Origin of the sequence: Streptosporangium sp. NPDC000396 (assembly GCF_042898655.1) — a bacterium.
In the GTDB taxonomy this organism is placed as follows: domain Bacteria; phylum Actinomycetota; class Actinomycetes; order Streptosporangiales; family Streptosporangiaceae; genus Streptosporangium.
The window spans coordinates 1-166,684 of sequence record NZ_JBIAZA010000022.1 but is presented as its reverse complement, the minus strand read 5'-3'; the positions used below and the strand labels follow the sequence as shown (position 1 = coordinate 166,684).

Sequence of the window (166,684 nt, the reverse complement as noted above, 5' to 3'; positions counted from 1 at the left end):
GACGGGGATGTTCCGCCTGATCCCGGTGCTGCCCGACGCTTCCGGGGAATGACGTGGAAGCGGTCCTGACCTCGTTCTGCGACCTCTGGGCGATGTGGTGTCCCACCCGGACGGGCGGTGATCCATGAGACGAGAGATCATCGTCGCGTTCGACGGGTCGCCGCAGAGCCGTGCCGCCGTCGAGTGGGCGGCGCAGGAGTGCAGGGCGCGGCTGGTGGAGCTGACCGTCTGCCACGTCTGGGACGGCCCCCGCGCGGAGCGCGAGGCCGGGGTCGCCGAGCGGGAACGCAGGCTCGCGGGCCGCACCCTGATCGACGGTGTGGAGCTGGCCGAGCGGTTACTGCCCGGCCGGGCCGTGCGGTCGATCCTGGCCCGGGGGGCTCCCGGGCCGGAGCTGGTCTCGCTGAGCCGGGCGGCGGAGATGCTGGTGATCGGCCGCCGAGGGCTCGGCGGGGTCGCTGAACTGAGCGGACCTCTGCCTCTGGGCCGGAACAGCCCGCTGCGAAAGTTATGAATATGAGGTGTTTTAGCACCATTACACTTCTTTGGCTCACAGTGACTGGATTGCTGGCCGGAGTCGCGTTTCACGTGGCCGGCGCAGACACTACCGGTGACATCGTGTGGGCCGCAGTCACCGGCGTGGCCCTGGTGCCCGCGACGGGATGGGTGGTGTCGGCACTGCGGAGCGGCCGACTGGGCGTGGACGCCATCGCCGTACTCGCCCTGGCCGGGGCGCTTGCCGTACGGGAGTACCTCGCCGGCGCGGTGATCGGTGTGATGCTCGCGACCGGCCGGGCACTGGAGGACTACGCCCTGCGCCGGGCCCGCCGGGACCTGACCGCCCTGTACGAACGCGCCCCGCACTCGGCCCGACGCTACGAGGATGGGGTGCCTCGCCTTGTGCGGGTCGAGCAGGTTCACCCCGGCGACCTACTGCTGGTCCCCAGCGGGGAGACGGTCCCCGTCGACGGCGTGGTGGCAGGTGGCCTCGCACTGCTGGATGAGTCGGCACTGACAGGAGAATCACTGCCCGTGGAGCACGCTGTGGGGGAAAGCGTGCGCAGCGGCGTGGTGAACGCCGATGCCGCCTTCGATCTGCGGGCCACCCGGAGCGCGGCCGAGAGCACCTACGCGGGAGTGGTACGGCTGGCGCGGCAGACCGAAGCGGACAGCGCCCCTGTCGTACGGCTCGCCGACCGGTTCGCCGCCTGGTTCCTGCCGGCCACGCTCCTGCTGGCAGGAGCCGCCTGGCTGCTGTCCGGCCAGCCGGTGCGGGCCGTCGCCGTACTGGTCGTCGCCACCCCCTGCCCGCTGCTGCTCGCCGCACCCGCGGCCATCGCCTCCGGGTTGTCTCGCACGGCGCGGCACGGTGTGGTGGTGAAGGGCGGAGGAGCGCTGGAAAGGCTCGGGCAGGCCCGCACGCTCATTCTGGACAAGACCGGAACGCTGACCGCCGGACGGCCCCAGGTGGCCGACGTCGTGGCCGCGCCTGGTGTCCGCGCCGATGACGTGCTGCGCCTGGCGGCTGCGGTGGATCAGATGTCGTCCCATGTGCTCGCCGCCGCGATCGTCGACGCCGCCCGCGTGCACCCGGCCGGGCTGCCGCAACCGGCCGAGGTCCAGGAGGTCCCGGGTACCGGTACCACGGGGCTGGTGGAGGGGCGCCGGATAGAGGTCGGCAAGGCGACGGCCGCCGCCGCCTCGGAGTGGGAGCGGGCCCAGCGGGCACGGGCCGCGCTGGACGGCGCCATGACCGTCTGGGTGACGGTGGACGGCGAAGCGGCCGGGGTGATCCTGCTCCGCGACGCCGTACGGGCGGATGCGGCACGGACCCTGAGGCGGCTGCGCGCCGCCGGGATCGAGCGGGTGGTCATGCTCACCGGGGACCGGGCCGAGGTCGCCGAGAGCGTGGGCGTGGTGCTCGGTGTCGATCAGGTGCTGGCCGAGCAGACCCCCGCCGCCAAGGTACGGGCGGTACGGCAAGAGGCGGCCAAGGCGGTGACCGTGATGGTGGGCGATGGGATCAACGACGCCCCGGCCCTGGCCGCCGCCGACGTCGGGGTCGCCATGGGCGCCCACGGATCGGCCGCCTCCACTCAGGCGGCCGACGTGGTGCTCACCACCGACCGCCTGGGTCGGCTCGCCGACGCCATGGACGTCGCCCGTCGCTCCCGCCGCATCGCTGTGCAGAGCGCCGCCGCGGGAATGACACTCTCTCTGCTGGCCATGATCGTAGCCGCGGCCGGAGCGCTGCCGCCCACAGCAGGTGCCCTGCTGCAAGAGGCCATCGACGTGACAGTGATCGTCAATGCGCTGCGGGCCCTGCGTCCCGCACGGCGAACCCAGCCCATGGTCGATGCCTCCACCGAGTCCATGCTGCGCCGCTTTGAGATGGAGCACTCCTCGCTGCGGCCATCTCTGGAGCTGATCCGGGAGACAGCCGACGAGCTGGGCAGGTACCCCACAGCGGCGGTCCTCGATCGCCTGAGGGAGATCCACGGCTTCCTCACCGAACGACTGCTCCCACACGAACGGGCCGAGGAACGGCGTCTGTATCCGGCGATGGGGCATGTCCTCGGCAGCCCCGAAGCCACGATGACCATGAGTAGGGCGCACGCGGAGATCGAACGGCTCGTCCGATGGCTGGGACGTCACCTCGCCCTCGCCGAGGACGGCGAACCGCACCCGGAGCAGCTCGACGACCTGCGCGCCTGCCTCTACGGCCTGCACGCGGTCCTCCTCCTCCACTTCGATCAGGAAGAGGAGGCCTACTTCTCCATGAGCGCCGGCTCACCGGCGTGACCGAACCCAGCGACCGGGGCGGTCGAACGATAGTTACCCTCTTGAATGACCGTAGACGACGGCCGGTGTCACGGCGATCGTGCGGTGACGGTCACCCTGTTCGGGAACTGCGGCCCGGCGTGATGCCCATGGTGGATCCAGCCCACAGCCTGACCGTCGACCACACGCGTACACGCTCACGGTGGTGACCTGGTTTGCGGTTGTCTTCACTCCGCCCGCCCTGCCTTAAAGGGCTGGACCTGCGGAATGCTCCGCCAGCGGCTCACGCAGAGCAGACCATAAGTCCTCCGCATCGGGGACCTTCGCCGCTGACACCCCCGAGACCGCTCCGGAATGCTCATGTTGGGGGGTAATCATGCAGACCAAGGATGTCATGGACACGGTGGTCGTCGCGGTGCGGCCAGAGGCGTCGTTCATCGACGTCGTCGACACCATGCTGCGCTTCAAGATCGGCACGATCACCGTCATCGATGCCGACAAGCGTCCCATCGGCGTGATCTCGGAAAACGACCTGTTCCTCAAGGAGACCGATCCCGGCGAGCACACGAGTGGCATCTTCGAAAGCCGCAGGAAGTCCGAGGAACGCAGGAAGGCCGCCGGCGCCACGGCTGGGGAAATCATGACCACCCCCATGATCACCGTCACGGGAGGAACCTCCGTCCGGGGCGTGGCACGGTTGATGCACCGGTATCGGATCAAGCAGTTGCCCGTGGTCGACGCGGTCACCGGGCGCATCACCGGATGCGTCCGCCAGAGTGACCTGCTCAAGGTCTTCGCCCGTCCCGCCGAGGAGATCGATCAGGAGATCACCGAGATCTGTGACCGGCTCTATGTCAACCGGGAGAAGCTGGCCGTCGGCATTGAGGCGGGCGTGGTCACGCTGACGGGCCAGGTCGGCTTCCGCTCGCAGATCTCGCGCCTCGTTGCGGCGGTCCGCGGAATCGAGGGTGTCCTCACCATTGAACACAGCCTCACCTGCCGGTCCGACGATCTGGTCCGCGTCCCACCCCTCTACCTGTGATGGAGGTGGAGCCATGAGCGCTTGCACAACCGAGGAGATCACCTCTGCGATCCGCACGGCGATCCAGGCCGCGGTGTGGGCACCGTCGGTGCACAACACCCAGCCGTGGTCTTTCGTCACCAACGGTGAGGAGATCGCTTTGCGCGCCGACGGCGACAGGAAGCTGCGGATCAGTGACCCCTCGGGCCGGGAGTTGCTGATCAGCTGCGGTGCCGCCCTGATGAACACACGGCTCGCGCTGCGCGCGCTCGGTTACGAACCGCAGGTGCGGGTGCTGCCCGACCCCGACCGTCCCGCCCTGCTGGCGACGGTGCGGATGGGCGCGGCGGTCGCCGTCGATGAGCACACCCGGCTGTTGCATGCCGAGATCGAACGCCGCCGCACCCACCGCGCCGGATTCATCGAGTCGCCGGTACCAGACCACCTTGTCGAGACGCTCGTCTCTCAGGCGGCCACCGAAGGGGCGCGGTTGACACCGGTCCACTCTGAGGCCGCGGTCCGGGTGCTCGCCGCGCTCACCAACGCCGCCCAGGACGTGCAGTCCCAGGACCGGTTGTTCACCCTGGAGGTGCTCCGCTGGGCTCAGCCGCCCGGAAGCTCTCGCAAGGAGGGGGTGCCCGCGAAAGGCTACCCGCGTGAACCCCGGCGGACCCATCCGCACTTCGCCCAGCGCGACTACGGCCACGGGCACTCGTGGGGCAGCGACGCCGATCAGTTCGACTCCGCCTCCGCCGGGCTTGTGGCGGTCCTGACCACCCCGGGAGACTCCCGCGAGGACTGGGTCGCGGCCGGCCAGGCGCTGCAGCGCGTCCTGCTGCACGCCTCCGCCTACGGTGTCAGCGCGGCCTTCCACACCCAGGCTCTGGAGATGTTCCACCTGCGGGAGTTCCTGCGGCAGGAATTGCTGTCGGGCGAGTATCCCCAGATGATCCTGCGTCTGGGCTTCACCCTCGACGAGAGCGAGGGTGTCCGACGGCCGGTCGCCGACGTGCTGGAAGAGCGCCGGCGGAGCTGACCGGAAAGTCGGAAAACCCCACGGCAGCGAGCCGTACACCGGCGCCCGCGGGCCGCATGGCCGGACGGGCGCATACCGGTGGGGCCGGCTTGATCAGAAAACGATGCCGAAGGCGGCCAGACGCAGTCGGCGAAGATAATCCGCCCGATCAGCGCCGCAGACCGTAGCCTCATCTGGCGTCATCGTCGCTGACGCGTTTCACAAGACAGCTCCGCCAAGTGAGGAGGGTAAAGGCCGAAGGTCCCTCACTCAGATGGCCTTCGCCTCACGATCTGGCTGCCGCCACGATGATCTGGTGAGCGTATGCACATCGACGCGGGTACCACATCAGGCCTCAGCGAGGCCCAGGCTTCCCGGTCACTGGACGAACACGGGCCCAACGAGCTGCCGCAGCCCAGGCCGCCCACCCTGCTCGCCCGCGCGGCGCGGCAGCTCGCCGACCCGCTGTCGATCCTGCTGTTGATCGCTGGACTGGTGACGCTGGTGATCCTGGCCGAGGTCCCCGAGGGGGCGGCGATCCTGACGATCCTGCTGGTGAACGTGGTCATCGGGGTCAGCCAGGAGGCCAAGGCCGACCAGGCGGTTCGCGCGCTGCGCACGCTCACCGCGCCCATGGCCAAGGTACGGCGCGGCGGCATCACCCGGCGCGTTCCCGCCGCGGAGGTCGTGCCCGGCGACGTGATCGAGGTTGCGGCGGGCGACCGGGTGCCCGCCGACGCCCGTCTGATCGAGGCGAGTGCCCTGGCCGTCGATGAGGCCGTGCTGACGGGGGAGTCGCAGTCGGCGGACAAGCGGGCCGGCGGTGTGACCGGCCTCGACACCCCGCTCGGCGACCGCGACGGGGAACTGTTCTCCGGCACCCTCGTTGTCCGCGGCTCGGGGATGGCCGTCGTGGAGCGGACCGGCGCCGCGACCGAGATGGGACGCATCGCCGGAGCCCTGGAAGGGCGGACGAAAGGGCCGCTGGAGATGGACCTGGCGCAGGCCTCCCGTCGGATCGGCCTGCTCGCCCTGGTGGCGGGGACGGCCATGGTCCTGATCGGGCTGACCCGGGTCGGCCGGGGCGAGGCCGCACTGCTGGACATCGTGCTGGCCGGGGTCGCGCTGGCCATCGCCGCGGTCCCCGAGAGCCTGGCCGCCGCGGTCACCACCGCTCTGGCGCTCGGCTCCCAGCGGATGGTCAGACTGGGCGTGATCGTCCGACGGCTCCCGGCGATCGAGGCGCTCGGCGCTACCACCGTCATCGCATCCGACAAGACCGGGACGCTGACCACGGGACGGCTGACGGTCGTCGACCAGGTGACGGTTCCCGGGGCGGACCTGTGGCGAGCCGCGCTGCGCTGCAACGACGCCCGCGACGGGCTCGGCGACGCGGTCGACGTGGCGCTGCGCGCGGCTGCCGAGCGCCGCGGGGCCTACCTCACCGACGGCGAGACACGCCTGGCCAGCCGGCCGTTCGATGCCGAGACCCGGTCCATGGCGGTGGTGACCGACGGTCCGCTGCTGACTGTGAAGGGAGCACCGGAGGTCGTGCTGGTCCGCTGCGCGGAAAGCGAGCAGACGCAGCGCCTGACCGACGCCGTGGAAGGGCTCGCCCGACAGGGGCTGCGCGTGCTCGCGCTGGCCGAGGCGGACACCATGGATCTGGACGCCGAGGGCTTGCGCCCGCTCGGCCTGGTCGGACTACGCGACGAGGTCAGGCCTTCGGCTCGCCAAGCGGTCGCCGACTGCCGGGCGGCCGGCATCCGGGTCATGATGGTCACCGGAGACCACGGCGATACCGCCCGTGCCGTGGCCGAGGAGGTCGGCATCGAATCCGACCCCGTGATCACCGGCGCGTCTCTCAACGGTGACGACAGGGCCGCGCGACTGCGCGGGGCGGCCGTGCTGGCCCGCGTGGATCCGGCGACCAAGCTCGACCTGGTCCACGTGCTGCGCGAGCACGGCGAGGTCGTCACCATGACCGGCGATGGCGTCAACGACGCGCCCGCGCTGCGCCACGCGGACGTGGGCGTGGCGATGGCAGGCGAGGAGGGAACCGATGTCGCCCGCCAGGCAGCCGCGGTCGTCGTCACCAACGGCGAACTCGGCACCATCGTCACCGGGGTGCGCGAGGGACGGCGCCTGCACCACAACGTCGCCTCGATGATCGGCTACCTGCTGACCGGCAACCTCGCCGAGATCATCCTGGTGCTCGCCGGCCTGATCCTCTGGCCAGATCTGATCATCCCGTTGCTTCCCGTGCATCTGCTCTGGATCAACCTGGTGCTCGACGGCATTCCCGCCATCGCCCTCGGCGTCGACCGGCCCCCGGGAGATCCCCTGACACTTCAGCCGCGGCGTGGGGGCCTGTTGTCCGGTGCCGTGCTCGGCCGGGTCACGGTGCGAGCCCTGATCGTCGGCCTGCTCGTGATCGCCGTGGTCGAGATCGCCCGCAGCATGGGCTGGAGTGATGAACAGGTGCGCACCCAGGCGGTACTCGCGCTGGTCTTCGCCCGGCTGACCCTCGCCTACGTCGTGCGGGCCCGCCGGTGGACTCTCGAACACGGCTGGTGGCACGGCCGCACGCTCCTGATCGCGGTCGCCGCCACCGTCCTGCTTCAGACCCTCGTCACCCTCGTGCCGCCGCTCGGCGCCCCACTGGCCCTGGTGCCGCTGCCCCCGGCCGGATGGGCGATGGCCTTGACCGCCGCGGTGCTCACCCCGCTGCTCTGCGATCTCACACGCCGACTCGGAGGGAGAGATACCGATGCCCCCTGACGGCGGATCTCCGCACCATGTCCGGCTCAGGAGATGCTTTCCTACCTGGTCCTTTCTGTTTCGAAGTAGTGATCGGGAAGAGGACGATCACAAGTTCGTCGTCTCGCTCATGCGATGGCCAGAGGTCCTGCGGGGAGGGGACTTTCGCCGGTGTCCTCGCCGTGCCGTAGGGCGATGTGATGGAGCCAGAAGAAGGAGAACATCATGATCCTGGTAGGAGTCGACGGCTCGCGCGCTGGACTTGAGGCCGTGGGCTGGGCGGTGCGGGAGGCCGGACTGCGTGGCACCACGCTGCGCGTCGCGCACGTCATACCGGCCTGGGCCTACGAGATGCCCGAGTATGCCCCGCACGCCGACGTGGGTCGGTGGATGCGCGAGGGGGCCAGGTCCACGCTGACGGAGGCTCTGGAACGGGCGCGCGAGGAAGACAGCGGTGTCGAGGTGGAGTCGCTGCTGCTGCCGGGCGATCCCCGGCTCGGCCTGCTGGAGGCCGCAGGGGAGGCGGAGATCCTGGTGGTCGGCAGCCATGGCCTGGGCGGCTTCCGGGGAATGTTGCTCGGGTCGGTCGCGCTGGGCGTGTCCGGACATGCGGCCTGCCCGGTAGTCGTTGTACGGGGGTTGCCCGCACAGGCACACGGCGAGGTGGTTGTCGGCGTCGACGGCTCCCCGGCGGGGGAAGCCGCCATCGAATTCGCCTTCGCCGAGGCGTCCCTGCGTGGCGCCGTCCTGCGGGCGGTTCACGCCTGGAGGCAGCCGGTCGTCGGTGGCGGGCCCTTCGCCCTGCAGGTCGCAGAAGAGATGGCCCAGGGGGAGCGGCGCCTGCTGGCCGAGGCCCTGGCGGGTCGGAGCGAGCGCTACCCGGACGTCAAGGTCACCGAGCAGGTGGAGCATGGGCATCCGGTGGACGTCCTGAAGGACGCCTCGACGCACGCTGACCTGCTGGTTCTGGGATCGCGCGGACGCGGCGATCTGACCGGGCTGTTTCTGGGCTCGGTGAGCCATTCGCTGCTCCACCATGCCGCCTGCCCGCTGGTCGTGACCCCTGCCACGACGACACCCAGGCACGCCTGATCTAGGAGATCATCTTCTCGGCGACTACAGGTTTGAGCTTTTCGGAAGCCACGGTGTTTGCAGGGTCTCAATTGCCGGGTCATAGGCCGGGGCTGTGACCTGGGCCAGGGTTTCCCCGATGTCTCCCATCGCGACATTCGTCGTTTCACTCTTCTAAAATGTTGATCCTCTATGGCCTGCGAGTTTCCGTATCTCGCTCATGACGGTTCATCCATGCGGCGAATACTGCCGTCTCCTGACCGTCGGACGGCGTGGCGGCAACGAGCCGCATGGGTTTCCCCTTGTAGTCAAGACTGCGCTTCCTGGATCTTCCGCGCAGCTGGCGGTTCTGCGGTCTACGGAGATCGCGCTGAATATATCCGCCAAGTGCCTGCTCATAGTTACTCATAGTTAGAGCGAAGTCATACACCGCAGACGGACGCCCCGGCGCCTGCAACGCGCTGCCACCCAACTGCCAGACGACCCACCGCCCTGTCGTGTCTGGTGAAGATTCCTGAGGTTCGGCAAATGCGGCTACAGCCCGGCCTTGGTCATGGGGTTGTCCTTCCAGCGGTCGACGGCGCGGACGTAGCCGTGCACGGTGGGGGAGGTGGGCTTCCACCGGCCCTGTTCGGCGATTTTGCCGGTGGGCACGTTCGCCTCGGCCAAGGTGGTGGCGCCGCCGGCGCGCAGCCCGTGCGCGCTGTAGCGTTCGGCGTCGGGCAGGCCGGCGCGGCGGGCGGCGTCCTTGACGATAGTGTTCAGCGCGACGCCGGACAGCCGCAGTCCGCCGCGGCCGGCCCAGCCGGGGGTGCCGCCGATCCGGCCGAACCGGTCGATGGGCCGCAGCAGCGCCCCGGTGGTGATGCCATGCTCGGCGAGCACGGCCAGCCAGGCCTGTATCGAGCGGACCGGGCAGGTGGCCAGGTGGGAGCCGTAGGGGACGGCGACGGTCGCGCCGGCGGCGTCCTGGTCGGTCTTGCTCATCGGGATGAACACCTCCAGGCCCTGGCGCAGCAAGGTGAGGTGCTCGCAGTCGAGGGCGGCCAGTTCGCTGCGCCGGCCCATCAGCGCGAAGCCGAGCACCAGCGCGGCCCTATCCCGGATGCCGACCACGGTGTCGTCGGGGGTGTGCTCCAGCAGGCGGCGCAGGATCTCGACGGTGATCGGCGGGGCCTTACGAACGGTGTTGCCCGCCTCTGCCCAGGCGCGGCGGTGGGCGCGCAGCGCGTCCCGGGCGGCGGTGGTGTGCGGTTTGGCCAGGTTGGCCTTGCCGTGCGCGGACAGCACGCAGGCCAGCGCCTGGTCGATGCTGGCCGGGGCCAGGCCGCGCCCGGCCAGTTCGGCGACGAAGGAGGCCAGGGTGGCGGCGGTGGCCGGTAGCGGGGTGCGGCCGGTGGCGGTGCACCAGGACAGGTAGTCGGTCCAGGCACGGGCATAGGCGCGGGTGGTGTTGGCCGCCGGGGCCGCCGCGATCAGCCGTTCCGCGTCCTCGGTCAGGTGCTCGTCGGCCGGGCGGAGCGCGCCGGGGATCAGCACCCCGTCCAGGACGATCGCTCCGCCCGTCGCGGCCGTGTGCTCGACGGAACGGGGGGCGAGCACGCCGGACGGGACGGGTCCCGGCGCGGTGGGGGAGGCGTCTAGCCCGGGTGCGGCGTCGGTGTCCTGGCGCTTCAGAGTCATCCGATCATCCTATCATCAGCTTCATTAAGGCTTGCGATAAGCAAAGTTATCGCAAGCCTGCTCGGCGTGCAGTACCGCCGACATATCGTAACGTGACGCTTCGATTTTTTATCGTGTCGACAAGACACGTTTTGATAGAGTGCTTGAGTGACCGACGACGCATCGACCCGCCCTGCGGGCGACCCGAATAACACCGATTTCGACCTCCGCCCGGAACGAGGTCACCCGGCCGACCCGCCCGCGGCACCGCTCGACGACGCCCCGCCCGGCACCACCGGCCGCTTCGACGGCGGGCCGGGCGTGGCGGCCGAACCGCTCCCGTCGCCCGCCGCCGATGCGGCGGCCCCGCACGGCCGATGTGCCTGGGACGGCCAGCCGCTGCCGCGCTCCACCGGCCGCCGGCCTCGCCAGTACTGCAGTGACGCCTGCAAAACCGCCGCCTCCCGCGCTCGGCGTAAAGAGCAGATCACCGCAGTGACCGCCGCGGTGGCCGAGTCCGGCGCCATCCTGGCCGAAGCGCGTCCGCTGCAGGAGGCACTACGCACGCTCGTCGACCGCTTCGCCGAAAAGGTCGACCTGGCCGAGAGCGGCGCGCTGGCCCGGATCAGCGCCGCCGAAGCCGAGGCCGCCGAGGACCGCGCGGACGCCGCGATCGCCCGCGAGCAGGCCGCGGCCGCCGATCGCGCCCGCATCAGTGCCGAGCGGCGGATGCGCGAAGCCGAGCAGGCCCAGCGACTGGCCGAGGAGCGCGAGGACAACGCCCGTGCCGACCTGGAACGTATCGGGGAAAAGACCCGCGCCGAAGTGCTCGAACTCGGCGAAAAGCTCGGCGACGCCAAGAAGGCCACTGAGCTCGCCGAAGGCGTGACCGCCAACCAGGCCAACCAGCTGCGCGCCCTGCGCACCGAAAACCGCGAGCTGCAAGCCGCCCGCACGGCACTGGACGACGAGCTCGCCGAACGCGGCCGCCAGCTGCAGACCGCGCAGCACACCGGCGCCCGGCTGCGGACCCAGCTGAGTGAGCACAGCGACCGGGCCGCAGCCCTGGCGCTGCAACTGGCCACCGCTACCGCCGACGCCACCACAGCACGCGAGGAGGCCTTGGCCACCCACGCCGACCTCGAGCGGGTGCGCCAGCGCCACGACGAGCAGACCCAGCACCTGCGCGCCAAGCTGGAGGCCGCCCGGCAGCAGGCCGAGGCCCGCGTCACCGAGCTGATCCGGGTCCAGACACTGCACGAGGCCGACCAGGAGCTGCTCGCCGAACTACGCGGTCAGCGAGAGGACCTCAAGGCCCGCAATGACGCCCTGTACGCCGAGGTAGGGAAGCTACGAACCGAGATCGACCAGCTGCGGGCGCACCCCGCGCCCGGCGCCGCAGAGCCCGAACAGAACCGATGAAGCCGTCACCGGCCAGTATTGCCACAGGTCAGCGTGCATCGATCCGCCCGTCAGACGCGGCGTCGACGGCCAGAGGCAGGAGAGCCGAAGGGCCACACGGTGGCGCGGCCGGTACCACGGCCGCCGACAACCACACCGCACAATGCCCAGCGAGCGTTCACCAGTGAGCCTCAGGCCGGGCTGGACCTGGTGACGGCCCAGGGCGATTACAAGGTGGCGGCGACCGGCATCTGGCCATCATCGGCTCAGATGATCAATGGCTGCCCATAGCCCACTCTGCACCCTTGAGGCCGAGTCATCCAGCCGCGTTCCACAGCGGCTGCGTACCGGAATCGTCGACCCGACGTCGAACCAGTCGATCAGCGCATGGCCGCCACTGACATCCCGGTGACGATTTCTGCTGACAGAAAATGACGAAACCGCAGCTCAAGCAGCCACAGCACCGTCAAAAGCTCGCAGGAAACGTCACCAGATTTCAGCCGGGGGAGTATCGCTGCGCCGTCCAGGAGCGCATACCCCGAACGGGGCCAAGTCACCGGGCTACGGAACATCCACCGAGGGAGGGGGCGAGCGCTCAAAAAATTAAGACGAAACCTGCACAAAAGCGGCAAGCAAGTGAGAGGTCTTCACGTTACTGACACGAGGCGACGATTTCGCTGACACCAAGTGACGAAACCCCATGTCGGCGAAATGACGAATCCCAGCTGAGCCAGGACATGCAGCACCGCATCAATCGGCGTACCGCTCGAACTCGACCGGCGGGAATTCACATTCCCGGTAGTTACTGGCGATCGATGGTGGCGCAACAGATCTTTATTATTGACTTTGAATTTCCAGAAAATAAAAAATGCTACCCTGGAGCGGTGGACGAGTCAGGTGTGATGACGCCGTGTAAGCACTGCGGAACACCCATCGAGCAGCGCGCCGGGCGAGGGCGGCCGCGGGCCTACTGCCGGCAGGGTGACTGCCAGGCGGCGGCCAAACGGGAGCGGGAGCTGAAACGCGCGACACCGGGATTGGAAGGGGCGCTGGCTCGGGCGGAGGAGTTCTACGAGCGCATGGAGAAGGGGATGGCCGCGGCGATCGCGCCGCTGGCGAAGGTGCTGGCCGACGAGCTGAGCCCTGCCGGGGTGGAGGCAAAGCTGAGCGCGGTGCAAGCCGAGGCCCACACCCGTGTGGCGATCGCGCGCACCGAGCGAGAGCAGGCATTCGAGCAGGTGCGGCTGGCACGCGAGGCCACCGGCCATGCTCGCCGTGAGCGTGACGCGATGGCGCGGCAGGTGGAAGAGGCCAACAACGAGCGTGACATCGCCCTGGCCGACGCGGAGACCGCCAGGGAGCAGGCGCTGGCCGCCTTGCACGAGGCGGCCGCCACCGAGCGCATGGCCAGGCATGCCGAGCAGGAGGCCAGACGGCGCGCCGAACGTGCCGAGGCCGAGAGAGACGCAGCGGTGCAGGAGATGGTCGAGCGAGTGGAGGCGGCCGAGGCCCAAGCCCAGCAGGCGATGGTACGAGCCGCCCAGGAGCAGGCGCAGGCCGAACAGGCACGTGCGGAGCGGGACCGGGCGCAGAACGCGGCCGACGCCGCTCAGGAGGCAAAAGCCGAGGCCGAACGAGCCGCCGTCGCCACCGCCGCCCTCGCCCAGGCGATCGAAGCCGAGCGGGATCGCGCGATGGCGCGTGCCGAAAAGGAGACACAGGCACGCGGTCAGGCACTGGCCGAAACGGCTGAGGCCCGGGCTCAGGCGACTCGCGCGGAGAAACGGGTTGCTGAGATCGAGAAGCGGACGGCGCGACAGCTGGCCGATGCCGAAAAGCAGGCTGCTGAGAAGATCGCCGAGGCGCAGGAGCGTGCCACGACGCAGGCGGCTCAGGCACAGGCCGAGCGGGACGAGGTGAGAATGCAGCTGGCCATGGAGCAAACGAGGCTGTCCGATCTGCGTGAGCAGATGGAGGCACTACGCGCCGAGGCCGCTCAGCTCCGGGAGCGCGCGGTGACGGCGGAGTTGCGAGTCAGCGCAGACCGCTCCGAACCGACCACTCCTCAGCCGTGAACCCGATGAGGCGACGAGGACCAGGCTCGCGACCGGCGGCCGGCGACCGGGTGGCGGTGTCGGCCTCCGACCTCGGGCTTGAGGAACAGCGGTACAGCCGTTATCGGTGAGATTGATCTTGCTTTTGGTTGGACCGATCCGACCCGGCATCGGTTCGATCACCGCGCCATCTGGCGTGGATCTGGATGGATATCGTCCGCGCCGTGCCGGTGGAATTTCTGACAGATGAGCAGGCAGCGGCGTATGGGACGTTCGCCGAGGTGCCGATGCGATCGGAGCTGGAACGGTTCGTCTACCTCGATGACGTCGATCGGGACTTGATCGCGCTGGCCGAACCCGGTCACATCAACTCGGCTTCGCTTTGCAGCTCTGCACGGTGCGCTCCGTCGGCCTTTTCCTGGAAGATCGCTTGAATGTGCCGTGGCCGGTGGTGGAGTATCTGGCCGAGCAGCTAGGGGTCGACGATCCCTCCTGTATCAAGGCATACACAGCGCGCAGGCAGACGTTGTACGACCATGCCTGGGAGATCCGCAAGGCCTACGGCTACCGGGTATACGAGGACCGCGAGGCGGGCCGGAAGTTCCGGACCTTCCTGCACGGACGGGCGTGGATCCATGCCGAAGGCCCGGTCGCGCTGTTCGATCACGCGGTCGGCTGGCTGCGCCGCCACCGGGTGTTGTTGCCCGGAGTGCAGGTGCTGGCCCGGCAGGTGTCGGAGGTGCGCGCGGCAGCCGAACGGCGTCTGCATGCCACGGTGGCCGGCGCCGTACGACGCGCCGACCCGGCACTATCGGCCGAGCTGGTGGCCTTGTTACGGGTTCCCGAGGGCAAGCGGTGGTCGCATCTGGAGCGGCTGCGGCGGCCGCCGACCCGGACCACGGGCACGGGGATGGCCAAGGCACTGGAGCGGGTGGAGGAGATCTCCGCGTTCAGGTTGGGCCGGTTGAGGCTGGCGCACGTGCCGCCAAATCGGCTGTCGACGCTGGCCCGTTATGGATCGGGCAGCAAGACGCCCAATCTGGCCCGGGCCGGTGAGCCCAAGCGCACAGCGATGGTGTGTGCGATCGTGCGGCACCTGGAGGCCATGGCGATCGATGATGCGTTGGACCTGTTCGTGCTCCTCATGGCCACCAAGTTGATCAATCCGGCGCGGCGGGCGACCGACAAGGAGCGCCTGGCGGCAGATGGCCGAGCGGCTGGAAGAAGCCGGCGAGGAGGCCAAGGTCTCCATCGTCGCCTCCGACAAGGGCGGACCCAAGCTGAACGTGGAGCGGCTGGGCGCGCTGGGTGAAAGTGAGTCGCTGCGCTGGTTGCGCGCGACCACGTCGGCGATGCTGCCGCGGATCGACCTGCCGGACCTGTTGTTCGAGGTGAACGCCTGGACCGGATTCCTGGACGCCTTCGTCCACCTGGGCGATGGCGGGACCCGCATGGATGACCTGCCCACCTCGCTGGTCGCCCTGCTGGTCAGCGAGGCGTGCAACATCGGCCTCACCCCGGTGATCAACCCGCACTACCGGGCATTGACCCGTGACCGGCTGGCTCACGTGGATCAGTACTACCTCCGCGGCGACACCCTCGCCGCGGCCAACGCGGCACTGATCGGTGCCCAGTCGGCGGTGCCGATCGTGCAGTTGTGGGATGGCGGCCTGCTCGCCTCGGTGGACGGATTGCGTTTCATCGTGCCCAAGCACAGCATCAACTCCGGCCCGTCGCCCAAGTACTTCCACTTCAAGCGCGGTATCACCTGGCTGAACGCGATCAATGACCAGGTGTCGGGCATCGGGCAGATGGTCGTGGCCGGCACCCCGCGCGACAGCCTGCACATTCTGGATGCCCTGCTGAATCTGGACGGCGGGGTGAAGCCGGAGATGGTCACCACCGACAACGCCTCCTATTCGGACATGGTCTTCGGCGTGTTTGACGTTCTCGGATACCGCTTCTCGCCGCGTTTCGCCGACCTGGCCGATCAGCGGCTGTGGTGTGCCGACCTGCCCGAGGGGCCGCGCGGAACCTACGGGCCGCTGGAGGCGCTGGCGCGCAACAGGATCAACACCAAGAAGATCACCACTTGGTGGCCGGACATGCTCCGCGTGGCCGGATCACTGATCACCAACCAGGTGAGGGCCTATGACCTGCTGCGCATGTTCGGCCGTGACGGTCGTCCCACCCCGCTCGGGCAGGCGTTCGCCGAGTACGGTCGGATCGCCAAGACCCTGCACCTGCTGGCGGTGATCGATCCGGTCGATGACACCTACCGGCGCCGGGTCAACCGGCAGCTGACGATCCAAGAGGCCCGCCACACCTTGGCGCGGGACGTCTGCCACGGCCGGCGCGGCCGCATCCACCAGGCCTACCGCGAGGGGCAGGAAGACCAGCTAGGCTCGCTCGGCCTGGTGCTCAACGCGATCGTTCCGTGGAACAGCCGCTACTTGGACGCGGCCGTGACGAACCTGCGCGCCCACCCGCCCAAGGATCGTGAGGTTCTGGATGAGGACGTGGCCCGGCTGTCACCGCTGAGCCAGCGGCACCTCAATCTCCTGGGCCGCTACAGCTTCGCCGCCTCCCAGCCCCGCGAGGGGCTACGGCCACTGCGCGATCCAGCAGCTCGCGACACCGAGGAAGAACTGGCATGAAGGGTCTCGCGCGCGTGCCGGGCGACGCGCTCAGCAGCAGCCGCGGGGAAGCTCGGCCGATTTCCCGATGGGTGCGGCGACTTGGCTTGTTCTGGGCGTTTGAGGACTTTCCCCAGGTCATGGCGGGGCGCCCGCTTCCGGTTCGTGGAGCGCCTTGGGGCCTTCCTGGGCCTGCCACCCCGACGTACCGGGCGCCCAACGCCACGAACGCGCCCGCATCCGGAGCGAACGCGGACACCGCTGGGGCCGACCCAGCCCCAGCGGCATAACACTCGAAAGCGAACGGTCACCGCACTATGCCTCGGCGATGGCAAGTCCCTGGTCGTCGAGCTTGGCCGCCAGGCCGAAAGTCGCGTAGATGTTGGGGTCCTGGAAGACCGAGTTCCGGGTGATGCCCTCGTCAGTGACGGTGAAGATCTGGAGCGTGTGCAGGTTGTACCCGTCACCGACGCGCTGATAGGCGGCGAATCCGGGCTGGCCACCGTTGGCCGCGACCTCCTTGAGGAGCCAGTCCTTCCCAGCCGCCCCGAAGACCCATTCCATGAACAGGCCGTAGTTGCTGCGGCCGGAGAACCAGTTGAGCATCGGCGGCATCTCCATGATCACGTCCTCGGTGAGCAGCCGCTTGAGGCCCTCGACGTCGGCCAGCTCGAATGCCTTCATATAGCGCTCGACCCAGGCGCGCTGCTCGGCCGCAGACGGCTCGCTGACCCGTTCCTGCCGGACCCCGATCTCCTTGACGCGAGTACGCGCCCGCTGCAGGGAACTGTTCACTGACATGACGGTGGTGCCAAGGATTTCCGCCGTTTCGGCCGCGGAGAAGCTGAGCACGTCACGCAAGATCAGCGCACCGCGTTGACGCGCCGACAGGTGCTGGAGGGCGGCGGCGAACGCCAAGCGCAGGCTGCTGCGGTCGATCACGACCCCAGCCGGGTCGCCCGCGTCCAGCAGCGAGTCCGGCAAGGGCTGGAGCCAGGCGGCGTGCTCTCCCTGGACGAACGGCCCGAGCGGATCCGACGCGGCCACCAGTCCCGATGGCAGCGGTCGGCGACCGTGGACCTCCAAGGCGGTCAGGCAGGCGTTGGTTGCGATCCGGTAGAGCCAGGTGCGCAGTGAGCTGCGGGTCTCGTCGTACTGCTCCCGCGCCCGCCACGCCCTCAGGTACGTGTCCTGGACCAAGTCCTCCGCGTCGTGAGCCGAGCCGAGCATCCGGTAGCAGTACGCCAGCAGCTCCGTCCGGAACGGTTCGATCCGACGATCGAACCCTTCCTTCCCTGTCATCACGCCACGCTCCATCCCCACTACCGCCACAACCACCATGCCTGGCGACTGCAGTGACAATCCGCTATGGGCGGATAGGTCACCCGCGCGGTCATCAACGACCTGACCATGGCATACATCCCAGATTTTGGATAATTAGTGCTGTTCCTGAACGTCGCTCGTAGGTACGAATGTCATGCCAAGGGCCTCTGTTCCAGGCCCTTGGCATGACATTTCGTTCGGATGCGTCGTGGGTCCTCCGGGTTGCATGTGGTGCAAGGTCCGAGGCGCCCATGCGAGGGCATCTGGCCATCGGGGAGTGAAGTTCCTACAGATCAGAGCGATGCAGGGCTTTTCGGTCCGATATTCGTCATGCCCTGCATACGGTCACTGCTGGTTACAGGGAAGGGTTCACTGCGCAGGCGCCAGCACCGGGCTGTTGTGATAGGCGGCGATCAGCCACTGGCCGTCCCGCTTCTCGAAGACCCAGGTCGCGTTCACCTTACGCACGTCGTCTGGGACCTCGGTCTCGCCGGGGAACAGGATGGCGGATTCGCTGATGACGATCGCGCCGTCCCTACCGACGAAGCGGATGCTGAGCTGCTTGTTGTAGGTCGAGCTGCCCTTGAGCGGCCCATCGAAGGCCAGGGCCATGTTCTGACGGATCACGTCACGGCTGTCACGGAACGAGCCGGTCATGATGGCGGTCGCGTCTGCGGTGTAGTTGGCGACCATGCCGTCGGCGTCGCCAGCCTCCCACGCCTTGTAGGAGTCAACCAGTACGGCCTGGATGGCGGCCTCGTCTGCCGCATGACTGTTCGACATTGGATTCTCCCTTGTGATCGATTCGCCCGAGGTAGTCCGGCGAGCTCGTGAGTACATACCGGCGGCGGGGTCGGAACTCATCGCGGCGGATGAAAATCCGTCTCTACGTCTTCGAGGGCGGGCCTGGCCGCCGTTCCGCCGGGCGTGCGACCTCTTCGGGCCGGCCCCGGCGGGGCGTGGTCGAGGGCAGCATGATGTTGATTAGTCCCCCCGCTGATCAGGGGGATGTTCGTGCGCGGCACGCGGCACCCGAGTGGCGGTGACGGCCCGACCCCGCCGGGGCTGAGTCGGCAGCGTCTTCAAAAAACGATCGTTTATTGAAGCCTTGATGCTGCCGAGACCGACCAGGGCGGATGGGCTTCAAAAACTCACTTCAACAACCTGGCGTCTTCAACAACTCTGAAGGTCGTTTTTTGAGAGAATCCGGGGGTGAAGACCGCCCCGCTGGACCTTCCCGAGGACTTCCTCGCCGCCTTCCCCGCCGTACGGTCCGAGATCCGCATCGGCTACGCGCGCGTCTCCACCCGCGGCCAGAGCCTGGATCGCCAGATCGACGCCCTGACCACGTCCGGCTGCCGCAAGATCTTCGCCGACAAGAAATCCGGCAAGAACGCCCAGCGACCAGAACTCGCGGCCTGCCACGCCTTCCTGTCCGCCGGCGACACCCTGGTCGTGCCCGAACTGGCCCGCTACGGCCGCTCCCTGCACGACCTCATCACCATGGTCGGCGACCTGCGCCGCCGCGAGGTCGGCTTCACCAGCTTGCACGAGCAGCTCGACACCACGACCCCCGGCGGCCGACTCGTCTTTCACGTCTTCGCTGCTTTGGCCGAGTTCATCCGCGAGCTCATCGTGGCCGGCACCCACGAAGGCCTGGCCGCCGCCAAGGCTCGCGGCCGCACCGGCGGTCGTCCCACCGTCGTCGATGCCGATCTCCTCAAGGCTGCCCGAGATCTACTCCCGGACCCCGAGCGCTCCGTCACCTCGATCGCCAAGCTGCTGGGCATCTCGGTCGGCACCCTCTACAACCACATCCCCGATCTCCAAGAGCTCCGCTCAGGGCAGCACGCGACGACTCCCATCAAGAAGGCCTGATCTCGGAAAGATGTCTCGTTCGGGGCAGATGACACCTGCTGGCGGGCATCGCGACCGCCAAGATCAATCTCACCGATAATGGCTGTACCGCTGTTCCTCAGCCCCGGACCTGCCTCACGATGTTCGGCATCGTGTCCGGCACGGAGGCCCTGGGTTTCTCCCCCTGTCCTCAGCGGAGGCCACCGGCTGAAAGCTTGCGCGCCGGGGCGGTGAACTCGGCGGTGGGCAGGATGCCGTAGGTTGGCCGCTTGTGTCGCTCGGGCGTTTGAACCTGTCATCCGCGGCGCTGAAGGAAAGTCGAAGAAAGCCGTCGCCAGATGTCGAGGTTCCGTTTCCCACCCCGACTGAAGGGTGACAGCGCGCCGACGGGGCGCGCGGCACTCTGAGAGGACCCGAGATGAAGTACGTAGCGATGATCTACGGCAACCAGGCCAAGTGGGACTCCTTCCCGGCGGAGGCGTGGCCGGAGGCCATCGCCAAGCAGGAGGCGTTCAACAGGAAATACCGGGAGACCGGGGAGCTTCTGGGCGCCTACGGCCTGGCGGACGCGGTCAGCGCCAGGCTCGTGCGCCGCAAGGACGGGGCCCCAGTGGTCACCGACGGACCGTACCTGGAGACGAAGGAGTACATCGCCAGCTTCTACCTGCTCGATTGTGAGAGCGAGGAGCGCGCGCAGCAGATCGCGGCGGACATGCCCTTCGCCTCCGAGGATCCGGTCGAGCTGTGGCCGGTCCTGCACGAGTCCGCGGCGGACATGTGAGCGTGGATCGCCGCGCCGAGGACCTGCTGCGCGAACTGGCGCCGCAGGTCCTCGGCACCCTGGTCCGCCGGTACGGCGTCTTCGACGCGTGCGAAGACGCCGTGCAGGAGGCACTGCTCGCCGCCGCGTTGCAGTGGCCCGCCGAGGGACTGCCGGACAATCCGAGGAGCTGGCTGGTCACCGTCGCGTCCCGAAAGCTGGTGGACCAGGTACGCAGCGAGCAGGCACGCAGGCGCCGCGAGGACCGTATCGCCCTGGCCACCCCGCAGGCGGAGCTGCTCAGCCACGCCGCCGACGCCGAACCGGGCACGGATCGGGACGACTCCCTCGCGCTGCTGTTCCTGTGCTGCCACCCGGCGCTGTCCGAACCGAGCCGGATCGCGCTGACGCTGCGCGCGGTCGGTGGCTTGACCACCGCCCAAATCGCCGCGGCCTTCATGGTCCCTGAGACGACCATGGCCCAGCGCATCAGCCGGGCCAAACAGACCATCAAGGCATCCGGGACGCCGCTGCGCATGCCGAAGGCAGCCGCCCACGCCGAACGGCTGGACGCGGTGCTGCACGTGCTGTACCTGATCTTCAATGAGGGGTACACCACCACGGACGGCGCCGACCTGACCACGCCGGCCCTGTCGGGTGAGGCGATCCGGCTTACCCGCCTGCTGCACCGCCTGTTGCCCGATGACGGCGAAGTGGCGGGACTGCTGGCGTTGATGCTGCTCACCGACGCGCGCCGGCCCGCACGCACCGGGCCCGGCGGCGACCTGGTGCCGCTGGCCGAGCAGGACCGCGGCCAATGGGACCGCCGGCTCATAGCGGAGGGAATCGACCTGATCAGCCGGACCCTGCCCCGGGGACAGGTCGGTCCCTACCAGCTGCAGGCGGCCATCGCCGCGGTCCACGACGAGGCCGACCACGTCGACGCCACGGACTGGCCGCAGATCCTCGCGCTGTACGAGCTGCTGGAACAGATCGCGCCGAATCCTATGGTCACTCTCAATCGCGTGGTCGCCGTCGCCATGGTGTACGGCCCCGCGACCGGACTCGGCCTGCTCGCAACGCTGGAATCCGACAAGCACATGGCGCGCCACCACCGCCTGTTCGCCACCCGAGGTCATCTTCTGGAGCTGCTGGGGGAACTCGACGCCGCGGCGGACGCCTACCGCGACGCCGCCCGACGCACCATCAGCGCACCGGAACGGCGTCATCTCACTTTCCGTGCAGCACGACTGGCCCCCAAGCGGAACTGAGCGGAAACCAGCGATGTCGGGGCGATCCTGACTCCGGCCTGATTCCGGTTCGGCGGCGGGTTGGGTTCTCAGCGTCGTGGATGAGCCGGGAGGTGAGGGTGTGGCGCGGCGCGTGCGATCCGAGCGGGCCGCTGGATCCGTAAAGACATCCTGACATATCAGCTTTACCGGTGAATTTGCCGTCTGGGAGCTGGACACCTGCTTCTCCGAGGGGCTAACACGGAACAAGGGGTGGTGTTAATGGCCACAGTCGACGAATCGGTCAGCCCGCCAGCGAGAGTGGCAGATCCCGGCGAGAAGATCTCGCTGGACGAGCTCCGGCTCGCGGCACGCAATCACGGCATGCCGCTGGAGGCGCTGCGCTACGACGTCACCCCGGTGGGCCTGCACTATCTGCTGATCCACTACGACATCCCTTGCATCGACCCTCAGGCGTGGCGGCTGCGGATCGACGGCCACGTCCAGCACCCGCTGACGCTCGACCTCGCCGCGCTCCGGGCCAGGCCGTACGTCACCCACCGAGTCACGCTCGAATGCGCCGGCAACGGCCGGGCCCGGCTCGACCCTCGGCCGATCAGCCAGCCCTGGCTGGACGAGGCGGTCGGCACGGCCGAGTGGACCGGCACTCCGCTGGCGCCGTTGCTGCGCGAGGCAGGCATCCGGGACGGCGCTGTCGACGTGGCGTTCACCGGCGCCGACCACGGCATCGAGCGCGGCGTCGAGCAGGACTACACGCGCGGCCTGCCGCTGGCCGAGGCCCTGAGCGAGGACGTGCTGCTGGTGCACACCATGAACGGTCAGCCGCTGCCGCCGCAGCACGGCGCCCCGCTCCGCCTCCTGGTGCCCGCCTGGTACGGCATGGCCCAGGTGAAATGGCTCGTGCGCATCTCGGTGCTCGACACGCCGTTCGCGGGTTACCAGAACGCCACGGCATACCGGATCAAGCATCAGCCGGACGACACCGGCGAACCGGTGACCCGGATCCGGCCCCGCGCGCTCATGCAGCCTCCCGGCTTTCCCGAGTTCCAGACCCGCGGCCGCATCCTCGACCGCGGTGTCCATGAGGTGGCCGGCCGGGCCTGGTCGGGGTGGGGACCGGTGACGCGGGTCGAGGTGAGCGTCGACGGCGGCGCGACCTGGGCGGAGGCCGAGCTGGGTCCGCAGCCGAGCCGGTACGCCTGGCGGGCCTGGCGGTGGACGTGGCACGCGCAGGCACCGGGGCGCTACGACCTGTGCGTCCGGGCGAGCGACGCCGCCGGTAACGTCCAGCCGGTCGAACAGCCGTGGAACAGCCAGGGCATGGCGAACAACCAGGTGCAGCGAGTGCCGGTCCTCGTGCGATGACTCCTCCGCCGCGCCGCCGTACGAGGCGCTCCGCCCGGGTCCGCGGTGACCTGCCCTCGGGGCGTCAGGCGGTGACGCGGGCGTCCCAGTCGATGTGGTGGCGGTGCACGGGGGCGAACATCTGCTCGGGGGTCGGCATCGCGGGACGGTCTCCCGCCTTGCCCGCCTTGGCCTTGTTCTTGGCCGCGGCGTCCCCGGCGATCATCGACACGCGGGGGCGGCGCAGCCGCTCGTAGGCCGCGAACGCCTCCTCCGGGGTGGGCAGGTCACGCAGGCAGCGGGCCAGTTCGACGGCGCTCTCGGCGGACAGCGACGCGCCTTGGCCGGAGCTGGAGGAGGGGGCGTGCGCGGCGTCGCCGACCAGGACCATGCGGCCCCGATGCCAGGCCGGGACGTCCGGCATCGCCTCCATCGGGCCGACGGCCATCAGGTCCTCGGGCACAGTGCGGGCGAGCAGGGTCTGGCCGGGGATGTGCCCGGCGTACAGGGCGCGCAGCCGTTCCAGCCATTCGGCGGCGGGCACGGCGCGGACCTGGGCGGAGGTCAGCGGCTCTTCGCTGGGCAGGCTGCCGAACCAGACGATCCGGCCGTCCGCCAGCGCCCAGTAGCCGAGGAAGGCCCGGCCGAATGCGAAGTACATCGTTCCCGGCTCGGCCTCGACGTCATCGCCGGGAGCGATTCCGCCGAAGCTGAGCACCCCGCCGTAGACCGGGCCGGGCGCGTCCGGGTCGATCAGGGTGCGAACGGTGGAGCGGATGCCGTCCGCGCCGACCAGGATGTCGGCGCTCGCCGTGGTGCCGTCGGCGAACGTGGCGGTCACGCCGTCCGGGCCCTGGACCGCGTCGACCAGCTGCTTGCCGTACTGGATCTCGACGCCCTGCGCCGCCGTGTGGTCGGCGAGGGCGCGGAACAGGTCGGCCCTGGCCATGGCCAGCGTGGGCGGCAGGCTGGGGAAGCCGTGGAAGTCAGCCAGCCGCCGCCCGGTGGCATCGGCCATCACCACGCCCGGAACCGGCTGTCCGACCTTGGCGACCACCTCGTCCGCGCCGACCACCCCCAGGGCGTTGCGGCCGTTGGGGGCCAGGGACAGCATCGCGCCGACCCCGTCGGAGGCCGTGGGGTGGGCCTCGAAAACCGTGGCGGTGATCCCCGCCCGGGCCAGCGCCAGGGCCGTCACCGGCCCGGCCACGCCGCCGCCGATCACCAGGGCCGTCCGTACGCTGCTCATGTTCACTCCTCGGGAGAGTTCGTCCGTCACAGACTGGATAGTTTCACTGAAACTAGTTATAGGTCAACTAGTTTCTGGCATAGGATGGCAGGCATGACCGTACGGAGTTCACCTCTCGCCCTGACCGTGCTGGCCCTGCTCCACTACAAACCGCTGCACCCCTATGGGATGCAGCGGCTGATCAAGCAGTGGGGCAAGGATCAGGTCGTCAACGTGAGTCAGCGCGCGAGCCTTTACCGGACGATCGACCGGCTGGCCGCCGAGGGCCTGATCCGAGTCCGTGACACCGAGCGCGACCAGGCCTATCCCGAGCGGACCGTCTACGAGCTGACCGACGCCGGCCGGGCGACCGCCCGCGCCTGGATGGACGAGATGCTGGCCACCCGCAGGCGGGAGTTCCCCGAGTTCCCCGCCGCTGTTTCCCACCTGCTCATGATCGCTCCGGAGGAGGCCCTCGCCGCCCTGGAGCGCCGCGCCGGCAACGTCGCCGCCGACCTCGCCGCGCTGGACGCCGTCCTGGCCGCTCACGCGGCCGACGGCCACTCCCGTGTCGGCGCACTGGAGACCGAGTATCTGCGCGCGGTCGCCGTGACCGAGCGGGACTGGCTGTGCGCGGTGATCGACGATCTGCGCTCAGGCCGCCTCTCCTGGCAGAGCCCCTGACGAGGTTGAGGCGCATCGGGACGACGGCCGGCGGTTACGGGGGACCAAACACGCCGGTCACAGGGTGGTGGAGCTCAGCGGTAGCGGGCGATCATGGGCCCGGAGTTCTTGCCATAGGCGAAGCCGACTGCGTAGACCGTCCCCGTTCCGGGCACCGCGCTCATCGCGGAGACGTCGACCTCGCGTCTGCGGTTCGCCCCTGCCATCGGCGGTAGCTTGGTTTGGCTGCTGTCGGGCGCGACCCGAAAGGTCCCGCTCAAGCCGCCCTCATCGGCGTCCCAGTCGACCAGGATGATCCCGTCCGCGCCGTCGGAGCCGGACGCGCTGACGTCGGCCGAGTCCGACACCTGCGACCATGCCGTGCCGTTCCAGTGCATGGTGATCGTGGTGCCTCTGCTGCCGTCCTCGTAGTCGAACACCTCGCGAGTGCCGATCGCCCACACGTTGCCGGGAGCGTGAGCGACGACCTGGGTGAGCCTGATCTTCGGTATGCTGCCGTCCGGCCGGCCCTGGCTGTTGATCTCCTGGCTTGGTGTGCGGTCCTCGGGCGCGGGGACCAATTGCCATGACCGGCCGTCCCAGCGCATGGTCGCCGCCTGCGAGCTGGAGCTTCCCTGCGCGAGCGGCCGGCCGGTACCGCCGACCGCCCATACCTGGTCGGGCGCCGCGGCCGATACCGACGCCGCCCAGGCGGGCAGGCGCATGACCGTCCAGGCCCGTCCGTCCCAGTGCGCGGCGTGATCTCCAACCACCAGCCACACGTCGTCGGGCGCGAGGGCGGTGGCACCGGCCCGCTCGCCCGGGTTGTAGTCCATGTCCGGTAGCGGAATCCGGCTCCAGCGCTCGCCGTCCCAGTGGTGCGCGGCCAGAGCGGTGGTGGCGGCGAAGATCCAGGCGTCGCGCGGTCCGGTCGCCACCAGCGCGGGAAACCTCCCGTAGTCCTTGGAGTCCCACGTCATCTCGGGTGCGGGGCGCTCGTGCCAGCGCCGGCCGTCGAAGTGCAGAAGCAGCAGTCGGCCGGCGCCTTCGTTCGGGCTGCCGAGCGCCCACACGTCGCGCGGGCCGCTGGCTGCGACCGCTCTCAGCCGGGTTCCGCGCTGGTCGCCGACATGCTCAAGCTGCCAGCCCCGGCTCCGGGCCGTGCGGGCTGGAGAGGGTTCCGGGATTGCCGCGGTGACGCCGGGGGAGGTGGCGGTCGGCGCGGGCGCACCTCGCGGCGGCGTGGCGGCGCACCCCGCGCCTAGGACGGCAGCCGCGCACAACGCGGCCAGGCGCTTGACGCGCATGGCACGAGATGCTTGAGACGGGCGGTGACCTCGTTCAGCGGCTCCCCGCGACACCGGCGCGGTGACCTCTGCGACGATCTCCAGATTTGGCACCTTTACACCCTTCTACGGCGTACGCGACTTCCTGGCAGCGTACGCAGCACCACTCACACCCAAGACCCGAATGCCGCGATCAGCGGTCACGTCCGCGCGTTCAATAACCCCGTACGGTCCCAGGGCCAAGAGAGGTACACGCGATCTCTGCGCCGCCCGCCGCCGTGTCAGAGCTGGTCGGCGAGTGATCGAAGCTCGGCGATCACATTCGCGCCGGAGGGCGCGTGGTCCGGGTCCACCAGCCACTGCAGCATCAGGCCGGTCAGCAATGCGAGCGGAACTGAGCCGCCGAGCCCCTCTCGCCCTTCGCGCTGCCCCCTGGCGAGGTGTTCGCGTACCTCTGGTGACCGCTCGGCCTGCACCGCGGCCTCGAGTTGGGCCACCCACAACGCCCGATGGGTGGTGAAGCTGTCGATCAGCACCTGCCAGCGCTGCTCGGGCTTGTCGGACGGGGCGCGACGGGCGAGTTCGTCGCCGAGCTCGTCGACCGCTTCCACCAGGGCCTGGGTGAGCAGGGCGTCCTTGGAGCCGAAGTGGTAACCGATGGCGGCGTGGCTGACTCCGGCGGCCGAGGCGATGTCCCGGACGGTCGTGTGAGCCCAGCCGCGTTCGATCAGGCACCGCTTGGCTCCGGCGAGCAAATCCTCTCGGTTTCCCATGCCATGCAGCATACCGGAGGGTTTGACCAATCGGTCTATCCATTTGGTTTGACCAAATGGATAAAACGTGACTACGGTCTTCGCATGACCAAGATGAAGGTTCTGATCTCGGGTGCGAGCGTGGCCGGACCCGCCCTTGCCTACTTCCTGCACCGCGACGGGCACGATGTGACCGTCGTCGAGCGCGCGCCGGAGCTTCGTGACAGCGGATACGCGGTGGACTTCCGCGGCGCGGCGCTCGACGTGCTGGAAGAGGTGGGCATCCTCGCCGAGGTTCGCGGGCACGAAACGAACATGCGTGGCACCGCCCTGATAGACGAGAGGGGCGTCGAGGCCGGGCGGCTGCCCGCCGAGGCGTTCGCGGGCGAGCTGGAAGTGCCGAAGCGGGAGCTGACCCAGATCCTGCACCGCGTCACCGCCGACGGAGTGGAGTACGTGTTCGGCGATTCGATCAGCGGACTGACCCAGCACGGGTCCGGTGTCACGGTCGAGTTCGAACGCGCCACGACCCGCGAGTTCGACCTGGTGTTCGGAGCCGACGGCGCTTACTCGAAGGTCCGGCAGCTGGCCTTCGGCCCGCACGCCGACGCGCTGCGGCACCTGGGCCTTTCCGGCGCCGGCTTCAGCACCGCCAACTACCTCGGCCTTTACCGCGGCGGGATGCTGCAGCAGGCCAAGGACGCGGCGATCTACCTGTTCAGCGCCGACAGGGCGGATCGGCTCACGGTCAGTCTCTCCTTCGCCACCGCCTCACCCGCGCTGGACCGACGCGACAGGCAGGAGCAAGAGCGGGCAGTGCGAGCCGCCTTCGCCGGGCACGGCTGGCAGGCACCCCGGCTGCTGGAGGCGATGAGCGAGGCGGACGACTTCTACTTCTCCTCGGCCTGCCAGGTCCACCTGGACCGATGGTCACGCGGCCGGGTCGCGCTGGTCGGCGACGCAGGGTACTGCGCCGCGCCGACCAGCGGCATGGGCACCTCGCAAGCGCTGATCGGCGCGTGGACGCTTGCCCGCAATCTGGCCTTGTCGGGCGGCGACCACGCGGCCGCGTTCAGTGCATACGAGGCGGAACTGCGGCCATATGTCGCGGAAAACCAGGCGAAAGGCCAGCAGGCTGCGGCGATGTTCGGCGGCGGAGCCGGCCCGGCGAGCTCGCACGCCTCATAGCGCCACCCGGCTGCCGCCGCACATGAGCCTGAGGCGTGGTTCGGTGATCCACTGGTCGGCAGCCGATCCCGCCTCCTTCCTCGGGCCGGCGAAGCCCTCCTTGCTACTGGTGCTGGCGCCGGACTGGTCCAGCCCAATGGAGAGGCTCCACTCCTCGCTGCCGTGATCGGCAAGCCCGCAGGTGCCCTTGGCGTTGATCCACGGGGTCAGGTCATGGGGGCCGACCTGGATCCGGGCCAGCGCCTTGTCCGCCTTCTCCTCCAGGTCGCCCTTGGTGCTCACCGCCTTCAGCGCGGCAAGCGGCCAGCCCGCCGGGTCCTTCAAGATCGGGTTCTCGACCGGGACGAGCAGGCGGTCAATGTGAGCAACAGCACGATTGTCAGTTTCTTCTTCATAAAACGATCAACGTAGCGTCCGGCTCACCGGTGCCGCATGCAGACCTTCGCCGGTACGCCAGGAGGGGGCGCGCAGTACGAGATCGCCGAGCCTGGCAGCGGCCGTTGACGGTGCCGCGAACCCGGCGGCTTTGCATGGTCATGCATTGGTGTGTATATACTTCTGCTCGTGTCCAAGGTGCTCAACTCCCTTCCTGTCGGTGAACGTGTCGGGATCGCCTTCTCTGGCGGCCTCGACACCTCGGTAGCGGTCGCGTGGATGCGCGAGAAGGGTGCAGTGCCATGCACCTATACCGCCGACATCGGCCAGTACGACGAGCCTGATATCGCCTCGGTGCCCGGGCGCGCCACGGCGTACGGCGCGGAGGTCGCCCGGCTGGTCGACTGCCGGTCGGCCCTCGTGGAGGAGGGGCTCGCGGCCCTGGCCTGCGGGGCGTTCCACATCCGGTCCGGTGGCCGCACCTACTTCAACACCACCCCGCTCGGGCGGGCCGTCACGGGCACCCTGCTGGTGCGCGCGATGCTCGAGGACGACGTGCAGATCTGGGGGGACGGCTCCACCTTCAAAGGCAACGACATCGAGCGGTTCTACCGGTACGGCCTGCTCGCCAACCCCTCCCTGCGGATCTACAAGCCGTGGCTGGACGCCGACTTCGTCGGCGAGCTCGGCGGCCGCAAGGAGATGTCCGAGTGGCTGCTCGCCCGTGACCTGCCCTATCGGGACAGCACGGAGAAGGCCTACTCCACCGACGCGAACATCTGGGGCGCGACCCACGAGGCCAAGAAGCTTGAGCACCTCGACGCGGGCATCGAGATCGTCGAACCGATCATGGGCGTGCGGTTCTGGGACCCCGCCGTCGAGATAGCCGCCGAGGACGTCACGATCGGCTTCGAACACGGACGACCGGTGACGATCAACGGCAAGGAGTTCGCCTCCGCCGTCGACCTGGTGCTGGAGGCCAACGCCATCGGCGGCCGGCACGGCCTGGGCATGTCCGACCAGATCGAGAACCGGATCATCGAGGCCAAGAGCCGGGGCATCTACGAGGCGCCGGGAATGGCGTTGCTGCACGCGGCGTACGAGCGGCTGGTCAACGCGATCCACAACGAGGACACCCTCGCCAGCTACCACAACGAGGGACGGCGGCTGGGCAGGCTGCTGTACGAAGGCCGCTGGCTGGACCCGCAGGCGCTGATGCTGCGCGAGTCGCTGCAGCGCTGGGTCGGGACGGCGGTCACCGGCGAGGTGACCCTGCGCCTGCGGCGCGGTGAGGACTACTCCATCCTGGACACCTCCGGACCGGCGTTCAGCTACCACCCGGACAAGCTCTCCATGGAACGGACCGAAGACTCCGCGTTCGGGCCGGTCGACCGCATCGGCCAGCTGACCATGCGTAACCTCGACATCGCCGACTCTCGCGCCAAGCTTGAGCAGTACGCCAGAATCGGCATGGTTGGAAGCCCGCACCCGACGTTGATCGGTGCCGCGCAGGCGGCCTCGACCGGGCTGATCGGCGCGATGCCCGAGGGCGGGGCCGAGGTGATCGCCTCCCGCGGAGAGGTCGACGGCGACGAGCTGCTCGATCACGCCGCGATGGAGTCCGGCACCGACTGACCGGCCACGGCGGAGACGGTCTCAGCGGTCGGCAGCCTCGGCGATCCGTGGTGTGCCGACGGGCAACACCGCGTCGCGGCCCCAGCTCGACCAGGTGTGTGGCAAACGATCGCTCAACGGCTGGAAGACCTCGATTCGTGATCATGTCGAGAAGGATCGCTTTCTCGGCATGATCACGGGAGCAGGGCCAGCGCCTCCCGCAGATTATGTTCGGCGATCTCTTGCATGAAGTCCCGGTCGGGGAAGTCCCCGTCGAGGAGGCGGAGGGGGCCGGCAACCAGGGAGAGACGCATGGCCAGCATGTAGAGGTCAAGACGCCGCGGGTCGAGACCGGGCCGGGACAGGGCGGCGTAGTGCTCGTGGAAGCGGAGGCGCAGGAAGACGTGCTCCCACTCGATGTCGAAGTACATCAGGCCCTCGATATCGATGAGTACGGCACGCCCCTCCGCGTCCACGAGGACGTGGTCGGGGCCGAGTTCCCCGTGGATCAGCCCGTATTCGGTGCGCGGGGTGACCAGCGCCGCCAACTCCCGCAGGCGGTCGTCGAGTTGGCCGCGCACCACGTAGATCCTGGGATCACGGCCTGCCGCCTCTGCGAGGTCTCGCAGGGCGCGGTCGAGAACCAGTTTCTCGCAGGAACCGCCGCGGGCCGTGCCGCCCTGCTCCAGCAACTCCACCTTGCCGTAGTGGGGCGCGTGGTTGCGCTGCATCAGGCCCAGCGTCCGGGCCAGGTCGCCCACGACGGCGGCCGCGTGGCCGGCGTCGACTTCGAGGAGCGCTTCCAGCGTGCCACCGGGAATGTCCTCGACCACGGCGATGTCCGCCGTGTCGCGCCGACGGCTGTCATCCGCCGACAGCACGCGCGGGACCCGTACCCCGAGTCCGTCCAGCCTGCGCTGCGCGGCCAGGAACGGCGCCAGCCCTGAGGCGGGTGCGAACGGGTCTGCCGCATCGTCCGTGTCGGCGCCAGGCCAGAAGTTCTCCTCTCCCGCCCACCTGTAGACGATCGCACTTGCCGCCCGGGTGCCGTCGAGCCGGACCCGGTACACCCCCTTCTTGCTCCCCCCACGCAATCGTTCCGCCCCGACGATGCGGCACCCCGTCCCCAACGCGTCGCGCACCACTCCTGACAGGTCTTCGATCTCCGCGAATCTGCGCACCCGCAGAACCTACTGGAGGAGCGACCTTCACCCCGTGTCCGCCTGACGGCTCTCCATGGCGGATGGTCCAGACAGGCGTCGGCGGTTGGCGGGAAAGGCGTGGCGGCGGGCGGCGGTGACGATGGCCAGGGCGGCGACGACCAGGGGGAGAGCGGTCCACGGCAGGGCGCCGGCACCGGCGCCTTCCAGGACGAGGCCGCCGGTCAGGGATCCGGTGGCGATGCCGGCGTTGTAGACGGTGGTCTGCATGGAGGTGGCCACGTCCGCGTTGCCGGGGCCGGAGGCGTCGACCAGGGCGGCCTGCAGCAGTGTGGGGGCTCCGCCGAACGCGACGCCCCACAGGGCGACCGCGATCAGCAGGACCGTGGGGGTGTGCCCGAGCAGGCCCAGGGCGAGCATCGCGGTCGCGACCAGTGCCAGGGCGCCCAGGAGGGTCGACCGCAGGTGGCGGTCGATCAGGGTGCCGACGAGCCAGACTCCGGCGACCGTGGCGATGCCGAAGACGAGCAGGACCAGGCTGGTGTGGCCGAAGCCCGATCGCTCGGCGAACGGTGCCATGTAGGTGTACATCGCCTGGTGGCCCAGCAGCAGGAGCAGGGTGATGAGCAGAACGGTGGGGATGCCGGGCAGCGAGGCGACACGGCGCAGTGGGATACGCTCGGCGGCCGCCTCGCCGGGGAAGTCGGGGACTTTCCAGCTCACCCAGGCCACCAGGACCCCGGCCAGGGCCGCCAGGGCGGCGAAGCCGGTGCGCCAGCCGAAGGCGGTGGCCAGGGCGGTGCCGGCGGGGATGCCCAGGGAGAGCGCGACGGTGATGCCGGCCAGGACGATGGCGATGGCACGGCCGCGGCGCTCGGCGGGGACCATGCGGGCGGCGTAGCCGGCGAGCATCGCCCATAGTGTGCCGCCCATGACGCCGGTCAGCAGCCGGGCCACGAAGGTCAGCGGGTAAGAGGCGGAGAAGGCGGTGACGGCGTTGAAGATCGCGAATCCGGCGAGCGCGCCGATGAGCACCGGGCGACGCGGCAGGCCGCGCAGGGCAGCGGTGAGGGGGATCGCGGCGAGAAAGGAGGCGACCGCGTACACGGTCACCAGGAACCCGATACGTCCTTCGGACACGTGCAGGGCCGTACTCATCTGGGGCAGCAGCCCGGCCGGGAGCAACTCCGTCATCACGGCGGTGAACGCCGCGGTGAACAGGGCCATCAGCCCCCATAGTGGTAGTTTCGCCGTCCGGGTGGCCGGTGGGGCAGTGGTGTTCGTCATCGTTGCGGTGGGCATGCGAACATGGTGAAACCTTCACATCAATGTGAAGGCAAATATGATCCCGGCCACCTTGTTCGAGGGCATCATGAAGATCGGTGAACTGTCCCGGCGCACCGGCGTCCCCACCAGGATGCTGCGCTACTACGAGGAACAGGGCTTGTTGCACCCCGAACGAGCCGACAACGGCTACCGCCGCTACGGCGTGTCGGAGATCTACCGGGTCCAGCAGATTCGCGGGCTTCTCGACTCCGGTCTCACCACCGAGATCATCCGGAAGATCCTGCCCTTCCTGAACAAGCCGGATGAGATCCATCTCCATCCGGAGTGCCTGACTCCGGAGGTCGCCGGACTGCTCCGGGGTGAGGCCGAGCGGATCCAGCAGCGCATCGACTGCCTGGCCCGCAACCGCGACGCCATCTACGCCTACCTCGCCGCCGTCCAGCCGGACACCGCACCCGGGCCTGACACGCGGTCCGACCCGGGGTGACCGGCGCGTTCCGTTACGTTCCTCCGTGGGCCTCGTCGGCTGCCCGGCCGTACCGGGTCAGGGTCACCATGAACGCCCCGGCAGAGGTGGTCGCCGACCGGATCAGCCCCGCCGTCGGCACGGTGGAAGCGGCGGTAAAACCCGACCACCGTCCGGCCGTGATCAGGTCTTCCGCTCCGTGCGGGCGAAGGTCGGCGCGAGCAACGGAGCGATGTCAGATGCCCATGCGGGCGGCGAGGCCGTCGAGGACGGACTCCAGGCCAAGGCCGAACTGCCACTCGGCGTCGTCCTTCCTGACGCCTTCGTGAATGTAGCGCTTGAACGCGGGGTAGCGGTCCGACTCAAGCAGCCACATCATGCGTGAGGCGTAGGCGTCGCGCAGGTCATCCATCGTGGTGGCGCCTTCATACCGCATGAGCTGGGTCAGGGCGACTTCGCCGGCTGCCGCGCCGTTGACGTAGGCGCGGACCGTGGCGATGACCGCCATTTTGCTGTCGGCGTCGAGGTCGAGGGAGTCGAGGGAGGCCAGCAGCCGATCGGCCTGCGCGACCATGTTCGGTGTCAGCGGGCTGGACACGGCCGTGGCCTGAATGAGCCAGGGATGTCGCAGGATGGTGGCCCGTAGCCCCCAGGCCGCGTCGCCCACCACGGTTCTCCAGTCCGCCTCCTTCTCGGAGCCGGCCTTGCCGGCGTATGCCGCATCCACCATGAGCTCGACGATGTCGTCCCTGCTGCGCACGTAGCGGTAAAGGCCCATCGTGGCGACGCCGAGCCGTTCGGCGAGGCGGCGCATGGAGACGGCGCCCAGGCCCTCGGCGTCGGCGATCTCAATCGCGGCCGTGGCGATCTGGTCATGCGTCAGGGCGGCACGCGGGGGCCTGGCGGGGCGTTCCAGCCGCTGCCAGATGGACTCGCGGGCGCCCGCTTCTGTGCTCTCGGCCATGTCTGTTCTCCTACCGAGTTGACGCGTACATCGTATCAAACATGTACGCCGTACTCGCTGTTGAGTACGGCGTACACATCAATGGGTACGACGCACACATCCCTTGGATGATCTTCATGTCAAACAACCCGCTCCAGGTCGCGGTGATCGTCGGCAGCGTCCGGGACGGCAGGCTCGCCCTCTCGTCACCGGCTGATTCTCCGAGCAGGCCGGCCGTACCGGATTCGTCATCGCCCACCGGCTGTCCACGATTCGTGACGCCGACCTGATCCTGGTGACGGACTCCGGCCGGATCGTCGAACAGGGCAGGCACGAAGAGCTGCTGGCCGCGGGCGGAGCTTACGCCCGCCTGCATGCCGCGCAGTTCGCCCATCCCGAATCCGGCCTCGCCGCGTGAGCGGGACCATCACATCGAGGCGGAGAAGATCCACCCGGGCGCTTCCAAGACGATCCGTCCGCCCTCACCTGAGGACTTTGCCGAGAAGTCGGTCCTGAAGTAATCTTCGATTGATCATTCAGTTATTGAAAGGCTGGAGCTGGTGGCGCGGACCGCGGACGCCGAACAAGTGGCACAACGACGGGAGGCGATCACGCTCGCCGCGGCCCGGTTGTTCGCCGCCCAAGGGTTCGAGCAGACGACCATCGCGGACATCGCCCGGGCAGCCGGGCTCAGCGCGGGCAGCGTCTTCTACTACTTCCAGGACAAGCGGGCGGTGTTCCGGGCGGTGTTCGAGCGGGACCTGCCGTTGACAAAGGAGCTGGTCGCCCGCTTCGCCGATGCCGAGCAGCCGGCGGCCGCGATCCTCGAGCTCGTCACCGAGCTCGCCGCGGACGCCCGGGATCCGAGCGCGCCCGGCCTGCTCGTGGAGCTGCTGCGGCAGGCCGAGCGGGACCCCGAGCTGGTCGGCATCGTCACCCGCACCGCGCGGATCGTGCAGGAGTGCCTCGCCGGGCTGATCTCGCGCGGCATCGCCGACGGGACGGTCGACGCGGCACTCGTCCCGAGGGAGGCCGCCGCGTGGATCCAGACGATCGTCGACGCCGTCTTCCTCAACGCCGATCCCGCCCGCGACCCCACGCCCACGCTCCGGCGCACCGTCGCGCGCTACCTGGCACCACCACCGGACGACACAAGGAGAAATCATGGGGACAACGACGGATGAGCGTGCCGCCACGGTCGGGATGCCCGCGGTGTGGCTCTGGCTGATCCGCATCGGCGGCGCCGTACTCGGGTTCGGCGCGGGTTTCGCGGTCGCGCCGCTCGTGCGCTGGCTGCTGGACCTCACTGGTTCGGCCCCCGGCCCGCTCCGGCTTGCCGCGCAATTGCCGACGGTGTGGGCGGTGCCCGTGCTGACCGTCGTCGGCGCCGGGGCGGGAGTGTGGCTGGCGTCGCTCGCGCGCAGGCAGAGCCCCGTCGTGACGGTGGACGGCGACCACGTTGCCGTCCACGAGGGCGACTTCGGGCTGCACCTGCGCTGCGACCGGGTCGGGGCGGTGTTCACCGACGGCCGGGACCTCGTCGTCCTCGATCACAGCGAGGGCGAACTCGCCCGCGTCCGCGCGACCGACCTGCCCACCGAGCGACTGCGGGAGGTGTTCGAGCGGTTCGGTTACCCGTGGTGCGGGACAGCCGACCCGCGCGAGGCGGAGTTCGCCCGCTGGGTCGACGGCACCCCCGACCTCGATGAACCCACCCACGCATTGCTGCGGGCACGCAAGCGGGCCCTGGCCGACAAGCAGGTCGGCGCGGCGGAGAACGCGCTGGACGGGCTACGCGCGGTGGGGATCGCCGTCCGGGATCGGGACGGGGCGCAACAGTACCGCTGCGCTCGCCCACGATGAACAGCGGATCGTCCGGTGAAAGTACGGTGCCGCACGCTGCCGCAGCTCAGCACCCGTGCTGCAGTCCTTTGCGGACAGCTGGCAGAGCCCGAGCCGGCGAGCTTCAGTGATCAGGCAGAGGGAGACCGGACGTCGCCTTCCAGGGGCCGATACAGCGCGGAGCAGCCGACATTCAGGGCCTCGGCGATCGCGGTGACGAACTCCCCGCGGGCGAGCCGGACGGGGAAGGCGGGAAACCCGGGAGCCGGGTACAGGACCGTGCCGCTGGCCAGGCCCGTATGGTTGTCCCGGACGGTTGCGTGCCGGTAGGTCACGACGCGCGGGCCTCTCCGAGCAGGCCAACCAAGATCAATATCGTCGGGATTTCGGTTCCAACGCGACATCGACCGCTCAGCCCGCTGAGCACGAACCCGATCGCGGCAGCTAGTGCCTTATCAGGCAGCAATTGCCCTGTAGCTTGCGACGCGCCGGTCGGGATCCGTTCTCGGCTGGCGCGTTCTCCATCCCCTGCGCCTCACACCACAACGCTCTCCCGCGTAGGTGGAGTGGCACCAGCGACCGCCCAAGCCGCCTCGATCATGCGGAAGATCTCGTCCACCGCGGTTTGCGGGTCGTCCGTTTCGCGGGCGACCGAGAAGGCGTCGACCACGAAGCGTGCGATCGCGCTGCAGGCCGGCGTGGTCTGCGGCAAGTCCAGGTCGGCGGCGATGGCCGTTGCCAGCGACCGGGCGTGGCGCTGTCTCATCGACTCCTCGTACTGCCGCAGCGCCGGTGATTCCTCGATCATGCGCCACAGCGGGGCGGCGCCGTCCGCCGTGCAGTGCTGCACCATGGCGTGGATCTCGCGGCGCAGGGCGGGGATGAGCATCTCGTGCGGCTGGCGGTCGGTGACCGCCCGCACGAGGCGCTGCTCGAAGTCCTCGCCCTGCTCGAAGACCAGGGCTTCCTTCGAGCTGAAGTGGGAGAAGAGCGTGGTCACGGCCACGTCGGCCTCGGCGGCCACCTCGCGGATGCCCACCGCGTCGTAGCCGCGCTCGGCGAACAGGCGCAGGGCGGTGTCGGCGATCTTCTGGCGGGTTGCGGCCTTCTTGCGCTCGCGGCGTCCGGGCTGCTCGGTCATGCGTTAACACTACCAGATGCGAAAACACGACCGTTTCAAAAAGCTAACTGTTAGTGTTATGGTCTGCCGCATGAAGAAAGTGAACTTCACCGAGTTCGGCGGTCCGGACGTCCTGCACATCATTGAGGCCGAGGAACCCCACGCGGGCCCCGGCCAGATACGCATAGCGGTGCGGGCAGCAGGCGTGAACCCCGTCGACTGGAGAATCCGTGAAGGCCAGATCCTGAAGGCCCATCCGATCCGGCTGCCCGCCGGAGTCGGACTGGACGCCTCAGGAGTGGTCGACGAGATCGGGGAGGGCGTCGAAGGGTTCGAAATCGGCGACCGCGTGTTCGGCGAAGGCGCTGACACCTACGCCGAGTTCGCCGTGCTCTCGGCCTGGGCTCGGATGCCCGACGGCCTGTCCTTCGAAGAGGCGGCCGGGTATCCCTCCGTGGTCGAGACCGCGCTGCGCATCATCGGCCAGGTCGGCGTCCAGCCCGGGCAGACGCTCCTTGTCAGTGGCGCCTCCGGCGGAGTCGGGTCCGCGGTGCTGCAGATCGCCCGCGACCGTGGCATCACGGTGATCGGCACGGCCGGGGCGGCGAACCAGGACTATCTGCGCAGCCTTGGTGCCCTCGCCACGACATACGGCCCCGGCTGGGTCGACAGAGTGCGCCAGCTCGGTCCCATCGACGCAGCCCTCGATCTCGCCGGCTCCGGCGTGATTCCCGAACTCCTGGAGCTGACCCGGGACCCGCAGAAGGTCGTCTCCATCGCCGACCTCAGCGCGCCGCAGTTCGGCGTCCGATTCTCCGGCGAGGCCGGAAGCGTGCCGGAAGCACTCGCCGAGGCCGCCGCGCTCATCGCGCGGGGGAAGCTCCACATCCCGGTCGACAAGACCTACACGTTGGCCGAAGCCGCAAAGGCGCACATCGACAGCCGCGCCGGCCACACACGCGGCCGCCGCGTCATCCTCGTCTAGTGCCGCCTTAGGCGACGTTCGCCCTGGTGACGATCTGACGGAGGCAGACGTTGTCTGCATGCCGGTTCCGCCAGGTGATGTAGCGGCGGATCATGCTGTCCTGCTCCTTATGGCTGGCATGGTCGGTCCCGTCCAGCGCGAAGTAGCGCAAGGCGGTGAACAGGTGCCGGACCCCGTTGTTGCGGTTGTAGGTGGCCCGGCGGCGCGGGCGCGGTTCCGATCGGGGTCCTTGCCCTTGCCACTGACCGTCGCCCAGTGCCGGCCGGAATGCGGCATCAGGTTCAGCGGCCCGAACTCGTCCAGACAGAACACGACGGTCGGCTCGCCTGGCTCGGGTATCACCTCGCCGTCGGCGATCGCGTACAGGTGCTCAACCCGAGCCTTCTTCACCGCATAGTCAGGGTCTTTGGAGGTCTTCCAGGTCTTTATGCGTTGAAACGAGACGCCTTCGTCACGGAGTAGGGCCCGAAGGCCTTCGTGCGAGATGTCGTCGACCACCCCCTCGGCGACCAGGAAGTCCGCCAGCTTGGACAGGCTTTACTTGGACAGGCTTCAGGTGGAGAACGGCAGGCCGTGCTCGACCGGCTTGGACTTCGCGATCTTCTTGATCTCCCGGCGTTCGGGCAGGTTGAACGTCCGCGGACGGCCGCCGGCGTACTTCGGGTACAGCGAGTCGAACCCGTCGGTGTTGAAGTTGTGGATGACGTCGCGCACGAGGTCCTCGCTGGTGAACGTCACCTCCGCGATTTTTGCTACAGACATCTTCTGCGCCGATGGCAACACCTTCTGCGCCCGACGCCAGGTCACCACCGACCCCGTGCCCCGCCGCACTATCCGCAGCAGCCGACGACCCTCGTCGTCATCGATCTCCCGAACCTGGACCCGTTCCGCCATCGCTCGTCCGAGACAGTCGCCGGTGGCGGTGACTCATCATGTCGGCGAAGGCGTCCAACGGCCCGATCACGACATTGTCAGGGCACTCGCGTGAACGCTCTGCCGAGGAAGGCGTCGAGGGTGTGACGCGCGGTGTCACCGCGAGGGCCGGTGAAGATCTCCGCGGCGTGCAGCTCACCGGGGAGGATGGTGAGTTCCGCGGTGGGGAAGAGCCCCGCGACCTCCTTCAGCCGGCGCTCGTCGGCGAGCGGGTCATCGGCGGTCCCCAGGACGAGGAGCTCGCCCCGATACCGCCGGCCGGCCGCCGCGTCAGCGCCGCCCAGCAGGGCCAGCGGGCTGACCCCCGCGACGCCGACGGGGCGGTCCCGGGAGCGGTCCGCCATGCCGAGCATCACCGTGCCGCCCATGCATCCGCCCACCCAGGCGACCTGCTGTGCGCCCCGGTCTCGCAGCAGACCGGTCGCTGCGGACACGGTCTTTTCGCGGTCACCGCCCCAGTCGAACGTGACGACCTGGTGTCCGGCGCGGGCGAGACGCTTGGCCTCGGAGGCCCACTCGCAGGCGTCTCCCCAGGAGATCGGGGCGAAGACGATTCCCCGAGGCCCGGCGCCCAGAGCCACCATCCGGGCGCCGTCGGCGTCCGCGACCTGGTACGCCGTCGCCCCGCTCCCACGGAAGCAGTCAGGGACGCCGACCTCGGCGGCTGCGGCGGCGCGCGTCCGGCCGCTCAGGGAGGGGTGGGATGTCATGTCTGCCTTCCCGTTCGTTCCGCACGCCGCCGCGGCCCCGAGCACGCCAAGAGCCGCCAAAACGGCCAGCGCACGCATCTGTCGGCCACCATGTGGCTAGGCCGAGGCTGCTGCGAGGTCGCTCGCGGAGCGACCTCGCAACTGGACATGGGTGATCGCGGCGACTCGTCGGCCCAACACCTCGGCCGTGCGCAGGTCGGAGGTTCCCGGGGTGACCTCCGGGCTCTCGTCGTTGTTGGACTGGGACATCGCCCCCAGCCAGCTGCCGAGGCGGTTGATGTCCTCGGGGCTGCCCTGCGAGGTGTTCCAGCCGCCGTACTCGGCCAGGCCGACCCAGATCATCCCGTGCTGCGCGGCGAAGAGTGCGATGTCGACGAGCGTGTGCAGTTTGTCACCGGACATGTTGCCGCTGTTGGTGAAGCCCGCCGCGATCTTGTCCTTCCAGCGGAGGTTGTCGCCCCACACCTGGCTGGTGGCCTCCACGAAGGTCCGGAACCCAGCGCTCGCGCCGCCCATGTAGGTCGGCGTCCCGAAGATGATCGCGTCGGCTTCCTGAAGCCGCTCCCACAACTCGTCGTTCAGCTCCGTGAGCGACACCAGCCGGACTTCGGTGTCGGGGACCTTTTCGGCACCCGCGGCGACGGCTTCCGCCTGCTTGGCGGTGTGCCCGTAACCGCTGTGGTACGCGACCACGATTCGAGCCTGCATGATCTCACCTCTCATGATCCTCAATGGAAAGCTGTATTAAAAGCTTTCTTCAAAGCTTGAAGTTACCGGCTCTGGCCGGAGCCGCGCAAGGGGAATGGGTGATCGGGAGCTAATTATCTTTATACTGAGCTATCGGCTCGGGTCGGCTCTGCAGGATGCGCGACGCCAGCGCTGCAGAAGGGGTGAAGCATGGTTGAACCCGATCACGTCGACGACATCATCGCGGCCTGGCACATCCAGATGCCCGGGGTCGCCGGCCTGCCCCTGGAACTCGCCAAGCGCAGCGCCCTGCTCACCGCGGCGTTCGACGGCGCCACCGCCGTCGAGCTGGAGAAGCTCGGGCTCACCCCCGCCGAGTACGGGGTGCTGGCCACACTGCGTCGCATCGGCGAGCCGTACCGCCTCAAGCCCACCGAGCTGACCCACGCCCTCCTGCTGTCCTCGGGCGGCATCAGTAACGTGCTCAAGCGCCTGGTAGCCGCCGGATACGTCATCCGCGAGGCTGCCGAGGACGACGGCCGCAGCACATGGGTGCGGCTCACCCCGCAGGGTGTCGAGATCGCCGAGGAAGCGGTCCGTACGACGACCGCCGCCCACGCCCGCATGGTCGAACGGATCCCCGAGCAGACCGCCCGCGCGCTCAGCGAGCATCTGCGCATCGCGCTCACCGCGATCGAGGACGGCTTCCTCATCCGCCGCTAATGGCCGTCACACAACCTCGGCCGGGTAACCGGTCCAGCTTCTGATCGGTGAGCCGTCGGCGAAGCTGGTCTTGAGCTGGGCTCGGCATTGCGGGGTGCCGGCGGTAACGACGGAGGAAACAACGTCAATGCAGGTCAGGGATCTTCTTCCACGCTGTGCCCGAAGGCCCTCGCGAAGGCTCGGGGCTTGAGCGGCAACCGAACGGTCAGTGGCGTTGGCGAGCCGTCAGGGCTCGGGTTACCGCCACTGGCCGTTTCGATGCGGGCGGTGTTGGGGATCTTGGGGTCTTGGCGTAGATAACGGCGGCCTGTTATCTGCCGCACCGCCGCTCACGAGCTGTGGGAACGCCCACGGGGCGGTGCGCGGAGAGACTCTGTTATCTGGCGAAGTGAAACCTGCTCTCCTCCCTCGAGCGATGGAGGGACGAATGGGTGGCGTCGGCGATGTCCCGGCAGGGTCGGGCGCAAGAACCTTGACGGCATGTTGCTGAAACTCATGACCGCTTTGGTCTTGATGACTGCCCCGGCGCGGGCAGTCGAGCCGCCGGCCCTGCAGGGGCTCGGCGCACTGGTCGACGAGCACGTCGCTGCGACGATGGCCGAGGAGAAGATCCCGGGTGTGGCCGTGACCGTGGTGGAAAGCGGCAAGCGGGTGGTGCACAAGGGGTATGGCTGGGCCGATGTAGAGCGGCGGGTCCCAGTGGATCCCGAGCGCACCCGGTTCCTCATCGGGTCGGAGACCAAGTTGTTCACCGCTCAGGCGGCCCTCCAGCTCGTCCGCGCGAGCAAGCTGGAGTTGAACGCCGACGTGAACACGTATCTGAAGACTTTCAAGATCGTGACACCTACCCGGGGCGTCCGGTCACGCTGCGGCACCTGCTCACGCACACGGCCGGGTTCGACGAGGACTATGTCGTGGGCAGCGGCGCGGACGTGCGGCCGCTGGGCGAGGCGCTGACCGCGCACCAGCCGGCGCGGCTGCGTGCGGCGGGTCGGCGTCCTTCGGCCCCGGGCCGGGCCGGCGCGGCTTCACCGTCGCGGTACGCCTGCCGGGAGCCGCCTTGTGACAATCCGCGTCGTGGTAGCCGACGACCATGAGCTCATGCGCGGCGGCTTCGCCCTGATCCTCGACACCCAGCCGGACATCACGGTCGTGGCCGAGGCCGGCGACGGCGCCCAAGCCGTCGAGGCGGTACGCACCCACGCCCCGACATCGCCCTGCTCGACATCAACATGCCCATCATGGACGGTATCCAGGCCGCCAGGACGATCTGCGCCGAGACCGACACCAAGGTCGTCATCTTGACTGTCTTCGACCAGGACGAGTACGTTTACGAGGCCCTGCACGCGGGAGCCAGCGGCTTCCTGCTGAAAGACGTGCGCCGCGACGACCTCGTCCACGCCGTCCGGGTCGTCATGGCCGGGGAATCGCTGCTGGCACCCGTCGTGACCAGAAAGCTGATCGACGACCTCGTCCGTCGCGATGCCCGCCCGCCGATCGAGGTGCCGGGAATGGACTCCCTGACCGGCCGGGAGCGGGAAACTCTCGCCTTGCTCGGCCAGGGCCTGTCCAACCCGGAGATCGCTGCGGCTTTGGTGGTCAGTGAGCACACCGTGAAAACCCATGTCAGCAACGTGCTGACCAAACTTGGCTTACGGGATCGCATCCAGGCGGTCATCTGCGCCTATGAGTCCGGTCTCGTCCAGCCGGGCCGCTGGCGTCGTTGAGGAGGCGTCCGTGGTCTGACGGGATGGCAATAGGGTCTGACTGCGACACCCCGCTTTTCGCGAATGCACCAGCCGTACCCTGGCCCCGCCCGATCAGCCGGCAACTCCGCGACAGGGCCGACGCCGTGGTTTTACAACAACACTGGGGTTGAGGAACGAGCGGACAGCCGCTGGCGCTGAGAGCGATCATGATGGATGGCTCGTGTTCCCATGCGTCGGACTCGGACGATCCGCCGGTCAGCCCTTGGCCTCAGTCGTCATCGGCACCGAGGGCTTCCCTCCGTCGTGTTCACGCAGCATGCGCAGAACAGGCCGGGGAGGGGTGTTGGCCTTTCTTTTTGCCCTTGGTGATGACGAGCCGGGAGGCGATGTCGCGCAGGCTCAGATTCTGCTCGCGCAAGTGCAGGGCCATGGACAGTATGGCGGCATCGGTGACGGCGGCACCGCCGATGTTCTTGCCGCGCCTGCTGCGCGGCCGCACTCACAGGCCGGTGTGGGTGTCGTCGTCGCGGGCGAAGTCGGGGAGTTCGTCGGACAGCAGATGTTCAGCACCGCCTTCCAGGAGCCGGGCCATCTCGGCGGAGCGGGGCTGCATGGTGTGCTCGTAGGTGCGGATGGCGTCGTCGATGGTGGGGGCGTCGGCGAGGGCGAGGGCGAGTTCGCTTGCGTCGAGCATGGCGAGGTTGACGCCGACGCCGAGCGGGGGCATGACGTGGGCGGCGTCGCCGAGGAGGGTGACGGTCGGGTTGTGCGCCCAGGTGTGGGGTGCGGGCAGGGCATAAATGGGGCGGTCGACGTAGGGGCCGTCGTTATCGCTGATCAGGCGGCGCAGGCTGGGGGACCAGTGCGCGTACTCCTCGAGGAGCAGGGCGCGGATGGCGTCGGTGTCGCCGATGGTCAGACCGTTCTGGTTGATCCATCCGGCGGGGGTGCGCCGGATGATGTAGACGCGGATGTGGTCGCCGCTGTTGCGCTGGGCGAACAGGCCGCGGTCACCGTCGGCTGCGGCGGCGCCGCCCTGGCCGACCAGGGCGGCGATGTCGGGGTGGCGGGCCTGGACGTCGGAGAACCAGGCCTCCAGGAAGCTCACCCCGCTGTGCTGGGGGACGGCCGGCGACACGGCGGGGCGGACTCGGGAGAAGGCGCCGTCAGCGCCGATGACCAGATCGGTCTCGACGGTGCCGCCGTCGGCGAAGTGCAGCAGCCGGGGGCCGTCGGCGGGCCCGCTGATCGTTGTGAGGGAGCGGCCCCACCGCACCGTTCCCGGCTTCAGGGAGTTCAACAGCAGGATGCGCAGCTGGCCGCGGTCGATCTCCGGCTTGAACAGCTCGCCGTCGCCGGGGATGTGGTGGAACAGAATCTGGCCGGCGGGGTTCATCTGGCGCATTTCCTGCCCCTCGGGGCGGGCCAGGTCGAAGAACGCCTCCAGCAGGCCGGCCTCGCGTAGCGCGACCTGGCCGTCGTCGGCACGCAGGTCCAGGGTGCCGCCCTGGTCACGGGCGTCCGGGCCGGCATCGCGGTCATAGACGGTGACCGCCAGGCCGTGCCGCTGCAGGATACGGGCGCAGGTCAGGCCACCCGGTCCGGCGCCGATGACGCTGATACGGGCGTGGTGGGGCGCGGGAGAGCTCATGGCTGGTTCCTTCCGATCAGTTGAGAGGCGGGGCCTTCGACAGGCAGGGCCGGGCGCTCACGTCCAGGCCTCGCAGGCAGGCCTGTGATCAACAAGGCCGGTGGTGAGCGGCGCGGCGCAATCTGAAAGGTGCGCCGGCCCGGGGCCTCGTGACGCTGATGAGACTAAGTACAAAAGTGCAATGAGTCAACTAAACAACTAATTTCACAATCTGCATGGTGCCACTATCGGGTATGCTTCATTCATGACCGTGTCTTCCGTCGGCCGCCGCGAGCGCAAGAAGGCGGCCACCCGGCAAGCGATCGCCGACGCAGCCCTGCGGCTCTTCCTGGAGCACGGCTATGACCAGGTGAGCATCCGCGACATCGCCGATGCCGCGGATGTGTCGACCACTACGGTGTTCAAGCACTTCACCGGAAAGGAAGCGCTGGTCTTCGACCAAGAGCAGGACCGCGAGGCACAGCTCATCGCCGTGATCCGGCAGCGCACGTCCGGCCAGAGCATCCTCGACGCCCTCCGCCAGCACGTCCTGGACACCTGGCCGCCGATCGAGACCCACCCCCAGCGAGCCGAGTTCACCCACCTGGTGGACTCCACACCCGAACTGCGTGCCTACGCCGGGCATATGTGGACCCGGCACACCGACGCCCTCGCCACGGCCATCGCCGACGAACTCGGCGCCGACCACGATGACCTCGCCTGTGCCACCCTCGCCCACTACGTCCTGGAAATCCCCACCCTCGCCCGTGGCCGCCAGGATCCCCGGGCCGCCGTCGAGATGATCTTCGATATCCTCACCCACGGCTGGCGGCCGCCCACCGCCCACTGACGGGCAGCATCACCACACGCCCACCGACCGCGCTCGCTGCGGGCGGGTGGTAGAGCTCGCCCTTCTTGCCGTGGCAGATCTTGCGGGCGAGGGCGTGGCGGTTCTCCAGGAGGCGTGGCGGTTCTCCCGGAGGTTGCGGATGCCCTTGATGTCGCGCCGGTGGGTCTCGTCGGTGTCGATGCAGGACAGGATGTGCGGGGGTTTGAAGATCCGTCCGGAGAAGGCGATCGCTCCGCCGAGGGCGGTGGGGTGGCCGGCGCGGCAGTGGTGTCAGCGGTCGAACAGATCGGCGGGGTATACGGTTTCGGACCGGTCCTTGGCGGTGTGCATGTTCCAGAGCAGGTCGGCCAGCTCGTGGGGGGAGGCCGGGGTGGCGGCCCAATCGGGGACGGGCGCGCCGGCCTCCCGGGCGGCCTGGATTCCGGCGTGGACGGCGCTGTCGGCGATCAGGGCTCCGATGTAGAGCTCGCCGACGTAGACACCCTTGCCTGCGACCTCGGCGTGCAGGGCCTGCAGGTAGTTACGCTGGGCGGCCAGAGCCGGCCCGGGTCCGCTCATGCCGGGCATGCCCTGCAGGGCGCTGGCTCCCGGCGCGGTCAGGACGGCCCCGTCGCCCTGGTGGAGCATGTGCGGCAGGAACTGCTGCACCAGCGCGACGAGGGTGTACAGGGTGATGGACATGAAGCCGCGGGCCTGGCGGGGGGTGAGGTCGGCGGCGGGGGTGAATCCGGGGTCGGCGGAGTTCGGCCCGTAGTAGAAAGCATCGAGGCCGCCGACCCCGGCGCGGATCCGCTCGGCCAGGTCGCCGATCGCGTCGGTGTCGGCCAGATCGGCGGTGACGACGTGGACCGCGACACCGTGAGGGGCAAGGTCCTTGGCCAGCAGTTCGAGGGGTTCCCGGCGCCGGGCGACCAAGGCGACGTCATAGCCCTCTCGCGCATAGCGGTGGGCGACGGCCTGGCCGAGTCCGGATCCTGCTCCGAACACGCCGATGGACTTGGACATAACACACCCCTGATATCTTGACTGGAGGGTCAACTACTCGACTATGGCCTTAAATTGACTGTGGCGTCAAATTGTGTGGGGTGGATCAAGTGAGTCCTGTGCCGGGCACGGCCAACTCCGGCGGCACCGCCGACACCTCCCCGGCGACCGGAGGGCGCCCAGACACCGCGGCGCCGAAGGACCAGGCGGCCACCGGGCCTCGTGCACTGCGCGCCGACGCGGCCCGCAACGTGGCGCAGATCCGAACGGCCGCGCTGTCGGCGTTCCGGGGACGCGGGCTCAACACCCCGCTGGAGGAGGTCGCCAGGGTCGCCGGGGTCAGCAAGGGAACCATCTACAACCGGTTCGGGGGACGGCAGGGCCTCATCGACGCCGTCATCGAGGAATTGGTCGCCGCCGAGATGTATCGGGCCATGGAGCGGGCCCGGCAGTGCGACGACCCGTGGGAGCGCCTGGCCACCTACATCGCCGACAGCCGTGACCTGCAATACCGGGAACCGGTCGCGATCGACGTACTGCTGAAGAGCCACCCCGAGTCCGAGGCACTCGTCAGGCTGTGCACGGCCGCCACCGACGCCGGCATCCAGCTGGTCCAGCAGGCACACGCCGCCGGCGTCCTGCGCGAGGACTTCACCGCCGACGACCTCTACTACGCCACCGTCGCCAACGGCCTGGCCCTGCGCGACTGGCCCAAACCCACCCGCGCCGACTACGACCGGCGCACCCGGCACTTTGTCGACAGTCTCCGCGCCCGCTGACCCGGACTCGCGCGATCATCGTGATCCTCCACGACGCCGGGGCGGTCGCGCTGCCGGTGATCGCCGCACTGAAGGCCGGGGGAGTCTAGCTCCGCGGGACGTCCTCGACGAACACGATCCCGTCGTCCACGACCAGGCCCATCATGCGGTCGCTCTCGATCGCGACCGTCCGGAAGCCCTCCTGTTCGACGAGCTGCTGGAAGAGCTCGTTCCGCAGGTCGAGCAGAATGTCCTCACCGTGGGTGGGCTCGCCCAGGGTGAGCAGCCGCGGCCGGGCCGGAAGCAACCCATGACGGTAGCGGCCTCGACGGCATGGGCGGTGCCCTCGATGCCAGCAATCGTGCCTTCAACGGTATCGTTGAACCTTATTTGAAACTTTTCCGCGATATCGGCAGGACCATGGGGCAAAACCTTCAAAACGGCGAACGGCTCAGGCCGGTGGACCTGGCGCGCGAGCACGGTCTGTCCACCCAGGCGATCAGGAACTACGAGGAGGCCGGCATCCTGCCCACCGCGGGTCGCACCATCCATGGCTATCGCACCTACACGCCGCTGCACGCGCAAGCCCTGCGCGCGTTCCTCGCCCTCGTGCCCGGACACGGCCACCAGACGGCCACGTCGATCATGCAGGCGATCAACCGGGACGCCATCGAGGACGCGCTGCGGCTCATCGACGAGAGCCACGCCCAGCTCCTCGACGACCGCCGCACCCTCCAGGCCGTCGAGGCCGCGCTCCGCGACCTGGCGCCCGTACCGCAGGAAGGCGGCGACACATTCATCGGCCCCCTGGCCAGAAGGCTCGGCATCCGCCCGGCCACCCTGCGCAAATGGGAGAACGCCGGCCTGGTCCAGCCGCGCCGGGACCCGCAGACGGGCTACCGGGTCTACAGCACGGCCGACGTACGCGACGCCCGGCTGGCCCACCAGCTCAGACGGGGCGGCTACCTGCTGGAACAGATCGCCCCGCTGATCGCCCAGGTCCGCTCCGCCGGAGGCGTCGCACCGCTGGAATCGACCCTGCGCGACTGGCGCGCCCGCCTGTCCGCCCGGGGCCGCGCCATGCTCACAGGCGCCGCCGCATTGGACGCCTATCTCGGCTGCCGGCCGGCTCCGCCCGGAGGCGGGCCGAGTGCCGCCCTATCAGGACCCCCATGAGGCGTGTCCCGGGACGTCAGCGGTTTCGGTGCTCCGCGCGCTTGGCGAGGAGGAGAAGAGCCACCGGGATGATGCCGAGCGGGAAGCCGGACGGTTCCAGGATCCATGCATTGACGAGGACCCATACGCCCAGCGCCCAGCCCAGGTAGGACGGGATCTTCTGACCGGTCCGGGCCATGTGTGAGATGAGGAGGCCGAGCAGGATCAGTGGCACGGCGAAACTGCCCGACAGGGACCAGAAGTCGCGTGCCGATGCGAGGACAGCCGGATCCTTGAGCGTGTCCGTGCCGTGCAGGCCGCCGCTGATCCAGTCACCCCACTGTGGCCAGGTCTTGATGCTGAAAAAAACGGTGTGCACAACACCTATGGCGGCAGAGATGCCCCCTGCCCAGACGCTCAGGGTTCGCGCCCGACCCGACTCACTCCGCGCCTTTACGGCACTGTCAGTTCCGATACTCATAGTTCCGTATGATGTCACCATGGAGTCTCCCAAGCAACCTCTGGGCCGTCCCCGAGACAGCCGCGTCGATGACGCCATCCGCGGCGCGGTTCGTGAGCTGATCGCGGAGGTGGGATACGCCGGGCTGACGGTGGACGCCGTCGCCGCCAGGGCCGGGGTGGGAAAGGCCGCGATCTACCGTCGGCACGCCTCCCGTGTCGAGCTGGTCTTCGCCGGCCTGGTCCACGACCGGGAGCCACACCCGCTGCCGGACACCGGATCGCTGCACGGAGATCTCACCGGTCTCGCCAACGTGATCGTCAAATCGTTCTCCGATCCGGTGGTCGCCGCCGCGATCCCGGGTCTGCTCGCCGACCTCAAACAGCACCCGGACACCGCCGAGCGGTTTCAGCGCACGTTCATCGCCATGGAACGTGGCCAGGTGTCCGGCATCCTGCAACGAGCCCTTGTCCGCGGTGAGCTGACGGTGGAAGCCGACCCCGTGCTGGTCCACGCGACCATGCTCGGCACCGTCTTCGCGTGGACCTTCTTGCTGGACCGGCAGCCGGGCCCGGAACTCGTGGAACGGATCGCCGCCCTCACCGCTGCCGGGCTGACCGGAGGCGGTCCCGGCCGACCGGTGGGCTGAGCGCGGCACCACCGCTTCCGGCGCACGTCCGCTCGACCACGCGAGGAGAATCGAAGCGTCCTCGGGGAAGACCACCCGGCACCGGCTCAACCGTCGCAGCTGACCGCCCTCTTCCGGGACAAGCTTGCCGCCATCGAGACGGTGGCGATGATCGGCTCAGGTGTGGCGAATGTCGGCACGTCACCCACCCCGCCTTGGTCGTAGTCATTCATTGACGCTCCTCTTTCAGGGGGTATAGGTGGCCACCGGCTCGCGCCGGCCCCTGGTGGACATCGCGAGCCGGTGGCGGGCAGCGTGCCTACGCACCGATGGAGATGCCGAACTCCGCTTCGATGATCTTGAACATGGGATCCCAGGTCTTCCATTCGGTGTTGGTATGGACGGCGATGGTGTGTTGGCCGTCGGGGGTGCCCACCGCGAAGAACCAGGATCCCCAGAGGCTGCCACCCACACCGCGCAGCGTCCGGCCACCCGTCGCCTGCTTGTCGAACTCGAACAGGCCGAGGCCGTATCGGGCGTGCGGCATCCAGTGACCACCCTCGGTGGAGACCGTGGTCCACATCTGCCGGTGCTGGGCAGGCGGCAGCAGGCCGCCGCTGGCCATCGCGTTGACGAAGCGGATCATGTCGCCGGTGGTGGAGACGACATCGCCGGCCGACCAGGCCAGGGAGGAGTTGAACTCGGTGACGTCCAGGGGCGGGAGGCTGGGCTCCTCGATCAGCGATTCCCAGTTCTCCGGGGTGACCGCCGCCAGGTCGGCGCCGTCCTTGTAGAACAGGTTCGAGTACGCGCGCGGGTGCGGATCGGGGTATCCCGTGTCCGTGGAGGGGCGCACGTAGGTGTGGGTCAGGCCGAGCGGCCGGATGACCCTGCGTTCGACCTCCTCGGCATAGCCGTTGCCGGTGACCTTTTCGATGATCGCCCCGGCGAGGTAGAAGCCGCCGTTGGCATACTCGAAGCGTTCGCCGGGCTCACCGACCGGCGGCTGAGACACCGCGACCCTCAGCAGCTCTTCGGTGGTGAATTCGTCGAAGCGATGCTTGCCGAACCCGGAGCGGGTGGCGTAGCGGTGGCTGATCTCCGGCGCCAGGCCGGTGGCGAACAGGCCACTGGTGTTGCTGAGCAGGTGCCTGATGGTGATCTTGTTGCCGTCGTAGCCGTTGACGTCCAGCGCGCCGGGCAGGTGTGCGTTCACCGTGTCGTCGAGGCTCAGTCGGCCCTCGGCCTCCAAGGCCAGAAGTACGGCGGCGGTGAAGGCCTTGCCGCTGCTGCCGGTGTGCATGTACTCCTCCGGCTGACGCGGGGAACCGGTCTGGACGTCGGCCACGCCGGCGGTGCCGAACCAGGTCCGGTCGCCGTCCTTGACATCGGCGACGATGCCGGGGATGCCGACCTCGGCCACTGCCCAGTCGAGCACCTGCTGCACTCTCTCGTTCGTTGCCATGTCACTGCCTTTCGGACGTTTCTTCCGTACGTCCTCCACGATGTCCAGCGGCTCTGACAGGCGTCTTACAACCCTCTTCCAGCCGGCACCGGCTTGATGTAAGGGGGTTATCAGGGTGATGGATGCGCATGGTGGCGGGCACGACTCGGTGCCGAGCTCTTCTCGGACCAGCTGTAACTCACCGGTGCTTGATCGGTTTCCTTGCCCGTTAGCCTGTTGGGCATGCGGATTGAGGTGCTGGGTCCGGTCCGGGCCTATGCCGACGACGGCGCGCCGATCGATCTCGGCGGCACCAAGGTTCGCGCGCTGCTGGCCAGGCTGGCACTGGCCGGAGGCGAAGTGGTATCGGTCGATTCGCTGCTCGACGGCCTGTGGGGGGAGCGCCCGTCCGGGGACACCGTCAACGCGTTGCATGCGCTGGTGCATCGGCTGCGCAGGGCCCTGGGTGGAGCCGGGGTCGTGGAGACCGTGGCCGGCGGGTACCGCCTGCACGTACGCACCGAGCACGTCGATGCGCTCCGGTTCGAGGAGCTGGCGAAGCGGGGCGGTCGCGAACTGGCCGCGGGCGCCGCGCAGCGGGCGGCCTCGCTGCTGCGCGATGCGCTGGCGATGTGGCGGGGAGACGCGCTGGCCGATGTGCGTGATATCCCTTTTGCCGGTACGGCTGGCGTGCGCCTGGACGAACTGCGCGTCGGGGCCGCCGAAGACCGCTTCGAAGCGGAGCTGCGGCTTGGGCACCATGGCGAGATCCTGGCCGATGTGGAGGCGGCGGCCGCGGACCATCCGCTGCGGGAACGGCTGGCCGGGCTGCGGATGCGGGCCTTGCATGCGGCGGGCCGCCAGTCCGATGCGCTGGCCGTGTTCGAGGAGGTCCGTGGCACGCTCGCTGAGGAGCTGGGCGTCGGCCCCTCCGCGGAACTGCGGAAGACGCACCTCGCCGTGTTACGGGGTGAGCTGGAGATCCCCGAGACGGAACAGGCTCGGCCGGAGGCGGTGCGAGGACGTCTGCCGGCCCAGCTGACCAGCTTCGTCGGCCGGGAGGAGGAGCTGAGGTTGCTGGCCGGGTTGCTGGAGACCTCCCGGCTGGTCACCGTTGTGGGGCCCGGAGGAGTGGGCAAGACCCGGCTGGCCGTGGAGGCGGCGAGCCGGCATCGGGCCCATCAGCGCGGCCGGGTCTGGCTCGTTTCCCTGGCCGGGGTGAACACGGCCGACGGGCTGCCGGAGGCGGTGCTGGGCACGCTCGGCGTCGCCGATGCCCAGCCGTCCGGCACGCCGCTGGAGCGGGTGGTCAATCTGCTCGCCGGTGGTGAAGGAGTGCTGGTGCTGGACAACTGCGAACAGATCTCCGGACCCGTCGCGGAGTTCGCCGGGCATCTGCTGGAGCGCCGGCCGTACCTGAGCATTCTGGCCACGAGCCGGGGACCGCTGGAAGTCATGGGTGAGGCGCTGTGCCGTCTGGGCCCGCTCGACCTGCCGCCGGCCCACGCCGGTCCCGTTCGCGCCCGCGAATCGGCCGCGGTGCTGCTGTTCCTCGATCGGGCGGCGGCCGTACAGCCCGGCTTCGCACTGGACGCGCCCGCGGCAGGGCCGGTGGTGGACATAGTGCGCCGGCTGGACGGGCTGCCGCTGGCCCTGGAGCTGGCCGCGGCGCGACTGCGGACCATGAGCGCCGACCAGATCGCCCGGCGGCTGGATGACCGCTTCCGGCTGCTCAGCACCGGCAACCGGACCGCCCAGCCCCGCCAGCAGACCCTCCATGCGGTCATCGAGTGGAGCTGGGATCTCCTCACCGATCAAGAACGGACGCTGGTCCGCCGAATGTCGATATTTCCGGCGAGAACCGGGGTTGCGGCGATTGAGGCGATCTGTTCGGATGAGACGCTTCCCCCGGGCGAGGTCATCTATCTACTGGACTCCCTGGTCGACAAGTCCATCGTGGAGCGGGCCGGCGACGGGTACCGGATGCTGGAAACCATCCGAGCCCATGCGGCGGAAAAGCTCCGGCTCACGGGGGAGCGCGAAGCCGTCCTGCGCAGGCTCACACGGCACTTCGCCGACCTGGCCGAGGAACACGAGCCGCTGCTGCGCTCGGACAAGCAAGTGGAGTCGCTGCGGCTGTTCCAGGCCGAGTACGACAACCTGATGCACGCCCTGCAAACGGCCATCGACGGCGGCGACGCCGAGACCGCGGCCCGGATTCTCGGGCCGCTGTACTGGTACTGGGTCATGCTCCGCTACGACGGTCGGGCCGATGCCTACGTGTCCAGGGTCCTGGAGTTCGGCGATGCGCTGCCTGCGGACGCCCGGGCCGCGTTCACCGCGATTCACCTGGTGGGCGGCGAAAAAAGACCGATCACCGACCCCGAGCGGCTGCGCGTGCTCATCGACGACTGCGCGCGCACGGGCGCGCTGCGGCGTTATCCGATGCTGCTGACGACGGCGCTGGTGATGGCGGCGATGCTCGGGCTGGATGAGCCGGTGGATCGGGAGATCGCCCGGGTGCGGAGCGGCTCGGACCGTTGGGCGATCGCCTGCACCTTCCTGATGGAATTTGTGCGGTGGCGCGAACGGGCCGACTGGGAGGGCTCCGCGACCGCGATGGCAGCGGCGCTGCACGCGTTCGAGGAGGCGGGCGACCGATGGTGGACGGCGAAGATGCTGTACGGCATGGCGCAGATCCACGCCATCGCCGGTGACCACGACCAGGCGATCACCGCCTACGAGCGCAGCATCGCGATCGCCACCGACCTCGGCACACAGGACGAGGTCTCAACCCGGCTCGGGCTCGCCACCGAACGCATGCGCGGCGGCGACCTGACCGGCGCCCGGCACGACATCGAAACCGCCGAACGAGCGGCCTGGGAGCGCGGTCAGCCCATGCTGGAGATCGAGGTCCTGGGCAGCCTGGCCGAGTTGTACCGCCGCTCCGGAGAGGTCGAACGCGCCGATCAAGAACTCGACCGGATGGAGACGCTCGCCCGCAAGCTGCCTCTGTCGGCAGAGACCGCCGACAATCAGCTGCTCCCCGCTCGGGTGGCCAACCTTCTCACCGCCGGGGACGCCGTACGCGCACGCGAACTGCTGCCCCGCGCCGTCCGGGCAGCGCAGGCGAACATGGACGCCCCCTCGGCCGCTCAACTCCTGGCCCGGCTGCTGTTCCTGGAGGGCGACCCGGCCGGCGCGGCCACCGCGTTCGGCCTGAGCCAGGCCATCCGCGGCACCTTCGACCACGGCGACGCCGAACTGCGCTCCCTTGCGGAGGTGCTCGCGGAACGGCTCGGCCGTACCGACTACGACACCGCCTACCAGCGGGGCGCCGACATGACACCACATGAGGCCACCGACCGGCTGACAAGGCTGCGCGTATAAGGCCGTGGGCGGGCATCGTTGTAGGCCAAGCAATCGCGATCTCCCGTCCAGCCCGAAGAGATCGTCGCCCTCGTCTGGTGCCCCTCGCCTCATCGAGCTCCTGGCGACGATCTGACCGGCGGCTCCTTCGCCAGGCCGCTCGTCGAAATGCCGAGTTGCTGAAGGGGGTGCCGGTAGTAATGAAGAAATTTCCAACGAAATACCGTCCGACCTGCGGCAACGGCCGCGTTTGACTGGGTGGTGATCACTGCCACTACCTTCGTTCCGATTTCGTCCGGTACGGCAGGTAGAGGTGGTGCGTTGTCCGAGAAGATGTTCTCCGAGGAGCAGCTGGAGCAGCTGCGCTCGTACCCGGAGATCACCAGCGATGAGTTGATCCGGTATTGGCCCCCACTCAGGTCCGCGTCATCAGCCGCAAAGTAGCTCTGAGTAACTGCTATTACTCTGTGTGGTGGCGAGCTTGGTCATCTCAGTGTCGGATTCGCCGTTGTCTCCTGCGCCGTTACTACCGGGACCCCGGCCCAGAGCCTTTCCCGGCCACGCGACTTTGTTGGAATGAACTGTTCCGTTCTGCTATAGTGGAATTGAACGTTCCGTTCCGAAGTTTCGAAGGAGTCCGCAATGACGATCCTGGTTACTGGAGCCACCGGCACCGTCGGCCGCCACGTGGTCGACACCCTCCTCCAGGCCGGCCAGCGGGTGCGCGCACTGACCAGGAACCCCGCCGCGGCGGGCCTGCCCGAGGGCGTCGAGGTCGTCGCGGGCGACCTGGCCGACCCCGCGACCCTCAACGCGGCCTTCGACGGTGTGACCGGCGTCCACCTCATCAACTTCTCCGGTGACGACTACACGCCCCTGCAGTCCGGCAAGGAGATCGTGGAGCTCGCCGTCCAGTCCGGCGTGCGCCGCGTCACCGTGCTGGGCGGCAGGGCCGACGGACCGCTGGAGCAGGCACTGGCGGCGAGCGACCTGGAATGGACGCTGCTCAACCCGGTCGAGTTCATGTCCAACACGCTGAAGTGGTGGGCGGAGACGATCCGCGCGGAGGGCGTGATCAGGGAACCGTTCGGCGGCCGGCTGAGCGCGATGATCCACGAGGCGGACATCGCCGCGGTCGCGGCCACCGTGCTGGTCGAGGGCGGGCACGGCGGCAAGACGTACACGCTGACCGGACCCGAGGCGATGACCACAACCGAGAAGGTGCGCATCCTCGGCGCCGCGGTCGGCAAGGAGATCGGGTTCGTCGAGCTCAGCGAAGAGCAGGCCCGAGCCAAGTGGCGCGGTGAGGGCATGGGTGACGAACTCGTCGAGTTCCTCATCGACGCGCTGGGAAACACACCCGAACTGGGCTACACCGTGGTCTCGACCGTGCGGGAGATCACCGGCCGGGCGCCGCGTACCTTCGCCCAGTGGGCGGCCGAGAACGCCGACGCCTTCCGCTAGATCTTCCAGGACCGCACGTCCGGATACCGGCCCCTCCAGCAGGGGCCGGTCCGGTCCGTTCAGGCGCGTGGCCGCAGCGGCTCGCCGTAGTTTTCTTACTTTTTGACAGGGCTGCGCGCGCGTGCGCGAGGGGCCGAACGTCCGCAGTAGTCCCGAAACCGTCCCGTATCGATGATCGGTACCGCTACCGTGACGCGCGTCGTCGCCGGTCACCTCGAAGGGCATGCTCGTGGGCACCATCCACCAGTTGAAGGTCACCCTGCGGGAGATCCACCCGCCGGTGTGGCGGCGGGTCCATGGGCCGTCGGAGGCGAGTCTGGCCGAGCTGCACGAGGTGATCCAGGTCGCGATGGGCTGGGAGCAACACCCCTACTACTGGGACCCCCGATCGGCGCTGAGGCGTTCGCCGAGCAGGCCGGCATGGGTGCGGCGATGAGCCGCGAGGACGCGCTGACAACTTCCTCGATCGTTGTCAGCGGATAGGCGGTGAGCTGTCAGCAGGGTTTCCGAGAGTAGAGCCATGACGAACAAGCACATTTCAGTCCTCATCTCCGGCGCCAGCATCGCAGGCCCCGCCCTTGCCTACTGGCTGGCCCGCTCCGGTGCCACGGTCACCGTTGTGGAGAAGGCCCCATTCCTCCGCACCGGCGGCCAGGCCATTGACTTCAAGGGCGAGACCCACCTGGAGCTCCTGCGCCGCATGGGCATCCTGGAGGAGATCAAGCGCCGCCAGACCGGGGGCACCGACCAGACGGTCATCGACTCGTACGGCAAGCGGATCACGGTCATGCCGGGCTGGTTCACCGGTGGCGACTTGGAGATTCTCCGCGGCGACCTGGCGGAGATCCTCTACGAGCGCACTCGTGACACGTGCCAGTACATCTTCGGCGACTCGATCACCTCGCTGACCGATACCGCCTCGGGCGTCCACGTGACGTTCGAAAAGGGTGCGCCCCGGACCTTCAACGTGGTCGTCGGCGCGGACGGCATCCACTCCAACGTGCGCCGCCTGGCCTTCGGCCCGGAGTCGGACTACGTCAAGAACATGGGCCACTACTACGCGCTGGTGGACATGGAGCGTGTCGTGGACGAACCGGTGATGTACAACGAGCCGGGCAGGCTCGTCTCTATCGGCGGTCCCAAGGCACCCGCCTTCTTCTGCTTCGCCTCGCCTGAGCTGACCTACGACCGTTACTCAGTGGCGGAGCAGAAGCAGATCCTGATCGACGCCTACCGCGGTATGGGCTGGCGGACACCCGAGATCCTGGCCAAGATGGCCTGGGCCAAGGACGTCTACATCGACACCATCGCCCAGGTCGCACTCGAGCGCTTCTCGAAGGGCCGGATCGTGCTGCTTGGCGACGCCGCCGCAGCCAACACCCTCGGCGGCGTCGGCACCGGCCTGGCCCTGGTCGCCGCCTATGTGCTGGCGGGCGAGCTCAGTCAGGCCGACTACGGCACAGCCTTCGAGCGCTATGAGGAGACCGTCCGCCCGTTCATCAAGGCCGCCGACAGCAACAACGCCGGCCCCTTCCTGGCACCGCGCACCCGCAAGGGCATCTGGCTGCGCAACCAGCTGTTCAAGCGGCGCTTCCTGCTCAGCTCGATGGCCAAGATGGGGGAGAAGATGGCCGGCGGCCACTTTGAGCTGCCCGACTACACCTCCTTGAGCTAGCCAGCGTCCACCACGAAGTCGGCTCCCTTCGTCTCCCCCGAGCGCGCGGCAGCAGGCCGAACTGGTACGCATGATTTCGTCGATGAGTAGCGGATCTGGCTCAAAGTCCGTGACGCGGTGACGGTGCGCGATGATCGTTAAGTTGTGAGGAGCACTCGTTTGCGAAGGAGTGGGAAGCTCGCGCGGCCGAACATTTGGCGTTTGAGCATCTTGACGCGGTTGACGTGGCCTTCCACCGGGCCGGAGTTCCAGGGCAGGGTCAGGCCTGCGGTCACGGCGTCGAGGTCGCGCTCGAGGCCGTTTGCGAAGGCGTGAAGCGCGGGCAGGCCTTCGGCTTTCGCCGCGATGAGCCAGCCGGGAAGGTCGTGGCCTCGGCGTTGGGTGAGCATGACGGCGAAGGAGCGGACGTGCGTGATGAGCGCGGCCAGTTCTGGGCAGCGGTCCAGGACGGTCTTGAGCTGGAGTTGGTGGGCTTCTTCGAGCGGCCGGGGCGGGTGGTGAGCCAGGAAAGCCCACCCGGGTACGGAGAGATCCGCCCGGTGACCCGGGCGGATCTCTCCGCGACGATCCTTGAGGCTCAGCTGAGCGCCCTGCGCCTGACGGCGGCAAGGCCGGCCGCAATGAGGACGGCGGTAACGCTTGTCATGATCGCGATGGCTGTGGCCGTGAAGGGCTCCCCGGAGATGACCATGGGCAGGTTGGGGTAGGGCACGGCGTACTTGGCGATCCAGTAGTCGATGCCGAGGATCGGGCCGAGCACCTCGCCGAAGAGGTTGACGAACAGGAAGGCCGCCCAGGAGATCGCGGTCGCGGCGCGGGGGAGCAGGCCGAAGGCCAGGACGCCGATCCCGGCCAGGGTCCAGGTGGCGGGCACCTGTACCAGGGTGCCGACGAGGACCTTGCCGGGCGCGCCCGCCACCAGGCCCATGGTCAGCCCTGCGGCGGCGAGGATCAGGGCGCTTCCGGCCAGGGCGAAGAGCAGGTGGCCGGTGACCCAGCGCACGCGGGAGACCGGGGTGGACAGGAGCAGTTCGGCGCGGCCGGTGATCTCCTCGTTGCGCAGCCGCAGCAAGACCAGCAGCGGGTAGAGGGCCGAGACGTAGCCGAGGCTGAGCGCGATCAGCCACAGGTAGGCGTCGGTCATGGTGGCCTCGGGCGAGGCGGTGTAGCGGCGGAAGAACTCCTCCACGGCGGCACCCTGCCGGGCGACCTCCTCGATGGAGGTGGCCAGGGCGCCCAGGACCAGCCCGGCGATCGCGTATCCGGCGATCCAGCCGCCGAGCAGGCCCTTCTGCAGCCGCCATGCCAGGCGCAGCGGGCTGCGCAGCCGGTCGGAGGCGGCCGGGCCGGGACGTTCGGGGATCAGGCCGTGGCCCAGGTCGCGCCGGGTGAGCAGCCGGTAGGCCAGCGCGAGGGCCGCGGCGGTGAAGACGAGGCTGAGCAGCAGCACAGCCACGTTGTTGTCCCCGTACGGCCGTACCAGGTGCGACCAGCCTTGCGGTGAGAGCCACTTCAGAGCGGCCAGGCCGCTGCCGTCAGCGACGAAGCGCAGCACATAGCTGAGGCCCAGGCCGAGTGCGGCCAGGCCGATCGCAGTGCGGGCGCTCTGGGTGAGCTGGGCGGCCACCGCGCCCATGCCGGCGAAGACCAGGCCGGCGGCGATGATCGCGGCGCCGAAGGCCAGCGACCCGGCTGCGTCGGCGCCGGTCGCGGTCATGGCGGCGGCGGTGAGCAGCCCGGCCAGGACGGCCGAGCCGCAGGTGACGGCGATCGCGGCGGTCAGCGGCGCCAGACGGCCGACCACGCCGGCGCCGACCAGTTCGGCGCGGCCGGACTCCTCCTCGCCCCGGCTGTGCCGGACGACGGTGAGGATCATGATCAGTCCGAGGATGGTGTAGATGGCGTCGGCGTTCTTCCAGACCGCCATGCCAGCCAGGGTGGGGGAGGGGATCTCGCCGGCGAACGCGGTCAGTGCATGGTTCGCGGCCATCTCGCGGGCGAACGCGGCGATGTCGGGAATGCCGGTGGCGTACCGCTGGACCTGCCCGGCCGCGAGCGCGACGAGCAGCAGCAGCCAGAGCGGGACGATGAAGCGCTCACGCTTGAGTGCGAGCTTGGTCAGAGTCCAGGTGCCGTTCATCGCTCCGCCTTCTCGCTCTCGTAGTGGCGCAGGAACAGGTCTTCCAGCGAGGGCGGGGTACAGGTCAGGTCGCGTACGCCCACCCTGATCAGCTCGGCCAGCGCCGCGTCCAGCCGGGTGCGGTCCACCTCGAAGGAGATCCGGTTTCCCTCGATGCGCACCGCGTGCAGGTCCGGCATCCGGGCCAGCCCCTCGGCTGGGGAAGCCAGCTCGGCGGTGACCTGGCTGCGGGCCAGGCCGCGTAGCTGGGACAGGGGGCCGGCCTCGACCGTCCGGCCCCGGCGGATGATCGTGACGCGGTCGCAAAGCGCCTCGACCTCCGACAGGATGTGGCTGGACAGCAGCACAGTCCGGCCGCGGGCCTTCTCCTCGGCCACGCACTGCTGGAAGACCGCCTCCATCAGCGGGTCCAGGCCGGAGGTGGGCTCGTCCAGGATGAGCAGGTCGGCGTCGGACGCGAACGCCGCCACCAGCGCCACCTTCTGCCGGTTGCCCTTGGAGTAGGCCTTGGCCTTCTTGCGCGGATCCAGCTCGAACCGCTCCAACAGTTCCGCCCGCCGGGCCCGGTCCAGGCCGCCGCGCAGCCGGCCGAGCAGGTCGATCACCTCGCCGCCGGTCAGGCCCGGCCACAGGCTCACATCGCCCGGCACGTACGCCAGCCGCCGGTGCAGCTCGGCCGCCTCGCGCCACGGGTCGCCGTCCAGCAACGTCGCCCGGCCGGCGTCGGCCCGCAGCAGGCCCAGCAGGGTCCTGATGGTGGTCGACTTCCCGGCCCCGTTCGGGCCGAGGAAGCCGTGCACCTCCCCGGCTCGTACGGTCAGGTCCAGACCGTCCAGGGCCCGGGCCCGGCCAAAGGACTTGACCAGTCCCTCCACTTCGATGGCCAGTTCCATGGCCGCCACACTCCTCGTCTTGTTCCCTTTGGTGCTGGTTAAGACGGTAAAAGCGGCGATCATCCGACGGTATCGGGCATGTTCCCCTATTCGAGACTCAGGCGGGCCAGCTCCGTCCGGGTGGAGACGCCCAGCTTGGGGAAGGCGCGATAGAGGTGGTGGCCGACGGTCTTGGGGCTGAGGAACAACCGCGCGGCGATCTCCTTGTTCGTCGCGCCGGTCGCCGCGAGCCGTACCACCTGCAGTTCCTGCGGGGTGAGCTGGGCAGCCGCGTCCGCCGCGGCGGGGGCAGAGCTCTCACCGGCCGCGCGCAGCTCGGCGCGGGCGTGCTCGGCCCAGGGAGCCGCGCCGAGCCGCTCGAACCGCTCCAGCGCCTCACGCAGGTGCATACGGGCCTCGGCTTTGTGACGCTCGCGGCGCAGCCACTCCCCGTACAGCAGCTCGGTGCGAGCCCTCTCGAACGGCCGGGCCTCGCCCTGCAACTCCAGCGCCCGTGCGTACAACGTGCCGTCCGCGGTCACCAGCGCGCGGCAGCGCAGCACGAGCCCGTCCTCCCAGGGCAGGCGGGCGGCGGCCGCCCACTGCTCCAGCCGGGCCAGCGGCTCGGCGGCGCGTTCCGGGCGGCCGAGCCGCACGGCCGCCTCCACCTGGTCGGCCGCGAAGTGCACGCCGGGTCCCACGTGCCGGATCGGGCCGCGGGTGGCCGTCTCCAGCCGGTCCAGCGCCGCCTCGTAGCGGCCACGGCCGAGGTCGAGCAGCGCCAGCGCCCACTCACACCACGCGGCCACGAGCGCGTTGGCGTGCGCGGGGAAACGCCGCAGGCTCTGCTCGGCGGGACGCGTGCCGCGCTCGTCACCGCGGACGGCGGCCACGTACGCCAGCAGCGCCTCGGCGTGGGCCACGCGGCTGGGCTGGCCGGTGTCCTCGGCGATGCGCAGTGCCTCGCCGGCGGACTGGATCGCGTCGCGATGACGGCCGAGGTTGACCTCGGCGGTCGCCAGCGTGCACAGCACCGCCGGCAGCCAGCCGACGGCCCCGCTCGCGCGGCGCTCCTCCGCCAGGTCCGCCATGATGTCGCGGGTGTCGTCGTAGTCGCCGGTCAGCAGCGCCTGCAGCGCCACGTTGAGCCGCAGCCCCGGCGGCCCGCTCCTGCCCTGTGCGACGTGCTCGCGTAGCAGCGCCACCCCGTCGGCCGCCTCGGCCGCGTCGTCGGAGTACAACTTCAGCGCCCCACCGATGGAGTCGACGAGCTTGCCCCTGAACGGATCCGGCGGCAGCGTTTCGAGTATCCGGTGGGCCTGCGCCACCCGTACGGGGTCGCCGGCCGACCAGGACGCCCGCGACGCGTCCGCCAGCATCGACGCGGCGGCGTCCGGGTCGAGCGGCGCGACCTGGCGGGCCGCCGCGACCAGCACCTCGTGCACCGTGCGCAACGAGCCGTGCTCGAACTCCACCTGGGCCCGCACGGTCGCGACGCGCGCCAGCACCCGGGCGTCGTCGGCGAGCCGGAGCGCCTGACCGGCCAGGTGCCGGGCGCGATCGGGCAGCCCCGCGTCCACGGCGATCTCCGCAGCCAGCGCCAGCCGCCGCGCCCGTTCCGCCTCTCCGGAGGTGAGCCGGACGGCCCGTTCCAGCGCCGCGACGGCCGTGGCATGCCCGGAACGCCCGCGGGCCCGCAGGGCAGCCGCCTCCAGGTCCGCCGCCACCTCATCGTCCGGTCCTGTGGCCGCCGCCGCCCGGTGCCAGGCCGCCCGGTCGGGGTCGCCGACCAGCGCGTCCGCCAGCGCGGCGTGCGCGGCCAGCCGGTCGGTGAACGGCGCGCCCCGGTAGACGGCCGTACGGATCAGCGGGTGGCGGAAGGCGACCGTCTGCTCCTCCACGGCGATCAGCCCCTCGCCCTCGGCCGCCGCCAGCGCGTCGGCCGTCAACCCGAGACCGGCCATGGCGCGCAGCGTGGCCGCCAGCGCGCCACTCTCCTCCGCCGCCGCGACCAGCAGCGCCGTACGGGCCGGCGCGGGCAGCTTGGCGATGCGCCGCTGATAGGCGTCCTGCAGGCGGTGCGGCAGCGGGAGGTGCCCCGAATCGCCGTCGTCGGTCTTGGGCAGTTCGAGCAGGGCAAGCGGATTGCCGTCGGCCTCGGCCAGCACCCGGTCGCGGACGTGGGCGGGCAGGTCGGGAGCGTGCTCGGCCAGCAGCGCCCGCGCAGCCATCGGGTCCAGCCGCTTGAGCGCCAGTTCGGGCACGCCCGGCAGAGCGGCACCCTCTCGCGCCGCGAACAGCAGGAACACCCCCTCGGCCGCCAGTCGGCGGGCGGCGAACGCCAGCGCCTCGGCCGACGGCCGGTCCAGCCACTGGGCGTCGTCCACCAGGCACAGCACGGGCCCGTCCGCGGACAGCTCCGCCAGCAGCGACACTGTGGCCAGGCCGACCAGGAAACGGTTGTCGCCCCCCGGCGCGGCCAGCCCCAGCGCCGCCCGCAACGCCTCCGCCTGAGGGCCGGGAATGCCGGGCAGGTGCCCCATCGCGCCGGACAGCATGGACTGCAACGCCGCGAACGGCAGCTCCGCCTCGCTCTCCACGCCCGTGCAGCTCAACACCCGGAACTCCTGGTTCGAGCCCGCCCACCGCAGCAGCGCCGACTTGCCGCCGCCCGGCTCACCCATGACCACGACGGCGCCGCCCCGGCCAGCGGCGGCCTCCGCCAGGAGCCGGCCGAGTTCCCGCTGCTCCCGCTCCCGCCCATACAACATCAGGCACTCCTCGCACTCACAGGCCTGGTGATCTCAACGCCGGGCAGCATACGCGTCCCAGCGGTCGGCGCAGCGTTCGCGTTACTGCTTCCCTCACCGCGAGGATGATCGCCGCTTCTCGTTCCGCGTCAGGATCGTTCGACCTCGGCTCCACCGGCTGGCATCGCCGTCTTGACCCCGCTCCTCCCAGCGGCGGGAGCAAGCGTTGTCATGAAAGGGCAGGAAGGGTCAGTCGGCGCGATCAACAAGCCCCCCGTCGAGCAGGCACTGGCCGGCCCCGCGCTCGCCGACGATGCCGCAGCCCGCGTCGAGGCTCTCATCCGGACCCTGCTGGAGTACTCACCGCACCGGTGGCCACGCATGTCGGTGACCAAGACGGGGTGGCTGACGCCGAGGCCGAGCAGGAACCGCCCGGGGAATGCCTCCGCAAGGGTGCGCTGTCCGGCTGCGGCGGTGATCGCGTCGCGGGCGTAGATGCTGGCGGTACCGGTGGCGATGACCGTCTGACGGGTCGCCGACAGCAGCAGGGCGGGCCTGGGCCATGGCCTCGCGGCCGGCCGTCTCGGGAAACCACAGGGCCGGATAGCCGAGGTCCTCGATGACGGCGGCGGCTTGGCGCAGTGCGGGGCGGGGTGGCGATCCATCTCGCCCGCCCAGATGCCGACCCGTCCGAAGGTGGGCGCGCTCATCGGTCCTGCTTGGCGGTGTCCTGAGCGGTCAGGAAACCGGCGATCTGAGCGGCTCCGGTTCGCTCCAGCCAGGTGCGCAGGTCCATCAGGCCGGGGTTCAGCGCGCGGGTGAAGGCGACGTCGGCGCGGTAGCCACGTTCGTTGAGCCAGGCATAGGCGAAGGCGAACTCCTCGCCGATCTGCGCGAGCGTCTCGATCGGGATCTGGACGTACGGCAGCGGCCGGCCGATGGCCTCGGAGATGGCGGCGGCGATCTGCACCGGGGTCAGTTCGTCCCCGGCCAGGTCGACCGCGCGCCCGATCCACTCGCCCGGCTGAGCGAAGGCCAGGGCGGCGAAGACGCCGACGTCGTCGACGGCCATGATCTGCTGCGGCACGTCGGCGGCGAACGCGGTCGCCACGGTGCCGTCGTGCAGGTGGTAGGCGCCGGTGTAGTTCTCCATGAACGAGACCGGGCGCAGGAAGGTCGCGGGCAGGCCCAGCCGGGTGATGTGCTGTTCGATCCGCCATTTGTTGATCGTGTTCTGCGGCAGCTTCTCGGTGTTGTGGCGGCCGGCGCCGGCGAGGGAGGCGTAGACCAGGTGCCGTACGCCGGCGGCGTGTGCCGCGTCGGCGACGTTACAGCCCCAGCGGACCTCGTCCTCGGCGGAAAAGCCGACCGGGGTGCCCGGGGAGCCGACGGTGGGCTGCACGCTGAACAGGCCGTAGGCGCCGTCGGCCGCAGCGGTGAGCGAGGCGACGTCGTCCATCTCGGCGTTGACGAGTTCGGCGCCCGTCTGCGCCAGCGTTCGGGCCGCGAGGGCGTCCGGATTGCGCGTCACCGCTCGCACCCGCCAGCCGTCGGCGAGCAGATGCGCCGTCACGGCCCGGCCCTGAAGGCCGGTCGCTCCCACCACCACGATGGTCTTCACGATGTTTCTCCAGTCGGTAGAGGCATGTAGAGGCATCCCACATAAGTGGGGTGGCACTCCGTTTCTGGGTGAGTACAATATGGAGGGCCACCCCGGTTCCGCAAGTTCGTCGGAGATCACATGCCGCAGGACAGTCGAACGACATCGCACGCGCGGCCGATGCGCGCGGATGCGCGGCGCAACTACGACCGCATCCTGGCCGCGGCCGCCGAGGCCGTCGCCGAGCATGGAGCCGAGGCCTCCCTGGAGGAGATCGCCCGGCGCGCGGGCGTCGGCTCGGCCACGCTGCATCGGCACTTCCCCTCGCGGCAGCAACTGCTGGAGGCTGTCTTCCGGGACAAGGTCGAGGCCCTGTGCGCCACCGCCGGCGACCTGGCCGCCGACGCTGATCCCGGACCTGCGCTGATGACCTGGCTTCGAGCCGTCGCCAGGCATGCCGTGTCGAACCGAGGCCTGGCCGCCTCGCTGATGCGCGGCGCCCAAGACGGTGATCCCACGCTGGGCGCCACCTGTCACACGATGATCACCAACGCCGGAGCAGACCTGCTGGCCCGCGCCCGTCGCGCGAACGCCGCACGAACCGACGTCTCAATCGCGGACCTGCTCAAACTCGTCAACGCCATCTGCCTGGCCGTCGAGCAGGAACCCGACGGCGCGGCCCAGGCCGACCGGCTGCTCACCCTTGCGCTGACCGGAGTGCACCCCGCAGGGAAAACAGCGGGGTGAGAGATGTGACACAGAATGCGAATTATCTGTCACGCCGGCCTTGCCGAGGCGGCAGACGCCCAGCCCGCCGCTCACGGCCGCCGAGGCGACTCGACCACGTACGACTCGGCGAAGAGACCTTCGCGCCCATCATCGCCGAAGCAGACCTCACCCATCGGCACCGCGCCCGCTGATCTGCGACTACAGCAGTCCGCGGCTCCTTTCTGGCGCATTCCGGTCGCCCCCGTTTCAAGCCCCTGGTAGATCCGATGGGATGAGCGAGAACAGGACAAGGTCGACCCGGCCGGCATGCGTGAAGCCGACGTTCCGCATGATGCCTTCACGCTGCAGACCGGCCTTGAGCGCCGTCTTCTGAGAAGCGACATTCCCGGTGGCGGCCTTGAGCTCCAAGCGCTGAAAGCCCTGATCAACCAGCAGCCAGTATCCGACGGCGCGGGTGGCGGCTGCTGCGATCCCATACCCACGTGCCCACGGGGCGACCCAGTAGCCGATCTCACTGATCCGCCCTCGCCAGTCGGTCTTCTTCAGCCCGGCCGTGCCCAGAAAACGGCCGCCGGTAGCGTCGGTGATCGCGAAATGGATGCCGTCACCGGACTCACGTAAGGCGCCTGTGGTTTTCGTGCACCATGTGGCCGAGTCGTCGAGCGTGTAGGGCCGGGGCAACGGAAGCCACCGCTGGATCAGCTCGTCGGCACAGGCGGCCTGGTTGTCCAAGACATCGCCGCTGGTGAACGGACGAAGGATGAGCGACTCCGCAGACAGGACGGTTTCAGGGAAAATGCCGGTCACCGGCTCGCCTCCGATCGCTGTTGATCATCACGGCGTCCGTTGACGGTAGCAGACCCGCACCTTGTCGGACCACGGCTTTTCAGGGCGGGAGAAAGGCCGCGAACTCGGCGTAGACCTCGCGTTCCTGCGGGCGATGGTCCAGACAGCCGAGCATCCGGTTGAAGGTGTTGTGCAGCGCGCTGGAGTGCCGGTCGCCGTCGCTGCGACGGCGGTCACAGTGCGCCCGAGGGCCGGGCATTCGCGGGGAGGCGAAGACCCACATGTAGCCGGCGGCCAGACACTGGTTTTTCACCTTGCGGTGGTGAACCGTCAGGCTCATGCCGGAGGCCCGGGTGATCGGTGCCGATCCGGCGTAGACGTTCAACGATCGGGCGTCGGCGAAGCGGGTGCTCAAGCAGCGGCTCATCGGCTGGGAGCCGATCGCCCGCCACTACGACCAGATGATCACGTACGCGACCGAGCCATGCCTGAGCGTCGCCGATCTCGGCCCGACCCGGCGGCCCGGTCTTCCCGTCGGCTGAACTGGATGATGTGCTCAGCTCCGCCAACGGGGCGTGCGTGCCTGCGGCCATGAGGGGAGCTCTCAACTTTTCACCGTGGCCACCAGCCCCTGGATCAGCGTGTCCAGAGCCTGCTCGAAGTCCGCCGCCGGATCCACGCCGCCTTCCGTGGTCCAGCCCAGCAACCTGCTGAAGTGCGGCAGCTGCGCCGGGTCGAGTCGGCGGATGTAGACCCCGACTTGCTCCTCGCCCGCGTGCACTCCGGGTGCTCCGCTGAACCCGCCCGTCGACAGCAGCAGAGCTCCGAACAGCAGCCCGTTCACCGCCCCGAGCGCCCGCCAGGCGCCCAACTCGTCGAAACCCGCCTCGAACAGCGCCCCCACCAGGCCGTCCAGAGCCCCTATCACCTGCGGCGACGTCGGGTTGGACCGATCGGTGGCCAGCGCCAGCGGCACCACGGGATGACGGCTGAAGACCCGATACATGTTCAGCACCGCCACCCGCACCCGCGCCGGCCATGGCAGCACCGGGTCGGGCGGCTCAACCTGCTCGAACACGCGCTCCACGATGCCGTCGATGAGATCCGCCTTGTTGGAGACGTGGTTGTAGAGAGACATCGCCTCGACGCCGAGCGTCTTGGCCAGGCGCCGCATGGACAGGGCTTCCAGACCCTCCCTGTCGGCCAGTTCCAGGGCCGCGTCCAGGACCTTCTCTCTGTTCAACGGCTCGCGCCGTGCCATCAAGCCATCCTTCCTCCAGATCGTTTGACAAAGCTTACGGTGTACGTGTTCTACTTACGGCGTAAGTGTACGCCGTAAGTAGGGAGAAACGGAATGATCGACGTGATCGTCGTGGGCGGCGGGCCGGTCGGCCTGCTGCTGGCCTGTGAGCTGACACTGGCCGGGGCGGATGTGCTGGTCCTGGAGGCGGCCTCGGGCGAGGAACGCAGGACACGCAGCCTCGGCCTGCGCTCGCTCAACGCGCGCACCCTGCAATCGCTGGCCCTGCGTGGCCTGACCGGACCGCTGGCTGAGGCGCAGCAAGCGATCTTCGAGGAGCTGGGCCGGCGGCGCGGGCCCGGCGACGACGTGACAGGCTCTCTGCCCGCCCAGGCCGACGTCGTCGCCCTCATGACCGAGGTCGTTCAGAAGGGCATGATCAGAGGGCACTTCAGCGGGCTGCCGCTACTGGAACCGGGCGGTGGCGCCGACTACCTCATGCTCAAGCAGCACCAGCTCGAAAGCGTGCTCGCTGCGCGGGCCGCCGAGCTCGGGGTCGCGGTCCGCCAGGGATGCCGGGTGACGGACGTGGCACAGGACGAGTCGGGTGTCGCCGCCACGCTCGCCGACGGGTCGCTGGTGCGCGGGATGTACCTCGTCGGATGCGACGGCGGGCGGAGTGTGGTGCGCAAGAGATCCGGATTCGCCTTCTCCGGCACGCCCGCCACCATGACCGGACGGACCGCGGTGGCCGAGCTGGCCGACCCCGGTGCCCTCGCCTCATCCTTGCGCGGCCCCGGTGGGCTGGTGAACCTGTCGCTCGTGCCGGGGGAGATCGCCACCATCGAGTTCGACGGCGGACCGGACGAGCGGGACGCGCCGATGACGGCGCAGGAACTGCAGGAGAGCCTGCGACGTGTGACCGGCACGGACGTGGTCGTCACCCGGCTGGAGACCGGGATCCGCTACAGCGACAACACCCGGCATGTCGACACCTACCGCAAGGGCAGGATCCTGCTGGCCGGAGACGCCGCGCACGTCCACTCGCCCATCGGCGGCCAAGGGCTCAATCTCGGCCTGCAGGACGCGGTCAACCTGGGATGGAAACTCGCCCTGGTGGCGCGCGGGCTGGTCCCCGACCGCCTGCTCGACACCTACACCGCCGAGCGGCACCCGGTGGCCGCCCGTGTACTGCGCAACACCCGGGCGCAGGTGGCGCTCATGCGGCCGGGAGCACAGGTGGACGCGTTGCGCGAGGTGCTGGCCGAAGTACTGGAGCTGCCGGACGCCCGGCGGCACTTCTCGGCGATGGTCGAGGGCACGGATGTGGACTACGCGCCCGACGTCTCCGAGCCCCTGGTCGGCCGCTTCGTCCCGCCGCTGGGAGAGATGGCGCCGGTGCAACCGTCGGGCGGGCGGACGGAGGGCGCCGCGTTCCCGGCAGGCGGGCTGCTTGCGGACGGCCGGGGACTACTCGTCGGACCACTCGGTCGGGACCGGCTCGACGAGGCGGCGGCAGGGTACGGGGACCGGGTGCGGGTGGCCGCCGCCGAGGCCGCGCCGGGCGAAGACGTCCTGCTGGTGCGGCCCGACGGGTACGTGGCCTGGGCGGGCGGGCGTGACGGCCTCGGCGAGGCGCTGGCCACCTGGTTCGGCCCGGTGAGGTCCGGCGGCTACGCGCCGTCAAGGCCCACCCGTCACCCCGGGACCGTTACATCGTCTTGATCTCCTACGTCGACAGAGTCGTCACGCCCAAGCTATTCACCACCGGCCGACCAGCGGGGGCACGATCTTTGCGCAGGGCTCAGGGCTCGGTAGCTGTGAGTGCTCACCCGCTGGCGGCTGTCAGGACGAGTCTGCCGGAGCGGCGGACCCGTTAAAAGTGATTAGTAGCTGTGCGTGATGTTGGTGTCTGTTCGTGTTCTCATAAATGATCGGTTGTGAGAGTTCTGCGATGGGCCGCGCAGCGGGCGGGTTCGTGCAGGCCGCCATTCTCAGGGGATGGAGCCGGCCCCGGAAGAAGCCGCCGCGGAGGTCGAACGGCACGACTGCCCGACCTGTGAAGCGCCGGCGCCGAACCCTTGCCGGACGCGTGGCGGGAAGGTCGCGGCGAAGTACCACGCGGCCCGGTTCATCTTGGTGCCGTCGCTGCGGGAGCGTGGCGTGCCGATCCCCGAGATCGCCCGCAAGCTGATCATCAAGACCGGCAAGAACGCCGGGAAGAACCCCTCGGTCGCCTCGCTGTACCGGGCGCTGGCCGACGCGGACGTCGACGCTGACGCCTAGGCCAGGAGCTGTTCCGGCTGTCCCGTACCGGGATAGACCACCCTGCGCAGGTCGTAACGCTCCCGCAGGTCCTCTATTGGGGTGCCGGTAAAAATCGTGTCACCAGCCCCAGTGCGCCACGAAGCGCTGATCTGTCCATGCGGAGGTGCAAGACCACCGCCGCTCTGCCGTCGTGGTGGCGGAGCAAAGCTGGAGGCAGTCCAACCCTGGAGTCGCCGGGGAGGGCGGGAGCAGCCTCGACAAAGTCGGGTCGGCCTGGCACCACCGGATGGGCCGAGCCCGGTGAGCGAGACGAGAAGGTATACGCGAGGAACCGGTGTCGTTACGCCTCTTGATGTGACGCCAGCTCAAATCCGGTGGATATGGGCTGGTCAGCGGTGCGCACCCGTCCTCTCATTCCGGGGCGGGGAACTCCTGGCCGGGCGTTGGGGCGCCCGGTCGGGAGGCCATGGTGAAAGACCACGGCGTAGCCATGGCGAGGCCGCAGGGGTATAGCCGGGTGCCTAACTCGTCGACCGGACAGCGGTGAACGTGGGAACCCCCGCGCTCCCTCCTCTCCGACCTTCCAGCCAGGAAGGTGGGCGGGGATAGGCGCGATGTCCGCCGAAGGGCGCGGGTGGGACGGAGCCGTCGTAGTACTCCGAGCCGGGGAGAGCCCGGCACATGGGGAAGGACGGCAGCGTGTCGAGCAAGGAGAAGAGTGCAATGTCCGAAGATGCGGCGGTGAATACCGGCGCTGGGAGATGGCCAGACGTTGATCCGGCCTTCTTCGCGGTACGGAGGATGCAGATCAAGTTGCACCGTTGGGCGACCGACAATCCCGGTCGCCGGTTCGATGACCTGTTCAACCTCGTCTATGACCCGGCGTTTTTGGTGCACGCGTGGGAACGCGTGTCCTCCAACGCCGGGGCGCGGACTGCGGGCGTCGACCGAACCACGGTGGCCTGGATCGAGACCCGGATCGGGGTGGAGACCTTCCTGGAGGAGATCCGCAACTCGCTGAAGTCCGGCGAGTTCGAACCAGTCGAAGTGCGGCAGGTGATGATTCCCAAGGCGAGCGGCAAGCGTCGCAAGCTGGGCATCCCCACCGTCGCCGACCGGATCGTCCAGGCCAGTCTCAAGACGGTGCTCGAACCCATCTTTGAGGCGGATTTCCTGCCGTGCTCATATGGGTTCCGGCCTAACCGGCGGGCGCATGATGCGATTGCTGAGATCCACCGTCTGGCCTCGGCACCCTCGAACCACACCTGGGTGCTGGAGGCGGACATCACGGCGTGTTTCGACGAGATCGGCCATACGGCGCTGATGGATCACCTGCGGGCGAGGATCAAGGACAAGCGAGTCTGTGCGCTGGTCAAGGCGTTCCTAAAGGCCGGGGTCATGGCGACTACCGGAGATCGGGAGGAGACACCGGCGGGAACCCCGCAAGGCGGGATCTTCTCCCCGCTGCTGGCCAACATCGCCCTGTCGGCGCTGGACGAACACTTCGACCGGCAACGACGAGAGCAGATGGGAACCATCTATCAGCGGGTCAAACGCAGGAAGAACGGCCTGGGCAACTGGAAACTCATCCGGTTCGCCACCGACATCGCGATCGCCATTGCCAACGCGACCTTCACCGCCCGGAACGTGGCGCTGTGGGGCGAGGGCACGACCACCGTCGCCTCCGACTCCACGCACGTACGCGCCTACGACCAGGACATCTTCACCGAGTGGCACTCCCGCTACGGCGGCCGCAGCATCCTCATCCACTGGCACATCGAACGAGGATCCATGGTCGTGCACTCCCAGACCCTGCGCGCATCGGCCTCGGAGGTGCACGCGATGATCAAGGGCGCGGTCCGGCACGGCACCACCATGAAGGTCGAAGGGAACTATGTCGACTCCCACGGCCAGACGGAAATCGGGTTCGGTGTGACCCGGCTCTTGGGCTTCGACCTGCTGCCGCGCATCAAGCAGATCAACAAGGTCAAGCTGTACCGGGTCGAGAGCGGAGAAAGCGACCTGTACCCGCGGCTGACACCGGCGATGACCCGGCCGATCCGCTGGGATCTGATCGAGCAGAACTACGACCAGATGATCAAGTACGCGACCGCGATCAAACAGGGCACCGCCTCCACCGAGGCGATCCTGCGCCGGTTCACCGAGTCCGCCTCCCACCCGACCTACCAGGCCATGCTGGAGGTCGGTCGCGCGCAGAAGACCATCTTCGTAGCGCGCTATCTCCGGCTCCGCGAGCTCCAGCGGGAGATCCAGGAAGGACTCAACGCGGTGGAGTCCTCCAACGGTGCCAACAGCGTCATCTTCTACGGCAAGGGCGGCGACATCGCCACCAACCGGCGCGAGGAGCTGGAGATGAGCGTCTTGTGCCTGCGCATCCTGCAGGCCGCGCTCGTGTACATCAACACGCTGATGCTGCAGGACGTCCTTGCCGAACCGGAGTGGGCCAAGCTGCTCAAACCTGCCGACCGCCGTGGCCTGACCCCGCTGTTCTGGCAGCACGTCCAGCCCTACGGCGAGGTACGGCTGGATGTGGCCAAGCCTCTGCCGTTGGGCGGTGGCCCGGGCGCTGTGCAGCCGGAGTGGCCGGAGTAGTTCACGATCTTGTCGTTGTCCGATGCGCGTAGTCTCCGTGCAGAGGACGATATTCATGGTGGCTCACGTCTGCGGCCGAGCAATCGGTGTCCAGAAATATGGCCAAGCCTGTCGAGTCCGGCATCCACTCGTAGGCGAGGAACCCGAGCAGCACCCCGGTACGCCACCTTGCCTGCGTCTTCATCGGCCATCCCTGGTGGCGGCGGCCTTGCGGTACCACTCCTGGGCCGCCGCAGCGTCCTGTCGTTTGTGCGTCGATGCTTCCGCGATTATCCGTCGAGCAGTAGCGCGGCGACCGCCTCTGGGGCTTCATGCATCGCGTCGTGGCCAGTTGGGAGGTCGTGGACCTGCCACTCGGGATCGCCTTGGAGTCGGATGCGGAGTTCAGTGAACGGCGTCCGGTCTTCCCATCCCGAGCAGTAGACGAACTCCCGGCGGGGGACCTGGGCGTGCGCGCCGGTGAGCCGGATCGCCTGCAGGAACGAGGCGAGGGGATGGGGACGGCGGCGGGGATCGCCGCCGTCCGGCGGTCGGACGGCGTAGCCGGTGCTCGCGGCGCCGGCCGCGATCACTTCCCGGAAGTACTCGTTCGCCGACGACCACCACGACTCGCCATCGCGCGGGACGAAGGCGTCGAGATGCACCAGCCGTGAGATCCGCCCGTTGGCGCGATCGGCGGCGGCGGCGATCACCATCCCGGCGTAGCTGTGGCCGACTAGCGTCGCGCCGGTGATGTGGGCACGATCGAGGAGCCGCAGTACGTCGTCGGCGTGTGTGTCGAGGTTGGCGGTCGCGACCGTCGCGTTGTCGTCGTCTGGCCGCAGACCGGTCAGGGTCAGGGCGTGAACGGTATGACCGGCACGCTCCAGCAGCGGAATCACCGCCTCATACGCCCAGGAGCCCTTCCAACCGCCGGGTACGAGGACGAACGTCGTCATGTGTTTCTCCTTCTCTCAAGGCGGGGCATCGGCTGTAGGGCTTTGTCATCGCAGGGTGTCCAACCCCTGGTCGGTGGTGAGGACCGAGGTCGCGTAGAGCGGCCCGTTGATCTCGTGTGCGGCGCGCATGGCCTCGTCGTTCCAGGTGGCGGTGGCGTCCTTGGCCAGGGTTACGGAGTAGCCGAGTTCCACGGCGTGCCATCCGGTGCCTTCTACGCAGCCGATGGCGGTCATGCCCGCGAGGATGATGTGCCCGACGCCGTGCTGGCGGAGCTGCTGGTCCAGGTTGGTGTTGGCGAACCCGCTCATTCCCCGGTGCTCGTAGGCGATGACGTCCCCTGGCCGGGGCCCGAAATCGGGGTGCCATTGCCCGCCCCAGCCGTCGAGAGCGAACAGTTGCGCTTCGGACAGCTTGCGGAAGGGGGTGCCAGTTGCTACCAGTTGTCGGCGTCGCCCGAGCGCCAGCGCCAGTGCGGGGCGATGAAGACCGGGACCTCGGCCGCCCGCGCGCCGGTGAGCAGGTCGCGCAGGTGCTGATGGAGCCCGACCGATTGGGCCACCTCCTTGACCGCGGGCCAGACCTTACCGTCCTCGCTGAGCATGTCGTTGTACGGGTCGAGGAGGACCAAGCCGGTCCGCGAAGCGGGGTGATCAGTAGGCATCGGTTGTTCCCTTCGCTGCAGGTGCGGCTTCTGTGGCACGGCTGTGCCGCGATCGGCGGCCACAGCCTCCATTTGTGTAAACTTAGCGTGTCGACAAAATGCGGGCAAACAGTGATCAGGAGCAGGGCAGGCGATGGCGGATACGGACGGGTCGGACAAGAAGGCACGCCAGCACGCAGGCCGTCTCCGTAACGAACAAGCGCGCCAGGACGTGCTCGGCAGCGCGCTCGAACTGGCCGCCGAAACCGCGTCGCGCGGGTTCACGATGGAGGAACTGGCCGCCCGCGCGGCGGTGAGCAAACGCACCCTCTACCGGTGGTGGTCCTGCCGGTCCGAGGTCCTGGCGGAGGCTCTGGTCGAACGAGCCCTCACCGTCGTGGACACACCTGTGACCAACGATGCCGCCGCCGATCTCAGGTCATACATCAGATCCGTCTACCGCCAAGCCCACGCTCCCCAGGCAGCCGCCGCCCTCCGGCTGCTCATGGCCGACGCCCAGACCAACCCCACCGCCGCCACGGCGTTGCGCACCTTCACCAATCATCGACGCGACACCTGCCTGGAACTACTGTCCCGAGCCCAGGAACACGACGCCCTCTCGACCGAGCGCGATCCGGGCGTCATGGCCGATGTCATCCTCGGCACCGTCTGGTATCGCCTGCTCACCGCAGAACCGATCACCGACGACACCGTGGCCGACGAGATCCTCCACCTCCTCATCCGTGAAGCCTGACCGCGGCCTCCTGACTGCACGAGTCTTACTTACGCCCCGGCTCGGCCCGGAACTCCTATAGCTACGGCGAGGGGCAGAGTAGGTGGTGATCCTGCGTTCTACCTGGGGTTGTCCGGGCCGCTGATGATGCGGTGGATGGTGGAGCGTCCGACGCTGTACTCGGTGGCCAGGTCGGCGAGGGAGACCTCGCCTTCGGCGTAGCGGCGGCGGATGGAGCGCCGGGCGGGTTCGGGGAGTTTGGGCTGCTTGCCCTTGAGCTTGCCGTTCTTGGCCAGGGCCATGCCTTCGCGGGTGCGCTGGTGCCCGATGTTGGCTTCGGATTCCGCGACCATCGCGAGGGTCTGCAGGAAGAGCCGGCCGAAGGGGTCGCTCCAGTCGTAGACGGATGCGCCGCGGCCTGACTAGGTCGGCCTCCGGTTGATCTCGATGACCGGCAGCAGGGTCGCCTGAGCCGGGGCGTTGATCTGCCGGGGAGTGGGCCCGGCGGGGGTGGCAACGTCGGCGAGCTGGCCGAGCAGCCGGTCCAGGGCAGCCTGGCCGTCATCGACCGCAGCGTGTTCGTCGTCGGTGAGCGGGACAGCGGCGAGTATGCGCTGCAGGTTGTCCTTAGCCTCCAGCAGCAGCGCCCTGGAGGAGTCCTTCGGGGTGTAGAAGTCGCACTTGGCGCAGGCCATCCTTTTCCGGACTACGGGTGCCAGTGATCGTGTGAGATGGTCGCCTCTGGCGTTCGGTGTCTTGATCAGCAATTCTGTGCCCATGCTGCTACCGCTTGCCCATACGAAGACCGAGTTGATCGAGGTCGTCCGGATCACCGACCCGATGCGTCATCTCAGTTCGGAGGACTTGGCCGGCGACGATGTCGCGATCTGGGAGGCGACTGAGGCCGCTGAGGTCCTGGCGCTGATGAAGGACCTGCCGGGCAGCGAGGGGTGCGGATTGCTGGGAGTGACTTCGTAGGTCAAGCAGCGAGTTGGTAGCGGTCCTGGTGGTTGCGCTGGTGCTCTTGGCCCAGATGGTAGGTCCAGTAGCGGTCGAAGTCGCCGTTGGCGAGCAGTACGCGGAGTTTCAGGACGGCTTCGGCGCCGGCGCTCCGTCCGGCCGTCGACGCGTTCGTCCGACAAATTCGCTACCCGGCGGCCGGAGCGCCGTGATACACAACCGACGTGCAAAACATCTTGGAGTTCCCCGAGATCCTGCGGCTGATCGAAGACCGCTCGGCCGCGTTCCGCGCTGCGATCGCGTCCGCCCCCGACCTTGACGTCCAGGTCCCGACCTGCCCGGACTGGACGCTGCGCGAGCTGGCGCAGCACCTCGGCGACGGCCGCCGCCGCCAGGCCGCCATCGTCGCGGCGGGCCCGGGCGCTGAGCCCCCGGCGAGGACGGACCCGAAGGGCGCCCCGACCGCGCCCCGCGATCGCGAAGCCCTGGACGCCTGGCTCGCCGAGTCGACCGAGCTCATGCTCGACGCGATGCGCGAGGCCGGCCCGGACCGCGGCTGCTGGACCTGGTGGGGCCGCTCGCAGGCCCCGGAGACCAGCGGAGCCGTGGCCCGGCACCAGATCCAGGAGATCGCCGTCCACACCTACGACGCCCAGCTCACCCAGGGGGCCGCGCAGCCGCTGCCGACGGACGTCGCGGTCGAGGGCGTCGACGAGTTCCTGACGACCGTCTCGGCGACGACCGTCCCCTGGCCGTTCAAGCCGGCGACCATCGACCTGCACGCGACCGAGGGCCGCTCCTGGCGCCTGACCCTCAACGCCGACGGCGTCCGCTGCGACGACCTCGCCGCCGACGCGGAGCCGGGCGACATGGCGATGCGAGGCGCAGCGAGCGAACTGGTCCTCTACTTCTACGAGCGCGTCCCGCTCGACGGCCTGGAGACCACCGGCGACACCGAGCCGATGGAGCAGCTCGCAGACTGGGACCCGAACGCGTAAAACGCGCACTTGTGACGCATCTGTCGGTGGTGCGCGCGCTCCTGCGGGCGCCACCGGGCCCGGGGTTGCGGACATCGCGCGGCTGCGGGCAGGCTGCGGGCCTGCTGTTCAAGGGCGAAAGGCGCACCTGCGGGCGGCTGCCGCTGCACTCACAGCACCACGGACCTGCTCTTCCAGGTGGCCTTCTGCTTCCGATGCCATGGTGCCCGCCTGTGGGGACCCAGCGTCCCCGCTGCCCAGTCGGGAATCCACAGCTTCGACCCAGACAGCTTCCTGCCCGTGAGCTGCTTGAACGGTTCCGCCGCTCCGAGACCGGATGACTCCAGGGATTGTTCCGAAGCAGATGAACGGCGGTTCCAGTGCTGGGTTCGTCATCGCTCGCCGAGGATGATCGGCATGCCGAGGTCGACCGAGGTGCGGGGCCGGTTTCGGGCCAGTCGGTCGAGCGTGGCGAGCTTGTTGCGGGCGGCCTCGGCGCTGACTTGGAGTCCTTGGACCTCGCCGAGCCAGCCGTTGGCACGTGCCTCGTCGATGCGGTCGGTGAGGTTGCGGATGATCTCTTCCAGGCATCGGCGACTTCCACTGGAAGGTCGAGGCTGTCGATGCCCGGATGGTGCCGCTCGATGTCCGCCCAGAAGGTGCCGGCCAGCGTGCAGGTCAGCTGGCGGAACGAGCTGAAGTCCATGGCGGGACGGCGCTCGTTCAGGTAGCGGATCAGGAGTTCGCGAACTGGTCCATTGCGTACTTGCCGTTGAGCGACGAGTTCTTCGGCGCTGGCCTGGCCGGAGCGCAGGGCGGCGCGCAGGCTCTGGTCGGTTTTCAGGACACCGATGTCGCGCAGTACATCCCATGCCCCGTGGATGCCGCTCTTGTGTCGGGAGTATCGGCTGATGTTCCACGCTCGGAAGTCGAGCATGTCCTCGGTTGTGATTCCGGCGAGTTCCTGACCGGTGTGCAGTACGACCTTCGAGAGCACGGTCAGCACCTCGGCAACCTGGCGTCCTGCCATACCCCGCTCGCGGGCCGCCGCCTGGGCCGTTTCGAACAACTCGGGTGAGCATTGCGTACGCACGTCCGCGAATAGACGGACGGCGCCGTAGCCCACCAGGAAGTCGTAGTCGGGAAGTACGAAGCGGGTCAACAGCAGGGAGGCCAAGCCGGTGACTGCATCGCCGCGGACAGCCTTGGGTGACCGACCAGCCTGAATCGCGACTGCCTCGGTCCAGCCGAGGCGGTCCGGGTGGTCCACAGGCCCAACACGTCGGACCCTTTGCGTGGTCTGAGCTCCGATGAAAGGCTTGAACGGCGCCATCTCGCTCTGGAGCGACGCCGGCGTTGACGTGGTCACTTGTCTGTCCTTCCGAAGAGCACGGCGAGGTCTTGGGCGTTGTATCCGGGGGCGGGGTTGGCAACAGGCGCCGGCTGCCGGCTCCCGACCTCCCTCCGGGCGACGAGGTGCTCGTGAACCCGGCGGATGACCTCCTCCGGCTCCTCTTCGAGGTAGAGCTGAGTGGTCGACAGATGGGCATGACCGAGGATGGCTTGGATGTCGCGAAGGGACAGATTCTGGTCACGCAACATGCGAAGGGCGCAAGTGCGCCGCAGGTCATGCATCGACCAGTTGGTGCCCAACACCTCGTTCGCGCGACGCAGCACGGCCCGCAAAGCGTCGTAGCCGAGCGGCTGGCGGGCGAGTTCTGCCGCGCCCTGTCGGCGTCGGCGTAGCGTCCACCAGATCGGGTCGCTGGGTTGCAGCGGCCCGACTGCGTCCAGGTAGAGGCGCAGCCAGACGAAGGCTTCCGCGCTCGCCGGAAGCCATTGCTCGGCGTCCGTGCCCTTCCGCCGGACGCGGACGACCTGGTCGCCCCAGTCGACGTCGGCGCAGCGGACGCCCAAGACCTCATTGGCGCGGCTCGCGTTGCTGATGACCATCGACAAGAGCGCCCGGTCCCGGTCAGAGCGGAGTGCCGCGAAGAGCGCTTCCCAGTGTTGGTCCGGCATTGCGCGAGATCGCCGCTTGGGGACGGGAGGGTTGTAGCGAAGCCGTCCCTCGGGTCGGAATGGCTCCAACGGGTTGTGGTGCGCGTTCGGACGCCGCCGACCGCGGCGGTCCTGCGGGACTGGGTTGACCAGCGGGCCGCCGTTTCGTTCCAGCCAGAACTCGTACAAGCTCCGCAGCACGGCGTTGCTGTGGCGCACCGTCCGAGGCTGGTAGTGATCAGTGAGGTACTGCTTCCGCGTGATCGGATTGATGGTGCCCATAGTCGCGGCTGACTTCGTTCGGGCGGCGCGACGTTGCTTCGGCGCGCGCTGAAGCCACAGGACGAAGTCGCGGACCTCCGCCGAGGTCGCCCGGTCCCATTCGATACCGATTACTTGGAGCCACCGCCACCATCGCAGCAGGTCGTAGGCGTAACTGCGAATACTCCCGGGCCGTCGGCCCTGTGCCTGGAAGTCACGCAGGTAGCGACGGATCGGCTCGATCGGCTCACCTGTGCAGTCGAGGACCTCGAAGGGCACTGGGCCGGTCGACTTCACGACACGGCCCCACTCAGGGAGCTCGACGCCCATGACGTTGTACTCGGGTCCATGGTCTTGCGGCACACAACCTCCTGGATCGCCGTTGCGTGCCTTCCTACTGAACACCGTCGTTCTCCGGGCGCGGACACGCCGCCGTGTCGCCGCGTAGTCCGGTCAACACGTCGGTGCGGGCACTGCTCGAAGAAGGTGTAGTTGCAGAACCCGTGCCCCAGGTCGTGGTACTGCCACGGCTCTCCCGCGGCTGCAGCCCCGCTCTCGTCGCTGCGCTGCCCGGCGAACAGCCAGGTCAGCGTCACCGCGCGGATGAGGGGTGCTGGTAAGAACCGAGTCACACGTCCCGAACGCGCGGCATCGTCGCGGGTCAGGGGTCTGAGGAACATCGGTAGCAACGGTGCAGGAAACAACGGATATCCAGGTCGGCGGCCCGTCTTCCAGGCTCTCGATGCCCTCGATTGGGGCTCTGACCTGGATGTCCGTTGGAAATTCCCCATTGCTACCGGGCCCGGAGGGCTAGGCGGTCTGGCCCAGCCCTTGCTTCACCTATCGATATTCGATAGATTTTCATCGTAACTCGATGGAAGGATGGGTCATGGGAAAGCTGGCAGTGCATGCGCTTCGCGCCGTGCTCGTGGTGGTGCTCGCCGGCACCGTGTTCGTACAGGCATTGATGGTGTGGGTGTTGGCCAGCGGGAGCGACCCGGAGGACGGGTCGCTCCCGCTGACCCCGCTGCGCGTGATCACGATCCTGGGCATGGTGTCGGTCCAGGTCGCCCTGGTCAGCGTATGGCGGCTGGTGACGATGGTGCGACGCGGAACCGTGTTCTCCCACGCCGCCTTCCGGTACGTGGACGCCGTGATCGGCGCGATCGTGGCGGCTGCCCTCCTGTGGTTCGCGGTCACGGCCCTCAATGCGCCGGGCCAGCGGGCCGACCCGGGCGTCACCGTCATCATGGGCGGGGTTGGCCTGGCCATCCTGGGGGTCGCGCTCATCGTGCTCGTGCTGCGGATGCTGCTCGCCCAGGCCGTCGCGCGCGACGTCGAAGCGGCGCAGATGCAGGCCGAGTTGGACGAGGTGATCTGATGCCGATCGTCGTCGACATCGACGTGATGCTGGCCAGGCGGAAGATGTCCGTGGGCGACCTCGCGGACCGCGTAGGGATCACGCCCGCCAACCTGGCGGTACTCAAGAATGGCCGCGCTAAGGCGGTGCGCTTCGCGACGCTCGCCGCGCTCTGCGAGGTACTCAAGTGCCAGCCGGGCGACCTGCTGCGCTGGGAGGCCGAGGACGCCGCGGGCGGATGACATGCCCCAGCGCGGGCGTGAAAACGCCTGGCACCACCGGCCTGTGGATCTCGGTCGGGATACCGGTCACGTGCAGTCACCTGCGACGATGCCGCGCGTTTGGGGCGCGTGACTCGGTTCTTACCAGCACCCCTTCATAAGAGCCTGGCCAGAGGCCCCATCACTGTCTTGTCCGCGTTGCCCGGCTGGTGCGTGCCGCCCTGCCCCTCGGTCAACGACAGGACGACGATGCCCTCTATTACATCTCAAGACACAACGATCGTAGAAGTCGCCGGTGGGGTCGACACCCATCAGGACACCCACACCGCAGCGGTCATCGACGCCGTGGGACGGGTGCTGGGTACCGAGCAGTTCCCCACGACCTCCACAGGATACGCAGCCCTCCTGCCCTGGATACGAGGGTTTGGACGGTTGTCGCGTGTCGGGGTCGAGGGCACCGGCGCCTACGGAGCCGGACTCGCCCGGCTGTTGCGAGAGGAGGCCGTCGACGTTGTGGAGGTCGACCGTCCCGACCGGCGTCCTCCTCCCGAAGGCGTCCCCAGCCGCCAACTAGCGCCGACAACTCAGAACCTTGCTTCTGGCCGGTTTCTGAAGTGGCATAGCCGCAGGTCAGCGCATGGGTCATGTTCTCTGCGCGGATCCGGCCACATCTCAGCACCAGCCTCCCGCCGCCGAAACCCCAGCTTCCGCGCTGTCCGGAACACGCCTCTGACCTGCAACGATCGACCTACTTTGGGGCTGGGGACGCCTTCGGGAGGAGGACGCCATCAACGGGCGGGCAGTCACCTGGCTGCCTGACGCGAGTGCACGCATGCCCGGCCCACCGTCACCGCGCGAGTATCCGGATATAGACGCGGATGTCCGGAGTCGGACAGGGTGCGGCTAGTGACCCGGCTGCCGAGTCGGCGGATGCTGGGGGGCCACACCATGAGGATGATCGAGGTCCTCGCCGCGTGAGACCCGTTCCACCCACTTTCCATCCCGGAAAAGGAAGGCGATCATGGCGTTGAAAGCGGCCGATCTGGCGGCACTCGGTGACACGCCGATCACGATCCAGTCTGCGGCCTTTTCCAAGGTCCATCTGCGTGTGGACGGCTCCACCGTGACCGCCTTCACCGACCCCGGCGGTGGAACGGTCAATGGCCAGTACGGCCCCCCGAGCTCATGGGAGAGCTACCGGGTCCACCGCCAGGCCGACGGCTCGGTAGCGCTGGAGTCGGTCGCCTTCCCCAAGGTATACGTGCGGATGGACGGCTCGGCCGTGACCGCTCCCACCGGTCCCGGCGGTGGGACGGTCAACTGCCAGTACGGCGGCGCCGGGCCGTACGAGAAGTTCTTCCTGGCCCTGGGCGACCAGCGACTCAACTTCGCGATGCAGCACCAGCAGCAGACCCAGTGGTGCTGGTCGGCCACCTCGGTCAGCGTCGCGGCCTTCTACGACCCGGCCACCGCGTGGACCCAGTGTTCGCTGGTCAACGCCGAGCGCGGCCTCAACACCTGTTGTGGCCCGGCTGCTTCCGATGCCAACAGCTGCAACCAGCCGTGGTTCGTGAACACGGCGCTGACCCGGGTCGGGCATCTGCGCGACGTCTTAGCGGGCGCGCTGAGCCTCGACCAGATCCGCGCCGAACTGCTGGCGACCAGCCCGATCGGGGTACGTATCGGATGGGCCGGCGGCGGAGGCCACGCCGTGGTCGTGAAGGGACGCTTCCACGACGCCAACGGGGTCGAGTACGTCAGTGTGGCCGATCCCTGGGCCGGCGACTCCGACGTCCCCTACGACACCTTCCGCAACAACTACCAGGGCACGGGAACCTGGACACACACCTACCGGACCCAGCGGTAAGGAGAAAGCCAATGCCACTGCACATGCCTGCTCCCCCGTCCGGCGTCCCCGAGACAGTCCAGTCCAAGCTCCGGGCGCTCGCCGACGACTCCCTCTTCTCCACCACGGCGTTGCGCCTGGCCGAACGCGACCAGCTCGGCGTATCCACTCCGCACCAGGTCTTCACGATCGGGCTCGACGCCATCGAGTCCGGCGCCGGCCTGGACGCGGCGCGGCCGGTGGGCTGGCGTTACCTGATCACGGCCAGCGGGAACGTGATCGCCAGTGCCGAGATCACGCAGGCCCCGGACGGCACCCCGCAGCCGGCGCAGTTCACCGAGGGCGTGTTCGTGGGTGCCACCGCCACCGCCGTACAGGCTGCCCGGGCGCTGCCGCAACTGGAGAAAGCCGCCTTCGAGCTGCGGCTGCTGCGGATCCCCTCGCTGTATCTGATGGCGCTGTGGCTGCACTCGCCGGCCACCGACCTGCTGGTGCCGCTGGCGCCCTCACCGATCGGCAGGGAGGGCCAGATCGTGCCGCCGGCGCAACTGTTCGGCGACCTCGCCCGGCAGGCCCGCGCCCGCTCGACAGCCACCCCCCACCGGCCCGACGCTGCCGAACCGCCCACTCCCTGATAGATCGAAGCCGAACGGGCCGCGTGGCGTTATGGGTATCTGCCCGCGGCTGAGGCCACCACCTACCAACAGCCGAGACGCACCAACCCCACCCACGACAACGCCGTCGGGAGGTCCCGCGTAAAGCCGGAGCCACCCGACGGCGTTTACCAATGAACCTTTCCAGGGCAACCGCTCGGCCGACGAGCGTCAAATCCGGACCGGCCCCGGACCCGGCTGTCACGCCGGCGACCAACCGGTATGGGGCATGGACGGGCGACGGAGATCTCCTACTCAAGATCATTTGCCGACAGGGTGGGCGTCAACTTCAGGTCAGGCTCCTCAACTATCGGCAGTGGATCGCTGAGCACGAAGAGCAGTTCCAGCGGCGCTGACCAGTCTCAGCGGAACGCGGCGACATTGCGGATGGCCCAGTCGGCGAAGGGGCGTGGGGCGCGGCCGAGGACCCGCTGGACGTCCGGGCTGACGCGCAACTCTGCCGGGCTCGGGGAGGCGAGGATGTCCAGAGTGTCGTCGGCGAGCTCCGCCGGCATGTTCTGGGTCATGGCGGCCTTGGCCTCGTCGCGGGTGAGCTCGTGAAACCTCACTGGCGAACCCAGCGCGGCGGCGATGGCCTCCGCCTGCTGGCGCGGAGTGATCACCTCCGGGCCGGTCAGCTCGTAGACGGCGCCGGGGTGCCGGTCATCCAGCAGGCAGGCCGCCGCGACCGCGGCGATGTCCGCCGGGTCGATGATCGGCACCCCGACGTCGCCGAAGGGCGCGGCGACGACCCGTTGCGTGCGGACGGACTCGGCCCACCAAAGGGCGTTGGAGGCGAAGCCGCCCGGCCGCAGGATGGCCCATTCCAGGCCGGACTCCCGCAGCATGTCCTCCAGCGCGCGCATCGCGATCCGCGTTGGGCCGAAGGGCCTGGTCACCACGCCCAGCGTGGAGAGCAGGACGACCCGGCGGACCCCGCTGGCCGCAGCTTCGCTGACGATGTCGGCAGGGCTGGCTCCAGTGGCGTGCAGGCCGCCGGACAGCAGCAGGAACAGCGCTTTCGCCCCGGCCAGCGCGGGCTTGAGGCTGGCCGGCTTGGCCAGGTCGGCCGCCACATGGCGGGCCCCGCTCGGCACGGCCGCCGTGTGCCGTGACACAGCCGTCACCTGCTGGCCCGCCTCGGCCAGCGCCTGCGTCAACGGCCGGCCGATATTCCCGGTAGCCCCGGTCACCACGATCATGGTCAACTCCTTGTCGGATGTCCTCTGTGGCCTTCACGCTAGGCGAGTGGGCTTACTTCTGGTACGGACATACCTTGAGGTAAGCTCATAACATGGCAGGAGGCGTGCAGCACAGACAGGCCGAGGCAGCGAAGCAGTATGACGTGTTTCACACCGACTGTCCCGCGCGCGATGTGGTCGACCACGTGACCAGCAGGTGGGGCGTCTGGGTGCTGATCTCCTTGCGGAGCAACGGCCTCCGGTTCTACGAGCTGCGCGACAGCATCCAGGGCATCAGCGAGAAGATGCTCGCCCAGACCCTGCGCGCGCTGGTCCAGGACGGCCTGGTCTGGCGGGAGGTCGAGCCGACGACGCCGCCCCAGGTCACCTACGGGCTGACCGAGTTCGGCCAGGACATCGGCGAGCCGCTGACGGAGCTGTTTGACCGGATCACACGGCGGCTACCGCCGCGCAGCGCGATATAGCGGGTAGTGGCACCGCCCGATCCCGACGACGACATCGCCTGCGGCGTCATCGCCCAGCTCGCCGCCGTGGCCAATCCCGATAGGGCGGCCTGTCGGGATTAGGTCGTTTGCCGACACTCGGAAGTGCAAAATCGGCCAGCGGCGATCCCGCTAACGCCGGATCCCGTTCCGAACCACTCCGAACCCCGAACGACCGCCTGGCCGCCGCCGGCATCACCCTGGCCACGCCTCCTGACGCCAAAACCCGAGCTCGCCAGGCACAGCAACGGCTGCAGGAAGTACGAAGCGGCCCTGACCTCGCCCCAGCCCACCCCGTTGCTCCACCCGCCGTTTCGGCACAGCGGACGACCCCACTCCCTGCCGCCGAGCGGCCAGGCCCCCCTGGCTCGCCTGTTCCAGCGGCTGATCATCCCCCGCCGGTAGATGAGGTGCCGCATTGGGGAGAAGGCCGGGGCGCCCCGCCGTTACTGCTCACGGTGGGTTTCCCCGGCTCGACCCAGCACAGGGTCGTGGTCATATCCAGCCGGAAATTCCCGCTACGCCGTGAATCGCGAGCCAGCGGGTTCGTCGCGAGCAGTCGGGGTCCCGGTAGTAATCGCGGAAAATCCAACGAATATGCCCCTGGCCTGCTCTGATGTGAGGGAACCGCAGGACTGGTGTGCCGGTTGGTAGATGCGGCAGGCCAGGCTGAGGATACCGCTGACCTTGCCCGGGTGCTCCACGTCGACGCTGGTCAGCGATATCCGCTGGTTTTTCCGTGATTACTACCGGGACCCCGAGAAGGGCCGGGCCGCCTCCGCCATGGCCATGTTCCCGGCGGGATTCGTGGCTTACTACCTGTCGACGGCGTCGGTCACACGCTGCCAGCTGTCCAGGTCTGCGATCCGTGCCTCCAAAGCGGGGCGCATGCCCGTCGCGCTGGAGGCGCCAAGAGCCAGGCGCAGCGGAGGGTTGGGGCTGTCGACCGCGGTCCGGATGCCTGCGGCGATCCGCGCCGCGGCGGAGAACGCGGACGCCGGCAGCTCTCCGATGCCCTTCTGAACCTCGCGGACGGTCTGGTCGTAGTCGCCCAGGCCGGCTGCGACATCGAGGTTGGCAAGGAAGGGGGTCGCGGTCAGCCCGGGCTGGATGATCGTGACCTTGATGCCGAGCGGTGCGACCTCGGCCGCGAGCGCGTCCGACAGCCCCTCGACCGCGTACTTGGTGGCGGCCAGCAGACCCACGCCGGGATGGGCGGACTGCCCGTAGACCGACGAGCCCTGGAGGATGTGCCCGGACCGCTGGGCGCGGAGCACCGGCAGCGTTGCGCGGAGCACGTTGAGCACTCCGAAGACATTGGTGTCGAACACGGCACGGACCTGCGTGTCGGATGCCTCCTCAACGGCTCCGAACAGTCCGTATCCCGCGTTGTTGGCCACGACGTCGATACGGCCGAACCGTGCGAGCGTGCCTTCCACTGCGTCCCGGACGGCTCGCTCGTCACGTACGTCCGCCTGGATGAGAAGCAGGCGCTCACCATGCGCTTGTGCCAGTTCGTCCAGGGAGGAGGTGTCGCGGGCGAGGGCCGAGACGGTGTCGCCGTTCTCCAGTGCCTGGAGCGTCAGTTCGCGGCCGATGCCGGACGTCGCGCCGGTGATCAGCCATGTGCGGAGGTGGGTCTGGTGGTTGGATGTTCCGTTCATGTTGCGACCGTAAGCTGTTAGCTCGCAACAAGTCAAACTAGACCGACTGGAAGGTTGCTCACTAGTTGGATTAGCACCGCTCACGCTGATGTACTGTGGGAGGATGATCGCTGCGGCAGCCGGATCCCCCAAACCCAGCCCACGCACCGTCACGCCGACGGTGGAGACCGTTCTCGCGTTCGTGAACACGCGCGCGGACGGATCGGGTCGCCGAGAGTTGTTCGGGGACGGGGACTCGTTCGCGGCGTGGCTGGCCGAGCGCGACGAGTTCGGTGGCGAAACCGTGGTGACCGACGCTGACGCCGCGGTCGCGCGCGAGCTGCGTGATGCCCTGGTGACTGTGCTGCTCGCGCACTCGGGCGATGAGGAAAGTCTGGGTGAGCCGCTGCTGCGTGCCGAGCGGCACCTGCGACGTGTGGGTTCGCTCTACCCGCTGGCGACGGTGGTCACGGCCGGCGGTGTAGAGCTGGCCTCGCCGCAGGCGGGGGTGCCGCGCGTGTTCGGAACCGTACTGGCTGCGGTGACGACCTTCGCCCAGAGCAGCGACTGGGGGCGCATCAAGGCGTGCCGGAACCCCCCATGCCATTTCGGTTTCTTCGACCGCACCCGCAATGGGGGAGGGCTGTACTGCAATCCCGGCTGCGGCTCTCAGGTGTCCATGCGCAAACACCGCCAGCGGCAGCGCCATGGCAGTGGTGCACCGTCCGAGGCGTGAGACCGCCCTTCCAGCGAGGAGGGTGATCATCCCCACCGGCAAGCGCAAGGGCCAGAACCCTGGCCTGGCCAGCATCTACCGGGCACTCGCCGAGCACGAGAAGCGCCAGGCGTATCCCGAAGCCGTCGAAACGGCCCACGCCGACTTTGCCACCCTCCAGGCCGAAGGCAACGACCGGTCACTCCGAGCTACTTGTCGCTTCGCCGGAGCTTCGGGAGGACAGGGCCGCGTAGGGGTGCCGTCAACCAACGTGTCATAGGCCGCCAAACCTCGACGCGGGGGCGAGATTTCCACCAATCGGCGCGATGAGGTGGAGATGACGGCCCTGTGTCTTAGGATCTTGCAGGCCTCGCTCGTCATGGTGAATGTCCTGATGTCTCAAGACGTTCTCGCCGATCATGGCGTCCCATTCCTGCAGGGGCACGTCCTCGAATCGGACGCTGGGGTCGGGCGGGCCGTCGCCGCCCCAGCGCACGGCATTGGCGATGAGGACCTCGATGCCGCCCCAGCGCTCGACGACGGTCGCGACGGCATGGTCGATGGTGGTCAGGTCCTCGAGGTCGAGCCGGACGATGTGCGCCTACCCGCCGGAGGCCTCGACGTCGGCGGCCACTTTCTCGGCGCTGTCGGGGTGGTCGCGGTAGGTGATCGCCACGCGGGCGCCTTCGCGTCCGTAGGCGCGGGCGGTCGCGGCGCCGATTCCGGTCGACGCGCCGGTGATCAGGACCACGCGGCCGCTGAGATCGGTGTTCATGGTGTGGGTTGTCCTTCTGTCTTCGCTTTGCTGATGGTTCGGGGAGTCATGGTCAGGACGGCGTCTCGGCGCGCACCCGGGTTGCCAGGGCGTGCACCGCGTCGAGCGCCGCGGTATGGGAGGTCTCGTGCTGGTCGCGGAACTGTGCGAGGAAGGGCATGACCGTGGCGTGGGTGAGTTCGGCATGGATGAAGGTGACGTCGTCGAGTCCGAGCACGGAGAAGTAGGCGCGCAGGTAGGGCTCGTGGAAGTCGAAGTGCTCGCGGGGGATGCCCGGCCCGTAGGCGCCGCCGCGCGCTCAGCACCATATCCCCGGTCCGATCGGCCGGCCTCGTACCCGGCCTGCTGCGGTGGCCGCGGACAAGGCCTACTCCTCCAAGGCGAGTCGTGCCTATCTGCGCCGCCGCCGGATCACCGCGGTCATTGCGGAGAAGGCCGATCAGCGGGTCAACCGGACGAGGAAAGGTGCAGCAGGCGGGCGGCCGGTTGTCTTCGATCCGGAGCGTTACCGGCGGCGCAACACCGTCGAACGCTGTTTCCAGAAGATCAAGGCCTGGCGCGGTCTGGCTACCCGCTACGACAAAGCCCCGGAAAGCTATGAGGCCGGGCTCTACCTCCGAGACTCGATCATGTGGCTGAAGCTCCTCACCTCAACCACATGATCCGAACTCCAAACAGCTCCTAGTTGCCGCAGTACGCCGGGCTGGTGCTGGTCTGCGCCGTGAGCGGCCTGGCTGGAGGGCTGGCCGCCACGCGCGGGGCACGGCGCGGACCCCTGCTGTCCGGTCAGCCCAGGCTCCGGAAGAACGCCCGGAGGTCGGCGATCATCAGGTCGGGGGTCTCCAGGGCCGCGAAGTGGCCGCCCCGCTCGAACTCCGACCAGCGCACCACGTTGTGCGCCTGGTCGGCCAGCGGGCGGACCGAGAAGTCCGTGGGGAACGGCCTGTCGTTAACGAAGCTGTCACCAGGTACACGTGAGCGCGTTTGGCCTGGTCACTAGACCCCTTGCGGAGATTCTCCCGGATCTTTCGCGGTTTCCCGGACGCGTCGGATCACGTGCGGTAAGTATTGGTCCGAATCTCGGGGGTTGGTCTGTGGTGGCCGACCTGGACCTGTCGACAACCCCCTGAGAGAGGGTCCGAGTGCCATGGCGCGTGTCTTCGACGAAGACGAACTGGTCGACCACTGGACGCTCCTCGATGAGGAGATGGAACTTTTGGCCGGGCGTCGAGGGCCGACGAAGTTGGCCTTCGCGCTGATGCTGAAGTTTCACCAGCTCCACGGGCGGTTCCCGCGCGGACGTGGCGAGCTGCCGGACGAGGCGGTCGAGTACGTCGCCGCCGCGGTGAAGGTCCCGGCCTCCGATCTGGCGTTGTATGAGTGGGACGGGCGGACCAGCAAGGCCCACCGGACCGGCATCCGCGCCTTCACCGGATTCCGGGAGTGCGGTGTCGAGGATGCCGAGAAGGCGGCCGAGTGGCTGGCCGGCAACGTGTGCAAATCCGAACGGCGCACCGACCGGGTGCGGCAAGCGTTACTGGCACATCTGAAGGACGAGCGGATCGAGCCTCCGTCCAAGCAGCGGCTGCAGCGGATCGTCGGCTCGGCGCTGGAGCAGTCTGAGAAGGCCCTGACACTGCGCATCTCCTCGCGGATCAGCGACGAGGTGATCGAGCGGATGTTCGCCTTGATCGCCCGCCGCAGCGACGCCGCGGAGGAGTCGCAAGAGTCGCCCGACTCCGGGGATGGCGAACAGGACGAGACGCCGGTGGAGAGCGAGGGCGCGGACGTGTTCGCGGCGATCCGGGAGGATCCCGGCAATGTCAGCGTCACCACGATGGAGAAGGAGGTGTTCAAGCTCGGCGCCATCAAGGCGATCGGGCTGCCGGAAGACGTCTTCGACGACATCGCCCCGGGCGTGCTGCTGTCCTGGCGGGCCCGCGTGGCGGTCTCCTCGCCCAGCCACCTGCGCCGGCACGGTCACGAGCTGAGAGTGACGTTGCTGGCGGCCTATCTGCACTGCCGACGGCGCGAGATCATCGACGCGCTGGGTGGACCTGCTGATCACCACCGTGCACCGCATCAATGCCCGCGCCGACACCAAGGTCACCGAGGAGTTCATCGCCGAGTTGAAGCGCGTGTCGGGCAAGGAGAACATCCTGTTCAAGATGACCCAGGCCGCGCTGGAGGCACCTGAGGAGACGGTGAGCGAGGCGATCTATCCGGTGGTGCCGGGCGGGGTGGACACGCTGGTGGCGCTGTGGCACGAGTACCAACACAAGGGCACCTCCTACCGCCAGCACCGGCAGCGGGTGTTCAAGGCCTCCTACACCAACCACTACCGGGCCAGGCTGATCCAGATCTTGGAGGCGCTGGAGTTCGGCTCGACCAACACCATGCATGCGCCGATGATGACCGCGCTCGCGCTGATCAAGCGGTACAAGGCCGAGACCACCCATCGCACCAAGTACTACGTCACCGGCGAGACGGTGCCAGTGGAGGGCATCGTCCCGGCGGAGCTGGCCGAGCTGATGTACCGCACCGACAAGAACGGCCGCCAGCGGATTTTGCGCAGCGTCTACGAGTGCGGGGTGTTTCAGACGCTGCGGGAGAAGCTGCGCTGCAAGGAGATCTGGGTGCACGGCGCCTACAAGTGGCGCAACCCCGACCTGGACCTGTCGGCCGATTTTGAGGACAAGCGGGAGGAGAACTACGCCCGGCTGCGCAAACCGCTCCAGGCCAAGCTGTTCACCGCCGAACTGCTGGAGGAGATGGACGCCGAGCTGTCGGCGCTGCACGACGCCCTGCCGTCACTGCCGTGGCTGGAGATCGTCGATCGCAAGAAGGGCGGGGCGATCGTGCTCTCGCCGCTGGAGCCCCTGCCCGAGCCGCGCAACTTGCGCAAGCTCAAGGCCGCGGTGCGCTCCCGGTGGGGCGTGGTTCCACTGCTGGACATGCTCACCGAGACCGCGCTGCGCACCGGCTGCCTGGACGCCCTGATCCCGGCCGGCACCCGGCTGGGAATGGACCCGACCGAGTTCTTCGAGCGCATGCTGCTGGTCATCTACGCGCTCGGCACCGGCGCCGGGATCCGGTCGGTGGCCGCCGGTGAGCACCCCTACAGCGAGGAGGACCTGCGCTACTGCCGCCGCTGGTTCCTGTCGGTGCCCGGGGCGCGGCAGGTGGCCAAGACGATCGCCAACGCCACCTTCGCCGCCCGGCGAAGCGCCCTGTGGGGTGAGGGCACCACCGCGGTGGCCTCCGACTCCACCCATTTTTCCGCCTACGACCAGAACATCTTCACCGAGTACCACTCGCGGTATCGGCGGGCTAAACGGGGCGTGCTGATCTACTGGACGGTCGAGACGGCCGGAGCGATGGCCATCCACAGCCAGCACCTGACCTGCTCGGCCTCGGAGGTGCACGCCATGGTCGAGGGCGCGATGCGGCACGAGACGAACATAAACGTGGAGACCAACTATGTGGACTCCCACGGAGCCAGCCTCATCGGGTTCGGCATCACCCGATTGCTGAACTTCGACCTGGTCGCCCGCTTCAAGCAGATCAACGTGATGAAGCTGTACCTGCCGGGCAAGGGCGACCGCTACGCCTATCCGCTGCTGCGCCCGGCGCTGACTCGCCCGATCCGCCCCGACATCATCGAGAACAACTACGACCTGATGATCAAGTACGCGACGGCGATTCGGCAGGGCACCGCCTCCACCGAGGCGCTGCTGCGGCGTTTCCAGGGTGAGACCACCCACCCGGCCTACTCGGCGATGCTGGAAGTCGGGTGCGCCCAGCGAACGATCTTTCTTGCGCGCTGGCTCCGTGACAGGGATCTGCAGCACGAGACCGAGTCCGGGCTGAACGTGGTGGAGAACTACAACGGGGTCAACGACTACATCCGTTTCGGCAAGCGCGGGGAGCTGGCCTCGAATAAGCGCGAGGAGTAGGAGCTGGCCATGCTCTGCTTAATGATCTTGCAGAGCTGCTTCGGGTACATCAACACGTTGATGATTCAAGACACCGTCGCCGAGCCGGAGTGGGCCGACGTGCTCACCGACGTCGACCGGCGGGGCCTGACCCCGCTGTTCACCACGAACATGACGCCGTACGGGACAGTGCAGCTGCGCCGCGACCGGCGCCTGGATTTGACCGAGCCGCCGTCGCCACCGCAGGCGTGAGCGATGCCGTGACGCGGGGAGGCGACGGTGCCGCAGGATGTTCAGGCGATGGAGTGCGCCGCGTCCAGCAGGCGGCGCAGGCGCAGGGTGTCTGGGGCCAGAGCCGTGATCAGGATGGCGGGGCCGGCCAGCGGGGTCAGGACGGCCTGGCCGGTTGCCGGGTCGTCGCCGAACAGGCGGGCGGGTGGCGGGTGCTGGTCCAGGGTGGGGTCGATGATGAGGATCTGGCCGACGGCGCGGTGGCCGGCCAGGATGGCGGGGCCGTCCCAGCCGGGTGCGCCGGGTCCGTACATGGTCTGCTGCTCCAGCAGGGGGCGTGCGTCGCGGCGGACGGTGAGGCGGGTGGACAGCCGGCCCGGTGGCTCTCCGGAGCGGCCGAGCACGACCTCTTCGCGGAGCAGGAGCCGGGCGGTGGGGGCCAGGTCGATGGTGCAGCTCTGGCGCAGGTTGCTACGGGCGGCGGAGATCAGGGGCTGGGGCAGCCAGTGCAGGCTGGCATGCTCGGCGACGGTCAGGTGCACGTCGTAGGTGGCGTGGGCGGTGGTGGGGCCGCGCAGGGCGATGGTGGCGGCGGCGGTGGTGATGTGTAGGTGGGCGCCTGGTCCGGTGGTGGCTTCGATGCGCAGCCGGTCGCCGCCGAGCGGGGCGCTCATGGCGCCGAGGATGCACACCCGTGCCTGGTTGCCGTGAGCGTGGCCGCGCCGCAGGTCGAACGGGCCGTCACCGGCGAGCACGGGCAGGACGGTGGTGCCCTGTGCACGGGCGGCCCTGATGCGGGCGGTGGCGTGCACGCCCGGCACAGCGCGCCCGGTCGGTGTGGAGGCCAGGGCGGGGGGCGGTGTGGGTGGCAGGGCTGCTCGGCTCATGCGGGGCCCGCGGTCCACGCGGCGAGCTGTCCGCGGATCCACTCGGCCACGGGGGTGATGCCGCCTGCGGTCTTGACCGCGGTCAGCACGGTGGGCAGGTCGTCGCGCTGGACCTTGGCGTCGCGGGCCATGGCCTCCAGGTCGGCGCCGACGTGAGGGGCCAGGTCGGTCTTGTTGATGACGAGCAGGTCGGAGGTGGTGACGCCGGGGCCGCCCTTGCGGGGGATGTCATCGCCGCCGGCCACGTCGATGACGAAGATCTGGGCATCGACGAGGCCCTTGGAGAAGGTGGCGGTGAGGTTGTCGCCGCCCGATTCGATGAGGATCACATCGAGCGAGCCGAGGCGGTCCTCGAGGTCTTCGACGGCTTGCAGGTTGGCGGAGATGTCGTCGCGGATGGCGGTGTGCGGGCAGGCGCCGGTCTGCACGGCGGTGATGCGTTCGGCGGGCAGGACGGCCTCGCGCAGCAGGAACTCGGCGTCTTCGCGGGTGTAGATGTCGTTGGTGACGACCGCGATGGACATTTCCTCGCGCAGCGTGCGGCACAGGGCGGCGACGGTGGCGGTCTTGCCGGAGCCGACCGGCCCGCCCAGGCCGATGCGCAGGGCGCGGCGTCGGCCGCCCGGGCCTTCGGCGGAGGAGCTGCCGGGGCCGTGGGTGTGGCCTTCGGGGAAGGTGTCGCTGTGGTGGAGGTGCATGGCTGCTCCCAGATGGGTTGAAGGAGTGGTCAGGAGGCGAACAGGCGGGCCGGGCGAGTGGCGTGCTGTTCGGCGGTGATGTCGAGCAGCGGCGCCGAGGCGGCCGGCAGCGAGGCGGGCCCGTCGGTGTGGAGGCGTCGCGCGGCGTCGGCCGCGGCGGCCGCGACGTGGTCGATGTCGGCGGCCAGGCGGGCGAGGATGGCGGTGGCGTCGAAGGGGTCGAGCCTGAGCAGGCGGACGGTCGCGGTGACCGGGCCACCGATGCTCTCGTACGCCGCCACGTAGGCAGCGTCCAGCGGGGCTAGCCCCGCGCCACGGGCGGCCAGCCCGAGCACCACGCTCTGGTGGGCGCCGCGCGGACACGCGGCGGCCAGGGCCTCGAGTTCGGCGCAGGGCCAGGCGGCCCAGGCGGCGCGCAGCAGTTGCCGGCCGAGCCTGCGCGCGGTGTGCCGCAGGGCGGGGGCGCTGGTGCGGGCGTCGGCCGCCTCCTCCAGCAGCAGCAGGTCATACCCGGTGGCGGCCGCGGCGGCGAGCCCGGCAGCGACCAGGCCGGCCGTGTGCAGCCGGCCGCGGCAGAACTCCTCCAGGCTCGCCACGTCCCGCACCCGTCCGGCCGTGACGGCCTCCTCGGCCCCGCCGGAGTGGGCGTGCCCACCGGCGGGGAATCGGCCGTCGGCCAGGACGAGCAGGGCGGCACGGTTCATCGTGCGTGGCATGCCTTTCGTTCGCGCGGGTCGTTCACGGGACGATCATGATGTGCTGGTCAGAAGAGGAAGTAGCGCTGAGCCATAGGCAGGGTGTCGGCGAACTGGTTGCCGTCGACGAGCTGATCGCCGATCTCTGTCTTCACGTCCTTGGCCTTCGCCCCGCCGATCTCCACCTCGAAGGTGTCCGGGTCGATGCGGATGTCGGGGCAGGCGTCGTTCTCGCGCATGTCGGCCTTGAACACCTTGCGCGTGTCGCGGATAGCCTTGAACGGCTTGCCCACTTTGACCTGTTCGGTCAGCCCGGCCCGGATGGCGTGTTCGGTGACGAAGTTGACCGCGTTGGCGGCTGGCGCCCGGCCCATCGCCCCCCACATGGGCCGGGGCAGGATCGGCTGCGGGGTGGTGATGGAGGCGTTGGCGTCGCCGACTTGCGCGTAGGCGATCTGGCCGCCCTTGATGACCCGGTGCGGCTTGACGCCGAAGAACTTCGGCTCCCACAGCACCAGGTCGGCGAGCTTGCCCACCTCGACGGAGCCGACCTCGTGATCGATGCCGTGCGCGATGGCCGGGTTGATGGTGTATTTGGCGACGTAGCGGCGGGCACGGTGGTTGTCGGCCCCGCCGTCGCCGGCCCGGTCACCCTCCAGCGGGCCGCGCCGGGTCTTCATCACGTGCGCGGTCTGCCACGTCCGTATGATCATCTCGCCGATGCGGCCCATCGCCTGGGCGTCCGACGACATGATCGAGATGGCTCCCAGGTCGTGCAGCACATCCTCGGCGGCCATCGTGGAGGGCCGGATCCGCGACTCGGCGAAGGCCAGGTCCTCCGGGACCAGCGGGTTGAGGTGATGGCAGACCATCACCATGTCGATGTGCTCCTTGACCGTGTTGACGGTGAAAGGGCGGGTGGGGTTGGTGGAGGCGGGCAGCACGTTCGGCAGGCCCGCCATGGTGATCATGTCGGGGGCGTGGCCGCCGCCGGCGCCTTCGACGTGGAAGATGTGGATCGGGTGCTCGCCGATGGCCTCGATGGTGTCGGCCACCGTGCCCGCCTCGTTCAGTGAGTCGGCGTGCAGGGCCAGCTGGACGCCGGTTGCCCGGCACACCTCCAGGCAGCGGCGCAGCACCGCCGGGGTGGCCCCCCAGTCCTCGTGGATCTTAAATCCGAGGACGCCGGCCTTCACCTGGTTGTAGAGGGACTCGGTGGACATGGTGCTGCCCTTGCCGAGCAGCCCGATGTTGACCGGGAAGGCGTCCAGCGCCTCGAACAGCCGACTGATGTGCCAGGCGCCGGGCGTGACGGTGGTGGCGGTGCTGCCCTCGGCGGGGCCGGTGCCGCCGCCGATCAGGGTGGTGACCCCGGCGGCGAGCGCCTCGTGCACCTGCTCGGGGCAGATGAAGTGCACGTGGGTGTCGACGCCGCCCGCGGTGAGGATCTTGCCGTTGCCCGCGATGATCTCGGTCTCGGGGCCGATCAGGAAGTCGGTGGCCCGCTCGTGGCCGTCGTGCAGGCGGTCCATGGTGTCGTCGTTGTAGGCCTTGCCGAGTGCGACGATCCGGCCGTCACGGATGCCCACATCCGCCTTGACCACCCCCCAGTGGTCCAGGACGACCGCGCCGGTGATGACGGTGTCGGGCGGCTGCGGGGCGCCGAACCGCGCCGAGTCACGCGGCGCGCAGGACTGCCCCATCGACTCGCGGATCACCTTGCCGCCGCCGAAGACGACCTCGTTGCCGCTGCGTCCCGGGCCGCCGGCCCAGTCCTCGGTGATCTCGATCCGCAGGTTGGTGTCGGCCAGCCGGATGCGGTCCCCGGTCGTCGGGCCGTACCGGTCGGCGTACTCCACACGAGTCAACGGCTGATCGATCGGCAGGATCTCCACACCCGGCCCGCACTCCCGCACCGGTCCCTCCACCACCGGCTCGGCGAGCATGCCTGGCGCCTGGTCCGCTGTGGTGTCGGCCGATGCGTTCGGGGCTTCATCCATCGAGCTGCCCTCCGACTTGGCCGCGCAGGCCGGCGACGACGCGCTTGCCCTCGATGGGCACCAGCTTCACCGTCCGGGTGCATCGGGGCTCGAACCGGACCGAGCTGCCGGCGGGGATGTGCAGGCGCTTGCCGTAGGCGACGGACCGGTCGAAGTCGAGGAGGGGGTTGGCCTCGTAGAAGTGGTAGTGCGAGCCCACCTGGATGGGGCGGTCGTCGGTGTTGGTCACCTCCACCATCGTGATCTCGCGGCCCTCGTTGAAGGGCACCTGCGTGGCGCCTTCGGGATGGTCGATCTTCCCCGGATGGATCAGCGACTGCGCCCGCGCTTCCCGCTCACCTTCCTCGCCGTCTTTCCCACCGGCGTCGGCGTCGGCGAAGGGGTTGCGGATGGTGACCAGCTTGGTGCCGTCCTCGAACGTCGCCTCGATCTGCAGGTCGGAGATCATCTCCGCGACGCCCGGCATGAGGTCGCCCCGGGAAAGGATCTCGTTGCCGGTGGACATGAGCTCGTGGACGGACTTGCCGTCCCGGGCCGCTTCCAGCACATGCGCCGTGATCAGTGCGACCGCCTCCGGATAGTTGAGCTTGACCTCCCGTTCTTTGCGCTTGCGGGCCACGTCCGCGGCCACGTGGATCAACAGGCGTTCCTGTTCATGCGGAGTTAGATGCACCCGCCACCTCGCCTTCGCTCTGCGGATCGCCTGGCATGACCGGCCTGCGATCACGTCGCCGTCCGCTGTTCGGCCAGGAGATGATCGCCCGTGCCGGGTGCCTCCGGATTCTGGTGATCACCACCTCATTGCCCACTGAAGGTATTTCGATGAATACTGAGAGTGATATGGCGTGACGGTGAGGCATGCGTCACCCGTGACACAGAATTCGCATTACCTGTCACACACGGCCCGGCGGGCCGCGTCCCGCCCAGCTCACCGCTCGCCCCCGCCGGGCCGACTCGGTAGCATTATCTGTCACATCAGCCTTGCGGAGGTGGTCATGCCGGTCGTCGCCTTCCCTGGCACACCCGCATCCGCGAGCGAACGAGCCGACAGGCGGACCAGCGTCGCCGGCGCCGTCGAGACGTTCCTCGACTCGCTCGGCGCCGCCACCACCCGCATCGGCTACGCCCGCACCCTCGCCCGGCTGACCGCGGCCACCGGGCCGCACCACCCGGTCGCCGACCTCGACTGCGACCACTACGCCGCGGTGATGGCCGCCTGGGACAGCACCGCCCCAGCCACCTGGAACCGGCACCTGTCCGCGCTGATCTCCTTCACCACCTGGGCCCAGCGCCAAGACCTCCTCGCGACCAACCCGGCCCGCCGCCTGAACCGGCGCAAGACCACCCACCGCGGCGACCGTGCCATCCCCGCCCCCCGGCTGGAGAAACTGTTCACCGACGACCGCCACCAGCTGCGGGAACGGCTCCTGTGGCGGCTCCTCTACGAAACGGCCGCGCGGGCCGAAGAGATCTTGTCCCTCAACGTCGAAGACCTCGACCCCGAGTTCCGCCGCGCCCGCGTCCGCTCCAAAGGCGGCGCCATCGAGTACGTGCACTGGGCCACCGCCACCGCCCGGCTGCTGCCCCGCCTGCTCGCCAGCCGCACCAGCGGGCCGGTTTTCCTGGCCGATCGGCGCGCACCCGCCTCTGGCCACCGCGCCCCCGCGGCCGCCGACATCTGCCCCGTCACCGGCCGCGGCCGGCTGTCCTACCCGCGCGCCGAGTACCTGTTCAAGACCGCCTCCGCCGAGCTCGACCCGCACGGCGACGGCTGGACGCTGCACCAGTTGCGCCACTCGGCGCTGACCCATCTGGCCGCCGCCGGCCGCACCGCGCCCGAGCTGCAGGCCAAGAGCCGCCACCAGCACCTGGCCAGCCTGGGCCGCTACGTGCGCCTGGGCGAGGAGACCTCCGCCCGGATCACCGCCGAGCATGACCCCGCTGCCCGACGACGCACACGCTGACAACCCCCTAGCACCAGTCGCCGAGGGGTCGCTGAACAGGGCTTTTGCAATCGCGTGTACCTGGTGACGGCTTCGTTAACGACAGGCCGATGCCGACGACAGCCAGCAGCGCAGGACCCTCCCTTTCCTGGAGGAAACGGTAGAGGGATCAGGCGACCCATGCGCCGAGTACGCCGCAATGCCCGACTGGCGGGCATGCCGTTGCACCACCGCGTAGCAGGAACCTCATCCGGACGGAGCGCAAGTCATTCCCGATCTTGAGCAAAAGACTTCGTTTCGACGACGGACCCACCGCGTAGCGCCGCGCCAGGCCCCACGGTGAGCGCTCATGGAGATTCCCCCGCTGCATGATCAGCCCGCCTCCGTCGTCCAGCTGGGCGAGGCCCTGGCCGCCCTGGGCCTATACGACGGAGCGGGCACCGTCGCCGAGCACACGGTGGAGGCGGCCCGGCTCGGCGGGGACGGCCCCTACCGGGCGCGGCTGGCCAACGCCCTGCTCGGCGCCGTCCAGGTCGAGGCCATACTCGCCGAGAGCTTCGCGGCCGACGCCGACGACCTGGCGGCCGCGCACCATCAGCAGCTGGCCACCGCGGGTGTGGCCGACGACCCGGAGAAACTTGTCGGGTTCCTGCGCTGGCAGGCCCTGCGGGTGGCTGGCCCGCTGCGGCTGATCGCCCAAGACCCCTCCACCGGGCACATCTCGCCGGACAGCCAGAAGATCAGCTTGTCCTCGTCCTGGCCGACGGGATCACGCCTGAGGTGGTGACGGGCGAGTGGAAGCGCCTGGTGCACCGCCCGGACCTGCCAGAGATGCAGCGGTCGCGGGAGGACAGATGCGCCTCGGCGGCGCACAGCCAGCGGATGCGGGCGTGCTCCAGCGCGGCGGCGGACGGCCCATGTCGATCATCAGGAGTGTGAGCGTCAAGCATGGACTGACAAAGTCTGGAAGTACGTACTATTCTCCTACTTCATAATGAAGGATGTAATAATCTATGAAAGCGACTCTGACGGCTTCCTCTACGACCCTCAGGTCAGGGCCGCGATGATCCAGTTCATCGATGGCGATGGAGACCTGCTCACCTTTGAGGCGGGCGCCGCCGTCCGCACCGCCAACCATGCCGTCGAGCGCATGCGCGCCCACGGCTCTCAGGGACGGGGGGTCAGCGCGGGCGCGCTCGACCTGCTGATCCGTCTCAACAGCAGCGAGCGGGGCATCAGCATCGGTGAGCTGGCCAGGGCCGCGGGGGTCAGCTCCCGCAACGCCACCGGTTTGGTCGACACGCTGGAGCACGACGGGCTGGTCCGCCGGGTCCCCGGCCCGAAGGATCGACGTTCGGTTCTGGCCGAGATCACACCTGCCGGGCGGGCATGGATGGAGGCGTTCCGCAGGCCGTCGCAGCTTGCCATGCGGGCGATGTTCCACGGGTTCACTTCCGAAGAACTGGTCGTTCTGCGCGACCTGTGCCTGCGGCTGGCCGCCAACCAGCATCGCCTCGCCGACCACCTGCGCCAGATCGGACAGCAGCCATGACCACGACGGCTCAGGAACGGACCCGTCGCACCGTGCGCGGCTATCACGAAGCCCGCTTCCGCGGTGAGATATCCGCGGCGGCGGCGCACCTCGGAGAGCCGTTCCGCTTCCAGAGCCCGTTCATCACCTCCGACGATCGGACAGGGCATCTGGCGACCTTGCCGGGGTTCGTGTCGATCGTGACCGGGGTCGAGCTGATCAGCGAGCTGTACGGCGAAGCGGAGGCCACGCTCGTGTACGACGTGCACACCGCGACGCCGGTCGGCACTCAGCGCACGGCTGAGCACTTCCGGCTGGACGGCGGCAAGATCGTGTCGATCATGCTGTTGTTCGACGCCTCGCCCTGGCAGCCGATGAAGGCCCAGATCGAGCTTTGACTTTCTCCCCCGATCTTCAGGCGGGGGAGGAAGTCAACAGGTCCTGCCAGGGATCCTCGATCAGCCAGGCCTCCAGCTCAGGACGCTGGGCATTCTTGCCGGCGAAGATCCGGCGGCATCGAGGGTCTCGAACACCGCGTGGACAGTGCCACTCGCGCCAGACTTTCACGTCGAGGAATCGCGCGGCGGCCAGCCGGGGGTCAGCGATGACCAGCCGCTGCGCGACAGTGACATGGGATAAAGCCTTCTCCGGCAACGGAGCCGAATGCTCCGCCAGGGTCGGTGGTCGGTCGACAGGACGATCGCCGCGGCAGGGCACAGGTCGGCGGCCTCGCGAACCGCGTCCCGCGTTTCGGCGGGCGACTCGGGTCGCAGTACGATCGCCTTGCCGTCGTCCTGAGGCGACAAACGCCACGACCCCAGCCCTTGATTTCAAGGGCAAGAACTGGCCCCATCTACAGGGTTGGCCCCACTGCTCAATCTCCGACGTGGGTTATTCGCGCGAGTTCTGGCCCCACCTCCGCGACGGTCAAGCGCTCACTAGCGCCGCCCGCCGAACTCCCAGTCGTGGACCTCGATGTCGGCGTACCGGTCCGGGGTCAGGACGGCGCGTGCCGCATCCGGGTCCGGCGCCCGGACCAGCAGCGCCGTACCCAGCCAGGTGGTGCCGTCGTCGGACAGCAGCGGCCCATACGCGATCAGCTCGTCCCGGTCGGGCGGCGGGACAAGGTCGGCAGCCTGCCCGGAGCCGAAGCCCAGCACCAGATAACGGTTGCCGCCTTCTCGGCCGCCGGGGAAATCCCACATGGTGCGCCCCAGCGCGTTGCTCCATCGGCGCAACACCACGTCCCGGTACACACCGGCCTGGTAGTTGGGCTCGTCGAAGACGAACGCACGCGCAGTGGCAAGATCTGGCAGGTCGATGATGTGCACACTGCCGGTGGCCGTGTCGCTGTCGCGGCCGAAGGTCGGGCCACGGGCGATCAGCTCCGCCGCGTACTGGTCCATGTAGGACCAGTGCTCTTCCAGCAGCTCGTCGCGCAGCGCCGCAGAGTCAGGCCGATCACGGTGATAACAGAAAAATTCCATGCCGAGAGTACCTACCATGAACCGCAGCGACGGTTCCATTCCGGTCATCCGAGCCATCGGCGATCCTTCAGCCCCGGAGAAGGGTGTAAGCGGTCACCAGGAAATCCTGGTCGGCGGGCATGCTGTTCCAGGCAGGCGGCTACATGACTCCTGGCAGACGGTCACGAGAAATCCCGGTGAGCGGCCTCGGAGCGCCACGGGAACGTCGGTTTGCGAGCGCTGCGCCCGCTTGAGGTCTTCTGCCTCTGCCCGCATAGGCCCGCCCGGACCGGTGAGTCCACGTCGTCAGCTGTAGTCAACGCGCTTCGAGTATCGCGAGGTCGCGCACCATGTAGCGGCGATGCTCGCACTCCTCCTCCATCACCACGCGCAGGCAACTGCCGACCGAGCGCAGTTCCTCGGGATAGCCGGGCGCAGGTGCGCGCGTGCACATCCGTGCAAGCTCGGTGTCGGTGAGTCCGTCGACGATGCCGCGCACCAGCGCCATGCGGCCGGCGCGAGCCTCCATCACTGCTACGTACGACGGACTCGCATCAAGATCTATGCCGAGTGTCGCCGCGTCCGTGGGCGGATAACCGGTGTGGGTGAGGCCGAGCCGGTGGAACGGCATCGGCTCGTCGAGGATCGTCCGGCTTGCCCAGGCGTCGGTGGCGAAGACAAGGTGGCGAAGCGTGTCGACGAAGGACCACTCGTCGTCGACCCGTTCGTGGCGAGCCGCTTCGGGCAGCCTCTCCGCGCGGGCGACCGTATCCGACCAGAGCCGTTCGATCGTGTCCCACATCGCGCGGAAGTCATCGGCTGTCCGCATCGCTCGCAGCTGCATGCGCTCGGGATGTCGCCGGTCGAGCTCGGCCTCGACGAAGGGGGTGACGTCCACGTCGTTGACGAGGAAGTTGCGTACGTCTCCGGACACGTTGACGTCCACGAGCAAGGAGTCGACGATCTTGATCTGGCGCATGTCACAGTCGCGGAATTTCGCGGCGGCGAAGGTGGCGCTCGTGAAGCTCGCGCCGCGGAACGCGTCGGTGTTGTCGTACTGCGTTGCCATCGCGCCATTGTGCCCGTACAGACCGTAACGGTACAGCGTCGATGTCGACCTCTACATGGGTCCGTGAGCCGCTCTCGAGCCCGCCACGAATAGCCGATGTGCAAACGCGAAGCCACAGGCGAAGCAACCCCGCCACTGACCACGGAACCGCAGACTTCATGGCCGCCCATCTGGAGAACTGATGTCCGTGTATCTGGACCGGCATGTCCGTCTACCAGGAGTTCTCGATGTCCGCTCACAGGTGATGGGTGATCACGGTGCCGCAGGCTCTCTTGGCCGCGTTTTCCCTCGCCCAGTTCGACCGCCTGACATTTCGGATGGCTCTGTCGTCGTACTGCTGAGGCGAACGTTGCGAAAGGAAACCGATCATGGAACCCGTGAAGGTCGCGATCATTTACTACAGCGCCACAGGCACCCTGCATGCCTTGGCGCGAGCCGCCGCCGAGGGCGCGGAAAAGGCCGGCGCCCACGTGCGACTGCGCAAGGTCGCCGAAACGGCCCCACCGGAGGCGATCAGCGCCAATCCGGCCTGGGCCCAGCACCTCCAGGACACCGCCGACATCGCCGAGGCCGGCCACGACGACCTGGACTGGGCCGACGCGGTGCTATTCGGCACCCCCACCCGCTTCGGCAACCCGGCCAGCCAGCTCAGGGCGTTCATCGACACCACCGGTGGCCTGTGGTACCAAGGCAAGCTCGCGGACAAGGTGTATTCGGCTTTCACCGCCTCCAACACCGCCCACGGCGGACAGGAGTCCACTCTCCTGGCGCTGGGGAACACCTTCTACCACTGGGGCGGCATCATCGTGCCCCCCGGTTACACCGACCCCATCCAGTTCCAGTCAGGCAATCCCTACGGCACCTCCCACGTGACCGGCGATGGCCCACCCAGCGACGTGACCTTGGACGCTGCCCGCCACCAGGCCCGCCGCATCGTCGACACCGCGGCCGCACTCAAAGCCGGCCGCGCCGCCTGATCCAGCACGGAACACCGGCGAGGCTGTCATAGCACCTCACATTCCGAGGGGTTGCTTCGTCGGGCTACTGAACCACAGAGACCGTCGCCAGGCGCGCTGGTTGCGGTCAGAATTCTTAAACGGAGGATGCGATGACATCGAACGATTCCGAAATCAGGGCACTCTTGGAGAGTCGAGTCGATGCCTGCCAGACAAAGGACGTCGATCGGCTCATGTCACATTATTCTTCCGGCATCGTTTATTACGATGTTGTTCCCCCCCTCCAGTTCGCGGGAACCGACGAAGTGCGCCGCAACTTTGTGCGGTGGTTTGATGAATACGACGGCCCCATCAGCCTGAAAACACATGATTTAACCATTGCGACGAGTGGAGATGTCGCGTTCGCGCACATGCTTCACCTGAACTCCGGAACACGCAAGAACGGGCTCGAGAGCGCGATATGGGTACGATCGACCGTTTGTTGCCGACGGTCAAGTGGCAAGTGGTTGATCACGCATGAACATATCTCACTGCCGATCAACCCGGAGAACCTTCAAGCCTGGTTCCCGCCGGATATGTGAGCCAGCCTGATCATTTATATGAGAAAGGTACTTCCTGCCTGAGAGGGTGAGGACGCCAGACGCCCTCACCCTCCCAGACCCGAAAGCACGTTTCCGATGGGCGATCCTGCCCTGCGGGTGGGGCGGCCGAGTTGGGGGTGGGCGGCGGCATGGAGAGCGTACGTTTTCGTTCCGCTGTTCCTCGCAGGCCGGAACCGAAGCGGTTCACGCCCGGCCAGACGGCCGAGCGCGGCCGCGTTCAGCCGTACCGGCCGCCCTCGAGCCGCTACGACATCCCCGGTCCCCGGCGACGGCCGGGGAAGCGGGCTTGGCCGGTAGGCCGCGGTGTGGCGCGAGACTGAACCCGAAAGCGCCACCGCTGTGCAGGAAAGCCATCCGCCATGGGTCGCCCGCTGAGAGCATCGGGACAAAAACGATCATGGCGACGATCGGTGCGCGCCATGACGGCGGCGGCGCGGACGGTGAGACGGACCAGATCATCGCGGCCCTCGGGTTTCGGGAGGCGGCGTCATAGGCCCACCGGGTGAGGTGCTCGATGAAGACGTCCCGTCGGCTACCCCTAGCTGACGACTTCGGCGCTCTCGATCACAACGTCAGCTTCCGGGACGTCCCCGTGCCCACCCTTGTGGCCAGTCCTGACTCCCGCGATCTTGTCGACGACCTCGGTGCCCTCGACGACCTTGCCGAAGACCGCGTAACCCCAGCCATCCTGGCCCGGGTAGTCGAGGAAGCCGTTGTTGCTGACGTTGATGAAGAACTGGGCCGTGGCCGAGTGCGGGACGGAGGTGCGGGCCATCGCCACGGTGTAGAGCTCGTTCTTCAGACCGTTCTTGGCCTCGTTCTCGATGGGGGCGTTGGTGGGCTTCTGCCTCATACCCGGCTCAAACCCGCCACCCTGGATCATGAAGTTCGGGATCACCCGGTGGAAGATCGTTCCGTTGTAGTGGCCGGACCTGACATACGCCAGGAAGTTCTCAACCGTCTTGGGCGCGAGCTCGTCGGCAAGTTCGATCGTGAGCTTGCCGTGGTTGGTGGTCATCACTACCGTGCTCATGGTTCCCCCTAGTCTGCAATGGGTTGTCAGGAGACAGTCTTCCACGGGTGCCGAGCGGGCCTTGGAACGTGGCCCCTTCCGTATTCCGGAAGCATCGCTAGAGCGGGTGGCTGAATCGGCGATCCTTCACACGGTCGTAAACCGCACGCAGCCACGGCTGACGAACCTCTGGCAGCCGTGCCAGCGTTCTGAGGAACACGTCCCAGTCAGGCCGGAACGGACCGTACGGCAGCGGCGGTGGTGGGCGTGGGCGGGCAGCGCAACGTGCGACACCGGCGAAGTCGGCAACGCACCGCAGCCCACGCACGCGAACACAGCCATGTGCCTCCCGCATTGCTTACCTGCTGTCTGGGTGGCCGTGGCGGTGTCTGGTCTGCCTGCCCGGCACGGTGGCGCTCGCGGCCGCGGTGGGGCCAGCGAACGCCGCCGGCCCCACCGGGTCACCGCTCGCGGTGGTCCGGTTTCGTCATCCTGAAGCGGGCCATGTTCTCCTCAGTGGCCCATCGGCGGAATCCTGCCTTCTCCAGCACGCGGACGGAGGCCGGGTTCGACAGCTCCACGTTGGCGAACACGGTATGGACGCCTGGCGCGGCGAGGGCGAAGTCCGCCAGAGCCCGGGCGGCCTCCGAGGCATAGCCCCGGCCGCGGCGGGAGGCCACGACGCCGTATCCGATCTCGACGGTTCCCTCGCTGGGCGGCCAGAACAGGCCGATCGAGCCCACCACCAGGCCACTGTCACGCTCGATGATCAGACGGTGGCCGTGTTCGCCCAGCCAGGCGGGGTACTGGCCGAAAAGGCCCGCGATGACGCGGTCACCTTCGGCGGGGAAGTCGTCGGCCCAGTGAACGGACCTGGTGTCGCCGAGAACCGCAGTGGCCTCGGCCATGCTCCAGGGCCGAAGAACGAGGCGGTCGGTGGTCAGCTGAGAGTGGACGGATGAAGAGGAAGAAGACACGTATCACTACTCCTGGTCGAAAGAACGACCCGGACCGCGCCCTGCTGTCGCGCGGGCCGGACAAGGGCACACCGAAGACGGCCGACGGCGGCCATATTCATCAACCTCCCCGTTCCGTGATCACGCGCCTCCCGCGCCGGGTGACAGTAGCAGCCTCCTCTCGGCCCGGGCAAAGCGTTTTAGACGCGAAGCGGCTTCCGCGGGACCTCGCGTTCCTTGGCGGGCGGTGCGTTCGCCTGGAGGGCCGGAAGCCCCGCACCTCTGGCCAGGGCTGAAGCACTCCTGGAAGGGAGTCCGCTAACCGGCCGTTCCTCGAACATGATCACAACGGTTCACCAAAACAGGCAAACCGGACATCATTCCTCTGTGGTCTTGCATGAAGAATGATGAAAAGTCGGGTTGTTCAATAAATATCCGAGCACCTTTTCATACATTTGTGAGGTGACTCCACCATCCGAGCTCGTCGAGGACGACCTGCTGGCCCCGAGCCCGCCCAGTCGACCGGCGCTCTGACTCGGCGCCGGCGGTCGCCCCGCCCCGCCTTCCCCCGACCGCGAGATGACCGGACAGGAGAACCATGGACGCTGAGGATATGGCCCGTTTCGGCGAGCTGCTGCAGGCCGTACGTGAACGGCGCGCCCTGGACGTGGCCGAGCTGCACGAGGCCGGGTGGCTGCTGGCCGAGGTGACCCGCTACACCGCCGCCCTGGCCGAGCACCTGCGAACCGAGGTCGCACGCCTGCCCGGCCGGTTCATCCTGCGTGACGACACCGGGGACGACCCCGAGGCGCGTCTCGTCGAGGTCCGCGAGCGGCTGCTGCGGATGGAGAAGGTCCTGGAGGCGGCCGGACTGCACGCCTCCCGCTACCACACCGCGATGGGGCACATCGGCGTCGAGGTTGATCCCGGCATCCGCCCGGCCTGATCAGGATGAGGCGGTCCCGGACCGGTCGCGCGCCTGGCCGCCGGGTGCCGGGGCCGGGAGGCGTGGTGCCCGGGGTGTGTTCCTGAGGTGGAGCCGCGAACATCATCACGGGACTGTCGGCACAGCGTGGCAGACTGCCCGGCATGACCGAATCCGACCCGAAGGCCGACCTTCACCGTTACCTGCGAACCGCCCGCGAAGCTCTGCTGTGGAAGCTGGAGGGGCTTTCGGAGTACGACATCCGCCGACCGCTGACACCGACCGGCACCAACCTGCTGGGGTTGATCAAACATGTGGCCAGCGTCGAGTTGGGATATTTCGGTGACGTCTTCGAGCGGCCGTCCGGCGAATCGCTGCCCTGGTTCGAGGATGGCGCAGAACCCAACGCGGACATGTGGGCGACCGCTGACGAGTCGCGCGAGCAGATCGTCGGGCTGTATCACCGGGCGTGGGCGCACTCGGATGCGACGATCCAGGCGCTGACGCTGGACGCGATCGGTCACGTGCCGTGGTGGCCGGATGGTCAGAACCGGGTGACGCTGCACCGGATCCTGGTGCACATGATCGCTGAGACCAACCGGCACGCCGGCCATGCCGATATCGTCCGGGAGCTGGTCGACGGGGTCGTCGGGCTGCGAGAGGGGAGCGACAACATGGCGCCTGGCGACCAGGCCTGGTGGGAGTCCTACCGAGGCCAGGTGGAGCGCGTCGCGCGGGAAGCCGGCCAGGGCTAGGCGATCCTGGCCGGGAACGCGATGATCTTCGTGCCGTAGACGCCGTAGACGGTGTGCCGGTCGGTCGCATGCGTGTGGGTGAACAGGCCCCTCGTGCGTGGATACCCGCGTCGCCGGCGAACGACTTCCAGCCCGCAGGTCCCCGGGTCAGAAAGCCTGTTCAGCCGTATCCGCCCGATTGCCGGTCACTGCCACGGCGGCCTCTTCCTGAGAGGTTCGGGCTGGAAGACCAAGGTCGTCACGCTCACCCGGTCCGTGGCCCTGCCGCAGACCGGGTGCCAGGGTCAGAGTGACCGTGACGGAGGCCGCCGCCACCACGGCCATCGCCACCGGCGGCGAGGTGTGCTGGGCGACGGCACCCGCGAAGGCGGCGCCCACGCCCTGCATGGTGAGCATGCCGGAGGAGTGCAGCCCGAGGGCGTGCCCGCTCAGCTCGTCCGGTGTCAGGGACATCAGACGCTCCTGGAAAAGGAGGCTCGCCGAGTATCCGGCCGAGGCGAGCGCAACGGCCGCCACCGCGAGAGGCGGCGCCGGGGACAGAGCGAAGATCAGATACGGGGCGGCCAGCAGTAGGAGCATCGGTGTGCCGAGCCGTTCCCTCCACCGCCGGGGGAGGAACCGGCCGGCCAGAGTGTCCCCGGCCAGCATTCCGAGCGCGGCGCAGGCGAACAGGAGCCCCGCGTGCCGGGGCGCGTAGGGGACGTAGAGGGACTCGCAGCCGACGATCAGCCCGTTGGGCACCCAGAGGGCGAGGTAGACGTATCGGCGGGGTTTGGAGGACCACAGCCGTGCGTTGTTCCGCCAGGTCTCGATGGCCGACGGCCGCCCGGTGGCACGCGGCGGCCGTCGGCTGAGGCCGAACCGGGCGACGGCCGCGGCGGCGAGATACAGGGCGGCCCCGGTGAACAGCGTGCCGTGCGGTGACAGGACGGCCACCAGCCCGCCACCGGCCGCGAACCCGCAGATCTGCATGACGCCGGTGGACATGTTGAGCACGGAGCGGCCGAGCAGGTACCCCTTCCTCGCGAGGATCTCGTTGAGCAGTCCGTAGCGTACTCCGCCACCCAGTGATGCGATCATCCCTTGGCCCAGGAGGATGACGAAGACGGCCCATACAGGCAGGCCGGGGATGGCCTGGACGGCGGTGCAGAGTCCGAAGAGCAGCGCCAGGCCCGTCAGCGTGGAGCGCGGCGGCAGCCGGTCGGCCGCCGACAGCAGCGTCGTCGCGCCGATCACCTGGGCGAGGGAGGGGCCGAACATGGCGAGAGCGGACAGCAGCGGCGAACTGGTCGTCGTGTAGACCAGCGTGCTCAGGGCCAGCCCGCTCACCGTCTGGGCCGCCACCTGCCCGGCCGATGTCAGGAAGAGCGGTGTGAACTCCGGCGTCCGGAAGAGTTCGTGATAGGTACGCACGGCCGGAGTCTCAAAGACCCCGCCGTGAGGGCGCTACTGTTTCGCGGGGAGGCGAAACGATGGGCTGGTGGCAGGTCAACGCGGACACGCTCGTGGGAAGCCGGTTCGTCGTCTCCCCTCTGGCGGAGGTCATCGCGAGCCTGAAGACCCTGGAGCGGGGGACGGCCACGCATCCGGGCGAGTCCGCGTGGCTCGGCGTCCATCTGCCTGCCTACCGGAAGCGGCAGGCCGGCGACCCGGTCACCGCGCTGCTCATCCGGGCCGCTCTGGGACGCACCTGGAACGCCGACTTCCTCACCCCCACGCCCGCCGGCGAGGGTGAGCCCACCTTCGCGCAGGAGGTGGCATGCATCCGTGAGACACCGGCCGAGACCGCCCGCGCCGACCTGAGCGTGTCGCTGGGCGGCCCGGTCCCCGCCCGGTTGCACCGCTCTGACCTGCCGGAACGCACTGCCGACCTGCTGGAGTGGGTGTGGAGGGAATCGGTGCTCCCTTACTGGCCGCAGCGCCGGCGGATCATCGAGGCCGACGTCGTCGCGCGTACGGCGCGGCTGGGCCAAGGCGGCTGGGCCGCGGCCCTGGACGACATGCGCCCCGGGATGCGCTGGCTCGGGGAGAGCCGGCTGCAGATCAACACGTACGACTATCCGCCACGGGAGCTCTCCGGAGCGCAGTTGATGTTCGTCCCCGTCACGCCACGCCAGAGCTGGGTCTCGTGGGACGCGTCGCATCGGCACGCCGTGGTGTATCCGTGCTCGGGCGCCCTGGCCGAAGCGGGCCGGATGCCGGTGCCCGAGGCCTTGGGCGCGTTGCTCGGGCACGCACGGGCGGGCGTCCTCATGCTTCTCGACGCCCCGAAGAGCACGACGCAGCTGGTGGCTCTGACCGGCCAGGGACTGGGGTCGGTGGGCCGCCATCTCAAGATCCTGCTCGACGCCCGTCTGGTCCGGCGCAGGCGTGCCGGGCGGTCCGTGCTCTACTACCGGACGGACGCCGGGGAGGTCCTGGTGAAGGCCCAGGACAACGGATCATGAGCGGGTCCCGCGACGGTTTCCCGGCTTCGTCGGGGTAGGCGGGGAAAGTCGGGGGTAGGCGGGGAAAGGGGGAGAAGGACCAGGCCGTTCGGAAGGCGAGTGATCGATGCGTGCCGCGTACGTCGAGCGGCTGGGGTCAGCGGGGGAGATCCGTCACGGCGAACTGCCGGATCCCGGATGCCGCCCCGGCGAAGCCCTGGTCCGGGTGGCGGCGGTGGCCGTCGACAACGTGGACACGTTCGTGCGCTCAGGCGCCTACGCCACGCCCGTCCCGCTGCCGCTGGTCCTGGGCCGCGACCTCGTCGGTGAGGTGGTGGAGCCGGGCGCGTCCGGTCTCGCGCCCGGCACCCGGGTGTGGTGCTGCAGCCTCGGGTACGGCGGGCGCCAGGGCGCCTCCGCCGAGCTGGCGTGCGTGCCGCCCGACAGGCTCTACCGCCTCCCCGGCGGAGTCGATTCGCTGGAGGCGGTCGCCGTCCTGCACCCGGCCGTCACGGCCTACACCGGGCTGGTCCACCATGCCAGGCTCCGGCGGGGCGAGACCCTGTTCGTCGAGGGGGGAAACGGTGCCGTCGGCTCCTGCCTGATCCGGATGGGGGTGAGCCTCGGCGCCCGGGTCATCGCCGCCGCGCGGGGGCCGCGCAAGACCGCGGCCTGCGGCCGGCTGGGCGCCGACGACGTGATCGACTCCGTCTCCGCCTTCCCCCTGGCCACACTGCGGGAGCTCGCTCCGGACGGAGTGAGCGTCTACTGCGATACCACCGGGCGTACGGCCCCCGGCGCGGCGGTGCCCGCGCTCGCCGACCGTGGCCGCGTGCTGGTCATGTCCGGGTTCCGGAGCCAGGAGGGTACGGCCGGCCTCGACGCCAGGGAGCTGTACACGCACGACAGGTCCATCGTCGGATTCGTGATCAGCCTGGCCACGGCGGAGGAGCTGGCGGAGGCGGCCGAGTGGGTCAACGGGGAGCTGTCACTCGGCGCGCTCCGCCTGGACACGACCGTTCTGGAACTGTCGCAGGCCCGGGAGGCGCACGAGGACATCGAAGCGGGGATACGAGGGGAGAGCAGGAAACACCCTGGACGCCTGGTGCTCCGTGTCTGACCGGACAGGCCGCCGACCGCCTGCGGGGACGGCCGGCTTCGATCACGGTCTTTGGCTCTGCGGAGAAACCATCCGTTTCGGTGATCTTGGCTGGATATGATCTCGCTGCCCGTACACGGAGGTCGCAGAACGCACACCGCGGATACAGGGACACGACGATGACTCGCATCTGCCGGATCCACACCCTCCGCCATGCCGCTGTCCCGGGAGACCCCTCCAGGCTGTGGGATTTACAGGCATCCATCCCGGATTGAGCGCGATCCTGATAACAGGTCTATAAGACCATCCTGTTACCTGACACTTACGACGCGTGACTTTCGGCACGCTGGGGGAGGTGAGAGGCGACACGGGAGGCGATATGCATGATGATCATTACTCGACGCACAGGCGCAGCCCGAGCGGAAGGCCCCGCGGTCGCATGCCGTACGGCCAGCCTCCAGGCCACCCGCCGGCCGAGGTCACCGATCGGCCCCGCGACGGCCAGGCCCACAACTCCGCCGGTGACCCGTTCGTGTACGGATCGCGGATCAGCGTCGACATCCGGCCCGTCTGGCCGCCGCAGCCGCCGCGACGCCTGCACCGTCCGTCGTGGTCGTGGCCGCACATCCCGCGTGACCGGTTCCTGCGACCCGCGTTGATCTTCGGATTCCTCGCGGCGGCCGGAGCCGGCATCTGGTCGTCCGGGTGGTCGCCGACGTTCGGGCGGCCCGCCGCCGACACCGTCGCGGTGCCAGACCCGCCGTGGACGGCCGGAGACGATGCGGCGATCGCTCCCGCCGAGACGACCACGCCGTCCCCCGGCCACGCGCTCACCATCGCACCTTCCGCCCCTTCGGAGAAAGCCGCGAGCGGCCAGAAGCCGGCCGAGCAGCTCCAGGCCCGCGCCGCCACCGGCATCCGGGACAGCCAAGGCGTGCGGCGGCACGGGAGGCGCGGCGCGCCGAAGACCGCCGAACGGCCGGCGGTCCGGACCGTGACGTCGGCACCGCCAGCGGCACCGGACGCTTCGGAGACACCCGCGACCGCCCCGAGGACCCGGCCACCGGCATCCCCCGGAGAAAGAACGCCCCCCGGGGCACGAGGAAACCGCACAGGCGCCGACACCCCCGGCACGCACGCCGCTCCTGAGCCTCGCACCGCCCCTGCCGCTCCCGACGACCGCCTCAGCGCCGCTCATGCCTGCCGGCACCTGCAGCCCGGCGACTGGCGCTATGGCTACTGCGTCAGGGCGTGGAACGACTTCAAAAGGCGCAACGGCCTGCCGTGATCGCGGTCCCGATGTTTCTCAGGTCTCCGCCCCCGCCAGAAGAACCTCGGCCACCTCGCTCCGGGCATAGAGCACATACCTTCCGGTCCGGTGGGCGGTGACCAGGCCGGCCGCACGCAACGCGGTCAGATGCTGCGACACCCCGCCCATGGACATGCCGGTGCGCCGGCTCAGGTCGGTGGTGGAGGCAGGGGCCTCCAGCTCGCCGAGGAGCGCGGCGCGGGAGTGCCCGAGCACCGCGGCCAGCGCCGCGGGAACGTCGGCCGCGCGGCGTTCCCACAGGGTGGCGATTCCGCGAGGCGAGTAGCGCAACGTGGGCTGCCAGGGGGGCGTGGTGACCGAGAAGAGCCTCGGCCAGACGAAGACCGAGGGCACCAGCAGCAGCCCCCGCCCGCCCAGCCCTCTGACCGCCGACACATGACGATGCCGGACGAACAGCCTGTCCTTCTCCCACCTGATGGCCGGGTCGAGATCGTTGAGCAGCCTGTCGGCGCCCCCCTCGGCCAGCAGCCGGGCCCGGTGGAGCACGTCTCCTTCGAGGAGGGTGCGGATCCTCGGCCAGTACGGTGCCAGCGTGGCCGCCCAGTAATCCCGGATCACCTCGGCCAGCTTCACCAGGCCGCCGACCGGATCATCGCGGAGCGGGGCGAGGCGGGGCCCCTCCATGTCCGCGAGTTCGAGGCGAACCCGTTCGGGTGGGGTCGCGCACATCGTGGCCAGTTCCACCTCAAGGTGGGGTGCGGTGGTGACCGGCGGGGGGCAGATGAACGCCGGAATTATTCGGGTGGGCACCGGCACCAGATCCGCCAGCATTCCCCAGTCCACCCCCGAGGAACGCAGCCTCGGCAGGACCTCCTCCACCCATGGCCGATGCAGGGGATGCTCCGCGGGGTTCTTCAGGACCCGGACGCTGGCCACCACCTCCCACAGGGGAGAGAACGCGAACCGGGTGCACGCCAGATCCGCCAGTCCGAACTCCAGCTCCAGCATCGCGCTTCACCCTTCTCCGGCGCCGCGAACCCGTGACGTCCACAGCCGCGCGCGTCGCGGTGGGTTCCGGAGACGGCGCCCGCCGCCCTTCTCGCACCACGGCCACCCCGTCGATTCGCTCCTGCCTAAATTAATGGAGGCGTCCACGAGGGGACGGCATGGTCGGGCGCATGACCACCATGACGACATCCCGATCCCAACGGTCGGTGTTCGCCGATTCCGGCTTCCGCAGGTTGTTCGCCGCGGCCGTCGCGAGCAGGCTGGGCACCTCGATCAGCTACCTGGCCGTCCCGCTCGCCGCGGTGACGGCGCTGGAGGCCACGCCCGGTGAGGTCGGGGTGCTGGCGATGCTGAGCACGCTGGCGTTTCTGCTGATCGGCCTGCCGGCGGGAGCCTGGGTGGACCGGATGCGGCGCCGGCCGGTGATGGTCACGGCCGACCTGGTGCGGGCCGTACTGCTGGGATCGGTGCCGGTGGCGTGGTGGCTGGGAGCGCTGACCCTGCCCCACCTCTACATCGTGGTGCTGCTGTGCGGGGTGGCCACGGTGTTCTTCGAGATCGCCGACCAGAGCTACCTGCCGCGCCTGGTCGAACCCGGGCAGCTGATGGCCGCCAACGGCGCGCTGGTCAGCATGGACGCGGCCAACCAGCTCGCCGGGCGCGGCGTCGGCGGCTACCTGATCCAGGTGCTGTCGGCTCCGGTGGCGATCGCCGTGGACGCGGTGAGCTACCTGTGGTCGGCGTTGTGCCTGCGGTCCATCCGCCGCGTGGAACCGCTCCCGGAGAAGGGAGGGGTGAGCCTCGGGCGGGACATCGCCGAGGGGCTGCGCCTGGTGACCGGTCACCCGATCCTGCGGGCCGTCGCCGTGGAGGGGACGTTGGCGAACCTGGGAATCCAGATCATCCAGGCGATGCTTCCCATCCTGTTCGTTCGAGAGCTGGGCCTGTCGCCGCTCTGGCTCGGTGCGTTCTTCACCGCCGGCGGTGTCGGGGTCTTCCTCGGTTCGGCGAGCGCCCGGCGGCTCGGCCAGTGGCTGGGGGAGGGGAGGACGGTCTTGCTGACCAGCGTCGCCATCGTGCCGTTCGTGCCGCTGATCCCGCTGCTGGACGACGGTGCGGGGTTGTGGACGGCCGGGGTCGCGTGGATGACGGTCACCTACAAGGTCGGCGTCGGTAACGTGATCAAGGTGAGCTTCCGTCAGCGGGTCACCCCCGATCGGCTGCTGGGCCGGGTCAGCGCGACGATGCGGTTCCTGCTCAGCGGTGCGCTGGCGGTCGGTGCGGGGGTGGCCGGGCTGGTCGGGGAGCTGGCGAGCGTGCGGGCGGCGCTGTGGGTGGGAGCGGCGATGCTCGCGGTGAGCTGGTTGCCGATCATGTTCTCGCCGCTTCGCACCCTTCGCGAACTTCCGGAAGACGCTCAGGCGATTCCCGCTCAGTGAGCGGGTACGGCTGCCGTGTCGCTGGAGTTGTGACGGATGACGGATCCGGGTGGCGTCGCAAACAAACAATCTTGTATATCTGATTCCATGGTTGCGCCGCTCTCGCCCAGTGACCCTCGGCAACTTGGCTCCTACTGGCTGGCCCGACGGCTCGGCGCGGGAGGCCAGGGCGTGGTCTACGAGGCCTACGACAGCACGGGTGGCCGGGTGGCGGTCAAGGCGCTGCGCGAGGACATCCTCACCGACGCCTACCGTGACCAGTTGCGCAGGGAGGTGGCGGCGCTCAGCCGCGTGGCCTCCTTCTGCACCGCGCGGATCATCGAGGCCGATCTCGACCACGTCCCGCCGTACCTGGTCAGTGAGTACGTCCCCGGGCCCGATCTGCAGGACCGCGTGGACAGGCACGGGCCCTACCACCCCGACGACCTGCACCGTCTCGCGGTCGGCATCGCCGCCGCGCTGTCGTCCATCCACCAGGCCGGCGTGATACACCGGGATTTGAAGCCGGCGAACGTCCTGCTCGGCCCGGACGGTCCCCGGGTCATCGACTTCGGCATCGCGCGCACCGAGGAGATGTCCCAGAGCGCGACCGGGCAGCTGAAGGGCACTCCGCGGTGGATGGCCCCCGAGTTGTTCCGCGGTCACCGCGCCTCACCGGCCGTCGACGTCTGGGCGTGGGGCGCCACCATCCTGTTCGCCGCCACGGGCAAGCCGCCCTTCGACGGTGACGGCATGCCCGCGCTGATCCACCAGATCCTCCATCACCGGCCCGATCTCGATGTGCTGCGGGAGCCGCTGCGGTCCCTGGTGGCGCGGGCGCTGTCCCACGACCCGGCCCGGCGTCCCGCGCCGTGGGAGCTGCTGGAAGGCCTGATCGGCGGCCAGGGCACACTTGAGGAGGCCACCGCGGTCGCCGGAGCCCTTTCGACCACGGCGCTCCCCCCGTCGCTGGCGCAGGCGGCCGAGGGGGTCTACACCGGGCTCGCACCGCACGAGCAGGCCGTCGTGCCGCGCATCCTGCTGCGGATGATCGCCGCGGCGCCGGACGCCCGGCACACGCTGCGCAAGGTCGCCGCCGCCGAGTTCCTCGACATCGAGACGGCCGAGCAGAGCTTCTGGCGCGTCCTCGACCGGCTGGGCGAGGCCGGGCTGGTGATCCGCGACGGCGACTTCTTCACGCTCGCCACCCCGGCGCTGGTGCGGGCCTGGCCTCGGCTGCGCGACTGGGTCGCCGACGAACGCGAGGTCCTCGACGCCCACCACGGGCTCGCCGACGCCGCGCGGCGCTGGCAGAGCCACGGCCGTAAAAGCGGTGACCTGCTGCAGGGCAGCTCGCTCGACGAGGCGCTCACCCGTGCCGTGACCGGTCGCCGGCACCTCACCCTCAACCCGGTCGAACGCTCCTTCCTCGACGAGTCGGTGCGCGCCGCGCAGCGCAGGCGGCGCTCCCGCACCCTGCTGAGCACCGTCCTGGCGGTCCTGCTCGTGGTGTCCACCGCGACGGCGGCTGTCGCGATCGTCCAGGGCATCGAGTTGACGGCCACGAACGAGACCATCTCCCGGCAGCGGGATGCGGCCATCGGCGACCGGGTCGCCAACCTCGCCACCACGATGCGGCGCGTCGATCCCGCCACCGCCAAGCAACTCGCCGTCGTCGCCGCGACCCTGGCACCCGGCGGTCAGGCGGCCAGAAACGCACTGGCCACGCTCTACGGCCAGTGGGAGCAGTACACCTACCGGCCACCCGGCCTCGACGGCCGCTGGAAGATGAACGGAGACGGCACCCGCCATCTGATGGCGTACGCGCGCGGCCACGAGGTGACGCTCGCCGACGTCGACTCGCGCCGGGTGGTGCGGACGATCACCCTGACCGGAGAACCGATCGACGACGGCGGTCTCGGTCACGCCCTGAGCCTCACGGCGGACGGCAAGACCATCTCGCTGGTCAGGAAGGACGGCACCGTCGGCATCTGGGACACCGCGACGGGCCGGCCGCGACCGGTGACGATCCGCATTCCCGAGCCGTACGCGGCGCTCGATCCCATGGGCACCCGTCTCCTGAGTTTCGAGGCGACGCAGGCGATCGTCTGGGACGTCGAATCGGGCAAGCCCGTTCTCAGAATCCCGTACCAGCTCGCGGCCGCGACCTTCACGCCGGACGGGCGGTTCCTGGTCGGCCTCCGGGAAGGAGAGCTCGAATACTGGGACATCGTCAAGGGCACGAAGACGCCCCTGTCCCGGATCGGTAAGGATTCCGAGAGGGTCAGCGGCCTGGAGGTCAGCCCGGACGGCAGACGGCTCGGCGTGATCAAGGGTGACCGGGTGTGGATCATCCGCCTGGACAAGGAGGACGTGAGCTGGCGGCAGCTCCAGAAGAACGACGAGAACATCGGGGTCGCCTTCAGCAACGACGGCAGGTTCGTCGCGGTCGGCGGCACCGTCTGGGGCACCGAGGGCGTCCACGACCAGTCGTGGGACCTCGTGGGCGAACGCAACGAGCCCGTCTTCAGATACTCCGGCGGCTGTGCCAACCCGATCTTCGGCCTGGGAGACCGCACCCTGCGCTGCGCGGACTACCTCACGGGCACCGTCACCGTCCTGTCCCTCAGTCCCATCACGGACTCGGTCAAGCTCACCGACGCCTTCACCGGCGCTGCGGCGGTCCTCAGCGAGGACGGCTCGACTCTTGCGATCGAGTCCCGCCGCGACCTGGAGATCTGGGATCCGGTCAGGCGGGTCAAACGGGGAGCGCTGCCGCTCGACGGTGTCAAGGGCACCAGCGAATCGCTGTTCGCGTTGTCGAGAGACGGAAAGCTGCTGGCGAGCAGCTTCCGCAGCAGCGGGAAAGTCGAGATCTGGGACGTCGCCTCGGCGACCAAGAAGATCACCCTGCAGACCGGGCACGCGATCAGCGACCGGCTGCCGCTCAGGTTCTCGCCCGACGGCAGGACGCTTGCGGTGCTCACCAATCCCACCATCAGCTCGACCTTGCTCGAACTGTGGGACGTGGCCTCGGGAACCCCGCGGGTCAAGTCCGCCGGAGTCCAGGTGGAATCCGGCCAGTTCATCGCCGGTGAACCACGTGTCCTCTTCAGCCCCGACGGACGGACCGTGCTCTCCGGGCCGGACCAGGGTGTCGTCGACGTCGCCACCGGCAGGAGAGTCCTCGCCCCCAACATCGATCTGAGCCCCGCCAAGGCCCGCAGCCGGGACGGGCTCGTCGCCGTGGTCGACAAGGACAAGGTCGGGTTCTGGGACGCGCAGACCCTCCAGCACCGGTACGACGTGCTTCCAGGCGCGGAACTGGGCAACGCCGCCGCCTTCGCCCCCGACGGGAAACTGCTCGCGCTGGCCGACACGACAGGCCGGATCCGCCTGTGGGACGTTCCGAACAGACGCGCCCTGGGCCTTCCGCTCGCCGGTTTCCTGACGCCGAAGACCAAGATCGGCCCGGACAAGATCACGACCTTGGCCTTCTCCGCCGACGGCGCGGTTCTGGCGGCCGTCGACGACGCCGGCCGCCTCCGCACCCACCTCGTCGCCCCCGGCAAGGTCAAGAGCGCCCTCTGCGGTCTCTTCGGCCCGCTCTCCGAGGCGGACTGGAAGACCTACATTCCGGAGATTCCCTACCGCCGCACCTGCTGACCGGTGGCGGCCGAGGCGAACGCGGTGATGATCGGGTGCGGCCGGGTTCCGTCGCCCGCCAGTTCGGGCTGGAAGAGCGTGGCGAGGAAGAACGGGTGGCCGGGCAGTTCCAGGATCCGTACGGCTCCGTCCGCGTCGTGGCCGGTGAAGTTCAGGCCGCCCTCCTCCAGCACGGGCAGGTAGGCGGGATTGAGACCGAAGCTGCAGGAGTATCTCTCCACGGTCTTCTCCACTCCGATGATCTTCTCGGCCAGCGATCCCGGCGTCAGCCGTACCGCCTCCTCGTGGCCGACAAGGGAGCACGCCAGCGGCATCAGCAGGAAGTCCTGGGCGTCCGGGTCGTTCTCGGCGTGCGCGACCGCCAGCCCCAGGACGTTGCGCGCGTATTCCAGGAGGGTGTGCTGGAAGCCCCCGCAGGTGCCCAGAAACGGGATGCCGTGCTCGCGGGCGACGCGGGCGGCGTTCACCGCGCCGGCCTCGCTGCGGTAGGGACTGCCGGGCAGTATCCAGATGCCGTCGAACCCCTCCAGGTCGTCGGCTTCGGCCGTGGAGATCCAGTAGGCGTCCAGTGTCAGCCCGTCCCGCTCACGCAAGGCCGAAAGGAGGGACGGGATGCGTGCGTGGGCCTGGACGCTGGGGGACCTGTCGCACACCAGGGCGACTTTCGCTGTGCTCATGCCCCCGATCCTTACCGAGCCTGAACGTAAGCACCAACGATGATTCCTGCTGGTCCGATAAGCGATACTGATACACCGTGGATCCGCACCTGTTGCGCACGTTCGTGACCGTCGCCCACTGGCGGTCTTTCTCAGCCGCGGCCGAAGAACTCGGCTACACCCAGTCGGCCGTTTCCCAGCAGATCGCCACGCTGGAGGCGGACCTGGGACTGACGCTTCTGCACCGCCGCCCGGTCACGCCCACCCCGGCCGGGGAACGCCTGCTGGAACACGCCGCGCCGCTGCTGCTGCGTCACCAGGCCGCTCGCGCCGACGTGCTACGCGCCGCCACCGGCCCGGTCGAACGGCTGACCGTGGTGGCCTCTCCGCTGGCGTGCACCCCGGCGATCGCCCGTGGTCTGGTGCTCGGCCGGTCGCCGGTGACGTTGCTCACCGCCGGTCGCGAGCGCGTCGTCGAGCAGGTCGCCTCCGGTGCGGCGGACCTCGGGTTCGCCGACGGGATCGCCGCGCCCAGCGACCCGCTGCGCCTTCCTGACGCGGGGTCGCTGACCGGTGTCGGCGTGGCCGAGGAGGAACTGGTGGTGGTCCTGGCCGACGGCCATCCGCTGTCCCGGCGGCGGGGGCTGGCGCTGGCCGACCTGGCCGACGCCCTGTGGCTGCAGGCCCCCGCCGCCGTGTCGGTGGAGCGGTTACGCGAGGTGGCGGGCGTGGGCGGGTTCCGCGTCGGATTCCGCTATGACGGCGACGACCTGCATACCGTGCTGAATCTGACCGCCGCCGGGCACGGGCTCACCCTGCTGCCCGCGTCGGTGGCGACCGGGGTGCCGCTGACCGCACCGCGCGTGGTGCACCGGGTGGAGATGCTGCACGGCACTCTCGCTCCCGGACCGGCGATGACCGTCGCCGACCGGCTGGAGCGAGGCAGGGCCGTACGGTAGCCGGGGCTGACCGGCGACTGCGGCCCTGCCCATCCTGTTGGCTTGGTCAGCGGTGAATGCCCGCTCACTCGGACGGTGCCGCGGTTTCGCCGATGCCGCCGATGCCGCCGTCCAGGATGTCCAGTGCCCGACCGACCGTGTCGGTCAGGGTCGCGATGATCTGTTCCGGCGTCCGGCCTTCGCTCCGTAGCCGTGCCGCCTCGTTGATCATGGCGGTGACTGTGGTCAGGATGAAGGCGGCGGTCGCGCGCGCCGCAACGGGTCCCAGATGCGCGGGCACCCGGTCGGACAGGATCGCCGCCAGGTCGTCCTGGTAACGGCTGCCGCGCAGCCGCAACGCGTCCAGCAGCGCGGGACTGTTCTGAATGATGGCGCCGACGCCGGCGAATCGCTCGTCGACCGCGGTCCGCGGATCTTCGCGGTCCGGTGCCTCCGGCACCTCGGACAGTCCGGCGAACATGCGCGGCAGCTCCTCCTTGAGGAACTCCGGCAGCGGAGTGCTCAGGGGGAGTTGATCGATCATGTCGATCAGATCGGCCTCCACCGGGCGGTGCCAGGCGAGGAGGAGATCCTCCTTGGCCGGGAAGTGGTTGACAACCGTCTGTTTCGCGACGTCCGCGGCTTCGGCGATCTCGGCGATGGTCACGGCGTCGTAGCCCCGCTCGCCGAACAGGGCCAAGGCCGTATTGGCGATCCGCTCCCGGGTCTCGCGTCGCCGCCGTTCGTGCCGGGACTGCGTGATTTCCTCGTGCGCCTGTGACGGATTGATGCCGCCTGCATCGGTGCTCATACAAGTACCGTAACAAAATTAGGTCGGTACCATAAGTGGTATCGGTCTAGTTTGTGGTTTCGAGGCTGATCGCGGGCCCGGCGGGGTTCCGGTAGCGATGGGACAGAATCCAACGAACCCACCCCTGACCTGGGGGATGTGGTGCTACGCCGAGGCAGAAGGACCATCCGCAGCGCCGGTGCTGGTCTCGTCTGCGGGCCCGCGGGTGGTGTGGCGCCAGCGTGTCAGGCGGCCGGGCGGGTGCAGGTGACGTCTCGGTCAGGGAGGACACCGTCGACCAGGTAGCGGGTCACCTTGGTGTCGACACAGCTGTTCTTGTCCGCGATGTAGACGGTGTGACGGTAGGCGCCGGTCAGTGTGATCATGCGGGAGCCGGTCAGCGCGCGGTGCATGGCCTGCTGGCCCGGATAGGGCGTCGCCGGATCGCCGTCCGCGCCGACGATCAACGCCGGTACGGAGTTGCCGATCGTGGTGGGCGATTCAAGCGGCTTGACCGGCCAGAACGCGCACGGGGAAATGTTGCGGGCGAGCGGCCCGAACAGGGGCTCTGCGACGCGGTGGCGCTGGATGTCGCGGTAGTAGGTCGCCGGATCACGAGGTGCGGCCCGGTCGGCGCACAGGATCGCCGTGCCCGCCCGATCGGAGGCCTCTCCGGCGCCGGTGAACAGGCCGTCGAGGAACTCCTTGAAAGAGGCGGGCAGTGGCGTCTTGCCGCCGTGGCTCAACGCCCGCGCCTCCTCGGCGAGGATGGTGGAGGCCTGCGGCCCGTCGTTGTAGAGGCGCCCCATCAGCCAGTACGGCACGACACTGGCATCGACGCGGTATCCGCCGATCTTCACGGGCTGCCGGTTGATCTTCTCTACGGTCGCCAGGACGGCCTCGCGTGTGCTGCCCAGCCCGTACTCCTTGTCACGTGCGGCGGCCCAGGACGCCCAGCGCCGGAGTGCGGCGTCGATCGCGGGGGCGGCGCGCGAGAGCAGGCGCGGGCCGTACACCTGGGGGTCGACGGCGCTGTCGAGCACGACCCGGTCGGCTCGCGAGCCGAACATCTGCAGATAGGTCGCGCCCAGGTAGGTGCCGTAGGAGAAGCCGACGTAGGACAGCTTCCGCTCACCGAGCGCGGCCCTGATCACGTCCATGTCGCGTGCGGTGTTCCTGGTCGAGGCGTACGGCAGAACCTGGCGATTGCCCTCGACACAGCCTGCCGCCAGTTGCCTGGCCAGGCGCACGCTCTTGTCGAAGGTACGCCGGTCGGGTCCCGCCGAGCGCAGGTAGGTGTCGGTCTGCCACCGGCAGGTGATCGGTGTGCTGCGGCCGACGAATCGGGGATCCATGCCCAGCAGGTCGTAACGGGCCCCGACCTCGGGCACTTCCTTTCCCAGGAGCGACATCTGGAGGCCGGAGCCTCCTGGTCCGCCGGGGTTGAACAGCAGGACGCCGCGGCGCCGGGAGGCATCGGTGGCCTTGACCCGAGAGATCGCGACCGAGATAGTCCGCCCGTCCGGCCTGCGGTAGTCCATCGGGACCAGGACGGTGGCGCATTGAGCCCCGGCGGCGTCAAGCTCCCTGCCGATCTGATCGCCGGGTCCGGTCGCGCAAGCGCGCCAGGTGATCGTCTGATGGTGAAAGCGGTCCATGGGCGTGGCCGCCTGCGCCGGTCCAGCGGCAAATCCTCCGATGGTGGCCGTGAGCACTGCTGCCGCGGCTACTCCACGCTTGAAATCGGGCATGCCTATATCCCTTCGCGAAGGTGTATTAGTCATCTCGGTGGTGGGACGTCGGCCCCTGAGGACCGGACGGCGCCTATGAGAGATTCCGGCTCGTGCACAACGCTAGGGGCGCCGGTGCCCCTCGGGCATCGAGCGGAATGCCGATCCGTACCTTGCGACCCGCACGCCAGCCGACCCCGCTTTTACGACCGCTGCCCTAACGACGGGCTCCTCCTCAAGGAGGACGAGCCCGGTCAGGTTGGTGGATACCGTCATTCCATGAACGTGGTGCGGCGATTGGGCCGCTGGTGGCGCGGCTTGCCCGTGATGGTCACGGACAGCGTGCTGGCCGGTGTGCTCACCGCCCTGGCGGTGACGCAGGCCGCCCTGTCCGCCCACAGCCCGGTCGCGCTGGCCTACCTGCTGGCGGTGCTCACCGCCGCGCCGCTGGTGCTGCGCCGACGCCACCCCATCGCCGTCCTGGCGGTGATCACGGTGAGCCTGGTCGGCTGCGGCCTGGCCGGCTACCCCAACGGATTCCAGACCCTGCCGGTACTGATCGGCCTCTACACCGTCGCGGCCTACCGCCGGGAGGGCTATCGCGACGGTGTCCTGGCCCTGGCGTTGATGGCGAGCATCCTCGTTCCCGACCTCATCGGGTCCGAGCTGACCTTCGCGGCCGTCAAAAACCTGTTCGAGAACGTGCTTCAGCTCGGCGCGGCCTGGGCCATCGGGGAAGGGGTGCGCAGCCGCCGCCTGCGCCACCAGGACCTGGTCGAGCACGCCCGCCACCTGGAGATCGAACGCGAGGAGAAAGCCCTGCGAGCGGTCGCTGAAGAACGCGTGCGCATCGCCAGGGAACTGCACGACGTGGTCGCCCATCACCTGTCGGTCATCTCGATCCAGTCCGGTGCCGGAGGCCGCCTGATCGCCACCGAGCCCGACACCGCACGCGAGGCCTTCTCGGCGATCGCCGCCACCACCCGCGAGGCGCTCACCGAATTGCGGCACATGCTGTCGGTCCTGCGCCTCACGCCCGACACCGGTGAGGACTCCTACGCACCGCAACCGGGCCTGGCTCAGCTGGACACGCTGCTGGAACGCTCCCACCTTTCAGGCCTGTCGATCCAGCGGAAGACCTCCGGTCAGGTACGCTCGCTGCCGCCCGGCGTGGACCGATGCCTGTACCGCATCGCCCAGGAATCACTGACCAACGTGCTCAAACACGCCCCGCACGCCAACGTGGCCCTCACCCTGACCTACCACCCTGCCGCGGTCACCCTGCAGGTCACCAACGACGGCCCCGCCACCACCGAGGAGCGCTCACCCGGGCACGGGCTGATCGGCATGCGCGAGCGAGCCGCCCTCTACGGCGGCACCCTCGCCGCAGGCCCACGCGAGCACGGCGGCTACACCGTGACCGCGCACCTGCCCGCCTCCCCGCTCGCCGAGCCGCCGGCCGAGCCCGTCCTCGCCACGGCCCACCCGCAGCAGAGCGCACCGCGGCTGGGGGTACCCCGATGACCGGCCCCGACACTGATCCCAGGACCATCCGCGTCCTGATCGTCGACGACCAAGCCCTGGTCCGTGCGGGCCTGGTCGCCCTCGTCCGCACCGACGCCGATCTCGCGGTCGTCGGCGAGGCCGCCGACGGCCACGAAGCCGTCGCCCAAGCCGAGGCGACCGCTCCGGATGTCATCTTGATGGACATCCGCATGCCCGACCTGGACGGTGTCGCCGCCACCCGTCAGATCCTCGCCCACGCTGACGGCCCGGCACCCAAGATCCTTATCCTGACCACCTTCGACCTGGACGAACACGTCTTCGCCGCCCTGCGCGCCGGCGCCTCGGGATTCCTGCTCAAAGACACCCCGGCCGACCAGATGCTGGCCGCGATCGCCACAGTCGCCCGCGGTGAGGTACTGCTGGCGCCCAGCGTCACCCGGCGCCTGGTCCACCACTTCGCCGCCACACCCGAACCCACCCGGCGCCAGCCCGAAGAGCTCGCCCAGCTCACCAGTCAGGAAACCGCCGTGCTCCGCCTGGTCGGCCAGGGCCTGACCAACCAGCAGATCGCCACCCGCCTGAACATCGCCCAGGCCACCGTCAAATCCCACCTGGGCCGCCTCATGACCAAACTCCGCCTGTCCAGCCGCGCTCAAGCCGTGGTCATCGCGTATGAAACCGGCCTGATCACCCCCGGAATCAGTCACCACGTCTGATGCGACAGCGGCATGGACGCGCATCTGCTGGATTTGTCGGCGTTGCCGACGGAGCGGCGCCGGTTCCTGGCGACGGTGGGCCGCCGTTCCACCAATCAGGCGCTGGAGCGCCGCGATCCAGAGCGTCGGTATCCGATCCTGTTGGCGGTGGCGGCGCAGTCGGCGGTGGACCTGCTGGATGAGGTCGTCGCGTTGTTCGACCTGGTGGGAAAGCTGCTGTCGCCGCGGATCCGGGACCTGGGGAAGATCACCCTGGTGAGGGACGACACTCCCACCGAGACGGCCAAGCGCTACCCGCACGCCGGTCCGCTGCTGGGCGCCCGCTGGAACGAAGCGCTGGTCGCCGACTGCTGGCCCGACCTGCTGCGCATGGCCGGATCGCTCAAGTACGGGCAGGCGACCGCGTCGCTGGTGGTCGGCAAATGGTCGGCCGCCTCCCGGCAGAACACCCTGGCGGCCGCGCTGAAGGAATGGGGCACCTTGCGCCCGGCCGCTGTTGAGCCGAGCCTGCGCCCATGACGGGTTCTTGGGGGGCTGGGTAAGGTTCCGGGTCTGGCCGAACGCCGAGCCGCCATGTGCGTGGGCTTGGAGGAGCGAGGCGGGGAGAGGAGTGGGCCCGCATTCAACTGCTGAGGGTGCGCTTTTGTGGGTGGATCGCCTCGCCGCGGGCGAGCATGTCAACGAACTGGGTGATACGGCGGGCTCGGGTCTCGGCGCGTTTGGCGTTCGCGATCCGATAGAGAATGGCGTAGCGGTTTTGGGAGGTAAGGATGTCGAACATCGCTTGTGCCTGGGGCTTCGCGGCCAATGCGGCGGCCAGGTCGGCTGGTACCTCGATGCCGGCTTGTCCCGCGTAGGCCGTGTCCCAGCGGCCGTCGGCCTTGGCGCGTTCGACCTCGGTCATTCCGGCCGGATGCATCCGGCCCTCGCTGATCAGGCGGGTGACGATGGAAACGTTCCGCGCTGACCAGGGACTTTGCCTTCCGCGAGGGGTGAAGCGCCGGCAGAAGGTGATCTCATCCCGCCGTCGTAGCCGACCATCGATCCAGCCGTGGCACAGGGCTTCGTCGAGCGCCTGGTCATAGGTCAGGCTGGTGGGCCGGGTCGTGTTCTGCTTGGCGAGGACCAGCCACACCCCTGCCGAGCTGTCGTGGTGCCTGCTGAGCCACTCCCGCCAGGCTCGGGCATCGGTAACGGTCAGTTCCAGTAGTTCGTTGCTCATCGTCATGTGCCCCTGATGATCATCAAAGGTATGGTTGTCGGCGGTCACCCGAAGGTGGGAGCCCAGGACGGGGGCCTGCCGGAAGTGGCGCTGGATCGGTCAGCGGTAGAGCTGGCCGATCACGTCCTTCGCCACGTCGCCACCGCGGCTTCTGGACGGATGACGCCCGCCCGCCTTCACCAGGTCTTGCCGGCCTGCTCCCGGATCGTGTGGTTGATCCGGTTGAAGAAGTTGGTGATTGCGATGTTCAGGATGATCGCGGACATCTGATTCTCGTCGAAGTGGGTGGCAGCACCGTCCCAGATCTCGTCGGTCACGCCCGGCGCGCCGTCCTGGATCCGGATGGCGGCCTCGGGCAGCGCGAGCGCTGCCCGCTCCTCCTCGGTGAAGAACGGGGTCTCGCGCCAGGTGACCACGTTGTGCAGCCGCTCCTCGGTCTCTCCATGCTTCTTCGCCGACTGGACGCCGGCGAACACACACGGGCTGCAGCCGTTGATCTGGCTGGCCCGCAGATGGACCAGCTCGAGCACGAGCGGGTCGACGCCACCGGCGTGAATCGCCTTGTGGAGATGCTGGATCGCTGTGATACGTCGGGATTCGCCACGCTCTTCATGCGTGCTTCCATGGGTCCTGCCCCTCGTCGGTTACGTGCGCCCATCCGGGCCCGTCATCTACCGCACCTTGGCGGAGGTCATCGTCGTCGTAATGGACTTTTCGGCCGAGGAGTTCTCGGCCATGCCAGCGACGTTACGGTATGACCCGGTCAGAAACGGTCCTGGTTATCGAGCAGACTGTTAGCCATGGTCAACACCTCGGCGCGGCTGCTGCGGCTGCTGTCTTTGCTGTCAACGCGGCAGTCCTGGACGTGCGCTGATCTTTCCGCCCAGCTGGAGATCACCGAACGGACGGTTCGCCGGGACATCGCCCGGCTACGTGAACTCGGCTACGGCATCGAATCGGAGATGGGCCCATGGGGCGGCTACCACCTCGGGCCCGGAACCAGCATTCCGCCACTGATCCTTGACGAGGAGGAGGCCCTCGCGGTCGCTGTCGGGCTGCGCACCGCCGCCTTCAGCGGAGTCTCCGGCAGTGACCAGGCAGCCCTGTCGGCACTGCTGAAACTACGCCAGGTGCTGCCGGCCAGGATCGCCGACCGGCTCGGCGAGCTGGACGCCGCGTTCACCCACACCGCACGACCCGACGACAGCCAGATCTCCCCCGCGCTGCTGCTCGACCTGGCCGCCGCGTGCCGACGAGGCGAACGCACCCAGTTGACCTACCGCGACCGGGCCGGAACGACGTCCACCCGCCGAGTGGACCCCTCCCGGCTCATCTACACCGGCCGCCGCTGGTATCTCCTCGCCTACGACCTGACGCGGCAGGACTGGCGCACCTTCCGTACCGATCGCATCATCGATGCCACAGCCACCGGGCAGGCCACTGCCCTACCCGACCCGCCAGATCCAGCACAGATGGTCAGCACGGGCATCGCGCTGAGGCCCTACCCGGTGCGGGTGACCATCCGCCTGGCCGTACCGGCCGATGAGGCCCGCAGGCTGGTACCACCAACGGTCGGCGTCCACCACCCGGACGGCGATGACGCCACGATCATCGACATCGGCGGGCCAGACACCGACGGCCTGGCCCGCTACCTGCTCAGCCTCGGCCGACCACTCCAGATACTGCACCCAGAAGAGGTCCGCCAGGCATTCCTCACCCGCACACAACAACTCCTCAAGGACAACCAGCGGCACAAACACCCGCCGATAGCTGACACGGCTACCTGCAGTGACGGATGTTGCCAGCCACCGTGAAGTGCGACTGCAGTCTTGACTGTCTCAATCGAGATTCGCTCAACGAGACACGCCGCCCGTCAGCAAGCCGAGCTGGTGCGGATGCACGCCACCGGCGACTACACCATCGCCGATCTCATGGAGGTCTTCTCCATCGGTCGCGCCACCGTCTACCGCGTCCTCGACCGCACCGAGACGACGGGGACGACGGATGCTGAGATTCCGCGTTAGCGCAGGTCAGCGATATTCGTTGGTTTTTCGGCCAGGACTACCGGGACCCCTATTACATATCGCCGTAAGGCGAGGATTGTCCGTACCTCATGCGGCGGGAGATCGTCCAGGTCTTGCCGGGGTTTTAAGTGATCGTGTATCGCGCGAGGAGGGCGTCGGGGGCCACTTTCGTTGCGTCCTTCAAGTGCTACCGTTCCGCGACGGACATCGGGAGTGTGTCGCGCAGGCCGGGGGCAACAGTGCGCTACCGCAGCGAGGTGTTCCGTGCCGGGGATCAGCCCTCCGGCTACGGGCTGACCAGCGCTAGATCGAGCACGTCGATGCCGACCGGGGTGCGCCCGGTCGCGATCCGGCCCACCGACCACGGACCGGGGAACCGGTGCAGCAGTGCGTGAACCGCGATCGCGAGCTCGTGCCGGGCCAGGTGCGCGCCGAGGCAGAAGTGCACGCCGTGGCCGAAGGAAAGGTGCTCGTTGGGCGTTCGGCCGGGCCGGAACTCCTCCGGCTCGGCGAACACCCGAGGGTCCCGATTGGCCGAGAGCACCATGGCGATCACCCGCCGGCCGGTCTCGACGGCGTGCCCGGCGATGCTGGTCGGGCCGGTGGTGAACCGGTCGGCGCCACCGATCGGGGGCAGGAACCGCAGCACCTCCTCGATGGCATCGGGTACCAGTCCAGGGTCAGCGCGCAGCTGGGCCAGTGCGTCCGGGTGAGCCGCCAGACACAGCACGATGTTGACCAGCAGGGTCTTGGTCGTCTCGTGGCCGTTGATGAGCAGCAGCGTGCAGAAGCTGAGCAACTCCTCGTCGGAGAGCCGGCTGCCGTCCGGTTCGGCGGCCAGCAGAGTGTCGATCACGTCGCCTTGGGGTCGGGCGCGGTGTTCGGCGAACACCTCCCGGAAGTACTCGGCCAGTTCGGCGTGTGCGGTGCGGAACGCGGCCTGGCGCACCGGGTCCTCGGTGAACGAGCCGGCGAAGGAGGTGATCGCCTCGGTCCAGCGCACGAAGTCCGGTTGCCGGTCCGCTTCGACTCCGAGCAGCGTGGCGATGGTGCGCACCGGCAACGGGTGACCGAGCTGGCCGATCACGTCCAGCTCACCGTCCACATCGGCCAGTTGCGTCCGCACGGTGTCGGTGATCGAGGGGAGCAGCGCCTGGATCGCGCGGGGCGTGAAGGCCCGGCTGACCAGCCGGCGCAGCAGGTGGTGCCGGGGCGGGTCGATCGCCGACAGGCTGCCCAGAACCGGGTTGTCCCGGTGCGGCACGGGTTGCGCGCTGTAGCGCAGCTCGTCGGAGGAGAACACCGGGTAGTCGGTGAGCACCTGGTTCACCTCGGTGTAGCCGTGCACCACCCAGGCACCGAGCGGTTCGACGAAACGCACCCCGTCCCCGGCGAGACCGTCCCGTGCGGTCTCCCGGTGCCAGTCGAGGATCTCCAAGACAACATCATCAGTCATGCGTCGAGTGTGGTCAGCTCCGGCTGGTCGAGGCTTGGAGAAAACGGACATCCGGCAGCAACATGCTCGGCGGCGCCCCCACCGCGTGCCGGAACTCGGCGAGCAGGTGTGACTGGTCGTAGCAGCCGCTGCGCACAGCGATGTCCGCCCAGTTCGGGCGCTCGCCCTTGGCCACCGCGGCGTGCGCGGCGGCGAGCGCGTGGTGCAGCCGCACCACCCGCACGTAGGACTTGGGCCGCAGCCCGACCGCCACCCCGAACCGCCGCCGTAGTTGCCGCTCGGACAACCCGGCCTGAGCGGCATGCCGGTCCACCGGCGCACCTGGCGCCGCGTGCATGGCCGCCAGTACGATGCGCACCCGCTCGTCGACCCGGCATTGCCCGGCCCGCGCCCGCACCAGTGCCAGCGCCCCGGCCAGCCGCTCGGTCACCGACCCGTCCAGCTGCCCGACCTCGATGGGCGCCCCGGCCAGCGGCACCTCGTCGGCCGCGACCCCGAACAGCCCGGTCACCGTCCCCGGCCGCAGCCGCACCCCAACCAGGGACCCGCCCTCGGGCAGCGCCCCCTGTCGGCCGCGCGTCTCCGGCCCAGCCAGCCAGCACGCCCCATCAGGCATGACCAGCAGGTCGACGGCGGGTTGCGGCAATCCTCTCGGCACCGCGTCGCCGTCGAGCACCCAGCTCCCGGCCACCAAGTGGGCCAGGTCGGCGGGCACGGGCAATGCGGTCACCAGGGCAGTCAACCCGGCGGCCGCCGCGTTCGCCAGCGATTAAGCGGGCGGAGGACGCGGAGGGGCGCCCGGGCAGGCGGAGGACGCGGGGTGGGCGCCCGGGCGAGCGAGGGGCCGCGGTGGGAGCGAGCGCGGGATCCTCGCCGGAGGTGCGCTGGACGGGCGCGTACCCGCCGGCGCGCAGCGTGGCCAAGACGGTTCCGGAAGCCTCGCCGACCCCGCACATCAGCACCTGCCGCAGTCCGGTTTCCGCGAGCAGACACCACGGCAGCCGGTCGCGGATCGACCCGTGCCACTCCCGGGTAGTCGGTTCAGAGCTCGATGACGACCTTTCCCAACGCCTTGCCCGAGGCGTAGTAGTGGTAGGCGTCGGGGGCCTCATCGAAGGGGAACACCCGGTCAACGACCGGGTGGAGGCGGTTGACTTCGATGGCGCGGCTCATCGCGAGGAACTGTGCACGACTGCCGACGGCGACGGCGCGCACGGTGGCACCGGAGGCGAACAGCGCCCGAGAGTCGAGGGGCGATGCGTTGTCCCCGACGAAACCCACGCAGGCGACATGGCCCGCTATAGCCACGGCCTTGAGCGACTGCTCCAGCAGGCCGGCGACGTCGATGATGCGATCGGCGCCCTGCCCGCCGGTCAGTTCCCGGACCTTGGCGGGCCAGTCGGGCATGGCCCTGTAGTCGATGACCTCATCGGCGCCGAGTTCGACCAGGCGGGCGGCTTTGGCCGGGTCGCTGGTCGTGGCGATCACACGCGCTCCGAGCATCTTGGCGAACTGGAGCGCGAACAAGGACACTCCTCCGGACCCCTGCGTCACCAGCGTCTGACCTGGCCGCAGGCCAACGCCATCCCCGGTCAGGGCGTTCCAGGCGGTGACGGCGGCGCAGGGCAGCGTCGCCGCCTCCTGATAGGACAGGTGGTCGGGGATCGGCACGAGCGCGTTCTCCTCGAGCACCGCCAGCTCGGTGAGCATGCCGTCCAGCGAGCCGCCCAGTTGCGCCAGGTGCTGGACACCGAACGGGCCCTCCTGCCAGCTCGGGAAGAGCGTGGCCATGACCCTGTCGCCGACCCGCACGGTGCGTACGCCGGGCCCGACTGCGACGACCTCTCCGGCCCCGTCGGAGATCGGCACCACATCAGGCTTCACCGGCAGCACGTAATTGCCGCGCAGCACCAACAGTTCGCGGTAGTTCAGCGAGACGGCGCGCACCGCGACCAGCACCTGTCCGGGGCCGGGCCGGGGGTCGGGATGATTCTTGATCGACAGGCCGGCGATCCCGGCGCCGCTGTCGACATGGTAACTGCGCATGAGGGGTTCTCTTTGTTCGGTTCTGCGGTTCGCGGTGCTCAGTCGTCGAGGCCGGTGTCGGTGGCCAGCGGGACTTCGCCCGCGGTCTTGCTGTAGCCGAGGGCCTCGATGATCAGGCCGTTGCGCACGTGCATGAGGTTCACTCCGCTGACCCAGTCCGCGGAGCCCGGGCCGAAGTGGTAGTGCCAGCGGATCGTCGCCCGCTCTCCCGCGAGCACGACCTCCTGCGGCTGGAACTGGCTGCCGCGGTCCTCAATGAGCGCACGCCACCAGTCCAGGCAGGGCTGGCGGCCTTCGACGCGTTCCCCGGTGGGTGCCGGCCGGACGGCTTCCATCACGCAGTCCTCGGCGACCAGATCCGTGAGCAGATCGGCGTCGCGCTCGACGAAGGCGCGGTTGAAGCGGTCGATGACCTCGGCGGTGGAACGGAAAGACATTACCTCTCCCGAGTGGATAGAATGTTCGGTCTACATAGTTATATCGACTGGTTGATCTACTCGTCAAGGCGTGGGAGGCCGGCTGTCATGAACGTTCGCACCCGGCCCGGCGGCGCGAGGGTTTGAGAGCTGTCCTGAGCCGGCGCTCGGGCCGTCCATGGCGAGCACTGTCCGCTGTCGGCGAAGCGGGTCCGCCGGCAGCGAACCCGCCTGGGTGCCCGGTGGGTGTGGTGCTTGGGTGTCGCCATGGAGATCCTGATTCTGGGTGGGACGGCATGGGTGGGCCGTGAGCTGTCGCGGGAGGCGGTCATGCGCGGCCATCGAGTCACGTGCCTGGCTCGTGGCGAAAGCGGGCAGGTCGCGAACGGCGCGCGGCTGGTGGCCGCCGACCGGCGTGATCCCGCGGCGTACGAGCCGCTGCTCGACCGTACGTGGGACGCGGTCATGGAGGTGTCCTGGCAACCGGGTTTCGTGTGTGAGGCGCTCGAGGCGCTGGGCGGCCGGGCGCGACACTGGACCTATGTCTCCTCCGTCAACGCCTACGCCGCCCATGCCATACCGGACGCGGACGAGTCGGCGCCCCTGCTTGCCCCGACCGACCGGCGCGAGGTCGACCGCACGCTGTACGGCGAGGCGAAAGTCGCCTGCGAGCAGGCCTCGACGGCGGCCGTGAGCGACCGCCTCCTCATCGCGCGTGCCGGCCTCATCGGCGGTCCTGGCGATCACAGCGGACGTTCCGGCTACTGGGTGGCCCGCGCCGCACGCGATCCGCACGGGCCGATGCTGGTTCCCGACGCACCGGCCCTGCCGACGCAGGCGGTGGACGTGCGGGACCTCGCCGCCTGGCTGCTCGACGCCGCGGAGAAAGGGAGTACCGGCACGTACAACGCCGTCGGTCCGACCGTTCCGTTCGGCGAGTGGATCGAGCTGTGCCGCGCTGTCGGCGGCCACACCGGTCCGGTGGTCGCCGCCGAGTCGGCATGGCTGGTCGAGAACGGCGTGACCCAGTACATGGGGCCCGAGTCGTTGCCGATGTGGCTGGTCGAGCCGGGTTGGGAAGGGTGGTCGGCCCGCAACGGGTCTGCGGCGCGGGCCGCGGGGCTGCGTCATCGGCCCCGGGCGGAACTGCTGGCCGACACGCTGGTCTGGGAGCGCGAGCAGGGTCTGGATCGGGCACGGCGTGCCGGCCTCAGCGCCCAGCGGGAGCACGAGCTGCTCGACGCGGTCATGCCCGGATGATGACCTAAGTCGGATGACCGATTCCTCCTTCACTTGCGATCCCTAACTTTGAGATCACGATGAAGGAGGAAATTCCATGACATTCCACGTTCTGGTTATCGGGGGCGGCATCGGCGGGCTCACCCTGGCTCAGGGCCTGCGCAAGGCGGGCATCAGCAGCGCGGTCTACGAGCGCGACCGCAGCAAGGACGACCGGCTGCAGGGCTACCGCATCCACATCTCGCCCAAAGGCTGCGCCGCGCTGCACGATTGCCTGCCCGAGGAGCTGTACGACAGGTTCGTGGCCACCTCCGGCAAGCCCAACACAACGCTGGGCTTCTATGACCACAGGTTCACCGAACTGCTGACGATCGGCGAGGAGAACGCCCCCGAGCACTACACCGACAGCTTCAAGTCCGTCAGCCGCATCTCGCTGCGCGAGGTCCTGCTGTCGGGCCTGGACGACATCGTCCACTACGGCAAGACCTTCACCCGATACGAGCAACTGCCCAGCGGCCGGGTGCGCGCGCACTTCGAAGACGGCACGCACGCCGACGGCGACCTGCTGGTGGCGGCCGACGGCGTCAACTCCCGCATCCGCACCGAGTTGCTGCCGCACGCCAAGCGCATCGACACCGGCGCGCTGTCGATCTCGGGCAAGGTCCCCCTGGATGACGAGACGCGCAGGCTGCTGCCACGGCAGCTGTTCGCCGGATCGGGCTTCTTGTTCGGCCCGCAGGGCAAGACGGTCTTCCTGGCCGCGCACGAGTTCCGCACCCGCAGCGCGGCCGCCAAGGCGCCGCAGCCCGGAGGCCTGCTCCTGGACAACACCGCCGACTACGTGATGTGGAACATCGTCACCACCTGGGACAAGCTCGGCGACCGTGCGACGCTGGAGCGCATGGACGGGGCCGAACTGCAGAAGGTGGCGTTCGAGGCGACCGAGGGTTGGAGCCGGCAGCTGCACGAGCTGATCGCGCGCAGCGACCTGGGCAGCATCTCGGTGTTCCCCCTGAAGACCTCGACCCCGGTCAAAGGCTGGCCGACCACCAACGTCACGCTGATCGGCGATGCGATCCACAACATGCCGCCGACCGCCGGGGTGGGGGCCAACACCGCGATCCTGGACGCCCACCTGCTCCGCGACAATCTGGTCAAACATGTCAAGGGCGAGACGTCGCTGATCGAAGCGGTCAACGCCTACGAGAGCGAGATGGTCGAGTACGCCTTCAAGGCCGTGGCGACGGCCATGCGCAACCTGAAGATGGGCGTCAGCGCCAACCCGATGCAGCGTGTGTTCACCAAGACGCTGTTCCGCTTCTTCAACGCGGTGCCCCCGATCAAGAAGCAAATGACCGCCGCGATGATGAAGTAGGCGGCCACGTCCCGCTGCGGGTCACGGCAGGGTGAGCCGGGCCAGCTCGGTTCGCGTGCTCACACCCAGCTTCGGATAGGCGTTGTACAGATGGTGGCCTACGGTGCGAGGGCTGAGGAAGAGCCGGGCGGCGATCTCCTTGTTGGTCGCGCCCGTGGCGGCCAGCCGTACCACCTGAAGCTCCTGGGGCGTGAGCCGGCCGAGCAGGTCGGCATCCGGGTCCCTGGTCAGGGTCTCGCCCGTAGCGCGCAACTCGGCGGCGGCCCGCTCAGCCCACGGCCGGGCACCGAGTCGTTCGAAGGCCTCGGCGGCGCCGCGCAGTGGGGTCCTGGCCTCGTGTTTGCGGCGCTCGCGGCGCAGGCGTTCGCCGTAGAGAAGCTGGGCGCGTGCCCGGTCGAACGGCTGATCCGCGCCCATCGCGGCGGCGTGACGCTCCTCGTCATCGGATGTCAACGCGTGGCAGCGGTCGAGCAGGGCCCGCGCCCAGGGCTGGTCCACGGCAGTCACCCAGTCCTCGAAACCGGCCAGCGGCCTGGCCGCCCGCTCCGGCACGCCGCGCCGTACCGCGGCCTCGACGAGGTCGGCGACCGCGGCCGGGTGGTGCGCCGCGACAGGCTCAAGCCGGTCGAGCGCCGCATCGTACCGGCCGAGACCCAGGTCGAGCAGGCCGAGCGCCCACTGGGCCCACGCGTGGCCATGCGGCACGGCCGAGGCGCGGTTCGCCATCTCCTTGCAGACTCGTTCGTCACCGGCCACGGCCGCCAGCCACGCGCGCACTCCGCACAGCTGGGCCTCCAGGTGTGCCTGACCGGTTTGCACGACGATGCGCTCGCCTGCCTCGGCCTCCGCCGACGCCTCCCTGTGGCGGCCGGCCATCACGTCGGCCCAGGCCAGGACCAGATGCGTGTGCGGCAACCAGCTGATCATGCCGAGTGAGGTGCAGTCGCGCGCCAGGAGCCGGGCGATGGCCGTGGCCGCCTCGTGGTCCCCGACGAGCAGCGCGGTCTGCGCGGCGTTGTTGCGCAGACCGTACAGGCTCCGCTCGGCCAGCCGGCCACCGGCCACGACCCGGCGCAGCAGCGGCAGCGCGACGCGCGGCCTGCCCGCCAGCAGCGCCGTCATGCCCTCCGCCATGGCCATCAGCGGACGCAACAGGTCCTCGTCGTGCTCCAGACCGGACAGCAGCGCGGTGGCCTCCTGCGCGAGTGTCGGGTCATGGGCGTACCAGGCGTTGCGCACGGCCTGCAGGAGCATGGTCCTGGCCAGCGCGTCGTCGACGCCGACCAGAGGGCGGGCGCCCTTGAGCAGGGTGGCGCTCGCGCTCTCCAGCGCGCCGCGCTCGAACTCCACGTCCGCCCTGATGTTGGCCAGCTGTGCCGCCAGCCGCAGCTCCGGCTCGGTGGCGGGGCGGTCCCGGCTACGGTCGAGCTCTTGTGTGGTGAGGTGCCAGGCGCGGTCGAGTTGACCTGCTGTGAGCGCGGTGTCCGCCGCCTCGGCCAGCCGCCTGCCGCGTGCCACCTCATCCCTGGAGAGCACAACCGCTCGCTCCAGCACCGCCGACGCGGCGGCGTAGCCCGTCCGCAGGCGGAAACCCGCCGCGGCGCGTTCGAGTTCGGCGGCCAGTTCCTCGTCAGGCCCCGACGCGGCGATGGCCAGGTGCCAGACCCGCCACTCGGGGTCGACGACCTCGGCCAGCGCACGGTGCACGGCACGGCGACGGCCGAACCCTCCTGCCTGATAGACCGCCGACCTGGCCAGCGGATGACGAAAGGACAGCGTCGCGCCGTGCAGGCGCACCAGCCCCGCTTCCTCGCAGACCTCCAGCGCATGCTCATCCACGCCGAGCTTCTGCGCGGCGCTCATGATGACCGACAGCTCGCCGGTCTCCTCCGCCGACGCCACCAGCAGCAGCGTGCGCGCCTCCTCGGGCAGCCGCGCGACCCGGTCGTGAAAGGCGTCCTGCAGGCGCCGGGTGAGCGGCAGCGGTCCGAGCTCCGGTACGGCCTCGGCGCTCAACGGCAGCTCGACCAGACCCAGGGGATTACCCTCGGCCTCGGCCAGGATGCGCTCGCGCACGCCGGCGGCCAGATCCGGGGCCCGCTCGGCGAGCAGCTCGCGCGCCGCGGCGCTGTCGAGCCCGGCCAGCGGCAGCTCGGGCAGCCCGTCCGCGTCGAACTCCGCGCGAGCCGCGAAGATCATGACAATGCCCTCGGCGCGCAGCCGCCGGGCGGCGAACAGCAGCGCGTCCCTGGAGGCCCGGTCGAGCCACTGCGCGTCGTCGACCACGCACAACAGCGGTCCCGACTCCGCCACCTCCGCCAGCAACGACAGCGTGGCGACGCCGACCAGGAACCTGTCCTCTCCCGAGCCCTCGGCTATGCCGAGCGCCCGGCGCAGCGCCGCGGCCTGCAGCTCCGGCAGCTCCTTGATGGTGTCGAGCACGGGGAGCAAGAGCTGGTGCAGTCCGGCGTAGGGCAGTTCGGCCTCCGATTCCACGCCGAGGCCGCGCAGCAACGTGAAGCCCTCCGCCGAGTCAGCCGCGTGGTCGGCGAGCGCCGACTTACCGACGCCCGGCTCGCCCCTGATCACCAGGACCGCGCTGCTACCCTGCCTGGCCTGCCGCAGTATGTCCTCGATGAGACGTTGCTCGTCGGCTCTGCCGTACAACATCCCATGATCTTACTTAAGGCTGATTTATCAGGAGAATGACAGATTCCTGCGGATGGTGAGATCCGTAGCGTCGTGAGGCATGAAGATCTCATTCATCCCCGGCGCGGCCGGCATCGCGATCAGTGCGGATCCCACGATGGACGAGTCCTATCGCGCGCGCTTTGACGGCATCCTCCCCGATCTACGGACGACCACGGAGTCCGTGACGGTCCGCTTCCCCCGCAGCTTCCACCTCGACGGCACAGGGTACGGCGGGAAGGTGATGCTCAACGCCTCGCTCCCATGGGCGGTCGAGGTGTGCGGCGGCACCTCGCGCCTCGACGCCGACCTGCGCTCACTCCCGCTGACCCGGCTCGACCTGCAGGGCGGGGCCGACCAGGTGCGCGTGGACCTGCCCGCGCCCTGCGGCACTGTGGCGATCCGCATTGCCGGCGGCGTCTCCCAGGTCGCTTTCCACCGCCCCTCCGGCGTGCCGGTACGGCTGGCCGTCATCGGCGGCGGCACCAGGCTCCGGCTGGGGGAGCGGACCCTGGACACGGTGCCACGCGGGACCACCTTGACCGATCCCGGCTTCGATGAGGTCGTCGACCGGTACGACATCTGGGTGTCCGGTGGCACGGATCGGCTGACCGTGGCATAGCAACGACCTACCGCCAGCCGCCCTCGTCCACCCCGCCCGGCACATCGGCCGCGGAGTCGTACGGCGTGCGGGTGAAGACGAAGGTGTTGAGATCCAGGTGGCTGAGCGAGCCGTCGGGCCGGCGGACCAGACTCAGCGTCTCGCCTGCGTAGTAGCCGTCCAGCCCGAGCCAGGTCCCGTCGGCCTGGGCGGTGAACCGGGAGGCCCGGCCGGTTCCGCCGATCGGATTGAGGGACAGGCCGCGGTCGGGCAGCAGGCGTAGCGCGTACGCGCTCGGCCCCCAGTACCACGGGCCGGTCAGCTCCAGCAGGTCGGCGTCGGCCCCGATGGGTTCCCACTCGACGGGCAGGCGCGGCTCGTGCTCGTCGAGGATGGCCAGCAGCTCGGTCAGCAGAGTACGGCTCACTCCCGAGGTGGAGTTGGCCATGAACAGCACACCCACTTTGTCGGCCGGGTCGGCCCACACCGTAGCCAGAAAACCCGGCATGGAGCCGGTGTGCCCGGCCAGGCGGCGGCCGTTGGCCCGGGCCAGCTGCAAGCCCAGGCCATAGCCGCCGGTCCAGGCGTCACCGTCGTCCACGGTCGCCGGCTCGCGCATCTCGGCCAGCGTGGCCGGGTCGAGCACGCCCGCGGTGTCTCCGGCCACGAACGCGGCCCACCGGGCGAGGTCGGCGGGAGTGGACCAGAGCTGCCCGCCCGGAGCCATGGCGACCGCGTCGTGTTCGGGCTCGGGCAGCAGCACGTCCGCCCACGGATGCACGGCGTAGCCGGTGGCGTGCGGGGCGCGCGGCCGGGGCGTGGTGTCACACATGCCCAGCGGTTCCAGGATCTCCTCCTGTACGGCTCGCGTCCAGCTCACCCCCCGATGCCGGGTGACCAGCTCGCCCAGCAGGGCGAAGCCCAGGTTGGAGTAGTGGAAGCGGCGGCCGGGCCGGTGCCGGCCGGTCTCCGGGCCGAGCAGGCCGATGAGCTCCTCCACCGGCATGCCCGGCGTCCGCTCCCACCACGGGCCGGGCGGCTCAGCGGTCAGCCCGGCGGTGTGCGACAGCAGCTGGGCGAGGGTCACCTCGCCGACCGGCGTGCCGGGGATGTGTTTGCCGATCGGGTCGAGCAGGTCGACACGGCCCTCGTCGCGCAGCCGCATGACCACGGTGGCGACCATGCTCTTGGTGATGGAGCCGATCCGGTACTGGGTGGTTTCAGTGGGCCTGGCCCCTTCCACCCGGCCACGCGAGCCGAACCAGGCGAGCCGCCCGTCGCGCACCACGGCCGCCGTCAGCGACGGCAGCCGTGACTCGGCCTGCTCCACCGCGATCCTGCGCAGCAGCGCGCGAGCCGTACTCTCCAGAACCGGCGACATCAGATGGCTCCTCCCCGACATGACAAAGTTCCCCCAGGCTAGTGCCGCTGGAGCCGCACCGGCATCCGCAGCGGATCTTCTCGGTGTGTCACGGCCGGCCATCGCGTCGCACGAGCGATCGCCGCGTACAGATCATGGCCTCCCCTCGGCACCTGAGCCAGGATCTCAGGAGGAGGTCTTCCCGCGGGGCCGTTCGCCGAGGTGGCGCCGGAGACGCTGGGCGGATGGCACGATGCGAGGTTGTCTTCTGGCGGTGCGGAGTGGGGGAGCGGCTTGTCAGATGTCAGCCGCCGCCTGGAGGGTGGCGCGGATGAGGCGGTGGTTTTCCGGCGCTCCACCACCTCTCCCGAAGGAGAAACGACGGCGGGTGTAGCTGTAGGCGATGCCGGTGGTGGGGTCGGCGAAGGATTGGGCACCCACGGCTCCGCTGTGACCGAACGCGCCGGGGTCGGGCTCTGCCGCCACGGCAGTGGCGAACTGCTCGGCGACGTTCTCAAATCCCGCGACCACCGTGCCGTGGATCAGGCGGGTCATGCCGGACATCCTTCACCCCAAGATCAGTATTGGTGGATGGCGTCGTTCGAGGTTGCCGGTCAGGCGGCCACGGGAGCGACTGCGAGGGCACGGGCGAACTTCACCACCCGTTCGGCCTGGACCCGGGCCGCGGCGCGGGTGACATCGTCGACCGGGACGGTGCCGCCCGCGTCGTGGTGCGAGGTGCCGTAGGGGTTGCCGTCGGCGAACTTGTCGGCGTGGGTGTAGCCGGGGGCGATGACGATGCCGCCGAAGTGGTGAAAGGTGTTGGTGAGCGCCAGCAGCGTGGATTCGTGTCCGCCGTGCAGGGTGCCGGTGGAGGTGAACCCGCTGTAGACCTTGTCGGCCAGCAGGCCCTGCTGCCAGACGCCTCCGAGGGTGTCCAAGAACTGCTTGAGCTGGGAGGCGATGTTGCCGAACCGGGTGGGGCTGCCCATGAGAACCGCATCGGCCCAGATCAGGTCATCAGTGGTGGCGAGGGGGATGTCAGCGGTCGCGGCGGCGTGGGCGGCCCAGGTGGGGTTGGAGTCGACGGCCGCCTTCGGGGCCAACTCGGCGACCTTGCGCAGCCGGACCCGCGCGCCGGCCTTGGCGGCGGCCTCGGCCATCTCCTGGGCTATCTGCGCGACATGGCCGGTGGCGGAGTAGTAGACGATTGCGACATTGACCGGGAAGTCCATGGGGAGAGCTCCTTGACGATTGGGAGGGAAGTACAGAAGGGAAGAAGTGGGCAGGGGGTGGGAGGAAAGCCGCTCGCGGTCAGGCCGCCCGCATCACCGGGTCTCCTCGACCACGGCCAGGGTGCCCAACTCGTCACTGACCAGATCTCCGAGGGTGGCGAAGAACGCGGCGATGCCCGGAAGGTTGGCACCCTTGGCGCGAGAGGCGGCGAAATCCTCCGGCGACCGCCACTCCACCACGTCCAGCCATTCGTTGGGCAGCCGCACCAGCCGGGCGCCCAGGAAGCCCTCCCGGTCGGCGCGAAAGTCCGCCAGCATTCCGGGACGGGCCGCCAGCATCTCCTGCGTCTTGTCGTCCGCCACCGTGAAACGGGTCAACTCCACGGTCGTGGTCTGGTCCTGATACTCGGTCATCACCGGCTCCTTGCTCGTGTTCCAACACAAAGCACGATATAGTCATAGATGTATACCGTCAAGTTTAGTGACTATCATTTTTCATTACTAGATGGGGGATAGGCGATGCGACGCAGCGAACGCAAGGATCAAGACCCGGACCTGGGCATGCTCACCAGCCGCCTGCTGCTGGCCGTCCAGGAGGAGATGTTCGCCACCCTCGCCGAGCAGGGACATCCCGACCTTCGGCCCCTGCATGGCGCGGTCCTGGCCTACCTGGACGCCGACGGCAGCCGCGCCACCGACCTGGCCCGCCGTTCCGGTCAGCACAAGCAGGTCGTCGGGAAGGTGCTGGACGAGCTGGAGGCACTCGGCTACATCGAGCGCCACCCCGACCCCGCCGACCGCCGCGCCAAACTCGTCGTCCCCACCCCACGCGGCCTGGATCAGATGACCCGCTCTGACGCGATCATGGCCGCCATCGAAGGCCGCCATGCCGAAGCCGTCGGCGAAGGCGCCTACACCCAGTTCAAGGAACAACTGCGGCAGATCACCGGTCGCCAGCGCACATGGCGCGACACGCCCACCCACGTCGATTGATCCACCACCGGAGCTCCGGCCGCCGGCACCGCTCCCCGCCAGGCCGGCCGCTTCCGGCACTCCATCACTCCGGCTCCACGGGCGAGGACGGATCCGACAAGCCCTGTGGGAGCCGTCGGCCGAGATCGACCTCCGGCACCGGGATCCGAGTGGCGGGGGTCGACCGATCAGGGCCTGTCAGGACAGACGCCGTAGGACCTCTGCGAGGATCGCCATGCCTTCACCGATGTCGGTCGGCGTGCTCGCGGCATAGCCGAGCACAAGTCCTGGCCGGTTCGGGCGTTGGCTGTGCCACGACAACGGTTGCACCTTCACGCCGCGCGCGAGCGCCGCGCCGGCGAGGTCGGCGTCGGCGAACCCGGCCTCGAAAGTGATCATCAGGTGCAGGCCCGCCGCGGCGCCGTGCACGACCGCGCCCGGAAGGTGGGTTCTGACCGCGTCGATCATCGCGTCCCGGCGGCGACGATGGCGTCTGCGGAGGAAACGCAGCTGCCGTTCCATCTCGCCCGATTCCATGAGCTGAGCCAGGACCAGTTGCGGCAGTACGGCGTTGCCGAGGTCGGTGTACCGCTTGGCGGTCACGAGGGCGTCCCGATACTTCGGCGGCGAGAGGAGCCATCCCACTCGCAACGCGGGAGCCAGGAGCTTGGACACGCTCCCGGCGTAGCAGACGCGTTCGGCGAGCATCGACCGCAGGGCGGGAACCGGAGGCCGGTCGTAACGGTGCTCGGCGTCGTAGTCGTCCTCGATGATCAGCCCGCCCTCGCCGGCCCACCGCATCAGCTCGCGGCGCCTCTCGCCGCCGAGTACCACTCCGGTCGGAAACTGGTGCGCCGGGGTCAGCAGGACCGCCGGAGCTCCCGTGGTGCGCAACTCGTCGACACGGACTCCTTCGGAGTCGACCGGGATCGGCGGGGTGTCCATCCGCCCGTTGCGCAGATGCTGGCGGACCCCGAGCGATCCGGGGTCCTCCACCGCCACCTCGCGGATCCCGTCATGCCGGAACACCTGTGCGAGCAGTCCGAGCGCCTGAGCGGTGCCGGCGACGATGAGCACCTCGTTCGGGTCCACCCTGATCCCGCGGTTGCGGGCCAGCCAGTTCGCGACGGCGAGACGCAACGCCGGGGTCCCGCGAGGATCTCCGTATCCGAAGTCGGCCGCCGAGAGGCTGCCGAGCACGGAACGTTCAGCGCGCAGCCATGCCGCTCGCGGAAACGCGGCCAGGTCGGGCAGGCCGGGCGACAGATCGATCCGGGCCGGGGCCGCTCGCAACGCGTCGAAGACGTCCGCGCCGGGCGCGGCGGCGAACAACGCACCGGCGGCCGGCGACGGATTCGCGGGCAGGGATGGCCGCGACGCCGCCGGCACCGCCACCGGGGTGGCGACGACGATCGTCCCGCCCCGCCCGCGCCCGGCGACGTGCCCCTCTTCGATCAGGCGCTGGTAGGCCTCGGTGACGACGCCACGAGACACGCGCAGTTCACCGGCGAGCACCCGGGTGGCCGGCAGCCTGCTTCCGACCGGCAGGCGGCCGTCCGATATCGCGAGCCGAAGCCGCCGGGCAAGCCAGTCGGACAGCCCGCCCACCGGCGCCTCATCGATGTTCAGCTGAAGGAAGTCAGACCCAGATGATATGGACCTGTCAGAGGCGCCTTCATTGGACCTGTTCACCGGGCCATTGTTTCAGCAGGGTGAACACATGACGCTGACCTGTTCGACCTGCCTCGCGAGGAGTTCATCATGAGCATCGCGTTCCTGGTGACCGCGCTCATCATGGTCGCCACACCCGGCACCGGCGTCGTCTACACGCTCTCGGCCGGCCTCTCTCGCGGCCGCCGCGCGAGCGTCGTCGCCGCGATCGGATGCACGCTCGGCATCGTTCCGCACATGATGGCGACGGTCACTGGTCTGACGGCGCTGCTGCACACGAGCGCGCTGGCATTCCAGGTCCTGAAATATCTGGGTGTGACCTATCTCCTCTACATGGCATGGGCCGCGCTCAAAGACAAGGGCACGATAGCCGTGGAAGGGGAGACCGAGCCCCACCCGGCGACCAGAGTGATCGTCTCCGGTATCCTGATCAACGTTCTCAACCCGAAGCTGACCATGTTCTTCTTCGCGTTCCTGCCGCAGTTCGTGAGCGCCGGTGAGCCCGATTCCCTTTTGCGGATGGTGGAGTTGAGCGCTGTCTTTATGTTGATCACATTCGTCGTCTTCACCGCTTACGGCATCTTCGCCGCCTCGGTGCGGAACCATGTGACCTCGCGGCCCCGGGTGATGACCTGGATGGGCCGGGCCTTCGCCGGCTCCTTCCTCGCGCTCGGCGTCAAGCTCGCTTTCGCTGATCAATAGATCCCGTCCATCAGGTCTAGTGAGGGGACTGCCGGGTTTACCCGGCAGGGGAATCGCTTCCCTGTTACGGTTCCCTTGTTTGAACGGTCAGGGCTTGGCCGTCGCCTACCTCTGCCGAGGGAAGCGAGAAGCCGCTCTCTTCAGGGAGCGGAGGAGTCACGACAAGGACCTCTCATGTACCTCCAGCACTCGGATGCGATCTGGTCGGACCACCCGGATCTCGTCGCCGGCGCGGTCTTCGCCGTGGGAATCACCGACGACGCCTCCGCCGATTCTCAGGTCGCCAGGTTCGGCGCCCTCGCCGAAGCCCGGCTGGCGACAAGCTCAGAGGCGGAGTTCCCCGAGATACAGGCGTGGCGACGTGCCTTCTCAAGGATGGGACTCAAACCCACTCAATATCGATGCGCCTCGGAGTCCCTGCTGCGGCGCTTCAAGAAGGAGCGCGCCCTCCCGCGGATCCATCCACTGATCGATCTCTGTAATGCGATCTCGCTCGCGTTCGCGATCCCGGTGGCCGTGTTCGACGTCACCAGGATCCACGGTGGTCTGGAGGTCCGGCATGCGAGTGGTGACGAGAACTACCTGAGCTTCTCGGGCGAGACGGAGAACCCCGACCCGCACGAGGTGATCTTCGCCGACGCCGCCGGGCGCGCGCACGCCCGGCGATGGACGAACCGGCAAAGCGGTTACTCGGCCGTTCGGAACACGACGGACACCGTCCTGATCGTCGCGGAGGCGATGCACGGATCGGCGTCCGCGGACGTCCCGAAACTCATGGCCACCGTTGCCGACGAACTGAACGACATCTGGTCACTCGCGCCGGAAGCCGCGATGCTGAGTCGGTCCTCGCCACGGTTCGAGTTCCAGGTGTGAGCACCGGCGGCCGGTGACGTTGACCGGGCACGCCACATCGCTACTGGCCGACCATTGCGCCAAGGCCGGCCGGCTCGCCTTGGTGAGCACGGTCATGACCACGATGGGTCCGATGGTGAACGCCTCGTCCGACAGGACCACCGGCAGGTTGGGGAAGGGGACGAGATACTTGGCGATCCAGTAGCCGACGCCGAGGACCTCGCCATCCACATGGTGTGCCGTGCGGTCGGCGGGATGATCGGAAGGTGGACCACGGCCTGTGGCCGGCCGGTCAGGTGAAGCGCGTCGAGCACCAGCAGTTCGCTTCGCCGCTGCGCGGCGTTCCGCGTGAGGGCCACGATCCAGCCGTCACCTTCCGCCCGGCCGCGGGGGACGAAGACAGGCTGGTCGGCCTGCCAGCCCGGGTCGAGCTTTCGCACCTGGACGGTGGCAGCCGCGAGGTCATGGCCGATCAGCGCATTCCCGTCGGGGGAGCAGCCGAACATCAGCTCGTGCCCGCGGCCGGCCCGCCGAGGATCCACCGACGCCAGCGCCAGGGAATCGGCGAGCGGCCGCTCATATGCCGCGCCGCTGTCCAGATCGAGCGTCCACCGGTGCACTCGCGATGATCCTGCAGCACCGGCTTCGGTCCACGACGGAGTGTCAAAGGCCCGGTCGTGACGCACCGCGTCCACGATGACGCGGTCGCCCTCTTCGTAGGCGTTCACCGAGTGGGACACGTAACAGGGCGCGACCGGGAACCAGCGCGGTTCCTCCTCTCCGCCTGGCTGTCGTGGCAGCAGCCCGATACGCGCCGGACGGTCCTGCTGCCAGCGGTAGGGGAAACCGGTGCCCACCATGGCCGCCGCCCGGCGGTAGGTCACCGGCAGGTCGAACACCACGACGAACCGTTCGGTGAGCGCGACCGCGTGCATGAGTGGCGCGCCGCCCAGCCCGAACGGACGGGCTTCGCGTATGCCGCCGTCCGGCCCCATGATCAGGTGCTCCGCCCAGTCCAGACCCGGATAGGTGGCGACCGTGTGCCATTCGGACGTGGACCGGTCCTTCACCGGCGGTGCGACACTCACGCGGCACGGCCCGTCCGGCGACGGGTCGGCGGCACCGGTGGTCCGAGTCCATGGCGCGGAGCCGATCGCCCAGGCCGGCGGGTGGCCGCCGGTCTCCTTGGCGGTGGTCCTGTGCCATCGGGCGATGCCGCCGCCGAGCCGTACGCCCGAGAGGAGAGCCGGTCCGACCGTGGTGTGCGACTGCCCCGATCGCCCTGGATGCGGGCTCACCTGCACGAGAGCACCGTCCAGGTCGTGAGGCAGGACGCCGTCGACGGGCAGTGGCTCGTTGTGCGGCAGGTGGCGGGGCGTCGCGATCGGATTGACGTGCCCTGTGACGGTCATGCCGGGCACCTCCTTGTGAGGCCTGACGGGATAACATAACGCCGTTATGTTTAACATAACGGCGTTATGCAATACTGTCAAGGTGAGCCCACGCCGATCGAATCCTCAGACACGTCCCGCCCTTGTCGACATCGCCGCACGGCTACTCGCGGACGAGGGCCCCCAAGCGCTGTCGGCCCGTCGCATCGCCGCAGAGGCGGGCAGTTCGACGATGGCGGTCTACACCAACTTCGGCGGGATGAGCGGGCTGGTGCGCGAGATGGTTTATGAGGGGTTCGCCCGCCTGCAGGACTATTTCTCGCACGTCATCCAGACCGCCGACCCCGTCGCCGACATGACGCTGTACGGGCGGGCCTACCGGCACAACGCCCTGACGAACCCGCACCTGTACGCCGTGATGTTCGGCGGGGCGTCGCTGGCCGGGTTCTCTTTGGGCGCGGAAGACCGCCAGCACGGTCGATACACCCTGAGCACGGTGGTCGAGTGCGCGGCCCGATGCGTCGCGGCAGGCCGGTTCCAGGCGGACGACGCCGAACTCGTCGCCCACCAACTGTGGACCGCGATCCACGGGCTGGTCACGCTCGAACTGGGTGAATACCTGATCGACCCGTGCAACGCCGACCGCATCTTCGAGGCCCAGCTGATCAGCCTGATGGTCGGCGTCGGCGACACGCTGGAGGCGGCCACCCGATCGGTGCAGTCCTCCCGGAAAAGGCTGAGAAAAGAGATCGAGGGCGTACGGCCGGCCCGAGACCTCGCCCGACACGCATAGGCCCACCCGGCATCCGGTTGTCGGCGACGGCGGGAACGGGAATGGCAGGAAGCTGTCGTCGCCAGGCAACTTGCTGCCTTCGATTCGCCTGGTTCGCGGGCCGCGCGGCGCGCAGAGTTGGTTGTGCGAGAACAAATCCACAACCCGAGAAAAGAGATTCGGAAATGAAGAACCCGGCCGCCTCCCTGTTCAACCTCAACGTCACCGCCAAACTGTCGGCCGCGCTTATCGCCGGAGTCATTTCCTGCGCCGTCGCCGTCGGCGGCCACGCCGCCGCGACCGGGGGCACCACGTGGGACTCCCCGGCCCTGGTCGCGGCCGGAACCACCTGGGACTCCGGGGCCGCAACGGACGGAACCACCTGGGACTCCACCGATGGAACCACCTGGGACTCGGCCGCCACCACCGACGGAACCACCTGGGACTCCACCACGAGGCTGTAAGTTAATCCGACGGAGCCCTCTCGGATCAGGTAAGGAAACCCGGTAATGCTGGTCGAGCTGACAATGCGGCGCACCACATTGGAACCGCCGAGCAACTCGCCGATCGACGGAGTGCGGATATTGTCCCTCCTGCCCGAACAATGGCGTAAAGAGCTCAGACTGGCCAACGGAGACATCGTCATCCGCGTCCACATCGACGACGACACGACCGCCACCCAGATCCGCACCGAAGTGACTGCGGCGCTCACCGCCCCGGAGGTCAGCCACTGGGAACTCGCGACCTGCGACACCCTGGCCAACGGCCACCACGAACCACCCGCCGGCAGCGCCCCGTCCTGACCGATGCCCGGTCGCGGACGGATGGGCCGACGACCCGCTCCCCGGCACCGCTGAGGGCGTCCCGAAACCCGAGATCGCGGAAGCCGGTCACGCCATCCGGCAAGAATGCCGGGAAACATCTCTCAGCCGCCCCGCCCCACCACGCCCTCGACAAGGCAGAGCGGCAAACTTCCTGATCAACGGCAGTCCGGTGCGCCGTCACGCGCAGTTACCCGGCGGCTGAGGCCGCTTTCGGGAGAACGCCGCCCTTCCGGGCGGACTCGCGGTCGGCGGACACGATGGCATCGAGCAGGCCGGGGAAGATCTCGTCGATCTCGTCACTTCTCAGGGCGTTCATTCGCGAGGTGCCGAGGTAGTACTGCCGGATGAGCCCGGCCTCGCGCAGGATCCGGAAGTGGTGCGTGGCCGTTGACTTGCTCACGGGCAGGTCGAACGCCCCGCACTTGATGTCGATGGGTGCGTCGCACAGTTGCGTGACGATGCTCCGTCGCACCGGGTCGACGAGGGCCTCCAGGACCTGTTGCAGCGTGATGGTTTGCGCGTCGGGGTGCTCCGGGATGCGGTCGGCGTCCATGAACCCATAGTACGACATCCATCGAAGTTTGACGGGAATCGTACTTTCGTGTTTGGGTGGATCTCCGCTTTCCGGTGAAAGGACGACATGATGGCCAGGACGGTGCTGTTCCATGAGCTCGGCGGACCCGAGGTGATGCGGCTGGAGGACGTGGAGGTCGGTGAGCCGGGGCCGGGTGAGGTGCGGATTCGCGTGGACGCGATCGGCCTGAACCGGGCCGAGGTGCTGTTCCGCACCGGTCACTACATCGAGCCGGTGAAGCGGTTCCCCGCCAGGCTGGGCAACGAGGCCGCCGGTGTGATCGAAGCGGTCGGCGAGGGCGTCACCGGCTTCCGGCCCGGGCAGCCGGTCAGCACCGTGCCCGCGTTCTCGCAGAACGACTACGGGGTTTACGCCGAGCGGACGATCGTCCCCGCCGCGGCGGTGCTGCATCGCCCTGAGGGAGTGGGCGCGGTCGAGGGCGCGGCGGTCTGGATGCCGTACCTGACGGCCTACGGCGCACTGGTGGAGGTCGGCGGGATGCGGCCCGGAGACACCGTCGTGCTGAACGCGGCCTCCAGCAGCGTGGGGCTGGCCGCCATCCACGTCGCCGAGCGCATCGGCGCCACGCCGATCGCCCTCACCCGCACCACCGCCAAGAAGGAGGCGTTGCTCAAGGAGGGGGCGGCGGAGGTGATCGTCACCGAGTCGGATGACGTGGTGGAGCGGGTGCTGGCGGCGACCGGCGGCCGGGGCGCCGAGTTCGTCTTCGACGCCGTCGCCGGACCCGGCGTGACAGACCTGGCCAGGGTGGTCGCCGACGACGGCATGCTGCTGCTGTACGGCGCGCTGAGCGGCGAGCCGACCCCCTACCCGGGGTTCGAGCTCGGCATGCCCGCGCTGAACATGCGCACCTACACCATGCTGGAGACGGCCAGGCGGCCCGAGCGGCTGCGCCGGGCGGCGGCCTTCGTGACCTCCGGGCTGCGTTCGGGTGCCTTCCGGCCCGTGGTGGACCGCACCTTCGACCTGGGTGAGATCGTCGAAGCTCACCGATACCTGGAGTCGAACGCCCAGATCGGCAAGATCGTCGTCACCACCGCACACTGATCTCCGCAGGGTTACCGGCCGTGGGCTGCCCAAGGCCGGGTGGCCCGCAGTTGACCGCGCGGATCGCGACGCCGCCGGTCTCGACCGGGCCGCCGGCGGGTGTTCTCACACGGTCGCCGGTGGAAGTCCGGCAGGAGAGAAGAAGTCACCAGAGCTTGTCGATCTCTCCCGGGTACAGCTCGATGCGAGAGTCGTGGAAGGACGACTGATGACGCCGGCCTTCGGCCGAGAAGAAGTCCGCCATGGTCACCTTGTCGAAGCCGGGCCGGTCACTGGGGAAGGGGGACAGGCTGGTCCCTCCGACGAGAACCGCGCCGGGAATCACGCGCCAGCCCGCGCTCTCGTAGAACCCCTGGAGGGGGCGATCGCAGGTGAACAGCCCCAGATCCATGTCGGAGGCGGCCATCGCCTCACGGGCCGCCGCCACCAGGCGACGACCATGACCCTGGCCACGTGCCTGTCGGCAGGTCACCACCGTACTCAGCCCTCCGGAGGCATAGCGCCGACCGGCGTGAACGATCTCCTTGGAGAGGATGTCCAGAGCGGCCAGCACCGTTCCGTCCTCCACGAGCAGCATCGACAGCGGCCGCAAAGCGGGGTCGTGGGTGAGTGCGGAGACGTCCGGGGGGTCATCGGACGGCCACGCCTCATGCTGCAGGGCCAGCACTTGCCCACGGAGCTCGGACGGGGTGTCCGCTTCGGGATACGACACGATCTGCACGTGCCGATTGTGCCTATATCCTGCGCAAAGGCAAACGGAATTTCGCGCGGCGCATCCGGCTGATCAGCTCGCCCGTCTCCCATCGGCGTCGGCAGGCAGCCGGTTCGCGGAGAGGATAGGGGAGGGCGATGTCGAGCCGTCTCGCCAGGGTGCCGGACGAGCCGTGCCGGGTGCCACCGGAGAGCGTTCCGGCCCGGCCGATCGCTCGCGCGGATCAGGACGTCTCATGACGAATCCACGTGCCGCCGTGTCCGGTGATGTGGTGCCGTTTCGCGAGGCGGTGCGCGCCTGGGTTTCGATCTCGCTGCAGACCTTCGGCGGTCCGGCCGGGCAGATCGCCGTGATGCAGCGCACCTTGGTCGAGGAACGGCGCTGGATCGGTCAGCAGCGCTTCAACCATGCCCTCAACTACTGCATGCTCCTGCCCGGCCCGGAAGCACAGCAGCTCGCGATCTACATCGGCTGGCTGCTGAACGGCACTCGCGGCGGCCTGGTCGCTGGCGTGCTGTTCGTCCTGCCGGGTCTGCTGGCCCTCTTGGCGCTGTCGGCGGCTTACGTCATATGGCAGGACACCTCCCTGATCACCGCGTTGTTCGCCGGGATCGCCCCGGCCGTGCTGGCCATCGTCGCCCAGGCCGTCATCCGGGTCGCCAGGCGCTCCCTGACGCACCCGGTGCTGATCGGAATCGCGGTGGCCGCCTTTGCCGCCCTGGCACTGTTCGCGATTCCCTTCCCCGTCGTCGTCGCCGGGGCCGCAGCCCTCGGATGGGGCATGCATCGCCTGGTTCCCGGCACCTCCCGGAACGGCGACGGGAACGGAGGAGGCGACAAGCCGGCGCCGCTGATTCCCGATGACGCCCTGCACCATGCCACCCCCGGGGCGCGCGGCGCGTTACGTGTGCTGGCCGTCGGCCTGGCCGCGTGGTGGTTGCCGGTGGCCGCGGTCGTCCTGCTCACCGGCTCTGACAGTGTCTTCACCACCCAGGGGTTGTTCTTCTCCGGCACGGCTCTGGTCACTTTCGGCGGAGCCTACGCGGTGCTCGCCTTCGTCGCCCAGCGAGCCGTGGAGACCTACGCCTGGCTGACACCCGCCGAGATGGTCCGCGGCCTGGCCTTGGCCGAGACCACCCCCGGACCGCTGATCATGGTTGTGCAGTTCGTCGCCTTTCTCGGCGCCTACCGCAATCCAGGCGCCCTGAATCCGTGGGCCGGTGCGCTGCTGGGGGCGCTGCTGACCACCTGGGTCACCTTCGTGCCGTGCTTCCTTTTCATCTTCCTGGGCGCGCCGTACGTCGAGAAACTGCGCCACAACACCGCGATCAGCGCCGCCCTGACCGGTATCACCGCCGCCGTCGTCGGCGTCATCGCCAACCTCGCCCTCTACTTCGCTCAGCACACCCTGTTCGCCGTCACCCGCACCTGGGCATGGGGCCCCTTCCACATGCAGCTGCCCGATCCAGGTACGGTGAACCCGCTGGCGCTGGTGATCACCACGGTGGCACTGGTCATGACGTTCGCGCTGCGCTGGCCGATGCTGCGGATTCTGGGCGTGTGCGCGCTGCTGGGACTGGCCTCGCTGCTGCTGCCCTGACCCGCCCGGCCGACCTGGAAAGGCCGTCACCACCGTGGCCTGGGAGGACCGCCAGACGGTGCCGCGACCTTCCCACCCTGGGCCTTGAGGTCCTCCTTGGCGATGCGGTGATCGTGCGCGGGCCGTCGGCGGAGGCGAAGGCCTGCTTGATTTTGTCGCTCATGATGCCGAAGACCTCGACCGGGCCGGCGAAGTCTTGTTCCTCCACTCCGTCGTAGAGCACCGTGTGCACACGAAGCGGCGTACGGCGCGGCCCCGTCATCCTCACTGGGCGCGGGTTTGAATCCGTCGCAGGGCGAGCAGCCCGCCGGCGGCCGGGATGAAGGCGCGCCATCGGACCCCGGACACAGCGGACGGGAGCATCGAGGTGGTCACGATGACGACGAGGTAGGACATGCCGTGCAGCGGGCCGGCGAGTGTCGTGATCGCCTTGATGTGGACGGTGAGCAGATTGACGAGCAGAACCGCCAGGGAGACGGCCTCGACGCCGGCTGCGATTCGCAGGACGCGCACGTGGATCACACTCCCGAGCCGGAGCCGGGGCGGACGATCATGAGGACCACGACGATGGCCCACATCAGGTTGTAGATGCCGGCGAGCATGGAGAGCGTGCGCAGCTGACGGCCGTCGTCGGGCTTGCTGAGCGCGTCGCGCAGACGCGGGTAGATCTGCGTGACGAGCAAGCCGCCCGCGACGGCGGTGAGCGTCATGGAGACGATGATCCAGATCTCGCCCATCCGGCCCTGGACGTTGGCCAGGGTGATTCCGGCGACGGGCACCACGAGCCCGAGGAGGCTGTAAACGCGGGTGATGCGGTGCAGCACGACAGCCGCGGCCTGGTTGCGCTCACCCGAGTCCTCGCCCGGTTCCTTGCCCGAGTCCGATGGCCGGGGGCCCGTGGCAGTGCCCACGGCGACGCCGGCGGCAACCGGCGCATAGCGGGGAAACAAGCTCGTCGCGACGGCCGAGCCCCCGACGAACACGATGCTCGCGAGCACGTGTAACGACAGCAGGACATGTTCCAACGATCTCTCCTTCCAACCTTCAGGCTGGCTGAAGCCCAGCCGATGCTTCAGCCAGCCTGAAGGTTGGGGTGTGCGGAAATGCTTGACGAGTCGGCGTGTCGGCAAGCCTCGTGCAGCGGCGATGACCACGCGCCTCGGAAAGTACGTGAACAGGGTGGACACCGCCATGTCGGCGGCATCGGCCACGTCCTTGACGCCCACCTGGTCGTAGCCGCGTTCCAGGAACAGCCGCAGCGCGGCGTCGACCAGCGCCTGCGGGTCCGGGTCCTCCTTCGCTCGCGGCGCCTGACTTGTTCGCTCGCCCGCTCAGCCTGCGAAAATCGAAGCTAATACGAAATCGATGTAGTTGCGAATTCGAAGTCACTATGGTTTTATGGGTCGCGGGCCGGGCTTCCGGCATCCAGAGATGACAGCAGGAGGAATCTGCCATGACCTCTCCCCGTGACCTCCGCATCGCGATCGTGGGCGCCGGTGTCGGCGGTCTTGCCTGTGCCCGCGGCCTGCAGACGCACGGCATCCCGGCAGCCGTGTTTGAACGGGAGGCCTCTCGCGACGCCCGTTGGCAGGGCGGCATGCTGGACCTGCACGTGCCGACCGGTCAGGCCGCACTGCGAGCGGTTGGCCTGTTCGAGCAGTTCACCGCCTTGGCTCGTGCGCAGGGGCAGGAACTGCGGGGGCTGGACCCGTTCACGGCCGCCCTGGTCCACCACGAGCGGCCCGCCGACAGCCATGACGAGGGTTACGCCCCGGAGATCGATCGGGGTCAGTTGCGGGGCCTGCTGCTGGACTCCCTCATCCCAGGCACCGTCCGCTGGGGGCGCGGGGTGGACGGGGTCACCTCGCTGGAGGGCGGCGCTCGCCTGCGCTTCGCTGACGGCACTACCGCGGACTTCGACCTCGTCATCGGCGCCGACGGCGCTTGGTCCCGGGTCCGCGCTGCCGTCTCGGACGCCATCCCCCGTTACACGGGCTCCACGATCATCGAGGCGTTTCTCGACGATGTCGACATCCGCCACCCCGACCTCGCCCGTTGGGTGGGCCCGGGCACGCTGGCGGCGCGAGCCGACGGGAAAATGATCTCGGCCCAGCGCAACAGCGGCGCCCACATCCGCCTCTACGCCGCCTTCGATGCACCTGCGAACTGGTATGTCACCGCCGGCCTCGACCTCGGCGACACCGCGGCGGTGTGCGATTACCTGCGCGGCGTGTTCACCGGCTGGGAGCCCGGATTCCTCGACCTGTTCCGCGACAACGACAGCGGGTTCGTCAACCGGTCCCTGCACGTGCTGCCCTCTGGGCACACCTGGGACCACGTCCCCGGCATCACCCTGCTCGGCGACGCCGCCCACCTCATGCCGCCCTTCGGCATCGGCGCCAACCTTGCCCTGATCGACGGCAGCGACCTGGCCACGGCCATCGCCACCCACTCCGACCTCGACCGGGCCACCGCCGCCTACGAAGAGGTCATGCTGCCCCGGTCGGCGGCCGCCGCTCAGGCCTGCGCGGAGCTGATGGACAACCTGTCGGAGAACTTCACCGGTGACGTCGACAGCGTGCGACGCAACCTCAACGACCGCATCCGCCGAGCCCAGCCCGGGTCGGTCGGCAGGGTAAGCAGTGAGACGGCGTCACATACGAGGTCCGGCAGCGCTACGCCGCCGCTGACGCGCTGATGATCTAGGACCAGCTCCTGGAACGCCCGCCGCGCGTCGGTGTTGTCCTGGCTGGGATGGTGCCGTGAGCGCGGCCACGAGGCGCCGGAGGTCCCGGCGTGGACCAAGCAGCTGACGGTGCCGGACTCCGACACTCCGGTGCGTTCGCGGGCGGCCATCGACCGGCTGATCGCCCGCCGGGAGGTGCATCCCTGCTGATGCTGATGGCCAAGTCACGGCACAAGAAGCCCGAGAACCTGCGCCGCTATTTCCACTCGTCCCCGGAGGCCATTGCGGAGCTCACCAGCCTGCTCGCGCCCGGCGACAGCGGACGCTGAGTGGGGATGTTGAACAACTTCTGAGCTTCGCCAGCGGGCTTCACCGCGACGCTGTCGCAGGAGGAGAGGCCCACCAGGTCGAGGGCGTCGCGGCGGTGTAACCCAGCGACTCATACAGCGGCCTGCCCAGCTTCGAAGCGGTGAGTGTGACCGGCAGATCCGCGAGGTGAGCGAGGGAGCCGAGCATGACGGCCCGCCCCACGCCACGCGAGCGGAATGCCGGCGAAGTACCGACCCAGTAATGGCTGCCGACGCCGTCGTCCACGACCCTGACGCACGCTCCCGCGGCCACGCCGTCGTGGGATGCGACGAACACGTCCACGCCCGGCTGCCCGATCAGCGTCATCGGGAACAGCTCGCCGGGGCGGTAGGGCTCGAATACGGCCAGCTCGAAGCCCTCGATCACGATCCGCTCGGCCGCCTGGAGGTCCTCGGGCTGCCGTACCCGGATCACGTCTAGCACCGGTTCGGCGACGGGCCCGGGCGGGCGCAGCATGATCGGCATCTGCCATCTGCGCATGCCCAGGTGGCTCAGGTCGGTCGAGCTGAACGGATCCTCGGCGTTCACCGGGCCCGCGGCCCGGCGGGCCAGCTCGCTCAACTCGGCCAGTTCGCCCGGGTCGAGGTCGGGCTCCTGGATCAGGATCCGCAGGCCTGCACGCTCGTCGCCGTCGACCGCGACGAATCCGCGGCGCCGGATCACCTCATGCCCCCGGCATCGTCCGGTGGCGATCCAAAAAGCGGCGGAGTTGCGGGCCTGACGCATCGGCGCCTCGGCCAAGGGCAAGGACGTGGGCTGGTTGGTCGAAGTTGATCCCATTGTCATTGCGCCTACGGTAGTGCGCGAAATTGACCCATCACACGGGCCAATTTCACGCGAGCTGACTGGGCCATCTTTGGGCCGGGCCACCTGGCGAGCACGAGCAGCCTCCATGTTCCGTACCGGCGTCGGGCGGCGAAGGTGCCTCGCGGAGCATGCCCGCCCGCTGCGCCGCCCGCTCCTAACCCCGGATGGCACCGGCGGCATAACTTACCCGCCGACTACAAGCTGAACTGCGTTCCCGGCCACGCATCAGGTGTGCGAGACATTCAACGCCCGGAATGCTGCATGGCGTTCAGGCTTTTATTGGAAGCGACGATGCCTTCCGGCACCGCCTCGGTATCGCAGATGCCCCTCACCCAGGTCAGATGCGCAGCCTGATCCTTGAACTTCGACCAGCTCGCCCGCCGCGCCGGCTTCTTCAACCGATCCAGATCGCTCTTGCCGCCCGGCCCGACCACCAGCAGCGCCGCGATACAAGCGCGGTCTTCGGCGCTCAGCCGCCGCCAGATCGTCTGGAAGATCTGGCCGTTGGCCTTGCCGCGGATCGTCGACTCCATGCTGTCCAGCGTGGAAAACGCCGGCGGCTCCAGCCGGGCCTAGGCCAGCCGCTCCAACGCCACGTTGATCAGATCCGCCGGGTGATTCTTCACCCACGCCGCCTTTGCCATCGCCTTGGCCACGATCTTGCGCGCCCTGGCCGGCGTGTAGCCCACCCCTTCCCGGCGCCGCACCAGCACCCGATGCGACTCCGCCGTACGCGGCGAGGCATACACCGGCACGATGTCCTCGCTCAGCTCCAGGCATCGCCGTACGTGCTCGACCACCACCGGCGGCACCTCGCGGGACTTAGGGAAGCGGCCCAGCCGCTGAAAGATCTTCAGCGCGAGCGTCAGCGCCAGCAGGTGCTCATCGGTGTCGGTCTTCTCCCGCGCCCACGCCATCTCCTCGACCGAGGGGGAGTAGAAGAGGTACAACTCACGCGTCATCACCAACCGCGGGAACACCCGATAAGCGGTCCGTTCGGCCGACGTCACCGCACGCGTCTCCCGGCACACCCCGCCAACGGACGAGACACACCGTAGCGAGACGAACACGCTCACAACAGGCGAAGAAGATCGCAGCTTCATCAACCCTGCCGCTCAACCCTTCAAGATCATCTCAACGTGGGCTTTAGGCTTATGTGGTCTGACCCCCAGCGGTGTTGTCGGTCCGGGTGACCAGGATGCGCAACCAAGGCTTCGCACACCGAAGCCGCCACACGGACCGGGTCTTGTTATCGGCTGCTGGTGTCAGGGCGGGCGGGCGGGATGTGGTCGAAGTCGGCCCAGCCGTTGCGCAGCCGGGCGAACAGGATGCGCAGAGTGTGTGCGGGATCGGGGCTCTCCTCGGCGAGGGCGCCGACGTCCAGGGCGAAGCGGGCCAGCGCGCGAGCCTGGAGGTCGTCGTCGGACAGTCCGGCTTCCTCGGCGATGGCGTGGGCGAGAGTGGTCTCCCAGTTGCGTTGCATGCGCATGAAGTGGTCGCGCAGCGCGGGGGTGGCGTGGACCAGGTCCAGGAACTCCTCGCGGGAGGGTTCACCAGGCTGGCGCGGCTTGGGCGCGGCGAGATAGGCCTCCAGCGCGTCCAGGATCGTCGCTCCTGCCGGACGGTCGCGCACCACGGAGCCCAGCCGCTGTATGTGTGCGGCCTCCTGGTCGAAGACCAGCGATTCCTTGCTGGGGAAGTAGGCGAACAGAGTGCTGACCGCGATGTCGCACGCGTCGGCGATCTCGGCCACGGTCACCGCGTCGAAGCCTCGCTCGCGGAACATCGCGAAGGCCGTGTCGGCCAGCCGCTTGCGTGTCTGGGCCTTCTTACGTTCCCGCAGTCCTCCGCGTGTCATGCCGCCACTGTAGCCCAGCTATCGAAGCAACACCGAATCAATAGTTACTTGCTTTTCGTAGCGATTTCGATAATCTGCGGTTCGCCGCGCTCGGCATCGGCACCCCCGATCGGCTCTCATAACGTGAGGACCCGCCCTGTCTTGGTGGCACCGCGGCCACGGTGCCACCAAGACAGTCATCGGTTGACCGCGGTCAGTTCCAGTGGCCTGCGGCGGCGGTCTTGGCGACGTAGTCCTCAAACGGCCTGGGCGGCCGGCCGAGGGCCCGTTCCACCCCGTCCGAGACCGCGGAGCCCCGGCCGTTGCGGATGGCCACGAAGAGACCAGTGAGCAGTCGGGCGACGTCGACGGGGACGCCATCGGCGACCTGGCGCTTGACGAAGTCCTCGGGGTCGACGTCGACGTGACGGATCGTGCGCCCGATGGCCTTACCGATGAGATCGGCCGCCTCACCGAAGCTGATCACCCGCGGGCCGGTCAGCTGGTAGGTCTGGCCGCTGTGGCGGTCTTCGGTCAGCGCCGATGCGGCGACCTCGGCGATGTCCTCGGCGTCGATGAACGGCGTACCCCCGTCAGCGGTGGGCAGGAGCAGGTCCCCGGAGAGAACCCCCGGCAGCCAGAAACTCTCACTGAAGTTCTGTGAGAACCAGTCCGGTCGCAGAATGGTCCAGTCGACGCCGGAGCCGCGCACGGCCTGCTCGGCGGGCTTGAGGGGATGACTGTCGTCGGCCTCGCCGACGCCGTGGGCCGACAGCAGCACCAGCCGCCGCACGCCCGCGGCGACCGCTTCGGCCACGAACCTGGGGATGCGCGCTCGGTGATCGACGCTCGCCTGCAGGTCGGGCTCTACGAGGTAGGCGGCCGTGACGCCGTCGAGCGCGGGCGCCCAGGTCGTCAGGTTGCCCAGGTCGAAGGGGATATCGCCGGCGGTACGGGCGGCCGTCCGGACCGGATGGCCGGCGGCCTGGAGACGCCGGCCGATGCGGCGACCGGTCTTGCCGGTGCCGCCCAGGATGAGGATGTTCTTCATTCCACTCAGGGAACTCCAGAACTCGAAGACGATCCATGGGAGAACCTCTGGGATACATTTGTGATCGTCTACCGTGATGGGCATGGATGTCCTGAGCGATCTGCTGCATCGGGCCCGCGCCAGGAACGCGCTGGTCAGGAAGCTGGTCCAGCGGCCGCCATGGTCGCTGACCTTTGCTGAGGCTCCCGCGCTCACGGTCGTGGCCACGCTCGGCGGCCACGCGTCGATCCGTCTCGACGACGACGCGCACGGGCGCCTCGCCGCCGGTGACATCGCCCTCATCAGCGCCACGGGCCGATACACGATCGCCGACGACCCGTCCACCCCGCCCCAGGTTGTGATTCAGGGGCAGAAGAAGTACGTCGTCGGCGGCGAGGATGCGGCAGGGGCTCACCGGAGTCTGGCGCCCCGCACCTACGGTGACGGTCTGCCCGGGGCCACGGTCATGATCCGGGGCGCCTACGAACTCCGCGGCGACGTGGGCGACCGCCTGCTGGACATGCTCCCGCCGCTGGCGGTCGTGCCCGCGGGGCCGCGGACCCGAGCGGCGCTGGATCTGCTCGCCACCGAGGTCGCCTGCGACGAACCCGGCCAGGACGCCATTCTCGACCGGCTGCTGGATCTGGTGCTCGTGCTGGCGTTGCGGGCATGGTGCGCCAGGCCGGAGTCGGCATTCCCCGCCTGGCATCGGGCGCTGGCCGACCCCGCGATCGGCGACGCACTGCGTCTCCTGCATGAGGACCCCGCCCACCGATGGACGGTCGCCATGCTGGCCGCCAAGGTCGGTATGTCCCGCGCGGCTTTCGCCGCACGCTTCACCGGTCTGGTCGGTGAGCCCCCGCTCACTTATCTCACCGGCTGGCGAATGACCTTGGCGGCGGACCTGCTCCGTGACACCGAGGCGACCGTCGCCGCCGTGGCCCGCGAGGTCGGGTACGAGGACGCCTTCGCCTTCAGCGTGGCGTTCAAACGCGCCCGCGGCGTCAGCCCCTCGGTCTGGCGCCGCCAGGTGCGCTGACCCTGGCGCTACGACTGGCAGGTGATGTGGCTTATCTTGGCTGCCCCCCAGGAAGTGCCGCTCAGGCGCTCAGGGCGCGATTTCACCCGCGAACGCGGCGCGGATGGCGTCGGCGATCTGCCGCTGGATCGGGTCCGCGTCCGGACCGAACATCCGATCGTCGACCTCGTCCGCCGCCTGTTTGGCCGCCTGCAGGAGGCGGGTGCCCTGGGGTGTGATCTCGATCGTCGAGGCGGACCCGGCTCGGGCATTGTGATCACGGACCAGCCCCGCGCTGACGAGTGCTTTCACCGCGGTGTGCGCGGTCTGGACCGTGATCCCGGACATCCGCGCCAGGTCACTGAACGACACTCCAGGCACACCGGCGATATGAGCAAGCAGGCCGAGCCTGCTGACCGTGAGATCCAACGGCGCGAGAGCGGCATTGAGCTCAGTCTCGACCCGGCGCGCCAGCGTCAACACGACGATGGAGGTGCTCGTCACGGGTGGCGCGGGACGGTCGTTCTCGATGCTCACCTTCACAGTCTCCCTCACCGTGCCGGCACGGCGGATATGGCCTGGATCGAGTTCCTGCCGTCCGCCTGCGGTAACGCACCGGTCATCCGGAGGTGAGGAGTCGGCGTTCCACCGGCGGCCTGAGCGTTTTCGGGTGGCGCGGTGATCCCGGTCATGACAAGGTCATCGCATGCTTGAGAACAGCCGCGTCGCCACCCGGCTTCCGGCCAAGGACCTCGAACGAGCGAGGGCGTTCTACGCTGACAAGCTCGGTCTCGAACCGGTCGAGGAGCGGCCCGGCGGCCTGCTCTACCAGTGCGGCAGCGGTCGGTTCGCACTGTTCACGTCGACGGGCGCGGCCTCGGGCGACCATACCCAGATGGCCTGGGAGGTCGATGACATCGAGGCCGTGGTCGAGCAGCTGCGCGGCCGGGGAGTGGTGTTCGAGGAGGTCGACCTCCCCGGCATGCGGACCGTCGACGGCATCGCCTACGTCGAGGGGAACTACCCGTCGGCCGGCGTCGGCGAGCGGGCGGCGTGGTTCCGGGACAGCGAGGGAAACCTCCTCGGTATCGGCCAGCCCGTGCGCTGAGGCCGGCTGGATGTGGGGAGCATCCTGACCGGATCGCGCGCCGGCCCCTGTCCAGGCAGGGCGGTAACGCATCGCGCGCCGTGTGGTGGACGCGGCACGGGCCGCCGCCCGAACCGGAGTGTGCCTTGGGCGAATCCCGGGTTTGTCCGCCGCAGACGGCTCGGATAGTGTTTTCGTCTCCAGAAGCGGATCTACCGAGGAGGTGAGACCCATTACCGCCGTACCAGGCTGGGTGCTCTCCTCTCACAGTCGTGCGGTCCGCCTGACATAGGTGACCGGGGGAGTGCCCATCGGCATCCCGAAAGGCACACCCATGTTGGCTTCCCCCTCGCCTCTCCCTCGATCCGTCGTCATCGCCAGGCTCCGATCGGCCGGTTGCGTCTTCGCCGAGGACGAGGCGCGGTTGCTCATCTCCGCGGCGCGGACTCCGGCCGACCTCGCCTCCATGGTCGACCGGCGAGTCGCCGGCCTTCCCCTCGAACACGTCCTCGGCTGGGCCGAGTTCTGCGGCTTGCGGATAGACGTGGACCCCGGGGTCTTCGTACCCCGCCGTCGCACCGAGTTCCTCGTCGCCCAGGCCGCCGACCTCGTCCGTCAGGCCACCGAGCCCGCCGGCCAGGCCCTCGCCCGGTCTCGAACCGTCGTCGTCGATCTGTGCTGCGGCTCGGGTGCGATGGGCGCCGCGCTGGCCGCGGCCCTGGGCCAGGTCGAGTTGCACGCCGCCGACATCGACCCCGCCGCGGTACGGTGCGCCCGCCGTAACCTCGCCGCCGCCGGCGGCCGGGTGTACGAGGGCGACCTGTACGAACCGCTGCCCCCGACGCTGCGAGGCCGTGTCGACGTCCTGCTCGCCAACGTGCCCTACGTGCCCACCGAAGAGATCGAGCTGCTCCCTCCGGAGGCCCGCGTGCACGAGGCCCGGGTGGCGCTCGACGGCGGCTCGGACGGGCTTGACATCCTGCGGCGGGCGGCCGCCGCGGCACCGCTGTGGCTGGCTCCGGGCGGCCACCTGCTGATCGAGACGAGCGAGCACCAGGTGGCGCGGGCCGTCGAAATCTTCACCCGCCACGGACTGATTCCGCGAGTGGCCAGTTGCGACGACCTGTACGCCACCGTCGTCATCGGAACCCGACCCGCCCTTCCGAGCGGGCCGGGCGGCTGATCGCGGCCCTCGCACGCCATCGGCCCCCGGCCGCCTGGAACCGCCGGGCCTCTACGCCGGCACCGCGGCCGACGTCGAGGAGGCCGGGGCTACCGGCGGCGACCATGGTCCACCATGGCTTCGGGACACCGGGGCCGGGCTCGGCTGTAACGTTCGCATCCGGGCTGAACGGCTCCGCTACCTCCGGTGTCGACAAGCCGCGTGCTCGGGAAGGGCTGCTCCCACCTGCGATATAGTGGGCATGCGCCCACTATAATGGGCGTATGCCCACTCGTTGACGAGTGGGCATACGAGGGCAGGAGGGATGCACGGTGCCGACAGGGGTGGCCATCCGCGACGTGCGCGGGCAACTGTTCGACGCCGCCGAACGCGTCCTGCTCCAGGACGGGCCGAGCGCGCTGACCAGCCGGGCGGTCACCACCGAGGCGGGCTGCGCCAAGGGCGTCCTGCACCGGCACTTCACCGACTTCGACGCCTTCCTCGCCGAGCTCGTGCTGGACCGCATCGCCCGGCTCGACAGGCAGGCCACCGCGCTGCGCGAGTCCACCGGGACCGGCACCGTCGCTGGCAACCTCACCGGCGCGCTGATGGACCTGTTCGGGTCGGTCGCCGTGGCGATCGTCAGCCTCATCACCTCCCGGGACGAACTGCGCGCCCGGCTGCGCCAGGCCAGGCCGACCGGCGTCCCGGTCCTGGCGGAGGCCACGGCCATGATCGTCTCCTACCTCACCGCCGAGCGGGAACTGGGCCGCATCGCGGCGGACGCCGACGTCCACACGCTCGCTCCCACGCTGATCGGGGCCGGGCACCTGCTCTTCGCCGACCGGAAAGGCACACCGCCGGAGGCTGAGGCCGTACGCAAGGTCGTGACCACGGTCATCGCCGGCGTCGAGTGAGAATAGGCGCCGGCGGAGTGCCCGGCCGACCCGACCGCGGTGAGGCCGTCGGATACCGGCGCCGGGCCGTACGCGGGCCTCACGGGCCGTCCGTCAGGCGGGCGGAAGATCGCCGCCGGCACCGTGCATGTGCGGTGTCTCAGCCGACGAGTTCCAGGGGCGCGGCCGCGATGACAGCGTCGAGCAGGTCGCGTGAGGCCTGCAGTTCCTCCATCGCCCGGGTGAGGCGCTCGCGCTGACCCCGCAGGTCGTCGATCACCTCGGGGCAGACAGGCACCAAATTCCCCGCCTTGACCCTCACACATGGCAGCACCGCGGCGATGGTCTGCGTGTTCAGACCCGCCGACAGCAGGCAACGGATGCGGCGGACGGTCTCGACGTCCGATTCCTGGTAGTAGCGGTAGCCGCTGGGCGCCCGCTCCGGCCAGAGAAGTCCCTGCGTCTCGTAGTAACGCAGCAGACGCTCATGGACCCCCGTACGACGTGACAGTTCCCCGATGCGCACCACGCCTCCGATTTGACTCTGACATGGATGTCAGAGCTTAGCCTCCCTGCAATGAAACGGACAGTTCTCACTCTGGTTTCCCTGTGTCTCAGTGTCTTCGTCGTTGGCACCGCCGAGTTCCTGGCCGCGGGGCTGCTGCCACAGATCGGCACCGACCTGCGGGTTTCCGTCGCAGTGGCCGGACAGGTGGTGACGGCCTACGCGCTGGGCACGGTGATCGCCGGGCCCCTGGTCGCGATCGCGACCGTGCGGCTGCCACGCAAGGGGCTCATGCTCACTTTGATGGCGGTCTTCGCCGCGGGAAGCGCGGTGAGCGCGCTGGCGCCGAGTTATCCGATGCTGCTGGCCGGGCGGGTCATCTCCTCGATCGGCCACGCCACGTTCTTCGCGCTGACGCTGATCGTGGCCACCACAATGGTTTCCTCGGACCGGGCCGGTACCGCGATCGCCGCCGTGACCTCCGGCCTGACCGTGGCCAACCTGCTCGGTGTGCCGCTCGGCTCGGTGCTTGGCCAGCACTTGGGCTGGCGCTTCCCCTTCGCCGTACTGGCCGTGCTGGGCGTGGTCTGCCTGGCGCTGCTGGCGTTCGCGCTGCCGCATATCCCGGCCCAGCCTGCCGGGATCGTCTCCGAGATCGCGGTGCTGGCCCGGCGGCCGGTGCTGGTGTCCATCGCGACCACGACTGTGGGTTTCGCCGGGGTCGGCGTGGTGTTCACGTACGTGGCGCCGATGCTGAACCAGGTGAGCGGATTCGAACCGGCCACGGTCTCGCTGCTGCTGGTGGTCTACGGACTGGGCAGCCTGCTGGGCAACCTCGTCGCCGGACGACTCGCCGATCTGGCGCCGGGGGCGACGCTTCGCGGTGTCTTCGCCTGCCTGACGGTGCTACTGGCCGTGATGCCGTTCGCCGTGGTGCACAAGCCCGGGGCGGTGGCCACCGTACTGGGGCTCGGCCTGCTTGCCACCGCCACCGTCGCGCCGCTGCAGAAGCTGATCCTGCAGAGCGCGGGCGCCGCCCCGACCTTGGCGGTCACAGTCAACGTGGCCGCGTTCATGCTGGCCCACGCGGTCGGCTCGGTACTCGGCGCCGGTGTCGTCACCGTCGCCGGGCTGCGCTGGACGGGACTGGCCGGAGCGGTGCTCAGCGGCGCCGGACTGCTGCTGTCCTACCTGGCCGTCTCCCGCCGTACGGCCGCCGGGCAGCGGCTCGCACCGGATGGCTCCGGGGAGGGCGCCGAAGAAGTCCCTGTGCACCGGCATCGCTGACCACCCACACCCACGTCTGAATGGAGATCCGATGACCCTGGCCACCGATCACTACGACCGGCTGCTCGCCCAGCACTACACCTACATGCTCGGCGGCGATCTGACGGCGCTCGCCGCCGAACAGGCCCGCCTGCTGGAAAGCCTCGGCATCACGCACACGACCGACGATGCCGTCGCCGTCGACCTCGGCTGCGGGCCGGGCCCCCAGACGCTGGCCTTGGCCCGGCTCGGCTTCGCCACCGTCCTGGCCGTGGACACCAGCAAGACGCTGCTGGACGAGCTGACCGCCGCCGCAGGCGGTAACCCCGCGATCCGGCCCGTCCACGCCGACATCCGTACCGCGCTCCCGCAGATCACCCGGCCCGGGAGCGTGGCGGCCATCGTCTGTATGGGCGACACGCTGACCCACCTGCCCAGCAAGAACGACGTGACCGCGCTGCTCGGCGCTGTCACCCAGGCGCTGGCCGAAGGCGGCAGGCTCGTCATCACCTACCGCGATCTCACCCAACCCTTGACCGGTTCCGACCGGTTCATCCTGGTTCGCGGCACCGCCGACCGGCTGCTCGCCTGCTTTCTGGACTATCGCGACGACGACACCGTCCTCGTGCACGACCTGGTGTACGCCCGCACCGGCGACACCTGGACCCAGCAGGCGGGCATCTACCCCAAGCTGCGCATCAGCGCCGAATGGCTCGCCGCGCAGTGCACCGCGGCCGGGCTGACGGTGCAGCGCGACGAGAACGGCCCGCGCGGCATGCGGTTGCTGACCGCTGTCAAACAGGAAGCCTGACCATCCCGAGCCGCCCATCAGACCCCTGGGCGCTCACATCTGGCAGGCGACATCAACTCCGGCTGCTGTTCGCCGACCGGAAAGACGTACGACGCCGGCCCGGATGGCATGAGACTTTTGACCGCCATCAACGAGAAAGGGTGAGGAACTTGGACAACGCATCCCCCCAGAGAAGGAGCGACATCATCGGTGGTGGTCAAGACAGCCGATTCGCTTTCCCCGCCACCGGAGACGAGCGGGCCATGCTCGTCAACGTCCTTGCAGCACAGCGGGCTACGCTGGAGCTGAAATGCGCGGGACTGGACGCCGAGCTGGCCCGGCGCTCCGCGGAGCCCTCCACGTTGTCGCTGCTCGGCTTGGTGCGGCACCTCGCCGACGTCGAGCGCCGCTGGTTCCGAAAAGTGCTGGCCGGACATGACGCGCCTGCCCGCTTCTCCTCCGCGGAGGACCCTGACGGCGACTTCGACGGCGCCGATCCCGCCGTCGGCCCCACCGCCTGGCAAGCCTGGCGCGAGGAGGTGGCGTTCGCCGAAAACTACGTTGCCGGTGCTGCCCACCTCGACATCGAAGGCCAGGATGCCTGGCGCGGGCCTGTCTCACTGCGCTGGGTGCTCATCCACATGATCGAGGAGTACGCCCGGCACAATGGCCACGCCGACCTGCTTCGCGAACGCATCGACGGAGCACGAGGGCTGTAAGGCCACAGGCCATGATGAAGCTCACGAGGCGTCGGTCCCTCCGGGTGCGGCGCCTACGATCCCGGCATGCGAGGCACCCGGCTGACGCGCTTGATGCATGACCGTGAACGTTCGCCGGTAGGCCCCTGCTGAAGTGCCGGTGACCGTATGAGCGGGGCGTCTCGGCTCTTATGATCGTCACATGCCCCTAGGTCATATTGGAGTGAACGTCCGGGACCTCGCACAAGCCAGGGAATACTACGACGAGTTCATGCCCCAGGTCGGCTTTGAGATCTTCTTCGCGGCCGACGACGAGTTCTCCTACCGTCCGGCGGGTGGCAAGCCGGGCACGTATCTGTTCTTCTATCCGGCGCTGGAGGACGGTGCCTATTCGCGCCATCGTCCCGGACTCCAGCATCTGGCCTTCATGGTGAAGACCCGCCAGGAAGTGGATCGCCTGCACGAGTGGGCGGCCACGCGGGGCGCGAAGGTGCTGTACGAGCCCCAGGAGTTCCCCCAGTACGGCCCCGCCTACTATGCGTCGTTCTGGGAAGGCCCCGACGGCGTCACCTTGGAAGTCGTTTGTCACCGGTGACCGCCTGACTCTCTTTCAGCACAGGCGACGCTCTGCCCGGACGGCTGCTCAGCGGAAGTCGGTGATGCGGAACACCGCCATCATGTCCGCGGCCCTGGAACCGGGTGAGAAGGAGGCTTCGACGCCGACCCACCCGCGGAAGCCGCCCTTGTCGTCGATGATCTGCATGAGCGGTTTGACGTGGGAGTTGCCGGTGTAGCAGAACTCGCCGCGCTCCATCGCCAGACAGGTACACCAGTGCCACAACGTGTCGCGGCGATCGGAATTGGAGATCTTCGTGAGGTAATACTGGATGGAACTCACGTTTGCCTTCGTTCCGCCCCCGTACTTGGGGCAGCCGCCCGACTTCTGGCAGGCGCCCGTGGACGACGGCTGCAGGTAGGTCAGGCACCAGGTGGTGGTTGCGCAGGCGCGGAAGGAGGAATGGGCGAACCTCTGACCGCTGGAGGTGACGATCTTGCCCCCCGCCCAGCTCGCCAGATCCTGCCTGAGTGTGCCGGAGAACGCCTTCACCGAACTCATCGCGCGCCGGGTGCTGAGCGCCGCGTTGCTGCCGTATCCGTAGCCGTGGGTAGCCAGCGTGCTGTGCTTGAGGTCCAGACGAGCAAGCGTGCCGTCGGGGGAGGGCCGCACGTACCACTGCTCGGTCCAGGTCTGGGCGATCTTCCACCGGATGGTCACCACGTTGCCGGACACGGTGTAGGTCCCGGTGCGGTTCTCATCGGGGGCGCCGGTGAAGCCTCCGGCGGTGAGCACCTCGCAGGTACGGGGGCGCGATCCGGAACCGCCTGCCTTGGTGGTGCAGCCCGAGTCGGGGGTGGTGCC

The 166,684-nt window shown here is 69.0% G+C and carries 168 protein-coding genes and 8 pseudogenes; 95 read left to right on the top strand and 81 right to left on the bottom strand.

The features are described from left to right. Window positions 1-124: 124 nt before the first annotated feature. The 6 genes from ACFY2X_RS31805 (at window position 125) to ACFY2X_RS31780 (ending at window position 8,669) form a co-directional block, all read left to right on the top strand. The gene (locus ACFY2X_RS31805; protein WP_389945534.1) at window positions 125-514 is read left to right on the top strand and encodes a universal stress protein; all 390 of its coding nucleotides are present in this window, start codon (window positions 125-127) and stop codon (window positions 512-514) included. Between the two features lie 41 nt (window positions 515-555). After that, window positions 556-2,802, top strand: a complete 2,247-nt coding sequence (locus ACFY2X_RS31800; RefSeq protein ID WP_389945531.1) for a heavy metal translocating P-type ATPase — start codon at window positions 556-558, stop codon at window positions 2,800-2,802. 355 nt (window positions 2,803-3,157) lie between these two features. Then, the gene (locus ACFY2X_RS31795; RefSeq protein ID WP_389945528.1) at window positions 3,158-3,823 is read left to right on the top strand and encodes a CBS domain-containing protein; all 666 of its coding nucleotides are present in this window, start codon (window positions 3,158-3,160) and stop codon (window positions 3,821-3,823) included. Between the two features lie 13 nt (window positions 3,824-3,836). Continuing rightward, a complete protein-coding gene (locus ACFY2X_RS31790; protein ID WP_389945526.1) occupies window positions 3,837-4,838 on the top strand; it encodes an Acg family FMN-binding oxidoreductase in 1,002 nt (333 codons plus the stop codon). A gap of 303 nt (window positions 4,839-5,141) precedes the next feature. Then, the gene (locus ACFY2X_RS31785; protein ID WP_389945524.1) at window positions 5,142-7,598 is read left to right on the top strand and encodes a cation-translocating P-type ATPase; all 2,457 of its coding nucleotides are present in this window, start codon (window positions 5,142-5,144) and stop codon (window positions 7,596-7,598) included. 204 nt (window positions 7,599-7,802) lie between these two features. Continuing rightward, window positions 7,803-8,669: a universal stress protein gene (locus ACFY2X_RS31780; protein ID WP_389945521.1), complete on the top strand. Its 867-nt coding sequence runs from the start codon at window positions 7,803-7,805 to the stop codon at window positions 8,667-8,669. A 513-nt stretch (window positions 8,670-9,182) separates the two neighbouring features. Here ACFY2X_RS31780 and ACFY2X_RS31775 read toward each other — a convergent pair. Further along, window positions 9,183-10,331 carry a site-specific integrase gene (locus ACFY2X_RS31775; RefSeq protein WP_389945518.1) on the bottom strand — a complete coding sequence of 383 codons (1,149 nt, stop codon included), beginning with the start codon at window positions 10,329-10,331 and terminating at the stop codon, window positions 9,183-9,185. A gap of 147 nt (window positions 10,332-10,478) precedes the next feature. Here ACFY2X_RS31775 and ACFY2X_RS31770 point away from each other — a divergent pair, with 147 nt between their 5' ends. The 5 genes and pseudogenes from ACFY2X_RS31770 to ACFY2X_RS31750 all read left to right on the top strand — a co-directional run. Next, entirely contained in the window at window positions 10,479-11,732 is a 1,254-nt protein-coding gene (locus ACFY2X_RS31770; protein WP_389945515.1) for a hypothetical protein, read from the top strand. Window positions 11,733-12,595: 863 nt separating this feature from the next. Continuing rightward, on the top strand, window positions 12,596-13,786 hold the full coding sequence (locus ACFY2X_RS31765) for a hypothetical protein (RefSeq protein WP_389945512.1): 1,191 nt from the start codon (window positions 12,596-12,598) through the stop codon (window positions 13,784-13,786). A 185-nt stretch (window positions 13,787-13,971) separates the two neighbouring features. Next, window positions 13,972-14,199, top strand: a complete 228-nt coding sequence (locus ACFY2X_RS31760) for a hypothetical protein (protein ID WP_389945509.1) — start codon at window positions 13,972-13,974, stop codon at window positions 14,197-14,199. Continuing rightward, window positions 14,163-14,447: pseudogene (locus tag ACFY2X_RS31755) on the top strand (DUF4158 domain-containing protein); the annotation flags it as partial. The gene ACFY2X_RS31760 and the pseudogene ACFY2X_RS31755, both read left to right, overlap by 37 nt. A 168-nt stretch (window positions 14,448-14,615) precedes the next feature. Next, window positions 14,616-16,422 (top strand): annotated as a pseudogene (locus ACFY2X_RS31750) (transposase); the annotation flags it as partial. Between the two features lie 294 nt (window positions 16,423-16,716). Here the strand turns inward: ACFY2X_RS31750 and ACFY2X_RS31745 are convergent. Further along, complete coding sequence (locus tag ACFY2X_RS31745) at window positions 16,717-17,703, bottom strand: sigma-70 family RNA polymerase sigma factor (RefSeq protein ID WP_389945506.1); 987 nt, start codon at window positions 17,701-17,703, stop codon at window positions 16,717-16,719. Between the two features lie 390 nt (window positions 17,704-18,093). Then, window positions 18,094-18,507: an SgcJ/EcaC family oxidoreductase gene (locus ACFY2X_RS31740; RefSeq protein ID WP_389945504.1), complete on the bottom strand. Its 414-nt coding sequence runs from the start codon at window positions 18,505-18,507 to the stop codon at window positions 18,094-18,096. Between the two features lie 429 nt (window positions 18,508-18,936). On the opposite strand from ACFY2X_RS31740, the gene ACFY2X_RS31735 reads away from it, so the two are divergent. The 4 genes from ACFY2X_RS31735 (at window position 18,937) to ACFY2X_RS31720 (ending at window position 22,956) form a co-directional block, all read left to right on the top strand. Continuing rightward, window positions 18,937-19,602, top strand: a complete 666-nt coding sequence (locus ACFY2X_RS31735) for a recombinase family protein (protein ID WP_389945501.1) — start codon at window positions 18,937-18,939, stop codon at window positions 19,600-19,602. A 397-nt stretch (window positions 19,603-19,999) separates the two neighbouring features. Beyond that, complete coding sequence (locus ACFY2X_RS31730) at window positions 20,000-20,362, top strand: YciI family protein (protein ID WP_389945498.1); 363 nt, start codon at window positions 20,000-20,002, stop codon at window positions 20,360-20,362. Between the two features lie 2 nt (window positions 20,363-20,364). Continuing rightward, window positions 20,365-21,612 (top strand): RNA polymerase sigma factor, encoded by a 1,248-nt coding sequence (locus ACFY2X_RS31725; RefSeq protein WP_389945545.1) that lies wholly within the window; start codon window positions 20,365-20,367, stop codon window positions 21,610-21,612. A 240-nt stretch (window positions 21,613-21,852) separates the two neighbouring features. Continuing rightward, on the top strand, window positions 21,853-22,956 hold the full coding sequence (locus ACFY2X_RS31720; RefSeq protein WP_389945495.1) for a sulfite oxidase: 1,104 nt from the start codon (window positions 21,853-21,855) through the stop codon (window positions 22,954-22,956). A gap of 64 nt (window positions 22,957-23,020) precedes the next feature. Here ACFY2X_RS31720 and ACFY2X_RS31715 read toward each other — a convergent pair whose 3' ends face one another. After that, on the bottom strand, window positions 23,021-24,184 hold the full coding sequence (locus tag ACFY2X_RS31715; protein ID WP_389945492.1) for an FAD-dependent monooxygenase: 1,164 nt from the start codon (window positions 24,182-24,184) through the stop codon (window positions 23,021-23,023). A gap of 93 nt (window positions 24,185-24,277) precedes the next feature. On the opposite strand from ACFY2X_RS31715, the gene ACFY2X_RS31710 reads away from it, so the two are divergent. Beyond that, entirely contained in the window at window positions 24,278-24,847 is a 570-nt protein-coding gene (locus ACFY2X_RS31710) for a PadR family transcriptional regulator (protein ID WP_389945489.1), read from the top strand. A gap of 74 nt (window positions 24,848-24,921) precedes the next feature. On the opposite strand, the gene ACFY2X_RS31705 is transcribed toward ACFY2X_RS31710, so the two are convergent. Beyond that, window positions 24,922-26,133 (bottom strand): hypothetical protein, encoded by a 1,212-nt coding sequence (locus tag ACFY2X_RS31705; protein ID WP_389945486.1) that lies wholly within the window; start codon window positions 26,131-26,133, stop codon window positions 24,922-24,924. Between the two features lie 260 nt (window positions 26,134-26,393). Continuing rightward, a complete protein-coding gene (locus ACFY2X_RS31700; protein WP_389945483.1) occupies window positions 26,394-26,885 on the bottom strand; it encodes a TetR/AcrR family transcriptional regulator in 492 nt (163 codons plus the stop codon). Window positions 26,886-26,969: 84 nt separating this feature from the next. On the opposite strand from ACFY2X_RS31700, the gene ACFY2X_RS31695 reads away from it, so the two are divergent. Beyond that, complete coding sequence (locus ACFY2X_RS31695; protein ID WP_389945480.1) at window positions 26,970-28,052, top strand: FAD-dependent monooxygenase; 1,083 nt, start codon at window positions 26,970-26,972, stop codon at window positions 28,050-28,052. Here the strand turns inward: ACFY2X_RS31695 and ACFY2X_RS31690 are convergent. After that, the gene (locus ACFY2X_RS31690; protein ID WP_389945477.1) at window positions 28,047-28,376 is read right to left on the bottom strand and encodes a hypothetical protein; all 330 of its coding nucleotides are present in this window, start codon (window positions 28,374-28,376) and stop codon (window positions 28,047-28,049) included. The genes ACFY2X_RS31695 and ACFY2X_RS31690 overlap by 6 nt on opposite strands. 240 nt (window positions 28,377-28,616) lie before the next feature. Between ACFY2X_RS31690 and argG the strand changes: the two genes are divergently transcribed. Next, window positions 28,617-30,062: an argininosuccinate synthase gene (argG, locus tag ACFY2X_RS31685; protein WP_389945474.1), complete on the top strand. Its 1,446-nt coding sequence runs from the start codon at window positions 28,617-28,619 to the stop codon at window positions 30,060-30,062. A 173-nt stretch (window positions 30,063-30,235) separates the two neighbouring features. Here the strand turns inward: argG and ACFY2X_RS31680 are convergent, their stop codons facing one another. Together ACFY2X_RS31680 and ACFY2X_RS31675 are read right to left on the bottom strand one after the other, a co-directional pair. Further along, window positions 30,236-31,222 carry a phosphotransferase gene (locus tag ACFY2X_RS31680; RefSeq protein WP_389945471.1) on the bottom strand — a complete coding sequence of 329 codons (987 nt, stop codon included), beginning with the start codon at window positions 31,220-31,222 and terminating at the stop codon, window positions 30,236-30,238. Between the two features lie 27 nt (window positions 31,223-31,249). Continuing rightward, window positions 31,250-32,503 (bottom strand): MFS transporter, encoded by a 1,254-nt coding sequence (locus ACFY2X_RS31675; protein WP_389945468.1) that lies wholly within the window; start codon window positions 32,501-32,503, stop codon window positions 31,250-31,252. A gap of 40 nt (window positions 32,504-32,543) precedes the next feature. Here ACFY2X_RS31675 and ACFY2X_RS31670 point away from each other — a divergent pair, with 40 nt between their 5' ends. Further along, window positions 32,544-32,975, top strand: coding sequence for a MerR family transcriptional regulator (locus ACFY2X_RS31670; RefSeq protein ID WP_389945465.1), 432 nt, complete (start codon window positions 32,544-32,546; stop codon window positions 32,973-32,975). Between the two features lie 214 nt (window positions 32,976-33,189). On the opposite strand, the gene ACFY2X_RS31665 is transcribed toward ACFY2X_RS31670, so the two are convergent. Continuing rightward, window positions 33,190-33,918 carry a TetR/AcrR family transcriptional regulator gene (locus ACFY2X_RS31665; protein WP_389945462.1) on the bottom strand — a complete coding sequence of 243 codons (729 nt, stop codon included), beginning with the start codon at window positions 33,916-33,918 and terminating at the stop codon, window positions 33,190-33,192. 205 nt (window positions 33,919-34,123) lie between these two features. Here ACFY2X_RS31665 and ACFY2X_RS31660 point away from each other — a divergent pair. From ACFY2X_RS31660 to ACFY2X_RS31650, 3 genes and pseudogenes are all read left to right on the top strand, one after another. After that, window positions 34,124-34,315: pseudogene (locus ACFY2X_RS31660) on the top strand (hypothetical protein); the annotation flags it as partial. Between the two features lie 142 nt (window positions 34,316-34,457). Beyond that, window positions 34,458-35,081 (top strand): TetR/AcrR family transcriptional regulator, encoded by a 624-nt coding sequence (locus ACFY2X_RS31655; protein WP_389945459.1) that lies wholly within the window; start codon window positions 34,458-34,460, stop codon window positions 35,079-35,081. After that, the gene (locus ACFY2X_RS31650; protein WP_389945456.1) at window positions 35,062-35,760 is read left to right on the top strand and encodes a hypothetical protein; all 699 of its coding nucleotides are present in this window, start codon (window positions 35,062-35,064) and stop codon (window positions 35,758-35,760) included. The genes ACFY2X_RS31655 and ACFY2X_RS31650 overlap by 20 nt, the downstream gene beginning before the upstream one ends. A gap of 110 nt (window positions 35,761-35,870) precedes the next feature. Here ACFY2X_RS31650 and ACFY2X_RS31645 read toward each other — a convergent pair whose 3' ends face one another. Together ACFY2X_RS31645 and ACFY2X_RS31640 are read right to left on the bottom strand one after the other, a co-directional pair. Next, window positions 35,871-36,074 (bottom strand): hypothetical protein, encoded by a 204-nt coding sequence (locus ACFY2X_RS31645; protein WP_389945453.1) that lies wholly within the window; start codon window positions 36,072-36,074, stop codon window positions 35,871-35,873. 200 nt (window positions 36,075-36,274) lie between these two features. Beyond that, a complete protein-coding gene (locus tag ACFY2X_RS31640) occupies window positions 36,275-36,880 on the bottom strand; it encodes a TetR/AcrR family transcriptional regulator (protein WP_389945451.1) in 606 nt (201 codons plus the stop codon). Window positions 36,881-36,950: 70 nt separating this feature from the next. Here ACFY2X_RS31640 and ACFY2X_RS31635 point away from each other — a divergent pair, with 70 nt between their 5' ends. Further along, window positions 36,951-37,844, top strand: coding sequence for an NADP-dependent oxidoreductase (locus tag ACFY2X_RS31635; RefSeq protein WP_389945448.1), 894 nt, complete (start codon window positions 36,951-36,953; stop codon window positions 37,842-37,844). A gap of 90 nt (window positions 37,845-37,934) precedes the next feature. Here the strand turns inward: ACFY2X_RS31635 and ACFY2X_RS31630 are convergent, their stop codons facing one another. The 4 genes from ACFY2X_RS31630 to ACFY2X_RS31615 all read right to left on the bottom strand — a co-directional run bounded on the left by ACFY2X_RS31630 (window position 37,935) and on the right by ACFY2X_RS31615 (window position 40,195). Further along, window positions 37,935-38,342, bottom strand: coding sequence for a hypothetical protein (locus ACFY2X_RS31630; protein WP_389945445.1), 408 nt, complete (start codon window positions 38,340-38,342; stop codon window positions 37,935-37,937). Between the two features lie 54 nt (window positions 38,343-38,396). Then, window positions 38,397-38,738: a transposase gene (locus tag ACFY2X_RS31625; RefSeq protein WP_389945442.1), complete on the bottom strand. Its 342-nt coding sequence runs from the start codon at window positions 38,736-38,738 to the stop codon at window positions 38,397-38,399. A 77-nt stretch (window positions 38,739-38,815) separates the two neighbouring features. Continuing rightward, window positions 38,816-39,487, bottom strand: coding sequence for an alpha/beta hydrolase (locus ACFY2X_RS31620; RefSeq protein WP_389945439.1), 672 nt, complete (start codon window positions 39,485-39,487; stop codon window positions 38,816-38,818). A 96-nt stretch (window positions 39,488-39,583) separates the two neighbouring features. After that, complete coding sequence (locus tag ACFY2X_RS31615) at window positions 39,584-40,195, bottom strand: flavodoxin family protein (protein ID WP_389945436.1); 612 nt, start codon at window positions 40,193-40,195, stop codon at window positions 39,584-39,586. A gap of 189 nt (window positions 40,196-40,384) precedes the next feature. Here ACFY2X_RS31615 and ACFY2X_RS31610 point away from each other — a divergent pair, with 189 nt between their 5' ends. From ACFY2X_RS31610 to ACFY2X_RS31600, 3 genes and pseudogenes are all read left to right on the top strand, one after another. Continuing rightward, window positions 40,385-40,897, top strand: coding sequence for a MarR family winged helix-turn-helix transcriptional regulator (locus ACFY2X_RS31610; protein ID WP_389945433.1), 513 nt, complete (start codon window positions 40,385-40,387; stop codon window positions 40,895-40,897). A gap of 480 nt (window positions 40,898-41,377) precedes the next feature. After that, window positions 41,378-41,854: a serine hydrolase domain-containing protein gene (locus tag ACFY2X_RS31605; protein ID WP_389945430.1), complete on the top strand. Its 477-nt coding sequence runs from the start codon at window positions 41,378-41,380 to the stop codon at window positions 41,852-41,854. A gap of 105 nt (window positions 41,855-41,959) precedes the next feature. Continuing rightward, window positions 41,960-42,624, top strand: a pseudogene (locus tag ACFY2X_RS31600) (response regulator). A 289-nt stretch (window positions 42,625-42,913) separates the two neighbouring features. On the opposite strand, the gene ACFY2X_RS31595 reads toward ACFY2X_RS31600, so the two are convergent. Together ACFY2X_RS31595 and ACFY2X_RS31590 are read right to left on the bottom strand one after the other, a co-directional pair. Next, on the bottom strand, window positions 42,914-43,105 hold the full coding sequence (locus ACFY2X_RS31595) for a hypothetical protein (protein WP_389945427.1): 192 nt from the start codon (window positions 43,103-43,105) through the stop codon (window positions 42,914-42,916). Beyond that, entirely contained in the window at window positions 43,106-44,257 is a 1,152-nt protein-coding gene (locus tag ACFY2X_RS31590; protein WP_389945424.1) for an FAD-dependent oxidoreductase, read from the bottom strand. Window positions 44,258-44,501: 244 nt separating this feature from the next. Between ACFY2X_RS31590 and ACFY2X_RS31585 the strand changes: the two genes are divergently transcribed. Continuing rightward, window positions 44,502-45,086 carry a TetR/AcrR family transcriptional regulator gene (locus ACFY2X_RS31585; protein ID WP_389945422.1) on the top strand — a complete coding sequence of 195 codons (585 nt, stop codon included), beginning with the start codon at window positions 44,502-44,504 and terminating at the stop codon, window positions 45,084-45,086. 270 nt (window positions 45,087-45,356) lie between these two features. Here ACFY2X_RS31585 and ACFY2X_RS31580 read toward each other — a convergent pair whose 3' ends face one another. Then, window positions 45,357-46,091 (bottom strand): SDR family NAD(P)-dependent oxidoreductase, encoded by a 735-nt coding sequence (locus ACFY2X_RS31580; protein WP_389945419.1) that lies wholly within the window; start codon window positions 46,089-46,091, stop codon window positions 45,357-45,359. A gap of 89 nt (window positions 46,092-46,180) precedes the next feature. Between ACFY2X_RS31580 and ACFY2X_RS31575 the strand changes: the two genes are divergently transcribed. Further along, the gene (locus ACFY2X_RS31575; protein ID WP_389945416.1) at window positions 46,181-46,849 is read left to right on the top strand and encodes a TetR/AcrR family transcriptional regulator; all 669 of its coding nucleotides are present in this window, start codon (window positions 46,181-46,183) and stop codon (window positions 46,847-46,849) included. An 85-nt stretch (window positions 46,850-46,934) separates the two neighbouring features. On the opposite strand, the gene ACFY2X_RS31570 is transcribed toward ACFY2X_RS31575, so the two are convergent. Next, entirely contained in the window at window positions 46,935-47,135 is a 201-nt protein-coding gene (locus ACFY2X_RS31570) for a hypothetical protein (RefSeq protein WP_389945413.1), read from the bottom strand. A gap of 113 nt (window positions 47,136-47,248) precedes the next feature. Here ACFY2X_RS31570 and ACFY2X_RS31565 point away from each other — a divergent pair, with 113 nt between their 5' ends. Next, window positions 47,249-48,004, top strand: a complete 756-nt coding sequence (locus ACFY2X_RS31565) for a TioE family transcriptional regulator (protein WP_389945410.1) — start codon at window positions 47,249-47,251, stop codon at window positions 48,002-48,004. Window positions 48,005-48,020: 16 nt separating this feature from the next. Here the strand turns inward: ACFY2X_RS31565 and ACFY2X_RS31560 are convergent, their stop codons facing one another. After that, on the bottom strand, window positions 48,021-48,464 hold the full coding sequence (locus ACFY2X_RS31560; protein WP_389945407.1) for a DUF6463 family protein: 444 nt from the start codon (window positions 48,462-48,464) through the stop codon (window positions 48,021-48,023). A 19-nt stretch (window positions 48,465-48,483) separates the two neighbouring features. Here ACFY2X_RS31560 and ACFY2X_RS31555 point away from each other — a divergent pair, with 19 nt between their 5' ends. Continuing rightward, the gene (locus tag ACFY2X_RS31555) at window positions 48,484-49,092 is read left to right on the top strand and encodes a TetR/AcrR family transcriptional regulator (RefSeq protein WP_389945404.1); all 609 of its coding nucleotides are present in this window, start codon (window positions 48,484-48,486) and stop codon (window positions 49,090-49,092) included. A gap of 86 nt (window positions 49,093-49,178) precedes the next feature. On the opposite strand, the gene ACFY2X_RS31550 is transcribed toward ACFY2X_RS31555, so the two are convergent. Both ACFY2X_RS31550 and ACFY2X_RS31545 read right to left on the bottom strand, forming a co-directional pair. Beyond that, window positions 49,179-49,304, bottom strand: a complete 126-nt coding sequence (locus ACFY2X_RS31550) for a hypothetical protein (protein WP_389945401.1) — start codon at window positions 49,302-49,304, stop codon at window positions 49,179-49,181. Between the two features lie 86 nt (window positions 49,305-49,390). After that, window positions 49,391-50,536, bottom strand: coding sequence for a serine hydrolase domain-containing protein (locus ACFY2X_RS31545; protein WP_389945398.1), 1,146 nt, complete (start codon window positions 50,534-50,536; stop codon window positions 49,391-49,393). Between the two features lie 222 nt (window positions 50,537-50,758). On the opposite strand from ACFY2X_RS31545, the gene ACFY2X_RS31540 reads away from it, so the two are divergent. From ACFY2X_RS31540 to ACFY2X_RS31525, 4 genes are all read left to right on the top strand, one after another. Continuing rightward, window positions 50,759-53,905, top strand: a complete 3,147-nt coding sequence (locus ACFY2X_RS31540) for a BTAD domain-containing putative transcriptional regulator (protein ID WP_389945395.1) — start codon at window positions 50,759-50,761, stop codon at window positions 53,903-53,905. A 621-nt stretch (window positions 53,906-54,526) separates the two neighbouring features. After that, window positions 54,527-55,348: an NAD(P)H-binding protein gene (locus ACFY2X_RS31535; RefSeq protein WP_389945392.1), complete on the top strand. Its 822-nt coding sequence runs from the start codon at window positions 54,527-54,529 to the stop codon at window positions 55,346-55,348. 223 nt (window positions 55,349-55,571) lie between these two features. After that, window positions 55,572-55,784: a hypothetical protein gene (locus ACFY2X_RS31530; protein WP_389945390.1), complete on the top strand. Its 213-nt coding sequence runs from the start codon at window positions 55,572-55,574 to the stop codon at window positions 55,782-55,784. An 84-nt stretch (window positions 55,785-55,868) separates the two neighbouring features. Then, window positions 55,869-57,023, top strand: coding sequence for an FAD-dependent monooxygenase (locus ACFY2X_RS31525; protein ID WP_389945387.1), 1,155 nt, complete (start codon window positions 55,869-55,871; stop codon window positions 57,021-57,023). Between the two features lie 137 nt (window positions 57,024-57,160). On the opposite strand, the gene ACFY2X_RS31520 is transcribed toward ACFY2X_RS31525, so the two are convergent. The 4 genes from ACFY2X_RS31520 to ACFY2X_RS31505 form a co-directional block, all read right to left on the bottom strand. After that, the gene (locus ACFY2X_RS31520; protein ID WP_389945384.1) at window positions 57,161-57,412 is read right to left on the bottom strand and encodes a transposase; all 252 of its coding nucleotides are present in this window, start codon (window positions 57,410-57,412) and stop codon (window positions 57,161-57,163) included. Window positions 57,413-57,600: 188 nt separating this feature from the next. Next, entirely contained in the window at window positions 57,601-59,163 is a 1,563-nt protein-coding gene (locus ACFY2X_RS31515; protein WP_389945381.1) for an ABC transporter permease, read from the bottom strand. Continuing rightward, on the bottom strand, window positions 59,160-60,056 hold the full coding sequence (locus tag ACFY2X_RS31510) for an ATP-binding cassette domain-containing protein (RefSeq protein WP_389945378.1): 897 nt from the start codon (window positions 60,054-60,056) through the stop codon (window positions 59,160-59,162). Before ACFY2X_RS31510 ends, ACFY2X_RS31515 begins: the two co-directional genes overlap by 4 nt. 86 nt (window positions 60,057-60,142) lie before the next feature. Continuing rightward, complete coding sequence (locus tag ACFY2X_RS31505) at window positions 60,143-62,806, bottom strand: AAA family ATPase (RefSeq protein WP_389945375.1); 2,664 nt, start codon at window positions 62,804-62,806, stop codon at window positions 60,143-60,145. Window positions 62,807-63,016: 210 nt separating this feature from the next. Here ACFY2X_RS31505 and ACFY2X_RS31500 point away from each other — a divergent pair, with 210 nt between their 5' ends. Further along, a complete protein-coding gene (locus ACFY2X_RS31500; RefSeq protein WP_389945372.1) occupies window positions 63,017-63,280 on the top strand; it encodes a hypothetical protein in 264 nt (87 codons plus the stop codon). 211 nt (window positions 63,281-63,491) lie between these two features. Here the strand turns inward: ACFY2X_RS31500 and ACFY2X_RS31495 are convergent, their stop codons facing one another. Continuing rightward, complete coding sequence (locus tag ACFY2X_RS31495) at window positions 63,492-64,406, bottom strand: NmrA/HSCARG family protein (protein WP_389945369.1); 915 nt, start codon at window positions 64,404-64,406, stop codon at window positions 63,492-63,494. Between the two features lie 159 nt (window positions 64,407-64,565). On the opposite strand from ACFY2X_RS31495, the gene ACFY2X_RS31490 reads away from it, so the two are divergent. Next, complete coding sequence (locus tag ACFY2X_RS31490; RefSeq protein WP_389945366.1) at window positions 64,566-65,132, top strand: TetR/AcrR family transcriptional regulator; 567 nt, start codon at window positions 64,566-64,568, stop codon at window positions 65,130-65,132. 228 nt (window positions 65,133-65,360) lie between these two features. Here ACFY2X_RS31490 and ACFY2X_RS31485 read toward each other — a convergent pair whose 3' ends face one another. Beyond that, the gene (locus ACFY2X_RS31485) at window positions 65,361-65,921 is read right to left on the bottom strand and encodes a GNAT family N-acetyltransferase (RefSeq protein ID WP_389945363.1); all 561 of its coding nucleotides are present in this window, start codon (window positions 65,919-65,921) and stop codon (window positions 65,361-65,363) included. 79 nt (window positions 65,922-66,000) lie between these two features. Next, window positions 66,001-66,315, bottom strand: coding sequence for a hypothetical protein (locus ACFY2X_RS31480; protein ID WP_389945360.1), 315 nt, complete (start codon window positions 66,313-66,315; stop codon window positions 66,001-66,003). On the opposite strand from ACFY2X_RS31480, the gene ACFY2X_RS31475 reads away from it, so the two are divergent. Beyond that, complete coding sequence (locus ACFY2X_RS31475; RefSeq protein WP_389945357.1) at window positions 66,308-66,442, top strand: hypothetical protein; 135 nt, start codon at window positions 66,308-66,310, stop codon at window positions 66,440-66,442. The genes ACFY2X_RS31480 and ACFY2X_RS31475 overlap by 8 nt on opposite strands. Before the next feature lie 62 nt (window positions 66,443-66,504). Here ACFY2X_RS31475 and ACFY2X_RS31470 read toward each other — a convergent pair whose 3' ends face one another. Beyond that, the gene (locus tag ACFY2X_RS31470; protein ID WP_389945354.1) at window positions 66,505-67,161 is read right to left on the bottom strand and encodes a TetR/AcrR family transcriptional regulator; all 657 of its coding nucleotides are present in this window, start codon (window positions 67,159-67,161) and stop codon (window positions 66,505-66,507) included. Window positions 67,162-67,254: 93 nt separating this feature from the next. Between ACFY2X_RS31470 and ACFY2X_RS31465 the strand changes: the two genes are divergently transcribed. The 3 genes from ACFY2X_RS31465 to ACFY2X_RS31455 all read left to right on the top strand — a co-directional run bounded on the left by ACFY2X_RS31465 (window position 67,255) and on the right by ACFY2X_RS31455 (window position 72,021). Then, the gene (locus ACFY2X_RS31465) at window positions 67,255-68,865 is read left to right on the top strand and encodes an FAD-dependent oxidoreductase (RefSeq protein WP_389945351.1); all 1,611 of its coding nucleotides are present in this window, start codon (window positions 67,255-67,257) and stop codon (window positions 68,863-68,865) included. 276 nt (window positions 68,866-69,141) lie between these two features. Beyond that, the gene (locus tag ACFY2X_RS31460) at window positions 69,142-69,426 is read left to right on the top strand and encodes a hypothetical protein (RefSeq protein ID WP_389945348.1); all 285 of its coding nucleotides are present in this window, start codon (window positions 69,142-69,144) and stop codon (window positions 69,424-69,426) included. 783 nt (window positions 69,427-70,209) lie between these two features. Next, the gene (locus ACFY2X_RS31455; RefSeq protein WP_389945345.1) at window positions 70,210-72,021 is read left to right on the top strand and encodes a Tn3 family transposase; all 1,812 of its coding nucleotides are present in this window, start codon (window positions 70,210-70,212) and stop codon (window positions 72,019-72,021) included. A gap of 269 nt (window positions 72,022-72,290) precedes the next feature. Here ACFY2X_RS31455 and ACFY2X_RS31450 read toward each other — a convergent pair whose 3' ends face one another. The 3 genes from ACFY2X_RS31450 to ACFY2X_RS31440 are packed head-to-tail and all read right to left on the bottom strand — an operon-like array spanning window position 72,291 to window position 73,621. Beyond that, a complete protein-coding gene (locus tag ACFY2X_RS31450; protein ID WP_389945342.1) occupies window positions 72,291-72,959 on the bottom strand; it encodes an alpha/beta fold hydrolase in 669 nt (222 codons plus the stop codon). Window positions 72,960-73,004: 45 nt separating this feature from the next. After that, window positions 73,005-73,370 carry a cysteine hydrolase family protein gene (locus tag ACFY2X_RS31445; protein ID WP_389945543.1) on the bottom strand — a complete coding sequence of 122 codons (366 nt, stop codon included), beginning with the start codon at window positions 73,368-73,370 and terminating at the stop codon, window positions 73,005-73,007. Window positions 73,371-73,393: 23 nt separating this feature from the next. Further along, window positions 73,394-73,621, bottom strand: a complete 228-nt coding sequence (locus tag ACFY2X_RS31440) for a hypothetical protein (RefSeq protein ID WP_389945339.1) — start codon at window positions 73,619-73,621, stop codon at window positions 73,394-73,396. Window positions 73,622-73,754: 133 nt separating this feature from the next. Here ACFY2X_RS31440 and ACFY2X_RS31435 point away from each other — a divergent pair, with 133 nt between their 5' ends. After that, a complete protein-coding gene (locus ACFY2X_RS31435; RefSeq protein WP_389945336.1) occupies window positions 73,755-74,354 on the top strand; it encodes a TetR/AcrR family transcriptional regulator in 600 nt (199 codons plus the stop codon). Window positions 74,355-74,452: 98 nt separating this feature from the next. Here the strand turns inward: ACFY2X_RS31435 and ACFY2X_RS31430 are convergent. Then, window positions 74,453-74,722: pseudogene (locus tag ACFY2X_RS31430) on the bottom strand (resolvase); the annotation flags it as partial. Window positions 74,723-74,755: 33 nt separating this feature from the next. After that, the gene (locus tag ACFY2X_RS31425; protein ID WP_389945334.1) at window positions 74,756-75,028 is read right to left on the bottom strand and encodes a hypothetical protein; all 273 of its coding nucleotides are present in this window, start codon (window positions 75,026-75,028) and stop codon (window positions 74,756-74,758) included. 82 nt (window positions 75,029-75,110) lie between these two features. Here ACFY2X_RS31425 and ACFY2X_RS31420 point away from each other — a divergent pair, with 82 nt between their 5' ends. The 3 genes from ACFY2X_RS31420 to ACFY2X_RS31410 all read left to right on the top strand — a co-directional run bounded on the left by ACFY2X_RS31420 (window position 75,111) and on the right by ACFY2X_RS31410 (window position 77,348). Beyond that, complete coding sequence (locus tag ACFY2X_RS31420) at window positions 75,111-75,311, top strand: hypothetical protein (protein WP_389945331.1); 201 nt, start codon at window positions 75,111-75,113, stop codon at window positions 75,309-75,311. Window positions 75,312-75,517: 206 nt separating this feature from the next. Beyond that, complete coding sequence (locus ACFY2X_RS31415) at window positions 75,518-76,291, top strand: maleylpyruvate isomerase family mycothiol-dependent enzyme (protein ID WP_389945328.1); 774 nt, start codon at window positions 75,518-75,520, stop codon at window positions 76,289-76,291. A 610-nt stretch (window positions 76,292-76,901) separates the two neighbouring features. Next, window positions 76,902-77,348 carry a hypothetical protein gene (locus ACFY2X_RS31410; RefSeq protein WP_389945325.1) on the top strand — a complete coding sequence of 149 codons (447 nt, stop codon included), beginning with the start codon at window positions 76,902-76,904 and terminating at the stop codon, window positions 77,346-77,348. A gap of 287 nt (window positions 77,349-77,635) precedes the next feature. Here the strand turns inward: ACFY2X_RS31410 and ACFY2X_RS31405 are convergent, their stop codons facing one another. Then, window positions 77,636-78,895, bottom strand: a complete 1,260-nt coding sequence (locus ACFY2X_RS31405; protein WP_389945322.1) for a tyrosine-type recombinase/integrase — start codon at window positions 78,893-78,895, stop codon at window positions 77,636-77,638. A gap of 526 nt (window positions 78,896-79,421) precedes the next feature. On the opposite strand from ACFY2X_RS31405, the gene ACFY2X_RS31400 reads away from it, so the two are divergent. The 5 genes from ACFY2X_RS31400 (at window position 79,422) to ACFY2X_RS31380 (ending at window position 82,594) form a co-directional block, all read left to right on the top strand. Beyond that, a complete protein-coding gene (locus ACFY2X_RS31400; RefSeq protein WP_389945319.1) occupies window positions 79,422-79,913 on the top strand; it encodes a DUF2975 domain-containing protein in 492 nt (163 codons plus the stop codon). Further along, window positions 79,913-80,134: a helix-turn-helix transcriptional regulator gene (locus ACFY2X_RS31395; RefSeq protein ID WP_046086987.1), complete on the top strand. Its 222-nt coding sequence runs from the start codon at window positions 79,913-79,915 to the stop codon at window positions 80,132-80,134. The genes ACFY2X_RS31400 and ACFY2X_RS31395 overlap by 1 nt, the downstream gene beginning before the upstream one ends. Before the next feature lie 228 nt (window positions 80,135-80,362). Further along, on the top strand, window positions 80,363-80,932 hold the full coding sequence (locus ACFY2X_RS31390) for a transposase (protein WP_389945540.1): 570 nt from the start codon (window positions 80,363-80,365) through the stop codon (window positions 80,930-80,932). A gap of 202 nt (window positions 80,933-81,134) precedes the next feature. Next, window positions 81,135-81,980 (top strand): papain-like cysteine protease family protein, encoded by an 846-nt coding sequence (locus ACFY2X_RS31385; RefSeq protein ID WP_389945316.1) that lies wholly within the window; start codon window positions 81,135-81,137, stop codon window positions 81,978-81,980. 11 nt (window positions 81,981-81,991) lie between these two features. Continuing rightward, window positions 81,992-82,594, top strand: coding sequence for a hypothetical protein (locus ACFY2X_RS31380; RefSeq protein ID WP_389945313.1), 603 nt, complete (start codon window positions 81,992-81,994; stop codon window positions 82,592-82,594). 380 nt (window positions 82,595-82,974) lie between these two features. On the opposite strand, the gene ACFY2X_RS31375 is transcribed toward ACFY2X_RS31380, so the two are convergent. Further along, a complete protein-coding gene (locus tag ACFY2X_RS31375; RefSeq protein WP_389945310.1) occupies window positions 82,975-83,814 on the bottom strand; it encodes an SDR family oxidoreductase in 840 nt (279 codons plus the stop codon). Window positions 83,815-83,906: 92 nt separating this feature from the next. Between ACFY2X_RS31375 and ACFY2X_RS31370 the strand changes: the two genes are divergently transcribed. Beyond that, window positions 83,907-84,278: a winged helix-turn-helix transcriptional regulator gene (locus ACFY2X_RS31370; protein WP_389945307.1), complete on the top strand. Its 372-nt coding sequence runs from the start codon at window positions 83,907-83,909 to the stop codon at window positions 84,276-84,278. A gap of 833 nt (window positions 84,279-85,111) precedes the next feature. Here the strand turns inward: ACFY2X_RS31370 and ACFY2X_RS31365 are convergent. Continuing rightward, the gene (locus ACFY2X_RS31365; RefSeq protein WP_389945304.1) at window positions 85,112-85,960 is read right to left on the bottom strand and encodes an SDR family NAD(P)-dependent oxidoreductase; all 849 of its coding nucleotides are present in this window, start codon (window positions 85,958-85,960) and stop codon (window positions 85,112-85,114) included. Between the two features lie 103 nt (window positions 85,961-86,063). On the opposite strand from ACFY2X_RS31365, the gene ACFY2X_RS31360 reads away from it, so the two are divergent. Together ACFY2X_RS31360 and ACFY2X_RS31355 are read left to right on the top strand one after the other, a co-directional pair. Then, window positions 86,064-86,675, top strand: coding sequence for a CGNR zinc finger domain-containing protein (locus ACFY2X_RS31360; protein ID WP_389945301.1), 612 nt, complete (start codon window positions 86,064-86,066; stop codon window positions 86,673-86,675). A 22-nt stretch (window positions 86,676-86,697) separates the two neighbouring features. Continuing rightward, the gene (locus ACFY2X_RS31355) at window positions 86,698-86,934 is read left to right on the top strand and encodes a hypothetical protein (protein ID WP_389945298.1); all 237 of its coding nucleotides are present in this window, start codon (window positions 86,698-86,700) and stop codon (window positions 86,932-86,934) included. On the opposite strand, the pseudogene ACFY2X_RS31350 reads toward ACFY2X_RS31355, so the two are convergent. Both ACFY2X_RS31350 and ACFY2X_RS31345 read right to left on the bottom strand, forming a co-directional pair. Continuing rightward, window positions 86,929-87,429: pseudogene (locus ACFY2X_RS31350) on the bottom strand (SDR family NAD(P)-dependent oxidoreductase). The gene ACFY2X_RS31355 and the pseudogene ACFY2X_RS31350 sit on opposite strands and share 6 nt — an antisense overlap. A 52-nt stretch (window positions 87,430-87,481) precedes the next feature. Continuing rightward, complete coding sequence (locus ACFY2X_RS31345) at window positions 87,482-87,646, bottom strand: hypothetical protein (RefSeq protein WP_389945295.1); 165 nt, start codon at window positions 87,644-87,646, stop codon at window positions 87,482-87,484. A 70-nt stretch (window positions 87,647-87,716) separates the two neighbouring features. On the opposite strand from ACFY2X_RS31345, the pseudogene ACFY2X_RS31340 reads away from it, so the two are divergent. The 3 genes and pseudogenes from ACFY2X_RS31340 to ACFY2X_RS31330 form a co-directional block, all read left to right on the top strand. Next, window positions 87,717-88,091 (top strand): annotated as a pseudogene (locus ACFY2X_RS31340) (transposase); the annotation flags it as partial. Window positions 88,092-88,576: 485 nt separating this feature from the next. Beyond that, window positions 88,577-89,626 (top strand): DUF4158 domain-containing protein, encoded by a 1,050-nt coding sequence (locus tag ACFY2X_RS31335; RefSeq protein WP_389945292.1) that lies wholly within the window; start codon window positions 88,577-88,579, stop codon window positions 89,624-89,626. Then, window positions 89,598-91,616: pseudogene (locus ACFY2X_RS31330) on the top strand (Tn3 family transposase). The gene ACFY2X_RS31335 and the pseudogene ACFY2X_RS31330 overlap by 29 nt, the downstream one beginning before the upstream one ends. A 41-nt stretch (window positions 91,617-91,657) precedes the next feature. Here the strand turns inward: ACFY2X_RS31330 and ACFY2X_RS31325 are convergent. From ACFY2X_RS31325 to ACFY2X_RS31305, 5 genes are read right to left on the bottom strand one after another with little or no spacing between them, the layout of a single operon-like run. Beyond that, window positions 91,658-92,482, bottom strand: coding sequence for an urease accessory protein UreD (locus ACFY2X_RS31325; protein ID WP_389945289.1), 825 nt, complete (start codon window positions 92,480-92,482; stop codon window positions 91,658-91,660). Then, a complete protein-coding gene (gene ureG, locus ACFY2X_RS31320; protein ID WP_389945286.1) occupies window positions 92,479-93,180 on the bottom strand; it encodes an urease accessory protein UreG in 702 nt (233 codons plus the stop codon). Before ureG ends, ACFY2X_RS31325 begins: the two co-directional genes overlap by 4 nt. Window positions 93,181-93,209: 29 nt before the next feature. After that, entirely contained in the window at window positions 93,210-93,896 is a 687-nt protein-coding gene (locus ACFY2X_RS31315) for an urease accessory protein UreF (protein WP_389945283.1), read from the bottom strand. Between the two features lie 47 nt (window positions 93,897-93,943). Beyond that, window positions 93,944-95,875: an urease subunit alpha gene (locus ACFY2X_RS31310; RefSeq protein ID WP_389945280.1), complete on the bottom strand. Its 1,932-nt coding sequence runs from the start codon at window positions 95,873-95,875 to the stop codon at window positions 93,944-93,946. Beyond that, on the bottom strand, window positions 95,868-96,548 hold the full coding sequence (locus tag ACFY2X_RS31305) for an urease subunit gamma (RefSeq protein WP_389945277.1): 681 nt from the start codon (window positions 96,546-96,548) through the stop codon (window positions 95,868-95,870). Before ACFY2X_RS31305 ends, ACFY2X_RS31310 begins: the two co-directional genes overlap by 8 nt. Before the next feature lie 322 nt (window positions 96,549-96,870). Between ACFY2X_RS31305 and ACFY2X_RS31300 the strand changes: the two genes are divergently transcribed. The 4 genes from ACFY2X_RS31300 (at window position 96,871) to ACFY2X_RS31285 (ending at window position 99,747) form a co-directional block, all read left to right on the top strand. Beyond that, on the top strand, window positions 96,871-97,839 hold the full coding sequence (locus ACFY2X_RS31300; RefSeq protein WP_389945275.1) for a tyrosine-type recombinase/integrase: 969 nt from the start codon (window positions 96,871-96,873) through the stop codon (window positions 97,837-97,839). A gap of 328 nt (window positions 97,840-98,167) precedes the next feature. Further along, a complete protein-coding gene (locus tag ACFY2X_RS31295) occupies window positions 98,168-98,605 on the top strand; it encodes a DUF6245 family protein (protein WP_389945273.1) in 438 nt (145 codons plus the stop codon). 207 nt (window positions 98,606-98,812) lie between these two features. Beyond that, window positions 98,813-99,370 carry a MarR family winged helix-turn-helix transcriptional regulator gene (locus ACFY2X_RS31290; RefSeq protein ID WP_389945270.1) on the top strand — a complete coding sequence of 186 codons (558 nt, stop codon included), beginning with the start codon at window positions 98,813-98,815 and terminating at the stop codon, window positions 99,368-99,370. Next, the gene (locus ACFY2X_RS31285; RefSeq protein ID WP_389945266.1) at window positions 99,367-99,747 is read left to right on the top strand and encodes a hypothetical protein; all 381 of its coding nucleotides are present in this window, start codon (window positions 99,367-99,369) and stop codon (window positions 99,745-99,747) included. The genes ACFY2X_RS31290 and ACFY2X_RS31285 overlap by 4 nt, the downstream gene beginning before the upstream one ends. 16 nt (window positions 99,748-99,763) lie before the next feature. Here the strand turns inward: ACFY2X_RS31285 and ACFY2X_RS31280 are convergent, their stop codons facing one another. From ACFY2X_RS31280 to ACFY2X_RS31270, 3 genes are all read right to left on the bottom strand, one after another. Next, window positions 99,764-100,003 carry a hypothetical protein gene (locus ACFY2X_RS31280; protein WP_389945263.1) on the bottom strand — a complete coding sequence of 80 codons (240 nt, stop codon included), beginning with the start codon at window positions 100,001-100,003 and terminating at the stop codon, window positions 99,764-99,766. A gap of 284 nt (window positions 100,004-100,287) precedes the next feature. Then, the gene (locus ACFY2X_RS31275; protein ID WP_389945261.1) at window positions 100,288-100,836 is read right to left on the bottom strand and encodes a YciI family protein; all 549 of its coding nucleotides are present in this window, start codon (window positions 100,834-100,836) and stop codon (window positions 100,288-100,290) included. Window positions 100,837-101,131: 295 nt separating this feature from the next. Continuing rightward, window positions 101,132-101,884, bottom strand: coding sequence for a DinB family protein (locus ACFY2X_RS31270; RefSeq protein WP_389945258.1), 753 nt, complete (start codon window positions 101,882-101,884; stop codon window positions 101,132-101,134). A 368-nt stretch (window positions 101,885-102,252) separates the two neighbouring features. On the opposite strand from ACFY2X_RS31270, the gene wrbA (ACFY2X_RS31265) reads away from it, so the two are divergent. Both wrbA (ACFY2X_RS31265) and ACFY2X_RS31260 read left to right on the top strand, forming a co-directional pair. Continuing rightward, complete coding sequence (wrbA, locus tag ACFY2X_RS31265; RefSeq protein ID WP_389945255.1) at window positions 102,253-102,861, top strand: NAD(P)H:quinone oxidoreductase; 609 nt, start codon at window positions 102,253-102,255, stop codon at window positions 102,859-102,861. A 131-nt stretch (window positions 102,862-102,992) separates the two neighbouring features. Then, entirely contained in the window at window positions 102,993-103,421 is a 429-nt protein-coding gene (locus ACFY2X_RS31260) for a YybH family protein (protein WP_389945252.1), read from the top strand. 559 nt (window positions 103,422-103,980) lie between these two features. Here the strand turns inward: ACFY2X_RS31260 and ACFY2X_RS31255 are convergent. Further along, window positions 103,981-104,475 carry a peptidylprolyl isomerase gene (locus ACFY2X_RS31255; RefSeq protein ID WP_389945249.1) on the bottom strand — a complete coding sequence of 165 codons (495 nt, stop codon included), beginning with the start codon at window positions 104,473-104,475 and terminating at the stop codon, window positions 103,981-103,983. A 440-nt stretch (window positions 104,476-104,915) separates the two neighbouring features. After that, window positions 104,916-105,431, bottom strand: coding sequence for a GNAT family N-acetyltransferase (locus ACFY2X_RS31250; RefSeq protein WP_389945247.1), 516 nt, complete (start codon window positions 105,429-105,431; stop codon window positions 104,916-104,918). Window positions 105,432-106,008: 577 nt separating this feature from the next. Between ACFY2X_RS31250 and ACFY2X_RS31245 the strand changes: the two genes are divergently transcribed. Next, on the top strand, window positions 106,009-106,356 hold the full coding sequence (locus ACFY2X_RS31245; protein ID WP_389945244.1) for a hypothetical protein: 348 nt from the start codon (window positions 106,009-106,011) through the stop codon (window positions 106,354-106,356). A 143-nt stretch (window positions 106,357-106,499) separates the two neighbouring features. Then, window positions 106,500-107,090 carry a DinB family protein gene (locus ACFY2X_RS31240; RefSeq protein WP_389945241.1) on the top strand — a complete coding sequence of 197 codons (591 nt, stop codon included), beginning with the start codon at window positions 106,500-106,502 and terminating at the stop codon, window positions 107,088-107,090. Between the two features lie 147 nt (window positions 107,091-107,237). On the opposite strand, the gene ACFY2X_RS31235 is transcribed toward ACFY2X_RS31240, so the two are convergent. Further along, window positions 107,238-108,503 (bottom strand): MFS transporter, encoded by a 1,266-nt coding sequence (locus ACFY2X_RS31235; protein WP_389945239.1) that lies wholly within the window; start codon window positions 108,501-108,503, stop codon window positions 107,238-107,240. A gap of 59 nt (window positions 108,504-108,562) precedes the next feature. On the opposite strand from ACFY2X_RS31235, the gene ACFY2X_RS31230 reads away from it, so the two are divergent. From ACFY2X_RS31230 to ACFY2X_RS31220, 3 genes are all read left to right on the top strand, one after another. Further along, a complete protein-coding gene (locus ACFY2X_RS31230; RefSeq protein ID WP_389945236.1) occupies window positions 108,563-109,537 on the top strand; it encodes an ArsR family transcriptional regulator in 975 nt (324 codons plus the stop codon). A gap of 106 nt (window positions 109,538-109,643) precedes the next feature. Further along, window positions 109,644-110,636, top strand: coding sequence for a zinc-binding dehydrogenase (locus ACFY2X_RS31225; protein WP_389945228.1), 993 nt, complete (start codon window positions 109,644-109,646; stop codon window positions 110,634-110,636). Window positions 110,637-110,994: 358 nt separating this feature from the next. Further along, window positions 110,995-111,903 (top strand): hypothetical protein, encoded by a 909-nt coding sequence (locus tag ACFY2X_RS31220; RefSeq protein WP_389945226.1) that lies wholly within the window; start codon window positions 110,995-110,997, stop codon window positions 111,901-111,903. Window positions 111,904-111,921: 18 nt separating this feature from the next. On the opposite strand, the gene ACFY2X_RS31215 is transcribed toward ACFY2X_RS31220, so the two are convergent. Beyond that, window positions 111,922-112,893, bottom strand: coding sequence for a DUF5937 family protein (locus ACFY2X_RS31215; RefSeq protein WP_389945223.1), 972 nt, complete (start codon window positions 112,891-112,893; stop codon window positions 111,922-111,924). A gap of 170 nt (window positions 112,894-113,063) precedes the next feature. Between ACFY2X_RS31215 and ACFY2X_RS31210 the strand changes: the two genes are divergently transcribed. After that, entirely contained in the window at window positions 113,064-114,332 is a 1,269-nt protein-coding gene (locus ACFY2X_RS31210) for an MFS transporter (RefSeq protein WP_389945220.1), read from the top strand. Window positions 114,333-114,419: 87 nt separating this feature from the next. Further along, on the top strand, window positions 114,420-117,977 hold the full coding sequence (locus ACFY2X_RS31205; protein ID WP_389945217.1) for a protein kinase: 3,558 nt from the start codon (window positions 114,420-114,422) through the stop codon (window positions 117,975-117,977). Here ACFY2X_RS31205 and ACFY2X_RS31200 read toward each other — a convergent pair. After that, window positions 117,959-118,654, bottom strand: a complete 696-nt coding sequence (locus tag ACFY2X_RS31200) for a hypothetical protein (RefSeq protein WP_389945215.1) — start codon at window positions 118,652-118,654, stop codon at window positions 117,959-117,961. The genes ACFY2X_RS31205 and ACFY2X_RS31200 overlap by 19 nt on opposite strands. A 77-nt stretch (window positions 118,655-118,731) precedes the next feature. Between ACFY2X_RS31200 and ACFY2X_RS31195 the strand changes: the two genes are divergently transcribed. Next, a complete protein-coding gene (locus ACFY2X_RS31195) occupies window positions 118,732-119,592 on the top strand; it encodes a LysR family transcriptional regulator (protein ID WP_389945213.1) in 861 nt (286 codons plus the stop codon). Between the two features lie 64 nt (window positions 119,593-119,656). Here ACFY2X_RS31195 and ACFY2X_RS31190 read toward each other — a convergent pair whose 3' ends face one another. Further along, window positions 119,657-120,382, bottom strand: a complete 726-nt coding sequence (locus tag ACFY2X_RS31190; protein WP_389945211.1) for a TetR/AcrR family transcriptional regulator — start codon at window positions 120,380-120,382, stop codon at window positions 119,657-119,659. A 224-nt stretch (window positions 120,383-120,606) separates the two neighbouring features. Further along, on the bottom strand, window positions 120,607-122,112 hold the full coding sequence (locus ACFY2X_RS31185; RefSeq protein ID WP_389945208.1) for an alpha/beta hydrolase: 1,506 nt from the start codon (window positions 122,110-122,112) through the stop codon (window positions 120,607-120,609). A 258-nt stretch (window positions 122,113-122,370) separates the two neighbouring features. Between ACFY2X_RS31185 and ACFY2X_RS31180 the strand changes: the two genes are divergently transcribed. From ACFY2X_RS31180 to ACFY2X_RS31170, 3 genes are read left to right on the top strand one after another with little or no spacing between them, the layout of a single operon-like run. Further along, on the top strand, window positions 122,371-123,615 hold the full coding sequence (locus ACFY2X_RS31180) for a sensor histidine kinase (protein WP_389945206.1): 1,245 nt from the start codon (window positions 122,371-122,373) through the stop codon (window positions 123,613-123,615). Beyond that, on the top strand, window positions 123,612-124,313 hold the full coding sequence (locus ACFY2X_RS31175) for a response regulator (protein WP_389945203.1): 702 nt from the start codon (window positions 123,612-123,614) through the stop codon (window positions 124,311-124,313). Before ACFY2X_RS31180 ends, ACFY2X_RS31175 begins: the two co-directional genes overlap by 4 nt. Before the next feature lie 12 nt (window positions 124,314-124,325). After that, window positions 124,326-124,832, top strand: a complete 507-nt coding sequence (locus tag ACFY2X_RS31170; RefSeq protein ID WP_389945200.1) for a Tn3 family transposase — start codon at window positions 124,326-124,328, stop codon at window positions 124,830-124,832. 103 nt (window positions 124,833-124,935) lie between these two features. On the opposite strand, the gene ACFY2X_RS31165 is transcribed toward ACFY2X_RS31170, so the two are convergent. Next, window positions 124,936-125,583, bottom strand: coding sequence for a YdeI family protein (locus tag ACFY2X_RS31165; protein ID WP_389945197.1), 648 nt, complete (start codon window positions 125,581-125,583; stop codon window positions 124,936-124,938). A 128-nt stretch (window positions 125,584-125,711) separates the two neighbouring features. Next, window positions 125,712-126,065, bottom strand: coding sequence for a carboxymuconolactone decarboxylase family protein (locus ACFY2X_RS31160; protein ID WP_389945195.1), 354 nt, complete (start codon window positions 126,063-126,065; stop codon window positions 125,712-125,714). A 270-nt stretch (window positions 126,066-126,335) separates the two neighbouring features. On the opposite strand from ACFY2X_RS31160, the gene ACFY2X_RS31155 reads away from it, so the two are divergent. Beyond that, on the top strand, window positions 126,336-127,349 hold the full coding sequence (locus ACFY2X_RS31155) for a helix-turn-helix transcriptional regulator (RefSeq protein WP_389945192.1): 1,014 nt from the start codon (window positions 126,336-126,338) through the stop codon (window positions 127,347-127,349). Between the two features lie 15 nt (window positions 127,350-127,364). Next, on the top strand, window positions 127,365-127,559 hold the full coding sequence (locus tag ACFY2X_RS31150) for a helix-turn-helix domain-containing protein (RefSeq protein WP_389945189.1): 195 nt from the start codon (window positions 127,365-127,367) through the stop codon (window positions 127,557-127,559). A 286-nt stretch (window positions 127,560-127,845) separates the two neighbouring features. On the opposite strand, the gene ACFY2X_RS31145 is transcribed toward ACFY2X_RS31150, so the two are convergent. The 4 genes from ACFY2X_RS31145 to ACFY2X_RS31130 form a co-directional block, all read right to left on the bottom strand. Then, window positions 127,846-129,015: a cytochrome P450 gene (locus ACFY2X_RS31145; RefSeq protein ID WP_389945185.1), complete on the bottom strand. Its 1,170-nt coding sequence runs from the start codon at window positions 129,013-129,015 to the stop codon at window positions 127,846-127,848. A gap of 13 nt (window positions 129,016-129,028) precedes the next feature. Beyond that, the gene (locus tag ACFY2X_RS31140) at window positions 129,029-129,745 is read right to left on the bottom strand and encodes a helix-turn-helix domain-containing protein (RefSeq protein WP_389945182.1); all 717 of its coding nucleotides are present in this window, start codon (window positions 129,743-129,745) and stop codon (window positions 129,029-129,031) included. Window positions 129,746-130,056: 311 nt separating this feature from the next. Further along, the gene (locus tag ACFY2X_RS31135) at window positions 130,057-131,061 is read right to left on the bottom strand and encodes an NAD(P)-dependent alcohol dehydrogenase (protein WP_389945179.1); all 1,005 of its coding nucleotides are present in this window, start codon (window positions 131,059-131,061) and stop codon (window positions 130,057-130,059) included. 38 nt (window positions 131,062-131,099) lie between these two features. Next, window positions 131,100-131,498 (bottom strand): nuclear transport factor 2 family protein, encoded by a 399-nt coding sequence (locus ACFY2X_RS31130; protein WP_389945176.1) that lies wholly within the window; start codon window positions 131,496-131,498, stop codon window positions 131,100-131,102. A 246-nt stretch (window positions 131,499-131,744) separates the two neighbouring features. On the opposite strand from ACFY2X_RS31130, the gene ACFY2X_RS31125 reads away from it, so the two are divergent. Further along, a complete protein-coding gene (locus ACFY2X_RS31125) occupies window positions 131,745-132,737 on the top strand; it encodes an NAD-dependent epimerase/dehydratase family protein (RefSeq protein WP_389945174.1) in 993 nt (330 codons plus the stop codon). Between the two features lie 76 nt (window positions 132,738-132,813). Beyond that, the gene (locus tag ACFY2X_RS31120; RefSeq protein WP_389945171.1) at window positions 132,814-134,091 is read left to right on the top strand and encodes an FAD-dependent oxidoreductase; all 1,278 of its coding nucleotides are present in this window, start codon (window positions 132,814-132,816) and stop codon (window positions 134,089-134,091) included. A gap of 21 nt (window positions 134,092-134,112) precedes the next feature. Here the strand turns inward: ACFY2X_RS31120 and ACFY2X_RS31115 are convergent, their stop codons facing one another. After that, window positions 134,113-136,761 carry an AAA family ATPase gene (locus tag ACFY2X_RS31115; protein ID WP_389945168.1) on the bottom strand — a complete coding sequence of 883 codons (2,649 nt, stop codon included), beginning with the start codon at window positions 136,759-136,761 and terminating at the stop codon, window positions 134,113-134,115. A gap of 79 nt (window positions 136,762-136,840) precedes the next feature. Here ACFY2X_RS31115 and ACFY2X_RS31110 point away from each other — a divergent pair, with 79 nt between their 5' ends. Next, the gene (locus ACFY2X_RS31110) at window positions 136,841-137,401 is read left to right on the top strand and encodes a hypothetical protein (RefSeq protein WP_389945165.1); all 561 of its coding nucleotides are present in this window, start codon (window positions 136,841-136,843) and stop codon (window positions 137,399-137,401) included. Between the two features lie 7 nt (window positions 137,402-137,408). Here the strand turns inward: ACFY2X_RS31110 and ACFY2X_RS31105 are convergent, their stop codons facing one another. The 4 genes from ACFY2X_RS31105 to ACFY2X_RS31090 form a co-directional block, all read right to left on the bottom strand. Next, window positions 137,409-138,761 (bottom strand): serine hydrolase domain-containing protein, encoded by a 1,353-nt coding sequence (locus ACFY2X_RS31105; protein WP_389945162.1) that lies wholly within the window; start codon window positions 138,759-138,761, stop codon window positions 137,409-137,411. A gap of 276 nt (window positions 138,762-139,037) precedes the next feature. Continuing rightward, window positions 139,038-139,295, bottom strand: a complete 258-nt coding sequence (locus tag ACFY2X_RS31100) for a hypothetical protein (RefSeq protein ID WP_389945159.1) — start codon at window positions 139,293-139,295, stop codon at window positions 139,038-139,040. A gap of 59 nt (window positions 139,296-139,354) precedes the next feature. After that, window positions 139,355-139,975 (bottom strand): NAD(P)H:quinone oxidoreductase, encoded by a 621-nt coding sequence (gene wrbA, locus ACFY2X_RS31095; protein WP_389945156.1) that lies wholly within the window; start codon window positions 139,973-139,975, stop codon window positions 139,355-139,357. Between the two features lie 93 nt (window positions 139,976-140,068). After that, the gene (locus ACFY2X_RS31090) at window positions 140,069-140,389 is read right to left on the bottom strand and encodes an antibiotic biosynthesis monooxygenase family protein (RefSeq protein ID WP_389945153.1); all 321 of its coding nucleotides are present in this window, start codon (window positions 140,387-140,389) and stop codon (window positions 140,069-140,071) included. A 105-nt stretch (window positions 140,390-140,494) separates the two neighbouring features. Between ACFY2X_RS31090 and ACFY2X_RS31085 the strand changes: the two genes are divergently transcribed. Then, entirely contained in the window at window positions 140,495-140,968 is a 474-nt protein-coding gene (locus tag ACFY2X_RS31085) for a MarR family winged helix-turn-helix transcriptional regulator (protein WP_389945150.1), read from the top strand. 177 nt (window positions 140,969-141,145) lie between these two features. On the opposite strand, the gene ACFY2X_RS31080 is transcribed toward ACFY2X_RS31085, so the two are convergent. Further along, a complete protein-coding gene (locus ACFY2X_RS31080; protein ID WP_389945147.1) occupies window positions 141,146-142,555 on the bottom strand; it encodes a PLP-dependent aminotransferase family protein in 1,410 nt (469 codons plus the stop codon). A gap of 153 nt (window positions 142,556-142,708) precedes the next feature. Here ACFY2X_RS31080 and ACFY2X_RS31075 point away from each other — a divergent pair, with 153 nt between their 5' ends. Both ACFY2X_RS31075 and ACFY2X_RS31070 read left to right on the top strand, forming a co-directional pair. Then, window positions 142,709-143,320 (top strand): LysE family translocator, encoded by a 612-nt coding sequence (locus ACFY2X_RS31075; protein WP_389945144.1) that lies wholly within the window; start codon window positions 142,709-142,711, stop codon window positions 143,318-143,320. Between the two features lie 174 nt (window positions 143,321-143,494). Beyond that, the gene (locus ACFY2X_RS31070) at window positions 143,495-144,193 is read left to right on the top strand and encodes a B3/4 domain-containing protein (protein ID WP_389945141.1); all 699 of its coding nucleotides are present in this window, start codon (window positions 143,495-143,497) and stop codon (window positions 144,191-144,193) included. A 92-nt stretch (window positions 144,194-144,285) separates the two neighbouring features. On the opposite strand, the gene ACFY2X_RS31065 is transcribed toward ACFY2X_RS31070, so the two are convergent. Beyond that, on the bottom strand, window positions 144,286-145,584 hold the full coding sequence (locus ACFY2X_RS31065; RefSeq protein WP_389945138.1) for a carotenoid oxygenase family protein: 1,299 nt from the start codon (window positions 145,582-145,584) through the stop codon (window positions 144,286-144,288). Between the two features lie 82 nt (window positions 145,585-145,666). Between ACFY2X_RS31065 and ACFY2X_RS31060 the strand changes: the two genes are divergently transcribed. The 3 genes from ACFY2X_RS31060 (at window position 145,667) to ACFY2X_RS31050 (ending at window position 147,138) form a co-directional block, all read left to right on the top strand. Continuing rightward, a complete protein-coding gene (locus tag ACFY2X_RS31060; RefSeq protein WP_389945135.1) occupies window positions 145,667-146,356 on the top strand; it encodes a TetR/AcrR family transcriptional regulator in 690 nt (229 codons plus the stop codon). Window positions 146,357-146,520: 164 nt separating this feature from the next. Further along, entirely contained in the window at window positions 146,521-146,799 is a 279-nt protein-coding gene (locus ACFY2X_RS31055; RefSeq protein ID WP_389945132.1) for a hypothetical protein, read from the top strand. Between the two features lie 45 nt (window positions 146,800-146,844). Next, a complete protein-coding gene (locus ACFY2X_RS31050; RefSeq protein WP_389945129.1) occupies window positions 146,845-147,138 on the top strand; it encodes a hypothetical protein in 294 nt (97 codons plus the stop codon). A 208-nt stretch (window positions 147,139-147,346) separates the two neighbouring features. Here the strand turns inward: ACFY2X_RS31050 and ACFY2X_RS31045 are convergent, their stop codons facing one another. Next, window positions 147,347-147,730 carry an ArsR/SmtB family transcription factor gene (locus tag ACFY2X_RS31045; protein WP_389945125.1) on the bottom strand — a complete coding sequence of 128 codons (384 nt, stop codon included), beginning with the start codon at window positions 147,728-147,730 and terminating at the stop codon, window positions 147,347-147,349. A 72-nt stretch (window positions 147,731-147,802) separates the two neighbouring features. On the opposite strand from ACFY2X_RS31045, the gene ACFY2X_RS31040 reads away from it, so the two are divergent. Beyond that, window positions 147,803-148,801 carry a zinc-dependent alcohol dehydrogenase family protein gene (locus tag ACFY2X_RS31040; protein WP_389945122.1) on the top strand — a complete coding sequence of 333 codons (999 nt, stop codon included), beginning with the start codon at window positions 147,803-147,805 and terminating at the stop codon, window positions 148,799-148,801. Between the two features lie 145 nt (window positions 148,802-148,946). Here ACFY2X_RS31040 and ACFY2X_RS31035 read toward each other — a convergent pair whose 3' ends face one another. Further along, on the bottom strand, window positions 148,947-149,522 hold the full coding sequence (locus ACFY2X_RS31035) for a GNAT family N-acetyltransferase (RefSeq protein WP_389945119.1): 576 nt from the start codon (window positions 149,520-149,522) through the stop codon (window positions 148,947-148,949). 226 nt (window positions 149,523-149,748) lie between these two features. Here ACFY2X_RS31035 and chrA point away from each other — a divergent pair, with 226 nt between their 5' ends. Further along, window positions 149,749-151,113: a chromate efflux transporter gene (chrA, locus tag ACFY2X_RS31030; RefSeq protein WP_389945116.1), complete on the top strand. Its 1,365-nt coding sequence runs from the start codon at window positions 149,749-149,751 to the stop codon at window positions 151,111-151,113. A 264-nt stretch (window positions 151,114-151,377) separates the two neighbouring features. Here the strand turns inward: chrA and ACFY2X_RS31025 are convergent, their stop codons facing one another. Both ACFY2X_RS31025 and ACFY2X_RS31020 read right to left on the bottom strand, forming a co-directional pair. Continuing rightward, complete coding sequence (locus ACFY2X_RS31025; protein ID WP_389945113.1) at window positions 151,378-151,626, bottom strand: DUF3817 domain-containing protein; 249 nt, start codon at window positions 151,624-151,626, stop codon at window positions 151,378-151,380. Between the two features lie 5 nt (window positions 151,627-151,631). Further along, the gene (locus ACFY2X_RS31020) at window positions 151,632-152,339 is read right to left on the bottom strand and encodes a hypothetical protein (RefSeq protein WP_389945110.1); all 708 of its coding nucleotides are present in this window, start codon (window positions 152,337-152,339) and stop codon (window positions 151,632-151,634) included. Window positions 152,340-152,566: 227 nt separating this feature from the next. On the opposite strand from ACFY2X_RS31020, the gene ACFY2X_RS31015 reads away from it, so the two are divergent. Both ACFY2X_RS31015 and ACFY2X_RS31010 read left to right on the top strand, forming a co-directional pair. Then, window positions 152,567-153,811, top strand: coding sequence for an FAD-dependent oxidoreductase (locus tag ACFY2X_RS31015; RefSeq protein ID WP_389945107.1), 1,245 nt, complete (start codon window positions 152,567-152,569; stop codon window positions 153,809-153,811). 39 nt (window positions 153,812-153,850) lie between these two features. Next, window positions 153,851-154,009 carry a hypothetical protein gene (locus tag ACFY2X_RS31010; protein ID WP_389945104.1) on the top strand — a complete coding sequence of 53 codons (159 nt, stop codon included), beginning with the start codon at window positions 153,851-153,853 and terminating at the stop codon, window positions 154,007-154,009. Between the two features lie 159 nt (window positions 154,010-154,168). Here the strand turns inward: ACFY2X_RS31010 and ACFY2X_RS31005 are convergent, their stop codons facing one another. The 5 genes from ACFY2X_RS31005 to ACFY2X_RS30985 all read right to left on the bottom strand — a co-directional run bounded on the left by ACFY2X_RS31005 (window position 154,169) and on the right by ACFY2X_RS30985 (window position 157,863). Continuing rightward, window positions 154,169-154,954, bottom strand: coding sequence for a GNAT family N-acetyltransferase (locus tag ACFY2X_RS31005; protein WP_389945102.1), 786 nt, complete (start codon window positions 154,952-154,954; stop codon window positions 154,169-154,171). Window positions 154,955-155,217: 263 nt separating this feature from the next. Next, window positions 155,218-155,508: a hypothetical protein gene (locus tag ACFY2X_RS31000; RefSeq protein ID WP_389945099.1), complete on the bottom strand. Its 291-nt coding sequence runs from the start codon at window positions 155,506-155,508 to the stop codon at window positions 155,218-155,220. Window positions 155,509-155,547: 39 nt separating this feature from the next. Beyond that, on the bottom strand, window positions 155,548-156,078 hold the full coding sequence (locus ACFY2X_RS30995) for a DUF4158 domain-containing protein (RefSeq protein WP_389945097.1): 531 nt from the start codon (window positions 156,076-156,078) through the stop codon (window positions 155,548-155,550). Window positions 156,079-156,224: 146 nt separating this feature from the next. Further along, window positions 156,225-156,833 (bottom strand): TetR family transcriptional regulator, encoded by a 609-nt coding sequence (locus ACFY2X_RS30990; protein WP_389945094.1) that lies wholly within the window; start codon window positions 156,831-156,833, stop codon window positions 156,225-156,227. A 193-nt stretch (window positions 156,834-157,026) separates the two neighbouring features. Then, window positions 157,027-157,863, bottom strand: a complete 837-nt coding sequence (locus tag ACFY2X_RS30985; RefSeq protein WP_389945091.1) for an NAD(P)H-binding protein — start codon at window positions 157,861-157,863, stop codon at window positions 157,027-157,029. 82 nt (window positions 157,864-157,945) lie between these two features. Between ACFY2X_RS30985 and ACFY2X_RS30980 the strand changes: the two genes are divergently transcribed. Further along, window positions 157,946-158,881, top strand: a complete 936-nt coding sequence (locus ACFY2X_RS30980; RefSeq protein WP_389945088.1) for an AraC family transcriptional regulator — start codon at window positions 157,946-157,948, stop codon at window positions 158,879-158,881. Between the two features lie 69 nt (window positions 158,882-158,950). Here the strand turns inward: ACFY2X_RS30980 and ACFY2X_RS30975 are convergent, their stop codons facing one another. Beyond that, complete coding sequence (locus ACFY2X_RS30975) at window positions 158,951-159,397, bottom strand: MarR family winged helix-turn-helix transcriptional regulator (RefSeq protein WP_389945085.1); 447 nt, start codon at window positions 159,395-159,397, stop codon at window positions 158,951-158,953. Window positions 159,398-159,566: 169 nt separating this feature from the next. On the opposite strand from ACFY2X_RS30975, the gene ACFY2X_RS30970 reads away from it, so the two are divergent. From ACFY2X_RS30970 to ACFY2X_RS30960, 3 genes are all read left to right on the top strand, one after another. Next, complete coding sequence (locus ACFY2X_RS30970) at window positions 159,567-159,968, top strand: VOC family protein (protein ID WP_389945082.1); 402 nt, start codon at window positions 159,567-159,569, stop codon at window positions 159,966-159,968. Window positions 159,969-160,281: 313 nt separating this feature from the next. Beyond that, window positions 160,282-161,130, top strand: a complete 849-nt coding sequence (locus ACFY2X_RS30965; RefSeq protein ID WP_389945079.1) for a putative protein N(5)-glutamine methyltransferase — start codon at window positions 160,282-160,284, stop codon at window positions 161,128-161,130. A gap of 311 nt (window positions 161,131-161,441) precedes the next feature. Continuing rightward, entirely contained in the window at window positions 161,442-162,026 is a 585-nt protein-coding gene (locus tag ACFY2X_RS30960; RefSeq protein ID WP_389945076.1) for a TetR/AcrR family transcriptional regulator, read from the top strand. Between the two features lie 139 nt (window positions 162,027-162,165). On the opposite strand, the gene ACFY2X_RS30955 is transcribed toward ACFY2X_RS30960, so the two are convergent. Then, a complete protein-coding gene (locus ACFY2X_RS30955; RefSeq protein ID WP_389945073.1) occupies window positions 162,166-162,534 on the bottom strand; it encodes a MerR family transcriptional regulator in 369 nt (122 codons plus the stop codon). 48 nt (window positions 162,535-162,582) lie between these two features. On the opposite strand from ACFY2X_RS30955, the gene ACFY2X_RS30950 reads away from it, so the two are divergent. The 4 genes from ACFY2X_RS30950 (at window position 162,583) to ACFY2X_RS30935 (ending at window position 165,859) form a co-directional block, all read left to right on the top strand. After that, complete coding sequence (locus ACFY2X_RS30950) at window positions 162,583-163,797, top strand: MFS transporter (RefSeq protein WP_389945070.1); 1,215 nt, start codon at window positions 162,583-162,585, stop codon at window positions 163,795-163,797. 31 nt (window positions 163,798-163,828) lie between these two features. Next, window positions 163,829-164,587: a class I SAM-dependent methyltransferase gene (locus ACFY2X_RS30945; protein WP_389945067.1), complete on the top strand. Its 759-nt coding sequence runs from the start codon at window positions 163,829-163,831 to the stop codon at window positions 164,585-164,587. Between the two features lie 242 nt (window positions 164,588-164,829). Continuing rightward, window positions 164,830-165,285 carry a DinB family protein gene (locus ACFY2X_RS30940; RefSeq protein ID WP_389945537.1) on the top strand — a complete coding sequence of 152 codons (456 nt, stop codon included), beginning with the start codon at window positions 164,830-164,832 and terminating at the stop codon, window positions 165,283-165,285. A gap of 181 nt (window positions 165,286-165,466) precedes the next feature. Beyond that, entirely contained in the window at window positions 165,467-165,859 is a 393-nt protein-coding gene (locus tag ACFY2X_RS30935) for a VOC family protein (RefSeq protein ID WP_389945064.1), read from the top strand. A 48-nt stretch (window positions 165,860-165,907) separates the two neighbouring features. Here the strand turns inward: ACFY2X_RS30935 and ACFY2X_RS30930 are convergent. Beyond that, window positions 165,908-166,684, bottom strand: a 777-nt coding sequence (locus ACFY2X_RS30930; RefSeq protein ID WP_389945061.1) for a hypothetical protein, incomplete at its 5' end; no start/stop codon positions are given.

Excerpts from the sequence above, each read along its gene's own strand:
- ACFY2X_RS31805 (WP_389945534.1), top strand. The coding sequence starts at position 125 with ATGAGACGAGAGATCATCGTCGCGTTCGACGGGTCGCCGCAGAGCCGT.
- ACFY2X_RS31795 (WP_389945528.1), top strand. The coding sequence starts at position 3,158 with ATGCAGACCAAGGATGTCATGGACACGGTGGTCGTCGCGGTGCGGCCA.
- ACFY2X_RS31790 (WP_389945526.1), top strand. The coding sequence starts at position 3,837 with ATGAGCGCTTGCACAACCGAGGAGATCACCTCTGCGATCCGCACGGCG.
- ACFY2X_RS31785 (WP_389945524.1), top strand. The coding sequence starts at position 5,142 with ATGCACATCGACGCGGGTACCACATCAGGCCTCAGCGAGGCCCAGGCT.
- ACFY2X_RS31780 (WP_389945521.1), top strand. The coding sequence starts at position 7,803 with ATGATCCTGGTAGGAGTCGACGGCTCGCGCGCTGGACTTGAGGCCGTG.
- ACFY2X_RS31775 (WP_389945518.1), bottom strand. The coding sequence starts at position 10,331 with ATGACTCTGAAGCGCCAGGACACCGACGCCGCACCCGGGCTAGACGCC.
- ACFY2X_RS31760 (WP_389945509.1), top strand. The coding sequence starts at position 13,972 with ATGGATATCGTCCGCGCCGTGCCGGTGGAATTTCTGACAGATGAGCAG.
- ACFY2X_RS31745 (WP_389945506.1), bottom strand. The coding sequence starts at position 17,703 with ATGACAGGGAAGGAAGGGTTCGATCGTCGGATCGAACCGTTCCGGACG.
- ACFY2X_RS31740 (WP_389945504.1), bottom strand. The coding sequence starts at position 18,507 with ATGTCGAACAGTCATGCGGCAGACGAGGCCGCCATCCAGGCCGTACTG.
- ACFY2X_RS31730 (WP_389945498.1), top strand. The coding sequence starts at position 20,000 with ATGAAGTACGTAGCGATGATCTACGGCAACCAGGCCAAGTGGGACTCC.
- ACFY2X_RS31720 (WP_389945495.1), top strand. The coding sequence starts at position 21,853 with ATGGCCACAGTCGACGAATCGGTCAGCCCGCCAGCGAGAGTGGCAGAT.
- ACFY2X_RS31715 (WP_389945492.1), bottom strand. The coding sequence starts at position 24,184 with ATGAGCAGCGTACGGACGGCCCTGGTGATCGGCGGCGGCGTGGCCGGG.
- ACFY2X_RS31710 (WP_389945489.1), top strand. The coding sequence starts at position 24,278 with ATGACCGTACGGAGTTCACCTCTCGCCCTGACCGTGCTGGCCCTGCTC.
- ACFY2X_RS31705 (WP_389945486.1), bottom strand. The coding sequence starts at position 26,133 with ATGCGCGTCAAGCGCCTGGCCGCGTTGTGCGCGGCTGCCGTCCTAGGC.
- ACFY2X_RS31700 (WP_389945483.1), bottom strand. The coding sequence starts at position 26,885 with ATGGGAAACCGAGAGGATTTGCTCGCCGGAGCCAAGCGGTGCCTGATC.
- ACFY2X_RS31695 (WP_389945480.1), top strand. The coding sequence starts at position 26,970 with ATGACCAAGATGAAGGTTCTGATCTCGGGTGCGAGCGTGGCCGGACCC.
- ACFY2X_RS31675 (WP_389945468.1), bottom strand. The coding sequence starts at position 32,503 with ATGCCCACCGCAACGATGACGAACACCACTGCCCCACCGGCCACCCGG.
- ACFY2X_RS31670 (WP_389945465.1), top strand. The coding sequence starts at position 32,544 with ATGATCCCGGCCACCTTGTTCGAGGGCATCATGAAGATCGGTGAACTG.
- ACFY2X_RS31665 (WP_389945462.1), bottom strand. The coding sequence starts at position 33,918 with ATGGCCGAGAGCACAGAAGCGGGCGCCCGCGAGTCCATCTGGCAGCGG.
- ACFY2X_RS31650 (WP_389945456.1), top strand. The coding sequence starts at position 35,062 with ATGGGGACAACGACGGATGAGCGTGCCGCCACGGTCGGGATGCCCGCG.
- ACFY2X_RS31640 (WP_389945451.1), bottom strand. The coding sequence starts at position 36,880 with ATGACCGAGCAGCCCGGACGCCGCGAGCGCAAGAAGGCCGCAACCCGC.
- ACFY2X_RS31635 (WP_389945448.1), top strand. The coding sequence starts at position 36,951 with ATGAAGAAAGTGAACTTCACCGAGTTCGGCGGTCCGGACGTCCTGCAC.
- ACFY2X_RS31625 (WP_389945442.1), bottom strand. The coding sequence starts at position 38,738 with ATGGCGGAACGGGTCCAGGTTCGGGAGATCGATGACGACGAGGGTCGT.
- ACFY2X_RS31620 (WP_389945439.1), bottom strand. The coding sequence starts at position 39,487 with ATGACATCCCACCCCTCCCTGAGCGGCCGGACGCGCGCCGCCGCAGCC.
- ACFY2X_RS31615 (WP_389945436.1), bottom strand. The coding sequence starts at position 40,195 with ATGCAGGCTCGAATCGTGGTCGCGTACCACAGCGGTTACGGGCACACC.
- ACFY2X_RS31610 (WP_389945433.1), top strand. The coding sequence starts at position 40,385 with ATGGTTGAACCCGATCACGTCGACGACATCATCGCGGCCTGGCACATC.
- ACFY2X_RS31605 (WP_389945430.1), top strand. The coding sequence starts at position 41,378 with ATGTTGCTGAAACTCATGACCGCTTTGGTCTTGATGACTGCCCCGGCG.
- ACFY2X_RS31590 (WP_389945424.1), bottom strand. The coding sequence starts at position 44,257 with ATGAGCTCTCCCGCGCCCCACCACGCCCGTATCAGCGTCATCGGCGCC.
- ACFY2X_RS31585 (WP_389945422.1), top strand. The coding sequence starts at position 44,502 with ATGACCGTGTCTTCCGTCGGCCGCCGCGAGCGCAAGAAGGCGGCCACC.
- ACFY2X_RS31580 (WP_389945419.1), bottom strand. The coding sequence starts at position 46,091 with ATGTCCAAGTCCATCGGCGTGTTCGGAGCAGGATCCGGACTCGGCCAG.
- ACFY2X_RS31565 (WP_389945410.1), top strand. The coding sequence starts at position 47,249 with ATGGGGCAAAACCTTCAAAACGGCGAACGGCTCAGGCCGGTGGACCTG.
- ACFY2X_RS31560 (WP_389945407.1), bottom strand. The coding sequence starts at position 48,464 with ATGAGTATCGGAACTGACAGTGCCGTAAAGGCGCGGAGTGAGTCGGGT.
- ACFY2X_RS31555 (WP_389945404.1), top strand. The coding sequence starts at position 48,484 with ATGGAGTCTCCCAAGCAACCTCTGGGCCGTCCCCGAGACAGCCGCGTC.
- ACFY2X_RS31550 (WP_389945401.1), bottom strand. The coding sequence starts at position 49,304 with ATGAATGACTACGACCAAGGCGGGGTGGGTGACGTGCCGACATTCGCC.
- ACFY2X_RS31545 (WP_389945398.1), bottom strand. The coding sequence starts at position 50,536 with ATGGCAACGAACGAGAGAGTGCAGCAGGTGCTCGACTGGGCAGTGGCC.
- ACFY2X_RS31540 (WP_389945395.1), top strand. The coding sequence starts at position 50,759 with ATGCGGATTGAGGTGCTGGGTCCGGTCCGGGCCTATGCCGACGACGGC.
- ACFY2X_RS31535 (WP_389945392.1), top strand. The coding sequence starts at position 54,527 with ATGACGATCCTGGTTACTGGAGCCACCGGCACCGTCGGCCGCCACGTG.
- ACFY2X_RS31530 (WP_389945390.1), top strand. The coding sequence starts at position 55,572 with ATGCTCGTGGGCACCATCCACCAGTTGAAGGTCACCCTGCGGGAGATC.
- ACFY2X_RS31525 (WP_389945387.1), top strand. The coding sequence starts at position 55,869 with ATGACGAACAAGCACATTTCAGTCCTCATCTCCGGCGCCAGCATCGCA.
- ACFY2X_RS31520 (WP_389945384.1), bottom strand. The coding sequence starts at position 57,412 with ATGCTCACCCAACGCCGAGGCCACGACCTTCCCGGCTGGCTCATCGCG.
- ACFY2X_RS31515 (WP_389945381.1), bottom strand. The coding sequence starts at position 59,163 with ATGAACGGCACCTGGACTCTGACCAAGCTCGCACTCAAGCGTGAGCGC.
- ACFY2X_RS31510 (WP_389945378.1), bottom strand. The coding sequence starts at position 60,056 with ATGGAACTGGCCATCGAAGTGGAGGGACTGGTCAAGTCCTTTGGCCGG.
- ACFY2X_RS31505 (WP_389945375.1), bottom strand. The coding sequence starts at position 62,806 with ATGTTGTATGGGCGGGAGCGGGAGCAGCGGGAACTCGGCCGGCTCCTG.
- ACFY2X_RS31500 (WP_389945372.1), top strand. The coding sequence starts at position 63,017 with ATGAAAGGGCAGGAAGGGTCAGTCGGCGCGATCAACAAGCCCCCCGTC.
- ACFY2X_RS31490 (WP_389945366.1), top strand. The coding sequence starts at position 64,566 with ATGCGCGCGGATGCGCGGCGCAACTACGACCGCATCCTGGCCGCGGCC.
- ACFY2X_RS31470 (WP_389945354.1), bottom strand. The coding sequence starts at position 67,161 with ATGGCACGGCGCGAGCCGTTGAACAGAGAGAAGGTCCTGGACGCGGCC.
- ACFY2X_RS31465 (WP_389945351.1), top strand. The coding sequence starts at position 67,255 with ATGATCGACGTGATCGTCGTGGGCGGCGGGCCGGTCGGCCTGCTGCTG.
- ACFY2X_RS31460 (WP_389945348.1), top strand. The coding sequence starts at position 69,142 with ATGGAGCCGGCCCCGGAAGAAGCCGCCGCGGAGGTCGAACGGCACGAC.
- ACFY2X_RS31455 (WP_389945345.1), top strand. The coding sequence starts at position 70,210 with ATGCAGATCAAGTTGCACCGTTGGGCGACCGACAATCCCGGTCGCCGG.
- ACFY2X_RS31450 (WP_389945342.1), bottom strand. The coding sequence starts at position 72,959 with ATGACGACGTTCGTCCTCGTACCCGGCGGTTGGAAGGGCTCCTGGGCG.
- ACFY2X_RS31440 (WP_389945339.1), bottom strand. The coding sequence starts at position 73,621 with ATGCCTACTGATCACCCCGCTTCGCGGACCGGCTTGGTCCTCCTCGAC.
- ACFY2X_RS31435 (WP_389945336.1), top strand. The coding sequence starts at position 73,755 with ATGGCGGATACGGACGGGTCGGACAAGAAGGCACGCCAGCACGCAGGC.
- ACFY2X_RS31425 (WP_389945334.1), bottom strand. The coding sequence starts at position 75,028 with ATGGCCTGCGCCAAGTGCGACTTCTACACCCCGAAGGACTCCTCCAGG.
- ACFY2X_RS31420 (WP_389945331.1), top strand. The coding sequence starts at position 75,111 with ATGCTGCTACCGCTTGCCCATACGAAGACCGAGTTGATCGAGGTCGTC.
- ACFY2X_RS31410 (WP_389945325.1), top strand. The coding sequence starts at position 76,902 with ATGGTGCCGCTCGATGTCCGCCCAGAAGGTGCCGGCCAGCGTGCAGGT.
- ACFY2X_RS31400 (WP_389945319.1), top strand. The coding sequence starts at position 79,422 with ATGGGAAAGCTGGCAGTGCATGCGCTTCGCGCCGTGCTCGTGGTGGTG.
- ACFY2X_RS31395 (WP_046086987.1), top strand. The coding sequence starts at position 79,913 with ATGCCGATCGTCGTCGACATCGACGTGATGCTGGCCAGGCGGAAGATG.
- ACFY2X_RS31390 (WP_389945540.1), top strand. The coding sequence starts at position 80,363 with ATGCCCTCTATTACATCTCAAGACACAACGATCGTAGAAGTCGCCGGT.
- ACFY2X_RS31385 (WP_389945316.1), top strand. The coding sequence starts at position 81,135 with ATGGCGTTGAAAGCGGCCGATCTGGCGGCACTCGGTGACACGCCGATC.
- ACFY2X_RS31380 (WP_389945313.1), top strand. The coding sequence starts at position 81,992 with ATGCCACTGCACATGCCTGCTCCCCCGTCCGGCGTCCCCGAGACAGTC.
- ACFY2X_RS31375 (WP_389945310.1), bottom strand. The coding sequence starts at position 83,814 with ATGATCGTGGTGACCGGGGCTACCGGGAATATCGGCCGGCCGTTGACG.
- ACFY2X_RS31370 (WP_389945307.1), top strand. The coding sequence starts at position 83,907 with ATGGCAGGAGGCGTGCAGCACAGACAGGCCGAGGCAGCGAAGCAGTAT.
- ACFY2X_RS31365 (WP_389945304.1), bottom strand. The coding sequence starts at position 85,960 with ATGAACGGAACATCCAACCACCAGACCCACCTCCGCACATGGCTGATC.
- ACFY2X_RS31360 (WP_389945301.1), top strand. The coding sequence starts at position 86,064 with ATGATCGCTGCGGCAGCCGGATCCCCCAAACCCAGCCCACGCACCGTC.
- ACFY2X_RS31335 (WP_389945292.1), top strand. The coding sequence starts at position 88,577 with ATGGCGCGTGTCTTCGACGAAGACGAACTGGTCGACCACTGGACGCTC.
- ACFY2X_RS31325 (WP_389945289.1), bottom strand. The coding sequence starts at position 92,482 with ATGAGCCGAGCAGCCCTGCCACCCACACCGCCCCCCGCCCTGGCCTCC.
- ureG (WP_389945286.1), bottom strand. The coding sequence starts at position 93,180 with ATGCACCTCCACCACAGCGACACCTTCCCCGAAGGCCACACCCACGGC.
- ACFY2X_RS31315 (WP_389945283.1), bottom strand. The coding sequence starts at position 93,896 with ATGCCACGCACGATGAACCGTGCCGCCCTGCTCGTCCTGGCCGACGGC.
- ACFY2X_RS31310 (WP_389945280.1), bottom strand. The coding sequence starts at position 95,875 with ATGGATGAAGCCCCGAACGCATCGGCCGACACCACAGCGGACCAGGCG.
- ACFY2X_RS31300 (WP_389945275.1), top strand. The coding sequence starts at position 96,871 with ATGCCGGTCGTCGCCTTCCCTGGCACACCCGCATCCGCGAGCGAACGA.
- ACFY2X_RS31295 (WP_389945273.1), top strand. The coding sequence starts at position 98,168 with ATGGAGATTCCCCCGCTGCATGATCAGCCCGCCTCCGTCGTCCAGCTG.
- ACFY2X_RS31290 (WP_389945270.1), top strand. The coding sequence starts at position 98,813 with ATGAAGGATGTAATAATCTATGAAAGCGACTCTGACGGCTTCCTCTAC.
- ACFY2X_RS31285 (WP_389945266.1), top strand. The coding sequence starts at position 99,367 with ATGACCACGACGGCTCAGGAACGGACCCGTCGCACCGTGCGCGGCTAT.
- ACFY2X_RS31275 (WP_389945261.1), bottom strand. The coding sequence starts at position 100,836 with ATGGAATTTTTCTGTTATCACCGTGATCGGCCTGACTCTGCGGCGCTG.
- ACFY2X_RS31270 (WP_389945258.1), bottom strand. The coding sequence starts at position 101,884 with ATGGCAACGCAGTACGACAACACCGACGCGTTCCGCGGCGCGAGCTTC.
- wrbA (WP_389945255.1), top strand. The coding sequence starts at position 102,253 with ATGGAACCCGTGAAGGTCGCGATCATTTACTACAGCGCCACAGGCACC.
- ACFY2X_RS31260 (WP_389945252.1), top strand. The coding sequence starts at position 102,993 with ATGACATCGAACGATTCCGAAATCAGGGCACTCTTGGAGAGTCGAGTC.
- ACFY2X_RS31255 (WP_389945249.1), bottom strand. The coding sequence starts at position 104,475 with ATGAGCACGGTAGTGATGACCACCAACCACGGCAAGCTCACGATCGAA.
- ACFY2X_RS31245 (WP_389945244.1), top strand. The coding sequence starts at position 106,009 with ATGGACGCTGAGGATATGGCCCGTTTCGGCGAGCTGCTGCAGGCCGTA.
- ACFY2X_RS31240 (WP_389945241.1), top strand. The coding sequence starts at position 106,500 with ATGACCGAATCCGACCCGAAGGCCGACCTTCACCGTTACCTGCGAACC.
- ACFY2X_RS31230 (WP_389945236.1), top strand. The coding sequence starts at position 108,563 with ATGGGCTGGTGGCAGGTCAACGCGGACACGCTCGTGGGAAGCCGGTTC.
- ACFY2X_RS31225 (WP_389945228.1), top strand. The coding sequence starts at position 109,644 with ATGCGTGCCGCGTACGTCGAGCGGCTGGGGTCAGCGGGGGAGATCCGT.
- ACFY2X_RS31220 (WP_389945226.1), top strand. The coding sequence starts at position 110,995 with ATGCATGATGATCATTACTCGACGCACAGGCGCAGCCCGAGCGGAAGG.
- ACFY2X_RS31215 (WP_389945223.1), bottom strand. The coding sequence starts at position 112,893 with ATGCTGGAGCTGGAGTTCGGACTGGCGGATCTGGCGTGCACCCGGTTC.
- ACFY2X_RS31210 (WP_389945220.1), top strand. The coding sequence starts at position 113,064 with ATGACCACCATGACGACATCCCGATCCCAACGGTCGGTGTTCGCCGAT.
- ACFY2X_RS31205 (WP_389945217.1), top strand. The coding sequence starts at position 114,420 with ATGGTTGCGCCGCTCTCGCCCAGTGACCCTCGGCAACTTGGCTCCTAC.
- ACFY2X_RS31200 (WP_389945215.1), bottom strand. The coding sequence starts at position 118,654 with ATGAGCACAGCGAAAGTCGCCCTGGTGTGCGACAGGTCCCCCAGCGTC.
- ACFY2X_RS31190 (WP_389945211.1), bottom strand. The coding sequence starts at position 120,382 with ATGAGCACCGATGCAGGCGGCATCAATCCGTCACAGGCGCACGAGGAA.
- ACFY2X_RS31185 (WP_389945208.1), bottom strand. The coding sequence starts at position 122,112 with ATGCCCGATTTCAAGCGTGGAGTAGCCGCGGCAGCAGTGCTCACGGCC.
- ACFY2X_RS31180 (WP_389945206.1), top strand. The coding sequence starts at position 122,371 with ATGAACGTGGTGCGGCGATTGGGCCGCTGGTGGCGCGGCTTGCCCGTG.
- ACFY2X_RS31175 (WP_389945203.1), top strand. The coding sequence starts at position 123,612 with ATGACCGGCCCCGACACTGATCCCAGGACCATCCGCGTCCTGATCGTC.
- ACFY2X_RS31170 (WP_389945200.1), top strand. The coding sequence starts at position 124,326 with ATGGACGCGCATCTGCTGGATTTGTCGGCGTTGCCGACGGAGCGGCGC.
- ACFY2X_RS31155 (WP_389945192.1), top strand. The coding sequence starts at position 126,336 with ATGGTCAACACCTCGGCGCGGCTGCTGCGGCTGCTGTCTTTGCTGTCA.
- ACFY2X_RS31145 (WP_389945185.1), bottom strand. The coding sequence starts at position 129,015 with ATGACTGATGATGTTGTCTTGGAGATCCTCGACTGGCACCGGGAGACC.
- ACFY2X_RS31135 (WP_389945179.1), bottom strand. The coding sequence starts at position 131,061 with ATGCGCAGTTACCATGTCGACAGCGGCGCCGGGATCGCCGGCCTGTCG.
- ACFY2X_RS31130 (WP_389945176.1), bottom strand. The coding sequence starts at position 131,498 with ATGTCTTTCCGTTCCACCGCCGAGGTCATCGACCGCTTCAACCGCGCC.
- ACFY2X_RS31125 (WP_389945174.1), top strand. The coding sequence starts at position 131,745 with ATGGAGATCCTGATTCTGGGTGGGACGGCATGGGTGGGCCGTGAGCTG.
- ACFY2X_RS31120 (WP_389945171.1), top strand. The coding sequence starts at position 132,814 with ATGACATTCCACGTTCTGGTTATCGGGGGCGGCATCGGCGGGCTCACC.
- ACFY2X_RS31115 (WP_389945168.1), bottom strand. The coding sequence starts at position 136,761 with ATGTTGTACGGCAGAGCCGACGAGCAACGTCTCATCGAGGACATACTG.
- ACFY2X_RS31110 (WP_389945165.1), top strand. The coding sequence starts at position 136,841 with ATGAAGATCTCATTCATCCCCGGCGCGGCCGGCATCGCGATCAGTGCG.
- ACFY2X_RS31105 (WP_389945162.1), bottom strand. The coding sequence starts at position 138,761 with ATGTCGCCGGTTCTGGAGAGTACGGCTCGCGCGCTGCTGCGCAGGATC.
- ACFY2X_RS31100 (WP_389945159.1), bottom strand. The coding sequence starts at position 139,295 with ATGACCCGCCTGATCCACGGCACGGTGGTCGCGGGATTTGAGAACGTC.
- wrbA (WP_389945156.1), bottom strand. The coding sequence starts at position 139,975 with ATGGACTTCCCGGTCAATGTCGCAATCGTCTACTACTCCGCCACCGGC.
- ACFY2X_RS31090 (WP_389945153.1), bottom strand. The coding sequence starts at position 140,389 with ATGACCGAGTATCAGGACCAGACCACGACCGTGGAGTTGACCCGTTTC.
- ACFY2X_RS31085 (WP_389945150.1), top strand. The coding sequence starts at position 140,495 with ATGCGACGCAGCGAACGCAAGGATCAAGACCCGGACCTGGGCATGCTC.
- ACFY2X_RS31075 (WP_389945144.1), top strand. The coding sequence starts at position 142,709 with ATGAGCATCGCGTTCCTGGTGACCGCGCTCATCATGGTCGCCACACCC.
- ACFY2X_RS31070 (WP_389945141.1), top strand. The coding sequence starts at position 143,495 with ATGTACCTCCAGCACTCGGATGCGATCTGGTCGGACCACCCGGATCTC.
- ACFY2X_RS31065 (WP_389945138.1), bottom strand. The coding sequence starts at position 145,584 with ATGACCGTCACAGGGCACGTCAATCCGATCGCGACGCCCCGCCACCTG.
- ACFY2X_RS31055 (WP_389945132.1), top strand. The coding sequence starts at position 146,521 with ATGAAGAACCCGGCCGCCTCCCTGTTCAACCTCAACGTCACCGCCAAA.
- ACFY2X_RS31050 (WP_389945129.1), top strand. The coding sequence starts at position 146,845 with ATGCTGGTCGAGCTGACAATGCGGCGCACCACATTGGAACCGCCGAGC.
- ACFY2X_RS31045 (WP_389945125.1), bottom strand. The coding sequence starts at position 147,730 with ATGTCGTACTATGGGTTCATGGACGCCGACCGCATCCCGGAGCACCCC.
- ACFY2X_RS31040 (WP_389945122.1), top strand. The coding sequence starts at position 147,803 with ATGGCCAGGACGGTGCTGTTCCATGAGCTCGGCGGACCCGAGGTGATG.
- chrA (WP_389945116.1), top strand. The coding sequence starts at position 149,749 with ATGACGAATCCACGTGCCGCCGTGTCCGGTGATGTGGTGCCGTTTCGC.
- ACFY2X_RS31015 (WP_389945107.1), top strand. The coding sequence starts at position 152,567 with ATGACCTCTCCCCGTGACCTCCGCATCGCGATCGTGGGCGCCGGTGTC.
- ACFY2X_RS31005 (WP_389945102.1), bottom strand. The coding sequence starts at position 154,954 with ATGACAATGGGATCAACTTCGACCAACCAGCCCACGTCCTTGCCCTTG.
- ACFY2X_RS31000 (WP_389945099.1), bottom strand. The coding sequence starts at position 155,508 with ATGGAGTCGACGATCCGCGGCAAGGCCAACGGCCAGATCTTCCAGACG.
- ACFY2X_RS30995 (WP_389945097.1), bottom strand. The coding sequence starts at position 156,078 with ATGAAGCTGCGATCTTCTTCGCCTGTTGTGAGCGTGTTCGTCTCGCTA.
- ACFY2X_RS30990 (WP_389945094.1), bottom strand. The coding sequence starts at position 156,833 with ATGACACGCGGAGGACTGCGGGAACGTAAGAAGGCCCAGACACGCAAG.
- ACFY2X_RS30985 (WP_389945091.1), bottom strand. The coding sequence starts at position 157,863 with ATGAAGAACATCCTCATCCTGGGCGGCACCGGCAAGACCGGTCGCCGC.
- ACFY2X_RS30980 (WP_389945088.1), top strand. The coding sequence starts at position 157,946 with ATGGATGTCCTGAGCGATCTGCTGCATCGGGCCCGCGCCAGGAACGCG.
- ACFY2X_RS30970 (WP_389945082.1), top strand. The coding sequence starts at position 159,567 with ATGCTTGAGAACAGCCGCGTCGCCACCCGGCTTCCGGCCAAGGACCTC.
- ACFY2X_RS30965 (WP_389945079.1), top strand. The coding sequence starts at position 160,282 with ATGTTGGCTTCCCCCTCGCCTCTCCCTCGATCCGTCGTCATCGCCAGG.
- ACFY2X_RS30950 (WP_389945070.1), top strand. The coding sequence starts at position 162,583 with ATGAAACGGACAGTTCTCACTCTGGTTTCCCTGTGTCTCAGTGTCTTC.
- ACFY2X_RS30945 (WP_389945067.1), top strand. The coding sequence starts at position 163,829 with ATGACCCTGGCCACCGATCACTACGACCGGCTGCTCGCCCAGCACTAC.
- ACFY2X_RS30940 (WP_389945537.1), top strand. The coding sequence starts at position 164,830 with ATGCTCGTCAACGTCCTTGCAGCACAGCGGGCTACGCTGGAGCTGAAA.
- ACFY2X_RS30935 (WP_389945064.1), top strand. The coding sequence starts at position 165,467 with ATGCCCCTAGGTCATATTGGAGTGAACGTCCGGGACCTCGCACAAGCC.